Source organism: Pseudomonas sp. IT-P4 (assembly GCF_949767755.1).
Taxonomy (GTDB): Bacteria; Pseudomonadota; Gammaproteobacteria; order Pseudomonadales; family Pseudomonadaceae; genus Aquipseudomonas; species Aquipseudomonas monachiensis.
The window spans coordinates 1-230686 of record NZ_CATKPX010000034.1; the positions used below are offsets into that span (position 1 = coordinate 1).

204 protein-coding genes, 3 tRNA genes and 2 pseudogenes (1 of these 209 cut by a window edge) are annotated in these 230686 nt (G+C 59.7%); 109 read left to right on the forward strand and 100 right to left on the reverse strand.

The annotated features are described in order from the left end of the window. A partial coding sequence (locus ACM6IT_RS13385) for a retention module-containing protein (protein ID WP_414918159.1) occupies positions 1-2768 on the reverse strand: 2768 nt, incomplete at its 3' end. 356 nt (positions 2769-3124) lie between these two features. Here ACM6IT_RS13385 and ACM6IT_RS13390 point away from each other — a divergent pair. From ACM6IT_RS13390 to ACM6IT_RS13420, 7 genes are all read left to right on the forward strand, one after another. Beyond that, positions 3125-4474, forward strand: a complete 1350-nt coding sequence (locus ACM6IT_RS13390; protein ID WP_414914074.1) for a TolC family outer membrane protein — start codon at positions 3125-3127, stop codon at positions 4472-4474. A 42-nt stretch (positions 4475-4516) separates the two neighbouring features. Further along, positions 4517-6673: a type I secretion system permease/ATPase gene (locus ACM6IT_RS13395; RefSeq protein WP_414914075.1), complete on the forward strand. Its 2157-nt coding sequence runs from the start codon at positions 4517-4519 to the stop codon at positions 6671-6673. Further along, on the forward strand, positions 6663-8027 hold the full coding sequence (locus ACM6IT_RS13400; RefSeq protein WP_056727009.1) for an HlyD family type I secretion periplasmic adaptor subunit: 1365 nt from the start codon (positions 6663-6665) through the stop codon (positions 8025-8027). Before ACM6IT_RS13395 ends, ACM6IT_RS13400 begins: the two co-directional genes overlap by 11 nt. A 383-nt stretch (positions 8028-8410) precedes the next feature. Continuing rightward, a complete protein-coding gene (locus tag ACM6IT_RS13405; protein WP_414918160.1) occupies positions 8411-9298 on the forward strand; it encodes a TauD/TfdA dioxygenase family protein in 888 nt (295 codons plus the stop codon). 18 nt (positions 9299-9316) lie between these two features. Then, positions 9317-10342 (forward strand): ABC transporter substrate-binding protein, encoded by a 1026-nt coding sequence (locus ACM6IT_RS13410; RefSeq protein ID WP_056727007.1) that lies wholly within the window; start codon positions 9317-9319, stop codon positions 10340-10342. Positions 10343-10347: 5 nt separating this feature from the next. Beyond that, positions 10348-11208 (forward strand): ABC transporter ATP-binding protein, encoded by an 861-nt coding sequence (locus ACM6IT_RS13415; RefSeq protein ID WP_414918161.1) that lies wholly within the window; start codon positions 10348-10350, stop codon positions 11206-11208. A gap of 21 nt (positions 11209-11229) precedes the next feature. Then, a complete protein-coding gene (locus ACM6IT_RS13420; RefSeq protein ID WP_414918162.1) occupies positions 11230-12096 on the forward strand; it encodes an ABC transporter permease in 867 nt (288 codons plus the stop codon). 109 nt (positions 12097-12205) lie between these two features. Here the strand turns inward: ACM6IT_RS13420 and ACM6IT_RS13425 are convergent, their stop codons facing one another. Beyond that, positions 12206-13171 carry an RHS repeat-associated core domain-containing protein gene (locus ACM6IT_RS13425; RefSeq protein WP_414918163.1) on the reverse strand — a complete coding sequence of 322 codons (966 nt, stop codon included), beginning with the start codon at positions 13169-13171 and terminating at the stop codon, positions 12206-12208. A gap of 182 nt (positions 13172-13353) precedes the next feature. Here ACM6IT_RS13425 and ACM6IT_RS13430 point away from each other — a divergent pair, with 182 nt between their 5' ends. From ACM6IT_RS13430 to ACM6IT_RS13465, 8 genes are all read left to right on the forward strand, one after another. Next, complete coding sequence (locus ACM6IT_RS13430; RefSeq protein WP_414918164.1) at positions 13354-14274, forward strand: LysR family transcriptional regulator; 921 nt, start codon at positions 13354-13356, stop codon at positions 14272-14274. A 224-nt stretch (positions 14275-14498) separates the two neighbouring features. Further along, positions 14499-16031, forward strand: coding sequence for an MFS transporter (locus ACM6IT_RS13435; RefSeq protein WP_414918165.1), 1533 nt, complete (start codon positions 14499-14501; stop codon positions 16029-16031). A gap of 26 nt (positions 16032-16057) precedes the next feature. Beyond that, on the forward strand, positions 16058-17122 hold the full coding sequence (locus ACM6IT_RS13440; RefSeq protein ID WP_414914081.1) for an HlyD family secretion protein: 1065 nt from the start codon (positions 16058-16060) through the stop codon (positions 17120-17122). Continuing rightward, positions 17119-18606, forward strand: a complete 1488-nt coding sequence (locus ACM6IT_RS13445) for an efflux transporter outer membrane subunit (RefSeq protein ID WP_414918166.1) — start codon at positions 17119-17121, stop codon at positions 18604-18606. The genes ACM6IT_RS13440 and ACM6IT_RS13445 overlap by 4 nt, the downstream gene beginning before the upstream one ends. 79 nt (positions 18607-18685) lie before the next feature. Continuing rightward, positions 18686-19459 (forward strand): efflux RND transporter periplasmic adaptor subunit, encoded by a 774-nt coding sequence (locus tag ACM6IT_RS13450; protein WP_056726999.1) that lies wholly within the window; start codon positions 18686-18688, stop codon positions 19457-19459. Then, on the forward strand, positions 19456-20775 hold the full coding sequence (locus tag ACM6IT_RS13455; RefSeq protein ID WP_414918167.1) for an efflux RND transporter periplasmic adaptor subunit: 1320 nt from the start codon (positions 19456-19458) through the stop codon (positions 20773-20775). The genes ACM6IT_RS13450 and ACM6IT_RS13455 overlap by 4 nt, the downstream gene beginning before the upstream one ends. Beyond that, positions 20776-22872: a biotin/lipoyl-binding protein gene (locus ACM6IT_RS13460; RefSeq protein WP_414918168.1), complete on the forward strand. Its 2097-nt coding sequence runs from the start codon at positions 20776-20778 to the stop codon at positions 22870-22872. Positions 22873-22883: 11 nt separating this feature from the next. After that, the gene (locus ACM6IT_RS13465) at positions 22884-23381 is read left to right on the forward strand and encodes a GNAT family N-acetyltransferase (RefSeq protein ID WP_056726996.1); all 498 of its coding nucleotides are present in this window, start codon (positions 22884-22886) and stop codon (positions 23379-23381) included. A gap of 22 nt (positions 23382-23403) precedes the next feature. Here ACM6IT_RS13465 and ACM6IT_RS13470 read toward each other — a convergent pair whose 3' ends face one another. Beyond that, positions 23404-23715: a DUF6916 family protein gene (locus ACM6IT_RS13470; protein ID WP_056726995.1), complete on the reverse strand. Its 312-nt coding sequence runs from the start codon at positions 23713-23715 to the stop codon at positions 23404-23406. Positions 23716-23769: 54 nt separating this feature from the next. Further along, positions 23770-24357, reverse strand: a complete 588-nt coding sequence (locus ACM6IT_RS13475) for a phage tail protein (protein ID WP_056726994.1) — start codon at positions 24355-24357, stop codon at positions 23770-23772. Between the two features lie 313 nt (positions 24358-24670). Between ACM6IT_RS13475 and ACM6IT_RS13480 the strand changes: the two genes are divergently transcribed. The 4 genes from ACM6IT_RS13480 to cysC all read left to right on the forward strand — a co-directional run bounded on the left by ACM6IT_RS13480 (position 24671) and on the right by cysC (position 37458). Further along, on the forward strand, positions 24671-25507 hold the full coding sequence (locus ACM6IT_RS13480; RefSeq protein ID WP_056726993.1) for a sulfotransferase family protein: 837 nt from the start codon (positions 24671-24673) through the stop codon (positions 25505-25507). Positions 25508-25662: 155 nt separating this feature from the next. Then, positions 25663-35310: an Ig-like domain-containing protein gene (locus tag ACM6IT_RS13485; RefSeq protein ID WP_414918314.1), complete on the forward strand. Its 9648-nt coding sequence runs from the start codon at positions 25663-25665 to the stop codon at positions 35308-35310. Between the two features lie 44 nt (positions 35311-35354). Beyond that, positions 35355-36869: a TolC family protein gene (locus ACM6IT_RS13490; RefSeq protein WP_409079069.1), complete on the forward strand. Its 1515-nt coding sequence runs from the start codon at positions 35355-35357 to the stop codon at positions 36867-36869. Beyond that, positions 36853-37458, forward strand: a complete 606-nt coding sequence (gene cysC, locus ACM6IT_RS13495) for an adenylyl-sulfate kinase (RefSeq protein ID WP_056726991.1) — start codon at positions 36853-36855, stop codon at positions 37456-37458. The genes ACM6IT_RS13490 and cysC overlap by 17 nt, the downstream gene beginning before the upstream one ends. Positions 37459-37470: 12 nt before the next feature. Here the strand turns inward: cysC and ACM6IT_RS13500 are convergent, their stop codons facing one another. Both ACM6IT_RS13500 and ACM6IT_RS13505 read right to left on the reverse strand, forming a co-directional pair. Beyond that, on the reverse strand, positions 37471-38229 hold the full coding sequence (locus ACM6IT_RS13500) for a slipin family protein (RefSeq protein WP_056726990.1): 759 nt from the start codon (positions 38227-38229) through the stop codon (positions 37471-37473). 2 nt (positions 38230-38231) lie between these two features. Further along, complete coding sequence (locus tag ACM6IT_RS13505; protein WP_056726989.1) at positions 38232-38765, reverse strand: NfeD family protein; 534 nt, start codon at positions 38763-38765, stop codon at positions 38232-38234. Positions 38766-38964: 199 nt separating this feature from the next. Here ACM6IT_RS13505 and ACM6IT_RS13510 point away from each other — a divergent pair, with 199 nt between their 5' ends. From ACM6IT_RS13510 to ACM6IT_RS13560, 11 genes are all read left to right on the forward strand, one after another. Next, complete coding sequence (locus ACM6IT_RS13510) at positions 38965-39426, forward strand: aminoacyl-tRNA deacylase (RefSeq protein WP_007975646.1); 462 nt, start codon at positions 38965-38967, stop codon at positions 39424-39426. Positions 39427-39555: 129 nt separating this feature from the next. After that, complete coding sequence (locus tag ACM6IT_RS13515) at positions 39556-39801, forward strand: DUF2789 domain-containing protein (RefSeq protein WP_015092958.1); 246 nt, start codon at positions 39556-39558, stop codon at positions 39799-39801. Between the two features lie 81 nt (positions 39802-39882). Then, positions 39883-40128: a type II toxin-antitoxin system prevent-host-death family antitoxin gene (locus ACM6IT_RS13520; protein WP_046040690.1), complete on the forward strand. Its 246-nt coding sequence runs from the start codon at positions 39883-39885 to the stop codon at positions 40126-40128. Then, positions 40118-40399, forward strand: coding sequence for a type II toxin-antitoxin system RelE family toxin (locus ACM6IT_RS13525; RefSeq protein WP_414918169.1), 282 nt, complete (start codon positions 40118-40120; stop codon positions 40397-40399). The genes ACM6IT_RS13520 and ACM6IT_RS13525 overlap by 11 nt, the downstream gene beginning before the upstream one ends. Positions 40400-40531: 132 nt before the next feature. Beyond that, positions 40532-40960, forward strand: coding sequence for a MarR family winged helix-turn-helix transcriptional regulator (locus tag ACM6IT_RS13530; protein ID WP_414918170.1), 429 nt, complete (start codon positions 40532-40534; stop codon positions 40958-40960). Further along, complete coding sequence (locus ACM6IT_RS13535) at positions 40957-43029, forward strand: FUSC family protein (protein ID WP_414918171.1); 2073 nt, start codon at positions 40957-40959, stop codon at positions 43027-43029. Before ACM6IT_RS13530 ends, ACM6IT_RS13535 begins: the two co-directional genes overlap by 4 nt. After that, the gene (locus ACM6IT_RS13540) at positions 43026-43235 is read left to right on the forward strand and encodes a DUF1656 domain-containing protein (RefSeq protein WP_056726983.1); all 210 of its coding nucleotides are present in this window, start codon (positions 43026-43028) and stop codon (positions 43233-43235) included. Before ACM6IT_RS13535 ends, ACM6IT_RS13540 begins: the two co-directional genes overlap by 4 nt. After that, positions 43232-44119, forward strand: a complete 888-nt coding sequence (locus ACM6IT_RS13545) for an HlyD family secretion protein (protein WP_223541566.1) — start codon at positions 43232-43234, stop codon at positions 44117-44119. The genes ACM6IT_RS13540 and ACM6IT_RS13545 overlap by 4 nt, the downstream gene beginning before the upstream one ends. Continuing rightward, positions 44116-45564, forward strand: coding sequence for an efflux transporter outer membrane subunit (locus tag ACM6IT_RS13550; RefSeq protein WP_414918172.1), 1449 nt, complete (start codon positions 44116-44118; stop codon positions 45562-45564). The genes ACM6IT_RS13545 and ACM6IT_RS13550 overlap by 4 nt, the downstream gene beginning before the upstream one ends. 93 nt (positions 45565-45657) lie before the next feature. Next, positions 45658-46293, forward strand: coding sequence for a hypothetical protein (locus ACM6IT_RS13555; protein WP_056726980.1), 636 nt, complete (start codon positions 45658-45660; stop codon positions 46291-46293). A 280-nt stretch (positions 46294-46573) separates the two neighbouring features. Next, positions 46574-48079, forward strand: coding sequence for a YdgA family protein (locus ACM6IT_RS13560; RefSeq protein WP_414918173.1), 1506 nt, complete (start codon positions 46574-46576; stop codon positions 48077-48079). A 70-nt stretch (positions 48080-48149) separates the two neighbouring features. Here the strand turns inward: ACM6IT_RS13560 and ACM6IT_RS13565 are convergent, their stop codons facing one another. Further along, a complete protein-coding gene (locus tag ACM6IT_RS13565) occupies positions 48150-49679 on the reverse strand; it encodes an FAD-dependent oxidoreductase (protein ID WP_056726978.1) in 1530 nt (509 codons plus the stop codon). 139 nt (positions 49680-49818) lie between these two features. Here ACM6IT_RS13565 and ACM6IT_RS13570 point away from each other — a divergent pair, with 139 nt between their 5' ends. Beyond that, the gene (locus ACM6IT_RS13570) at positions 49819-50379 is read left to right on the forward strand and encodes a YbhB/YbcL family Raf kinase inhibitor-like protein (RefSeq protein WP_223541562.1); all 561 of its coding nucleotides are present in this window, start codon (positions 49819-49821) and stop codon (positions 50377-50379) included. A gap of 56 nt (positions 50380-50435) precedes the next feature. Continuing rightward, positions 50436-50705, forward strand: a complete 270-nt coding sequence (locus tag ACM6IT_RS13575) for a hypothetical protein (protein ID WP_414914090.1) — start codon at positions 50436-50438, stop codon at positions 50703-50705. Positions 50706-50781: 76 nt separating this feature from the next. Here ACM6IT_RS13575 and ACM6IT_RS13580 read toward each other — a convergent pair whose 3' ends face one another. The 3 genes from ACM6IT_RS13580 to ACM6IT_RS13590 form a co-directional block, all read right to left on the reverse strand. After that, positions 50782-51111: a hypothetical protein gene (locus tag ACM6IT_RS13580; RefSeq protein ID WP_095945016.1), complete on the reverse strand. Its 330-nt coding sequence runs from the start codon at positions 51109-51111 to the stop codon at positions 50782-50784. Positions 51112-51172: 61 nt separating this feature from the next. After that, entirely contained in the window at positions 51173-51703 is a 531-nt protein-coding gene (locus ACM6IT_RS13585; RefSeq protein WP_056726974.1) for a DUF5384 family protein, read from the reverse strand. Between the two features lie 11 nt (positions 51704-51714). Continuing rightward, positions 51715-52224, reverse strand: coding sequence for a hypothetical protein (locus tag ACM6IT_RS13590; protein WP_056726973.1), 510 nt, complete (start codon positions 52222-52224; stop codon positions 51715-51717). A 663-nt stretch (positions 52225-52887) separates the two neighbouring features. Here ACM6IT_RS13590 and ACM6IT_RS13595 point away from each other — a divergent pair. Beyond that, a complete protein-coding gene (locus ACM6IT_RS13595) occupies positions 52888-53289 on the forward strand; it encodes a hypothetical protein (protein ID WP_414918174.1) in 402 nt (133 codons plus the stop codon). A 140-nt stretch (positions 53290-53429) separates the two neighbouring features. On the opposite strand, the gene ACM6IT_RS13600 is transcribed toward ACM6IT_RS13595, so the two are convergent. Beyond that, on the reverse strand, positions 53430-53702 hold the full coding sequence (locus ACM6IT_RS13600) for a helix-turn-helix domain-containing protein (protein WP_414918175.1): 273 nt from the start codon (positions 53700-53702) through the stop codon (positions 53430-53432). Positions 53703-53959: 257 nt separating this feature from the next. Here ACM6IT_RS13600 and ACM6IT_RS13605 point away from each other — a divergent pair, with 257 nt between their 5' ends. After that, on the forward strand, positions 53960-54439 hold the full coding sequence (locus tag ACM6IT_RS13605) for a hypothetical protein (protein ID WP_414918176.1): 480 nt from the start codon (positions 53960-53962) through the stop codon (positions 54437-54439). A 277-nt stretch (positions 54440-54716) separates the two neighbouring features. Here ACM6IT_RS13605 and ACM6IT_RS13610 read toward each other — a convergent pair whose 3' ends face one another. From ACM6IT_RS13610 to ACM6IT_RS13635, 6 genes are all read right to left on the reverse strand, one after another. Next, on the reverse strand, positions 54717-55568 hold the full coding sequence (locus tag ACM6IT_RS13610; RefSeq protein WP_414918177.1) for a hypothetical protein: 852 nt from the start codon (positions 55566-55568) through the stop codon (positions 54717-54719). 133 nt (positions 55569-55701) lie between these two features. Beyond that, positions 55702-56337 (reverse strand): helix-turn-helix domain-containing protein, encoded by a 636-nt coding sequence (locus tag ACM6IT_RS13615; RefSeq protein WP_414918178.1) that lies wholly within the window; start codon positions 56335-56337, stop codon positions 55702-55704. 1 nt (position 56338) lies between these two features. After that, entirely contained in the window at positions 56339-56995 is a 657-nt protein-coding gene (locus ACM6IT_RS13620; RefSeq protein ID WP_414918179.1) for a recombinase family protein, read from the reverse strand. A 358-nt stretch (positions 56996-57353) separates the two neighbouring features. Next, entirely contained in the window at positions 57354-58223 is an 870-nt protein-coding gene (locus tag ACM6IT_RS13625) for an SHOCT domain-containing protein (RefSeq protein ID WP_414918180.1), read from the reverse strand. Between the two features lie 46 nt (positions 58224-58269). Continuing rightward, positions 58270-60117 carry a DUF6538 domain-containing protein gene (locus tag ACM6IT_RS13630; protein WP_414918181.1) on the reverse strand — a complete coding sequence of 616 codons (1848 nt, stop codon included), beginning with the start codon at positions 60115-60117 and terminating at the stop codon, positions 58270-58272. 109 nt (positions 60118-60226) lie between these two features. Continuing rightward, a tRNA-Arg gene (locus ACM6IT_RS13635) sits at positions 60227-60303 on the reverse strand. Positions 60304-60652: 349 nt separating this feature from the next. Between ACM6IT_RS13635 and gabD the strand changes: the two genes are divergently transcribed. The 3 genes from gabD (at position 60653) to ACM6IT_RS13650 (ending at position 64919) form a co-directional block, all read left to right on the forward strand. Next, on the forward strand, positions 60653-62095 hold the full coding sequence (gene gabD / locus ACM6IT_RS13640; RefSeq protein WP_056726972.1) for an NADP-dependent succinate-semialdehyde dehydrogenase: 1443 nt from the start codon (positions 60653-60655) through the stop codon (positions 62093-62095). Positions 62096-62291: 196 nt separating this feature from the next. Then, the gene (gabT, locus tag ACM6IT_RS13645) at positions 62292-63569 is read left to right on the forward strand and encodes a 4-aminobutyrate--2-oxoglutarate transaminase (RefSeq protein WP_007994487.1); all 1278 of its coding nucleotides are present in this window, start codon (positions 62292-62294) and stop codon (positions 63567-63569) included. Between the two features lie 135 nt (positions 63570-63704). Further along, positions 63705-64919: an HDOD domain-containing protein gene (locus ACM6IT_RS13650; RefSeq protein WP_414918182.1), complete on the forward strand. Its 1215-nt coding sequence runs from the start codon at positions 63705-63707 to the stop codon at positions 64917-64919. 42 nt (positions 64920-64961) lie between these two features. On the opposite strand, the gene ACM6IT_RS13655 is transcribed toward ACM6IT_RS13650, so the two are convergent. Both ACM6IT_RS13655 and desA read right to left on the reverse strand, forming a co-directional pair. Then, positions 64962-65951: a GGDEF domain-containing protein gene (locus ACM6IT_RS13655; RefSeq protein WP_056726970.1), complete on the reverse strand. Its 990-nt coding sequence runs from the start codon at positions 65949-65951 to the stop codon at positions 64962-64964. Positions 65952-66169: 218 nt separating this feature from the next. Beyond that, the gene (desA, locus tag ACM6IT_RS13660) at positions 66170-67354 is read right to left on the reverse strand and encodes a delta-9 fatty acid desaturase DesA (protein WP_056726969.1); all 1185 of its coding nucleotides are present in this window, start codon (positions 67352-67354) and stop codon (positions 66170-66172) included. Positions 67355-67500: 146 nt separating this feature from the next. On the opposite strand from desA, the gene dibA reads away from it, so the two are divergent. From dibA to ACM6IT_RS13690, 6 genes are all read left to right on the forward strand, one after another. Continuing rightward, on the forward strand, positions 67501-69420 hold the full coding sequence (dibA, locus tag ACM6IT_RS13665; RefSeq protein WP_414918183.1) for a phosphodiesterase DibA: 1920 nt from the start codon (positions 67501-67503) through the stop codon (positions 69418-69420). A 203-nt stretch (positions 69421-69623) separates the two neighbouring features. Continuing rightward, positions 69624-69806, forward strand: a complete 183-nt coding sequence (gene oscA / locus ACM6IT_RS13670; protein ID WP_056726967.1) for a sulfur starvation response protein OscA — start codon at positions 69624-69626, stop codon at positions 69804-69806. A gap of 143 nt (positions 69807-69949) precedes the next feature. Next, the gene (locus ACM6IT_RS13675; RefSeq protein WP_056726966.1) at positions 69950-70963 is read left to right on the forward strand and encodes a sulfate ABC transporter substrate-binding protein; all 1014 of its coding nucleotides are present in this window, start codon (positions 69950-69952) and stop codon (positions 70961-70963) included. Positions 70964-71032: 69 nt separating this feature from the next. Beyond that, on the forward strand, positions 71033-71851 hold the full coding sequence (cysT, locus tag ACM6IT_RS13680; protein WP_007972956.1) for a sulfate ABC transporter permease subunit CysT: 819 nt from the start codon (positions 71033-71035) through the stop codon (positions 71849-71851). A 12-nt stretch (positions 71852-71863) separates the two neighbouring features. Continuing rightward, positions 71864-72733 (forward strand): sulfate ABC transporter permease subunit CysW, encoded by an 870-nt coding sequence (gene cysW / locus ACM6IT_RS13685; RefSeq protein WP_007972954.1) that lies wholly within the window; start codon positions 71864-71866, stop codon positions 72731-72733. A gap of 3 nt (positions 72734-72736) precedes the next feature. Further along, a complete protein-coding gene (locus tag ACM6IT_RS13690) occupies positions 72737-73726 on the forward strand; it encodes a sulfate/molybdate ABC transporter ATP-binding protein (RefSeq protein ID WP_056726965.1) in 990 nt (329 codons plus the stop codon). A gap of 89 nt (positions 73727-73815) precedes the next feature. On the opposite strand, the gene ACM6IT_RS13695 is transcribed toward ACM6IT_RS13690, so the two are convergent. Next, positions 73816-74340 (reverse strand): DUF962 domain-containing protein, encoded by a 525-nt coding sequence (locus ACM6IT_RS13695; protein ID WP_056726964.1) that lies wholly within the window; start codon positions 74338-74340, stop codon positions 73816-73818. Positions 74341-74423: 83 nt separating this feature from the next. On the opposite strand from ACM6IT_RS13695, the gene ACM6IT_RS13700 reads away from it, so the two are divergent. Then, positions 74424-75110 carry a Crp/Fnr family transcriptional regulator gene (locus tag ACM6IT_RS13700; protein WP_414918184.1) on the forward strand — a complete coding sequence of 229 codons (687 nt, stop codon included), beginning with the start codon at positions 74424-74426 and terminating at the stop codon, positions 75108-75110. Positions 75111-75318: 208 nt separating this feature from the next. Here ACM6IT_RS13700 and ACM6IT_RS13705 read toward each other — a convergent pair whose 3' ends face one another. Continuing rightward, on the reverse strand, positions 75319-76323 hold the full coding sequence (locus ACM6IT_RS13705; protein WP_414914095.1) for an AraC family transcriptional regulator: 1005 nt from the start codon (positions 76321-76323) through the stop codon (positions 75319-75321). Between the two features lie 100 nt (positions 76324-76423). On the opposite strand from ACM6IT_RS13705, the gene ACM6IT_RS13710 reads away from it, so the two are divergent. Next, positions 76424-77497: a fatty acid desaturase gene (locus tag ACM6IT_RS13710; protein ID WP_414918185.1), complete on the forward strand. Its 1074-nt coding sequence runs from the start codon at positions 76424-76426 to the stop codon at positions 77495-77497. A 123-nt stretch (positions 77498-77620) separates the two neighbouring features. On the opposite strand, the gene ACM6IT_RS13715 is transcribed toward ACM6IT_RS13710, so the two are convergent. The 3 genes from ACM6IT_RS13715 to ACM6IT_RS13725 are packed head-to-tail and all read right to left on the reverse strand — an operon-like array spanning position 77621 to position 81657. Further along, a complete protein-coding gene (locus tag ACM6IT_RS13715; RefSeq protein WP_414918186.1) occupies positions 77621-79231 on the reverse strand; it encodes an arylsulfatase in 1611 nt (536 codons plus the stop codon). A 15-nt stretch (positions 79232-79246) separates the two neighbouring features. Continuing rightward, positions 79247-80062, reverse strand: coding sequence for an ABC transporter ATP-binding protein (locus ACM6IT_RS13720; RefSeq protein WP_056726959.1), 816 nt, complete (start codon positions 80060-80062; stop codon positions 79247-79249). Beyond that, positions 80059-81657 (reverse strand): ABC transporter permease, encoded by a 1599-nt coding sequence (locus ACM6IT_RS13725; protein ID WP_414918187.1) that lies wholly within the window; start codon positions 81655-81657, stop codon positions 80059-80061. Before ACM6IT_RS13725 ends, ACM6IT_RS13720 begins: the two co-directional genes overlap by 4 nt. Positions 81658-81936: 279 nt before the next feature. Here ACM6IT_RS13725 and ACM6IT_RS13730 point away from each other — a divergent pair, with 279 nt between their 5' ends. After that, on the forward strand, positions 81937-82950 hold the full coding sequence (locus ACM6IT_RS13730; protein WP_414918188.1) for an ABC transporter substrate-binding protein: 1014 nt from the start codon (positions 81937-81939) through the stop codon (positions 82948-82950). A gap of 78 nt (positions 82951-83028) precedes the next feature. On the opposite strand, the gene ACM6IT_RS13735 is transcribed toward ACM6IT_RS13730, so the two are convergent. After that, on the reverse strand, positions 83029-83949 hold the full coding sequence (locus ACM6IT_RS13735; protein ID WP_414918189.1) for a LysR family transcriptional regulator: 921 nt from the start codon (positions 83947-83949) through the stop codon (positions 83029-83031). Positions 83950-84132: 183 nt separating this feature from the next. Between ACM6IT_RS13735 and ACM6IT_RS13740 the strand changes: the two genes are divergently transcribed. The 9 genes from ACM6IT_RS13740 (at position 84133) to ACM6IT_RS13780 (ending at position 94232) form a co-directional block, all read left to right on the forward strand. Beyond that, positions 84133-85053, forward strand: coding sequence for a TauD/TfdA dioxygenase family protein (locus ACM6IT_RS13740; RefSeq protein ID WP_414914100.1), 921 nt, complete (start codon positions 84133-84135; stop codon positions 85051-85053). Between the two features lie 134 nt (positions 85054-85187). Next, positions 85188-87548, forward strand: coding sequence for a TonB-dependent receptor (locus ACM6IT_RS13745; RefSeq protein WP_414918190.1), 2361 nt, complete (start codon positions 85188-85190; stop codon positions 87546-87548). Between the two features lie 258 nt (positions 87549-87806). Further along, positions 87807-88616 carry an energy transducer TonB gene (locus ACM6IT_RS13750; protein ID WP_056726953.1) on the forward strand — a complete coding sequence of 270 codons (810 nt, stop codon included), beginning with the start codon at positions 87807-87809 and terminating at the stop codon, positions 88614-88616. 44 nt (positions 88617-88660) lie between these two features. Beyond that, a complete protein-coding gene (locus ACM6IT_RS13755; RefSeq protein WP_056726952.1) occupies positions 88661-89386 on the forward strand; it encodes a MotA/TolQ/ExbB proton channel family protein in 726 nt (241 codons plus the stop codon). Between the two features lies 1 nt (position 89387). Continuing rightward, on the forward strand, positions 89388-89789 hold the full coding sequence (locus ACM6IT_RS13760; RefSeq protein ID WP_007972930.1) for an ExbD/TolR family protein: 402 nt from the start codon (positions 89388-89390) through the stop codon (positions 89787-89789). Between the two features lie 328 nt (positions 89790-90117). Further along, positions 90118-90699, forward strand: coding sequence for an alpha/beta hydrolase (locus tag ACM6IT_RS13765; protein WP_008045411.1), 582 nt, complete (start codon positions 90118-90120; stop codon positions 90697-90699). 55 nt (positions 90700-90754) lie between these two features. Next, a complete protein-coding gene (locus ACM6IT_RS13770) occupies positions 90755-91687 on the forward strand; it encodes a sigma 54-interacting transcriptional regulator (RefSeq protein WP_414918191.1) in 933 nt (310 codons plus the stop codon). Between the two features lie 162 nt (positions 91688-91849). Further along, positions 91850-92632, forward strand: coding sequence for a MetQ/NlpA family ABC transporter substrate-binding protein (locus tag ACM6IT_RS13775; protein WP_056726949.1), 783 nt, complete (start codon positions 91850-91852; stop codon positions 92630-92632). Between the two features lie 466 nt (positions 92633-93098). After that, positions 93099-94232 carry an RHS repeat-associated core domain-containing protein gene (locus ACM6IT_RS13780; RefSeq protein WP_414918192.1) on the forward strand — a complete coding sequence of 378 codons (1134 nt, stop codon included), beginning with the start codon at positions 93099-93101 and terminating at the stop codon, positions 94230-94232. Positions 94233-94253: 21 nt separating this feature from the next. Here the strand turns inward: ACM6IT_RS13780 and ACM6IT_RS13785 are convergent, their stop codons facing one another. Further along, complete coding sequence (locus ACM6IT_RS13785; RefSeq protein ID WP_414918193.1) at positions 94254-95450, reverse strand: AAA family ATPase; 1197 nt, start codon at positions 95448-95450, stop codon at positions 94254-94256. 177 nt (positions 95451-95627) lie between these two features. Here ACM6IT_RS13785 and ACM6IT_RS13790 point away from each other — a divergent pair, with 177 nt between their 5' ends. Genes ACM6IT_RS13790 through ACM6IT_RS13800 form a run of 3 tightly spaced genes read left to right on the forward strand, consistent with a single transcriptional unit; the run spans position 95628 to position 100839 of the window. Further along, complete coding sequence (locus ACM6IT_RS13790) at positions 95628-96731, forward strand: efflux RND transporter periplasmic adaptor subunit (RefSeq protein WP_056726946.1); 1104 nt, start codon at positions 95628-95630, stop codon at positions 96729-96731. Beyond that, positions 96728-97792, forward strand: a complete 1065-nt coding sequence (locus ACM6IT_RS13795; RefSeq protein WP_414918194.1) for an efflux RND transporter periplasmic adaptor subunit — start codon at positions 96728-96730, stop codon at positions 97790-97792. Before ACM6IT_RS13790 ends, ACM6IT_RS13795 begins: the two co-directional genes overlap by 4 nt. Continuing rightward, on the forward strand, positions 97789-100839 hold the full coding sequence (locus ACM6IT_RS13800) for an efflux RND transporter permease subunit (RefSeq protein WP_056726944.1): 3051 nt from the start codon (positions 97789-97791) through the stop codon (positions 100837-100839). The genes ACM6IT_RS13795 and ACM6IT_RS13800 overlap by 4 nt, the downstream gene beginning before the upstream one ends. A 53-nt stretch (positions 100840-100892) precedes the next feature. Here ACM6IT_RS13800 and ACM6IT_RS13805 read toward each other — a convergent pair whose 3' ends face one another. From ACM6IT_RS13805 to ACM6IT_RS13865, 13 genes are all read right to left on the reverse strand, one after another. Next, complete coding sequence (locus ACM6IT_RS13805; RefSeq protein WP_414918195.1) at positions 100893-101522, reverse strand: class I SAM-dependent methyltransferase; 630 nt, start codon at positions 101520-101522, stop codon at positions 100893-100895. A 139-nt stretch (positions 101523-101661) separates the two neighbouring features. Continuing rightward, a complete protein-coding gene (locus ACM6IT_RS13810; RefSeq protein ID WP_056726942.1) occupies positions 101662-102018 on the reverse strand; it encodes a DUF6124 family protein in 357 nt (118 codons plus the stop codon). Positions 102019-102545: 527 nt separating this feature from the next. Continuing rightward, the gene (locus ACM6IT_RS13815; RefSeq protein WP_056726941.1) at positions 102546-103190 is read right to left on the reverse strand and encodes a methionine ABC transporter permease; all 645 of its coding nucleotides are present in this window, start codon (positions 103188-103190) and stop codon (positions 102546-102548) included. Then, positions 103180-104301, reverse strand: a complete 1122-nt coding sequence (locus ACM6IT_RS13820; protein WP_414918196.1) for a methionine ABC transporter ATP-binding protein — start codon at positions 104299-104301, stop codon at positions 103180-103182. Before ACM6IT_RS13820 ends, ACM6IT_RS13815 begins: the two co-directional genes overlap by 11 nt. A 2-nt stretch (positions 104302-104303) precedes the next feature. Next, entirely contained in the window at positions 104304-105113 is an 810-nt protein-coding gene (locus ACM6IT_RS13825; protein WP_414918197.1) for a MetQ/NlpA family ABC transporter substrate-binding protein, read from the reverse strand. Between the two features lie 176 nt (positions 105114-105289). Continuing rightward, positions 105290-106642, reverse strand: a complete 1353-nt coding sequence (locus tag ACM6IT_RS13830) for an LLM class flavin-dependent oxidoreductase (RefSeq protein WP_414918198.1) — start codon at positions 106640-106642, stop codon at positions 105290-105292. Next, entirely contained in the window at positions 106643-107836 is a 1194-nt protein-coding gene (locus ACM6IT_RS13835; RefSeq protein WP_414914111.1) for an SfnB family sulfur acquisition oxidoreductase, read from the reverse strand. It lies immediately after the preceding gene. A gap of 38 nt (positions 107837-107874) precedes the next feature. Next, positions 107875-109107, reverse strand: coding sequence for an SfnB family sulfur acquisition oxidoreductase (locus tag ACM6IT_RS13840; RefSeq protein WP_056726936.1), 1233 nt, complete (start codon positions 109105-109107; stop codon positions 107875-107877). 223 nt (positions 109108-109330) lie between these two features. Next, complete coding sequence (locus tag ACM6IT_RS13845; protein WP_414914112.1) at positions 109331-110095, reverse strand: hypothetical protein; 765 nt, start codon at positions 110093-110095, stop codon at positions 109331-109333. A gap of 480 nt (positions 110096-110575) precedes the next feature. After that, positions 110576-111331 carry an L-cystine ABC transporter ATP-binding protein TcyN gene (gene tcyN / locus ACM6IT_RS13850; RefSeq protein ID WP_056726934.1) on the reverse strand — a complete coding sequence of 252 codons (756 nt, stop codon included), beginning with the start codon at positions 111329-111331 and terminating at the stop codon, positions 110576-110578. A 4-nt stretch (positions 111332-111335) separates the two neighbouring features. Continuing rightward, positions 111336-112001: a cystine ABC transporter permease gene (tcyL, locus tag ACM6IT_RS13855; protein ID WP_046040764.1), complete on the reverse strand. Its 666-nt coding sequence runs from the start codon at positions 111999-112001 to the stop codon at positions 111336-111338. Next, complete coding sequence (tcyJ, locus tag ACM6IT_RS13860) at positions 112001-112801, reverse strand: cystine ABC transporter substrate-binding protein (RefSeq protein WP_056726933.1); 801 nt, start codon at positions 112799-112801, stop codon at positions 112001-112003. Before tcyJ ends, tcyL begins: the two co-directional genes overlap by 1 nt. Before the next feature lie 293 nt (positions 112802-113094). Continuing rightward, positions 113095-114087, reverse strand: coding sequence for a D-cysteine desulfhydrase (locus tag ACM6IT_RS13865; protein WP_414914114.1), 993 nt, complete (start codon positions 114085-114087; stop codon positions 113095-113097). 190 nt (positions 114088-114277) lie between these two features. On the opposite strand from ACM6IT_RS13865, the gene epsC reads away from it, so the two are divergent. Next, complete coding sequence (gene epsC, locus ACM6IT_RS13870; protein WP_056726931.1) at positions 114278-115204, forward strand: serine O-acetyltransferase EpsC; 927 nt, start codon at positions 114278-114280, stop codon at positions 115202-115204. A 348-nt stretch (positions 115205-115552) separates the two neighbouring features. Continuing rightward, a complete protein-coding gene (gene betT, locus ACM6IT_RS13875; protein WP_414918315.1) occupies positions 115553-117508 on the forward strand; it encodes a choline transporter BetT in 1956 nt (651 codons plus the stop codon). 9 nt (positions 117509-117517) lie between these two features. On the opposite strand, the gene ACM6IT_RS13880 is transcribed toward betT, so the two are convergent. Together ACM6IT_RS13880 and ACM6IT_RS13885 are read right to left on the reverse strand one after the other, a co-directional pair. Continuing rightward, positions 117518-117778, reverse strand: a complete 261-nt coding sequence (locus ACM6IT_RS13880) for a hypothetical protein (RefSeq protein ID WP_056726929.1) — start codon at positions 117776-117778, stop codon at positions 117518-117520. A 166-nt stretch (positions 117779-117944) separates the two neighbouring features. Continuing rightward, entirely contained in the window at positions 117945-118685 is a 741-nt protein-coding gene (locus ACM6IT_RS13885; protein ID WP_414914115.1) for an SDR family oxidoreductase, read from the reverse strand. A 164-nt stretch (positions 118686-118849) separates the two neighbouring features. On the opposite strand from ACM6IT_RS13885, the pseudogene ACM6IT_RS13890 reads away from it, so the two are divergent. Both ACM6IT_RS13890 and mgrA read left to right on the forward strand, forming a co-directional pair. Then, positions 118850-119293: pseudogene (locus tag ACM6IT_RS13890) on the forward strand (LysR substrate-binding domain-containing protein); the annotation flags it as partial. Between the two features lie 134 nt (positions 119294-119427). Continuing rightward, positions 119428-120465 carry an L-glyceraldehyde 3-phosphate reductase gene (gene mgrA, locus ACM6IT_RS13895; protein WP_414918199.1) on the forward strand — a complete coding sequence of 346 codons (1038 nt, stop codon included), beginning with the start codon at positions 119428-119430 and terminating at the stop codon, positions 120463-120465. 175 nt (positions 120466-120640) lie between these two features. On the opposite strand, the gene tauD is transcribed toward mgrA, so the two are convergent. From tauD to ACM6IT_RS13930, 7 genes are all read right to left on the reverse strand, one after another. Then, the gene (tauD, locus tag ACM6IT_RS13900) at positions 120641-121483 is read right to left on the reverse strand and encodes a taurine dioxygenase (RefSeq protein ID WP_414918200.1); all 843 of its coding nucleotides are present in this window, start codon (positions 121481-121483) and stop codon (positions 120641-120643) included. Positions 121484-121563: 80 nt separating this feature from the next. Continuing rightward, the gene (gene tauC / locus ACM6IT_RS13905; protein WP_414918201.1) at positions 121564-122397 is read right to left on the reverse strand and encodes a taurine ABC transporter permease TauC; all 834 of its coding nucleotides are present in this window, start codon (positions 122395-122397) and stop codon (positions 121564-121566) included. Further along, the gene (gene tauB, locus ACM6IT_RS13910) at positions 122394-123188 is read right to left on the reverse strand and encodes a taurine ABC transporter ATP-binding subunit (protein ID WP_056726923.1); all 795 of its coding nucleotides are present in this window, start codon (positions 123186-123188) and stop codon (positions 122394-122396) included. Before tauB ends, tauC begins: the two co-directional genes overlap by 4 nt. A gap of 15 nt (positions 123189-123203) precedes the next feature. Then, positions 123204-124181, reverse strand: coding sequence for a taurine ABC transporter substrate-binding protein (tauA, locus tag ACM6IT_RS13915; protein WP_046040783.1), 978 nt, complete (start codon positions 124179-124181; stop codon positions 123204-123206). A gap of 226 nt (positions 124182-124407) precedes the next feature. Beyond that, positions 124408-125991: a glutamate--cysteine ligase gene (gshA, locus tag ACM6IT_RS13920; RefSeq protein WP_414914118.1), complete on the reverse strand. Its 1584-nt coding sequence runs from the start codon at positions 125989-125991 to the stop codon at positions 124408-124410. 244 nt (positions 125992-126235) lie between these two features. Next, positions 126236-126619, reverse strand: coding sequence for a PaaI family thioesterase (locus ACM6IT_RS13925; protein ID WP_056726920.1), 384 nt, complete (start codon positions 126617-126619; stop codon positions 126236-126238). Further along, the gene (locus ACM6IT_RS13930) at positions 126619-128943 is read right to left on the reverse strand and encodes a Tex family protein (protein ID WP_056726919.1); all 2325 of its coding nucleotides are present in this window, start codon (positions 128941-128943) and stop codon (positions 126619-126621) included. Before ACM6IT_RS13930 ends, ACM6IT_RS13925 begins: the two co-directional genes overlap by 1 nt. Before the next feature lie 359 nt (positions 128944-129302). On the opposite strand from ACM6IT_RS13930, the gene ompR reads away from it, so the two are divergent. Together ompR and ACM6IT_RS13940 are read left to right on the forward strand one after the other, a co-directional pair. After that, entirely contained in the window at positions 129303-130043 is a 741-nt protein-coding gene (ompR, locus tag ACM6IT_RS13935; protein WP_056726918.1) for a two-component system response regulator OmpR, read from the forward strand. A 115-nt stretch (positions 130044-130158) separates the two neighbouring features. Next, positions 130159-131472, forward strand: coding sequence for an ATP-binding protein (locus tag ACM6IT_RS13940; protein WP_056726917.1), 1314 nt, complete (start codon positions 130159-130161; stop codon positions 131470-131472). Between the two features lie 177 nt (positions 131473-131649). Here ACM6IT_RS13940 and rimK read toward each other — a convergent pair whose 3' ends face one another. Both rimK and ACM6IT_RS13950 read right to left on the reverse strand, forming a co-directional pair. Next, complete coding sequence (gene rimK, locus ACM6IT_RS13945) at positions 131650-132555, reverse strand: 30S ribosomal protein S6--L-glutamate ligase (protein WP_007972871.1); 906 nt, start codon at positions 132553-132555, stop codon at positions 131650-131652. Beyond that, positions 132552-133013 (reverse strand): ATP-dependent zinc protease, encoded by a 462-nt coding sequence (locus ACM6IT_RS13950; protein WP_080925313.1) that lies wholly within the window; start codon positions 133011-133013, stop codon positions 132552-132554. The genes rimK and ACM6IT_RS13950 overlap by 4 nt, the downstream gene beginning before the upstream one ends. Positions 133014-133247: 234 nt before the next feature. On the opposite strand from ACM6IT_RS13950, the gene ACM6IT_RS13955 reads away from it, so the two are divergent. From ACM6IT_RS13955 to ACM6IT_RS13965, 3 genes are all read left to right on the forward strand, one after another. Continuing rightward, positions 133248-133655 carry an RNA-binding S4 domain-containing protein gene (locus ACM6IT_RS13955; RefSeq protein WP_008045331.1) on the forward strand — a complete coding sequence of 136 codons (408 nt, stop codon included), beginning with the start codon at positions 133248-133250 and terminating at the stop codon, positions 133653-133655. A 362-nt stretch (positions 133656-134017) separates the two neighbouring features. Beyond that, positions 134018-134920, forward strand: a complete 903-nt coding sequence (gene hslO, locus ACM6IT_RS13960) for an Hsp33 family molecular chaperone HslO (protein ID WP_414914119.1) — start codon at positions 134018-134020, stop codon at positions 134918-134920. A gap of 180 nt (positions 134921-135100) precedes the next feature. Beyond that, a complete protein-coding gene (locus ACM6IT_RS13965) occupies positions 135101-136642 on the forward strand; it encodes a phosphoenolpyruvate carboxykinase (protein WP_223541933.1) in 1542 nt (513 codons plus the stop codon). Between the two features lie 58 nt (positions 136643-136700). Here the strand turns inward: ACM6IT_RS13965 and ACM6IT_RS13970 are convergent, their stop codons facing one another. The 5 genes from ACM6IT_RS13970 to ACM6IT_RS13990 form a co-directional block, all read right to left on the reverse strand. Continuing rightward, entirely contained in the window at positions 136701-137054 is a 354-nt protein-coding gene (locus tag ACM6IT_RS13970) for a DUF1493 family protein (RefSeq protein ID WP_414914120.1), read from the reverse strand. Then, entirely contained in the window at positions 137051-138328 is a 1278-nt protein-coding gene (locus ACM6IT_RS13975; protein WP_414918202.1) for a type II toxin-antitoxin system HipA family toxin, read from the reverse strand. The genes ACM6IT_RS13970 and ACM6IT_RS13975 overlap by 4 nt, the downstream gene beginning before the upstream one ends. After that, positions 138325-138816 (reverse strand): helix-turn-helix domain-containing protein, encoded by a 492-nt coding sequence (locus ACM6IT_RS13980; RefSeq protein ID WP_095942253.1) that lies wholly within the window; start codon positions 138814-138816, stop codon positions 138325-138327. Before ACM6IT_RS13980 ends, ACM6IT_RS13975 begins: the two co-directional genes overlap by 4 nt. Before the next feature lie 203 nt (positions 138817-139019). After that, positions 139020-139319: a hypothetical protein gene (locus tag ACM6IT_RS13985; RefSeq protein WP_116580876.1), complete on the reverse strand. Its 300-nt coding sequence runs from the start codon at positions 139317-139319 to the stop codon at positions 139020-139022. A 432-nt stretch (positions 139320-139751) separates the two neighbouring features. Continuing rightward, a complete protein-coding gene (locus ACM6IT_RS13990) occupies positions 139752-140042 on the reverse strand; it encodes a hypothetical protein (protein WP_046040800.1) in 291 nt (96 codons plus the stop codon). A gap of 331 nt (positions 140043-140373) precedes the next feature. Between ACM6IT_RS13990 and ACM6IT_RS13995 the strand changes: the two genes are divergently transcribed. The 3 genes from ACM6IT_RS13995 to ACM6IT_RS14005 all read left to right on the forward strand — a co-directional run bounded on the left by ACM6IT_RS13995 (position 140374) and on the right by ACM6IT_RS14005 (position 144378). Continuing rightward, a complete protein-coding gene (locus tag ACM6IT_RS13995) occupies positions 140374-142308 on the forward strand; it encodes an ATP-dependent DNA helicase RecQ (RefSeq protein WP_414914122.1) in 1935 nt (644 codons plus the stop codon). Between the two features lie 246 nt (positions 142309-142554). After that, positions 142555-143781, forward strand: a complete 1227-nt coding sequence (locus ACM6IT_RS14000) for a 3-hydroxyacyl-CoA dehydrogenase NAD-binding domain-containing protein (protein ID WP_414918203.1) — start codon at positions 142555-142557, stop codon at positions 143779-143781. Between the two features lie 174 nt (positions 143782-143955). Beyond that, a complete protein-coding gene (locus tag ACM6IT_RS14005) occupies positions 143956-144378 on the forward strand; it encodes an acyl-CoA thioesterase (protein WP_007972849.1) in 423 nt (140 codons plus the stop codon). Positions 144379-144444: 66 nt separating this feature from the next. Here the strand turns inward: ACM6IT_RS14005 and ACM6IT_RS14010 are convergent, their stop codons facing one another. The 4 genes from ACM6IT_RS14010 to ACM6IT_RS14025 form a co-directional block, all read right to left on the reverse strand. Then, the gene (locus tag ACM6IT_RS14010; protein WP_056726904.1) at positions 144445-144933 is read right to left on the reverse strand and encodes a glycine zipper domain-containing protein; all 489 of its coding nucleotides are present in this window, start codon (positions 144931-144933) and stop codon (positions 144445-144447) included. 284 nt (positions 144934-145217) lie between these two features. Further along, positions 145218-147566 carry an FdhF/YdeP family oxidoreductase gene (locus ACM6IT_RS14015; RefSeq protein WP_414918204.1) on the reverse strand — a complete coding sequence of 783 codons (2349 nt, stop codon included), beginning with the start codon at positions 147564-147566 and terminating at the stop codon, positions 145218-145220. Then, a complete protein-coding gene (fdhD, locus tag ACM6IT_RS14020; protein WP_223541938.1) occupies positions 147563-148402 on the reverse strand; it encodes a formate dehydrogenase accessory sulfurtransferase FdhD in 840 nt (279 codons plus the stop codon). Before fdhD ends, ACM6IT_RS14015 begins: the two co-directional genes overlap by 4 nt. A gap of 92 nt (positions 148403-148494) precedes the next feature. Beyond that, positions 148495-149382, reverse strand: coding sequence for a LysR family transcriptional regulator (locus ACM6IT_RS14025; RefSeq protein ID WP_056726901.1), 888 nt, complete (start codon positions 149380-149382; stop codon positions 148495-148497). A gap of 128 nt (positions 149383-149510) precedes the next feature. Here ACM6IT_RS14025 and lysM point away from each other — a divergent pair, with 128 nt between their 5' ends. Then, positions 149511-149951: a peptidoglycan-binding protein LysM gene (gene lysM / locus ACM6IT_RS14030; RefSeq protein ID WP_007972838.1), complete on the forward strand. Its 441-nt coding sequence runs from the start codon at positions 149511-149513 to the stop codon at positions 149949-149951. Positions 149952-150046: 95 nt separating this feature from the next. Here the strand turns inward: lysM and yrfG are convergent, their stop codons facing one another. Then, positions 150047-150709 carry a GMP/IMP nucleotidase gene (gene yrfG, locus ACM6IT_RS14035; protein ID WP_056726900.1) on the reverse strand — a complete coding sequence of 221 codons (663 nt, stop codon included), beginning with the start codon at positions 150707-150709 and terminating at the stop codon, positions 150047-150049. A gap of 88 nt (positions 150710-150797) precedes the next feature. Here yrfG and nudE point away from each other — a divergent pair, with 88 nt between their 5' ends. After that, entirely contained in the window at positions 150798-151364 is a 567-nt protein-coding gene (nudE, locus tag ACM6IT_RS14040; protein ID WP_056726899.1) for an ADP compounds hydrolase NudE, read from the forward strand. Next, positions 151361-152188: a 3'(2'),5'-bisphosphate nucleotidase CysQ gene (cysQ, locus tag ACM6IT_RS14045; RefSeq protein WP_409079093.1), complete on the forward strand. Its 828-nt coding sequence runs from the start codon at positions 151361-151363 to the stop codon at positions 152186-152188. Before nudE ends, cysQ begins: the two co-directional genes overlap by 4 nt. Before the next feature lie 133 nt (positions 152189-152321). On the opposite strand, the gene ACM6IT_RS14050 is transcribed toward cysQ, so the two are convergent. From ACM6IT_RS14050 to rfbC, 4 genes are all read right to left on the reverse strand, one after another. Then, positions 152322-152777, reverse strand: a complete 456-nt coding sequence (locus ACM6IT_RS14050) for a thioesterase domain-containing protein (protein ID WP_056726897.1) — start codon at positions 152775-152777, stop codon at positions 152322-152324. 40 nt (positions 152778-152817) lie between these two features. Further along, positions 152818-154212: a sigma-54-dependent transcriptional regulator gene (locus ACM6IT_RS14055; protein ID WP_056726896.1), complete on the reverse strand. Its 1395-nt coding sequence runs from the start codon at positions 154210-154212 to the stop codon at positions 152818-152820. Then, a complete protein-coding gene (locus ACM6IT_RS14060) occupies positions 154209-156017 on the reverse strand; it encodes a sensor histidine kinase (RefSeq protein WP_223541940.1) in 1809 nt (602 codons plus the stop codon). The genes ACM6IT_RS14055 and ACM6IT_RS14060 overlap by 4 nt, the downstream gene beginning before the upstream one ends. Before the next feature lie 93 nt (positions 156018-156110). Then, the gene (gene rfbC / locus ACM6IT_RS14065; RefSeq protein ID WP_056726895.1) at positions 156111-156656 is read right to left on the reverse strand and encodes a dTDP-4-dehydrorhamnose 3,5-epimerase; all 546 of its coding nucleotides are present in this window, start codon (positions 156654-156656) and stop codon (positions 156111-156113) included. A 188-nt stretch (positions 156657-156844) separates the two neighbouring features. Between rfbC and ACM6IT_RS14070 the strand changes: the two genes are divergently transcribed. The 16 genes from ACM6IT_RS14070 (at position 156845) to ACM6IT_RS14145 (ending at position 172756) form a co-directional block, all read left to right on the forward strand. Continuing rightward, positions 156845-159757 carry an aminotransferase gene (locus ACM6IT_RS14070; RefSeq protein ID WP_414918205.1) on the forward strand — a complete coding sequence of 971 codons (2913 nt, stop codon included), beginning with the start codon at positions 156845-156847 and terminating at the stop codon, positions 159755-159757. A gap of 322 nt (positions 159758-160079) precedes the next feature. After that, the gene (gene aguA, locus ACM6IT_RS14075) at positions 160080-161186 is read left to right on the forward strand and encodes an agmatine deiminase (RefSeq protein WP_414918206.1); all 1107 of its coding nucleotides are present in this window, start codon (positions 160080-160082) and stop codon (positions 161184-161186) included. Between the two features lie 244 nt (positions 161187-161430). Next, a complete protein-coding gene (locus ACM6IT_RS14080) occupies positions 161431-161643 on the forward strand; it encodes a hypothetical protein (RefSeq protein ID WP_008003171.1) in 213 nt (70 codons plus the stop codon). Between the two features lie 220 nt (positions 161644-161863). Continuing rightward, complete coding sequence (locus tag ACM6IT_RS14085; protein WP_414918207.1) at positions 161864-162535, forward strand: DsbA family protein; 672 nt, start codon at positions 161864-161866, stop codon at positions 162533-162535. Positions 162536-162796: 261 nt separating this feature from the next. Further along, entirely contained in the window at positions 162797-164083 is a 1287-nt protein-coding gene (locus ACM6IT_RS14090; RefSeq protein WP_414914130.1) for an OprD family porin, read from the forward strand. Between the two features lie 245 nt (positions 164084-164328). Continuing rightward, the gene (locus tag ACM6IT_RS14095; RefSeq protein ID WP_056726890.1) at positions 164329-164646 is read left to right on the forward strand and encodes a hypothetical protein; all 318 of its coding nucleotides are present in this window, start codon (positions 164329-164331) and stop codon (positions 164644-164646) included. Beyond that, positions 164636-164920, forward strand: a complete 285-nt coding sequence (locus ACM6IT_RS14100) for a helix-turn-helix domain-containing protein (protein ID WP_056726889.1) — start codon at positions 164636-164638, stop codon at positions 164918-164920. Before ACM6IT_RS14095 ends, ACM6IT_RS14100 begins: the two co-directional genes overlap by 11 nt. 220 nt (positions 164921-165140) lie before the next feature. Beyond that, positions 165141-165362, forward strand: a complete 222-nt coding sequence (locus ACM6IT_RS14105) for a tautomerase family protein (protein WP_056726888.1) — start codon at positions 165141-165143, stop codon at positions 165360-165362. Beyond that, entirely contained in the window at positions 165359-166015 is a 657-nt protein-coding gene (locus ACM6IT_RS14110; protein WP_056726887.1) for a DsbA family oxidoreductase, read from the forward strand. The genes ACM6IT_RS14105 and ACM6IT_RS14110 overlap by 4 nt, the downstream gene beginning before the upstream one ends. 44 nt (positions 166016-166059) lie before the next feature. Continuing rightward, positions 166060-166770 (forward strand): SDR family NAD(P)-dependent oxidoreductase, encoded by a 711-nt coding sequence (locus ACM6IT_RS14115; RefSeq protein ID WP_409079100.1) that lies wholly within the window; start codon positions 166060-166062, stop codon positions 166768-166770. Positions 166771-167281: 511 nt separating this feature from the next. Then, positions 167282-167974 (forward strand): HNH endonuclease, encoded by a 693-nt coding sequence (locus tag ACM6IT_RS14120; protein WP_115948299.1) that lies wholly within the window; start codon positions 167282-167284, stop codon positions 167972-167974. Beyond that, positions 167971-168612, forward strand: a complete 642-nt coding sequence (locus ACM6IT_RS14125; protein ID WP_115948300.1) for a hypothetical protein — start codon at positions 167971-167973, stop codon at positions 168610-168612. The genes ACM6IT_RS14120 and ACM6IT_RS14125 overlap by 4 nt, the downstream gene beginning before the upstream one ends. Further along, on the forward strand, positions 168612-168905 hold the full coding sequence (locus ACM6IT_RS14130) for a nucleotidyltransferase domain-containing protein (protein WP_115948301.1): 294 nt from the start codon (positions 168612-168614) through the stop codon (positions 168903-168905). The genes ACM6IT_RS14125 and ACM6IT_RS14130 overlap by 1 nt, the downstream gene beginning before the upstream one ends. A 796-nt stretch (positions 168906-169701) precedes the next feature. After that, positions 169702-170880, forward strand: coding sequence for a reverse transcriptase family protein (locus ACM6IT_RS14135; protein WP_115948302.1), 1179 nt, complete (start codon positions 169702-169704; stop codon positions 170878-170880). Continuing rightward, positions 170870-171580 (forward strand): retron Ec48 family effector membrane protein, encoded by a 711-nt coding sequence (locus tag ACM6IT_RS14140; protein ID WP_414918208.1) that lies wholly within the window; start codon positions 170870-170872, stop codon positions 171578-171580. The genes ACM6IT_RS14135 and ACM6IT_RS14140 overlap by 11 nt, the downstream gene beginning before the upstream one ends. 213 nt (positions 171581-171793) lie before the next feature. Beyond that, positions 171794-172756: a hypothetical protein gene (locus ACM6IT_RS14145; RefSeq protein WP_414918209.1), complete on the forward strand. Its 963-nt coding sequence runs from the start codon at positions 171794-171796 to the stop codon at positions 172754-172756. A 167-nt stretch (positions 172757-172923) separates the two neighbouring features. Here the strand turns inward: ACM6IT_RS14145 and ACM6IT_RS14150 are convergent, their stop codons facing one another. From ACM6IT_RS14150 to ACM6IT_RS14195, 10 genes are all read right to left on the reverse strand, one after another. Beyond that, entirely contained in the window at positions 172924-173199 is a 276-nt protein-coding gene (locus ACM6IT_RS14150) for a hypothetical protein (RefSeq protein WP_414918210.1), read from the reverse strand. After that, positions 173196-174176, reverse strand: a complete 981-nt coding sequence (locus ACM6IT_RS14155) for an integrase domain-containing protein (RefSeq protein ID WP_115947422.1) — start codon at positions 174174-174176, stop codon at positions 173196-173198. The genes ACM6IT_RS14150 and ACM6IT_RS14155 overlap by 4 nt, the downstream gene beginning before the upstream one ends. Positions 174177-175080: 904 nt before the next feature. Beyond that, a complete protein-coding gene (locus ACM6IT_RS14160; protein WP_414918211.1) occupies positions 175081-176409 on the reverse strand; it encodes a tyrosine-type recombinase/integrase in 1329 nt (442 codons plus the stop codon). A gap of 164 nt (positions 176410-176573) precedes the next feature. Continuing rightward, a tRNA-Thr gene (locus ACM6IT_RS14165) sits at positions 176574-176649 on the reverse strand. A gap of 78 nt (positions 176650-176727) precedes the next feature. Further along, positions 176728-177552, reverse strand: coding sequence for an FkbM family methyltransferase (locus ACM6IT_RS14170; RefSeq protein WP_414918212.1), 825 nt, complete (start codon positions 177550-177552; stop codon positions 176728-176730). Positions 177553-177895: 343 nt separating this feature from the next. After that, positions 177896-179125 (reverse strand): methyltransferase, encoded by a 1230-nt coding sequence (locus ACM6IT_RS14175; RefSeq protein WP_414918213.1) that lies wholly within the window; start codon positions 179123-179125, stop codon positions 177896-177898. Continuing rightward, positions 179106-179795 carry an ABC transporter permease gene (locus tag ACM6IT_RS14180; protein WP_056725836.1) on the reverse strand — a complete coding sequence of 230 codons (690 nt, stop codon included), beginning with the start codon at positions 179793-179795 and terminating at the stop codon, positions 179106-179108. The genes ACM6IT_RS14175 and ACM6IT_RS14180 overlap by 20 nt, the downstream gene beginning before the upstream one ends. Next, positions 179792-180487: an ABC transporter permease gene (locus tag ACM6IT_RS14185; RefSeq protein ID WP_056725834.1), complete on the reverse strand. Its 696-nt coding sequence runs from the start codon at positions 180485-180487 to the stop codon at positions 179792-179794. Before ACM6IT_RS14185 ends, ACM6IT_RS14180 begins: the two co-directional genes overlap by 4 nt. A 72-nt stretch (positions 180488-180559) precedes the next feature. After that, positions 180560-181309 (reverse strand): ABC transporter substrate-binding protein, encoded by a 750-nt coding sequence (locus ACM6IT_RS14190; RefSeq protein ID WP_015093061.1) that lies wholly within the window; start codon positions 181307-181309, stop codon positions 180560-180562. Between the two features lie 13 nt (positions 181310-181322). Then, entirely contained in the window at positions 181323-182096 is a 774-nt protein-coding gene (locus ACM6IT_RS14195) for an ABC transporter ATP-binding protein (RefSeq protein ID WP_007972784.1), read from the reverse strand. 564 nt (positions 182097-182660) lie between these two features. Here ACM6IT_RS14195 and gabP point away from each other — a divergent pair. Then, on the forward strand, positions 182661-184052 hold the full coding sequence (gabP, locus tag ACM6IT_RS14200; protein WP_414918214.1) for a GABA permease: 1392 nt from the start codon (positions 182661-182663) through the stop codon (positions 184050-184052). Between the two features lie 77 nt (positions 184053-184129). On the opposite strand, the gene vapC is transcribed toward gabP, so the two are convergent. The 6 genes from vapC to ACM6IT_RS14230 form a co-directional block, all read right to left on the reverse strand. Further along, positions 184130-184537, reverse strand: a complete 408-nt coding sequence (gene vapC / locus ACM6IT_RS14205) for a type II toxin-antitoxin system tRNA(fMet)-specific endonuclease VapC (RefSeq protein ID WP_056725829.1) — start codon at positions 184535-184537, stop codon at positions 184130-184132. After that, a complete protein-coding gene (vapB, locus tag ACM6IT_RS14210; protein WP_056725827.1) occupies positions 184537-184767 on the reverse strand; it encodes a type II toxin-antitoxin system VapB family antitoxin in 231 nt (76 codons plus the stop codon). The genes vapC and vapB overlap by 1 nt, the downstream gene beginning before the upstream one ends. 167 nt (positions 184768-184934) lie before the next feature. After that, complete coding sequence (locus tag ACM6IT_RS14215) at positions 184935-185384, reverse strand: hypothetical protein (protein ID WP_414914146.1); 450 nt, start codon at positions 185382-185384, stop codon at positions 184935-184937. Between the two features lie 7 nt (positions 185385-185391). Further along, positions 185392-185808 (reverse strand): hypothetical protein, encoded by a 417-nt coding sequence (locus ACM6IT_RS14220; protein ID WP_414918215.1) that lies wholly within the window; start codon positions 185806-185808, stop codon positions 185392-185394. A gap of 108 nt (positions 185809-185916) precedes the next feature. Then, the gene (locus ACM6IT_RS14225; RefSeq protein WP_414918216.1) at positions 185917-186891 is read right to left on the reverse strand and encodes an alpha/beta fold hydrolase; all 975 of its coding nucleotides are present in this window, start codon (positions 186889-186891) and stop codon (positions 185917-185919) included. A 68-nt stretch (positions 186892-186959) separates the two neighbouring features. Then, the gene (locus ACM6IT_RS14230; RefSeq protein ID WP_414918217.1) at positions 186960-187709 is read right to left on the reverse strand and encodes a DUF1016 N-terminal domain-containing protein; all 750 of its coding nucleotides are present in this window, start codon (positions 187707-187709) and stop codon (positions 186960-186962) included. Between the two features lie 253 nt (positions 187710-187962). Here ACM6IT_RS14230 and ACM6IT_RS14235 point away from each other — a divergent pair, with 253 nt between their 5' ends. Next, entirely contained in the window at positions 187963-188412 is a 450-nt protein-coding gene (locus tag ACM6IT_RS14235; RefSeq protein WP_414914149.1) for a carboxypeptidase regulatory-like domain-containing protein, read from the forward strand. A gap of 123 nt (positions 188413-188535) precedes the next feature. Here ACM6IT_RS14235 and ACM6IT_RS14240 read toward each other — a convergent pair whose 3' ends face one another. Continuing rightward, complete coding sequence (locus ACM6IT_RS14240) at positions 188536-189327, reverse strand: TSUP family transporter (RefSeq protein ID WP_409079115.1); 792 nt, start codon at positions 189325-189327, stop codon at positions 188536-188538. A gap of 41 nt (positions 189328-189368) precedes the next feature. After that, on the reverse strand, positions 189369-190448 hold the full coding sequence (locus ACM6IT_RS14245; RefSeq protein ID WP_414918218.1) for a hypothetical protein: 1080 nt from the start codon (positions 190446-190448) through the stop codon (positions 189369-189371). A 144-nt stretch (positions 190449-190592) separates the two neighbouring features. Here ACM6IT_RS14245 and ACM6IT_RS14250 point away from each other — a divergent pair. Then, positions 190593-190754: pseudogene (locus ACM6IT_RS14250) on the forward strand (carboxypeptidase regulatory-like domain-containing protein); the annotation flags it as partial. Between the two features lie 56 nt (positions 190755-190810). Here the strand turns inward: ACM6IT_RS14250 and ACM6IT_RS14255 are convergent. From ACM6IT_RS14255 to ACM6IT_RS14280, 6 genes are all read right to left on the reverse strand, one after another. Beyond that, the gene (locus ACM6IT_RS14255; protein ID WP_414918219.1) at positions 190811-192973 is read right to left on the reverse strand and encodes a calcium-binding protein; all 2163 of its coding nucleotides are present in this window, start codon (positions 192971-192973) and stop codon (positions 190811-190813) included. A gap of 354 nt (positions 192974-193327) precedes the next feature. After that, positions 193328-193403, reverse strand: a tRNA-Phe gene (locus ACM6IT_RS14260). Between the two features lie 103 nt (positions 193404-193506). Continuing rightward, positions 193507-193779: an oxidative damage protection protein gene (locus ACM6IT_RS14265; protein ID WP_007989188.1), complete on the reverse strand. Its 273-nt coding sequence runs from the start codon at positions 193777-193779 to the stop codon at positions 193507-193509. Then, positions 193776-194843, reverse strand: a complete 1068-nt coding sequence (gene mutY, locus ACM6IT_RS14270) for an A/G-specific adenine glycosylase (protein ID WP_414918220.1) — start codon at positions 194841-194843, stop codon at positions 193776-193778. The genes ACM6IT_RS14265 and mutY overlap by 4 nt, the downstream gene beginning before the upstream one ends. Then, positions 194840-197071 carry an AsmA family protein gene (locus ACM6IT_RS14275; RefSeq protein ID WP_409078516.1) on the reverse strand — a complete coding sequence of 744 codons (2232 nt, stop codon included), beginning with the start codon at positions 197069-197071 and terminating at the stop codon, positions 194840-194842. Before ACM6IT_RS14275 ends, mutY begins: the two co-directional genes overlap by 4 nt. 78 nt (positions 197072-197149) lie before the next feature. Then, positions 197150-197554, reverse strand: a complete 405-nt coding sequence (locus ACM6IT_RS14280) for an acetyl-CoA sensor PanZ family protein (RefSeq protein WP_414918221.1) — start codon at positions 197552-197554, stop codon at positions 197150-197152. A 231-nt stretch (positions 197555-197785) separates the two neighbouring features. Between ACM6IT_RS14280 and ACM6IT_RS14285 the strand changes: the two genes are divergently transcribed. The 7 genes from ACM6IT_RS14285 to ACM6IT_RS14315 all read left to right on the forward strand — a co-directional run bounded on the left by ACM6IT_RS14285 (position 197786) and on the right by ACM6IT_RS14315 (position 203581). Further along, entirely contained in the window at positions 197786-199450 is a 1665-nt protein-coding gene (locus ACM6IT_RS14285; protein ID WP_056725802.1) for an OFA family MFS transporter, read from the forward strand. Between the two features lie 247 nt (positions 199451-199697). Then, on the forward strand, positions 199698-200291 hold the full coding sequence (gene hisB, locus ACM6IT_RS14290) for an imidazoleglycerol-phosphate dehydratase HisB (RefSeq protein WP_003218037.1): 594 nt from the start codon (positions 199698-199700) through the stop codon (positions 200289-200291). After that, positions 200291-200929: an imidazole glycerol phosphate synthase subunit HisH gene (gene hisH, locus ACM6IT_RS14295; RefSeq protein ID WP_056725801.1), complete on the forward strand. Its 639-nt coding sequence runs from the start codon at positions 200291-200293 to the stop codon at positions 200927-200929. The genes hisB and hisH overlap by 1 nt, the downstream gene beginning before the upstream one ends. Next, a complete protein-coding gene (locus tag ACM6IT_RS14300; RefSeq protein WP_007989200.1) occupies positions 200930-201187 on the forward strand; it encodes a DUF2164 domain-containing protein in 258 nt (85 codons plus the stop codon). A 42-nt stretch (positions 201188-201229) separates the two neighbouring features. Beyond that, a complete protein-coding gene (gene hisA, locus ACM6IT_RS14305) occupies positions 201230-201967 on the forward strand; it encodes a 1-(5-phosphoribosyl)-5-[(5-phosphoribosylamino)methylideneamino]imidazole-4-carboxamide isomerase (RefSeq protein ID WP_414918222.1) in 738 nt (245 codons plus the stop codon). Between the two features lie 9 nt (positions 201968-201976). Then, positions 201977-202747, forward strand: a complete 771-nt coding sequence (hisF, locus tag ACM6IT_RS14310) for an imidazole glycerol phosphate synthase subunit HisF (RefSeq protein WP_007972752.1) — start codon at positions 201977-201979, stop codon at positions 202745-202747. Between the two features lie 78 nt (positions 202748-202825). After that, positions 202826-203581 carry a substrate-binding periplasmic protein gene (locus tag ACM6IT_RS14315; RefSeq protein WP_056725798.1) on the forward strand — a complete coding sequence of 252 codons (756 nt, stop codon included), beginning with the start codon at positions 202826-202828 and terminating at the stop codon, positions 203579-203581. Between the two features lie 41 nt (positions 203582-203622). Here ACM6IT_RS14315 and ACM6IT_RS14320 read toward each other — a convergent pair whose 3' ends face one another. The 4 genes from ACM6IT_RS14320 to gpmI form a co-directional block, all read right to left on the reverse strand. Beyond that, positions 203623-204399, reverse strand: coding sequence for a divergent polysaccharide deacetylase family protein (locus ACM6IT_RS14320; protein ID WP_414918223.1), 777 nt, complete (start codon positions 204397-204399; stop codon positions 203623-203625). Between the two features lies 1 nt (position 204400). Continuing rightward, complete coding sequence (locus ACM6IT_RS14325; RefSeq protein WP_056725795.1) at positions 204401-205720, reverse strand: S41 family peptidase; 1320 nt, start codon at positions 205718-205720, stop codon at positions 204401-204403. A 31-nt stretch (positions 205721-205751) separates the two neighbouring features. Continuing rightward, complete coding sequence (locus tag ACM6IT_RS14330; RefSeq protein ID WP_414918224.1) at positions 205752-207047, reverse strand: murein hydrolase activator EnvC family protein; 1296 nt, start codon at positions 207045-207047, stop codon at positions 205752-205754. A 251-nt stretch (positions 207048-207298) separates the two neighbouring features. Continuing rightward, the gene (gene gpmI / locus ACM6IT_RS14335; protein WP_414918225.1) at positions 207299-208828 is read right to left on the reverse strand and encodes a 2,3-bisphosphoglycerate-independent phosphoglycerate mutase; all 1530 of its coding nucleotides are present in this window, start codon (positions 208826-208828) and stop codon (positions 207299-207301) included. 154 nt (positions 208829-208982) lie between these two features. Here gpmI and ACM6IT_RS14340 point away from each other — a divergent pair, with 154 nt between their 5' ends. From ACM6IT_RS14340 to secB, 3 genes are read left to right on the forward strand one after another with little or no spacing between them, the layout of a single operon-like run. After that, the gene (locus ACM6IT_RS14340; RefSeq protein ID WP_008047735.1) at positions 208983-209396 is read left to right on the forward strand and encodes a rhodanese-like domain-containing protein; all 414 of its coding nucleotides are present in this window, start codon (positions 208983-208985) and stop codon (positions 209394-209396) included. Position 209397: 1 nt separating this feature from the next. Continuing rightward, a complete protein-coding gene (gene grxC / locus ACM6IT_RS14345; RefSeq protein WP_008047737.1) occupies positions 209398-209652 on the forward strand; it encodes a glutaredoxin 3 in 255 nt (84 codons plus the stop codon). A 56-nt stretch (positions 209653-209708) separates the two neighbouring features. Beyond that, a complete protein-coding gene (gene secB / locus ACM6IT_RS14350) occupies positions 209709-210194 on the forward strand; it encodes a protein-export chaperone SecB (protein WP_008047739.1) in 486 nt (161 codons plus the stop codon). 161 nt (positions 210195-210355) lie between these two features. Here secB and trmL read toward each other — a convergent pair whose 3' ends face one another. After that, the gene (gene trmL, locus ACM6IT_RS14355; RefSeq protein WP_056725791.1) at positions 210356-210811 is read right to left on the reverse strand and encodes a tRNA (uridine(34)/cytosine(34)/5-carboxymethylaminomethyluridine(34)-2'-O)-methyltransferase TrmL; all 456 of its coding nucleotides are present in this window, start codon (positions 210809-210811) and stop codon (positions 210356-210358) included. On the opposite strand from trmL, the gene ACM6IT_RS14360 reads away from it, so the two are divergent. Next, positions 210810-211250 (forward strand): hypothetical protein, encoded by a 441-nt coding sequence (locus ACM6IT_RS14360; protein ID WP_056725789.1) that lies wholly within the window; start codon positions 210810-210812, stop codon positions 211248-211250. The two genes, trmL and ACM6IT_RS14360, sit on opposite strands and share 2 nt — an antisense overlap. Before the next feature lie 536 nt (positions 211251-211786). Here the strand turns inward: ACM6IT_RS14360 and ntrC are convergent. From ntrC to glnA, 6 genes are all read right to left on the reverse strand, one after another. Beyond that, complete coding sequence (gene ntrC / locus ACM6IT_RS14365; RefSeq protein ID WP_056725788.1) at positions 211787-213223, reverse strand: nitrogen regulation protein NR(I); 1437 nt, start codon at positions 213221-213223, stop codon at positions 211787-211789. Then, positions 213220-214305: a nitrogen regulation protein NR(II) gene (gene glnL / locus ACM6IT_RS14370; protein ID WP_056725787.1), complete on the reverse strand. Its 1086-nt coding sequence runs from the start codon at positions 214303-214305 to the stop codon at positions 213220-213222. Before glnL ends, ntrC begins: the two co-directional genes overlap by 4 nt. Positions 214306-214533: 228 nt before the next feature. Beyond that, complete coding sequence (locus ACM6IT_RS14375; protein WP_223541781.1) at positions 214534-215154, reverse strand: DUF4124 domain-containing protein; 621 nt, start codon at positions 215152-215154, stop codon at positions 214534-214536. Further along, complete coding sequence (locus ACM6IT_RS14380) at positions 215151-215666, reverse strand: DUF4124 domain-containing protein (RefSeq protein ID WP_414918226.1); 516 nt, start codon at positions 215664-215666, stop codon at positions 215151-215153. The genes ACM6IT_RS14375 and ACM6IT_RS14380 overlap by 4 nt, the downstream gene beginning before the upstream one ends. Before the next feature lie 25 nt (positions 215667-215691). Then, positions 215692-216114 carry a cupin domain-containing protein gene (locus ACM6IT_RS14385; RefSeq protein ID WP_414914294.1) on the reverse strand — a complete coding sequence of 141 codons (423 nt, stop codon included), beginning with the start codon at positions 216112-216114 and terminating at the stop codon, positions 215692-215694. 178 nt (positions 216115-216292) lie between these two features. Further along, entirely contained in the window at positions 216293-217699 is a 1407-nt protein-coding gene (glnA, locus tag ACM6IT_RS14390; protein WP_008002929.1) for a type I glutamate--ammonia ligase, read from the reverse strand. Between the two features lie 328 nt (positions 217700-218027). Between glnA and thiI the strand changes: the two genes are divergently transcribed. Beyond that, complete coding sequence (thiI, locus tag ACM6IT_RS14395) at positions 218028-219482, forward strand: tRNA uracil 4-sulfurtransferase ThiI (protein ID WP_056725781.1); 1455 nt, start codon at positions 218028-218030, stop codon at positions 219480-219482. A gap of 139 nt (positions 219483-219621) precedes the next feature. Beyond that, positions 219622-221442, forward strand: a complete 1821-nt coding sequence (typA, locus tag ACM6IT_RS14400) for a translational GTPase TypA (protein ID WP_007989225.1) — start codon at positions 219622-219624, stop codon at positions 221440-221442. 159 nt (positions 221443-221601) lie between these two features. On the opposite strand, the gene ACM6IT_RS14405 is transcribed toward typA, so the two are convergent. Further along, positions 221602-222042: a YkgJ family cysteine cluster protein gene (locus ACM6IT_RS14405; RefSeq protein ID WP_056725779.1), complete on the reverse strand. Its 441-nt coding sequence runs from the start codon at positions 222040-222042 to the stop codon at positions 221602-221604. 256 nt (positions 222043-222298) lie between these two features. Here ACM6IT_RS14405 and ACM6IT_RS14410 point away from each other — a divergent pair, with 256 nt between their 5' ends. From ACM6IT_RS14410 to ACM6IT_RS14425, 4 genes are all read left to right on the forward strand, one after another. After that, positions 222299-224749, forward strand: coding sequence for a glycogen/starch/alpha-glucan phosphorylase (locus ACM6IT_RS14410; RefSeq protein ID WP_409078521.1), 2451 nt, complete (start codon positions 222299-222301; stop codon positions 224747-224749). A 171-nt stretch (positions 224750-224920) separates the two neighbouring features. Further along, the gene (locus tag ACM6IT_RS14415; RefSeq protein ID WP_414918227.1) at positions 224921-228127 is read left to right on the forward strand and encodes a DUF2339 domain-containing protein; all 3207 of its coding nucleotides are present in this window, start codon (positions 224921-224923) and stop codon (positions 228125-228127) included. Then, entirely contained in the window at positions 228124-229497 is a 1374-nt protein-coding gene (locus ACM6IT_RS14420) for a DUF3999 domain-containing protein (protein WP_414914157.1), read from the forward strand. Before ACM6IT_RS14415 ends, ACM6IT_RS14420 begins: the two co-directional genes overlap by 4 nt. Before the next feature lie 204 nt (positions 229498-229701). Then, on the forward strand, positions 229702-230686 hold the 5' portion of the coding sequence (locus tag ACM6IT_RS14425; protein WP_007975526.1) for a class 1 fructose-bisphosphatase. 26 nt of this gene lie beyond the right edge of the window; 985 of the gene's 1011 nt are visible here — the first part of the coding sequence; its start codon is at positions 229702-229704; its stop codon lies off the right edge, out of view.

The following is a 230686-nucleotide window of genomic DNA, read 5'->3' on the forward strand; positions in this document are numbered from 1 at the left end:
AAAGTGAGTTCACCGTGATTGTTCAACGGCAGACCGGCTGCGTTGGTCAGGGTCACGATGTAGGTGACCTGGCCGCCTTCAGCCACGGTGGACTTGTCCGCGGTCAAAGTGGCGATGACTTCGCTGACGGTGTCGTTGATAGCAACCGATGCTGGACCACTAATGACCAGATTTTCAAACGTCTTACCGGCAACGCTAGCATCAGCGATACCCAGCGAGGCGCTGCCGCCATCCTTGTAGACGTCATCACCTTGCGCCGGCAATGCATAGCCAACTTGAGTTGCGCCTGCGGCGATGACCACCGTCTGGCCGTTGCTGAGTGTCACCGTCAGGTCGTGATCCAGCTTCTGGTCGAGTTTGATGGTGAAAGTCGGTGCCTGGTTCTCCAGCACCGGACCAGCGCTTTCGATGGTAACGGTGACGGTGTCATTCACATCGGAAATCGTGGTGACTGCTGGAGTGTTGTTGAGCACCAGGTTTTCGAAGTTGCCGCCGGTGGTGCTGGTGATGGTGGTGCTGACGGTGCTGCCATTCACATAAACGTCATTCGCCGCAGTCGGTACGTTGACGCTGCCGCTAGTCTGGCCCGCTTCGATGGTGATGACCGAGCCGTTGCTCAAGGTCACGCTCATCGGTGTGCCGGCCGGATTGCTCAGGGTGGCGGTGTAGGTGATCTGGCCACCTTCGGTGATGTTGCCGGTGGCGGTGAGGGTCAGCCCGGTGTTGTCCACGGAATCGGTGATGGTAGTCACGGCCGGAGCGGTATTCGGCACCAGATTTTCGAAGTTGCCACCGGTGGTACCAGTGATGGTGGTGCTGACGGTGCTGCCATTGTTGTAAACGTCATTGGCCGCCGTCGGTACGTTGACGCTGCCGCTGGTCTGGCCCGCTTCGATGGTGATGACCGAGCCGTTGCTCAAGGTCACGCTCATCGGCGTGCCGGCCGGATTGCTCAGGGTGGCGGTGTAGGTGATCTGGCCGCCTTCGGTGATGTTGCCGGTGGCGGTGAGGGTCAGCCCGGTGTTGTCCACGGAATCGGTGATGGTAGTCACGGCCGGAGCGGTATTCGGCACCAGATTTTCGAAGTTGCCGCCGGTGGTGCCGGTGATGGTGGTGCTGACGGTGCTGCCGTTGACATAAACGTCGTTGGCCGCCGTCGGCACGTTCACGCTACCGCTGGTCTGGCCTGCTTCGATGGTGATGACCGAGCCGTTGCTCAAGGTTACGGTCATCGGCGTGCCGGCCGGATTGCTCAGGGTGGCGGTGTAGGTGATCTGGCCGCCTTCGGTGATGTTGCCGGTGGCGGTGAGGGTCAGCCCGGTGTTGTCCACGGAATCGGTGATGGTGGTCACGGCCGGGGTGGTGTTGGGCACCAGGTTTTCGAAGTTGCCGCCGGTGGTACCAGTGATGGTGGTGCTGACGGTGCTGCCATTGTTGTAAACGTCATTGGCCGCCGTCGGTACGTTGACGCTGCCGCTGGTCTGACCCGCTTCGATGGTGATGACCGAGCCGTTGCTCAAGGTTACGGTCATCGGCGTGCCGGCCGGATTGCTCAGGGTGGCGGTGTAGGTGATCTGGCCACCTTCGGTGATGTTGCCGGTGGCGGTGAGGGTCAGCCCGGTGTTGTCCACGGAATCGGTGATGGTGGTCACGGCCGGGGTGGTGTTGGGCACCAGATTTTCGAAGTTGCCGCCGGTGGTACCAGTGATGGTGGTGCTGACGGTGCTGCCGTTGACATAAACGTCGTTGGCCGCCGTCGGTACGTTCACGCTGCCGCTGGTCTGGCCGGCGGCAATGGTAATGCTCGAACCGTTGGACAGAGTGACGGTTACTGGCGTCTGCGCCGGGTTGGTCAGTGTCGCGGTGTAGGTAATCTGACCGCCTTCGGTGACGGTATTGCCGGCCGTCAGGGTGACTGTGGTGGCGTCGACGGTATCGGTGACCTGGGTCACGGCCGGGGTAGTCGGCGGCGTCACTGTGATGCCGTTGCCGCCGCTGGTGCCGGTGACAGTTACTTCGATCTGGGTCGCGTCATTATAGACAGTGTCGTTCGCAGCCAATGGAACGTTGACGGTGCCGGTGGTCGAGCCTGCGGGAATCACGATCACGGCGCCGTTGGACAAGGTAACGGTCAGGTCGCTCAGCGGTGCCTGGGTCAGGGTCGCGGTGTACACCAGCACGCCACCGGCCTCGGTGATGGTCGGCGTGGCACTGAGGCTGAGGACTGATTCACTCGGGGTATCGGTGTTGGTATTGAAATTGGCGTTGACGTTGGCATTGGTGGTCTGGCCACCTGGGATTTCCAGGGTCGTTTGCCCGGCAGAGTTGATACCCGCGGTCGGGAAGCCAATGGTCGGGTCGACGCGGCCAGCCGTAGCATCGAGCATCACGAAGCTGTGACCGCCACCGGCGGCACCACCAGAACCCGACGCCGTCGGACCCGCAGCGGTGGCTTCAAGGTCTTTGGTCGGGTCGGCACCGGCGATAATGGCTTGTTGCAGCTCATCAACGGACGGCGCCGCCTGCGCGGTGGCGGCTGCCAGATCAGTGCCTGAGTCTGGGGCGTCAGCGCTCCACTGGGTGTCACGGCCCAGATCCAGGGTGCGGCCATCGGCCAGTTCCAGGGACACTGCACCGGAAAGGCCAGTGTCGATCTGATCGCCGGCAAACAGCTTGTCGCCTTCAACGAGAACGCGGCGGATGCCCTCGGGGGACACCACGAAAACCTGACCAACAATGCTTTTGACGATGGCAACAACACTGCTCATTGAAGACTCTCCGGGGTGTCACGTTCAGTTGACTTCCATAGACCTGATGGCATCTGCGCCGACCAGACTGGACGTACATTGCAAAATAGATGCACAAGTTTGACGCATCAATTCGTCAATAATTTGGCTATATTTTTTCGCTATTAACTTTATGCCAAACTATTGACCTTCTGGATCCCATCCTAAACAATCGTCCCAGTAATGTCACATTGATATTTAAGCTGTGACCTGTCCTCGGTATGTGATCCAGTTCCGCTTTTGAACTTTCCGACATACGGTCATTTCGCTTGCCATCTTCCGACACAGCGCGTTCTTTTGCTGTGATTCAAGACAAGAAGTCCTGGGAAATTCCTACAATGCGTTCGCCTTTGTTCATGGCTCTACCTTTCGTCCTTTCCGCGTCATTCATCCAGGCGCAATCCTTACCAGAAGCCATGCAACAAGCGCTGGATGTCCATCCGGAGGTCCAGGCGGGCGTCAACAGCCGATTGGCAGCGGACTATCAGTTGAAAGCTGCGAAGGGGGGGTACTTGCCACGGGTCGACCTGCTGGGCGGTTATGGTCGTGAAGGCACCGATAGCGTGACGACGCGAGACGGCGGCAACAATCACTTCGAAACCCTGAATCGCAGTGAGTCAAGTTTGCGACTGACCCAAATGGTCTTTGACGGTTTTGCGACGTCCAGCGAAGTCGGGCGTCAACAAGCCACCGTCAACTCCCGCGCCTACTCGCTGCTGAGTACCTCCGAGCGTACCGGGCTGACCGTGGCCCAGGTCTATCTCGACGTACTGACTCGCCGCGAATTCGTGCGCCTGGCCGAGGAAAACCTCAAGAGCCACCAACGCATTTACGACCAGATCCAGTTGCGCACCCAGCGTGGCGTCGGCAGCGGCGCCGACCTCGATCAGGCCGAGGCGCGGATGGCCCAGGCGCGCAACAACCTGATCACCGAGCAGACCAACCTGGCTGACGCCGAAACCAACTACCTCTCCGCTGTCGGCCAGATGCCGGATCAACTGGAGCGCCCGGCGAGTTTCATGGCGCTGATGCCGGCAAACCTGAATGAAGCCCGTGCACAGATGCTGGAAAACAGCCCGATCCTGCGCTCGGCCGAATCCGATATCGCCGCTGCCGAGAAGCAATACGACACGGCCAAGTCGACTTTCTACCCGCGCTTCGATGCTGAGTTGGGTCGCTCCGCGGACAACGACATCGATGGTCAGAACGGCCACAACAACGAATGGCAAGCCATGCTGCGCATGCGCTTCAACCTGTATGCCGGCGGTAGCAACAAGGCCGATCTGGAATCCAAGTCCTACCTGTCCAACCAGGCGCTGGACATCCGCAACAACGCCCTGCGCCAATTGAACGAAGAGCTGGGCCTGGCCTGGAACGCCCTGAACAATGCCAACGCGCAGGTGCCGATCGCCCAGCAATACGTCGATCACAGCACTGCCGTGCGTATCGCTTACCAGCGTCAGTTCAGCCTCGGCGAGCGTACCCTGCTCGATTTGCTCGACAGTGAGAACGAACTGTTTTCCTCCTCTCGCCGTCTGGCGGAGATCAAGAACATTCAGTTATTTACTCAGTACCGAATCAAGGCGACCATGGGCGAGTTGCTCAAGAGCCAGGGAGTGGTCGCACCATTGGCATCCGTTGTGCAGAACGACGTGAAGCCCAAGGTCCAATTGCCCGGTATGAATTGAGCAGGACCTTCGTTGTTCAATTGTTAGCCAAGAGTGCCGAGCGTGGAATCAGAAGTCAGTCGGGTTCAACTCATTCATGATCCGCGCGCGTTGCATGACGATCCGTTACTGGATGGTCTGCTCGCTCTTTGCATGCTGCACCAGAAACCTGCCAGCGCGGCAATGCTGACCACCGGCCTGCCGTTGTTCGAGCAGCGCTTGACTGTTGAGTTGCTGCCTCGTGCGGCCGCTCGCGCGGGGCTGCAAGGCCGGGTGCTGCAACGCAAGCTGGAGGATATTCCGGCGATTGCCATGCCGGCATTGTTGCTGCTCAAGGACAGTCGCAGTGCCGTCCTGCTCGGCTGGCAAGGCGAAGATCAGGTGCGGGTGCTGCTCAGCGAAAGCGATGGCGGTGAGTCTCTGGTCAGCCGTGAACTGCTGGCCGACGACTATATCGGCAAGGTCTTTTTCGCCCAGCCGCAGCACAAGTTCGACGTCAATCACGGCACGCTGATTCCGCGTGCGCGCTCATGGTTCCGCGACACCCTCAAGCGTTCGCGCTGGTTGTACGCCGACGCGATCGCCGCCAGTTTTCTGATCAACATCATTGCCATGGCCGCGCCGTTGTTCGTGATGAACGTCTACGACCGCGTCGTGCCGAACCAGGCCGAAGCGACGCTCTGGGTGCTGGCACTCGGCATCACGGGCGCCTACCTCTTCGACCTGATCCTGAAAAGCCTGCGCAGCCTGTGCCTGGATCTGGCCGGCAAGAAAACCGACCTGATCATCTCGGCCACGCTGTTCGAGCGCATCGTCGGCATGGCCATGAAATATCGGCCGGCGCGGGTCGGCAGCTTTGCCCAGAACATCCATGAGTTCCAGAGCCTGCGGGATTTCCTCGCCTCGCTGACCCTCACCAGTCTGATCGACCTGCCGTTCACGATTCTGATCTTTATCGTCATCGCGATCCTCGGCGGGCACCTGGTGTGGATACCGGTGTTGGCATTCCCGATCGCCCTGGCCATCGGCTATGCCTTGCAGAAACCCCTGGTGGCGACCATGGAGCGGACCATGGCGCTGGGGGCCGAGCGTCAGTCGAGCCTGATCGAAACCCTGGCCGGCCTGGATGCGGTGAAGGTCAACAACGCCGAAAGCGAACGCCAATATCAGTGGGAACAGACCATCGGCACCCTCAGTCGTCTTGAGTTGCGGGTGAAAATGCTCTCCGGCCTGGCGATGAACATCACCTTGCTGATCCAGCAGCTGGCCGGGGTGATCATGATCGTCTTCGGCGTGTACCAGATCATCGACGGTCACCTGAGCATGGGCGGCCTGATTGCCTGCTACATGCTCAGTGGCCGTGCACTCAGCCCGCTGGCGTCGCTGTCCGGGCTGCTGACTCGTTATCAGCAGGCGCGGGTGACCATGACCTCGGTCGACCAGATGATGGAGCTGCCACAGGAGCGCAATTTCGAAGAACGTCCGCTCAGCCGCAAGGTGCTGCAGGGCGGCATTGAGTGCCGCCAGCTCAACTTCACCTACCCGCAACAGCAGAACCTGGCGCTGAAGAACATCAACCTGTCGATCAGTCCCGGCGAGAAGGTCGGCATCATTGGCCGAAGCGGCTCGGGCAAGAGCTCGTTGGCGAAATTGCTGGTGGGGTTGTACCAGCCAGATGACGGCGCGCTGTTGGTCGATGGAGTGGATATCCGCCAGATCGACGTCAGCGAGCTGCGCTACAACATCGGCTACGTGCCACAGGACATTCAATTGCTCGCCGGCACCTTGCGCGACAATCTGGTTTCCGGCGCGCGGTATGTCGAGGACGAACTGGTGCTGCAAGCCGCAGAGCTGGCCGGCGTCCACGAATATGCGCGTCTGCATCCGCAGGGCTATGAGCTGCAAGTCGGTGAGCGCGGGCAGAACCTGTCCGGTGGTCAACGACAAAACGTCGCCCTGGCCCGTGCATTGTTGCTCAACCCGCCGATCCTGCTGCTCGACGAGCCAACCAGCGCCATGGACAACACCGGCGAAGAGCGCCTCAAACAGCGCCTGGCGGCTGTGATTGAAAACAAGACCATGGTGCTGGTGACGCACCGGGCGTCGCTGTTGTCGCTGGTGGATCGGCTGATCGTGGTCGACCGCGGGCAGATACTCGCCGACGGCCCGAAAGCCGCGGTGATGGAAGCATTGAAGAAGGGGCAGATCAGTGTTGCTTAAGTCGGGTAAGGATTCGATCCGTCGCTACTTCAAAGGCACTGCTTCACTTCAGGGCCAGCCGCTACCTGAGGTCAACAAGGCGTTGATCGAGGATGCGCCACGGGTGGTGCGACTGACGATCTGGGCGATCATTGCGTTCTTTGTGTTCCTGATGCTCTGGGCCAACTTCGCGGTAATCGACGAGGTGACCAAGGGCGACGGCAAGGCGATCCCATCGTCGAAGATCCAGAAAATCCAGAACCTTGAAGGCGGTATCGTTGCCGAGCTGTTCGTCAAGGAAGGCCAGATCGTTGAAGCCGGCGCACCGCTGATTCGCCTGGACGACACGCGATTTGCTTCGAACGTCGGTGAAACCGAGGCTGATCGGTTGTCGATGCTGCTGCGGGTAGAACGCCTGAGCGCCGAGGTCGAGGATCGCCCGCTGAACTTCCCCGAGGATGTGCTCAAGGCCGTGCCGGGTCAGGCCAAGAGTGAAGAATCGCTCTATATAAGCCGCCGCCAACAGTTGCACGACGAGATTGGCGGCTTGCAGGAACAGTTGATCCAGCGCCAGCAAGAGCTGCGCGAATTCACGTCCAAGCAGGCGCAGTATCGCCAGCAATTGGGCTTCCAGCGTCAGGAAATCAGCATGTCCGAGCCGTTGGTGGCCCAGGGCGCGGTATCGCCGGTGGAAGTTCTTCGCCTCAGGCGTGCCGAAGCGGAGACCCGTGGTCAGCTCGACGCCACCACCCTGGCCATTCCGCGTGCCGAATCGGCAATCAAGGAAGTGCAGCGCAAGGTCGATGAAACCCGTGGCAAGTTCCGTAGCGAAGCCCTGACCCAACTCAACGAAGCGCGCACCGACCTGAACAAGGCCCAGGCCACCGGTAAGGCCCTGGAGGATCGGGTCAGCCGGACGCTGGTCACTTCGCCAGTGCGGGGCATCGTCAACAAGCTGCTGGTCAATACCATCGGCGGGGTTATCCAGCCGGGCAGCGACCTGGTGGAAATCGTGCCACTGGACGACACCTTGCTGGTCGAGGCGAAGATCCGCCCGCAGGACATCGCGTTCCTGCATCCTGGGCAGGAAGCGACGGTGAAATTCACTGCCTATGACTACACCATCTACGGCGGGTTGAAGGCCAAGCTGGAGCAGATCGGCGCCGACACCATCACCGATGAAGACAAGAAGACCACTTACTACATCATCAAGCTGCGCACCGACCGCAGCCACTTGGGCACCGATGAAAAGCCGTTGCTGATCATTCCGGGGATGGTGGCTTCCGTGGACATCATCACCGGCAAGAAGACCGTCCTCAGCTACCTGCTCAAGCCGATCATTCGCGCACGGGCCGAGGCCCTGCACGAGCGGTAATCTTCATCAAGGCTAATGACCTCATCGTCGGAACGCCGCCCGGAGCAAGCTCGCTCCCACAGTCGATCTGTGTTGAAACGCAATTTTTGTGTTTCCACTGACCCCTGTGGGAGCGAGCTTGCTCGCGATAGCGTCCGCCCAAACACCACAACCCTGTCAGAAAGTGACAAATAACGTCACACCGCGATTCCTCCATTCCCTTAGCAATCGCCATATAGTTATTCGTTAACGGTATTTAAATTTCAATTCTTATATCTATAAAGTCAATTCCCTGCGTACCTGCCGACCAATCGGCGCGCCGCACGACACGAACCAACACGGGACCTCCGTGAGTTTCTGATCGACGCGCGCGCCTTTGAGCGTGCCGTGCGTGGGAGTGATTTATGTCTGCAGCTTCAGCTTCGCCAAGCATCGCGCCACAATTCTTTGAGATCCGCCCGTTCAGCGGAGCGGTGGGCGCCGAGATCATCGGTCTCGATTTGTCCCTTCCGATCAATGATCAGGATTTCGCCCGCATCCACCGCGCGCATCTGGATCATCACGTGGTGGTGTTCCGCGACCAGCGCATCACCCCTGAACAACAGATCGACTTCAGCCGCCGTTTTGGCGTGTTGCAGATCCATGTGCTCAAGCAGTTCCTGCTGGCGAGGCATCCGGAAATCCTCATCGTGTCCAACATTGTCGAAAACGGCCAGAACATCGGTCTCGGCGACGCCGGCAAGTTCTGGCATTCCGATCTCTCCTACAAGGAGCTGCCGAGCCTGGGCTCGATGCTGCATGCCCAGGAGCTGCCGTCGGAAGGTGGCGACACATTGTTCGCCGATATGCACAAAGCCTGGGACAGCCTGCCGCACGCGTTGCGCAAAGCCGTGGAGGGTCGCTCGGCGGCGCACTCCTACACGGCGCGTTACAGCGAGACCAAGTTCGAAGGCAACTGGCGTCCGACCCTGACCCCGGAGCAACTCGCTCAGGTCGCCGAAGTGGTGCATCCGGTGGTGCGAACCCACCCGGAAAACGGCCGCAAGGCGTTGTTCGTCAGCGAAGGGTTCACCACCCGTATCGTTGGCCTGCCGGAAGACGAGAGCCAGCAACTGCTGACCGAGCTCTACGCCCACAGCGTGCTGCCGCAAAACATCTACCGCCATCAATGGCAGCCCCATGACCTGGTGTTCTGGGACAACCGTTCGCTGATCCACCTCGCCGCCGGATGCCCCAGCCATCTGCGCCGCAAGCTGTATCGCACCACCATCCAGGGCGACGCGCCTTTCTGATTTGCCGGAGATCTGATCATGTCCAAACGTCTTCCATTCGCACCGCTGGCCGCGGCCATCGGCCTGGGGTTCAGCCTGGTCGCCGGCAGCCTGGTGGCGCCGACCGTGGCCCACGCCGAAGGTGAAATCCGCATTGCCGAACAGTTCGGCATCGTTTACTTGCTGCTCAATGTGGTGCGCGATCAGAACCTGATCGAGAAGTATGGCAAGCAGGAAGGTATTGATATCAAGGTCGACTGGACCCAGCTCTCCGGCGGCGCGGCGGTCAACGATGCGTTGCTGTCGGGCTCGATCGACATTGCCGGCGCCGGTGTCGGCCCGCTGCTGACCATCTGGGATCGCACCCACGGCAAGCAGAACGTAAAAGCCGTGGCTTCCCTGGGTAACTTTCCGTACTACCTGGTGAGCAATAATCCGAAAGTCAAAACCATCGCCGACTTCACCGAGAAGGACCGTATCGCGGTGCCGGCGGTGGGTGTGTCGGTGCAGTCGCGCTTCCTGCAATACGCGGCGGCCAGACAGTGGGGCGACAAGGAGTTCAATCGCCTCGACAAGTACACCATCGCCGTTCCACATCCTGATGCCACGGCAGCGCTGGTAGCCGGCGGCACCGAGCTGAGCGGGCACTTTTCCAACCCGCCGTTCCAGGATCAGGAACTGGCCAATCCCAACGTGCACGTGGTGCTGAACACCTATGACCTGCTCGGTCCGAACTCGCCGACGGTGCTGTTCGCCACCGAGAAATTCCGCAATGAGAATCCGAAAACCTACAAGGCATTCATTGATGCGCTGACCGAAGCGGCCACGTTTGCCCAGAACGACAAGGGCGCGGCAGCCGACACCTATATCCGCGTTACCAAGGCCAAAATCGACCGCGCCGCGTTGCTGAAAATCATCGACAACCCGCAGTTCGAATTCAGCGTCACGCCGAAGAACACTTACCCGTTGGCCGAGTTCCTCTACCGCGTCGGCGCGATCAAAAACAAACCGGATTCATGGAAGGACTACTTCTTCCAGGACGCCAAGCCGCTGCAAGGGAGCTGACCGACATGAATGCCCCTTTGCAAGGCCACACGGTCAGCAAACCGATCGCGGCAGCCCAGGCGCTGCTGTCGGTCGATAACGTCAGCCTCGAATACCGCACGCCGCAGCGGGTAGTGCGGGCGACCCATCAAGTCAGTTTCGAGATCGATCCGGCGGACCGCTTTGTCCTGCTCGGGCCATCCGGTTGTGGCAAGTCGACGTTGCTCAAGGCCGCCGCCGGCTTCATCCAGCCAGTGGAAGGCGAGATCCGTCTGCAAGGCCAGCGCGTCGATGCGCCGGGACCTGACCGGATCGTGGTGTTCCAGGAGTTCGACCAACTGCCGCCGTGGAAAACCGTGAAGCAGAACGTGATGTTTCCACTGCTGGCCTCGAAAACCCTCAAGCGCAGGGAGGCCGAAGAGCGAGCGCTGCACTATCTGGAAAAGGTCGGCCTGGCGGCGTTTGCCGATGCCTATCCGCACACCTTGTCAGGCGGGATGAAGGCCAGGGTCGCCATCGCCCGTGCGCTGGCGATGCAGCCGAAAATCCTTTTGATGGACGAACCCTTCGCCGCCCTCGATGCGCTGACCCGACGCAAGATGCAGGAGGAATTGCTGCTGCTCTGGGAGGAGGTTCGCTTCACGCTGCTGTTCGTCACGCATTCCATAGAAGAGGCGCTGGTGGTGGGCAATCGCATCCTGTTGCTGTCCCCGCATCCGGGGCGGGTGCGGGCGGAAGTGCACAGCCATCAATACGATTTGCACAGCCTCGGTGGCGTGGCGTTTCAGGAGTCGGCACGACGCATTCATCGGTTGTTGTTCGATGAAGGTGATGTGGCGAACGCCTCGCATGAGCTGGATTTCGCCGACATCCGCATCGCTTATTGAGCCAGTTGAGAGGAGGGCCCGATGAGCCATTTATCATCCCCGCGTGAAGAGTTCGAAACGGTTTTGCAGCCACTGACCAGCGTGCCGCTGGAGCGTGAGTTACCCCTCGGTCAACGCCTGTGGCAGCAAGGTTGGCTGCGCAAAAGCCTGATCCTGATTTTGCTTGCTGTGCTGTGGGAGGCCGTTGCCCGGTATCAGAACAACGACCTGCTGCTGCCGAGTTTTCTTCAGACCGCTCACGCACTGTACGACGGCCTGCTCAGCGGCGAATTGCTCGGCAAGGTTTGGATTTCCCTGGTGGTGCTGCTCAAGGGTTACCTGATCGGCATCGTCCTGGCGTTTGCCCTGACGACACTGGCGGTGTCGACGCAATTCGGTCGCGATCTGCTTAGCACCCTGACCTCGATGTTCAACCCCTTGCCGGCCATCGCCCTGCTGCCGTTGGCGCTGTTGTGGTTTGGGTTGGGCCAGAACAGCCTGATTTTCGTGCTGGTGCATTCGGTGCTCTGGGCACTGGCGCTGAACACCTACGCCGGCTTCCTCGGCGTCTCGGAAACCCTGCGCATGGCCGGGCGCAACTACGGCCTCAAGGGCATGCGTTTCGTGCTGTTCATCCTGATTCCGGCGGCACTGCCGTCAATTCTCGCCGGGCTGAAAATCGGCTGGGCGTTTGCCTGGCGGACGTTGATTGCTGCCGAGCTGGTGTTTGGTGCGACCAGCGGCAAGGGCGGGTTGGGCTGGTACATCTTTCAGAATCGCAATGAGCTGTACACCGACAAGGTGTTTGCCGGGTTGGCGGTGGTGATTCTGATTGGGTTGCTGGTGGAGAACCTGGTGTTTGATTCGTTGGAGCGGGTGACGGTTAGGCGGTGGGGGATGGTGCGGTAGAGGAGGATAAGGTTGGTGGGACTACCCAGTCCGTGCAGCCGCATGCGGAAGACAGCTCTCCCAACCTTACCTAATACATTCGTTACTGCTTTGCGTTATAGCCTGGCTTTTAGTTTGGCGGCGGAACAACGACTATTAGCGGCGGAGGTGGTGGGACTGCTGGTTGTCTTATCGCCTGAATCGGATGAGCAAGATCTATTACAGGATAGTTGACGTGAGGAGCTCCGCTGGCCACCACAAAGGTTCTGCCCCGTTGCGATTCCGCGAAAGTATTGGCGTTCCAGAGCTTGAGTTTGGACGTTGCCTTTTCGTAACTCGGTGGTGATTCAAAATTACTCGGTCTTCCCGATAAGGTTTTAGCGTGACTTTTCCCCACCACAGGAATAGAGCGCTTCGAACCTGATGAAGCAGGTTCGATTGACACGTGATTGGGAAAGCTGTCAGTTCCCCATTTTGCTGTTCCGTGTAACTCCCCCCCATCGTTTCCCCAATTGATCTTGGGCTTCTTGCCGCCAATATAGTCAGCGGCGTCGGTAAGCGCGGACATGTCACTTGTTTTCGCAAATTTCTGACCTTTATGCATAGCGCGCGCTGCGGCAGCACCGTCTGCAATGCTCACGATATTTTTTGGTACTGGAACAGCCCGATAATTGGGCAAATGAAATTCCGAAGCCAGACTGCGTAACTTGGCAATCAAGGTTTGCCAACTATGCCCCGTCGGATCCACCCGATTCACCGGATCCCCCACGCAATACATATACGCATTCAACCCACCCCCACGAAACGGGCTCCAGCTGTCCGGACTATGAAAACGCATCAACCGCGGGTTGTAGGCGCGGTAGCCGTTACCCAGCAAATACCAACCGATATCCGCCTCACGTAACTGGCCATTGAACCCCAGCCGTGTCTCGACTTTCTGCTGCGCGGACTGCTCGCCGTAGGCGGAGTAACCGATGGTTTTGGTTTGGCCATCGACGATTTCGCCAATGATGGATTGGCTGCGGTCGGTTGCCAGCAGCACTGCCCGGGGGGCGCTGCGGGTGCCTGAAACATCATCAGGTTTGGCTTGGCTCATATCGGGAGCTTCGTGGAAGTGGGGCGGGCCTTGAGTATTGCTCGCTTGAGTCAGGCTTGAGAACTATCAGAACTGATAGTGGTTCGAGCCGTACTTTTGGGCCGGTACAGTCAAAGCATCATTCGGAGGATGTTTGCTAGCATTGCATTTGACTCAACCAAGATCAGCCATGAGTGCTCACCATGCAACTCCCAGACATGAACCTGTTGGTCTCCCTCGACGCCTTGCTCGACGAGGGCAGTGTGGTCGGCGCGGCGCGGCGGATGAATCTGAGCCCGGCGGCCATGAGCCGGACGTTGACGCGCATCCGTGAAGCCATTGGCGATCCGATCCTGGTGCGCGCCGGTCGTGGCCTGGTGCCGACCCCCAAGGCGCTGGAGTTGCGCGAGCAGGTGCGCAGTGTGGTGGAGCAGGCCGGGTTGCTGTTTCGTTCGGCCGATGCGGTGGAGCTGAGCTCGCTGCGGCGGCGGTTCAGTATTCGGGCCAACGACTTCTTTGTCGGTGTCTACGGCGGCAAGTTGTTCGACACCCTTGATCGGCAGGCGCCGCACTGCGAACTGCGTTTCGTCCCGGAAGGCGATGGCGATGATGAGGCGTTGCGCGAAGGGCGGATCGATCTGAGCGTCAGCAACACCCGGCCGTTGACCCCGGAAGTGAAGATTCAGAACCTGTTTTCCACCCACTTCGTTGGTCTGGTGCGCGAGGATCATCCGCTGCTGGACGATGAGATCACGGCAGAGCGTTACGCGGGCTTCTCGCATATCAGCATGTCCCGGCGCGGCATTGCCCGGGGGCCGATCGATACCGCGCTCAATGCCCTGGGGCTGGAGCGGCGGGTGGCGGTGATCGCGCCGAGCTTTCATGCGGCAATGTTTGCCTTGCCCGATTCCGACCTGATTCTGCCGGTGCCCAAGGAAGCCTTGCTGAGTGTGCGACGGCTCGGCCTGAAGCTGCGCTCGTTCGACCTGCCGATCCCGTTGCCGACCCTGATGCTGACCCAGGCCTGGCATCCGCGTTTCGACAAGGATCCGGCCCACCGCTGGCTGCGTGAAACGCTCAAGGCGTGTTGCGATGAGACGTGGCTGGCTGCGCAGCCGGACTGAGGTCGAGCGCAATTTCCCCCTGTGGGAGCGGGCTTGCTCGCGAATGCGATTTGTCATTCAACATTGACACCGACTGACCCAACGCCTTCGCGAGCAAGCCCGCTCCCACAAGGGGTTTTGTATTGTTGCGTAAGACGCACTTATAACCTGCCGATAAGTTGATTTTCGTCAGGCATCACGCTTCCTAGAATGCTTCGGTCTTTCCACGCCGGAGCTTGCAGTACATGACTTCCCTTACGGTCACGGCACCTGTTGCTGCGGCCAGCATGGCAGCGGCTCCACCCGTCTTCGGCCCGCGGATCATCATCGGCCTGGTGGGCGTGTTGCTGGCGGTGCTGGTGTCGGGCCTGAACGAGATGGTGACCAAAGTCGCCCTGGCCGACATCCGTGGTGCGTTGGCCATCGGCTACGACGAAGGCACCTGGCTGGTGGCCTGTTACACCGCGACTTCCGTAGCGGCCATGGCCTTCGCGCCGTGGTGTGCGGTGACGTTCTCGTTGCGGCGTTTCACCCTGTGGGCCATCAGCCTGTTCACCCTGCTGGGTGTGTTGTGCCCCTTCGCCCCGAATTACGAAAGCCTGTTGTTGCTGCGCACCCTGCAAGGCCTGGCGGGCGGTGCATTGCCACCCATGCTGATGACAGTGGCCCTGCGATTTCTGCCCGCCAACGTGAAGTTGTATGGCCTGGCCGGTTATGCCCTGACGGCGACGTTCGGCCCGGGCCTGGGCACGCCGTTGGCCGGGTTGTGGACCGAATATGTCGGCTGGCAATGGACCTTCTGGCAGATAATCGCGCCGTGCCTGATTGCCATGGCCGCGGTGGCGTACGGCTTGCCCCGGGATCCGCTGCGCCTGGAGCGCTTCAAGTCCTTCAACTGGCGCGGTGTGCTGCTGGGTTTTCCCGCCATCTGCATGCTGGTGATCGGCATCCTGCAGGGCAACCGCCTGGACTGGTTCGAGTCCAGCCTGATCTGCGGATTGCTCGGCGGCGGGCTGTTGTTGCTGGTGCTGTTTTTGACCGGCGAGTGGTCGCAGCCGATTCCGTTTTTCAAGATGCAGATGCTCGGTATCCGTAACCTGTCTTTCGCCCTGCTGACCCTGGCGGGCGTACTGGTGGTGTTGCAGGCGGTGATCATTATTCCGTCCAGCTACCTGGCGCAAGTCCAGGGTTATCGCCCGGTGCAGACCGCGCCGATCATGCTGCTGGCGGCGCTGCCGCAATTGATTGCGCTGCCGTTGGTGGCGGCGCTGTGCAACTTTCGCTGGGTCGATTGCCGCTGGGTGTTGGGCATCGGCCTGAGCATGCTGGCGCTGTCGTGCGTCGGCGGCTCGCAACTGACGTCCGCGTGGATTCGCGACGATTTCTATGTGCTGCAATGGCTGCAGATTTTCGGTCAGCCCATGGCAGTGTTGCCGCTGCTGATGCTGTCCACCGGCAGCATCAACCCGATGGAAGGGCCGTTCGCATCGGCCTGGTTCAACACCGTCAAAGGCCTGTCGGCGGTCATCGCCACCGGGGTGATCGAGGCGTTGACCACGGCACGCCTGCATTTTCACTCGACCATGCTGGTCGATCGCCTCGGCAATTCGCCGCTGGCCGAGCACGACAGCGCAAGTCTCGCTCATCGTCTGCATGAGCAAGCCGTGGTGCTCACTTCCTCTGATCTTTACCTGTGCATGGCCGGGCTCGCCGTGACCTTGATCCTGTTGATTTTCTGGCTGCCGACGCGGATCTTTCCACCGCGCGCACCGACCTGAATGCTCTACTGATACAGAAGGCTTTTATGAACACTCAAGCAAAACAGAAAGTCGCGGTGGCCGTGGCCGCCGCGTTGGCCGTCGGCGTGTTGCTGTACCTGGCGATGCCCGGCCTGTTCGGCAAGCGTACCCGGCAGAACACCAACGATGCTTACGTCTCGGCGGATTTCACCCTGGTGGTACCGCGGGTTGCCGGGTTTATCAAGCAAGTGCTGGTGGAGGACAACCAGCAGGTCAAGGCCGGGCAGTTGCTGGCACTGATCGACGACCGGGATCTACGCGCCGCCGCCGAGGCCGCCGATGCCGAAACGCTGGTGGCCAGGGCGCAACTGCAAAACGCCCGGGCGACCCTCGAGCGCCAGGCGTCAGTGATTGCCCAGGCGCAATCCTCGGTGGTTTCGGCCAAGGCGGAAGTGGCCTTTGCCGAGCACGAACTGAGCCGCTACAACCACCTCGCCGGGGTGGGCGCCGGCACGGTGCAAAACGCACAACAGGCAAAAACACGCATCGACCAGGCCTCCGCACGGCTGGCCAACGCTACGGCAGTACTGGCGGCGGAACGCAAGCAGGTGGAGATCCTCACGGCCCAGCGCGATGGGGCCGAAGGGGGGCTGAAACGGACGCAAGCGAAGCTGGAAATGGCCAGCTACGAGTTGTCCTATACGAGGATCGTCGCGCCTCAGGACGGCATGGTCGGCGAACGCGCGGTGCGGGTCGGCGCCTATGTCACGCCGGGCAGCAAAATCCTCGCGGTGGTGCCGCTGGCGCAGGCATACGTGATGGCCAATTTCCAGGAAACCCAACTGACGGATGTGCAGCCGGGGCAGGCTGTGCAAGTGCGCGTCGACAGTCTGGGCGGTGCGGCATTGAACGGTCGTGTCGAAAGCATTGCACCGGCCACCGGGGTGACGTTTGCCGCGGTCAAACCGGACAACGCCACCGGCAACTTCACCAAGGTGGTGCAGCGGATACCGGTGAAGATTGTGCTGGAGCCGGGACAGTCGCTGGCCGAGCGCTTGCGGGTGGGGATGTCGGTGGAGGCGAGTATTGATACGGCCACCGCCAAGGCGAAAGAGGTTGTTCAGCGATGAAGATATGCGGCGATCCGACTTGCTCGCGAAGAGGTCATCAGTCTCGCCTGATTTTTTCTGTCTTGCTTGTGCTGAGCCTGTCAGCCTGCACCGTCGGCCCGGACTTCCACAAGCCTGCGGCACAGCCAATCGCCGAATGGTCGAAACCATCAAGGGCAGCCGCCAGCCAGGCCATCGCCGAAACGATGACCGAGCGCTGGTGGGAGGTGTTCCACGACCCCAAACTTGCGGCCCTGAGCCAACGCGCCCTGACCGACAACCTCGACCTGAAGCTGGCCAGCAGCCGCTTGCAGCAAAGTCGCGCAGTTCGTCAGGTCATCACCGCCGAGCGCTACCCCAGCACGGCGGCCAGCGGTCGTTACGGACGCAACCGCAACAGTGGAGAAGGCCTGAACGACCCGTCAGGACACAACGGCCAATCCGCCTTCAACCTGTGGGATGCCGGCTTTTCCGCCTCCTGGGAGCTGGATTTCTGGGGGCGCGTGCGGCGGGAAACCGAAGCGGCCGACGCCAACCTGGAAGTCGCCGAGAACGACCGACGCGGCGTGCTGCTGTCGGTGCTGGCCGAAACTGCCCAGGACTACATTCAACTGCGCGGTGTGCAGAACACCCGGCTCGTCACCGAACAGAATCTCGACGTTGCCCGCCATAGTCTGAAGCTCTCGCAGTTGCGCCTGGCCGACGGCGTCGCGACGGATCTGGATGTCGCCGAAGCTGCCGCGCAGGTGGCGGCCATCGAATCGCGCCTGCCCGCACTGGAGCAGCGCCAGTGGCAACTGATCAACGCCTTGAGTCTGTTGATGGGCGAACCGCCCCAGGCATTGGCGACGCAGTTATCCACAGACGCACCGGTGCCACAGACTCCGCGTCAGGTCGCCATCGGCCTGCCATCGCAACTGGCTGCACGTCGGCCGGACATTCGCCAGGCCGAAGCACGGCTGCATGCCGCCACTGCCAGCATTGGCGTGGCCAAGGGCGATTTCTATCCGCGAATCACCCTGTCGGGGAACATCGGTTCCCAGGCCATGCAACTGAGCGACTTCGGCTCCTGGGGTTCGCGTTCGTTCGGGATCGGCCCGCAGTTCAGCTTGCCGTTGTTCGACGGAGGCCGCTTGCGTGGCGTACTCGAGTTACGCGAAGCACAACAACAGGAAGCCGCTATCGCCTATCAGCAAACCGTATTGCGTGCCTGGCATGAAATCGATGACCAGTTGACCGCCTGCAACGCCAGCCAGTTGCGCCGCGACAGCCTGGCCGAAGCCGTGCGCCAGAACCGCATTGCTCTGGACACCGCGCAACAGCAGTACGTTGAGGGTGTGGTGGATTTCGTCACCGTACTCACTGTGCAAGGGGCGTTGTTGGCGACTCAGGAGCAGTGGGTCGAGAGTTCGACCGGCGTGTCGCTGGCGGCCGTCGGGTTGTACAAGGCTTTGGGTGGGGGGTGGGAGTCGGTGTATCCGTTGACCGAGACCGCGCAGCGTTAATACGCAGGGAATGATGGCCATCTGCTTGACGCTAGTCACCGCTGCCGTAGACTCGATTGATCCGAAAGGGAGTACGGTCATGCGGATTTTCTGTGTGTTGGGGTTGGTCTTCGTCGCAAGCGTTGTCCAGGCGCAAACGCCTGGGGCAGACGATCCGCTTGCGCAAATGGATGCAGGCGCCAGTGCTGCGACCAGCACCGAGGCTCGCGGTGTATTGCGGGCCCGGGATCAGGCCGTACTGGCCAGTGAGGTGCCTGGGCGGATTGTCGAGTTGCCGTTCAGCGAGGGGGAATCGTTCAAGAAGGGCGATACCCTGGCGCGGTTCGATTGCTCGGCCTATCAGGCGCAGCTCAATGCCGCTCAAGCGGCCAGCCGTGGCGCGGGTGAAGAGCTGGCGCACAACCGGCAACTGGCCGCGCTGAATTCAGTCGGGCGTTTCGAAGTGGCACGTGCCGAGGCCAAGGTCAGCGAAACCCAGGCGCAGTCCCAGGTGTATCAAGTGCAGGTCAAGCGCTGCAGCGTGCTGGCGCCGTTCGATGGCCAGGTCGTCGAACGCAAGGTACAGCGCTATGAAAGCGTACCTGCCGGTGCGCCATTGCTGGACGTGGTCGACAATCGCACCCTGGAAATCCACCTGCTGGTGCCCTCGCGCTGGATGGCCCGACTCAAGCCCGGCCAGACCTTCAGCTTTGTCCCCGATGAAACCGGCAAGCCATTGGACGCGACAGTCAAACGCCTGGGCGCACGAATCGATGAAGGCAGCCAGACCCTGCTGCTGGTGGCCAGCGTGCCCGACGCCAGCGGGCTGCTGGCGGGCATGAGCGGCACGGCGCATTTCGCGGAGTCCAGGTGAACGCGCCGGTGAGCGGCGGTGCCGAACAGGTATTCGCACGTTTCCTTGATCTTGAGCGCCAGACCCGCGCAGCCCAAACGCCCGCCCAATTGGCCTACAGCCTGGTCAATGATGGCCAGGCACTGTTTGGTTTTCGCCATGCGGCACTGTTGATCGCCGGCAAGGTGCAGGCCGTGACCGGTGTCAGTACGGTGGAGCCGAACTCACCCTTTGTAGCGTTCGTCGAGCAGGCAGTGGCGCAGTTGTTCAAGGGCGAACAGTTGCAGCAGGCGCGGGTCGTTGCCGCCGATGTGCTCAGCGAGTCGCTGCAGGATGAATGGCAAAGCCTGTCGGCTGCGCAGGTGTTCTGGCTGCCGCTGATCGATCGCCGGGGCGAGGTGTTCGGCGGGTTGTGGCTAGCCCGGGATGTTGCGTGGAACCCTGCCGAACAAGTCCTGCTGGCGCAATTGGGCGATACCTACAGCCACGCCTGGCAGGCATTGCAACCGCGCAAGCCATGGCGTCTGCGCTGGACCCGCAGACGCCAGGCGCTGCTGGTCGCGTTGCTATTGCTCGGGCTGTTCATCCCGGTGCGCCAGTCCGTATTGGCACCGGCCGAAGTGGTGCCGCTGGGGGGGCGGGTCGTGGCCGCACCGCTGGACGGTGTGATTGCCGAGTTCCTGGTCAAACCCAATCAGACGGTGAAGGCCGGCGATCTGCTGCTGCGCTTCGAAAGCACCACGCTCAAGGCCCAGGCTGATGTCGCCGAACGTGCCCTCGGGGTTGCCGAGGCGGAGCTCAAGGCCAACTCCCAGCGTTCGTTCGCCGATGCCGAGTCCAGTTCGAAACTGGATTTGCTGGCTGCCCGGGTTGAGCAGAAACGCGCCGAGCGAGATTACGCCCGTGAACTGCTCAAGCGCAGCGAAGTGCGCGCCGAGCGCGATGGCATTGCGGTGTTTGCCGATGCCGAACGCTGGACTGGCAAGCCGGTGCAGACCGGCGAGCGACTGATGGAAATCGCCGATCCGACCCAGGCGCAATTGCGTATCGAGCTGGCGGTGGGGGACGCGATATCCCTGGAGCCCGGCGCTGAAGTCGCCCTGTTCCTCGACAGTGATCCGCTGCAACGGCATCTGGCCAGGCTCGAACGTTCGGCTTATGAAGCGCAACCCACGGCGGGCGGGCAATTGGCTTATCGGCTGGATGCGAATTTCGACGCGCCGCCTCCGCGCATCGGTTTGCGCGGCACGGCAAAAATCTTCGGTGACAGGGCGCCGCTGGCGTTGTACCTGCTGCGTCGACCGTTGGCCGGTTTACGTCAGAGCGTGGGCTTGTAAGTGAACCTGCCCGGTCTGCGTGCCGACCTGCAATTGTCCCCGGCAGCGCCGGCGCTGGACGGTGCGCCCAGCTGGACGCTGGCCGACCCGGTGCGGGGGCGTTACTTCAAGCTCGGTACGACGGCGATGCGCTTGTTGCGCCACTGGTCGCTGGGTGAGCCCGAGCAGGTCCTGCAAGCGGCCAATCGCGAACCGGGACTGGCGCTGGACGCTGCGGATCTGGAGCAGTTGCTGGTTTTTTTGCGCAGTCACGATCTGATTACCGCCCTCGATCCCCAGCAGCGTGCCAGTTACAGCGTTAAAGCGGATGCCCAGCGCCGGAGCCTGTGGCAAGTGTTGCTGCATCAGTACCTGTTTTTTCGTATTCCGCTGTGGCGCCCCGAGCGTTTTCTCAATCGCGCCTGGCCCTGGCTGGAGCGCTTTGGCCCGCAAGCGCTGCGCTATGGATTACCCGCTGTGCTGGGGTTAGGGGTGTTTCTGGTGTCGCGGGACTGGCAGCGATTTATCGCGACGTTTCCGCATTTGTTCAGCCTTGGCGGTGCATTGGCTTTTGGCGTGTCCCTGTTCTTCGCCAAGCTCTGCCACGAATTCGGTCATGCGTTCATGGCCAAGCGCGCCGGTTGTCGGGTGCAGAGCATGGGCGTGGCGTTCATGGTGCTGCTGCCGATGTTCTATACCGATGTCAGCGATGCCTGGCGGGTCAATGATCGCAAGGCCCGGTTGCTGATTGGCGCTGGCGGCGTGCTGGCGGAGTTGCTGTTGGCGTGCATTGCCTTGCTGGCGTGGTCGTTGCTGCCCGACGGCCCCGCCCGCACCGCGGCGTTCATGCTCGCCAGTGCCACGTGGATCACCACATTGGTGGTCAATCTCAACCCGTTCATGCGCTTTGACGGTTATTTTTTGCTCAGCGATTTCTGGCAGGTCGATAACCTGCAAGGTCGGGCGTTTGCCCTGTGCCGGTGGCGTCTGCGCGAGTTTTTATTCGGCTACGGCGCAGCGGCGCCGGAGCCTTGGTCGCCGACAATGCAACGGCGTTTGCTGATCTGGGGGTATGGCTCGTGGTTATGGCGCGCGGCATTGTTTTTTGGGATCGCTCTGGCGGTCTATCACCTGTTTTTCAAGGTGTTGGGGATTTTCCTGATGCTGGTGGAGCTGGTCTGGTTCATCTTTGTGCCCATCATGAGTGAGTGGCGCCAGTGGTGGAGCCGCCGCGAGCAGGCGCATGGACCGCGGGTGCTGCTCAGCAGCCTGGTGCTGCTCGGACTGTTATCGGTGCTTATCCTGCCTTGGCGCAGTGCCGTCGAGGTGCCGGCCATGCTGGAAGCGGGCCGGGTCAGCACCTTGCACGCGCCAGTGGCGGCACGGATCAAAGCCGTGAAGGTGCATGACGGACAGTCGGTGGCGCAGGGCGAAGTCCTGATCGAGCTGGAGTCCCCGGATCTCGATTCGCGCCAGGCTATTGCGCGCCGGGAAATCGAGATTCAGCAGTTGCAAATGCGCCGACAGGCCGGCCGCAGCGAAACGGCTTCCGATGCCGCCATCGTCGAGCAGCGCCTGGCCGAAGCGGTCGCCGAATACCGAGGGCTGGCGGCTCAGCGCGAGCGGTTGCTATTGCGTGCCCCCCATGCCGGCACCGTGCGTGACCTGCTGTCGCAATGGACGGTGGGGCGCTGGCTGTCGACCCGGGAGCCGCTGGCCAGGGTGGTCGAGGACGGCGTGCGCTTGCGCGGCTATCTGGCCGAGGCAGAGCTCTGGCGCGTGGCACCGGGCGCTACCGGACGGTTTATCGCCGATGATCCGATGCACCCGGCGATTGCGGTGCAATTGAGCGAAATCGACACCAACGGGGTGGCGTTTGTCGATCAGGAGGCACTGACTTCCGATCACCACGGACCGATTGCCGTGCGTCGCGATCAGCATCAACGGGCCGAGCCGGTACAGGCGCAATACGGCGCGCGGTTGATGACCCTCGAACCGGCGCCGACGCCGGTGCAGCCGTTGCGTGGCGTGGTCGTGTTGCAGGGCGGTGGCGAGTCTTTATTGGGGGGCGCCTGGCGACGCGTGGCGGCGCTGGGGGTCAGGGAAAGCGGTTTTTAAGGAGAGCGACGATGGCGAACAGCAGTGCTGTGGCAGCCGAAGGTTTGGTGGTACGGCCTTCGCTAGCCAGTGATGGGCCTTTTTTGCAGCGCCTGTATCAATCGGCCCGACCGGACCTGCAATGGATCGACGACAGTGTGGAGGTGGTCGAGCAGGTTGTGGCCCAGCAGTTCCAGGTGCAGGAGCAAGGACTGGGTGAAAACTTCCCCAATGCCATGCATTACGTGGTTGAGAAGCTTGGTACTGCGATCGGCGCATTGAGCACTGATTTCGGGCCGAACGAGATTCGCGTGCTGTATCTGGCCTTCATCCCGGCGGCGCGGGGGCAGGGGTATGGGCGGGCGGTATTGCAGGGGGTGCAGAAAGCCGCCCAACAGATTCGTTGCCCGGTGGCGACGGTGGTCTGGGCCAGCAATCCCCATGCGCTTGCGCATTACCTGGCGCTGGGCTTTGCAGTGCAGGAATACAACGTCGCGGCACAACGGCTGGTGTGGTATCCGCAAGGCTGAAGGCACTGCGAGCCAGAAAGGGTCAGTTGAAGGCGATGTAGAAGTAGCCTCGCTGCGGATCACGTCCCATCGAAGGCACCCGGGAAACGAAAATGTTTTCCACTTCGCCCAATTCCGGCAATTGCAGCATGCATAGACCGTCCACAAAATCGGTCGGGACCAGGCTGTTGAGCTCGACACTGAATGGCATGCGCTCACTGTTGCGCATGCGGGCGCCGGGTGAGTCTTCAAGGTGTTCGATCTGCATCGGCAATTCACTGCCGTCGGGCAGGCGTAGGGCGACGGTCTGGCCCAGCAGGGCCTGGAAATGATGGCTTTGAACCGCTTGCAACATGATCAGGCTCCGAAAAATGAACAGTGCCGGGGGCGTGCGGCCCCCGGCGAATCTTCAGCCGCGCGATGGAAAATACCCTTGCAGGGCGATGCTGAAGTTGATGACCAGGAACGGGTTCATCACGCTCATGGGCTGGGCTCCGCCCGTGGAGGCAATCTCTCCGGTGACGGTGGTGCTTACGCCCTTGAGTGCCACCGCCGACGCTCCTTGTTGATCGGAGTAGATATTCGCCGTCCCCGGTCCGCCGCTCGAAGCGCCGATGAAGGAGTTGGTTGCCGTTGGCGCGTTTACGGGATTGCTCGAGGGATTGGCCAGTTGCAGGGTAGTGGTGGCGGTCAGTCCGGACAACAGGTGGGTGTGGTTGGGCATGTTGCCGATGGTCGCGGTGACGTTTTCGGTACCGGAAATCTCGCCAATGGTGCGCGGGCTGAGATTGGTACCGGTGCCCTGGGCCATGGGTAAGCGGCCTTGCAGGTTGGGTAGCATGAAGGTGGTCTGGCCGTCGCCGCCGTAGTTCACGCCAATCAGCGAGAACAATGCACTCCATTGCGCAATGCTCAACGTCTGGCCATTGCAAAGGGCCCAGTTCTGGGGGGCGAAATCAAAGGCGAAAGGCTGGATAGTGCCGATAAATACTTCCATGAATCCTCATCCTTCAGGTTGGTGGTTGGCGCGCCACGCGGCTGCCAGGCACCTGGGGGTGTCGACTCCTTTTCTTTGCGTGGCTCGGTCACGCCACGTCACAGCGTAGACGTAGATTGTGGGTATCGTGGCGAGGTTGTTTTGTCCGATGGACGCTTCCCCAGGGTTGTCGTCGTTAAAGTCCTTCACTGGTTGCGCAAAGCTCGGTATCAGGTCGGTTTAGCTTCAAATTGATATCAAAACACCACTAGTCGAGGCGTTATCGATCGACTACGCTTTGTCCTACAAAGGACTATCAAAACGGTGAAGGGACTTGCACCATTTTCATTTCATTTCCGGTTTGCCGCGCTCGGGCTCGACCCTGCTTTCTGCAATCCTGTTGCAGAACCCGCGTTTCCATGCCGGAATGACCAGCCCGGTGGGTTCCCTGTTTTCCGGTGTTCTGGAGCAGTGCAGCGCTGGCAGCGAGTTCGGCGCGGTGATCGACACCGACATGCGCCGCCGTCTGTTGCGCGGCCTGTTTGACTCCTTCTACGCCGACAAGGCCGACAAGTCGGTGGTGTTCGACACCAACCGTCTTTGGAGCGCCCGGCTGCCGGCCATCAACGATCTGTTTCCCAGGGCCAAGGTGATTGCCTGTGTGCGCAACGTTGCCTGGATCATGGACAGCATCGAGCGGCTTTACCGCGCCAATCCCTATGAAAACACCAAACTCTTCGGCGATGCCGTCGAGCGCAACACCGTCTATAGCCGTTGCGAAACCCTGGCCCAGCGCAATCGGCTGGTGGGATTTGCCTGGGCGGCGCTCAAGGAAGCCTATTACGGCGAACATGCCGACTCCTTGCTGATCATCGACTATGACTTGTTGACCCAGGCTCCGGAGCGGGTGCTGCGGCTGGTCTACGACTTTGTCGACGAACCCTGGTTCGAGCACGACTTCGAAAACCTGGCATACGACGCCCCGGAATTCGATCAAGCCCTCGGGGTGAACGGCCTGCACAAGGTCAGGCCCAAGGTTGCCGTCCAGGCCCGGCGCACCATCCTGCCGCCGGATCTGTTCAAGCAATACTCAGACTTGTCCTTTTGGCTCGATGGCTCTGCCAGCGCCGCCAATGTCATTCGTATGAAGTCCGACGCCGCGAACATTTGATCGCGGCGTTTTTCATTGATGCCTTACGTATATTCGTTCGAATTCGGGTGAGCAGCATGTGGTGGACCATTTTTGACGGGGCAAAGGCAAAGTCACGGGCAACCGAAGGCCAACGGCCGCCAGCGGCGCCCATGATCATGTCCCTTGAACCGCGCATGCTGTTCGACGGCGCTGTCGCCGCCACGGTGGCCGATACCGCGGCCCAGGCCGATAGCCATTCCACAGCAGATGCCGCCAAGGCACCGACCGCCGATCACCCGACGGCCAGCAAGGACACCCACGGCCAGGCCGATGCCACACCGGCCGCCAGCCCCGTTGCGGTACCGGGGCAGAGCGTGGTGTTCGTTGACTCCCGGGTGAAAGAAGCCGACAGCCTGCTCCAGGGCGTCGCCCCCGGGACCCAGGTCGTGAAGCTGGACGCGGGCAAGGATGGACTGCAACAGATCGCCGACTACCTCGATCAGCATCAGGGCGTCAGCTCGGTGCAGATCATCGCCCACGGCAACGCCGGCGACCTGTGGCTGGGCGACAGCTATCTGTCGGCCGACAACGTCGCCGCCCGCGGCGCGGTGCTGGCGCAAATCGGCAAGGACATCAACGCTGGCGGCGACATCCTGATCTACGGCTGCTACACCGCCGAAGGCGAGCGTGGCTTGAGCTTTGTCGATTCGCTGGCGCAAATGACCGGCCGCGATGTAGCGGCTTCGAGCAACCGCACCGGTGTGGGCGGCGACTGGGATCTGGAAATCGTCACCGGCAACATCGAAAGCGCCAACGTGCTGTCGACACAAGCCATGAGTGATTACCAATGGGGCCTGGCCACCTGGACCGCCACCAACAACGCCAATACGGGCGTCGGCTCACTGCGTGCCGCCATCGCCTCGGCGCAGAACGGTGACCTAGTCACCTTTAACAGCAGCATGACGGTGCAGCTGACGTCCGAACTGCTGGTCAACAAGAACATCACCGTTGATGGCGACTTGAACAACGATGGCGCGGCTGACGTGATTCTCGATGGTCAGTACAGGACCCGAGTGATTGAAGTGGCATCTGGCAGTACCGTGACACTCGATGGCCTGGTGATCACCAGGGGCCTGGTGTCGGGCACGGGCGGCAACGGTGGCTACGGTGCCTCGGGCGCGATGGCCGGTGGCATTTTCAACGCCGGTATTCTTACCCTGAAAAACGTAACCGTGACTTCCAACGGCGCTTCCGGTGGCGGCGGTGGTGGCGGTGTAACGAGCTCTTATTATGGCGGTGGCGGTGGCGGTGGCGGCGGTTTGGGCGGCCAGGGCGGCGGCGGCGGCGGTTCGGTAGGGCTGGGCATCGGCATTTACGACGGCAAGGCGGGCGGCGGTGGCGCCGGTGGTTACGGCGGTGGTTATGCCACCATGGGCGGTCGTGGCGGTACTTCAACCGGCGGCGCGGGTGGTATTGGCGTGGCCGACTACAGCAACGGCGGTAACGGAGCGACGGCCACCAATGGCACGATTTCCATTGGCGGCGGTGGCGGTGGCGCCGGTACGGACAAGGTGGGTGGCACTGGCGGCAACGCGGTAGGCGGAATCTACAACGCCAGCAGCGGCACCATGACCATCGTCGGCACGTCGACCATTAGCAACAACATTGGCGCCGGCGGTGGCGGTGGTGGCGGTGGCGGTGGTGGTGTAGCCAGCTCCAATCCCGCCGATGGCGGCGTGGGCGGCAGGGGCGTCGGTGCGATCTGGAACAAAGGGACGCTGCTGATCACCGCAGCCAACTTTGCAGCCCTGGCCGGTAATGCCGCGGGCAGCGGTTCCGGTGGCGCTGCGCTGGGCGGGGGTACAACTGGTACCTCACCAACCGCTGTCGCGACTATCTACAACGACGGCGGCACACTCGACACCGCGTATTCGCCGCCGCCGACCGCGACCATTGTGGTCGCTGACACCACACTGAGCATCGGCGAAACGTCCTTGGTGACGATCACCTTCTCCGAGGCTGTGACCGGTTTCACCAATGCGGACCTGACCATCGCCAACGGCACGTTGACGGCCGTAAGCAGCGGCGATGGCGGCATCACCTGGACGGCAACGTTCACGCCGACCGCCAGTCTTTCCGATACGAGCAACGTCATTACCCTGGACAACACCGGGGTGATCAACGGTCTGGGCACCGCCGGCGTCGGTACCACCAACTCCAATAACTACGTGGTCGATACGGCGCGGCCAACCGCCAGCATTGTGTTCACCGACACCGCCCTCAAGGTTGGCGAAACCTCGCTGGTGACCATCACCTTCAACGAAGCGGTCAGCGGTTTCACCAACGCCGACCTGACGATTGCCAACGGCACCTTGACCGCAGTGAGCAGCAGCAATGGCGGCATCACCTGGACAGCGACTTTCACTCCGACCGCCAGCATCACTGACACCACGAATGTGATCACTCTGGACAACACCGGGGTCAGCGACCTGTCGGGCAACGCCGGCAGCGGCACTACCGACTCGAACAATTACGCCATCGATACCGTGCGGCCAACGGCCACCATCGTGGTAACGGACACGGCGCTGAGAATCGGCGAAACCTCTCTGGTAACGATCACCTTCTCCGAAGCGGTCAGCGGTTTCACCAACGCCGACCTGACGATTGCCAACGGCACCTTGACTTCGGTGAGCAGCAGCGACGGCGGCATCACCTGGACCGCCACGTTCACCCCGAACGCGAGCATCAATGACACCACCAACCTGATCACCCTGAACAACACCGGGGTCAGCGACCTCTCGGGCAACGCCGGCAGCGGCACCACCGATTCCAACAACTATGCCATCGATACACTCCGACCAACCGCGACCATCGTGGTGGCGGACACTGCGTTGAGAATCGGCGAAACTTCACTGGTGACCATCACCTTCTCCGAGGCGGTGAGCGGTTTCACCAACGCCGACCTGACCATTACCAACGGCACCTTGACCTCGGTGAGCAGCAGCGACGGCGGCATCACCTGGACGGCGACCTTCACGCCGTCGGCGAGCATCACGGATACGACCAACCTGATCACCCTGGACAACACCGGCGTGGCTGATCTGGCGGGCAACGCCGGCAGCGGCACTACCGACTCCAACAACTACGCCATCGACACCGTGCGGCCGACGGCGACCATTGTGGTCGCGGACACGGCGCTGAGAATCGGCGAAACCTCGCTGGTGACGATTACCTTCAGTGAAGCGGTGAGCGGTTTCACCAACGCGGATCTGACCATCACCAACGGCACGTTGACTGCGGTGAGCAGCAGCAACGGCGGCATCACCTGGACCGCCACCTTCACGCCTTCGGCGAGCATCAACGACACGACCAACCTGATTACCCTGGACAACACCGGGGTCAGCGACCTGTCGGGCAACGCCGGCAGCGGCACCACCGATTCCAACAACTACGCCATCGACACCGTGCGCCCGACCGCCACCATTGTGCTGGCCGATACAACACTGACAGCGGGCGAAACCTCGCTGGTGACCATCACCTTCTCCGAGGCGGTGACCGGTTTCACCAACGCCGACCTGAGCGTCGCCAATGGCACGTTGACCTCGGTGAGCAGCAGCGACGGCGGCATCACCTGGACCGCCACGTTTACCCCGACAGCAGGTATCATCAGCGCGACCAACGTCATCAGCCTGGCCAACACCGGCGTGGCGGATCTGGCGGGCAACACCGGCAGCGGGATCAGTTCCTCGGGCAACTACGCCATCGATACTGCCCCGCCGACCGCGACGATTGTGGTGGCGGACACCGCGCTGAGAATTGGTGAAACGTCGCTGGTGACCATCACCTTCAACCAGGCCGTGAGCGGTTTCACCAACGCCGACCTGACCATCGCCAACGGCACGTTGACCTCGGTGAGCAGCAGCGACGGCGGTATCACCTGGACCGCCACCTTCACTCCGACTGCCAGCATCACCGATACGACCAACCTGATCACATTGGACAATACCGGTGTGCAGGCTGCCGCCAGCGGTAACGTGGGCAGCGGTACCACCGACTCCAACAACTACGCCATCGATACCGTGCGCCCGACGGCCACCATTGTGGTCGCGGACACGGCGCTGAGAATCGGCGAAACCTCGCTGGTGACGATCACCTTCAGTGAAGCGGTCAGCGGTTTCACCAACGCGGATCTGACCATCACAAACGGCACGCTGACCGCAGTCAGCAGCAGCGACGGCGGCATCACCTGGACCGCAACCTTCACGCCTTCGGCGAGCATCAGCGACACGACCAACCTGATCACCCTGGACAACACCGGGGTCAGCGACCTGGCGGGCAACGCCGGCAGCGGCACCACCGACTCCAACAACTATGCCATCGACACGGTTCGCCCGACCGCCACGATCGTGCTGGCCGATACGACGCTGAGCGCGGGTGAAACCTCGCTGGTGACCATTACTTTCTCCGAAGCAGTAAGCGGTTTCACCAACGCCGACCTGATCATCGCCAACGGCACTTTGAGCGCGGTCAGCAGCAGTGATGGCGGCATCACCTGGACCGCGACCTTCACCCCAACCGTCGGCGTGAATGATTCGAGCAATGTCATCACCCTGGCCAATACCGGCGTGACCGATGTGGCCGGCAATACAGGCAGCGGCACCACCAACTCCGGCAACTACACGATTGATACCGTGCTGCCGACCGCCACCATCGCGGTGGCCGACACCGAGCTGCTACTCGGTGAAACGTCGTTGGTGACCATCACGTTCAGCGAAGCCGTCAGCGGTTTCTCCAATGCCGACCTGAGCATCGCCAATGGCACCTTGAGTATCGTCAGCAGCAGCGATGGCGGTATCACCTGGACCGCGACATTCACCCCGACCAATGCCATCACCGACACCAGCAACGTCATCACTCTGGATAACAGCGGTGTGCAAAACGGCTCGGGCAACGCGGGCAGCGGCACCACCGATTCCAACAACTACGCCATCGACACCGTGCGCCCGACGGCGAACATCGTCGTGGTCGACGATACGCTGGCCATCGGTGAAACCTCACTGGTGACGATCACCTTCAGTGAAGCGGTGAGCGGTTTCACCAACGCAGACCTGACCGTCGCCAACGGCACATTGAGCAACGTCAGCAGCAGTGACGGCGGTATCACCTGGACGGCAACCTTCACGCCGTCCTCGAGCATCAACGACACCACCAACCTGATCATCCTGAACAACACCGGGGTCAGCGATCTGGCGGGCAACGCTGGCAGCGGCACCACCGACTCCAACAACTATGCCATCGACACGCTGCGCCCGACCGCCACGATCGTGCTGGCCGATACGACGCTGAGCGCGGGTGAGACCTCGCTGGTGACCATCACCTTCTCCGAGGCGGTGAGCGGTTTCAGCAGCGTGGATCTGAGTGTTCCCAACGGCACGTTGAGTGCGGTGAGCAGCAGCGACGGCGGCATCACCTGGACGGCGACGTTCACGCCAACCGTCGATGTCAACGACACGACCAACCTGATCACCCTGGACAATGCCGGGGTCAGCGACCTGGCGGGCAACGCCGGCACCGGTACGACCAATTCCGCCAACTTCACCATCGACACCGTGTTGCCGACCGCCACCATCGTAGTCGCCGATAACGCCCTGAGTGTCGGCGAAACCACGCTGGTGACCATCACCTTCTCCGAGGCCGTGAGCGGTTTCAGCAACGCCGACCTGAGTATCGCCAACGGCACCCTGAGCGCAGTGAGCAGCAGTGATGGCGGCATCACCTGGACGGCAACCTTCACGCCGACCGCCGACATCACCAACGCAAACAACCTGATCACCCTGGACAACAGCGGCGTGCAGAACATCTCGGGCAACGCGGGCAGCGGCACCACCGATTCCAACAACTACGCCATCGACACCGTGCGCCCGACGGCGACCATCGTGGTCGCGGACACGGCGCTGGCGGTGGGCGAAACCTCGGTGGTGACTATCACCTTCTCCGAGGCGGTAACCGGCTTTTCCCTGGCCGACCTGACGGTGAGCAACGGTACTCTGAGCAATCTCAGCACCAGCGATAACATCACATATACCGCGACATTTACTCCGACGGTTGGCGTCACCGACACCAGCAACCTGATCACCCTGGACAATAGCGGTGTGATCGACGGGGCGGGCAACGTCGGCAGCGGAACCACGGACTCGAACAATTACGCGGTCGACAGCCAACGCCCGACCGCGACCATTGTCATGGCCGATTCAACCCTGATTGCCGGTGAAACGACCCAGGTGACTATCACCTTCAGTGAGGCAGTGAGCGGTTTCACCAACGCCGATCTGAGTGTTCCCAATGGTACGTTGAGTGCGGTCAGCAGCAGCGACGGCGGCATCACCTGGACGGCGACGTTCACGCCGAACGTCGCGGTCAACGACACGACCAACCTGATCATCCTGGACAACAGCGCAGTCGCGGACCTCGCAGGCAACGCCGGCAGCGGTACGAGCAACTCCGCCAACTTCACCATCGACACCGTGTTACCGACCGCCACCATCGTGGTCGCCGACAATGCCCTGAACGTCGGCGAGTCCTCGCTGGTGACCATCACCTTCAGCGAAGCAGTGAGCGGTTTCAGCAACGCCGACCTGACCATCGCCAACGGCGCCCTGAGCGCGGTGAGCAGCAGCGATGGCGGCGTCACCTGGACGGCAACCTTCACGCCGACCGCCAACATCACCGACGCCACCAACCTGATCATCCTGGACAACAGCGGCGTGCAGAACGCCTCGGGCAACGCGGGCAGCGGCACCACCGACTCCAACAACTACGCCATCGACACCCAGCGCCCGACCGCCACCATAGTGGTCGCTGACAATGCCCTGAGTGTCGGCGAAACCACGCTGGTGACCATCACCTTCTCCGAGGCGGTGAGCGGTTTCACCAATGCCGACCTGACCATCGACAATGGCACCTTGAGTGCGGTGAGCAGCAGCGACGGAGGCATTACCTGGACGGCTACCCTGACACCGTTGACGGGTATCGCCGACACCAGCAACCTCATTCGGCTCGATAACAGCGGTGTTCAGGATGCGGCGGGCAACGCCGGCAGCGGGACCACGGACTCGAACAACTACGCGATCGACAGTCAACGCCCGACCGCGACCATTGTCATGGCCGACACCGACCTGCGTCCCGGCGAAACGACCCTGGTGACCATCAGCTTCAACGAAGCAGTCAGTGGTCTGGACAGTTCAGATCTGAGCGTCGCCAACGGCACCCTGAGCGGGTTGAGCAGCAGCGACGGTGGCGTTACCTGGACCGCGACGTTCACGCCGACCGCCAGCATTACCGATACCAGCAACCTCATCACTCTGGACAACACCGGTGTCACCGACGCGGCAGGCAACGCCGGGAACGGGGTGACCAACTCGGCGAATTACCTGGTGCAAACCAGCGTGCCAACCGCCAGCATCGTGATCGTCGATACGGCGCTCAAGGCCGGCGAAACGAGCCTGGTGACCATCACCTTCAGCGAGGCCGTCAACGGTTTCAGCAACGCCGACCTGACCCTCGCCAACGGTACATTGAGCAACGTCAGCAGCAGCGACGGCGGCATCACCTGGACGGCGACCTTTACGCCAACCTCGGACGTTACCGATGCCAGCAACCTGATCACGCTCGACAATAGCGGCGTGGCCAATGGTTCGGGCAACGCGGGGTCGGGCACCACCGACTCGAACAGTTTTGCCATCGACACCGCACTGCCCACCGCGACCATCGTGGTTGCCGACACGGCGCTGAGTACCGGCGAAACCTCTTTGGTGACCATCACCTTCAGCGAAGCGGTGAGCAGTTTCGACAACAGTGACTTGACCATCGCAAACGGCATCCTGAGCAATGTCAGTTCCAGCGACGGCGGGATCACCTGGACCGCCACCCTTACCCCGACGGCCGATCTCACCGACACCAGCAACACCATCGCGCTGAACATGGCGGGTGTGCAGGATGTGGCCGGCAATGCCGGCAGCGGTACGGTCAACTCCAATACCTACACCATTGACACCCAAGGCCCGACCGCGACCATCATGGTCGCCGACGGTACGCTCGCGGCCGGTGAATCGACCCTGGTAACCATCACGTTCTCCGAGGCAGTGAGCGGCTTCACCAACGCGGACCTGTCCATCCCCAACGGTACATTGAGCGCCGTGAGCAGCAGCGACGGCGGTGTGACCTGGACCGCGACCTTCACGCCAACCGCCAACGTGAAGGACACGACCAACCTGATCAGCTTGAGCAACGCCGGGGTGTCCGACCTCGCGGGCAATGCCGGAACCGGCATCAGCAACTCGGCCAGCTTCACCATTGATACCGTGCTGCCGACGGCGACCATAGTGGTAGCCGACACGCAACTCGGCATCGGTGAAACCACCACCGTGACCATCACTTTCAGTGAAGCGGTGAGCGGTTTCGACGTATCTGACATCAGCGTTGCCAACGGCGTGTTGTCGAACCTGAGCAGCAGCGATGGCGGCGTGACCTGGACCGCGACCCTGACGCCGACCGCCAATGTCAGCGACGCAACCAACCTGATCGTGCTCGACACCGGTCGCGTGCAGGACAATGTCGGCAACTTCGGCGCCAGTATCGCCATCTCCAACAACTACGCGCTCGATGCGACCCGGCCGACGGTGAGTATCGTGGTTGCCAACCCGAACCTCGGTATCGGCCAGACCACTACGGTGACCTTCACCTTCAGCGAGGCCGTCAGCAACTTCGACCTGTCCGACTTGAGCGTGACCAATGGCGACCTGAGCAACCTCGGCAGCAGCGATGGCGGCAAGACCTGGACGGCGACGTTCACGCCGACGGCCAATGTCACCGACCCAAGCAACTTCATCGCCCTGGACACCCGCAACGTCACGGATCTGGTGGGCAACACTGGCAACACGGTGGCGGTGTCGAACAATTACACCCTCGACAGCGAACTGCCAACCGCCACCGTGGTGATCGCCAATCCGAACCTGGGCGTGGGCCAGACCTCGCAGGTGACCATCACCTTCAGCGAAGCGGTCAGCGGTTTTGATTTGTCCGACATCAGTATTGCCAACGGCACCTTGTCCGACCTGAGTAGCAGCGACGGCGGCAAGACCTGGACCGCAATGCTGACACCGACCGCCAACGTCAATATCGCCAGCAACGCGATCAGCATCAACCGCGTCGGTATCAGCGACATGGCCGGCAACAGTGGCAGCGGCGTGAGCCAGTCCGACAATTTTGTCATCAACACGGTGCCGACCTCATCGGTTGTCGTCGTAACGGTAGACCCCGAGTTCCAAAGCAGCACCCCGGTGACGCTGCCCGATGTGCCCAACGTGCCGCTGCAACCGAGCATTTTCACGCCTCCGACGGGCAACCTCACTTCACCATTGACCTTCCAGCCATTGTTCGAACAACGGGTGATCGGCAACGGTATCCGGCCGTTGGGCGATATTTTCATGAACCACGGCGCATTGACCCCGAGTTTCATCGCGCAGGTTTTCAGCAGCACTGACGGCGGTGGCGATGGCTCGGGGCATGGTTTCCTCGGTTTCGGTGGCGGTGACGGCGGTGTGTTCAGCACCAGCACGCTGTCGAGCCTGTTCAATCAGGACAGCAGCAGCGAGCGCGATTCGTTGAACGCCTTCGGCAGTCAGTCGATCAAGTCCGGCGATGTTTCCCAAGGGCTGCGCGGGGTATTTGGCGCACCGACCCTGGGCCAGCAGTTGCAACAACTCAAGGACAACGAGCAGCAGCAGGTCGCCAACCTGGCCGCCGCTTTGAAACTGGCCGGCATCGGCGAAATGCAGGCCTGATAAGAACTTTCACTTTTGATGCGGCACCCAGGGGCGATGCAAGGATGAATAGAAGTCATAAGTTGTTTGGAGCCAGTCTGCTGGCACTGGCGATCAGCGGATGCGCCGTCACCAGTGAGCCGATCGAACGCAGTGTCAGTGAGCAGCGGGCCAAAAGTGACCTGCAAAGCATGTACAAGGGGCAGGAGCCCCTTGCCGGCCCGTTGACCCTGCACCAGGCCATGGCCCGTGCGGTGAAGTACAACCTCGAAGGCCGGTTGAAAATCATGGAGGAGGCCCTGGCCAAGCGTCAGCTCGACCTCGCCAGTTTCGACATGTTGCCGCGCATGGCGCTGGACGCCGGATACGTGGGCCGCAACAACGTCAACGCCTCCAGCAGCCAGAGTGTGCGCACCGGCACACAGTCCCTGGAACCTTCGACCTCCCAGGACCGCGACCGTGATGTAGCGGACCTGACGATGGTCTGGAACGTGCTCGATTTTGGTGTCAGTTACATCAGCGCCAAGCAGCAGGGTGACCAGCGCCTGATCGTTCAGGAACGTCGGCGCAAGGTGATCAACACCATCGTCCAGGACGTGCGCTCGGCGTATTGGCGGGCGATGGCCGCCGAACGCCTGCTCACGCAGATCGACAGCCTGATGGCGCGGGTTGAAACCGCGCGCAACGACAGCCAGAGCATGAGCCAGCAACGCATTGGCGATCCGGTGCAGGCCCTCGGTTATCAGCGTTCGCTGATCGAAGCGACACGCCAACTGGAGGAGCAGCGCCGTGCCTTGTCTCTGGCGAAGACCGAACTGGCGACCCTGATCAACCTGCCGATGGGCACCGAGCTGACCCTGGCGACCGATAACGGTTATGAGATTCCCGAGCTCAAGATCGATCTGGCCACTCTCGAACAGGAAGCCCTGACCAGCCGCCCGGAACTGCGCGAACAGGATTATCAGGCCCGCATCAGCGCTGCCGAGACCCGCAAAGCCATGTTGCGCCTGCTGCCGGGCCTGGAGTTCTCCGCCGGCGGACATTACGACAGCAACTCGTTCCTGGTGGAGCAAGGCTGGGCCGATTACGGCGTCAAAGTCACCTGGAACCTGTTTAACGTGATCTCGGCTCCCGCGGCGATCAACGTGGCCAAGGCTGGTGAAGAAGTCGCCACCGCGCGCCGTCAGGCGATGTCGATTGCGGTGCTGGCGCAGCTGTATGTGGCCAATGCCAATTACCGCGAGGCGTTGCGCCAGTTCAAGACCAATCAGCAATTGTCGGACATCGACGGGCAAATCGTCGGTCAGTTGCGCAATCGTCACCAGGCGGACGGCATCGGTGAGCTGGATCTGATCCAGGGCGAACTCAACACCTTGCAGGCCGATCTGCGTCGTGACCTGTCCTACGCCGACCTGCGCAACGCCTACGGGCAAATTTTCGCCAGCGCCGGCCTCGATCCGCTGCCGGATCAGGTGCAATCGACGCAAGTCCAGTCCATCGCCACGGCCCTGGCCAACCGCGAAGCGGCTTGGGCGGCGGGTGATATCACGGTTCCGGTGGCCCATGCCCCAGCGCGTTGATGTGAAGCCCCCGACCGCCAGCATCAGCCGTGCCCGGCGCGAGCAACGCAACGGCCATCGCGGCGCGGCGATCCTGCTGACCGGTCTTCCGGCGGCGGGCAAGTCGACCCTCGCGCAAGCGCTGCACGCCGAGTTGTTTGCACGCGGGCTGCAGAGCGTGGTGCTCGATGGTGACGGGTTGCGGGTAGGGCTCAACCAAGACCTTGGCTTCAGCGACAGCGATCGTCAGGAAAACATCCGTCGCGCCAGCGAACTGGCGGCGTTGCTGGTGGAGAACGGACAAATCGTGATCCTGGCGATGATCGCGCCCCTGGTGGAGCTGCGCGATGTGTTCGCCCGGCGGCTCGGTGACGATTATCGCGAAGTCTGGTGCAGTGCGACCCTGGCGGTGTGCGAGCAACGTGATCCAAAAGGTCACTATGCTCGCGCCAGGCGCGGCGAATTGATGGGGTTTACCGGGGTGTCCGCACCGTATCAGGCGCCGGTTGATGCGGCGCTGGTACTCGACACCGGAGTACAAACGATCGAGGCCTGCCTTGATCGACTGTTGACCTGGCTTGGCGAAGCCGAAGTGTTGCCCAGGTCCTGAACCGGTCGGCGTTCAGGCTTTCGACGACAAATCCGCCATGCCCTTGAGCAGCTCGATCGGCAGTGGAAAGACAATGGTCGAGCTCTTATCGCCGGCAATCGAACTCAAGGTCTGCATGTAGCGCAACTGCATGGCCCCCGGTTGTCGGCCGAGCATTTCGGCGGCCTGCATGAGCTTTTCCGAGGCCTGCAATTCACCCTCGGCGTGGATCACCTTGGCTCGCCGTTCCCGTTCTGCCTCGGCCTGCCTGGCGATGGCGCGGATCATCGATTCGTTGAGGTCCACGTGCTTGATCTCGACGTTGGCGACCTTGATGCCCCAGGTGTCGGTCTGGGCGTCGAGTACTTGCTGGATGTCCAGGTTCAAGCGTTCGCGTTCTGCCAGCAGTTCGTCCAGTTCGTGTTTACCCAGCACTGCCCGCAGCGTGGTTTGCGCCAATTGGCTGGTAGCAGCCAGGAAATCCTCGACCTGAATGATTGCCTTCTGCGGATCGAGTACGCGGAAATACAGCACCGCGTTGACCTTGACCGACACGTTGTCGCGGGTGATCACGTCTTGTGGCGGCACGTCCAGCACCACGGTGCGCAAATCGACCCGGACCATTTGCTGGACCACCGGAATCAGCAGGATCAGGCCAGGGCCCTTGACCTGCCAGAAGCGCCCGAGCTGGAACACCACCCCGCGCTCGTATTCGCGCAGGATGCGGAACGTCGACCCCGCCAGTGCGATGATCAACAATAGCAGCGCGACAAGACCCAATTGCAAACCCATGACTATTCTCCGCCCGGCGCCGCGTCAGTCGCGGCCACTTGCAGCAGCAAGCCCTGGCGCCCCACCACCCGCACCCGTTGCCCGGGGTGCAGCGGCGTTGCGCTGAGCACTTGCCATTGTTCTCCTTGCAGATGAACCCAGCCGCCACAGGCGTTGCCGAGCTGTACTGAAGTGACCGGCGTTTCGCTGCCGACCAGCCCGGCATCACCGCTGACAGTGTGGCGCGGTCGGGTCTTCAGGGCATGAAACACCAGGTAAACCAGCAACAGTGCACTGACCAGTCCCAGGCCGATCATCAGTGGCACGGGCACATCGGTATTGGTCAGGATCACCGCGCCGATCACGAACATCACGATGCCGCCCAGGCCGATCACACCGTAATTGGGCAGGGCCGCCTCGGCGATCAGGAACGCGATGCCGAAGGTGATCAACCAGATCCCGACGGGATTGGGCAGCAGCACCACAACCGTGTCGGCGGCGCAGGCCGATCCGCTCAACGCCAACAGCAACGCAACTGCACAGCAACGCGTGTTCACTTGACCCTCCGGGAGAGTCGTGGAGTGGCTCTGTATACAGTTTAGTTGAGCCTTGGCCGCTATGAATTTTGCTCAACTGCCGTCGACATCCGATGGGCAGATTTCCCGCCGGATCGCGCTGACGGGCCTAGACTTTTACTACGCAAGCCAAGCTTTAATCATCGTCCGCAAGCGATCATGGCGGACACCGAGGTGCATCATGCGTATGGCAAGAACCGTGCAGCGAAGCCTGGAAAAGGCTCAATGCGAATATGACATCGTCAGCCACCCACACTCGGCCAGCAGCCTTGAAACGGCGCGGGTCGCAGGTATTCCCGCCGAACGGGTGGCCAAATCGGTGATCCTCGACGATCACCATGGGCATTACCTGATGGCCGTGCTGCCCGCCAGCCGTCACCTTGACCTGAGCAAAGTCCGCAGCAGCGGCGAGTGGCAGGTTTCCCGCGAAAGCAACCTGGCGCACCTGTTCGATGACTGCGAACGCGGTGCCGTACCGGCGCTGGGTGAGTCCTATGGGTTGGAGGTGGTGATCGATCCGCTGCTGACCCGGCAGAAAGACATCTATCTGGAGGCCGGCAACCACGTCAACCTGGTGCGCATGGACATGCCCGAGTTTCTGAAAATGGTGCCGCATGCCGAGGTGCGGGAGTTGAGTCATTGAGTTTTGTTTCGTCAATGCTGTCGTCATCGCGAGCAAGCTCGCTCCCACGGGACTGCGATTAACCTGTGGGAGCGAGCTTGCTCGCGATGACCGCGCAGCGGTCCCTTAATCAGTTCACAGGAGCTAGACATGGAAAGCCCAACCCACAACCTTCCCTCCCTGTTCAAGCAACTCGGCCTGCCGGACGACGCCGAAAGCATTGATAAATTCATCGCCACCCATTCACCACTCAAACCGGAGTTGCACCTTGCGGATGCATTTTTCTGGAGCCCGAGCCAGGCCGAACTACTGCGTGAGGAGATACTCGATGACGCGGATTGGGCGGAAGTCGTGGATCAGCTGGATGTGATGTTGAGGAAGGGGCGGGGGGTGTAAAAACTGATAGGCGGTGATCTGCAACGGTTGCTCTGATCAAAACAATTGACCAGAATTAAGACCTTATTTGAGGTCTTAATTATGCAAAGTGTTTTGGCTGATATGGCTGTCAGCGTGTCTGAACTAAAGAAAAACCCCTCTGCCGTTTTGAATGGCGCCCATGGAGGGCCCGTCGCAGTGCTCAATCACAATCGCGTCATGGGGTATATGGTCCCTGCCGATGTGTTCGAAGCCATGATGGAGCGCCTGGATGATTTGGAATTGGCGGAAATCGTGCGTTCTCGTCGTCATGAAACACCGATCCCGGTAACGCTGGATGACTTATAAGCTCGAATTTCTGCCATCTGCACGCAAAGAATGGGACAAGCTGGGGCACACGCTACGTGAGCAATTCAAAAAGAAGTTGGCAGAGCGGCTCGAAATGCCTCGAATCCCTTCCGACTCACTCCATGGCATGCCCGACTGCTACAAAATCAAGTTGAAGTCATCGGGGTATCGACTCGTCTACGAGGTGATAGATGAGCGCATCGTCGTTTCTGTCGTTGCAGTAGGAAAGCGCGAACGCAGTCAAGTGTATGAGCGTGCCAGGAAACGTTGATGGCTCTCGGCAGGTCGCTGTTACGTATTTGTTTCAAAACTTGACGGAAAATCCCTCTCAATGCAATATTGATAGTTAGCAAACTAACAGTGTGTGTTGTCCCTCGTGCCGAATAACCTCGACGTTCTCCAGATGAACATCAGCAGCGCCATGGTGGTGGCCGCCAGGCATTGGCGCAAAATCTGCCAGACCACGCTGGCCAACTATGGAATCTCCGAAGCCTGTGCCGTTCCGCTGTTGATGATCGGGCGTCTGGGCGAGGGTGTGCGTCAGGTGACGGTGGCCCAGGCAGCAGGGATGGAGAGCCCGTCGCTGGTGCGCCTGCTCGATCAGTTGTGCCATGGCGGCTACGTCTGCCGCACCGAAGATGCACAGGACCGCCGCGCCAAATGCCTGAGCCTGACCGAAACCGGTCGGGAGCTGGTGCAGGCGGTCGAAGTGAAGCTGGTGCGCTTGCGCCACGAAGTCCTTGAAGGCATTGACCAGAGTGATCTGGAGGCTACGCTGCGGGTACTGAGAGCATTTGAAGCGGCCACGCCGCCATCGGTGGCGAACCCTTGAACGGATTTTTCTCTGGCATGCCCCCGGCGCGGGACTGGTTCTACGGAGTCCGCACCTTCGCCGCATCAATGATCGCGCTGTACATCGCCCTGCTCATGCAAATGCCGCGTCCGTACTGGGCGATGGCCACGGTGTACATCGTTTCCAGCCCGTTTCTCGGCCCTACCAGTTCCAAGGCGCTATACCGGGCGATTGGCACCTTTGTCGGCGCTGCGGCGGCGGTTCTGTTCGTGCCGATGTTCGTGCAGAGCCCCTACGTGCTGGTGGTGGTGATTGCGCTGTGGACCGGGACGCTGCTGTTTCTGTCCCTGCATTTGCGCACCGCCAACAACTACGCCTTGATGCTCGCCGGCTACACCTTGCCGTTGATTGCCCTGCCGGTGGTGAACAACCCGCTGGGGGTATGGGACGTGGCCGAGGCACGGACCGAAGAAATCTTTCTCGGCATCGCCGTGGCGGCGGTGGTCGGCGCGATGTTCTGGCCCCGGCGCCTGGCGCCGGTGTTCAATGATTCGGTGAGCAAATGGTTTACCGATGCGTCGACCTACAGCCTGCGCTTCCTTAGCCGCAACGTGCAGCCTGAAGAAGTCAGCGCGCTGCGCGCATCGATGGTCGCCACGTTCAACTCCCTGGAATTGATGATCGGTCAGTTGCCCCACGAAGGCTCGCGACCGCAGACCGTGCGCAATACCAAGGAATTGCGTGGTCGGATGATTCACCTGCTGCCAGTGATCGATGCCCTCGACGACGCGCTTTACGCCCTGGAACGGCGCACCCCGGAACTTGTGGACAAGTTCGCACCCTTGCTGGCCGCCACCACCGAATGGCTCGAACACAAGGATGCCGATCTCGACCGCTGGCAAGCCCTGAAGGCTCAACTCGAGGCCCTGCAACCGGCTCCCGAAGCGCTGGATGAGCGCAAGCAACTGCTTTTCTCCAACGCCATTTACCGTCTCGGCGAGTGGATCGATTTGTGGCAGGACTGTCGCAGTCTGCAGTACGCCATCCAGTGCGAAAGCCAGGACAGCTGGCGCGCGGTGTATCGGCACTGGCGGCTGGGGCGGCTATCGCCGTTCCTGGATCGCGGCCTGATGTTTTATTCCGCTGCATCGACCGTTACGGCAATCATTGTCGCCTCGGTATTGTGGATTCTGCTCGGCTGGACCGATGGCGGCAGCGCGGTGATCCTGGCAGCGGTGGCTTGCAGTTTCTTTGCCTCGATGGACGACCCGGCGCCGCAGATTTACCGGTTCTTTTTCTGGACGGCGATGTCGGTGGTGTTCGCCAGCCTCTATCTGTTTCTGGTGCTGCCCAACCTGCACGACTTTCCGATGCTGGTGCTGGCGTTTGCCGTACCGTTCATTTGCGTCGGCACCCTGACGGTCAAGCCGCAGTTTTACCTGGGCATGCTGCTGACCCTGGTCAACACCTCGTCCTTCATCAGTATTCAGGGCGCTTACGACGCGGACTTCCTCAGTTTCGCCAACTCCAACCTGGCCGGCCCCATGGGGCTGCTGTTCGCGTTCATCTGGACCCTGATCGCCCGGCCGTTCGGTGCGGAGTTGGCGGCCAAGCGCCTGACCCGTTTCAGCTGGCGTGACATCGTCAGCCTCTCCGAGTCGGCCACCTTGTCCGAGCATCGGCTTCTGGGCATACGGATGCTCGATCGGCTGATGCAGCATCTGCCGCGCCTGGCCATGACCGGCCAGGACTCCGGCGTGGCGCTGCGGGAAGTGCGGGTGGCGTTGAACCTGTTGGATCTGCTCGCCTATACGCCGCGGGTCCTTGGTGTGCCGCAGGTGCTGTTGCGCCAGGTGGTGGCCGAGGTGGGCGAGTACTTCAAGGCCTGTCTCAAGGCTGGTGAGCGCTTGCAGGCACCGAGTCCGTTGCTGATGACCCTCGACCGCACGCGCCGCGCTCTCAGCGGTGCCGGCGATGATGAGACCCGTCGGCATCTGCTGCACGCCCTGAGCGGCCTGCGCCTGGCACTGTTGCCCGGCGTCGAGTTCGTCGGCTCCGCCGAGTCCGAAGAACCGCTTCCCCATGGCATTGATGGAGCGCCTTTATGATCGGTGACCTGGATCTGAGCGGGGTGTTCCTGCCCACGCTGCTGGTGCTGATGGGCATTACTTATGTGTTGTACCTGTTGGTGCACGGGGTGCTGGCGCGCCTGCACTTTTACCGTCTGGTCTGGCACCGGGCATTGTTCAACGTGGCCCTCTACGCCTTGCTGCTTGGCGCGGTGGACTCACTCAGTCGATACCTGATGACATGAAAAAACCGTTTTTAACCCTGGGTCGCGTGGTGTTGACCCTGCTGATCGTGAGCTTCGCCGTTGTCGTGGTCTGGCGCATGGTGATGTATTACATGTTCGCGCCCTGGACCCGCGACGGGCACATCCGTGCCGACATCGTGCAAATCGCGCCGGATGTCTCCGGGCTGATCCAGCAAGTGGAGGTGCGCGACAACCAGTTGGTCAAGCGCGGCCAAGTGCTGTTCAGCATCGATCCGGACCGCTTCAAGCTGGCCCTGCGCCAAGCGAAAGCGGCAGTCGCCGACCGCGAGGAAACCCTGGCCCAGGCCCAGCGCGAGGCCAAGCGGAACAAGGGGCTTGGCAACCTGGTGCCGGGTGAACAACTGGAAGAAAGCCAGTCGAAAGTGGCCCGCGCCCAAGTGGCCTTGATGGAAGCCCAGGTGGCGGTGGACAGCGCACAGCTCAACCTCGACCGCTCGGTGATCCGCAGCCCGGTGGACGGCTACGTCAACGACCGTGCGCCACGGGCCCAAGAGTTCGTCAGCGCCGGGCGACCGGTGTTGTCGGTGGTCGACAGCAACTCGTTCCATATCGATGGTTATTTCGAAGAAACCAAACTGAACGGCATCCATATCGGGCAAAGCGTCGACATCCGGGTGATCGGCGACAATGCGCGCCTGCGCGGGCATGTGGAGAGCATCGTCGCCGGTATCGAAGACCGCGACCGTACCAGCGGCAACAACCTGCTGCCCAACGTCAACCCGGCCTTCAGCTGGGTGCGGCTGGCCCAGCGGATTCCGGTGCGCATCGCTTTCGATGACGTGCCGGAAGATTTCCGCATGATCGCCGGGCGCACCGCCACGGTATCGATCATCGACGATCAGAAACGGGAGCCGGCGCAATGAGCAAGGCCTCGGGTTTGGCGGTCGCCGGATTAGGCCTGCTGCTGTCGGCGTGTCAGATGGTCGGGCCGGATTATCATTTGCCTGAAGAAGCGGCTGTCCATCGTCCAGACTTGCAGGGCGATCTGGCGGTAGACGGTAAAACGGTGGTTTCCGCACCGGTGCCGGCCGACTGGTGGCGCCTGTACAAGGATCCGCGACTCGACCAGCTGGTGCAGCAGGCCATGGCCTCCAACACCGATTTGCGTGTGGCGGCGGCCAGCCTGTCGCGGTCTCGCGCTCAGGTCGATGAGGCCGAAGCGGCGGGAGGCTGGAGCGCCGGCGTACAGATGGGCGCCCAGCGCTTGCAGGAGTCTGGCCAGGCGTTCCTGCTGCCGGAAAAAGTGCCGGTGGCGAACATCGGCGATATCGGTATCAGCGCGTCGTACCAGTTCGATCTGTTCGGTACCCTGCAGCGCGGCATCGAAGCGGCCAAGGCCAATGCCGATGCGACGCAGGCCGCCGCCGATACCGCACGCATCACCGTGGTGGCCGACGTGGTTCGCGCCTACACCCAGGTGTGCGCGGCCAATGAAGAGCGGGAAATTGCCCAGCATTCCCTCGACCTGCAAGCCCAGAGCACCACGCTGATCCAGCGCCTGCGCGATGCCGGGCGCGGCGACGAAACCCAGGTCACCCGCTCGCAGACCCAATTCAAATCCCTGCGCGCCGACATGCCGCGCTATGAGGCCGCACGTCAGGCCGGGCTGTATCGCTTGTCGATGTTGCTGGCCAAACCGGTGGACCAACTGCCGGCCGGCACCGCCACCTGCGACGAGCTGCCGAAAATCGCGCAATTGATTCCGGTGGGCGATGGCGCCGCATTGCTCAAGCGTCGTCCCGATGTACGGCAGGCCGAGCGTCGGCTGGCGGCCGCGACGGCCGGTATTGGCGTCGCCACGGGCGAGCTGTACCCGAACATCAGCATCGGCGCGACCATCGGTACCGTCGGTATCCTGGACGATCTCGGCGACCCGTCTACCAACCGCTGGGGCTTCGGTCCGTCGCTGACCTGGAACGTGCCGACCAACGGCGCCCGTGCGCGCATCCGCGAAGCCGAAGCGGTGACCCAGGCGACCCTGGCACATTTCGATGGGGTAGTGCTCAACGCCATTCGCGAGACTCAGACCGGCCTGGCCCAGTACACGGCATTGCTGCAACGTCGCGACGCACTGGCCGATGCCGAGCAATCGGCAAAACTGGCGTCTGACCAGACCCACCGCTTCTTCCAGGCCGGCCGCGCCTCGTTCCTGGCCGACCTGCAGGCCACCCGCACCTACATCGATGTCACGGCGCAACTGGCTGCCGCGAACACCCAGGTTGCCGCCAGTCAGATCGATTTGTTCCTCGCCTTGGGCGGCGGCTGGGAAAGCGGACGAACGCAAGCGTCGAACTCCGGCAAACCCTGAGGCCGTTGCTATGCTTTGAAGTGTTGGAGGGGCGCCCCGTACAAAGCGCCCTTTCTTCGCACAAGGCTCGCGCAGGTCAGGGGGAAACCAATAATGAAAAACCCTTATGCTCTCGGCTTCTGGTGCGCCATCGTGGCGTTGGTGCTGCTGTCGGCCACCTATTTCTACGGCATCATGCTGGCCCTCCAGATCGACAAGGCTCTGGCGTTCCTCGACAGTGCCGCCGCACTGATCGCGGTGATGTCCATTGCGGTGGTAGCCTGGGCCTCGGTCCAGAATCAACGCACCAAGAAAAGACAACTCGAACAAGGCAAGACCCTGGTCCTGATCTGGGACACCAAGGTGGCGCTGCGTCGTGTCGAAACGGTGTTCGACCGTTATTTCTGGGGCAGTTACTGGCAACCGGGGCGCACCTTTCAGGAAGTCATGGGCGAATTGACCGGCACGCCGCTGGAAAAAAGCCTTGAGAGCCTGAAAAAACAGTGCCTGGCGCTGGACCGACAAGTGGCTGACGACGGTCGGCACTGGCTCAGCAATGCCCGGGAGCTGGCGGATGTCGCCACGGCCATGGCCCGTGAACGCTATCAACTGGATGTCTGCGACACGCGCACGGAAGTGACCGGCGGGGCGGTGATCAACCGCGACTTCGAAGTGCTGGTGTACACCTGGACTGCAAGGCTCAAAAGTTTTGATCATCAACTGGATGAAATCGAGGTCCAGTATTCCTGATTTTGTGGTGGCTGTTATGCCGCCTTCGCGAGCAAGCCCGCTCCCACAGGGATTACGCCATACCGGTGGGAGCGGGCTTGCTCGCGAAGGCGATTGCATTGACTGTGAATATCTCCAGCCGTGTGACCACCCCAAGACACTCTTTCACCTTTAAACATTGGGCCGTTCGTCGCACCCGGTGCTAATCTGCAACTCACTTTCAGCGCTGTCGAGCCGCAACCCGTCATGGGTTCAGGGAAGACGACCTCACTTTCAACAACGGACATTGAACGGGTCATACATGAATAAATCAGCAGGCTTGCTACTGGGAATTGTTGTCGCGATCGGTGCCATCAGCGCAGGCGGAGCCTGGTTCACCGGCACCAAAATCGAAGGTGTACTGAACACCTCGATTGCCGATGCCAACAAGGAATTGCAGGCGGCGATGGTCGGTTCCAACGGCACTGCGTCCCTGGAACTGGTGTCGCTGGAGCGTCATGTATTCAGCAGCACCGCGCACTATCGCCTCAAGGGCGAAGGCGAAATGTTCGGCGAAGCGCCGGTCGAGTTGCTGTTTGTCGATCACATCGAACACGGCCCGTTGCCGTTCTCGCGCCTGATGTCGCTCAAGTGGCTGCCGGTCCTGGCGACCAGTCACTACGAGCTGGAAAAGACCCCGTACACCGAGAAGTGGTTTGCCGCCGCCAAGGGCAAGTCCCCGCTGAGCGGCGTGGTCAATATCGGCTATGACAACGCTACCAATGGCACCTTCGAGTTGCGGCCGCTGGAAATGGCCCTGGATGACAAGTCGAGCATGAAATTCTCTGGCTTGAGCATGGACATCGATGCCAGCGCCAAGGCGCAGAAGGTCAAGGCCAACGGCTACATGGACAGCCTGAAGGTGACCACCGTTTCCGAAGACCAGGCGCCGGTGCAGGTTGAGTTGAACGGCCTGACCCTGGCCAGCAACCTGACAAAAAGTACCTACGGTTTCTACACCGGCGAGAACGTCGTTGAACTGGCCAGCGGCAAATCGACCTTCGGCGTCAAGCAGTCGGTGCTGGACTTCAAGAAGTTCGAAATGAAGAACCTGACTGAAGAAAAGGGCAGCAACGTCTCCGGACGTGCCGACTACAAGGTCGGCGACGTGTCCTTCAACGGCAAGACCATCGGTTCCGGTGCACTGGCCATGAGCCTGAAGAACCTCGACATTCCGGCGACCCTGTCGTTGATGCAGGTTTACCAGAGCAAGCTGCAGCCGTATGAAAGGGCGGCGGCCGAAGCAACAGCGGCCGGCCTGCCGGCGCCAGAGCTGAAACTGACCGAAGCCGAAGAGGCGCTGCTCAAGTCCAGCCTGGAAAAACTGCTGGCGGCCGGACCACAAGTGGCCCTGGAAAACCTGTCGTTCAACACCGCCAACGGTGAGAGCCGCGCCAACATGGTGCTCGACCTGACCAAGCCACAGACCATTGATCTGCCGACCGATCAACTGGTCAGACAGCTGATTGCGCTGCTCGACTTCAATCTGCAAGTGTCCAAAGCCATGCTGGTCGATGTGCTCACCGTGCAATCGCAAATCGACGGTCAGACCGACGCCAAGCTGATTGCCGACCAGGCCACCGCCACCGCGGACATGTTCAGCAGCATGGCGGTCGGCAGCCAACTGGCAAAACTGGACGGCAACAACATCGTCACCAACTTGCGTTACGCCAACAATCAGGTGGACTTCAACGGCCAGAAAATGACCGTTGAAGAGTTCGCCAGTTTTGTAATGAGCAAGTTCGCAGATACCAGTGCCACCGAATAACGGCGGCTGCTAACCCTGCAACGCCCGGCCTCTGCATCGCGCAGGCGCCGGGAGTTTTGCGGTCAGGCCCCTAGGGGACGTCACGGATCAGGCGCCAAGCCTCTTCCCAAGGCAACGGTTGTTTCATCCGCTCGGCGAGCATCGCCATGGCCCGGTCCATCTCGCAGGCTACCGCCGCCGACACCACGCCGTTTTTTCCGAACAGGCCTATGAACGGCGGATCGTAAGGGTCGCCCTTGAACTCGACTTCGTCCCAAGCCTGGGCGTGGCCGAGGTAGTCGTAGGTTTTACCGAAATGCCAGGTCCAGAAAAACGGCACGTCGAGGTAGTGCTCGTCACCGCCCAGCATATTGGCCGCGGCGATCCGTGCCTGCTGTTGGGCCAGTCGCCAGTGTTCGATGCGCAGGTATTGGTTGTTCAGCGGGAACGTGGCGATATCGCCAGCCGCCCAGAGGCCGTCGGCCACGCGCATTGCGCCGTCGACACGCAGCGACTGGTCTTGCTCCGTTGGCAATCCGGTAAAGGCCGCAGTGGCTGGCGTGACGCCAATACCGACCAGCACCAGATCGGCCGCCAAGTGTTCGCCATTATCCAGGCGCACGGCCTCGACCTTGTCCGTCCCTTCGATCTGTACCGCATTGCCCTGGGTATGAAACACGACGCCATGGGCTTCATGTCGTGCGCGAATGGCCTTGCCGACCGTGTCACCGAACTGTTTGGCAAACGGCACTTCGTGACGGGCCAGCACGGTCACGTGCAGGCCAAGCTGGCGCAGGGACGAGGCGGACTCCATGGCAATGAAACTGTCGCCGATGATCACCACCCGCTGGCCGGCGCTGGCGCTGTCGAGAATCTGCTGCGCATGGGCTTTGGAGCGCAGGACGAACACTTGCGGCAGGTCGGCGCCCGGCAGCGTCAGCGGATTGGGTACGCCGCCGGTGGCCAGTAGCGCGGCGTCGTAGGTCAGTGATTGGCCGTCAGTCAGCCGCAGCGTCCGGTTTGGCGCATCCAGGCTTGCCACTTCGCCTCGCAGGCGCTCGATCCGCTGCTTGCGGTAAAAATCCTCGTCACGCAGCGGCGGGACTTCGTCCAGCGGCATCTCCCCGGCGATCACGTATTTGCTCAGCGCGGTGCGGTCGTATCCGGAATCGGCTTCGCGGTCGATCAACAACAGTCGGCCGCCGAAACCTTTCTCGCGCAAACACGCTGCCGCTGCCGTGCCTGCCGCGCCAGCGCCGACAATGATGAAGGTTCGTGGATCGTCGGCCGGTGGCGCGTGGCCACCCGACATCGGCTGGTCGCCGACCCAGATATCGCCGTCACGGACTTCGAGGGGATAGCGCTTGAGGCTGTCCAGGGCTGGCGGTTCACACAGCCCGCCATCCTCGATCCGGAACTGCGCCTTGTGCCATGGACACGTCAGGCGTCCGTGGCATATCGCGCCGTCCGCCAGCGGGGCTCCGGCGTGCGGGCATTCGGCCTGATAAGCGCGCAGTTGTTCGCCGGCCCGCAACAGCAGGATCTTGCTGTCCAGGACCTGCACTTCCAGACCCCGGTCTTCGGGCACATTGGCGACACGCGCAACGCGATGCAGAGTCATGATCGCTCTCCAGTCAGACGTTTCACTTATGAGTCTGGTACTTATCGCGAGGTTCAGCCAATTGCCCCTGCCACGGCGTGAACGGTCCGGCTATAGTTTGCACGCCGACGACGGCCCAACACGCACAAGGTGCTCCGGTATGCCCCGATTGACCTCAATGAACCCTTGGCTCGCGGCCTTGGCAGTCGCCCTTTGTGTGCAGTTCCCGGCGCAGGCCCAGGAGCGCTTCACCCTGAACATTCCCGGCGTCTCCGATGACCGCCTGTTCACGTCGGCCGCCGCCAGCGACTCCGCAGGTTGTGGCGGACATAATATTTCTCCGGCCTTGAACTGGAACGCCGGCCCGGCAGCCACCCAAAGCTACGCCATCGTCATGCACGACCCAGACGGCCAGAAAGGCCAGGGCGTCGATAACTGGGTGCACTACGGCATCAAGGCCGGCACCCACCAGATCCCGGCCGGCGCCGGGAGCAAACCCGGCCTTGAGGGCATCGGCGGTACCAACAGCAAGGCAACTACCGGCTACATCGGCCCTTGCCCGCCCGTTGGCGACAGTGCGCACCACTACATCATCCAGATCTACGCCCTGGACCTGCCCCCGGACGCCTTGCCCGCCGGTCTGACCCGTGCGCAGTTGCTGGAAAAAATCAAAGGCCATGTCCTGAAAAACAGCAGCGTGGTGCGGCGCTATCACCGCTGAAGGCTGATCGCCCCAGCGGATTTGCAGACAACTGAAGTGCGCGGCATTCCGGGGATTTGGCATCCACCCCCGAAAGCGCGCACTATCAGGCTATAGCCGATGCGTTGGAGGATGCCGTGGCAAAAAAAATCGACCGCATCGCCCAAATGCTCAGCTGCCCACAAAAGGGCGAGGAACTGCGGCGAGCGATTACCGAGAGTCGCAAGGATTTTCTGCTGAACCAGCCGGAAGAAGACGTTGTTGAAGACGACGACCTCGAAGAGGAGCTTTTCGAGGACGACGAGGACGATGATGAGTACGACGAGTTCGACTGGACGACAGAGTAAAAAAAACCGCCTCGGCGGTTTTTTTGTGGGTCCAGGCTAAAGCCCTGAGGGGCTGTATCTGGCGTACTTGATAGTGTCAGAGCCCATTGGGGAGAAACTTGGTTGCGCCGCTGACATCGTCGATTTTCTTGATGCGAAAGGCTTTCAGGCACGTTTCGTCGCGGGTGTTGGCGTCAGAGCAAAATTGCTTGATGAAGTCGGCAAAGACCATGTCCTGGCCATTAACGGTGAGGACGCGCTTGTAATATTCACCATTGATACCTTGGGCTTGACGACTGGTCGTCATCTCCTGATCCACCACCAGGCGTCCGTGCAGGTCGACAGCTGGAACCTGGGCTTTGGGGTCTTCTTTGGAGCAGGCGCTCAGCAGTAGTCCCGCGGCAATCAGCGTACATAAACGCAGCATATGAATTCATCTCTGATAACGGATGCCCCGGACCAGGGTCCGGGGAAGATCGATAGGAAGATTACTCGCCGAACAAGCGGCTGGAGCGGTTGACTTCAGCCTTGCCGGAGTCTTCCAGCAGAGACTTGGCACCGGAGGTCACATTGCGTGCCGAGTCGGCTTCAGACTGGATCACATCGGTGCGTGCCGCGCTGTCACGCAACTCCGCATCGATGTAGTCGTTGGCGCGTGCGGTGCGCGCGCGCTTGGCCTGTAGTGCCAGGCGGCGCTCTTCCAGCTCCAGTGCGCGCAACTCGTCTTCGAAGCCTTCTTCACGGGTTTGCACACGCTTGTGTTCAAGTTCTTGTGTCTTGCGCTGCTCAAGAGCCCTTTGCTGCGCGGCTTGCTGTGCCACTGCCCGTTGCCGACGATCAGCAGCGCTACGGGCCTCCTCGCGTGACCGCTCGGCTGCCGCCTGGCGGATGCGTTCGGCCTCGGCGGCCGCTTCAGCCTGTTTGGTTTGCTGTTCGATTTGATACAGATTGTCGAATTGGCCCGCCAATGTCGGCATGGCGAGCAGTGCGAAGACCGAGCCGAAAACAATATGTTTCATGTCCGACCCCCTTAGCTTTTCTTGGGTTCTGGACAGGTCGCATTCGGCTGAATGCGTGTTTCGTTGGAGATCGTCATCACCATCAGGGATATTTCGCCAACCTTGAACTCACAAGGGCGACCCACCTGGGCAGAAGTGAAGATCTTGCCGCTTTCGGAATAACCAATCAGCACGCCCGGTACCAGGGTAGTGTCATTGACCATCGAGCCCGCCATGGCGCCTGCAGCGCCACCGGCTACACCGCCGACAATGGCCGTGTCAGTGTTTTTAGTGTTGCCCAGTGCGGCACCACCGATCAAACCCAGTACTCCGCCCGCCATCATGGCTGCTTTTTTGTTCTTTTCGTTGCTGACTTTAATCTTGCTCGGCGAAATCGTAAGGATTTTGACGGTTTTAGCTTCCTGCTGAGTGTTTACCTGACTGGCGTCGAATACATCTGCCTGATACTCCTCACCGCTCGTTTGGCAACCAGCAAGAACGGCAGCAATCGAAAGCACCAGGCAGCGTTTTAACATCATCATTTCTAATATCTCTATGAGCGTAAGAAATCCCGAAAGGGACAATCCATTGTGATTTGAGGCAATGTGCCATCATTTTAATCAAACTCAAGAAGATAAGGCCAAGGAAACTTTGGAGAGGATGTGGATCAGGTGCCTCAGGCAGCAGTGGGATAGCGCGTCGTCATGCGCAAATTTCGGGTGGCAGTTTCAACGCCCGCAGCAGGCTGCTGATGCCGTTCGCCGAAAAAGCCAGAAGGTGTAAACCTTATTCAGGACGAAACAACACCCACAAAAAAGCCCCAGACCCATAAGGCCTGAGGCTTTCTCGTTACAACGTATGGTGCACCAGGCGGGATTCGAACCCACGACCGACGGAGCGCCCAGTTTCGAGGGCCTTGAAGCTAGGTTGTAGGGGCAGTGTCACACCTTGGTGGGGGTGGATGATGTCTCACGTTGACCTTAATTCTGCCAGTCTCTAGTCCAGCAAGCTATTCGTTCAATTCTGCGCAGTGGGTGAATCGACACATCCGATGAGAGAGAGTGCGGAGCGGTAGTCGTCGGCAACTGGCGTAACCACACAAGGTCTTCCTTGCATGAGATTGATTTCCGAGCTGGGTGATAGAGGTGGAGGCCAAGTGCTACTATTGGTTGGATTTGCACCTACTCTGAACAGGGATTTTTCGAATGATCAAGAATTTACTCAAGCCTGTAGCAATCGGGATCATTGCGTGTGTAGTTTCTGCCTGCTCCACGCTCGACGGGATCGAGCCGTCCGACAAAGGCATAACGATTGACGCCAGAAACAAGTCCTATGATGAGGTGTGGAAATCCTCCGTGAGTGCTATGAGTACCAATCTTGCGATTGTTGATATTGATAAGGCTCAAGGTGTGATCAAGTCTGAAGCACCAGCTGGCATGGGTACTTGGGGTGAGGTCGTGGGACTTTTCATCACGCCTACATCAAAAGTCGGAAGCAGTTATTCAATCCATGTCGTCAGCAAGAAAAGATCAACCTTTCAAATCACCGGCCAAAATTGGGCTCCATCCGTTGCTGCTCGAATCAAGGCAGACTTGGATGTCGAATAGATAGATCATCAATGGTCCGGCCAACCGCTTGGCCGGCCCGTAAACCAAGTTGGCCGCGTTGTAGGAACAGGGTTGGCTTCAGGTAGGCACATAGCTAATGCCGGATTGATCTGCACTGAGAAACCGTTTGTGGTACAGACCTATTCTGCCGCCCTCAGAAGCTCATAGGGGGCTATTTCCAGGGCGTTTGCGCAACGCTCAATGTTGTAGATGGTTACATTCTTCTCAGACCTTTCGATCATCCCAATGTAGGTGCGATGCACGCCAGCACGCTCTGCAAGCTCCTCTTGGGAGAGGCCGAGTTCAAGCCGTCTACGGCGGACGTTAACGGCGAAAATCGCAACGAGTGGGCATTCAGAAGCTTTGATAGGCATGCTTGCAAATTTGACTGCATGCATACTATGGTTCGACATACTATGATTAGCATTTTGCTAGGCCGGCCCATCTTCCCCTGACAAGGAGCGTCTCTTGAGTGTCCTTTCTCGTAGCTTTGCCTTTGCCGCACTTTTGAGGCTGACGTCCAGCGCCATACAAGCTGCCTCAGATACTGATATCAACAACGGATGAGCTACGCCGCCATGCCCGGTCGGCAGCCAGCTGCGGGAATTAAGGTCTGCTGCGGCTTGTTGGACTGACTGATGAAGTAAAATTATTTAATTTGGGGTTGCGTATGTTTTTTCTCGTAAAAATGGTCTTTTGGGGTTTGGGCGGTGTTGGCGTTGTGTCTCTTCTAATTGCATCCGTTGTCTCGGCGATGAAGACTAAGTCTGAAGGCGGAATATCTTCCTTTTTGATGATGGTGTTTATGATAGTGGTCGTCTGTCCTCTTTATTTCTATATCATGCCAGAAGATGTGCGGGCACCCAAAGCGCATGCTATAGCTAAAGTTGAAGTTGACCCTATGCTTGAGGCCCGCCGAGAAAGGGCTAGGGAGCTTGATCGGGAAAATAAACGTATGGAAGAGTATGCTGAAAGCAAACAAAAGGAGCTGACTGCAAAGTCTGCTAGGGTTTCAGTAACTCCGTCCTCTGTAAATGGGATGGCTGAATATCGTTACTACCTGAAAAGCGGGAAAATTGTTTCTTGTTTGCGTGGTTTCGATGGCGATGTTCTGGCTTTCAATTGTACTAACTATAGTTTTGATCGATAGTGGTTTAGAGGAGTCGATGGCTTCGTGAGGGTGAAATCAGGCCCCTTGAAACTAAGCCAGTCAGCACACTGGCTCATTCCAGCTCAGCATTATAGTAACTATAGTTCGGCGAACGAGTGATCCAAGACGGTCTCCGAGTCGCGTATGACATGCGCAAATGTGTTTCTGCTACTGCTACCAATTGCTGATGGTGTAGCCCCTGAGAGCCTGGTGGCGCCTTCAAGTACGATGTCCGAGATCGATCGCAGTAACAGCAGTAGAGGCTGTCAGGGCCGTTCTAGGCACGCAGCCAAGCCCGCATCGCTTCATAGAGCGCTCTGCCCGTTTTGGTCGCTGATCGGCTTGCATAGTCCGGGTTGGATTGCAGGCAGTGGGCGGTAAAGTCGAACTCCTTCGCACTGTAGAGAGCCCAGCCGCCCGGAGTCTGAAGGTTGCTCACTGCTATAGCTTTATTGGTTCCACGCTGACGATAGCCCTTTATCGGGTGGGTCTGCTTCAAGTCCTGTTTCGGGGCTAGTAACTCTTGGATGGTTTGGATAGTGAGGGCAGCCGGGATTCGGGCAACACCATGAATATGGAAGCTATGGTTTTCTTCGCTGTCACTGTCTGCAAACTCTGTAACAAATGCGAGATCCATGATCCCAAGAGTTCTCATGAGCGCTGAGAGGTGATCTGTTGGCCCCTTCCTAGCTGACAAGGCGGCGTCTGCCACTTCGTGCCCGAGACGAAATGTAAATGCTTGAGCGTCAGGTATCAGTGCGAACCCTAAAAAGCTGAATGCTCGCTTTGTGTCGGTTGGCAATCGTCTCTTCCAGTCTGGAAGGGATACACCAGAAGAATAGTTCTGAGCGGTTTCTCTAAGGTACTCGTTGTTGGCTTTCAGCCTGTCTATGCGTACTTGGTCCTTTACTTCCTTTAGCTCTAATTCTCCTAATACTGCTAGGCTCTTCACGTAAGACGTATAGAAGCTGGCCAAGACTCCCGCGACAGCTGGTGTGCAGCGTTTTTTTGCTGGCGCTGATAAAACAGTATTTTTTGGAAAAGGGCCGCTCGTGCTGGCGCGTTTTCCCTTAGTAAAGTCGCCCGAGCAGAGCTCCGGCTCGCCACTCTCGTTGTGCTGATATTTCATGGCCTAGCTCGATATTCAATCCCGAAAGATTCGGATTTTCAAAATGGCTGTCTACTGGATGAAGCCAGTGTGTTCAATACTTACAGTGCGTTCTAAGGGTTTGACAAACGACCGGTCATGATCCGGGCAGGTGTTAGTCAAAGCCTTCGCAGATAATGTCGTCATCCTGTTGATCTAGCTGGGCCAATCGCTTGCTTTCGAACCAACGCAAGGTTTCTTGCTCGTCCTCAACTCCATCGTTGTCTCCATTGCGTTCAGCTTCTTCCAGTCGCTGCTGTGCACGCATCTCCGCCACATCGAGATCAGACATGATATGAATCTTGAGTTCCGGGAGCTCTTCGAATGCGAGAGCCTGATTCAGCTTCTCTAGAGGCAGTGCTCTGCGTGTTACGTCCTGCGTTAGCTTCAGGGTCGTGGCGCTGGCGGCGAGAGCTCTGAGAGTGCCGAGATCATTCGGGTCAAGCTGATCAACTGCATTCGAGAGCTTGATCCGGATCTGCTGACTAATCGCTAGATCGTCCAATACCAAGGCCGCCGCAGTGCGTTGGACCTCCTCAAGTGAAAAGGCGCTGTTGAGTATTTCTTCCCTGGCTCTCTCTATGAGCGCTTGGGTGGTTGCGCCAGCAACAGTCTTGTTGGTTTTTAGGATGCGTTGCACGGTACTGATGCTGAGCTCTAGTCGGGTCGCGATTGTCGGGAGTGTGTAACCGGCTTCCCGGAGTATGACGGCCTGAGTACTTTGATCTGGTGTCGCCTTTTTGCCGGACATCTCACGCGTCCTCTCTGTCGAACATGTGGGGCGCTGTAGGTTTCAGCGTGCGCTTGATGCGGTAAACGGTGGCAACACCGCAGTCAGCCAGTTTGGCAATCTGATCAGCAGACATCGCTGGATGCTTCTCCATCAGCGACTGCACCTCCTCCCACTTTGCAGCGTTTTTACTTTTGCCCACTGGCTTCCATTCAGGATCGGCAGCTCGCTTGTTTTCTAGTCCTTGCCTGATGCGTTCAACGCGTTTCTCCTGATCCAAGCGTGCCATGGTTGCCATCAAATCGATCAGCATGTTGTTGATCACATCCATGATCTGCCCGGTGATTCCTTTGGCTTCGACCAGCATGTGGCTGGTGGGCAAATCAGCTACAACCAAACGAAGTCCCTTCGCCTTGATAGTCGCCTTGAGAGTGTCCCAGTCAGTTTGTGAGAGGCGACTGAGGCGGTCTACTGACTCGACCAATAGCACGTCGCCCTTCTCGGCTGTATCGAGTAGGGCAAGTAGCTGAGGGCGGTCAAGCCGGGTGCCGCTGATGTTCTCAGCATACACATCAACGATGGTCAGGCCCTTGTCAGCAGCGAAAGCCTCCAGTGCTATCCGGGCACGGCTGGCATCCTGCTCTTTCGTTGACGCTCGGAGGTAGAGGTGTGCATTCACGGCTGACTATCCTTTAGCATTTAATTCTATAGATCTATGATAATTGAATCGTATACCTATCCTCAATAGCTATTTGATAGCTGCTGACAGGCGGCTATCGAACTACCATTTACGTCTACTACTTTGATAGTGGTGGGATGACTGTGCCGCGCCCGCTTATGCTCTTGAGCTGAAATTTACCATTCGTCTATAGACCGGCAGGTAGTTATCGATCAACCGGTCAGCACCGGCAGAAATCGACCAGAGACGGCAATTTGCGTTCCGTGCCAAAAAGCTCATTGCCACCAGCCCAAGGCCCTCAAAAGTTATGAGCACTAATCGAGCTGATGTTGTAAGAACAGCCTTAGGCAAACGACTACTACGGGTGGAGAATGCGTTCTTTGAGGCTGTCAAACTCCTCTGGGCTAAGCACGCCCGACACCCTGAGCTGGTCTAGCTTCAGCAATTCATCAACAACGCTTGTTCTAGGAGATTGTTCCGACTCTTGCTGATTCTGGTGGTTGATCCGGGTGTAGACAGGCGAAAGGTAACGTCGCATTTCGTCTGGGTCGTAGGTCGAGATCAACAGAAAAAGTTCGCTAGTAGCTGTATTGATCCGCACCAGTGTTTTGGTTGATTTGTGAGTAGTCAGCAAATTAAGCACCGCAGCCGCTGCGGCGCCAGCTACAAATCCTCCTACTCCTGTGCCCCCTCCAATGACCCCACCACCTGTCACAACAGTACCAGGCCCGCCAATGCTGACGTCCCAGACATCGGACAGCGGAATGGAGTATTCCGCATCACAATCAACGTCATTGAGAAACACTGCATTGGCGTCAAAGCTAAGCAGAAGCGTCTTACCTGAGAGTGCCTGCCAGCCACTACCTCCTTGTGCTACAACTTTGAGAATCCTTGAGCCCGATGGTCGTGACATGACCTTGCGTAGAATCTCCTGCTTTCGTTCTGCTCGATCCCTAGCTTCCTGTCTAACGGTTTCGATTTTTGCCGCTGTAGCTTGATAGGCCGAACTGCCGGCTATTTTTCCCCATTGGGATTGACAGAACGCGAAACATTTTCGCATGACCCAGGAACTGACAAGGAAAAATATGCCCAAAATTATAGTTATGACTATGGCGACTCCTGGCTGATCTTTAAACGGTCCAAACCAGGCACCAATAGCCAAAAGTGCACTTATCGCACAGCCACTCAAGCCTGCAAGAAAAAACAATATACGTACTAAGACGGCCATAACTTTTTCCATGCTCCTTTTTAGATGATGTCAATAGGCCGGCAAGCTACAAGCTGCTGCGGCGCTTGTCCATTGATGCCCCATAGTCGGCGGGCTGCTGCATCGGATTCAGGCCGTGGGTATTGCGGTGTTCCTGAATACAAGGTTTCAGTATGTGTCCCAGTCGCTGCTCAAAGTCGGCATAGGTTATGCTCGTAAGGTGTACGGGAAACTGTACGGTGTGCAGCACTCGGTGCAGTTTTGAGAGCAAATACCCTGAGCCGTAATCATCAGACTGATTTTTGTTCTTCGTCGCGTGCCCAGTGAATGCAGGGATTAGCCGGTCAGCCTCATCACTGGTGTTCCTAAGCAGATCAACAAAGGTATGGCGGAAAGCATGGAATTTCTTGCCGTCAGGGAGGCGCTTACGGATACCGATGCTATAGAAATAGCCACCATACGTCGTGCTGGGGCTTGGCATGCGGGTGAAGAAGGTGGTTGCGATTCCGCCCCAGCCTTTGATCTTCTGATAGGTGAGCCCGTCCGAGAATAGGTTTTTTCGACCTTCTCTTTGAGCTTGGGCCACAAAATCCAAGAACCCGATTCTGATCAGTTCGTTGTGGATAGGTATGAATCGATTGCTGTTATCGTTTTTCAACGATTTTGAACCTTCTTCAACGAGTCGAGCAAACCAGATCCCGGAATTCAGCTCTTGAGTGATGTCGGCTGTTTCCAGCTGACAGAGTTCATTGAGCCGTCCTCCAGTAAAAATGCCAAGCAGCGGAAGCCAGAATTGGTAAGGGAAAACAAGATTGGTTGGGCCGCTATCCGTTCCCTCGTAGAGATAGCCTGAGAAGATTGCGTGCAGCTCTTGGGTTGAAAACGGCTTGTCCTGTCGAGCGATACGCCCAGCCTCAATGTTGACAGACGGAACTTCAGTTTTGGTCGGCTCAATGTCTGTGTAGCCTTTGGCGTAAGCGAATTTATGCAGCACGCTGAGCCGGATGATCATCTTTTCAATGGTTGGACCGCTAATCAGGTCGTCCCCTTGCGAGGCAAGGATCGATTCAATAGGTGAGTCCGGCGGCGGAATTTTTTTGCCGCGAAGGGCTTTGACCTGCTGAGTGAGTAGATACAGCTGATTGATATCTTCTAGCGTTAGAGAGCCAAACGGCCTGTTACCGCTCAGAATGGTAAGCCTGAGGGCGTGTCCCTGTTCGTCAGCGTGGGCGCTGGCTGACTTTTTTCTGTTCAGGCGCTGGTCAGTCTCACGTAGAAGCAGCCAAAGCTCATACAGAGTAGGGCTTGGTGGTTTTGGCACTATTGGTGCTGAGGTCGGGGCTGGCGTTGCTACGGTTGCGCCCGGTCTACAGAGCTGTTGCAGAGCTAGCTCATCTAATAGCTTCGGCAGAAGCTTCCGGAACCTTGTAAACGGGATTCCATTGCCTGCGGCAAAAACCTGATCTGCGAGGCCTTTCTGACTCTCTGGGATAGCCCGCTTTGCATTGCCGGTTAGCACTTCAGCTATGGCATTCCAGCGTTGCTGTATTTCGATTTTTTGCCAGTCTTCGTCTGAAAGGGTCGATACGGCTTTCTGCGCTGGTTCAGCCGGGTGGCTCGCCCACGCGCCAGCCGACTCAGCCTGCTCTATCTCATTAATGTAGAGCTCGTAATCTGCGTCTGTCGGAACGTAATCGTCTTTCCCTGCCACGGCTAACACCCTATCAAAAGCAGCTTCGAAGCATGCAGCGTATTGCCGGGCACGCTTAAGCGCTAGCCTGGCGCTGTCCGTTTTTAGCGAGCGTCGGATTTCCCTTTGTAAGGAAAAGGCAGTGCGAAGAGGTTTGGGAACCACTATGCGGAAGTAGTAGGTTTTATGTCTGTTGAGGGTGAGGAATGCGGGTTGGACTGGCATGGGCTGCACCGTTGCGATGCCCCACCTAAAAGCACGTCTCAGTGCCCCACCAGCCTTTCAGACCCTCTGTTTGTCGATAAATGTATACCGGACAAGCAGTTACAGAAAATGGTGCACCAGGCGGGATTCGAACCCACGACCCCTGCCTTCGGAGGGCAGTACTCTATCCAGCTGAGCTACTGGTGCAGCGGCCGCCATGATACGCATATGCACTGCGGGCGTCCATGCTGCTGAATCGCCTGCGTTTTCTCAAAGCGGTAACGCGCGTTTGCTACGTTGATCAGAAAAAATAGGCAAAAGCGTCGTTTTCGTTCTTTTTTTCGAACAGGCTATTGTCCTTTACCCCCTTTGATCCTAGGATTCGTTTGAGATTTCAAACGCTCTTGTCTGGGTGCTGAACCGCACGATTTGAATCAGTGCGCTATTTATGTGCTTCAGCCCGGTGAATGATTTCCCTGACGGCAGCCTATCGAGGCGCCTTTCTACAATCATAATTTGCTCCGCATTCGTTGCGGTGCTGTTAAGGAAAGCCGACATGCAGCTTAAAGACACCCAGTTGTTCCGCCAGCAAGCCTTCATCGATGGCGCGTGGGTCGATGCGGACAATGGTCAGACGATCAAGGTCAACAACCCGGCAACGGGCGAAATTCTGGGCACCGTGCCGAAAATGGGCGCTGCCGAAACCCGCCGTGCGATCGAAGCCGCTGACAAAGCGCTGCCGGCCTGGCGTGCACTGACCGCCAAAGAGCGTGCGACCAAGCTGCGTCGCTGGTATGAGCTGATCATCGAGAACCAGGACGACCTGGCTCGCCTGATGACTCTGGAGCAAGGCAAGCCATTGGCCGAAGCCAAGGGCGAAATCGTTTACGCCGCTTCCTTCATCGAGTGGTTCGCCGAAGAAGCCAAGCGCATCTATGGTGACGTGATTCCGGGCCACCAGCCAGACAAGCGCTTGATCGTGATCAAGCAGCCAATCGGCGTGACCGCTGCAATCACCCCGTGGAACTTCCCGGCTGCAATGATCACCCGTAAAGCCGGCCCGGCCCTGGCCGCCGGTTGCACCATGGTGCTCAAGCCTGCTTCGCAAACTCCGTTTTCCGCCTTCGCCCTGGCCGAACTGGCCCAGCGTGCCGGCATCCCGGCTGGCGTGTTCAGCGTTGTTTCCGGCAGCGCCGGTGACATCGGCAGCGAGCTGACCAGCAACCCGATCGTGCGCAAGCTGTCCTTCACCGGTTCGACCGAAATCGGTCGTCAACTGATGTCGGAATGCGCCAAGGACATCAAGAAAGTGTCCCTGGAGCTGGGCGGCAACGCGCCGTTCATCGTGTTCGACGACGCTGACCTGGATAAGGCCGTCGAAGGCGCGATCATTTCCAAGTATCGCAACAACGGTCAGACCTGCGTCTGCGCCAACCGCCTGTACATTCAGGATTCGGTCTACGACGCGTTCGCCGAGAAACTGAAAGTGGCTGTGGCCAAGCTCAAGATCGGTAACGGTCTGGAAGACGGCACCACCACTGGCCCGCTGATCGACGAAAAAGCCGTGGCCAAGGTGCAAGAGCACATCGCTGACGCCATTTCCAAAGGCGCCACCGTGTTGTCCGGCGGCAAGCCGATGGAAGGCAACTTCTTCGAGCCGACCATCCTGACCAACGTGCCGAACAACGCTGCCGTGGCCAAGGAAGAAACCTTCGGTCCATTGGCTCCACTGTTCCGTTTCAAAGACGAAGCCGACGTGATCGCGATGTCCAACGACACCGAGTTCGGTCTGGCCTCGTACTTCTATGCCCGCGACCTGGGTCGTGTGTTCCGTGTGGCTGAAGCCCTGGAATACGGCATGGTTGGCGTCAACACCGGGTTGATCTCCAACGAAGTCGCGCCGTTCGGCGGCATCAAGGCCTCGGGCCTGGGCCGTGAAGGCTCCAAGTACGGCATCGAAGATTACCTGGAAATCAAATACCTCTGCCTGGGCATCTAAGCTCGAAGGTATAAGCCAAGAAGGTATTGCTTGAAACGCAAAGGGCACGAGAGCGCTGTCCCTTTGCGTGCGTAAAACCGGAATTTTCTCTGTGACCGGGAACGCCGTGGCAGTCGATCATCGCATGCTGCCGCCGTTGCTCCCCGTCGCTTTATCCTTGAACCACGCCGCCCGATGAGCGGTGAATGAGGAATGTATGAGCAAGACTAACGCTTCTTTGATGGCCCGCCGTACCGCTGCTGTTCCACGTGGTGTTGGCCAGATTCACCCGATCTTCGCCGATTCCGCGAAGAACGCGACCGTAACCGATGTTGAAGGTCGTGAGTTCATCGACTTCGCCGGCGGTATCGCCGTGCTGAACACCGGCCACGTGCACCCGAAAGTCATCGCCGCCGTGACCGAGCAGCTGAACAAGCTGACCCACACCTGCTTCCAGGTTCTGGCCTACGAGCCGTATGTGGAAGTGTGCGAAAAAATCAACGCCAAGGTCCCAGGTGATTTCGACAAGAAAACCCTGCTGGTGACCACCGGCTCCGAAGCCGTGGAAAACTCCATCAAGATCGCCCGTGCCGCCACTGGCCGTGCCGGCGTGATCGCCTTCACCGGCGCTTACCACGGTCGCACCATGATGACCCTGGGCCTGACCGGTAAAGTCGTGCCTTACTCGGCCGGCATGGGCCTGATGCCAGGCGGCATCTTCCGCGCGCTGTACCCGAACGAACTGCACGGTGTGAGCATCGACGATTCGATCGCTTCCATCGAACGCATCTTCAAGAACGACGCCGAGCCGAAAGACATCGCCGCGATCATCATCGAGCCGGTTCAGGGCGAAGGCGGTTTCTACGTCGCGCCTAAAGAGTTCATGAAGCGTCTGCGTGCCCTGTGCGACCAGCACGGCATCCTGCTGATCGCTGACGAAGTACAGACCGGCGCTGGCCGTACCGGTACGTTCTTCGCCATGGAGCAGATGGGCGTTGCTGCCGACCTGACCACCTTCGCCAAATCCATCGCTGGCGGCTTCCCGCTGGCCGGTGTGTGCGGCAAGGCCGAATACATGGACGCCATCGCTCCAGGCGGCCTGGGCGGCACCTATGCCGGTAGCCCGATCGCTTGCGCCGCGGCCCTGGCCGTGATGGAAGTGTTCGAAGAAGAGCACCTGCTGGATCGTTGCAAGGCTGTTGGCGAGCGTCTGGTAACCGGCCTGAAGGCCATCCAGGCCAAGTACCCGGTGATCGGTGAAGTCCGTGCCCTGGGCGCGATGATCGCTGTCGAGCTGTTCGAAAACGGCGACAGCCACAAGCCGAACGCTGCAGCCGTGGCGTCGGTTGTGGCCAAGGCTCGCGACAAAGGTCTGATCCTGCTGTCTTGCGGCACCTACGGCAACGTTCTGCGCGTCCTGGTACCGCTGACCTCGCCGGACGAGCAACTGGACAAAGGCCTGGCGATCATCGAAGAGTGCTTCTCCGAGCTCTGATCCCCGGTGTGACCTGATCCACAAAAAACCCGCTTCGGCGGGTTTTTTCATGCCCCTGGAAACAGATCCCGCGCATTAGCGCTGTATCGAATGGCCAGCATTGGATAAGGTTCCTGCATTGCCAGGGAGAGCTGTATGACAACTGTCATTTTACCCGCCGTTCCAAGAGTCCTGATTGCCGAGGCCGACCCCTGGTCCCGGGATCTGCTCAAGGAAGTGTTATTGAACGTACGCTGCGATGCCCGGCTGGATCTGTGCGCCGATGGCCAGCAAGCGCTGGAGCTATTGGCCGCCCACCCCTATGACCTGGTGATCGCCGACTGGGAGTTGCCGGGCGTCGATGGCCTGAATGTCCTGCGCAATGTCCGTCAGCGCAAACGCAACCCGCCGCTGCCCTTCATCCTCATGAGCAGTCGCAACGACAGTGCCAGCGTGCGCGAGGCCTTGCCGCTGGTGCCGGCCGCGTACCTGACCAAGCCCCTGAATATGCAAAGCCTGACCCAACGGTTGCAGGGGTTGCTGCTGAACGCTGGCGAAGAAGTCTCGTGCGAAGTGCCGGCGCTGGCACCGGGCATGACGTTGTCGGTGTTTCTGGAGCGTCGCCGGGAATTGGCCGACGGCGCGCCGCTGATGACCGACGTGCAAGTGGCGGTCAAACGCAGCCTCAATCCCAACGGCCTCGACCTGACGGTGCTGGAAGACGAAATCCGCACCGATCCGCAGGTGACGGCCGTGTTGATCGCCGCTGCCAACAGCGCGGCCCAGCACCACGGCAGCGGTGTGCAAACCCTGTCCCAGGCGCTGCATCGCCTGGGCACCGGGCAGAGCATGAACCTGATTCTCGGCCTGGCGCTCAAGCGCAGTGCCCGGCTCAGCGATCCGCAATTGGCCGACTATGCCGAGCGCTACTGGGATCTATCGCTGCACACCGCCGAATACGCGCGAACCCTGGCGCGCCTGCTTGATCTGGATCAGGCGCGCTGTTATTGCGCCGGCATGTTGCATCGTCTCGGCGATCTGGCGTTGCTGCGCTGTTTGCAGGAATGGAAACAGGCCGGTGGCGAGCTGGACGAGCAGGAGGAAGTGGGTGAAGCGCTGGTTGAATTTGGCGCGGCCTATGGTTCGGCCTTGCGCACGCGCTGGCGCCTGCCGCTGGAGTTGCGGGAGCTGATTGCGGCGGCCTACCAGCTCGGTGGCGGGGTTTACTCCCGAGAGGCGCTGGTGATGAACATGGCGGCGCAGATGGCGCGCCTGACCGAGCATGAGGGCATTGAGGCGCTGGCGAAGAGCCGGACGGCGCGGTTGCTCAAGATCGGTTTGCCGGAGTTGATGCGTTTGCGCAGGAAATAAGGGCGAACGCGATTCCCTGTGGGAGCGGGCTGTGGTGACCTGTCAGGCAGTGACAATCCGGTTCTTGCCCTCGCGCTTGGCCCGGTACATCGCGGCATCCGCCCGGGAAAACAGGTTCTCCACGTTTTCGTCCGCGGCGCTCAGGCAGGTCAGGCCCTGGCTGACGGTGATGCCAAACGTCTGGCCTTCATGGGTGAAACGCATTCGCTGAATCTGCTGTTGCAAGCGTTCCGCCACTTGCAGGGCCATCTGCGGCGTACAGCCGGGAAACACCGCTGCGAACTCCTCACCGCCAATGCGCCCGAACAGGTCGCCACGGCGCAACGCCGCGCGGCCGCTATCGGCGATGCATTGCAACACGTTGTCGCCTTCCTGGTGACCGTAGGTGTCGTTGATGATTTTGAAGTCATCGATGTCCAGCATCAGGAACGACAGCGGTTGGCCCCGTTGCCGGGCGTGTGCGAATTCCTGGTGGGCGCATTCGAAGAAATGCCGGCGATTGCTGCTTTGGGTCAGGGCGTCGGTGGTTGCCAGGCGATGCAGTTCGCTTTCCATCCGCTTCTTGTCGGTGATGTCTTCGGCGATGCCGACGATGATCACGGGTTGCCCCGGTTCGGCCTGGCGGTTGACGTAGCATTTGTCGCTGAGCCAGCGTACCTGGCCATCGGCGGCAATGATTCGATACTCGCGGTCTTCGACGGCGCCCTTGTCCAGCACCTCGGCCAGGCTGCGCTCGGCATAGTCCAGGTCGTCAGGGTAAATGCTGTCGCGCCATTGGTTGCAGTCGACCAGCAGCCGATCAGCCGAACGGCCAAAGATCCGTTCATAGGCGGGGCTGACGTAAAGCACCTGGCGGGTTTCCCAATCGAAGGCCCACAGCACCGCGTTGACGCTCATCAGCAAGGTATTGAGCAACTGTTCGCGTTCGCTCAGGCGTGCGACTTCGCCTTGGGCATGCATCAGCGCTATCAGGGTCTGCGCGGCCTCGGGCCCATGTGACGGAGATGAGTCTTGCAGGTTTTTCTGGGCCATCGACACAAATCTCAAAGGGCATGCCGCGTGTTAGTTCGCGGCCAACACCAAACCCGCCGGGGATGGCGAAGTGTCTTTGAGATAGGGCTTTTCGGGTGAAGTTCCCACCCTTTGTCACGAGAGAGCTGGCTCCCGCCGGGCGGTACTGATGGCGCGATATTGCAGTCACGCCACATACCAATGTGGGAGCGGCGCACCGCCGCTCCCACAGGTTTTTTTCAGACAGCGGCAGGGCGCAGGGAGTAGGTCTTCAACTGATCGGCGAAGTCGCGCAGGGATTGAATCCCGCTGGCTTCGGCTTCGTGTACCCAGTCCTTGATGGCCGCCAGCATGTCGTGACCATTTGAGCTGGTCTTGACCCAGATCTGCTGCAGGGCCAGGCGTTTCTCGTAAATTACCTTCAGCGCCTGACTGTGCTCGAGCATGTTCTGGATGCGTACATGGTGTTTGTCATCCAGCAGGCTGGTCTCCCGCGAAAGCAGGCGCTTGGCCCGGTGGAACTGGTGGCGTACCGAGTGATCGACCTTTTCCAGCTCTTGCTTGACCAGCGGGCCGATCACCAATTTGCGGTACTGGGCCATGATCTGGAAGCGGTTGTTGAGGATCGCCATGGCGGTGTCCATGTCCAGGTTGCCCTTGCCTTCGACGCGATGGGCAATCGGTGCAACCCGTTGAACCTTGGCCAGGCGCAGGAAGCTAAAGACTTTAATCCACGCCCAGCCCAGGTCGAATTCCCACTTCTTCACCGACAATTTTGCCGAGTTAGGGTAGGTGTGATGGTTGTTATGCAGTTCTTCGCCGCCAATCAGGATGCCCCAAGGCACCAGGTTGGTCGCCGCATCGCGGCATTCGAAGTTGCGGTAGCCGATGGCATGGCCCAGGCCATTGACCACGCCGGCGGCCCACACCGGGATCCACATCATCTGGATGGCCCAGATGGTGATGCCGATGGTGCCGAACAGCAGCAGGTCGATAACACCCATGATCGCGATGCCCAGCAGCGGGTATCGGCTGTAGAGGTTGCGCTCGATCCAGTCTTCGGGGCAGTTCTTGCCGTAGATGCGCAGGGTCTCGGGGTTTTCCGCTTCGGCGCGGTACAACTCGGCGCCTTTGCGCAGCACCGTGGACAAACCCTTGATGACCGGGCTGTGCGGGTCATCGACGGTTTCGCATTTGGCGTGATGCTTGCGGTGGATGGCGGTCCACTCGCGGGTGTTCTGCGCCGTGGTCAGCCACAGCCAGAAACGGAAGAAATGCTTGAGCCCCCCATTCAGCTCCAGGGAGCGATGGGCGGAGTAACGATGCAGATAGACCGTGACGGCGATGATCGTGACGTGGGTCATCAGCAGGGTGACTGCTACCAGCGACCAGGGCGACAAGCCAAGAAAACCTTCGTACCACATAGGCTGTAGGGCCCTCGATAAAGAAAAAACAGCCGTTGCATTATCACTAAGCCCACACAGAAAACCAGTCGCCCTTTCAGATAAGAGTGGCTGGATGTGTCTTTCAACTATAATTCCAAACTTTTTGTAGGGACATGGATTGCCGGATGTCTGCCACCTATCGCGATGCCTTGCGCGCAGCGCTGCTCTATCTGTTGCTTTCTGTGGTTTGGCTGCAGATCAGTGGCTATTTATTAAACAGTTTCTTCGATAGCTCTGCCGAGCGACTGCGATGGCAACTGATCAACGGTTATGTCTGGGTGCTGTTCAGCGCCGGGTTGATCTTCATTGCCCGGGCGCGGCTGCTGCGGTGTCTGGGTATCGGCGCCAAACTGCGTGAGCGCGATGCCGACCGCATGCGCTTGCGCCAGGCGGCGGCCGTGTTCGACTGCACCCGCGAAGGCGTGCTGGTTACCAATCGGGAAGGCCTGATCATCCATGTAAACCGGGCGTTCATGGAAATCACCGGTTACGGGTGTGAGGACGTGCTGGGACAGCGGCCCAACCTGTTCAAGTCCGGGCGACATTCCCCTGAGTTCTATCAGGTGATGTTTGCCTCGCTCGCCAGTGTCGGGGAGTGGAGTGGGGAAATCTGGAACCGGCGTAAAAGCGGCGAAATTTACCCGCAATGGCAAACGATCCGCCTGATCCATGACGATTTCGGCCGGCCGAGCGAATATGTGGCGGTGTTTTCCGACATCAGTGCAATCAAGAACTCCGAACACGAACTGATGCACCTGGCGCACCACGATCCGCTGACCGACCTGCCGAACCGCCTGCTGTTCACCGACCGCGCCGAACAGGCCCTGGCCTCGGCACAGGTGCACAAGCGTGGCTGCGCGCTGCTGATGATCGATCTCGATCACTTCAAGATGATCAACGACAGCCTCGGGCACACCATTGGCGACCAGTTGCTCAAGGCTGTGGCCGAGCGCCTGGACGCCATGTTCGGTCCGGGCATCACCTTGGCCAGGCTGGGCGGAGATGAGTTCGCCATACTTGCCGAAAGCTGTCCGCAACTGGTTCAGGCCGCTGCGTTGGCCCAGCGGATCATCGATGGTCTTAAAGAGCCGTTTCTTATTGATGGGCACCAACTGTCCATCAACACCAGCATCGGCATCAGCCTGTTCCCCAGCGATGCCTTGAGTGTCGAGCAACTGCTGCGCAATGCCGACTCTGCACTGTTCAAGGCCAAGAGCACGGGGCGCAATGATTATGCCCTGTACACCGAAGAGCTGACGGCCCATGCCCAGCAACGGGTGGAGATCGCCTTCGAGTTGCGCCGAGCCCTGGAACGGCAAGAGCTGCGGGTCCATTACCAGCCGGTTCACGACCTCAAGACCAGCCGCCTGGTTGGCGTCGAGGCGCTGGTGCGTTGGCAGCACCCGCAGCGGGGCCTGGTGTCGCCGGCGGAATTCATTCCGGTCGCCGAACGAACCGGTCTGATTGCTGAAATCGATGCCTGGGTCATGGCGCAGGCGTGCCGGCAGATGTGCCAGTGGCAGCAGGGCGGGGTGGTGTTGTCGTTTGTCGCGGTCAACGTTTCTTCGCGCCTGTTCGCCCGCCGTGAGCTGTATCGGCAGGTGGCGCAGGTCTTGCGTGAAACCGGGCTGGAACCGGCGTTTCTGGAGCTGGAAGTTACCGAAAGCGCGGTGATGGAGGACCCGGAGGTCGCGCTGGAGCAGATGCATCGCCTGCGCGAACTGGGTGTGCGCCTGGCCATCGACGACTTTGGCACCGGTTATTCATCGCTGCTGCGACTCAAGCGTCTGCCGGTACAAAAGTTGAAAATCGACCAGGGCTTCGTCGCCGGATTGCCGTGGGATGAGGATGATGCAGCGATTTCGCGGGTGATCATTGCCCTGGCCCAGAGCATGGGTATGCAGGTGCATGCCGAGGGGATCGAGCAGGTCGAACAGGCAGCTTTCCTCCTCGAGCAGGGGTGTGATCTGGGTCAGGGTTACTGGTTCGGGCGGCCGGTGTCGGCGGCGCAGCTCGATTGGATGCATGCGCCGGTGATCGGATAGGCGCAAATCCTGTGGGAGGTTTTTTGGTGTGTCTGAAAAGGGGTGATTCACCTCAAGCCCTTGTCCCTTCAGTTAATCTCTTCTGGTTATATAAACATTCTTAAATAGTCTTTTTAAGAATATCTACACCTCTCTAGTATTGCTCTCAAGCCGCAAGCAGTGCCGACACTGCGAGGCAACCTCTCAGTTGAAGGAGCAGCAATATGAGCGCATCCCTGCGTAGCGTCGACGGTCAAGACGAAGCCACCATCCTGCGTGAAATCCAGAGTGCCCTGCGCGATCTGCGCTTTGGTGCCGTGGAAATCACCGTGCACAACGCCCAGGTGGTGCAGATCGAGCGCAAAGAAAAATTCCGTTTGCAGCAGCCGGGCAACAAGTCGGGCTGAAGGGGATCGCAGCCTGCGGCAGCTCCTACAGAAGCACGCAATCACCTGTAGGAGCTGCCGAAGGCTGCGATCTTTGAACCGGCAACGCGATTCCAGAAATCCATAAAAAAGCCAACAAACCAAGAATTCCAGGAGCTTTCACCATGTCGTCGATTCGTCATTTCGCTTTGGCCGCCCTGGCCAGCGCCCTTTTTGCCGGTTCCGCCGTTGCCAAGGACTACGAGTTGCTCAACGTGTCGTACGACCCGACCCGCGAGCTGTACCAGGACTACAACGCCGAGTTCATCAAGTTCTGGCAGAAGGATCATGCGGGCGACACCGTGAAGGTCCAGCAATCCCACGGCGGTTCGGGCAAGCAAGGCCGTGCGGTGATCGATGGCCTGCGTGCCGACGTCGTGACCCTGGCCCTGGCCGGTGATATCGACGAAATCGCCAAGCTCGGCAAAACCCTGCCGGCCGACTGGCAAAAACGCCTGCCGGACGCCAGCACGCCCTACACCTCGACCATCGTGTTCCTGGTGCGCAAGGGCAACCCTAAAGGCATCAAGGACTGGGGCGACCTGGTCAAGAATGACGTCTCGGTGATCACGCCGAACCCGAAAACCTCCGGCGGTGCACGCTGGAACTTCCTCGCGGCCTGGGCCTATGGCTTGAAAGCCAATGGCGGCGACGAAGCCAAGGCCAAGGAATACGTACAAACCCTGTTCAAGCACGTGCCAGTGCTGGATACCGGCGCTCGCGGCTCGACCATTACCTTCGTCAACAACGGTCAGGGTGATGTATTGCTGGCCTGGGAAAACGAAGCCTTCCTGGCCCTGAAAGAAGAGGGCGGCGCCGACAAGTTCGACATCGTCGTGCCTTCGCTGTCGATTCTCGCCGAGCCACCGGTGGCGGTGGTCGACAAGAACGCCGAGAAAAAGGGCAACGAGCAGATCGCCGAAGCTTACCTCAAGCACCTGTACAGCCCGGCCGGCCAGGAAATCGCGGCGAAGAACTTCTATCGTCCACGTGACAAGGACGTGGCCGCCAAGTACGCCCAGCAGTTCCCGAAACTGGAACTGGTGAGCATCGACAAGGACTTCGGCGGCTGGAAAACCGCACAGCCGAAATTCTTCAATGACGGAGGCGTGTTCGACCAGATCTATCAGGCGCAGTAATCTTAAATAGCCATCAACGAGCCCCGGATTCACCTCCGGGGCTCAGTGCGTTCTCAACCAAGGACTTTTATGTCGCGTCGTATCTCCCCCGTCATACCCGGCTTCGGGCTGACGCTGGGCTACACCTTGGTGTACCTCAGCCTGATTGTGCTCATACCACTGGCGGCAATGTTCGTGCATGCCGCTCAACTCACCTGGGATCAGTTCTGGGCAATCATCTCGGCGCCACGGGTGCTGGCCGCGCTTAAGCTCAGCTTCGGCACCGCCCTGTGTGCCGCGATCATCAACGGCATCATCGGCACGCTGTTGGCCTGGGTATTAGTGCGCTATACCTTCCCTGGACGAAAAGTGATCGATGCAATGATCGACTTGCCGTTCGCATTGCCGACGGCGGTGGCCGGTATTGCACTGACAGCGTTGTACACCCCTACCGGTCTGGTGGGTCAGTTTGCAGCGGATCTGGGTTTCAAGATCGCCTACACCCCCCTGGGCATCACCCTTGCCCTCACTTTTGTGACACTTCCATTCGTAGTACGTACCGTACAGCCAGTATTGGCGGATATTCCCCGTGAAGTGGAAGAAGCGGCGGCGTGCCTGGGTGCAAAACCCTTGCAGGTCTTTCGCCATATCCTGCTGCCGGCACTGCTTCCGGCATGGCTCACCGGTTTCGCCTTGGCCTTTGCCCGCGGGGTCGGCGAGTACGGTTCGGTGATTTTCATCGCCGGCAACATGCCGATGAAAACCGAGATTCTGCCGCTGCTGATCATGGTCAAGCTCGACCAATACGATTACACCGGCGCTACCTCCATTGGTGTACTGATGCTGGTGGTTTCCTTCGTCCTGTTGCTGCTGATCAACTTGTTGCAGCGGCGCATCGAAACCCCATAAGGAGGCGCACCCATGTCCCAATCGTCTATTGCTGCCGCTTCCTCGAACGCTGCCCGTCGTGGCAGTGCGACTTCGCGGCGAATCCTGATCGGCCTTGGCTGGCTGATTTTTGCGCTGTTCCTGTTGTTGCCGCTGTTCATCGTGGTGTCCCAGGGCCTGAAGCTCGGCCTCGGGGCGTTCTTCACTGCGATCTTCGAGCCGGACGCGCTGTCGGCACTGAAGCTCACGGTCATCGCCGTACTGATCTCCGTGCCGCTGAACCTGGTGTTTGGTGTCAGCGCCGCCTGGTGCGTGAGCAAGTACTCGTTCCGCGGCAAGAGCATGCTGGTGACTTTGATCGACCTGCCGTTCTCGGTGTCGCCGGTGATCGCCGGTCTGGTCTATGTGCTGATGTTCGGCGCCCAAGGCTTGTTTGGCCCATGGCTGCAGGACCACGACATCCAGATCGTCTTCGCCCTGCCGGGCATCGTGCTGGCGACGATCTTCGTTACCGTGCCGTTCGTGGCTCGTGAGCTGATCCCGCTGATGCAGGAGCAAGGCACCCAGGAAGAGGAGGCCGCGCGCCTGCTAGGGGCCAACGGCTGGCAGATGTTCTGGCACGTCACCGTGCCCAACATCAAATGGGGCCTGATCTACGGCGTGGTGTTGTGTACCGCGCGGGCCATGGGGGAATTCGGTGCGGTGTCGGTGGTTTCCGGGCACATTCGCGGGGTGACCAACACCCTGCCGTTGCACGTCGAGATCCTCTACAACGAATACAACCACGTGGCCGCGTTCGCCGTGGCGAGCCTGTTGCTGATCCTGGCGCTCTTCATCCTGCTGCTCAAGCAGTGGAGCGAAAACCGTATTAACCGCCTGCGCGCCAGCGCCGCGGAGGAATAATTCATGTCGATCGAAGTGCGTAACGTCAGCAAGAATTTCAACGCGTTCAAGGCGCTGGACAACATCAGCCTGGACATCCAGAGCGGTGAACTCGTCGCGTTGCTCGGCCCGTCGGGTTGCGGCAAGACCACACTGCTGCGGATCATCGCCGGCCTGGAAACCCCGGACCGGGGCAACATCGTGTTCCACGGTGAAGACGTTTCCGGCCATGACGTGCGGGATCGCAACGTCGGTTTCGTGTTCCAGCACTACGCCTTGTTCCGCCACATGACGGTGTTCGACAACGTCGCGTTCGGCCTGCGCATGAAGCCGAAAAACCAGCGCCCGAGCGAAAGCCAGATCGCAACCAAGGTTCACGAACTGCTGAACATGGTGCAACTGGACTGGTTGTCGGATCGCTATCCGGAGCAACTCTCCGGCGGTCAGCGCCAGCGCATTGCCCTGGCCCGAGCGCTGGCGGTGGAGCCGAAAGTGCTGCTGCTCGACGAGCCCTTCGGCGCTCTCGACGCCAAGGTTCGTAAAGAACTGCGCCGCTGGTTGGCGCGTTTGCACGAAGACATCAACCTGACTTCGGTGTTCGTGACCCATGACCAGGAAGAAGCGATGGAAGTCGCCGACCGTATCGTGGTGATGAACAAGGGTGTGATCGAGCAGATCGGTTCACCGGGTGACGTCTACGAAAACCCGGCCAGCGATTTCGTCTATCACTTCCTCGGTGACTCCAACCGTCTGCACCTGGGCGAAGACAAGCACGTGCTGTTCCGCCCGCACGAGGTGTCGCTGTCACGCCATGAGCTGGAGGATCACCACGCGGCTGAAGTGCGCGATATCCGTCCGCTGGGCGCGACGACACGGGTGACGTTGAAGGTCGAGGGGCAGAGCGATCTGATCGAAGCCGAAGTGGTCAAGGATCACGACAGCCTGGTTGGTTTGGCAAAAGGCGAGACGTTGTTCTTCAAGCCGAAGGTCTGGCAGAAGGTCGCCAACATCTAAGGTCAAAAGATCGCAGCCTGCGGCAGCTCCTACAGTGGTACAGCTTTCCTCTGTAGGAGCTGCCGCAGGCGGCGATCCGTTAAAGCGGCCTAAGCCGCCGCATTTTTGCGATTGACCCGAACACCCCCCGCCCGCGCCTCAATCTGCTCTTTGAGCTCATGCCGCATCCCCAGCATGAAGGCCAGTTCAGCCACCACGAACAGCGGCCCGACAATCAACCCGGTCACGTCATCGACAAATGCCGGTTTGCGCCCTTCGTAGTGATGGCCGACAAACTGGATCGCCCAGCCGATCACGAACATCGCCACGCCGCTGCCCAGCCAGACCAGCGTGCTTTGCTGCGCCAGCGCATGGCCTGCCCACACCGACAGCCCGAGCAATACCGTCATCAACACGCCCAGGCGCAACTCCAGGCGCAGGTAGAACCACGCCGATGCCAGTGAGACGAGCACCGCCGGAGACAGCCACGCGCCGCCCATGGACCATTCCGGCCGAGACAGCAACACCGCGACGGCCACCACGATCAGCGGAATGCCGATAAAGTGCGAGGCGATGTTGCGCGGATCACGGTGGTAGGCGGCGTATTGACTGAGGTGGTCGACGAGGCTTTTCATTGTTGTTCTCCTGTGGGGTGATTGATCATGCCCCGGGGTCACTTCCCGCTCTGTCAGCCAGGCGACAATCTCTAGGAGTTTTCATGGATATGCAGGTCTGGCGTCCACGCCTGATGAGCGGTCAGTGGTTCAGCCATTTGCCTGTTTCCCTACAGGATAGCCTGCTGTCGGCGGCCAGGCTGCGGCGCCTGTCGCCGGGCCAGCGGCTGTTCAAGCGTGGCGATCCGCCCTGTGGTCTGTACGCAGTGCTTGAAGGCGCGGTGCGCGTCGGTGCCGTGAGCGAGCAGGGCAAGGAAGCATTGCTGAGCCTGGTGGAGCCGCCGCACTGGTTCGGTGAAATCTGCCTGTTTGACGGTCAGCCGCGCACCCACGATGCCTACGGCGTGGGCCAGTGCACGCTGCTGCACATCCCCCAGAACACCTTGCTGGCGCTGCTCGACGAGCATCCGCGGCACTGGCGGCAACTGGCATTGCTGATGAGTCAGAAATTACGCATGACCTTCATCAACCTCGAACAACTGAGCCTGTTGCCGGCCCCGGCCCGGCTGGCGCACCGCTTGCTGATGATCGCCGAAGGCTATGGCGAGACCGCCCCACCGCGCCGCGTCCTGCAACTGCCACAGGAGCAGCTTGCCGCCATGTTGTCGCTGTCGCGCCAGACCACCAACCAGATCCTCAAGGAGTTGCAGGGGCAGGGGATCATCGGGCTGAGTTACGGCGAAATTGAAATCCTTGATGCTGCCCGATTGCGGGAACTGGCCACGATCTGATGGCTGACACGAACCATTGTGGGAGCGGGCTTGCTCGCGAAGGCGTCAGGTCAGGTATATCAATTTCAACTGACACACCGCTTTCGCGAGCAAGCCCGCTCCCACGGTGGACTTTTGTGAACTTCAGATCTTTGGTTAACCGAATCCCCCTGTGGGAGCGAGCTTGCTCGCGATGGGGGCAGATCAGCCAACTCACTGTCCGGATCAATCACTGCAACCCATCCCGAAACTGCCCAGGCGTCATCCCCGTCCAGCGCTTGAACGCACGGCTGAAGCTGCTGGTGTCGGCAAACCCGAGCAGATAACTGATTTCGCTCAACGAACATTGCGGGTCACGCAAGTGCAGCAGCGCCAGATTTTCGCGGCTTTCATTGAGCAGCGTGTCGAACCGGCAGCCTTCATCGGCCAGGTGCCGTTGCAGGCTGCGCAGGCTCAGGTGCAGGGCCTTGGCGATGTGCTCGGCGCTGGGTTCGCCTTCGGGCAGTTGTTCTTCGATGGCGTCGCGGACCTTGCGCTCCCACGTCAGCGGCTTGAGTTGCGCCAGGGTGCGCTTGAGCACGGTTTCGTTGTGTTCGGCCAACTCCGGGTTGGCGTCGTCCAGGTGGCTGTCGAAGTCGATGAGGGCGAACTCCAGTCGGTCTTCGTCGGCACCGAAGTGCACGGGCGAGCGAAAGACTTTATGCCATTGATGCGCGTCTGCCGGCTCCGGACGGCGCAGGTAGGTCGCCAACGGTGCGTAATCACGACCCAGGCGATTGCGGCAGGTGCGCACGTAAATCGCCATGAACGCATCGATGGCTTCAAAGGCCGGGGCCGGGTTGCCCAGCGGAATTTTCAGACTGAAACAGTAGCGATCCTCGGCGCGGGTCAGTTCCAGTTCCAGGGCGTCGCTGACCACCTGGTGATAGCGCACGATGCGCTCGAACACTTCCCGCAGGCTGCCGCTGGCCACCAGCGCATAACCCAGCGCATGGAAAGTGGTCGGGCTGACGAAACGCGACACCCGCAAACCGATCGCCGGGTCGCCGCTGGCCTGCACCGCCAGATTCCACAGGTACGTAGTGCCCGACAGTGGGTAGCGCGCGTTCGGGTCGTCCATCAATTGTGGGTCGAGCCCCGCTTGCTGGCACAGGGCGGTGCTGTCGATGCCCAGGGCATCGAGTTGCTTGCGCAGGGCACGGGTCCAGCTGGCGAGGGAGGTCGGTTCAGTCATGCTGATTGGCGCTTCCAGTCAACAGGTTGGCGTTCTCGGCTACCGCGTTGCGAGGCTTCGCAAGGCAGGATGCAACCATCAATAACCAGAGGATGGAAGCATGGACGGTACTTCTGCAAGTCCCCAGCGACTGAATGCAGCCCAACGATCAGCACATATTCGCCAAGTGGTGCTGGCCAGAGGCGTCGCACTGCGCGAGCAATACCCGATTCTCAAGCACCAGGACGCCCTCGGCGCGGGCATTCTGGCCTTCGCCGTGGCCGGCATGGTTGGTTCGGCGACGCTCTACATGACCGGGCACATGGCGTGGTGGGCGTGCCTGTTGCTCAACGCTTTTTTCGCCTCGTTGACCCATGAGCTGGAACACGACCTGATCCACAGCATGTATTTTCGCAAGCAGAAGGTGCCGCACAACCTGATGATGGGGTTGGTGTGGCTGGCGCGGCCGAGCACTATCAATCCGTGGATTCGCCGCCATCTGCACCTCAATCACCACAAGGTGTCGGGCTCTGAAACCGACATGGAAGAACGCGCCATCACCAACGGCGAGCCATGGGGCATCGCGCGATTCTTGATGATTGGCGACAACATGATGTCGTCGTTCATCCGCATGCTGCGGGCCAGGACCTGGGCGCAAAAGATCAGCATCGTCCAGCGCACCCTGAAGGTCTACGCACCGCTGGCGCTGATGCATTGGGGCGCGTGGTACGTGTTTCTCGGTTTCCACGCAGCGAACGGCGTTGCGCATCTGGTGGGCGCACCGATCGAGTGGTCGGCGACCACGTTGTCGGTGATGCAGGTGATCGACATCGCGGCGGTGGTGATCATCGGCCCCAATGTATTGCGCACGTTCTGCCTGCACTTCATCAGCTCGAACATGCACTACTACGGTGACGTGGAACCGGGCAACGTGATGCAGCAGTGCCAGGTGCTGAACGCGTGGTGGCTGTGGCCGTTGCAGGCGTTCTGCTTCAACTTCGGCAGCAGTCACGGGATCCATCACTTTGTGGTGAAGGAACCGTTCTACATCCGTCAGTTGACTGTGCCGGTGGGACACAAGGTGATGCGCGAGATGGGTGTGCGGTTCAATGATTTCGGTACGTTTGCGCGGGCTAACCGGTTTGAGGGCAAGGAAGAGGCGGTAGGTGATAGGACACAAACCGCTCAAGTCTGACTCGTACATGTGGCGAGGGAGCTTGCTCCCGTTGGGCTGCGCAGCAGCCCCCTTCGTTTTCGGGATAAGGGGGCCGCTTCGCGACCCAGCGGGAGCAAGCTCCCTCGCCACAGGGGGTAATGTTTAGTCTGGCTGAAACGGCGACTCACTCAGGATCACCCCAGTCTCATCCACATACCGCTGCCAATGCTCGATCAAGGCACTGAGCTTTTCCGGCTGACTCGACGCCAAGTCGTGAATCTCCCCCGGATCATTGCCCAGGTCGTACAGCTGCCAGGTTGCCGGCCCCACCGGTCCCGGGATGTACACTGCCTTCCATTGCCCTTGCCGAATCGCCCGTCGTCCGAACAATTCCCACCCGGTAACGGTGTGCTCGTCATGCACTTGCGCCGTCTCGCCCGACAGGAACCCAAGCCACGACTTGCCGCGAACTTCTGCCACGGGTTTGCCGTGCCATTGCTTGCCCGGATGGCGCACGCCGGCGAGGTCGAGAATGGTCGGCGTGATGTCCATCACCGTGCCAAACCCGTGGCTGATCTGGCCCTTGAGCGGCAGCTGCGGGTAATGCACCAGCGCCGGTACGCGAATGCCGCCTTCGGTGGTGAAGGCTTTGAACAGCCGCGACGGCGCGGTCGCCACTTGCGCCCAGTTCGGCCCGTACCAGACGTAGGAGTTGGCGCGGCCGATGTTGTCCAGGCTGTTGTCGTAATGCTGGTTGAGATAGGTCAGCAACTGCGGGCCGAATTTCGGAAAGGCCTCCAGCAACGCCCCTTCGGCGCCGTTATCGGACATGAACAGGATGAAGGTGTTGTCCAGTTGCCCCTGCTGGCGCAAGTAATCGACGACGCGCCCAATGTTCCAGTCCATGCGTTCGACCATCGCCGCGTAGACCTCCATGGCCCGCGCCGAAATCTGCCGCTGTTCGTCGCTCAAGGCATCCCACTGTGCAGTCAACTGGATCAACGGATGCGGCTCGACTTCGGCCTCGATCAGCCCCAGTTCTTTGAGCTTTTCCAAGCGCTCAAGTCGCAGTACTTCAGGGCCGGCGTCATAGCGCCCGCGGTACTTTTCCACCACCTCGGCCGGCGCCTGCAGCGGCCAGTGAGGTGCGGAAAACGGCAGGTAGGCGAAGAACGGTCGAGTCTGATCACGCTCCTTGAGGTATTGCAGCAGCTTGTCGCCAAAGGCATCGGAGGAATAGAAATCCTTGGGCAGCTCATCGATGAATTGGTCGTCTTCGATGTACAGCGCCGGGGTGGATTTGAGCAGCCGTGGCGTCGTTTCATCGTAGGTCGGCTCGAAGCCGTAATGGTTGGCCGCGCCGGGCAGTAGCGAAAACGAACGCTCGAAACCCCGGGCGTGGGGCGCAAGTTCGGCGGTCAGGCCCAGGTGCCATTTGCCGCTCATCAAGGTCTGGTAACCGGCCTCGCGCAGCAGCTCGGGCAGGGCGACCACGCGATCATTCAGGTGTCCTTCGTAACCCGGTTTGCCGATCAGGTCCGGGGTCAATGCTTCGGCCATGGTGCCGATGCCGGCGATGTGGTGATCGGTGCCGGTGAGCAGCATTGAACGGGTCGGCGAGCAGGTTGGCGCGGTGTGGAAATCGGTCAGGCGCAGGCCATTGTTGGCCAATGCATCGAGGTTCGGTGTGTTGATTTCGCCACCGAAGGCGCCGATGTCGGAAAAGCCCAGGTCGTCGGCCAGGATCACTAGAAAGTTGGGACGTTGCGGCATCAGGAATTTCCTTTTTCAGTAGGCAATGAAGGACAGCGGCAGATCGCGGACCTGCACCGGCACCGGGGGCTGGTAGTGATCGTCGCTGGTGAGTTCGTGAAGCAGTTCTTCGCGCAGATGGTGGAAGTCGAAACTGCTGCGCTGGCGCGGATGGGGCAGGGCAATGTCGACCACTTGCTTGATCCGCCCCGGACGCGGCTCCATCACCACTACGCGGTCGGCGAGGAAAATCGCTTCCTCGACATCGTGGGTGACCAGCACTGTGGTGATTTTTGCCCGGGCGCGGATCGCCAGCAGTTCGTCCTGCATCTGCTGGCGAGTCAGCGCATCGAGGGCGCCGAAAGGTTCGTCCAGCAGCAGAATCCGTGGGCTGGCCACCAGGCCACGAGCGATGGCCACGCGCTGCGCCATGCCGCCGGAGAGTTGGTGCGGATAGGCGCGGGCGAAGTCGCCCAGGCCCACCAGTTCGATGAAGTCATGGATGCGCTTGTGCTTTTGCGCAGCGCTCAAGGGCTCGTTGACCAGGCCCAGGCCGATGTTGTCGGCCACGCTCAGCCACGGGAACAAGCGGTGTTCCTGGAAGACGATGCCACGCTCGCCGCCGATGCCGGTGACGGCTTTTCCGTCGACGCTGATCTGCCCGCGAAACTGCGTATCGAGGCCCACCAGCAAACGCAGCAAAGTGGATTTGCCGCAACCGCTGGAGCCGACGATGGCGACGAACTCGCCCTCGGCGATGTCCAGGTTGAATTCGCGAATGGCCTCAAGTGTGAAGCCGTCGACGTCGAAGGTTTTACCTACGTGATTGAAGCTGACAATCGGTGCGTTCATGCGTGTCTCCAGCGAGTGGCGCGGATTTCCAGGCGTTGGCCAATGAGGTTGAGCAGGGCACCGGTCAGGCCCACCAGCAGCATGCCGGCCATGATCAGGTCCATGCGCAGCAGTTGCTGGGCGCCGATCATCTGGCTGCCGATGCCGCCGTTGGACGGCATGAAGTACTCGGCGCCGATGGTGCCGAGCCAGGCGTAGATCAGGCTCAGCCTTAGCCCTGCAAAAATCCCCGGGGCTGCACCCGGTAGCACCAGTCGACCGAGGCGCTGACGCAGGTTCAGGCGCAACACCTGCGCGGCTTCGTTGAGTTGTGGTGAGAGGTTGGCGACGCTGCGTTGGGTGGCGATGAACAGCGGGAAAAAGGCGGCGAGGGCAACGAACACCCACTTGGCCAATTCCCCCAGACCGAACCACGCGGTGAGCAGCGGCACCCAGGCGAAAATGGCGATCTGGCGGATGGCGGCGAGGGTGGGGCCGAGCAACCGGTCACTGGTGCGCGACAACCCGAGCAACAGCCCCAAGGCAAAACCGAGCCCGCCACCGAGCAGCAATCCGCCAAGTGTTCGGCCCAGGCTCAGGGCCATGCCGCCAAGCAGTGTGCCGTCGAGCAAACCGTCCTTTGTGGTCTGCAGGACGGCCAGCGGGGTGACCAGAATGTTCGCGTCAATCCATTGCTGATCCGAGGTCAGTTGCCACAATGCCAGAAGCGCCAGTGGCAGCAGCCACGGCTGCAATCGCTGCCAGCCTTGATAACGCGGCCCGCGACGGATTTCGGCGGTGGCCGGGTGCGGCCAGTGCACCAGTTTCCTGTCCAGCAGACCGATGCCGCGATCCATCACCACGCCGATCAGGCCGATCACCACGATGCACACGAACACGATGTCGAGCATGAACAGCTGCCGCGCCCAGACCATCAGGTAGCCGATGCCTTCACTGGAAGCGAGCAGTTCGACAGCGAGCAGTGAAGTCCAGCCGGCGGCCAGCGCGAGGCGCACACCGGCCATGAAGGCCGGCAGCGCGGCAGGCAGCACCAGGCGGCGGATCAACAGGTGTCTGGGCAGGCGCAACACGGCGGCGGCTTCGCGCAGCTTGGGTTGTGCATCGCGTACACCGACCAGCGTATGCAGGGTTACCGGCACCACAATGGCCTTGATCAGCACCACCAGCTTCAGCACTTCCCCTATGCCGAAAAACACCATGAACAACGGAATCCAGGCCAAGGTCGGGACTTGGGCCAACCCGGCGAAGGTTGGAAATACCAGGCGCTCCAGTCGACGACTGAAACCCAGTGCCGCACCCAAAACAGCACCGGCGCTGATCCCGGCCAGCAGTCCCCAGAACAAGCGTTGCAGGCTGATCCACAAATGGCTCCACAACTCGCCTTGGGACAGTTCCACCGCGCTATTCCAGACCAGGCTCGGCGCCGGCAGGATCTGCTCGCTCATCCAGTGATTGCGGCTGGCGAGCCACCAGAGCGTGAACAGGGTGATCGGCAGCAACCAAGGCAACAGGCGACGATTCAGACTGGGCCAGAGGCGCTGGTTTTCCACTGGTGGCGCGGCCAGCGGCAGGCTGAGAAGAGAAACACGGGCCATGGATGACCTCCGTTGTCGGCGTATGCAAAAACGATCTATAAAAAACAAAATCAATGCTATTGAGAAATAAGCAAAGCCATTTAAGGCCTCCAGTTCAGCTGCATCCAATGCATTCGAAGAATATTTTCGATGCCGTTACTGCATACCTGTCCAAGAGCCCCGGATGCGTTGATTTAGATCTAAATGGTCTAAAAATGTGAATTTATAGTATTTAAGTGTTGGTTCCACTTCGGCCTACTTTCGGCTCCTCAACGCCCGTTGCCCCAAGGAGCCGCACCCATGAACCTTCCCTTCAAACGTGTCATCAGTCTGTTCGCCGCACCGGTCCTGGCGGGGCTGCTGGCTTTTACGGCCAACGCCGATGAGCTCAAGGAAATCCGCATCGCCGTGCCGGACCTGAGTGCCGGGACCCAGCACAGTGGTGGCGGGGTCGTGGATGTGCTGCGTGAGCAACAGATCTTCGAAAAGGCTTTCGCCGATCAAGGCATCAAGATTCAGTGGAGCTTCTTCAAGGGCGCAGGCCCGGTGATCAACGAAGCGTTCGCCAACGGTCAGGTGGACCTGGCCTACCTCGGCGATCTGGCGGCCATCATCGGCAAGTCCAATGGCCTGGATACGCGACTGCTCAGTGCCTCGGCGCGCGGGGTGAAGCATTACCTGGGCGTGGTGCCGGGGTCGGGGATCAAGACCCTGCACGACCTCAAGGGCAAACGGGTGGCCATCTTCCGTGGCACCGCCAGCCAGTTGTCCTTCGATGCGGCGCTGGCCAGCCAGGGGTTGAGCGAGAAGGACGTGAAAGTCATCAACCTCGACTTCAACGCGGCAGTCGCGGCGCTGGCGGCGAAGCAGATCGATGCCTCGTGGGGCGGTTCCGGGCTGACGGCGCTGCAAGCCAAGGGGCTGGCCGAGTTGCCGCTCAATACCAAGGATCTGGGCGGTGCCGGCAGTGTGCAGGCGGTATTGATAGGGACCGGAAAGTTTGTCGATGCGCATCCGGAGGCGGTGGCGAAACTGCTCAAGGCCCAACAGCAGGCCGTAGAGTGGCTGACCCAGGACAGCAACAAGGACGCCTACATTCAACTGGTGTCCGGGCTGGCGAGTTATCCACCGGTAATTCTTTCTCAGGATTTGAAGGATCAGAAACTGAGCGAGGTGTTCCCGTCGACGCTCGATCCGGTGTTCCTTGGCAAATTGCAGGATGCCGTGGATCTGGCTTCGCAGCAGAAGCTGATTCGCAAGCCGTTCAAGGTGAGTGATTGGGTGGCGCCGGAGTTGGCTGCGGCCAGGCTTTAAATCTCAAAAGATCGCAGCCTTCGGCAGCTCCTACATTGATCAGTGTAGGAGCTGCCGAAGGCTGCGATCTCTTGATCTTCAAACAGCAACGGCCGTCTGCTGCCTGTCCACCGCCACCAACGTCTCGATCATCGCCCGCGCCGCCGGCGACAAGCGGAATCCGGTGCGACTGACGATCCCGCACCGTGCATTCATGCTCTCGATGTTCTGCGGCAGGTTGCGCCAGTGCAGCAGCACCAGTGAACCCTGGGCGATGTCTTCAACAAACGCTTCTTCAGTCCCCACGCCAATCGCATTCGATTGCAGCACCACTTTCACCAGCGCCGGGAAATGTTCGGTCTCGATGCTCGGTGAAAAATCCACCCGCCCACTGAGGTTCGCCAGCAGTTTTCGAATGCCTGGCGGGATCATCGTGGTCGCCAGTGGGTAATCGAACATGTCATTGGTCGACAGGCTTTCCTTGGCCAGCAGTGGATGTCCCGGTCGGCAGAAAAACACACCGCGCTTGGGCGTCAGGGCCTGGGTCTGGAAATTCGGGTCGGACTCGAAATGGCGGATGTCGGCGATGAAGAATTCGATCTCCTCACGGCTCAGCGCACGGCTGAGTTTTTCCCAGTTATCCACCTCAAAGCAGGTGCGCACTTTCGGATGCACGTTGATGAATTGCGCCACCGCATCCGGCACCAGTTTCACCGCCGGTGCCGGGCCGCAACCGAAGCGCAGTTCACCGGCATCGAGCTTGGTCATCTGCGTCACTTCAGCGTTCAAGAGGGCCGCGCCCTGCACCAGGCTGCGGGCATGTTGCAGCACCACCAGGCCTTCGGGGGTGGGGCGCAAATCCTTGTTGCCACGGTCCACCAGAACACAGCCGAACTCATGTTCGAGCCCCTGGATGCTGCGGCTGAAGGCAGGCTGGGTAATGCCCATGGCCTCGGCCGCGCGCACGAAACTGCGGTGTTCGTCGAGGGCGATGAAGTAACGCAACTGGCGAAGATCCATATGCTTTTCCGGCATCCTAAAAATAGTTCGAAGGCATTTGCGACGAGGGTTGACTGAGGTTTTAAATGCAACCTCTTATTCCGTCAACGAAGCATGTAGATATCTATTAGATCTAAACAGAATATAGATAGAGCAGTGTTTCGCGGCCGGTTCAACCGCAAGCAGTCCGATGAGGGTTTACCTATGAGCAATGCCGCTTTCGCAGTACAACCTGCTGTTCACGCGCTTGAAATCCATCCGGTGGCCGGTCGCATCGGTGCCGAAATCCGTGGCGTACAGCTTTCGGGCGAGCTGGATGCCGTCACTGTTGAAGCCATTCAACAGGCACTGCTGCAATACAAAGTGATCTTCTTCCGCGAGCAGACCCAGCTCGACGATCAACGCCAGGAGGCGTTCGCCCACCTGCTCGGCGAGCCGGTGGCGCACCCCACCGTACCGGTGCGCGAAGGCACGCGTTTTCTGCTGGAACTGGACGGTGCCGAAGGCCAGCGAGCCAGCTCGTGGCACACCGACGTGACCTTTGTCGAGGCCTACCCCAAAGCTTCGATCCTGCGCTCGGTGGTGGCCCCGGCTTTCGGCGGCGACACCCTGTGGGCCAACACCGCCACTGCCTATGACGGGTTGTCGGTGGAACTGCGTGAACTGGCCGACAAGCTGGTCGCCGTGCACAGCAATGAATACGACTACGCCGGCAGCCGGCCCGATGTCTCGGCCGAGAAGCTGGAGCGCTATCGCAAGATTTTCACCTCGACCGTCTACGAGACCGAACACCCGGTGGTCCGCGTACACCCGATCAGCGGTGAGAAGAGCCTGTTGCTGGGGCATTTCGTCAAGCGCATCAAGGGCTATTCCCAGGCCGATTCGGCGCACCTGTTCGGCTTGCTGCAAAGCCATGTGATCCGCCAGGAAAACATCGTGCGCTGGCGCTGGAAGGCCGGTGATGTGGCGATCTGGGACAACCGCTCCACCCAGCATTACGCAGTGGATGACTACGGGACCCAGGACCGCATCGTGCGCCGGGTGACGCTCAAGGGCGAGGTGGCGGTGGGTGTGAACGGGCAGGTCAGCCAGACGGTGAAAGGGCCGGATATCGACGGCGTCTGAGCTGACGCTATCGCCAGCGGGCTCGCTCCCACACTGACCGTGTGAACACTGGAGATCCCCTGTGGGAGCGAGCTTGCTCGCGATGGCGGCCTGGCAAGCAACAAAGAATTTACTTTGATCGGGAACCCTGCCTTATGAGTCCGTTGCACGTCGCTTCAACCTCTTCACCCCAACGGCTCAAACGCCTGCCCCTCGCGCTATTGCTGGCCGGCAGCGCCAGTTGGACCCAGGGCTATGCGGCCGAAAGCGCTACCCCGGAAACCACCCCCGTTAAAACCGCCACGGCCGACAGCGCGCAACTGGAAACCGTGACGGTCACCACTCGCCGCCGCGAAGAAAGCTCGCAGGATGTACCAACGCCAATGAGCGTGGTCAGCGGCCAGACCCTGGAAACCCAACGGGTCTATCGCATCCAGGATCTGCAGCAGCTGGTGCCTAGCGTCAACGTCGCCTACATGCATGCGCGCCAGTCCAGCGTGTCGATCCGAGGCCTGGGCAATAATCCGGCCAGCGATGGCCTGGAAGGCAGTGTCGGCCTGTACATCGACAACGTTTACCTGGGCCGTCCCGGTATGGCCGTATTCGACCTGATGGACATCGAGCAGCTCGAAGTGCTGCGCGGTCCGCAGGGCACCTTGTTCGGCAAGAACACCACCGCCGGGGTGATCAACATCAGCACCCGCGCGCCGACCTTCACCCCTGAACGCAGCATCGAATCTTCCGTGGGCGAGGACGGATACTTCCAGACCAAAGGTACGATTTCCGGCCCGTTGAATGACGAACTGGCCGGACGTTTTTCCGCGTATCGCACCCGCAGCGATGGCGACATCAAGAACGAATTCGACGGCCACGATTTAAACGGTGGCTCCCGCGAAGGCTTCCGTGGGCAGTTGCTGTTCAAGCCCAACGAGTCATTCAACCTGCGCTGGATCGGCGACTACAACGAGGAAGATTCCAGCGCCGGCACACGTGTGCTGTACAGCACCGGCCCGACCATCAATGGCACCAACCTGTATCAGACCCGGGCCAACGCGGCGGGCGCGACACTGGTTGACGGCACGCACCGCAAGGTCAACCTGAACAACGAACAACACGTCACTGTGCATCAGGGCGGTACCTCGGTCGAGGCCAACTGGACATTGCCAAGCGACTTCACCCTGACCTCTATCAGCTCCTATCGCTGGTGGAATTTCACCCCGCGCAACGATGACGGCCTGAACGTAACCGCCTTCTACAACGCTGGTGTTTCGGTGGAGGATAAGCAGTACTCACAGGAGTTCCGCCTGGCGTCGCCTACCGGTGGATTCTTCGATTACGTGCTCGGCGCCTACTACTTCGGTTCCGACCTGGACAACAAATCCTTCACCTATTACGGCCCGCAAGCGGACATCTGGAGCGGTACGCCAAACGGTGCGTTGAACAATGTCGACAGCGTCGGCAACGGGCATATCGAAACCAACAGCTTTGCGCTGTTCGCCCAGGGCACCTGGCACCTGACCGAACGCCTGGACTTCACCGCCGGGCTGCGTGGCACCTATGAAGAGAAAAACGCCAATGTCACGCGCGATGCACCGGTCGGTGGCGTTGCGGTAACCGGTGCGGCGGCCGCGGCGAGGCGTGGTCGTGCCGGCGCATACGATTCCGGCGATCTGAATCAGTACAGCTCCAGCCCCTCGGGTTTGTTGAACCTCAGTTACCGCCTCACCGACGACCTGCTCACTTACGCCACCTTGTCCCATGGCGAAAAATCCGGCGGGGTCAACCTGGCGGTGGGCACGGCACCGGTTGCCGGCGCCGACTCGCTGCTGATCGGCACCGAGCGCGCCAACAATGCCGAGCTCGGTTTCAAGAGCACCCTGTGGGACCGTCGCCTGCAACTCAACGCCAACCTGTTCTGGACCCAGGTCAATGGCTACCAGACCAACGCCTACGACGACGTCAATCGCGTGCAATACCTGACCAACGCCGGTTCCGTGCGCTCCCGTGGCGTGGAGTTCGAAAGCACCCTGATCCCGCTGCGTGGCCTGACGCTGAACATCAACGGCTCGTACAACGACGTCAGCTACCTCTCCTACAAGGATGCGCCGTGCCCACCGGAAGTCAGCCTGGCGCCGGGCGCTCCAGCGTCCTGCGACCTCAGCGGCCATCAAGTGGTGGGTGCTTCGAAATGGATCGGCAACGCCAACGGCGAATACAAATGGAACCTGAGCAACGGCTTCGAAGAGTACGTCACCGCCAGCTATGCGTTCCGCTCCAAAGCGGTGGGCACGGTGGAAGATTCCGACTTCGGACAGATCCCGAGTTATGCGGTGGTCAACCTGTCCACCGGCCTTCGCGGCGACTTCAACCAGGGGCAATGGGACGTTTCGCTGTGGCTGAAAAACGCCTTCGACAAAACCTATTACACGACGTTGTGGACGGCCGCCAATGGCGGTTATGAAGGCCTGCTCGGGACCCCGCGGACGCTGGGCGTGACCGGCCGATATGACTTCTGACGGCGAAAAACCATGCCTTGGATGAATACTTTCAATGCGGGCAAGGCATCGGTTTTTCCCCGCTACGCCGGAGCCCTTGAACGGCGGGCTCTGGCGGTGGATTGATGGTTTATATATTCGCTTAAGGTCTAAACATAAGTTTAAACATTACTTTCAGAACTAAGCGTTCAAGCCAATGATTGCTCTACCGGGACGTCGTCGGGGGATGTTCAGTACGACGTTCCGGTAGTCCGCAAAGAGACCGCAGGGAGTTAAACAATGGGCAATGTCCAGACCGCCGCCAGCGCGCATGAAGTGCTGTGGCGCCAGGCACCCGGTGGTGAGTTGGTCGACCTCGGCCGACCGCACCGGGTGCCCTTGGGCCAGTTGCGTTTGCAGCGTGCGCCCAAAGACGTCCTTCGCCGACGAGAAGCGATCGTGCTGGGCGTGCTGGCGTTGCTGGTGCATGGCGCGGTGATCTATTGGGTCAATCAGCAACCGACCACCGTGCTGCCCATCGTGCCACCGGAGATTCCGCCGATGACCATCGAGTTCTCGCGTCCGGCGCCACCGGTGGTCGAGCCGCCGCCACCGCAACCTGTCCAGCCTGTGGTGGAGCCGCCTCCTCCCGTGGAAGACGAACTGGCGGTGAAACCACCTCCACCGAAGCCGGTTCCCAAGCCCAAACCGGTGGCCAAACCGTTAGTGAAACCGGCGCCAAAAGCCGTTGAACAACCACCTGTGCCGCCACAACCGGTAGCGCCTGTCGCGGCCCCGGCGCCACCTGCACCTCCAGCGCCCGCACCTGTGACACCGGCCTCGGCCACCGCCGGTTACTTGAAAAACCCGGCGCCGGAATACCCGTCGCTGGCCCAGCGTAAAGGCTGGGAAGGCACGGTGTTGTTGCGCGTGCATGTGCTGGCCAGCGGCAAGCCCGGCGAGATCCAGCTGCAGAAAAGCAGCGGTCGCGATGCACTCGACGAAGCGGCGCTGAACGCGGTGAAACGCTGGAGTTTCGTGCCGGCCAAGCAAGGTGATGTCGCCCGGGACGGCTGGGTCAGCGTGCCTATCGATTTCAAGATTCATTAAACCGAAACCAAATTCGCGCGAAACGTTTACACGAGGAATACACCATGACGTTACTGGCATCTCCACTTGAATCCATCGAAAGCGCGGTGATCTGGCTGCTGGTGGTTTTTTCCGTCGCGACATGGGGTCTGGCATTGCTCAAGGGCGTGCAGTTCGCTCGACTCAAGTCACAGGATCGAAAGTTTCATCAACAGTTCTGGGCGGCTTCGAGCCTCGACTCGGCGGCGGAGCTGAGCGAAACCAGGCCAGGGGCGGCAGCCCGGGTTGCACAGGCCGGTTATGCGGCCATCCAGGTGGGCGAGACGCCGCAGGCGGCGGACTTGAGTCAGGCGATCAATCATCAGGATCGTCTGGAGCGTGCCTTGCGTCAGCAGATCGTGCGTGAGCGTCGGTCGCTGGAAACCGGGTTGGCGGTGGTCGCGAGCATTGGCAGCACCTCGCCGTTCATTGGTTTGTTCGGCACGGTGTGGGGAATCATGGAAGCGTTGAAAGGCATCAGCGCGGCGGGCTCGGCAAGTCTTGAAACGGTCGCCGGGCCGATTGGCGCGGCACTGGTCGCCACCGGCGTCGGGATCGCCGTCGCGGTGCCGGCGGTGCTGGTTTACAACTATTTTTTGCGTCGTTTGAAACTGACGGCGGCGGACCTGGATGACTTCGCCCACGACTTCTACAGCCTGGCGCAGAAGAGTTCGTTCCGTGTGCTGATCCACCCGACGGCGCACAAGGCGGTAGCCCAGGGCAATGCGCAGAAAGTGAAGGAGGCGTCCTGATATGGCCTTCTCCACGCAAGACACTGACGAGGTGCTCAGCGAGATCAACGTGACACCGTTGGTGGATGTGATGCTGGTGTTGCTGGTGGTGTTCATCGTCACCGCGCCGCTGCTGACCAACGCGATACCGATCAACCTGCCCAAGACCGAAGCGGTGGCGCCGGTGGAGCAGAAAGACCCCTTGGTGGTGAGCATCGACGGTGCCGGCAAACTGTTTATCAACAAGGACGAGATACAACCGGACTTGCTGGAGTTCAACCTCAAGTCGGCGAAGGCCAAGGACCCCGAGGTGCGCGTGCAGTTGCAGGCGGACGATGGGGTGAATTACGGCGAGGTGGCGCGGGCCATGGCGTCGATTGAACGGGCAGGGATTACCAAGTTGTCGGTGATTACTGCGCGTTAACAGATTTTCGTTTTCCGGGGCCGTCTCCTTGGCAGGGTGCGGCCCTTTTTTTATGTCGCGACAGTGCTTTTGTGGCGAGGGAGCTTGCTCCCGTTGGGTTGCGAAGCGACCCCAAAGTCTTGTATCGAGGTTTTCCAGGTAAATCGCATTCGCTGATTTGCGGCTGCTGCGCACCCGAACGGGAGCAAGCTCCCTCGCCACAGGGGTAGTGCAAGATGAAAATTAATATTCATTTTAGATCTTAATAAATAGCTTCTTATTCCTTAACGAATATAAATCCTCTCCCTATACTCGACCGGGAACAGACACGCAGCAGGAGAGCTCCCCCATGCGCAACGAATCAATTCGCTACCTGATTGTGCCGGGCTGGCAAGGATCGCCAGAAGATCATTGGCAAAGCCACTGGCAGAACAGCCTGCCGAACAGCGCACGGGTGGAACAGGCCGACTGGCTGACGCCGCGCCGTGAAGACTGGGTCGCGGCGCTGGCCGAGGCGATTGCCGCCGACAGCACGCCGGTGATTCTCATTGCCCACAGCCTGGGCTGCATCACCGTCGCCCATTGGGCCGCGAGTGCCCCCGTGCAGTTTTTGCGTCAAGTGCGCGGCGCCTTGCTCGTCGCGCCGGCCGATGTCGAACGCCCGGCCTGCGCGCCGGCCTTGCGCAATTTCGCGCCGATCCCGACGGATCTGCTGCCGTTCCCCAGCCAGGTTGTCAGCTCCGACAACGACAGCGCCGTCAGTGCACCACGAGCCCTGGAGCTGGCGCGTAACTGGGGCGCCGAGGCGGGGATTCTGGCGGGGGCGGGGCATATCAACGTGAAGTCCGGTCACCAGCGTTGGGAGCAGGGTTTTGCCTACCTCTATCGACTGCAAAACCGCATGGAACACCACGCCCTGCGCCGCGCTTGAACACTTTCCTTATTTAACGCCCCCGTCTCCCGGCGGTTTTGGGCGGGAGTCTGCCATGAGCTTCGAAACCTTCGGCCAGCCACTGCTGACCTTTCCCGATGCTGAAAAAAGTCCCCTGAGCATCCGTGCCAAGGCGCTGGTGTTTGTCGATCCACGGTCACGGCAATTACGTGAAGACCTTGAGCAACTGGCCACGCGTTCAGTGTCAGTGCTTATCCGTGGCGAAACCGGCACCGGCAAGGAGTTGCTGGCCCGCCATATCCACCGCGCCAGTGATCGCGGCGGGTTGTTCGTCTCGGTCAACTGCGGGGCCATCAGCCCGACCTACGCCGACGCCGAGTTGTTTGGCTATGCGGCGGGCAGCTACAGCGGCTCGGCGAGCAGCCGCGCCGGGTGGTTCGGTTCGGCCAACGGCGGCACGTTGTACCTGGACGAAATCGGCGATTTGCCGTTGCCGATCCAGATCAAATTGCTCGCCGCGCTGGAAAACCACGAAGTCACCCGCGTCGGTGCCCAGCAACCGAGCCCGGTGGACGTGCGACTGGTGGCGGCCACCAGCATCGATCTGGCCCAGGCGGTTGCCGCCGGAAAATTCCATGAACGGCTCTATCACTACCTCAGCGAAGGCCAGCTCGAACTGCCGGCGCTGCGCGAGCGCACGGGTGACATCCTGTCGCTGGCCGAATACTTCCTCGGGATCTACAGCCAGCGTCTCGACTTGCCTGTGCCGCTGATCAGCGAAGCGGCGCAGCTTGTGCTGGAACGCCACAGTTGGCCGGGCAATACCCGGGAGCTGGAAAACATCATTCACTTTGCACTGCTGGTGAGTACGGGCGACGAGATTTTGCCGGAGCATTTGAACCTGTCGGAGCCCTCGATTTCGCTGGAAAAAATCGAGCAACACATTGTTTATACAAGCAAAAACGGCACTGCCGGCGAGCGTTCGGCACTCAAGCACTTGCTGGAAAGCCTGACGCAGACGCTTTGATGCGCTGTATGAACAAAATGGAATATGAAGCTGAATAAACGTTATTGTTCGGGAATAAAAAATCCCGGTATTGTCCGCTTCACGCCAGCGATAGCACTTCACTGGCACTCTCATATTCAAGCCGTCGCCACAAGCGACTGTGATTTTCGATAAGGACACTGCATGAAAAAGGTTCTGTTGTTCACCGCACTGGCGGCTGCCCTGACCACGGGTCTGGCCCAGGCTGGCGAGAAGCTGGTGGTTGCCGCGACTCCGGTGCCACACGCCGAGATCCTTGAGCTGATCAAGCCAACCCTCGCCAAAGAAGGCGTGGACCTGGAAATCAAGGTGTTCACCGACTACGTTCAGCCGAACGTGCAGGTCGACCAGAAGCGTCTGGACGCCAACTACTTCCAGACCCTGCCGTACCTGAAGAGCTTCAACGAAGGCAAAGGCACTCACCTGGAAACCGTGATCGGTGTTCACGTTGAACCCTTCGGCGGCTACTCGAAGAAAATCAAAACCCTGGCTGAACTGAAAGACGGCGCGACCATTGCCATCCCGAACGAAGGCAGCAACAGCGGCCGTGCCCTGATCCTGCTGCAGAAGGCTGGCCTGATCGAGTTGAAAGACCCGAAAAACGCCGTGTCGACCCCGAAAGACATTGCCAAGAACCCGCACAACTTCAAGTTCAAGGAGCTCGAATCGGCCATGTTGCCGCGTGTGCTGGATCAGGTCGACCTGGACATGATCAACACCAACTACGCACTGGAAGCGGGCCTGAATCCGGCGAAAGACGCGCTGATCATTGAAGGTGCCGATTCGCCTTACGTGAACTACCTGGTGGCCCGTCCGGACAACAAGGACAGCGTCGCCATCCAGAAACTGGCCAAGGCCCTGACCAGCCCGGAAGTAAAAGCATTCATCGAGAAGAAATACAGCGGCGCGGTATTGCCGGCGTTCTGATTCGCGAAGCAAACCCCTTTAAGGTTTCAAACGCCGACGGCTGATTTAGCGTCGGCGTTTTTTATGTGTGCTGGTTTTATGCTCCGCAACCCAGCGGGAGCAAGCTCCCTCGCCACAAAAAACAACTCCGGGGGCTGCTGTAACCTTCAAGCCGGCTTGGTCTTCAAGGCCCTGCGCAACGCCATCAAGAGTTTCACAATGTCCTGCGGATCCAGCCGTTGCGGCGGTTGTACGTCTGCCATGTTCTCGTCCTTGTGAGGTTTTGGCCGGGAGTCTGGCCAAAAGTGGTTCGTCCTTGGAGCAGCGTTTCGAAAAAAAGATCCTTCCTACGGTGTAAGGGAAAGTAGCTGTCCTCTCTTGTCTGGGCAAACCCGGGCGTCAGTTTTCTCCCTGCACTAACAGTTCTGCTAGGTGCCGGCGTATTCAAACGGGTGCAAACTGCTTCCCTCGCCGGGAGTTGACCCTCATGAGCGCATTGACTCACCCCCTCAATCGCTACCGCTATGATGCCCTGGACCGGTTGGTCGAACTGGAGCCGTCGGAGCTGGAAAAACTGACCCGTTTCTACTGCGGCGAACATCTGGTGACGCAACTGAAAGGTCAGGGTGGGCACTGTGTGCTTCAACACGACAGGCAACTGCTGGCAGTGCAATCGTTTGACGGCGTCGAGCGCGACAGCCAGTTGCTGGTCACCGATCAGCAACGTTCGGTATTGCAGTTGGCCGGACCTGACGGAGTTGTGCGCCAGGTCTACGCGCCCTACGGTCATCGGCGGCTCGAAAGTGGTCCCGGCAGTTTGCTCGGATTCACCGGCGAAGCGCTCGATCCGGCCACCGGTCATTATCTGCTGGGCAACGGGCATCGGGCGTTCAACCCGGTGCTGATGCGCTTCAACAGCCCGGATGGCCTGAGTCCGTTTGGGCGGGGTGGGTTGAATCCGTATGCGTATTGTTTAGGCGATCCGGTGAATTTCAGTGATCCGACTGGGCGGTTTGAAGTCATTGCCAGAATACTGACCAGTATCGGCACGCTGTTTAATTCGATCATCACGCTGAGACCAAGCATTCCCTTTCAGGTCGGGGTGGACGCGCTGGCGAATGGAGCCTTTTTCCGCTTGCCCCTACGACATACGGCGGGTGCTGTGTCATCCGTAGTCGCCGGCGTGTCGGGTGTGGCTGGGGCTACGGTCGGTCTGGGGAGTACGATTACTGCTGCCATCAACCCAACCTCTACTTTGCTTGCGCCTCTGGCCAATACCTCTCTGGGGTTGATGAGCACCTCGGCGATTGGACGATTGGGATCCTGGTGGGCGGCACGTGATGTAGCGGTACTTCCAGCGTTGAGAAATCTGGCTGGCGGTATGCCTTCCGTCTTACCTCAAAGGGCAGCATCGCGTGTAGACACTATCATTGATATGGGCCCGTTCACGCCTTCAGCTCCCCCTGTATCCCCCCCTGCTTCCTCAGGCTCACTTCGACCTTCCGCTCCGCCCGCGACGCCAGGGACCTTTGTTGATAGCTCTTTCAGCTTCGACCCTCCCAACAGATCATCTGAAATGTCGATGAGTGCCAATCGGATCCGTCGTCGCTATAGCCGCTAACTCAGCGTCTGACATTCACACTCACTCCGGCCAGTACCATGCCGGCTCATCCAGCATCCGTTGCCCGACAATCCCGGTCTGCCCGAGATTCTTCTCCAGCACGATGCAATTGCACTCCGGGTCTTCCTGCAAGGCTGAAATCAAGCGCCGGGCATGGGACACCACCCACACCTGGCACTGCTCGGAGGCGCGGATGATCAAGCGTGCCAGCGCGGGCAGCAGGTCCGGGTGCAGGCTGGTTTCCGGTTCGTTCAGCACCATCAACGTCGGCGGTCGTGGCGTCAGCAGCGCCGCGACCAGCAGCAGGTAACGCAACGTTCCGTCCGACAGCTCGGCGGCCGACAGCGGCCGCAACAAACCTTCCTGAAAGAACTCGATGGCGAAGCGCCCGCCAGGCAGTGGTTCGATGTTCAGTCTGGCGCCGGGGAAGGCGTCGCTGATCGCCGTCCGTAAAGCCTCGGGATCACCGATTTCAATGATCGTCTGCAAGGCCGCCGCCAGGTCGCGTCCGTCGTGGTGCAGCACCGGCGTGCGGGTGCCCAGTTGAGGTTGTCGTGCCGGGGCGTCGGCATCGCTGCGAAAGTGATCGTAGAAGCGCCAGCGGCGGATGAACTCGCGCATTTCCAGCACTTCCGGTGATCCGCGCAGGCTGCCGACCTGATCGAACAGGCTGTCGAAAGTCGGTGTGTGCTGCGCCAATACAACCCACTTGCGATCGGCGCGGGCGCGGATCATCGGGCCGTCACGATCGACCAGCAGACTGGCCGGGCGATAGAACGCCCCGGCCCACAGGCATTCGCGTTTGATCTGCGGGTCGAGGCTGAAATAAGACGGTATTGGCGAGTTGCGCCCGGGGAGCATGAAATGGCCATTGGAATCGGGCAGGCCGAGGCTGATCGAGTAGCCGAAGTCCTCTCCCGCAAACCCCAGTCGAAGGCGTTTGACGCCCTGACGCACGGTGGGCTCGATAGCGACTTCGCCAGTGCGCATGCGCCGGGAGATGTTTTCCGGCCCGGCCCAAAATGTCGAATCCAGGCCTCCTTCACGGGCCAGGGCATTGACCACGCCGCCGTGGGCGGTTTCCGCCAGCAGGCGCAGCGCGCGGTACAGGTTGGATTTGCCGCTGCCGTTGGGGCCGGTGATCAGAGTCAGCCGGCCCAGCGGGATCACCAGTTTGTTGATCGAGCGGTAATTGGCCACGGCGAGAGTCTTGAGCATGTGGGTTCCTGAGGCGGGATCGACCGGGGCTCATTGTCAGGCATGCACAGGCGTCTATGGCAAGTGTTTCAGGGCTAAAAAAGTGTGAACTTTTTCTTCATAAGACGCTCGTGCAAGGTTCCCATCCTGTTCTAAGCTCTCTGTCGTGTTGTACGTGAAAAAGGCCAAGGAGTTTGCATGGTGGTTCCCGGATTGAAAGTAGTAATGGCCTTGAGTGTCGTCACCCTGCTGACGGCTTGCGACGAAAAAAAACCCGTGCAGGAATACCTGCCACGGGTGTTCGTGCAAGTCGTCAAGCCGGCGGATTACGCGGCCTCGATTACCCTCACCGGTGATATCCAGGCACGGATACAGACGGAGCTGTCTTTTCGTGTAGGGGGCAAGATCATCCAGCGCTCGGTTGACGTCGGTGATCGAGTGACAGCCAAACAAGTGCTGGCCCGGCTCGACCCGAAGGATCTACAGACCAGTGTCGATTCGGCCCAGGCGCAAGTCGTCGCCGAACAGGCGCGGGTGACCCAGAGTGCGGCGGCGTTCGTGCGCCAGCAAAAACTGCTGCCCAAGGGTTACACCAGCCAGAGCGAATACGACTCGGCCCAGGCAGCCTTGCACAGTAGTCAGAGTGCCTTGAGCGCCGCCAAGGCGCAGTTGGCCAATGCCAAGGATCAACTGAGCTATACGGCACTGATCGCCGATGCGCCGGGGATCATTACCGAGCGCCAGGCAGAGGTTGGCCAGGTGGTGCAGGCAACCATGCCGGTCTTCAGCCTGGCCCGTGACGGCGACCGGGATGCGGTGTTCAACGTCTATGAATCACTGCTGGCCGAGAAGCCGAAAGATCAAACCATCGTCCTCAGCCTGCTCGACAACCCGGCGATCAAGACCACCGGCACCGTGCGCGAAGTCACCCCCTCGGTGTCGGCGCAATCCGGCACCGTGCAGGTCAAGGTCGGTCTCGACAAACTGCCCGACGGCATGCAGTTGGGCTCGGTGGTGAGTGCCACGGCCAGGGGATCGGGCAAGTCGGTCATCGAGTTGCCGTGGTCGGCACTGACCAAAAACATCAGTGAGCCTGCTGTCTGGATTGTCGACGACAAGGGCAAGGCCCAATTGCATTCGGTCACCGTCAGCCGCTACCTGACTGGCAAGATCATCATCAGCGACGGGTTGAAGGACGGCGACAAAGTCATCATCGCGGGCGGACAACTCTTGCACCCGGACATGGAAGTCGAAATTGCCGAAAACACTTACAAGGATCTGACGTGGGGAGCCAAGCCATGAAGCCTTTATGGGCGTTGTCCATCGGGCTGGTGCTGAGCGCCTGTTCCAAAAGCGAACCGCCGCCGGCGCCGGTACGGCCGGTGCTGTCGATCAAGGTCCAGACCTTGAATGAAGAGGACCTGGGCCGCTTCGCCGGCAGCATCCAGGCGCGCTATGAAACCGATACCGGTTTCCGTGTGGGTGGGCGAATCGCCAGCCGTAACGTTGATGTCGGCACCGAGGTGGAGAAGGGTACGCTGCTTGCCACCCTCGATCCTTCCGACCAGCAGAACCAATTGCGCTCGGCCCAGGGCGATCTGTCGAAAATCCAGGCGCAACTGATCAACGCCAAGGCCACGGCCCAGCGCCAGCAAGCCTTGTTTGACCGTGGGGTTGGCGCGCAAGCGCAACTCGACGAGGCCAATACCGACCTGAAAACCACCCAGGCTTCACTCGATCAGGCCCGGGCGGCCGTCAACCAGAGCAAGGACCAACTGGGCTACACCGAACTGCGCGCCGACCATAAAGCCGTGGTCACCCAGTGGAGTGCCGAGGCCGGGCAAGTGGTGTCGGCCGGTCAGCAAGTGGTGACCCTGGCGCAACCAGACATCAAGGAAGCGGTGATCGACCTGCCCGATACCCTGGTCGATCAACTGCCCGGCGATGTGGTGTTCCTGGTCGCTGCGCAGTTGGACCCGAGCATCAACACCACCGCCATCATCCGCGAAATCGAACCCAAGGCTCAAAGCGCCACACGCACCCGTCGCGCCCGCCTGACCCTGGCCGAAACGCCACCGGGCTTTCGCCTGGGTACGGCCATCAGCGTCACCCTGAGTTCGGCGATCAAGCCGCGTATCGAATTGCCGGTCACCGCACTGCAGGAGGTCGATGGCAAACCACGTATCTGGGTGATTGATGCACAGAGTAAAACCGTCTCTCCCCGTGACATCCAGGTGATCAGCCGTACCGACAGCACCGTGGTGCTGGCTGGCGGCGTGAAGAACGGCGAGCGGGTGGTCAGTGCCGGTGTGAACAGCCTCAAACCGGGGCAGCAAGTGAAAATCGACGAGGACAGTCAATGAAAGGGCCTTTCAACCTCTCGGAATGGGCCCTCAAGCATCAGTCGTTCATCTGGTATCTGATGTTCGTCGCATTGCTGATGGGTGTGTTCTCGTACTTCAACCTGGGGCGCGAAGAAGACCCTTCGTTCACCATCAAGACCATGGTGATCCAGAGCAAATGGCCGGGGGCGACCCAGGAGGAAACCCTCAAGCAGATCACTGACCGGATCGAGAAGAAGCTCGAAGAACTCGACTCCCTCGACTATGTGAAAAGCTACACGCGCCCCGGTGAGTCCACGGTGTATGTGTACCTGCGCGACACCACCAGTGCCAAGGACATTCCGGAGATCTGGTATCAGGTACGCAAGAAGATCAACGACATCAAGTACCAGTTCCCGCAAGGCATACAAGGGCCGTCGTTCAACGACGAGTTCGGTGACGTCTTCGGCTCGATCTACGCCTTCACCGCCGACGGCCTGACCCTGCGTCAGTTGCGCGACTACGTGGAACAGGCACGCATGGAAATTCGCGGCGTGCCGGGGTTGGGCAAAATCGAAATGGTCGGCCAGCAGGATGAAGTGCTGTACCTGAACTTCTCCACACGCAAACTCGCAGCGCTGGGTATCGATGAGCGTCAGGTGGTGCAGAGCCTGCAAACCCAGAACGCCGTGACCCCGGCGGGTGTCATCGAGGCCGGGCCGGAGCGGATTTCGGTGCGCACTTCAGGGAAGTTCGCTTCGGAGAAAGACCTGGCCGAGGTCAATCTCAAGCTCAACGACCGCTACTATCGTCTGGCCGACATTGCCGAAATTCGTCGCGGCTATGTCGATCCGGCCTCGCCGGAATTCCGCTACAACGGCAAACAGGCCATCGGCCTGGCGATTGCCATGCAGACGGGGGGCAACGTCCAGGCGTTCGGCAAGGCCTTGCACGCCCGGATGGACCAGTTGACCGCCGACCTGCCGGTGGGTGTCGGCATTTACAACGTCTCCGACCAGGCCGTAGTGGTGGAAGAGGCCGTCGGCGGTTTTACCAGTGCCTTATTCGAGGCGGTGGTGATCGTGTTGCTGGTCAGCTTCGTCAGCCTCGGCGTGCGCGCCGGGCTGGTGGTGGCGTGCTCGATCCCGTTGGTGTTGGCGATGGTGTTTGTGTTCATGGAATACAGTGGCATCACCATGCAGCGGATTTCCCTCGGTGCACTGATCATCGCCCTCGGCCTGCTGGTGGACGATGCGATGATCACCGTGGAAATGATGGTCACGCGCCTGGAGATGGGCGAGACCAAGGAGCAGGCGGCGACCTTTGCCTACACCTCCACGGCGTTCCCGATGCTCACCGGTACGCTGGTGACAGTGGCGGGCTTCGTGCCGATCGGCTTGAACGCCAGCTCCGCCGGTGAGTACACCTACACCCTGTTTGCGGTAATTGCCTGCGCGATGCTGGTGTCGTGGGTAGTGGCGGTGCTGTTTGCGCCGGTGATCGGCGTGCACATTCTCAGTGCCAACGTGAAGCCCCATGAAGGTGAACCCGGGCGCATCGGCAAGGCGTTCAACGGTGGGCTGCTGTGGTGCATGCGCAATCGCTGGTGGGCCATCGGCATTACGGTGCTGTGTTTTGTGTTGGCGCTGTTCAGCATGCGTTACGTGCAGAACCAGTTCTTCCCGTCTTCGGATCGTCCGGAAATCCTGGTTGATCTGAACCTGCCGCAAAACGCCTCGCTCGACGAAACCCGCCGGGCTGTCGATCGCCTTGAAGCCACGCTCAAGGACGATCCGGACATCGTGCGCTGGAGCACCTACGTCGGTCAGGGCGCGATCCGTTTCTACCTGCCACTGGACCAGCAACTGCAAAACCCGTTCTACGCGCAGTTGGTGATCGTCAGCAAAGGCCATACCCGTGAAGCCATGATGCAGAAGCTTCGCGAGCGCTTGCGCAACGACTTCGTCGGCATCGGCGGTTATGTCCAGGCACTGGAAATGGGCCCGCCGGTAGGGCGTCCGATCCAGTACCGGGTCAGCGGCAAGGACATCGACCAGGTACGCCGACATGCCATCGACCTGGCCACTGAGCTGGACAAGAACCCGCACGTTGGCGAGATCATCTACGACTGGAACGAGCCGGGCAAAGTCCTGCGCATCGACATCGCCCAGGACAAGGCGCGGCAATTGGGGCTGTCTTCCGAGGATGTGGCCAACCTGATGAACGGCATTGTCAGCGGCCAGACGGTGACTCAGGTCGATGACGACATTTACCTGATCAACGTGGTCGGGCGCGCGGTGGATTCCGAGCGCGGAACGCCGGAAACCCTGCAGAACCTGCAAATCGTCACGCCTAGTGGCACGTCGATTCCGCTGCTGGCGTTTGCCACGGTGCGCTACGAACTGGAGCAGCCGTTGGTATGGCGTAGGGATCGCCTGCCGACCATCACCATCAAGGCGGCGATTCGTGACGAGATCCAGCCGACGGACCTGGTGAAAATCCTCAAGCCATCCATCGACGCTTTCGCAGCCAAACTGCCGGCGGGCTACAAGGTCGCCACCGGTGGTACGGTGGAGGAAAGCGGCAAGGCCCAGGGGCCGATTGCCAAGGTGGTGCCGCTGATGCTGTTCATGATGGCGACCTTCCTGATGATCCAGCTGCACAGCGTGCAGAAGCTGTTCCTGGTGGCCAGTGTCGCGCCGCTGGGGCTGATTGGCGTGGTGATCGCGCTGGTGCCTACCGGTACGCCGATGGGCTTCGTGGCGATCCTCGGGATCCTGGCGCTGATCGGTATCATCATCCGTAACTCGGTGATCCTGGTGACCCAGATCGAAGAGTACGAGCAGAAGGGCTACGCGCCGTGGGATGCGGTGGTGCAGGCCACCGAGCATCGACGTCGGCCGATCCTGCTGACCGCCGCGGCGGCGAGCATGGGGATGATCCCGATTGCCCGGGAAGTGTTCTGGGGGCCGATGGCCTACGCGATGATCGGCGGGATCGTCATCGCCACCTTGCTGACGCTGCTGTTTTTGCCAGCGTTGTATGTGGCCTGGTACAAGATTCGTGAGCCGAAAAAGGAGGCGCAGTAAGGGCGAGCGCTTCGCGCTCATCGCGAGCAGGCTCGCGATGGCGTCCGAATTGACTACACAGCCTTACGCCAGACACTCGCCAACCAAGGCTGCTGCTCTCGCGGCAGCCCGGCCGGCCGGTAGTAATGCTCCAGCTCCACAAACCCCGCCTCGATCAACAAATGCTGCCAGGCCGCCAGGTCGTGATACGACCCATAACGCGGTCCGTTCCAGCCTTCCTGATTTTCGCCACGGGGATTGGAACTGAACAACACACCACCCGGTTTCAGCGCTCCCCACAATTGCTTCAACACCCGTGGTAATTCCTGACGCGGAACATGAAACAGCACCGCATTGGCAAAGATTCCGTCGAAACGCTTGGCCGGCAGATCAAGCTTCAGGAAGTCCTGCTGCCACACCTCGCAACCGCTGTCCTCACGGGCCATCTGCGCGAACTTTTCCGAACCGTCGAGGCCGACCGCCTTGTGGCCCATGCGGGTGAACGTCTGCAGATCACGTCCCGGCCCGCAGCCAAAATCGAGAATGTCGAAAGGCGCTTCGCCCTGAATGTGCCGGAGCAGGGCATCGATGTTCTGGCTGACGTCGTGATCACGGGTGCCTTCTCGGAAACTTTCGGCCGTCGAGTTGTAGTGGCCCAGGGTCGTGGTGGTGATCTGTTCGAGGTCGTCGGGTGTTTGCTTCATGGTCGGCTGCGCAGGAAAAAGGAGATGGGTTGACTATAAGCGCTTTCGCGCTTTGAAAGATCGCAGCCTGCGGCAGCTCCTACGTGTGAACGCCAAACTCTGTAGGAGCTGCCGAAGGCTGCGATCTTTTGGCCTTGGCTCAGCCCTGCTTCATCCCCAAACACTCAATGGAGTGATCCACCATCGCCTTGGCAATCTCCAGCAAATGCCAGATCGAGTACACCATCGCCCGGTCGGCGCCCTTCAGTTGGTCGCCACACTGATACGCCGTGACCGAAGCACAGCGCAGCAGATCGGCGACATAGAGCTGGGTGTCTTCAAAGCTCACGTCCTTGCTGACGTTGTAGAAGCGCATTTCATCGGGGGGTGTGGGTTGCTTGCCGGTGAGGTGGAAATCGATGGCGCGGTAAAGCGCGGAACGATCCCTGAGCAAATCGTCGGTGACGGTTTCGGTGGTAGGGTTTTCGGGAGGTGGATCGGGAACGGATTTTTTCATGAGTGTTGCTCCTATTGCTGCATGGGAGCCATCACTTATCGCCTACTAAACGATTGGGTGGCGGCTGTACGCAGGTTAGTAGGCCGGTCAATAGGAAAAACCGGTGCACCCGAAGGTGCCCCACGCACAGCCACCATATTCTGCATGCGGCAAAATTTGCCGGACATGAGCATGGAATCGCTATGCGCCTATTGTTCCGGGCTACTAAACCCGATCACTGATGAGCAGTGACGGACCGAGACTAGCCACCGGTTTTGGCAGGCGCAAGCGAGCGAAATGATCTAGGAAATGTCCTGCAAAAGAAAGGGAACGAGCCTGCGGAACGGCTGATTTCCCTGTACGAAAACTTCCCTCTGGAAGTCTGTGATCACCTGTGGCGAGGGAGCTTGCTCCCGCTCGATCGCGTAGCAATCGCAAAATCTGACACCTGAATTTCACTGACACACCGCACTGAATGGTTTGGGGCTGCTTTGCAGCCCAGCGGGAGCAAGCTCCCTCGCCACAAAAGCCCGGTGACCTTCAGCTCGTCAGCGCTTGTTCAACCCCCGCGCCAACCGATCCCCACCGAGTTGAATCACCGCCACCACCGCCACCAGCAACACAATCACCGTCAGCATAATCTGGCTGTCAAACCGCTGATATCCATACCGGTAGGCAATGTCCCCCAGCCCACCGGCGCCAATCGCCCCGGCCATGGCCGAGGAGTTGATCATGGTGACCAAGGTGATGGTGAACCCGCCCACAATCCCGGGCAGCGCTTCAGGCAACAACACATGCCAAACGATGTGCCAGCGCCGACAGCCCATGGCTTGCGCCGCTTCGATCAACCCATGATCGACCTCGCGCAAGCTGACTTCGGCAATGCGCGCAAAGAATGGCGTAGCGGCGATGGTCAACGGCACCACGGCCGCCCATACGCCGTAGGTGGTGCCTACGATCAATCGGGTGAACGGAATCAGCGCCACCATCAAAATCAGGAACGGAATCGAGCGAAACAGGTTCACGAATGCACCCAGTGCGCGGTTCAGTGCCGGGGCTTCGTAGATGCCGCCCCTGGAGCTGGTGACCAGGATCACCGCCAGCGGAATGCCCGCCAACAGCGCGATCAATGACGACACGCCGACCATCAAGAACGTGTCGATGAAACCTTGCAGCAAGCGATCAAACCACATAGCCCAGTACCTCTACTTGTTGCGCCCATTGGCCGGCGCGTTGACGCAATTGCTCGGCACCGAGAGTCGAGCCGGTCACTGCCAGCAGCAGTTGCCCGAGGGCATGGCCCTGAATCCGTTCCACGCCGCCTTGCAGCAATCGCACACGGCCTCCGAGGGCGCTGAACAGTGCCGCCAGGTCCGGTTCGTCGCGTTGGCTGCCGGTGAACTGCAAACGCAGGACCACGGCGGCGTCCGGGGAATTTGGCTGCGCCTGCAAACGGCTTTGCAGCTCTTTGGGCAATGCATGTTGCAACGGCGCCAGCATTGTCTTGCTGACCTCATGCTGCGGATTGCCGAACACTTCCCACACCGGGCCTTGCTCGACGATGCGCCCATGCTCCAGGACAACCACGCGATCACAGATCTCACGGATCACCGCCATCTCGTGGGTGATCAGCACAATGGTCAGGCCCAGGCGCTGATTGATCTCGCGCAGCAGGCCGAGGATCGACTGCGTGGTCTCCGGGTCGAGCGCCGAGGTGGCTTCGTCGCACAGCAGAATTTCCGGGTCATGTACCAGCGCCCGGGCAATGCCCACGCGCTGTTTCTGCCCGCCGGACAACTGCGCCGGGTAAGCCTTGTGCTTGGCCTGCAAGCCCACCAGCTCCAATAGTTCACGGACCTTCTGCTCGCGTTGTTCCTTGGGCACGCCGGCGACTTTCAGCGGCAGTTCGACGTTCTGCCAAACGGTCTTGGCCGACATCAGATTGAAGTGCTGGAAGATCATGCCGATGCGCCGACGCAGCGCCACCAGGCGGTCTTCGTCGAATTCGCCGATGTCCACTTGATCGATCAGCACCCGACCGCTGCTCGGTTGTTCCAGGCGATTGATGGTGCGGATCAGCGACGACTTGCCGGCGCCGCTGCGACCGATGATGCCGAACACTTCGCCGCGCTGGATCGCCAGGTCGATGCCGTGCAACGCGGCCACCGGGCCTTGCTGGCCGTTGTAGGTTTTACCCAGATTGATGAAGCGCACATGAGCACGATTGAGCTCGGGATGCAGCTCGGTTTGTTCAGCGCGTTGAGGCTCTGGAAGCTCCAGTCGCCGTTGAATGGCGGCGGTCATGTTCAGCTTTCCCAACCGGCTTGATAGAGCTTGCCGTGGGCTTTATCCAGCGCGGCGCGCACCGCGGGTGAGTGCTGGTAGATGTCGACGAACTTGATCAGGCGCGGGTCGGTTTTGCTCTTGGGCTGGATCACGAACTGAATCACGTATTCCTTGTGATCGAGGCCGTCGAACAGCAGCGCAGAGCCCGCGTCGAAGGTTTTCGACAAGCGAATGTAGGCCGGGTAGCCCTGCACCAGATCGGCGTCGTCATAGGCACGCACCAGTTGCACGGCTTCGACCTGGAGGATCTTGATGTGCTTCGGGTTGGCGATGATGTCTTCTTCGGTGGCCTTGTAGCCGACGCCGGGCTTGAGGGTGATCAGGCCGGCCTTGGCCAGCAACTGCAAGCCACGACCGCTGTTGATCGGATCGTTGGCGATGGCCACGCTGGCGCCTTGCGGCAGTTCGTCGAAGCTTTTGTATTTCTTCGAGTAGAGGCCGACGTTGTTGATGATTCCCGGCGCGAAAGGCACCAGGTCGAAACCGGCCGCAGCCTTGGCGTTTTCCAGGAACGGGATGTGCTGGAAGTAGTTCACGTCGATGTCACCTGAAGCCAGGCTGACGTTCGGTGCGATCCAGTCGCTGAACTCCACCAGTTCGACTTTCAGGCCTTGTTTGCCGGCTTCTTCGACCGCCGCTTCAAGGGGAATGGCGAAGGCGGCGGTGGTGCCGATTTTCAGTGGGGCGTCGGCGGCGAAGGTTACCGAGCTGAACAGGCCGAGGGCCAGGGCCAGTGCTTTGACTGGGTGGGAGAGGTAGTTCTTTTTCATGATGAGTTATCCAGTCAATTGTCAGTATTGGGTTCACATTTGTGGCGAGGGAGCTTGCTCCCGCTGGGCTGCGAAGCAGCCCTGAAAACATCCGATAAGGTGTGACAGACAAATCGGATCGGCAGATTTGCGACTGCTACGCAGTCGAGCGGGAGCAAGCTCCCTCGCCACAGGGTTTAGTGTCGGTAGTGGGAGCCGGTATGTTGCTCAGGCAAATGCGCCTCTCGCTGAAACAGCTTTTCGCGCAAGGTACCGCTGTCGTACGCCGTCTTGTACGAGCCCCGCCGTTGCAACTCGGGGATCACCAGTTCGATGAAATCCTCATAGCTTTCCGGCGTGACAATCCGCGTCAGGTTGAAACCATCCAGCCCGGTTTCGGCGATCCAGGATTCCAGTTCATCCACCACTTGCTGCGGTGAGCCGACCACGGTGATGTAGCGCCCGCCGAGGGCGTGTTGTTCCAGCAATTTGCGGCGTGTCCAGTCGTTGTTTTGCAGGTGTTTGGTGGCGGACTGGATCGCGTTGCTCTTCACGTACTGGATCGGCTCGTCGATTTCATATTGGGAAAAATCGATCCCGGTGGACGCCGAAAAGTGCGCCACGCCGGCCTCGGCACTGGCGTAGCTCAGGTATTCGGCGTGCTTGGCCCAGGCCCGCTCTTCGGTGGCGCCAACGATCACGTTCAGGCCCATGAACACCTTGATGTCCTCGGGATTGCGTCCGGCGGAGGCGGCCGCGGCGCGCACCTTGTCCACCTGCGCCTTGGTCGATGCCTTGGTCTGGCCGCTGATGAACACGCACTCGGCATGTCGCCCGGCGAACAGCAAACCGCGATCCGAACTGCCGGCCTGGAACAGCACCGGCGTGCGCTGTGGCGAGGGCTCACAGAGGTGATAACCCTCGACCTGATAGAACTCGCCCTTGTGCTCGACCTTGTGCACTTTGTCTGGCTGCGCGTAGATCCGCTGCCGTGGATCGTTGAGCACCGCGCCATTTTCCCAACTGCCTTCCAGGAGTTTGTAGAGCACCTCCAGGTACTCGTCGGCCTGGTCATAACGACGGTCATGCTCAACCTGTTCGCTAAGGCCCATGGCCTTGGCAGCGCTGTCGAGATAGCCGGTGACGATGTTCCAGCCGACACGCCCACGACTCAGGTGATCCAGCGTCGACAGGCGGCGGGCGAACAGATACGGCGCTTCGTAGGTGAGGTTGGCGGTCAGGCCGAAGCCGAGGTTTTTCGTCACTGCAGCCATGGCCGAGACCAGCAGCAGCGGATCGTTGACCGGCAACTGGATCGACTCTTTCAACGGCACGTCCACCGAGTTCTGGTAGACGTCGTAGACCCCGACGATGTCGGCGATGAACAGGCCGTCGAACAGCCCGCGCTCCAGCAGCTGCGCCAGTTCGGTCCAGTATTCGATCGTGTTGTAGCGGGTGGACGTATCGCGCGGGTGCGTCCACAAGCCATGGTTGATGTGCCCGATGCAGTTCATGTTGAAGGCATTGAGCAGGATCTTTTTCTTGGCCATTCAGATGGTCCCCCGCAGTGGCGGGTTTTCATCGTTGAGGTAGTAATTGCCCACGGCGTGGTACTTCCAGCGCACCGGGTCGTGCAGGGTGTGTACCCGGGCGTTGCGCCAGTGGCGGTCGAGGCCGTGTTCGATCAGGGTTGCCTGGCTGCCGGCCAGTTCGAACAGTGTGCTGCCGGCGGCCAGGGAGATTTCGGTACTGAGGGCGCGGGCTTCGGCGACGGCAATCGAGGCGGCCGCGACGGTCTGTGCATGGGTGTCGGCCTGGGCCTCGTCGAGGTATTCACCGGCCCGCTCCAGCAATGCCTCGGCGGCGTGCAGGCGAATGCTCAGGTGGCCGAAGCTCTTGAGGGTCAGCGGATCGTCCGTGGCTTTTTCGTGGGTGGCGTCGATCCATGGCCGGGTTTTGGTGCGCACGAAATGCAGCGCATCTTCATACGCGGCGCGGGCGATGCCGGTGTCGATGGCAGCATGGAGAATCTGCGCCAGCGGGCCGACCGGGGTCGGGCGTTCGAAAGCGCTTTGAAAGGGGATCACATCTTCGCCGGCGACGTAGACATCTTCGAACACCACCGAACCGCTGCCGGTGGTGCGCTGGCCGAAGCCGCTCCAGTCGTCGATCACGCTCAGGCCCTTGCTGTTGCGCGGGACGAACGCCAGTTGCTGTACGCCGTTTTCATCCACCACCGAGGTGGGAATGCGCTGGGCGTAGATCGCGCCCGTGGCGTAGAACTTGCGACCATTGATGCGATAGCCGCTGCCGTCGCGAGTCAGGCTGGTGACGCGATCGTGTGCGGTTTTGGTGCCGAGTTCCGCCAACGCATTGCCGAAGCGCTGACCGGCCAAAACCTCGGCGTACAGGCGTTGCTTCTGCTCGTGGCTGCCGTTCACCCGCAGTACTTCGAGGGCATAGAAATGGTTCTGCGGGATCTGCCCCAGGGAGCCGTCGGCCCGGGCGATCAAGGCGATGACCTTGGCCAGGGTGACGTTGGAAACACCGGCGCCGCCGTATTCCTTTGGCACACTGATGCCCCACAGGCCCGAGCGGGAAAACACTTCCAGTTCCGGGTGTGGCAAGCGGCGTAAACGGTCGCGTGTGGCGCTGTCGCGTTTAAAGTCTTCGGCAAGGTCGCTGGCGACGACCAGGGCTTGCTCATCGCTGGTGATGACCGCGACGTGGTGAGAACTTGTCATGTGTTTCTCCAGAGCTCTGGTAAAAAGTGTTCTGGTCGTCAGATCCAGGAATGGCGATTGGGCAGCGTGCCGTTGAGGCGATAGGCGCCGACCGCGTGATACTTCCAGCGCACCGGATCGTGCAGGGTGTGCACCCGGGCGTTGCGCCAGTGGCGGTCGAGGTTGAATTCGGCGAGGGTCGCGCGGCTGCCGGCCAGTTCGAGCAGCTTTTCGCTGGCCAGCAGCGAAATCTCGGTGGTCAGCACTTTGGCTTCGGCCACGGCAATCGAGGCGCGGGCGGCGGACTCGGCGGTGAAAGGTGCGGCGCTGACATCATCGAGCACTTGCCCGGCCTTGCGCAGCAGCGCTTGGGCGGCGTGCAATTCGATTTTCAATCTGCCGATATCGGCGATCACGTACAGGTCATCGCTGGCCCGCTCGACCTTGGCGTCGATCCACGGCCGGGCGCGGGTTTTCACGAAGTCGATGGCGTCGTCGATGGCGCCTCGGGCGATACCGGCGTCGATGGCCGCTTGAATCAGCTGCGAGACGGCACCCTGGATGTTCGGCGTGTCATTGATCCGCCAGTTATCCACCACCAGTTCAGGATCGGCCTGCACGTTGTTGAGCAAAATCGTGCCGCTGGCGGTGGTGCGCTGACCAAAACCGGACCAGTCATCGACGATGCGCAATCCAGGTGTGCCGCGACGGATGAACGCCAGTACTTGCTTACCATCGTCGTTCAACGCTTTGACCGCGACCCAATGGGCGAACAGTGCGCCGGTGGAATAGAACTTCTGGCCGTTGAGGACGCCGTCAGCGGTGATGCGCGCCTTCAGTTCCAGGGTGTTCTTGGTGCCGCGTTCCGGCCCGGCATTGCCGATGCGCCAGCCGTCGAGGACGCTTTTGAACAGCTGTTTTTTCTGCGCCTCGGTGGCGCTGCCGAGCACCAGGTTAAGAATGCCGAACTGGTTTTGCGGGATCTGCCCAAGTGCCGGGTCTGCCGCGGAAATGATCGCGAAAACCTCGGCCAGGGTAACGAACGAAACCTGCGGGCCACCGTACTCGCGGGGGATGGAAATGCTGCCCAGGCCGCTGCGGGTGAACTGTTCTATTTCAGACCATGGGAGCTTGCGCTGCCGGTCACGTTTGGCCGCTTGCAGGCGGGCGACTTGCGCCAGCTCGTGGGCCGCCTTAATGGCTTGAGCGTCATTGCGCAAGACTTTTGCGGGCAACAACAGCGGGGCGATGTCCAGGTCACTCTGGACGTTTGCATCTGCCAGACTGGACATCAGTGCCGCTCCTTGGCTGCACGCAATGCCCTGGCGATCTGCACTGGGGTGATTGTGTTCCGGACCATACCTACCTCACATCTTATGGAAGCGCCGCTTGTGGCCGCGCATGAAAACAAGGATGTCCGGTGGTCCGGTGTATATACCCTAAACGTGTATAAATATTTTATGAACTAACTTTTAGGAATATGCATAGAAGGATGATTCCGCCAAAGAGACCTCTTCATCGTCTACGGGGTTCGGCGGCCTTGAGGGGCTGTTTCTTCGGGACTTTCAGATAAGTGTTTGCACAACCAATCTTCAGCGTGCGGGCTGGAGCCCAGCGGGAGTTGTTGCCCACCCGGTCGAGAATGCAGTACGTCACCTCCAGCCGCAGGTCTTCGCCGGCTTCGAGGATGATAGTCGGCGGAATCCAGACATGAATCGGCTGGCCCACATCGGCGGACTTGATCCGTGGCAGATCCATGCGCACATCGCCCCAGCGCAGGGTGATTTCATCGTCGACGGCCATGTTCAGGTACGGCTCGATGGTCAAGGGAACACCGCGTTTGACCTGGCTCGGATTGACCCCCTGACGGCGAATCGCCTCGGGAATGCTCACCGGTGCCAGGCACTGGTTTTCATCGCCGCACAGCTCGGAAGGTTGGCCGCCTGGGCAGTCGAGTTTGATCTGCACGTTTTGGCTGGCCGAAATCACTGGGTCTCGACCCACCTGCATGACCCGGTAGTGAATGCGCGAGGTACCGTTGGCGACAAAGCTTTCAGGCACCCGCAACTGCACCGGTTGGCCGACATCGCTGGCCTTCAGCACGCGGGAGGCCACGTAGCAGCTATCCCAGAACAGTTCGATCAGGTCGCCTTCGTCCATGGCGGGGTAGGGCGCCACATCGATCAGCAGGTGCGCCGCGCAAGTGACGTTGATGCCGGTCTTGTTGGATTGCGCCAGGGTCGGGGCCACAAGCCCGGATGTGTTCGAGGTGCTTTTCATGAAGTCTCCTTGAAGTTTTGCAACGAAGTCCGTTTCTGGGAAATCAAAAACTAAATATCGAACAGCAAAACCATTCATTACTTTTAATTGAAATAATGAGTTTGGCGTGATGAGTGACGTCGGTTGGAGACTAGATAAGAGTCAGGGGGAGTAAGTGTCAATGAGATTTATTAGTTATGGGTGAAGTGTGCTGTTATTCAGAAAGTTCCTACGGTACGAAGTAAGTAAACCATGGCGGCGTGTCGAATTTGTCCGCTGAAAGTGTCTAAAGCCGGGCGGCTTGGCGTGCGTGGTCGGCCAGGTGTTGTGAAAGGAACCTGGTGGGGAACGGGAGGTTAATTGTTATTGTGCAGATATATGTACCGCGCGCGCGTACAAAATATGCATGTCGAATAGATGGGGTTAGTTTGGTATTGATAAAGTATTTTTTGCGATGGTGCCACTTCCGTCCATGGAAGATGACCATTGTTGAACGGGTTGTTAGTTGTGGCTGTTGTTCAGGAACTTGCTGAGAAACTGTTTGGTTCGCTCTTCTTTCGGGTTGGCAAACAACGCCTTCGCTTCGCCTTGCTCGACGATCACGCCCTTGTCGAAAAACACCACGCGATTGGCCACGTCCCGGGCAAAGCCCATTTCGTGAGTGACGATCACCATGGTGCGATTCTCTTCGGCCAGGCCGCGGATAGTCGCCAATACCTCGCCCACCAGCTCCGGGTCGAGGGCCGAGGTCGGTTCATCGAACAGGATCACTTCCGGTTCCATCGCCAGCGCCCGGGCAATCGCCACGCGCTGTTGCTGACCACCGGAGAGGCGACGCGGATAGGCGTCTTCCTTACCCGCCAGGCCTACCTTGGCCAATAGCTTTTTACCCAGGGCAACTGCATCGGCGTGCGCGATCTTCTTGACGATGATCGGGCCTTCGATAACGTTTTCCAGCGCGGTGCGATGGGGGAACAGGTTGAAGTTCTGGAACACGAAACCCACGTGTTGGCGCAAGCGCCGCACCAGGCTCTGCTGCTGGTTCAGGGGACGGCTGGTATCGACTTCGATATCACCGACCTTGATCCGGCCGCTGGTGGGCTCTTCCAGAAAATTCAGGCAGCGCAGGAAGGTGGTCTTGCCCGAACCGCTAGGGCCGATGATCGCGACCACCTCGCCTTCCTTGACCTCAAGATCGATGCCGTTGAGCACGACTTGACCCTTGAACTGCTTTGTCAGTTTTTCCACGACAATCATTGGGTCAGGACTCCTGGTCGTGCCGATTGACCCGCGCTTCCAACTGGTTCTGCAGGTGCGAAAGCACGGTTGCGAGGACCCAGTAGATCAGTGCGGCGGCAAGATACATGGTGAAGATTTCGAAGGTGCGAGCGGTGATCAGCTGCGCCTGACGGAACAGTTCCGGCACCTGGATGGTGGCGGCCAGCGCGGTGTCCTTGACCAGCGAAATGAAGCTGTTGCCCAGCGGCGGCAATGCGGTGCGCATCGCCTGCGGCAGGATGGCCCGGCGCAAGGTTTGCGCGCGGGTCATGCCGATACTGGCAGCCGCTTCCCACTGGCCGCGCTCGATGGAGCTGATCGCGGCACGCAGGATTTCACAGGCGTAGGCGGCCATGTTCAGCGAGAAGCCGATCAGTGCCGCCGGCAGCGGATCCAGTTCCAGACCCAATTGCGGCAAGCCGTAATAGATCACGAACAGTTGCACCAGCAACGGCGTGCCGCGAAAGAACGACACGTAGATGCGGGCGATCCAGCTCACCAGTTTGAAGCGCGACAGGCGCATCAGCGCCAGACCGAAGCCCATCACCAGGCCGAAGAACATCCCGCCCAGGCTGAGGATGACCGTGTAATACGCGCCCTTGAGCAGAAAGGGCGCGGAGTCCAGTGCGAGTTGGAAAGCTTCTCCCATTATTGAGTGACGTCAGCGTTGAAGTATTTTTCCGAGAGCTTTTTCAGGGTGCCATCGGCGCGCAGCTTATCGATTGCCTTGTTGACCGCGGCCAGCAGTTCAGGCTCACCTTTGCGCAGGGCAATGCCGGCTTCCTGGCGGGAGAACGCATCACCGGCGGCGGTGGTGTCCTTGGCCTTCTTGGCGTATTCCAGCGCGGCCAGGCGGTCGATCAGAATGGCGTCGATACGGCCGACACGCAGGTCCTGGAACTTGGTCGGATCATCTTCGTAGGTGCGGATGTCAGCGGTCGGCACATTGGCCTTCACCCACTCTTCGTAGTTGGTGCCCAGGCCTACACCGACTTTCTTGCCAGACAGGTCGGCGGCGGACTTGATGTTCAGCTCGGCGGCCTTCTTCGTCAGCACCAGCGCCTGAATACCGGAAACGGTGTAGGGTTCGGAGAAGTCATACTTCTTCTTGCGCTCTTCGGAGATGGTCACCTGGTTGATCACTGCGTCCAGACGCTTGGATTCCAGGGCCGCGAGGATGCCGTCCCATTTGGTTGGTTGCAGCTTGACCTTCACGCCCAGTTCTTTGGCCAGGGCTTCGGAGAACTCGACTTCGAAGCCGGTCAGCTTGCCGTCGGCGTCGACGAAACTGAATGGTGGGTAGGTGCCTTCCAGGCCGACGTTGATTACGCCTTTGTCCTTGATTTGTTGCAGTTGCTCACCGGCAACCGCCTGGCCAATAAGGCCGGCGCTCAGTGCCAGGCCCAGCGAACCCACCAGCAGATTGCGACGTAGTGCGGAAAAATTCATGACAAGCCCCTGTGTTTTCTTATGGAAGACGCTTTAGGAAAGTTGGCAAATTCGGGATTTGGACGACTGCGATATCCTGCCCTAATGCAGCTTATGCGTCTCGCTGCAAATTCGCCTGCGCGTGACTATAAGATGATGCCTATAGAATTGAAAATAATGAATATTATTTTTGTTATTCGTTAATTGCATATGAGTTTCATGGAAAAGATCGTAGCCTGCGGCAGCTCCTACATGGATCGGCATGCATCTGTAGGAGCTGCCGCAGGCTGCGATCTTTTGATCTTCTGAATCGCTTACAGAAAATCCTTATAGGCAAACAACGCCGGCGCGCCACCGGTGTGCAGGAAGATAATCGGACCATCGTCGAACCGCTGACGGCCGATTCCGTCCAGCAAGCCGGCCATGGCCTTGCCAGTGTAGACCGGGTCCAGCAGCAAGCCTTCGTGACTCGCCAGCAGCTTCACCGCCGCCAGTGTGCCGGCATTCGGCTCGCCATAACGCGGGGCGAAATACTCGTCCCACAACTCGACCTTGAAAGCCTCCGGCAGATTCACGCCCAGCAACTCGGCGGTGCGTTCGGCCAGGCCTTGAACCTTTGGCCGCTGATCTTCATCGCTGCGCGAAACCGTCACGCCGATTACTGGCAGATTCGGCAGTGCTTCACTCAGGGCCAGTGCCAGGCCGCTGTGGGTACCGGCGCTGCCCGAGGCCAGGACCACGGCGGCGAACTTCAGGCCGGTGTCCTTGATCTGTTCGGCCAGTTCCAGACCGGCACGCACGTAGCCCAGGGCGCCCAGCGCATTGGAGCCACCGATCGGCACCAGGTACGGCTTCTTGCCGTTGCTGCGCAGTCGGTTGGCCAGTGCTTGCAGTTGCTCGTCGGCGTTGTCGAGGTTTTCCACCAGTTCGACCTTGGCATCGAACAGGTCGAGCAGCAGGCGGTTGCCGTTGCCGGTGTAATTGCTGTCGTCAGTGCCGAGAGGATTTTCCAGAAGGGCTACGCAGCCCAGGCCCAACTTTGCGGCAATGGCGGCTGTCTGGCGTACGTGGTTCGATTGCAGCGCGCCCGCGGTGATCAAGGTGTCGGCGCCCTGGGCCAAGGCATCGGCGGCCAGGTATTCGAGTTTGCGCAGCTTGTTACCGCCCATTGCCAGCGGCGTCAGGTCATCGCGCTTGACGTACAGGTCGCGGCCCAGCCAGGTCGACAGGCGTTCGAGTTTTTCCAGGGCGGTGGGCTGACCGAGCAGGTCGAGGCGGGTAAAGCTGGCGAGCTGTTGTTTGATCATGAGTCCGTACTGGCGGTTGAAGATCTCAGGACTATAGGCACGCCAAAAAGTTGGGGCAACCGCCAATCGCTTATAGCCAATCGAAATGAGTACAGCACTATTGGTTCTTAATTTGCCTCGCGGCCCTTGCCGTAAAGTAATCGCCGTCAGTGCGGCCAGACAGTCCGGCCGCCCGTGAGGAGTTTTTACCGTGAGTGAGCGTTCCAGCCATTGGCAATTGCAGACCATCGTCAGCCAGCTGCGCACGGCACGTGAACAGTGGCGTGCACAAAACGGCCGGGCTACCGGCGAGCAGGGCGGTCGCGAATTGCCTTCCCGCGCAGCCATGGCGGACATTCTCGAGGCCCTGTGCGGTGCGTTGTTCCCGATGCGCCTGGGGCCGGTTGACCTGCGCGAAGAGAGTGAAGACTTCTATGTCGGTCATACCCTGGATGTGGCGCTGAATGCGCTGTTGGCCCAGGCGCGACTCGAATTGCGCTACGCCGCTCGCCACAGTGCCCAGGCCGAGACTGAAGTCGAAGCCAAAACCATCCAGATCATTCAGGACTTTGCCCTCGCCTTGCCTGGGTTGCGCAGCCTGTTGGACAGTGACGTGCTCGCGGCCTATCACGGTGACCCGGCGGCCCGCAGTGTCGATGAAGTGTTGTTGTGCTATCCGGGGATCCTGGCGGTGATTCACCATCGTCTGGCCCACCATTTGTATCGCGCCGGGTTGCCGCTGCTGGCGCGGATCAGCGCGGAAATCGCTCACTCGGCCACCGGCATCGACATTCACCCCGGCGCGCAGATCGGCCGCAGTTTCTTCATCGACCATGGGACGGGTGTGGTGATTGGCGAGACGGCGATCATCGGTGAACGCGTGCGGATCTATCAGGCGGTGACCTTGGGCGCCAAGCGCTTCCCGGCGGACGAAGATGGCCAACTGCAGAAAGGTCAGCCACGGCACCCGATTGTCGAGGATGACGTGGTGATTTATGCCGGGGCGACGATTCTCGGGCGGATCACCATCGGCCAGGGCTCGACCATTGGCGGCAACGTCTGGCTGACCCGCAGCGTGCCGGCGGGCAGCAACCTGACCCAGGCGAGTTTGCAGTTGGATGATGGGGCGCAGAAGTGAGGATGTAGGAGCTGTCGAGTGCAACGAGGCTGCGATCTTTTCCAAGCGCGCCGCGAACCAAAATCAAAAGATCGCAGCCTGCGGCAGCTCCTACAGAACACCTCTAAATTCCGCGTAAAACCTTTCCTTGAGCTAGCGTAACAACACCACCGCCGAGCCCTGCGATTAGTCCTTAGCCCCCTATCCATGTTTAACTTGAACGTTCATTCAAGTTAAACCGGCGGTTCGCTGCCCGCTCACAACAGGAGGCTTGCCTTTGCTGAGTCCGATTTCTACAGCCACTTTCTACCCCTTCGAGGTGCACCGAACATGAGTGCATCGTCCATCCCTCCAAGCGGTCTGATCCGCATGAATCCGCCGGTGTTCTGGTTCTCGGCGAGTTTCATTCTGTTGTTTGGTGTCGTTGTCATCGCCATGCCGGAGCAGGCCGGTGCCTGGTTGCTGGCGGCGCAAAACTGGGCGGCCAACACGGTCGGCTGGTATTACCTGCTGGCGATGACCCTGTATCTGGTCTTCGTGGTGGTCACCGCCTTGTCCGGCTACGGCAAGATCAAGCTCGGTGCCGACCACGACGAACCCGAATTCAGTTATCTGTCCTGGGCTGGCATGCTGTTCGCCGCCGGGATCAGCATCACCCTGTTTTTCTTCTGCGTGTCCGAGCCGCTGACCCACATGCTGCAACCGCCCCAGGGCGAGGCCGGTACGGCGGATGCGGCGCGCCAGGCGATGCAGATTCTGTTTCTGCACTGGGGCCTGCATGGCTGGGGCGTGTTCGCCTTTGTCGGCATGGCGCTGGCCTACTTCGCCTACCGGCATAACCTGCCACTGGCCCTGCGCTCGGCGCTGTATCCGCTGATCGGCAAGCGTATCAACGGCCCCATCGGCTACGCGGTGGATGGCTTCGGCATCATCGCCACGGTGTTCGGCCTCGGTGCTGACATGGGCTTTGGCGTGTTGCATCTCAACTCGGGCCTGGATTATCTGTTCGGCATCGCCCACACCCAATGGATTCAGGTCGGCCTGATCACCCTGATGATGGGTGCTGCGATCATCGTTGCCGTATCCGGCGTCGACAAGGGCGTGCGGGTGATGTCCGACATCAACATGCTGCTGGCCTGCGCGCTGCTGCTGTTCGTATTGTTCGCCGGCCCTACGCAGCACTTGCTCAACACCCTGATCCAGAACCTCGGTGATTACCTCGGCGCCTTGCCGATGAAGAGTTTCGACCTCTATGCCTACGACAAACCCGGCGACTGGCTGGGCGGCTGGACGGTGTTCTACTGGGCCTGGTGGATTGCGTGGTCGCCGTTCGTGGGCTTGTTCATCGCACGGATTTCCCGTGGTCGCACCATCCGCGAGTTCGTCTTCGGCGTGCTGTTGATTCCGCTGGGCTTTACCCTGGCGTGGATGTCGATCTTCGGCAACAGCGCCATCGATCAAGTGCTCAACCACGGCATGAGCGCGCTCGGTATGTCGGCCATCGACAATCCGTCGATGACGCTCTACCTGCTGCTGGAAACCTACCCGTGGAGCAAAACCGTCATCGCGGTCACGGTGTTTATCAGCTTTGTGTTCTTCGTCACCTCCGCCGACTCCGGCACCGTGGTGTTGTCGACGCTGTCCGCCAAGGGCGGTAACCCCGATGAAGACGGGCCGAAATGGTTGCGGGTGTTCTGGGGCGCGATGACCGCCCTGGTGACCAGCGCGCTGCTGTTCTCCGGCAGCATCGATGCGTTGAAGTCGGCGGTGGTCCTGACCTCGTTGCCGTTCTCGCTGATCCTGCTGTTGATGATGTGGGGGCTGCACAAAGCGTTTTATCTGGAGTCGCAGAAGCAGATTGCGCAGATGCACTCCTTGGCACCGGTGTCCGGTTCACGGCGGGGTGGCTGGCGTCAGCGTTTGAGTCAGGCGGTGCATTTCCCGTCGCGGGATGAGGTCTACCGCTTCCTCGACACGACGGTGCGCCCGGCGATTGAAGAAGTGTCTGCCGTGTTCATCGAAAAGGGTTTGCACGTAGCGACACACCCGGACCCGGCCAATGACAGCGTCAGCCTGGAAATCGGCCACGGCGATCAACATCCGTTTGTTTATCAGGTGCAGATGCGCGGTTACTTCACGCCATCGTTTGCCCGTGGCGGCATGGGTTCCAAGCAACTCAACAATCGCCGCTACTACCGGGCCGAAGTGCATTTGAGCGAAGGCAGTCAGGACTACGATCTGGTCGGCTATACCAAGGAACAGATCATCAACGACATCCTCGACCAGTACGAACGGCACATGCAGTTCCTGCATCTGGTGCGCTGATCAAGGCCTTCATGTCTCGGTGGTCAACACCATGAACAACACCAGCGCCGCCACCGGGACACCGAACACGGCGCTACCGACCGCCAGTTCGGTGCTCAATGGCTGGCCGGCATGCACTATGCCGACTGCGCCGTTGATCAGCGTCAGCGCCAGCCACAGCACGATAAAACAGTAGGCCAGGGTCTGACGGGTAAAGCCGATTTTCTCGCCGATGTAGAGCATCAACGCCAGGAGGATCAGGCCGAAGGTTGTGATGATGGTGGTGTGCATGAACTGTCCCGCCCTTCAGATGTGCATTGCTTTGGAGGCAGCCATCGCGAGCAAGCTCGCTCCCACAGGGGACTTCCTTTGAGCACAAATTTTGTGAGCAACCAAGATCAATGTGGGAGCGAGCTTGCTCGCGATTGGGGGCGCTGCGGTCTCAGTGTGAACTCAGTTAAACCAACCCGCCATTCACCCGCAAAATCTGCCCATTGACCCAACCCGAATCCGGCCCCGCCAGAAACGACACAACACGGGAAATATCCTCCGGCTGCCCCAGGCGCTCCAGCGGCGCCATCTTCGCGAAATTCTGAATCTGCTCCTCACTCTTGCCGTGTAAAAACAACTCAGTCGCCACCGGCCCGGGAGCCACCGCATTGACGGTGATGTTGCGCCCGCGCATCTCTTTGGCGAACACCTGGGTCAGGGATTCCACTGCCGCTTTGCTGGCGATGTACACCGCGTAACCCGGCAGGTTCATGCCGACGGTGCTGCTGGAGAAGTTGATGATTCGGCCACCGCTGTTCAGGCGGGTCGCCGCTTCACGCAGGATATTGAAGGTACCGCGAGCGTGGATGTTGAAGGTCTGCTCGAACAGTTCGTCGCTGTGTTGCGCCAGCGGCAGGACCTTGAGGATGCCGGCGTTGTTCACCAAAACATCGACCTTGCCGAACTGGGTTTCAACCTCGTCGAACATCCCGCGCACGTCGTCGGCATTGGCCACATCGGCCTTGATCGCTATGGCCTGGTGGCCGGCCTGACGCAGCTCCACCACCCGTTTCGAGGCTTCGGTGGCGCTGCTGGCGTAGTTGATGGCAACGGCGAAACCTTCGCTGGCCAGTTGTTTGGCGATGACCGCGCCGATGCCGCGGGAGGCACCGGTCACGATGGCAACTTTCGGAGTTTGAGCAGTCATGTTGATGTTCCTGTTGATGGGGTGTGAAGCCAATTTCACATGTTTACTCAGGCCGATAAATGCACGAGAGTTGCCTTGACTGTTCAATGATTGCCAACAATCGAGTGCCTGGAGTGAGCTGTGGACCAAGTCAAAGCGATGAAGGTTTTTGTGCGGATCTACGAGCGCTGATCGGCAAACGTGTCGCCAACCTGCGTCAGATCACCTGCGCCAGCCCCGCCTATTTGCGCAAATACGGCGAACCGAAAAGCCTCGCCGACCTCAGCCGGCACCGTGCGGTGAACTACGTTTCGCGCACGACGGCCAGGTTGTTCCCGTTTGAATTCATGGTGGACGGTGAACTCAAGGAAGTGGCCATCGACGGTGCGGTATCGGTGTTCGGCGCAGAAATCTACGCCGCCTCGGCGATTGCCGGGCTGGGCCTGATTCAGTGCCCGCACTACCGAATGGAAACGCAGATCTCCCAAGGCCTGGTGCAGGAAGTCCTCGTCGACACCCCTCCGCCATCAATGCCGGTATCGGTGTTGTACCCGCACAACCGACACATGTCGCCCAGGGTCCGGGTGTTTGTGGACTGGTTGGGAGAGGTGTTTACGGGGGCACGGTAGCTTGTTGGCGGGGAAATACGTGAAACGTTTCAGTCATTAGTCGAATCAGGGGTTTTCTGGTGTTTGTCCGGGCGTATGCTGGGCGACTGGCAAAGCAGTCGATATCAGATTCAAGACCGACAAGAGAGGATTAGATGACCTACACCGCTGCCGAAAACCGCTACGACTCCATCCCCTACCGCCGGGTGGGCCGCAGCGGGCTGGTGCTGCCGGCACTGTCGTTGGGCCTGTGGCACAACTTCGGCGACAGCACGCCGATCGGTACCCAGCGCGCGTTGTTGCGCACGGCGTTCGACCTGGGCATCAACCATTTCGACCTGGCCAACAACTACGGCCCGCCGTATGGCAGCGCCGAGATCAACTTCGGCCGTTTACTGCGTGAAGACTTCAAGCAGTACCGCGACGAGCTGATCATTTCCAGCAAGGCCGGCTGGGACATGTGGCCCGGCCCTTACGGTCAGGGCGGCGGTTCGCGCAAGTACGTGCTGGCCAGCCTCGACCAGAGCCTGCAACGCCTGGGCGTGGACTACGTCGACATCTTCTACTCCCACCGTTTCGATCCGGACACCCCGCTGGAAGAAACCGCCAGCGCACTCGCCACGGCGGTGCAGCAGGGCAAGGCGTTGTACATCGGCATCTCGTCGTACTCCGGGGTGAAAACCCGCGAAATGGCGGCGTTGCTCAAAGAATGGAAAGTGCCGCTGCTGATTCACCAGCCGGCCTACAACCTGCTCAATCGCTGGGTGGAAAAAGACCTGCTCGATACCACTGATGAACTCGGTACCGGCGTGATTGCCTTCACTCCGTTGGCCCAGGGTTTGCTGACCGACAAATACCTCAACGGCGTGCCGGCGGATGCGCGGGTCAACCGTCCGGGCGGTGGTTCGTTGCAGGCATCGCATTTGTCAGAGGCCAACATCGCCCAGGTGCGGGCACTCAACGAAATCGCCAAACGTCGCGGCCAGAGCCTGGCGCAACTGGCGTTGGCCTGGACCCTGCGCGACCCCCGGGTCACTTCCGCGTTGATTGGCGCGAGTCGACCGGAGCAGATTATCGAGAACGTCGGGGCGTTGAAGAACTTGAGCTTCAGTGCAGAGGAACTGGCGGAAATTGACCGGTTTGCCCAGGAGGGCGGGATCAATCTTTGGGAGAAGCCTTCGACGGCTGAATAAGTAGTTGGCGCCGGATTATTCGGCGCCTTTCAGATCGCCATCGTCGGAACGCCGCCCGGAGCAAGCTCGCTCCCACAGGTTTGGCGGTGTTCACAGGTTTTGTGTACGCCACGGACACTGTGGGTGCGAGCTTGCTCGCGATGAGGCCATTAATGTCAGTACAAAAACTGGCTGTTCACCGAAAAAACGGCACATCCCCCAACACCGTCGCCCGCTGCATCACCCGCCGCGCCGGCCGGTAATCATCCACCGCGTAATGCTGGGTCACGCGGTTATCCCAGAACGCGATGTCGTCCTGCTGCCAGTGCCAGCGAATGGTGAACTCCGGCCGCGTTGAATGGGCGAACAGGAACTTCAGAATCGCCTCGCTCTCGGTTTCCGACAGCTCGTTGATCTTCGAAGTGAAACCTTCGTTGACGAACAGCGAGCGGCGCCCGCTGACCGGGTGTGTGCGGATCACCGGATGCGACAGCGGCGGATTCTTGCGCCGTGCTTCTTCCCACTGGGTCAGTGCTTCGGGCGTATTGCCATAGCGCTCCAGCGGAAACGAACGGGTGAAATCGTGGGTGGCGGTCAGGCCTTCGAGCAAGGTTTTCAGCGGTGCCGATAGGGCTTCGTACGCGGCAATCCCGCTGGCCCACAACGTGTCGCCGCCAAACTCCGGCAGCAGCTTGGCGCTGAGCACGGCGCCCATGGCCGGGGTCGGCAGGAAGGTCACGTCGGTGTGCCAGATAGCGTTATCGCGCACGTCGGTGACGGCGGTGTCGAGGATCAGCACTTCAGGTTGCTCCGGCACATTCGGGTAGATCGGATGGATGTGCAGATCGCCGAAATTCGCGGCGAATCGCGCCTGTTGCTGTGGCGTGATCGGCTGGTTGCGGAAGAACAGCACCTGATGCTTGAGCAGGGCCTGTTCGATGGCATCGCGTTGCTCCAGGTTCAGCGGCTGGCTGATGTCGATGCCACTGATCTGTGCGCCGAGGGCGGAGCTTAAGGGGACGATGGTCAAGTCACTCATGGTGATTCTCTTGAAATTCGGGGGTGTTGATTACTGTGGGAGCAAGCTCACTCCCACAGGGTTTCTCACAGGGAAATTATTCAGTGAGCCTGGCCATGCCACGGCACCAGTTTGCGTTGCAGGGCACGCAGGCCCAGTTCCATCGCGAAGGCGATCAGTGCGATCACCAGAATCCCCAGTACCACCACATCGGTGACCAGAAACTGCGCGGCCGATTGCACCATGAAGCCCAGGCCGCTGGTGGCGGCGATCAATTCGGCGGCGACCAGGGTCGACCACCCCACGCCGAGGCCGATGCGCACACCGGTCAGAATGTCCGGCAAGGCACTCGGCAAAATGACGTGGCGAATCAACTGCACGCGGGTTGCGCCCAGCGACTGCGCGGCACGCAATTTGGCCGGGTCGACCGTGCGCACACCGGTGGCGGTGGCGATGGCAATCGGGGCGAAGATCGCCAGGTAGATCAGCAGCACTTTGGACAATTCACCGATGCCGCACCAGATCACGATCAGCGGCAGATAGGCCAACGGAGGGATCGGCCGGTAGAACTCGATCAGCGGGTCGAGCACGCCACGGGCGATACGGTTGGCACCGATGGCAATTCCCACCGGCACGGCAGTGAGAATCGCAAAGCCGAGGCCCAGGCCGATGCGGCTCAGGCTCGCGCCGAGGTGCTGCCACAGGGTTGAATCCATGTAACCCGAGGTCGCCAGCAGCCAGCCTTTTTGCAGAACGGCGGAGGGCGGCGGCAGGAACAGCGGCTCGATCAAGCCGGTCGCCGTCACGGCCCACCAAATAGCAACGAGAGCGACCAGTGTCAGCACACTGATCCACCGGGTGCTCAAACGGCGACTTGCCGCAATCACGGCTGAGCCTGGCGTTATCGCTGCGACGGGAATTTCATAACTGCTCATGCGCGCTCCTGCCGCTGGGCGGCACTGCGTTGGGAGAACACTTTGGCGAGTACGTGTTCGCGGGTTTCGATAAAACGCGGGTCGGACTTGATTGAGCGAGCCGACTCACCGGCGGCATAACGCTGACCGAAATCGAGGCTCAGACGCTCGACGATTTGCCCAGGGTTGGGCGCCAACAGAATCAGGTCGGTGGCGAGGAATACGGCTTCTTCTATGTCGTGGGTAATCAGGAACACCGGTTTGGCGGTGCGTTGCCAGACTTGCAGCAACAACTCCTGCATTTGCTCGCGGGTGAAGGCGTCGAGGGCTCCGAAAGGTTCGTCCATCAGCAACACGCGTGGGTCGGCGGCGAGGGCGCGGGCCAGGCCGACACGCTGCTTCTGGCCGCCCGAAAGTTGCCAGATGCGGCGCTGTTCAAAACCGGACAAATCGACCAGGGCGAGCATTTCCCGGGCGCGAGCTTCGCGTTTGTCCCGGGCGATACCGGCCAGCTCCAGGCCGAACCCGACGTTGGCCAGCACGTTTTGCCACGGCAGCAGCGCGTCGTCCTGGAACACCACGCCGCGCTCGGCACTCGGGCCTTTGACGGGCACGCCGTCGAGGGTGATGCGCCCGGCGCTGGGTTCGACGAAGCCGGCAATCAGGTTCAACAGCGAAGTCTTGCCACTGCCGGACGGGCCGAGGGCGACCAGCAATTGCCGGGGCCCCAGGCTCAGGGAGATATCCGCCAACACCGGTTCCGGGTTGCCGGGGTACTGTGCGCTGATGCGCTCCAGCTGTAGCAAGGCCATCGCGTTGACTCCCGATCAGTTGGTGATGAACTTGGCGCTGACGTACGGCGCGTAGTCCGGCAGTACCGCCTCGACCTTGCCTTGTTCCTTGAGGAACGCCGCCGTGTCGGTGATGGCTTTGGTGGTCGGCGCGCCGAGGGTGAGCACCTGGTCAGCCGCTAGCGGGTAGACGTTGCCTTGCAGCAGCAATGGAATGTCGCTGGCCTTGGCGCCAGACAGTTTTACAAGCTTGTCGACGTTGCCCTGATTGGCCAGCCAGGCTTGTGGGTCTTTGCGGTAATCGGCGTAGGCGTCCAGGGTCACTTTGGCGAACGCGGTGACGATCTCCGGGTGCTTCTCGGCGAAGTCCTTGCGCACGATCCAGGCGTCGAAGGTCGGTGCGCCGAACTTGGCCAGCTCACCGGAGGTGATCAGTACCTTGCCGTTTTCCTTGGCGACACCGAGGGCCGGGTCCCAGACGTAAGTGGCGTCGATGTCACCGCGTTTCCAGGCAGCAATGATCGCGGGCGGAGCCAGGTTGAGGACGGTGACTTTCGATGGATCAATGTTCCAGTGCTTCAGCGCAGCCAGCAGGCTGTAGTGGCCGGTGGAAACGAACGGCACGGCGATTTTCTTGCCGATCAGGTCTTGCGGGGTCTTGATCCCGGAACCGTCGCGGGCGACCAGGGCTTCGGCAGCGCCGATCTGGGTGGCGATGAGGAAGGTTTCGACCGGGACTTTACGAGTGATCGCAGCGGTCAGGGGGCTGGAACCGAGGTAGCCGATCTGCACGTCGCCGGAGGCAATGGCGGCGATGATATCGGCACCGTTGTCGAATTTGCGCCAGCTGATATCGGCCTTGGTGGCCTTTTCGTAAGCGCCGTCAGCCTGGGCGACTTTCGCCGGGTCAACGGTGGTCTGGTAGGCGACGGTGAAGTCGGCTGCCTGGGCAAAAAAACTTGCGGTAGCCAAGGAAGCGGCCGCCAGCAAGCGAAGAGGGAAAGTCAGTTTCATCAGAAAGCTCCTTGTCAGGCGACCGAATGCCGGCGTGAGAAAGAGACTAAATGATCTAAGAATTCGAAAATAAATAACTTTTTAGAATTAGCTTATGAGGGGAAAACCCGGTGAGTCATTGTGAATGGGCTGGAAACAAAAAGATCGCAGCCTTCGGCAGCTCCTACAGGAAACGCATTCCAATGTAGGAGCTGCCGAAGGCTGCGATCTTTCTTACAGGCGCCGATTAGTTACTGATCGCCAGAATGCTCGCCTGGTATGCCCCGACGAACACATCGAAATCACCGACTTCGTTCTGCTCCAGTTCAGCCTGCTGAGCCAGCGACGAACGCGCCCGCTCTTCAAACTTCGCCTGCTCCTCGGCCGACAACGGCTCGCTGCGGAAGAACTCGGCATGGGCCTGGCTCTGGCGCAGGGAGAACTGGGCGAAGCTTTCCTTGTGTTCAGCCATCGCCGCCAATACCTGGGCCGACGGCGTCAGGGACGGGTCCTGGACCTTCGACATCTGGGCGTCCAGCGCCTTGCTGTGGGCATCACCGCCATGGCTCTGGTCGAGCATCGCCGCCAGAGGAGCGATTTTTTCCAGCAGCTCGCCGGCCCATTCCTTCAGGTCAACCGGCTGGCCATCCCGCTGCAGTTGCAGGCCCGGACGGCGACCTTCCTTGACCACGCTGAGGAAGTTCGAGGTCGCGTTGCCGCAACTGGTGTTGGTCAGCAGCGGGCTGTCATTGAGTGCGCAGTACAGCAGGAACGCATCGAGGAAGCGTGACTCGGTGAGATCGATGCCCATCGGCAGGAAGGGGTTGATGTCCAGGCAGCGTACTTCGACGTACTGGATGCCACGGGCCATCAGCGCCTGGATAGGGCGCTCGCCGGTGTAGGTCACGCGTTTCGGGCGGATGTTGGAGTAGTACTCGTTTTCAATCTGCAGAATGTTGGTGTTGAGCTGTACCCACTCGCCATCCTGGTGGGTGCCGACTTCGACGTATGGCGCATACGGCGTGGCCACCGCTTTGCGCAGGCTGTCGGTGTAGCTGTTCAGATCGTTGTAGCACGGCGTCAGGCCGGCCTGGGCGTTGCTCTGGTAACCCAGGTCGCTCATGCGCAGGCTGGTAGCGTACGGCAGGTACAGGGTATGCGGGTCCAGTTGTTCCAACTGGTGCGAACGACCGCGCAGGAAGCCGGCGTCCAGTGCCGGTGAAGCACCGAACAGGTACATCAGCAGCCAGCTGTAGCGGCGGAAGTTGCGGATCAGCGCGATATAGGACGACGACTGGAAGTCGCGGTCGGTGCCGACAAAGCCTTCGGCCTGCTTGAGCAACGGCCAGAGTTTTTCCGGCAGGGAAAAGTTGTAGTGAATGCCGGCAATGCACTGCATGGTCTTGCCGTAACGCAGGGCCAGGCCCTTGCGGTACACGTACTTGAGCTGCCCGATATTGGACGTGCCGTAATAGGCGATCGGGATGTCTTCCTCGGCCGGCAACGGGCACGGCATCGATGGGCTCCACAGATACTCGTTGCCGAGCTTGCTGTAGGCAAAGCGGTGAATGCTGTCCAGGCTTGCCAGTGTGTCCGCCGGGTCGGGCAGGGCCGGGGTGATGAACTCCAGCAGCGACTCGGAATAGTCGGTGGTGATCTGTTCATTGGTCAGCGCGGAACCCAATTCTTCCGGGTGCGGCGTTTGCGCCAGGCGACCTTCATCGGTCACGCGCAGGCATTCACGTTCGATGCCGTGAAGGCACTGTTCGAGCAGAGAGAGGTTAGCGCGCTCGCCGAGCAGAGCCAGGCGGCGGTTGAGAAGTTCGCTCAAGTTGGATTCCTTCACGCGTCAGTCGCCCCAATATGGGGGTGGGCAAGACGGTCTACAAGGGTGAAGTTAAAACTGGCGTTTTCGCCTGGTTTTTTGAACTCGCCGCAACTAATGTGGGAGCGGGCTTGCTCGCGAAGGCGGTGTGTCAGTCAGCACAGATGCCACCTGATACACCGCCTTCGCGAGCAAGCCCGCTCCCACAGGTTGCGTTCTGCTGAAATTAACTCAAATCGATAACGAGTAGCTACAGGACAGCGAACGTGCCTTGTGCTTTTGCGACCAGTTTGTCGCCCTGCACCACATCGGCCTCGACCACCAATGTGCGGCGACCCGGGTGGATCACCCGCGCCGTGCACATCACCTCGCCGTCAGAGACGGCGCGGATGTAGTTGATCTTGCACTCGATGGTCGCGCTCTGCTGGTCAAAGCCGTGGGTGCTGGAACAGGCCAGCCCCATGGCAATGTCCACCAGGCTGAACAAGGCCCCGCCGTGCAGCTTGCCGCCGCGATTGCGCAGCTCGGGTTCCAGCGCCAGGGCGACTTGCGCCACCCCGGTTTCCAGACTGTGCAAGCGGCAGCCCAACAGCTTGAAAAACGCGCTTTCGGTCAGCCCGGCGGGAATGTCCATCAGCGTTTCTTCAACTGCTTGGCATTGGCGAACAACGAAGCCATGGCATTGTTGCTCGGTGCTGCCGCCGTGGTTTCCTTGCGCGGTGCGGTGTTCTGGGACTGGCGTGGCGCCGACCCCGGACGCGCGCCGCGAGCGCCGTCGATTTTCTCGCCCGGGGTGTCGCTCATGCGCATCGACAGGCCCACGCGTTTGCGCGGGATGTCGACTTCCATGACCTTCACTTTCACCACGTCACCGGCCTTCACCGCTTCCCGTGGATCCTTGATGAACTTCTCCGAAAGTGCGGAGATGTGCACCAAACCGTCCTGATGCACGCCGATATCGACGAAGGCACCGAAGTTGGTCACGTTGGTCACCACGCCTTCGAGGATCATGCCCAGTTGCAGGTCCTTGAGGTCTTCGACGCCTTCCTGGAACTCGGCGGTCTTGAACTCGGGACGCGGGTCACGCCCAGGCTTTTCAAGCTCCTGGAGGATGTCGGTCACGGTCGGCAGACCGAAGGTTTCATCGGTGTACTTCTTCGGATCGAGACGCTTGAGGAACGCGGCATCGCCGATCAGCGAGCGGATGTCACGCTCGGTTTCAGCGGCGATGCGCTGAACCAGCGGATAGGCTTCCGGGTGAACCGCCGACGAATCCAGCGGGTTTTCGCCATTCATGACGCGCAGGAATCCGGCGGCTTGTTCGAAGGTTTTCTCGCCCAGGCGCGCGACTTTCTTCAGCGCTGCGCGGGTCTTGAACGCGCCATGCTCGTCGCGATGGCTGACGATGTTCTGCGCCAGGGTCGCGTTGAGGCCGGAGATCCGTGCCAGCAGCGCTACGGAAGCCGTGTTCACGTCGACACCGACGGCGTTCACGCAGTCTTCGACAACCGCATCCAGGCCACGGGCCAGTTTCAGTTGCGACACGTCGTGCTGGTACTGGCCGACACCGATGGATTTCGGGTCGATCTTCACCAGCTCAGCCAACGGGTCTTGCAGGCGACGGGCAATCGACACGGCGCCACGGATCGACACGTCGAGGTCCGGGAATTCCTTGGAGGCCAGCTCCGACGCCGAGTAAACCGATGCACCGGCCTCGGAAACCATGACCTTGGTCATCTTCATGGCCGGGTATTTTTTGATCAGTTCAGCGGCCAGCTTGTCGGTCTCGCGGCTGGCGGTACCGTTGCCGATGGCGATCAGGTCCACCGAGTGCTTGGCGCACAGGGCGGCGAGCACGGCGAGAGTCTGGTCCCACTTGTTGTGTGGCACGTGCGGGTAAACCGTTGCGTGATCCAGCAGTTTGCCGGTGGAGTCGACCACGGCGACCTTGCAACCGGTGCGCAGGCCCGGGTCGAGACCCAAAGTGGCGCGCGGGCCGGCCGGGGCCGACAGCAGCAGGTCGTGCAGGTTGTGGGCGAACACGTTGATCGCCTCGGTTTCCGCGCCATCGCGCAGCTCGCCCAGCAGATCGGTTTCCAGGTGGGTGTAGAGCTTGACCTTCCAGGTCCAGCGCACCACTTCGCCCAGCCATTTGTCGGCGGCGCGGTTCTGGTTCTGGATGCCGAATTGCTGGCCGATCATGCCTTCGCACGGGTGCATGGTGCCTGGCAGTTCGTCGCCGACTTTCAGCGCGGAGCTGAGGATGCCTTCGTTACGGCCACGGAAAATTGCCAGCGCGCGGTGCGACGGCATGCTTTTGAGCGGTTCGTCGTGTTCGAAATAGTCGCGGAACTTGGCGCCTTCCTCTTCCTTGCCGGCGATCACGCGGGCACTGAGGGTGGCTTCCTGCTTCAGGTAATTGCGCAGCTTGTCCAGCAGGCCCGCGTCTTCGGCGAAGCGTTCCATGAGGATGTACTTGGCGCCTTCGAGGGCCGCCTTCACATCGGCCACGCCTTTTTCCGCATCGATAAAGCGTGCGGCTTCGGTTTCCGGGCTCAGGGACGGGTCGTTGAACAGGCCGTCGGCCAGCTCGCCGAGGCCGGCTTCCAGGGCGATCTGGCCCTTGGTGCGGCGCTTCTGCTTGTACGGCAGGTACAAGTCTTCGAGACGGGTCTTGGTGTCGGCGAGCTTGATGTCGCGCTCAAGTTGCGGGGTCAGCTTGCCCTGCTCCTGGATGCTGGCGAGGATGCTGATACGCCGTTCGTCGAGTTCTCGCAGGTAGCGCAGGCGCTCTTCCAGATGACGCAATTGCGTATCGTCGAGGCTGCCGGTCACTTCTTTCCGGTAACGGGCGATGAAGGGAACGGTAGAGCCTTCATCGAGTAGCGCGACGGCCGCTTCGACCTGTTGTGGGCGTACACCGAGTTCCTCGGCGATGCGGCTGTTGATGCTGTCCATAAAACCACCTGAAAAATTGTGAAAGCAGGCTCGCAGGCGCCGGGATAGGGCCTGGGCGAGTCTGGTTGAGCGGCCTGGCCTGCGCCGCTACCTGGATCAAAAGGTATCCCGTTGACCCGTGAAATCGAACAATTACTGCCGGCGCCATGAAAAAAATGGTGTCGGTCTGTAGTACCTGTCTGATGTTGCCTGACACAAAAGGCCGCGCATTATAACCAGCGTTCCGGCATTCGGGGACATCGCGGATGCAGGTGCAATGGCCGGTTTTCTGGCGCTAGAGGAAAAATCTGCTAACAATGCACACGGTGCGTATAACGGCAGCTACGCCATAATGCGTGCCGAGATCAAAGGAGCATCCAATGAGCAGCACTGCACAAACTGCTGAAGGCGAAAAAATTCTTATCGTTGACGACGATCCGGGGCTCAGCAGCCTGCTGGAGCGTTTTTTCGTCAGCAAAGGCTACCGCGCCCGCGCCGTACCGAACACCGAGCAAATGGATCGCCTGCTGGCGCGCGAAGTGTTCAACCTGGTCGTCCTCGACCTGATGTTGCCGGGCGAAGACGGCCTGACTGCCTGCCGCCGCCTGCGCAACGCGAACAACCAGATTCCGATCATCATGCTCACCGCCAAGGGCGACGAGCTGAGCCGCATCAAGGGCCTGGAGCTGGGTGCCGACGATTACCTGGCCAAGCCGTTCAACCCCGATGAACTGATGGCTCGCGTCAAGGCGGTATTGCGTCGCCAGTCGGCTCCAGTGCCTGGCGCCCCGGGCAGCGAAGACGAAAGCGTGACCTTCGGTGACTACGAATTGTCCCTGGCCACCCGCGAGCTCAAGCGCGGCGAAGAAGTGCACATGCTTACCACCGGTGAGTTCGCTGTACTCAAGGCCCTGGTGATGAACGCCCGTCAACCGCTGACCCGCGACAAGTTGATGAACCTGGCCCGTGGTCGCGAGTGGGATGCCCTGGAGCGTTCCATCGATGTGCAGATTTCCCGTCTGCGCCGGATGATCGAGCCCGATCCGTCCAAACCGCGTTACATCCAGACTGTCTGGGGCGTGGGTTACGTGTTTGTACCGGATGGTGCCGCCACCAAGTGATTGGCGATTTGTAGGAGCGGGTCACGCGGACAGCGGATCAATCGATCCTGTCCGCAGACTCGCGACCCGCAATATGCGAGCATCGCTCGCTCCTGCAAGTGTTTAACGGTTATCCATGAAAACCCCCGTTTGGTTCCCCCAGAGCTTCTTCTCCCGCACCCTTTGGCTGGTGCTCATCGTCGTACTCTTCTCCAAGGCACTGACCCTGGTTTATCTGCTGATGAACGAAGACGTGCTGGTGGACCGCCAGTACAGCCACGGTGTCGCCCTGACGCTGCGCGCCTATTGGGCGGCCGATGAAGAAAACCGCGGCAAGATTGCCGAGGCCGCGACCTTGATCCGGGTAGTGGGTGCCGGCGTGCCGGAAGGCGAACAGCACTGGCCTTACAGCGAGATCTACCAGCGGCAGATGCAAGCGGAGCTGGGTGCCGACACTGAAGTCCGGCTGCGCATGCATTCGCCACCGGCGCTTTGGGTCCGGGCGCCAAGCCTGGGCGATGGCTGGCTGAAAGTACCGCTTTATCCCCATCCGTTGCGCGGCCAGAAAATCTGGAACGTGCTGGGCTGGTTCCTCGCGATTGGCCTGCTGTCCACCGCTTCGGCCTGGATCTTTGTCAGCCAGCTCAATCAACCTTTGAAGCGTCTGGTGTATGCCGCGCGGCAACTCGGCCAGGGCCGTAGCGTGCGCCTGCCAATCAGCGATACACCGAGTGAGATGACCGAGGTTTACCGCGCCTTCAACCAGATGGCCGAAGACGTCGAGCAGGCCGGTCGCGAGCGTGAACTGATGCTGGCCGGAGTGTCCCACGACTTGCGCACGCCGTTGACCCGCTTGCGCCTGTCCCTGGAATTGATGGGCGATCACACCGACCTGACCGACGACATGGTGCGCGACATCGAAGACATGGACGCGATTCTCGATCAGTTCCTGGCGTTCATTCGTGACGGGCGCGACGAGTCGGTGGAAGAGGTTGACCTGAGCGAGCTGGTCCGTGAAGTTGCCGCGCCGTTTAACCAGACCGAAGAAAAAGTGCGATTGCGCCTGGAGCCTATCCAGCCGTTTCCGCTGCGTCGGGTATCGATGAAGCGGCTGCTGAACAACCTGATCGGCAACGCGCTGCATCATGCCGGAAGCGGTGTAGAGGTGGCGGCGTATGTGTCCGGGGACACCAGCGCACCGTATGTAGTGCTGAGTGTCATGGACCGTGGCGCCGGGATCGACCCTTCGGAGCTGGAGGCGATTTTCAATCCGTTCACCCGCGGTGATCGTGCCCGGGGTGGCAAGGGTACCGGGTTGGGATTGGCAATCGTGAAGCGGATTGCTTCGATGCATGGCGGCAACGTTGAGCTGCGCAACCGCTCGGGCGGAGGGCTGGAAGCGCGGGTGCGGTTGCCGTTGGGGTTGATGCTGCCGCGGGATGCCGTTTAGCAAACACAGAGGCCTTTGTGGCGAGGGAGCTTGCTCCCGTTCGGCTGCGCAGCAGCTGCAAAACCAGACAACCGTGTCTGAAGTACAAGAACACGATTGTGAGATTTGGGAGTCCTTCGGTCTGGAGCGCCAGCCCGGTCCAACGGGAGCAAGCTCCCTCGCCACAGTAGATGAGCCTCAGCCCTTCCCTTTGGTCCGGGTCATATTCGGCCCGCCATTCTTCTCCAGATGTTCAATGATGATCCCCGCCACATTCTTCCCGGTGGTGGTCTCAATCCCCTCAAGCCCTGGCGACGAGTTCACTTCCATCACCAACGGCCCGTGATTGGAGCGCAGGATGTCGACGCCTGCCACCGCCAGCCCCATGACCTTCGCCGCACGCAACGCCGTCATGCGCTCTTCCGGGGTGATCTTGATCAGGCTCGCGCTGCCACCGCGATGCAGATTGGAGCGAAATTCGCCGGGTTTGGCCTGGCGCTTCATCGCTGCAATCACCTTGTCGCCGACGACGAAGCAGCGAATGTCCGCACCACCGGCTTCCTTGATGTACTCCTGAACCATGATGTTCTGCTTGAGGCCCATGAACGCCTCGATCACCGATTCCGCGGCCGTGGCGGTTTCGCACAGCACCACGCCGATGCCCTGGGTGCCTTCCAGCACCTTGATCACCAACGGCGCGCCGTTGACCATTTCGATCAGGTCGGGAATGTCATCGGGGGAGTGGGCAAACCCGGTCACCGGCAAGCCGATCCCGCGACGGGACAACAATTGCAGTGAACGCAGCTTGTCCCGGGAACGGGCAATGGCCACCGATTCGTTGAGCGGAAATACCCCCATCATTTCGAACTGGCGCAACACTGCGCAGCCATAAAAGGTCACGGATGCGCCGATCCGTGGAATCACCGCATCGAAACCCTCCAGCGGTTTGCCGCGGTAGTGGATCTGCGGCTTGTGACTGGCGATGTTCATGTAGGCGCGCAAGGTGTCGACCACCACCATTTCATGGCCACGCTCGGTACCGGCTTCGACCAGACGACGGGTGGAATACAGACGCGGATTCCGCGACAGCACAGCGATCTTCATGCAACACCTGTGGAGGAGGTAGATACCGGGAACACCGGCTTGTCTTGTACATACTTGATGCCCGGATTGACCACCAACTGGCCGTGGATCAGGGCTTTGGAACCGAGCAACAGGCGATAACGCATGGACTTGCGGCAGGCGAGCGTGAACTCGACCCGCCAGACCCGATCACCAAGGGCCAGGGTGGTGCTGATCACGTATCGCACCTGCGCGTGACCGTTTGAGCTTTTAATGGTTTTCATCGTCACCAACGGAGCTTCGCAGCGTCGGTGGCGCAGTTGTACGACGGAACCCAGGTGGGCGGTAAAACGCACCCACTGCTCACCATCGCGCTCGAACGGCTCGATTTCGGTGGCGTGGAGGCTTGAGGTGCTGGCACCGGTGTCGATTTTTGCCCGAAGGCCGGCGACTCCCAAATCCGGGAGCGCCACCCACTCGCGCAGACCGACAACGGTCAAATGGTCAAATGTCTTCAATAGTGCTCAACCGGTAGAAACCGCTCGGGCCGCATGCGGCCTGATTCGCGGTATTCACGCAGAATAATGATTAAAAGGCGACAGATATCTACGGCCCGGATTTCCAGCCTCCCAGGGAGGTTATGGAATGTCGGCATTGTAATCCGAGCCGGTGAAATTCTTGGTACGTCAGAAACGGTAGTACAGTTCACCAATATTTCAGAATGAGGAAATTCCATGGCACAAAAAAACGAAGAGGACGACAAAGTCCGCCTCGATAAATGGTTGTGGGCTGCACGATTCTACAAAACCCGCGCCCTGGCCAAGGCAGCGATTGAAAGCGGCAAGGTGCATTGCCGGGGCGAACGCTGCAAGCCGGGTAAAGAGCCACGAATCGGCGATGAGTTCGTGATTCGCACCGGTTTCGAGGAGCGCACGGTGGTAGTCCTGGCACTGTCGATCGTTCGTCGCGGCGCACCGCAGGCGCAAACCTTGTATGCCGAGACCCTGGCCAGCATCGCCAAGCGCGAAGAGGCTGCGGCGCAAAGAAAGGCCGGAGCCCTGGGCGTGAGCACCGACGGTAAGCCGAGCAAGAAGCAGCGGCGGGATTTGTTCAAGTTTCGTGGCAGCAGTAACGACGACTGATACAGATATTGCTCGGGCGAGTGCCGCGCACTCGCCAGTTTCACCGCGCCTTCGGGCCCAGACTTGCAATTGACCCGGTGCGCATCCATATCTGTGCCTGGCCAGCAGTGCATTGCATGGACGATATCGCCGCTCGTCGAAAATCACACACAGTCTCTGACCTGTAGGCCATAACCACATTGCCAGCAGTGCAGGGCGGGAAGCGACCCGGAACCCATCAGCGCTTGTTCCACCTTGCTTGGATCAGGCCCGGATTGTTCATAAAATGCCTTTCATGGCTGAACGTTGCGCACCCGAGGGGTGGCGCAAGGTCAATTTCCTGTTTCCTGTAACCATTTTCACTACTTCAGATACCCAGACCTATGACCGATCACGCGGATAACGACTTCACCCAACGCTTCATCTTCGATGACAGCGACACCCGTGGCGAGCTGGTCTCGTTGGAGCTCAGCTACGCCGAAGTCCTGGCCAAACACGCCTACCCGCAGCCGGTTGCGCAACTGCTCGGCGAGCTGATGGCGGCCGCGTCGTTGCTGGTCGGCACGATGAAGTTCGATGGCTTGCTGATTCTGCAGGCCCGTTCCGAAGGCCCGATCCCGCTGCTGATGATCGAGTGCTCCAGCGAGCGCGACATCCGTGGTCTGGCCCGTTACGACGCGGACCGCATCGCTGCCGATGCAACCCTGGCCGACCTGATGCCGGACGGCGTGCTGGCATTGACCATCGACCCGAAACAGGGCCAGCGCTACCAGGGCATCGTCGACCTCGACGGCGCCACCCTGTCCGAATGCTTCACCAACTACTTCGTCATGTCCCAGCAAGTCGGCACGCGTTTCTGGCTGTACGCCGATGGCCGTCGCGCCCGTGGCCTGTTGCTGCAACAACTGCCTGCCGACCGTTTGAAAGACGAAGACGAACGCGCCGCCAGCTGGCAGCACATCACCACCCTGGGCGGTACGCTGACCGCCGATGAGCTGTTGAGCCTGGACAACGAAACCGTGCTGCATCGCTTGTATCACGACGAGCAGGTGCGTCTGTTCGATGTGCAGAAGCTGCGCTTCCGTTGCAGTTGCTCGCGCGAACGATCGGCCAATGCGCTGGTCAGTCTGGGTATGGAAGACGCGCAGCAACTGGTGGTCGAACACGGTGGCAACATCGAAATCGATTGCCAGTTCTGCAATCAGCGCTACCTGTTTGACGCGGCCGATGTCACTCAATTGTTCGCCGGCGCGGGTATCGAGACGCCGTCAGATACCCGTCACTAAAACGATTCAGCGCAGGTAAATTCACTGCCTTGTGCCGGATTAACGCCGTTACGACAGGAGGGGCCTACTCTTTTTGGGCTTTTCTGGCATAATCCGGCCCACTTTTTTCGCGGTAGTAGTGCACGACTTTCTACTACAAAAACGTTTGGAGCACTCGGCCACTGGCCGACGGGGAACCTCATGACGCAAGCCAACAATGCCGTGTACACCGATCTGAGTGTTGATGATCTGGTTAAAGAAGCCCTCAATCGCGGTGAAGGCGAGCTTGCCGATACCGGCGCACTGGTTGTTCGTACCGGTCACCGTACCGGCCGTTCGCCAGTCGACCGTTTCATCGTTGAAGAGCCAAGCACCCAGGCCGCTATCGCCTGGGGCCCGATCAACCGCAAGTTCCCGGCCGACAAGTTCGACGCCCTGTGGGCTCGCGTTGAGGCATTCAACAACGCGCAAGAGCATTTCGTTTCCCACGTGCATGTAGGTGCGGCTTCCGAGCACTACCTGGCCGTGAAGATGACCACCCAGACTGCCTGGCAGAACCTGTTCGGCCGTTGCCTGTTCATCAACCCGGCTCAGTACAACCCGGCGGGTCGTGACGAGTGGCAGGTCCTCAACGTTGCCAACTTCGAGTGCGTGCCAGAGCGTGACGGCACCAACTCCGACGGCTGCGTGATCCTCAACTTCGCACAGAAGAAAGTGCTGATCGCCGGCATGCGTTACGCCGGTGAAATGAAGAAAGCCATGTTCTCGGTGCAGAACTTCCTGCTGCCGGCTGCCGACGTACTGCCAATGCACTGCGCCGCCAACATCGGCGAAGAAGGCGACGTGACCCTGTTCTTCGGTCTGTCCGGTACCGGCAAGACCACCCTGTCGGCCGACGAAAGCCGTTACCTGATCGGTGACGACGAGCACGGCTGGGGCGAAGGCGTCGTGTTCAACATCGAAGGCGGTTGCTATGCCAAGTGCATCGACCTGTCCGAGAAGAACGAGCCGGTTATCTGGAAAGCCATCAAGCACGGCGCGGTACTGGAAAACGTCGTTATCGACGATGCCAAGCACGCCGACTACGCCGATGTCAGCCTGACCCAGAACAGCCGCGCCGCCTACCCGCTGGAGCACGTTGCCAAGCGCTCCGAGAAGAACCTCGGTGGCGAGCCGAACGCTGTGATCTTCCTGACCTGCGACCTGACCGGCGTGCTGCCGCCAGTGTCGATCCTCAACGAAGAACAAGCGGCTTACCACTTCCTGTCCGGTTACACCGCTCTGGTCGGTTCGACCGAAATGGGTTCGGGCAGCGGCATCAAGTCGACCTTCTCCACCTGTTTCGGCGCACCGTTCTTCCCGCGTCCGGCCGGCGAATACGCTGAGCTGCTGATCAAGCGCATCCGCGGCTTCGGTTCCAAGGTCTACCTGGTCAACACCGGCTGGACCGGCGGTGGCTACGGCGTCGGCAAACGCTTCAACATCCCGACCACCCGTGCCGTGATCGCAGCGATCCAGAGCGGCGCGCTGATCGGTGCCGAGACCGAGCACCTGGACACCATCAACCTCGACGTGCCAGTGGCCGTACCGGGCGTTGAGACTGGCCTGCTGAACCCACGCAACACCTGGGCTGACAAGCCATCCTACGACGAGGCCGCCAAAGCACTGGCCGGCCTGTTCATCGAGAACTTCAAGAAGTTCGAAGTGAGCGACGCGATCAAGGCTGCGGGTCCAAAGTTGTAAGTTTTGGATTGAAGTAATGAAAAAGCCGCCCTTCGGGGCGGCTTTTTTGTTCGCGTCGTTACAGGCCTTCCAGTTCCTGCGTGTCCCAGCGTTCGGCCTTGATGGCCCGGTAGAGCATGCCGATGGTCAATGGCACCTTCTCGCCGCGACCCTTGGCTTTTCGCTTTAGATTCACGTCAAAGCCTTCGGGCTGAAAATAGCGATAACTGTCGAAATCCACGAAATCGATGGCGAAGTGGTCTTCCAGGGTTTCGATCAAATTCCGGGCGTCTGCACCGTTGCAGCCCAGGTCGAAATTGATCGAGGTGCCGAGGTTGATGGTTTTGCGTTCGGGGAAGCCGAGTTCTTCATGCAGCAATTGCATGAGTTGCTGCATCAAGTCGTCGTCGGGGAGGTTGGGGGCGAGGTTCATGACGTAGGCTCCGCTAATCGAAATGCAGGCGCCATATTATCCTGCTCACGTTTCGATAGCCCCAATGCCCCCGCTAGTGTTGGCCATTGGCTGACAACTTCTTTGAAGCTGTCGATGATGTTATCTGCATCCGCACGACTGACCCGAAAATACTCTGCCACTTCCCGGGCCAGTTCCAGATCCAGTGCGTTATCGGTATCGGTGATGTTGAGCTTCAAGCCGTCGGCATAGGCCACCGGGTTCATGTCATAGGCGGCAGACAATCGCCATCCACGACCCGGATCGAGGATAAAGCCATGGTTACGCAGGTGATCGTCGCTGTTGGAGACCAGGATGTTGAACACAATCCGAGACCACAATTCCCGTAAGTCTGCTTTGGTTTCCGAGCCGTGCTCCATGAGCACTTCAGCCAACTCAAGGTAGCTCGCGCCGACTGAGGCATCGTCACCGTCAATGCGATCAGTCATGGTCATGCCTGAGGCAAAGTGCAGTCGGCCACCCCGTTCAGTGCGGTCGAAGCGCTTGACCATGAAGCAGTGATGATCACTGGCATAGCGTCGGGCGATACCGGTCGCGACTCGCAGACCACAATGATTGGCCAAGGCATTCACCACCAGTTCCCAAGCGCCAATGTCATAGTCATCGCGGGTGCTGGGGAACTTGGCAATCCACAAGTGACTCTGCTCGTCTGCAACGCTGGCCTTGGGGCGGGCGCCACCCAGTGAGCCTCCAGGTGCGATCAGCATTCTCAGCCACTCGCGGCCATCGAGTGAGGTGTTGTCCGGATCGTTTTCCAAAGCGCGGCTTGCTTGCTCCAATGCCCGCAACTCAATGAAGGGTGGGGCGGCCACGCCATCACGATCATCGAGAAAGTTGCCTTGGTCATTGAGTTTGTAGCGGATCGCACCGACCCGATAGAGGTCATGTACGCCTAACAGGAAATCTGACTCGTGGAGCTTGCTGCCTTTGGCAGCCAGGCCGTCGCGGATATCGCGTTCCAGTCGTCGCTTCATCAGTAATTGACCCCACCGATCCGGGCTTGAATCAGCGAACACGCCAAATCGGTTTTGATGTTGCCCCGGGAACTGACGACCTTCATAGAGCCCGATTCGAGGGTCCAGGGGTGTGAAGTTCAACTCGGGATCTGCCAGCGCAGCCTTGTCGTACTCAAATTCGAAGACTTCTGTGGAGCGGGCCTTTCGGGCATGCAGGAAGCCGAGACGTCTGGGTCCACTCAAGGACTCCCAATCGGCATACACCGCAATCTGAGTCATTTCTCACCTGTCGTGGACTTGGTTTTTTTCTTGGTCAATAGATTGGAAAGCGAGTGGGTGTTGAAGGGGTAGTCAGCGGATAGATCTGCTGTGGTGGCACTTTCAATCACTCCAGTGCCTTTTTCAGGTATTGGAGCATTTTTTTTCAATGCACTCGTTCTGCGTGCTCGCTGGCTTGAGCCTGTGGCGGAGGTGGTCCTGGATTTCAGTTGCGCGTCCTGCAGTTGACGGCCCACTTCATCGGATGCCGCTAGTTTGCTCAAGTCTTTTTCCAGACCCAGAACTTGCATGACAGACAGGTAGGCTCCGATGGTCACCCCTGACCCACCTGACTCCAGGGAGCGCAAAGTTGTCAGTGACATGCCCGCCCTCTCGGCGACTTGTTTAGCCGTGAGTTTGCGGCGCAGGCGAGCGAGTTTCAGTCGCTCGCCGAACTCGAAAAGTAGTCTGGAAGCGGCGGGCAAGAGCGGAGCTGTCTTCTTGGCCATATGCCAATATTCCTTCATTAAGGCGCTATAACTGCCAGAATAATAGCATTTAAAGGAAAAGGTGAGCTGCGGTTGGGACATTGAAAAAGACGCCATTTTCGTGACGCTGATTTCCTTAACGAAGGGATGCTAACTGCCATTATTCCAGCTGTTTTGTGTTTAAACAGCCAGAATAATGTCACTTTGTACTCTGGTGAATGACGTCAGACTGGCGCTTTCCAGTTCAGCATGCGTTGCTGGGCGACCTTGAGCAGGTCGCAGCCGTCCTGGGTCAGCAGGTAGAGGGCGTGGGTGATGTGCGGGATGTCTTCGAGGTCGCCGTGTTTGAAGCATTGGCAGTGCAGGGTTTGCAGCAATTCGCTGGAGGCCCGGATGCGTTGGAGGGCGGCTTCGAGGATGTCTTGGGGGTTGGCCTCTGTGTCGATGATCAGGGGCTGTGAATCGGTGAGATTGGTGTGGAGTGGGAGATAGCGTTCGTTGGTGAACGGGTTCCATTTGTTCATTTTATGTATTCTCAAATGCTTTAGATGAAACCACCGCCATCGTGACCAAGCGATGGGAGGTGGACTGTGTTCGGGTTGGTCAACCGGGAGAACACACAAAACCGGCACGCTCGAAGGCGTCCCAAACACAGCCACCATAAAGCGTGCAGACACTTGAGTGCCGGCAGCATACAACGGACGCGTTTATGTGTTCCATCGGGTGACCAAGCCCAAGCCGCTGATTTGGCAGCGACACTCCGGACTATAGGAGTGAGTGACCGGTCATCGATAGCCGACAAGTTGTCTTGTTTTGTAGGACCTTGCCGAAGCTTCCATAGGTCGTTGCTGACGGAGTTATCCACAGCGAAATTTCCAGAACTCGTATGTTCTCAGAGGGACCGCGTTATCGTTCATCGCGAGCAGGCTCGTTCCCACAGGAGAGAGTGGTGTTTTTCAGCCGGTGAATTTCGGTAAGCGCTGGCGGGCGATGTCGAGCAGGTCGTTGCCATCCTGGGTCAGCAGGTACAGGGCGCCGACGATCTTGGGGATGTCGCTCGCTTCGGCCTGTTTGAAACACGTGCAATAAAGGGTTTCGAGCAGGTCGCTGGCGGCGCGGATGCGTTGTCGGGCGGCGTCGAGGATCTCGAAGGGGTCGGCCTCGGTATCGATGACCAGCACAGGGGTTTCGCTGTAGCGGGTCTTGAGCGGGTGATAGCGGGCTGTCAGCGTGTCGGTTTTTTTCATCGAGTGGGTCCTGTGCGAAATCGGCAAGTGTTCCCGGCAGGCCGAGACACTGTTTTCAGCCGCGCCGGAAACTATAGAAGGACCTGGTGTCGCGGGACAAGATGGCTGAAATGGACAGGTTTTGTAGGGTATTTATCGTGTTCCGAGGATAAGGCTTACACATTGTCGGAGGTTTGTGCGACGAAGTCGCTGCCGGTAAAAATGCCTACGGGGTTATCAGTGAATCATCCGCTGTATCATCCGGTATCGTTTTTGCCCCCGACCTTTTCTCGACTTGCTGCGATCGCCGGCCAGGCTTTTGACTCCGCAGCAGTCAACGGAGTGACAGCTTATGCACAACACCCTGGAACAGGTTTTCGGTTATCCACAATTTCGACCCGGTCAGGAGGCGGCCGTCAGTGCCGTGCTGGCGGGGCGCTCGGCGGCGGCGATTTTCCCCACCGGTTCCGGCAAGTCCCTTTGCTACCAATTGCCGGCGCTGTTGCTGCCGCACCTGACGCTGGTGGTCTCACCGCTGCTGGCGTTGATGCAGGATCAACTGGCGTTCCTGCAACGCCACGGCATCTCGGCGGGCAGTATCGATTCGGCGCAGAGTCGCGATGACGCCAGCGATGTCATGACCCGGGCAAAATCCGGCGAACTGAAGATTTTGATGATCTCCGTGGAGCGCCTGAAGAACGAGCGCTTCCGGCATTTTTTGCAGCAAGTACCGATTTCGCTGCTGGTGGTGGACGAGGCGCACTGCATTTCCGAATGGGGACATAACTTTCGCCCGGACTACCTCAAGCTTCCCGACTATCAACGCCAGTTCAACATCCCTCAGGTGTTGTTGTTGACCGCAACGGCGACGCCCAAGGTCATCGCCGACATGCAGGCGAAATTCGCCATCGCCGCCAACGATGTGGTGACCACCGGTTTCTATCGTCCGAACCTCAATTTGCTGGTGGAACCGGTTCGCGGAGCGGACAAGCGCAGGCGTCTGGTCGAATGGATGAACCAGCGTCCGGACCAGCCGAGCATCGTCTATGTCACCTTGCAGAAAACCGCCGAGCACATCGCCGAACACCTGAACCGCAACGGCATTCAGGCCGAGGCTTATCACGCCGGGTTGCCCCATGAGCAACGGGAAGCGATCCAGCGTCGATTCATGGGCGGGCAGTCCAATTGCATCGTCGCCACCATCGCTTTCGGCATGGGCATCGACAAGAGTGACATCCGCAACGTGGTGCATTTCGACCTGCCCAAATCCATCGAAAACTACAGCCAGGAAATCGGCCGCGCCGGGCGTGACGGGCAGCCGTCGGACTGCCTGGTGTTGGCCAACCGCGACAGCCTCAACGTGCTGGAGAACTTCGTCTACGGCGACACGCCCGAGCTCGATGGCATCCGTTGCGTGCTTGACGAGATGCATGCCGCCGCAACCGAAGGGCAGTGGGAGTTTCTGCTGGGGCCGTTGGCCGATCAGAGCAATATTCGCCAGTTGCCGCTCAAGACCTTGCTGGTGCAGCTCGAGTTGCGCGGGTTGATCGCCCCGCGCTACGCGTACTACGCCGAGTACCGTTTCAAGTATGTTCAGGAGCCCGAGGCGCTATTGGCACGCTTCGAGGGCGAGCGCAGGGATTTTGTCGCGGCGATCATCCAGACCTCCAGCCGCGCACGGACCTGGGCTACGGTGAATTTCGAGGCGTTGTACGAGCAGCATCAGGCCGAGCGCAGTCGGGTGGTCAAGGCACTGGATTACTTCCAGGAGAAGGGCTGGGTGGAGCTCGAAAGCAAGCAGATGACCGAGGTCTACAGCGTGCTGCAAAGCGGGTTCGACAGCGCCGCGTTGAGCGAGGAACTGCACGGCTATTTCACTCGGCATGAGCGCACCGAGGTCGCGCGGATTCACGCGATGCTGGACCTGTTCGCCACCGACCGTTGCCTGGGTTATCGCCTGGCCGAGTATTTCGGCGACCACAATGCGCCGCAGCAATGCGGGCATTGTTCGGTGTGTCATGGGCAAGTGGCGCGGCTACCGGCACCACCGGAGTTGCCGGCCCTTGTGGATAAGAATTTCGAGGCACTGTGTGGCGGTTTTATCCACAGGCACGAGCAGTACACGGGCAACGTGCCCTCGGCTGAACGCGTGACACGGTTTCTGTGCGGGATCAGCGTGCCGTTGTTCACCAGGCTCAAGGCGCGGTCGATTTCGGGGTTTGCGGCGCTGGAGGATTATCCGTATGCCGGGGTGCGGGAGTGGGCCGAGCAACATCTGGCAGGCTGAACCGTGGTCCTTGTGGGAGCGGGCTTGCTCCGGGCGGCGATCCGACGCAAGCGGTGGGTCAGTCACCATCACTGCCACTAGATGGATCGCCTTCGCGAGCAAGCCCGCTCCCACAGGGGTTTGCGGTGTGCTCAAAGGGCTACATCCATCCGCTGAATGTTGCTCATCACAGGAATAAATTTCAAAAAAACCTGGTGGCTGACTATGGTGGTGGCTGTCTTCGGATCGCCAACAAGAGAACAAAACATGAGCCAGACACCGTCGAATATTCAGCGCGCCGCCGTCATCGGCGCGGGCACCATGGGCCGTGGCATTGTCATGTGCCTGGCCAACGCCGGGGTGGCCGTGCAGTGGGTCGACAACAATCCGCAAATGCTGGAGCAAGCGCTGGCCACCGTGGCCGACACCTACGCCCACAACGTGCGCCAGGGCCGCATTGACCAAGGCGAAGCCGATGCCCGTGTGGCGCGGGTTACGGCGGCGGATGGTTATGTGGCCATCCGCGATGTCGACCTGGTCATCGAAGCGGTGTACGAAAACCTTGAGCTCAAGCAGAAAATCTTCCGCGAGCTCGATGGCCTGCTCAAGCCTGAAGCGATTCTGGCGAGCAATACTTCGGCGCTGGACATCGATGCCATCGCTGCGGCCACACGCCGGCCGCAACAAGTACTGGGCCTGCACTTCTTCAGCCCGGCGCACATCATGAAACTGCTGGAAGTCGTCCGTGGCGCGCAGACTGCACCGGCGGTACTCGACGCGGCGCTGGCGCTCGGCCAGCGCATGGGCAAGGTCAGTGTGGTGTCGGGCAATTGCGACGGTTTCATCGGCAACCGCATGCTCAATACCTATGTGCTCGAAGCGCGGAAAATGCTGCTGGAAGGCGCTTATCCCTACCAGGTTGACGCTGCGCTGCAGGGCTTCGGTTTCGCCATGGGGCCGTTCCGCATGTTCGATGTGGTGGGCGTCGACCTGCAATGGCGCTCGCGCCAGCTATCCGGCATCGGGCAGGATGCGCCGGAGGTCCAGGTGGATAATCGTTTGTGTGAGCAGGGACGTTTTGGCCAGAAGAGTGGCAACGGTTTTTACCACTATGAACCCGGCAGTCGTCAGGCCGAACACGATCCGCAGGTGGATGCACTGGTGCTTCAAGTCAGTGAGGAGCTGGGGTTCCAGCGCCGCGAGATCGGCCCGGAAGAAATTCTCGAGCGCTGTTTGCTGGCACTGGTCAACGAAGGCGCGAAGATCCTCCAGGAAGGCATCGCCGGGTCGGCCCGCGATATCGATCTGGTGTACCTCAACGGTTACGGTTTCCCGGCGGACAAGGGCGGGCCGATGGCCTGGGCCGATCAGCAAGGGCTGGCGGACATTCACCGGCGCTTGATGGACTTTGAGACGCGTCAGGGCGATCACTGGCAACCGGCGCGGGTGATTGGCGAGTTGGCGGCAGCCGGCAAAGGCTTCGCTGACAAGTGATTGTTGTGGCGGCTGTGAGGGCGCCTTCGCGAGCAAGCCCGCTCCCACACTGTTACTTCATTGCCTGCAAAATTTGTGTCCGGCGATGATCCATTGTGGGAGCGGGCTTGCTCGCGAAGAACGATAACGCGGTTTTCGCCTTAGACTGGCGAACCCACTCAGGAATCAACACCAATGCCCCAACGCACCGACTATCCGCACTTCCAGCCCATCACCACCCGCTGGCACGACAACGACGCCTACGGTCACGTCAACAACGTGACCTACTACAGCTTCTTCGATACGGCGGTGAACACTTACCTGATCGAAGTCGGCGGCCTGGATATCCATGATGGTGAGGTGGTGGGGTTCGTGGTGAGTTCTTCCTGTGATTACTTTGCTTCCATTGCCTTCCCGGACCGCATCGAGATCGGTCTGCGGGTGGGCAAGCTGGGCAACAGTTCGGTGCAGTACGAACTGGCCGTGTTCAAGCAAGGAGAAGACGAGGCCTGCGCGGCGGGGCGCTTTGTGCATGTGTTTGTCGATCGTGCATCGAATCAACCCGTGGCGATTCCTGCCGGGTTGCGCGGGGCACTGGAACGTCTGGTGGTTCAGTAAGGCAAAAAAAATCGCAGCCCTTGGGCTGCGATTTTTGTTGTACTCACCAGCGAGGCGCTCGAGGCCTTAGTCGCGGTAGTACTTGTGGTGGTGCTTGCGATGGCCATAAGCATGGCCACGGCCCGGATGGCCGTCACGGTAGTAACGACGATCGTCATGGCCGCGATACGAACGATGACCGCCGTCTTCATCATCGTAATCTTTGCCCATGTAGTTACCTAGCGCGCCACCAGCACCGCCGCCCGCTGCGGCGCCGATCAGGCTGCCAGTGGTGCCGCCCACGCTGCGGCCGACCACGTTACCGCCCGCTGCACCCAACGCACCGCCAAGGGCTGCTTCGCCACGGCTGTGCTTGTTTGCGCCGACGGCGCTACCACCCGCGCCACCCAGGGCCGCGCCGATGGTGGAACCTGTGCTGCCGCCTAACGACTGACCGACGACCGAGCCTAAAACCCCGCCCAATGCGCCGCCTACACCGGCTTCGGTGGTGCCGCCAGCAGACGCGATACCGCTGACCAGGCCAAGGGACAACAAGAGAATCGAGGAGAACTTCATGGAGGAACCTCAAGGGGATGACGGCGCGATCCTGAGGCTCTGGAATGGGCGTGACAATCGAAATCCGACGAATAACACGACTTGTATACAATATTGCAAGTTACTGTTTTTTGGGCGGAACTTAACGTTTTTTTGCAGGTCTTTTACTTATTCGCAAAGGCCGTTTTCATAAGAAAGCGGCCTTTTTTGTGGGCGAAAGGAAAGTGCAAGGTCCGGAAAGTTTGTTGTTTGATCTACCGTCTTCGTCGGAACGTTCCGACGAAGGGGTCGGCACAGACCAAGCGTTACGCAGACCTGGCCATGATCAACCCGGTCTCACTCGCCGCTTCCAACCGGATCGCCACGAATTTCGATGTCGGCGTATCACTGCCATCGCCGGTGCTTTCCAGCGGCACCAACGGGTTCACCTCCGGATAGTAGGCCGCCGCTTGCCCGGCCGGGATATCAAACGCCAGCAGGGTGAAGCCTTTTACCCGACGTTCCACGCCATCGTCCCAGAGCGAAACGATGTCGGCCTTTTGCCCCGGCTTGAAGCCCAGGCGAATGATGTCGGCTTCGTTGACGAACAACACATCGCGCTGACCTTTCACGCCGCGATAACGGTCGTTGAGGCCATAAATGGTGGTGTTGTACTGATCATGGGAACGCATCGATTGCATGATCAGGTCCGGCAGTACTCCGGTGGCGCGGGTGCGTTCGTGCACCAGGTCTTTGGGCAGCGCGTTCGAGCGGAAATTGGCCCGGCCCGAAGCGGTGCTCCACTTGCGTGCGCCGGCACTGTTGCCCAGGTAGAAGCCGCCCGGGTTCTTGATTTTCTCGTTGAAGTCCTTGAAGCCGGGAATGGTCTCGGCGATCAGGTCGCGGATGCGGCTGTAGTCGGCCACCAGCCAGTTCCAGTCCACCGGGTGGCTGCCCAGGGTCGCGGCAGCGATGCCGGCCAGGATCGCCGGTTCCGAGCGCATCTGGTTCGACAGCGGCTGCAGTTGGCCATTGGAGGCGTGGACCATGCTGAACGAGTCTTCGACGGTGATCGCTTGCGGGCCTTGGGTCTGGATATCGATGTCGGTGCGGCCCAGGCACGGCAGGATCAGCGCGTCCTTGCCGTGGGTCAAATGGCTGCGGTTGAGCTTGGTGCTGATCTGCACGGTCAGGTCGCAGTTTCGCAGGGCCTGGAATGTGCGCGGGCTGTCTGGCGTGGCCTGGGCGAAGTTGCCGCCCAGACCGATGAAGACTTTCGCCCGCCCTTCAGCCATCGCATGAATCGCCTCGACCACGTTGTGGCCGTTGTCGCGTGGCACCTTGAACTGGAAGCGCCGCTCCAGGACATCGAGGAACGCGGCAGGAGGGCGTTCGTTGATGCCCATGGTCCGGTCGCCCTGCACGTTGCTGTGACCACGCACCGGGCACAGGCCGGCACCCGGCCGGCCAATGTTGCCGCGCAGCAGCATCAGGTTGGCGATTTCCTGGATGGTCGCCACCGAATGGCGGTGTTGGGTGATGCCCATGGCCCAGCACATGATGACGTTCTTGCCCTTGGCGTACATGCGCGCCGCTTGCTCGATTTCCACCAGGCTCAGGCCGGACTGCTCGACGATCTGCTCCCACGGGGTGTCGTCGATGACGGCCAGGTATTCCAGCACGTTGACGCTGTGCCCGTTGAGGAAGTCGTGGTCGAACACCGCCGGCTCACCGGTTTTCTGCGCGTCACGCTCCCACAGCAGGAGGAATTTCGCCATGCCGCGCATGATCGCCATGTCGCCACCCAGGGCCGGGCGGAAGAATGCGGTGTTGGTCGGCTTGTCGCCATTGGTGAGCATTTCGATCGCGTGCTGGGGGTGCTGAAAACGCTCCAGGCCACGCTCCTTGAGCGGGTTGATGCACACCACTTGGGCGCCGCGCTTCACCGCTTCGCGCAGCGGTTCGAGCATCCGTGGGTGGTTGGTGCCGGGGTTCTGGCCCCAGACGAAAATCGCATCGGCGTGTTCGAAGTCGTCGAAGGTCACGGTGCCTTTGCCGACCCCGACGCTTTGTGACAACGCGACACCGCTGGCCTCGTGGCACATGTTCGAGCAGTCAGGGAAGTTGTTGGTACCGTAGGCGCGCACGAACAGCTGATAGAGGTACGCCGCTTCGTTACTTGCCCGGCCCGAGGTGTAGAACTCGGCCTGATCCGGGCTCGACAGGCCGTTCAGGTGTTTGGCGATCAGGGCGAATGCGGCGTCCCAGCTGATCGGCTTGTAGCGATCGGTCTCGGCGTCATAGCTCATCGGCTCGGTCAGGCGGCCCTGATACTCGAGCCAATAGTCGCTTTGCTCCAGCAGCGACGTGACGCTGTGCTTGGCGAAGAACTTGGCATCGACACGGCGTTTGGTCGCTTCCCAGTTCACCGCCTTGGCGCCGTTCTCGCAGAACATCACCATGCCCTTTTCCGGAGAATCGCCCCAGGCGCAACCCGGGCAGTCGAAGCCACCGTTCTGGTTGGTCTTGAGCATGATGCGCAGGTTCTTCAGCGCGTTGTCGCTGGTCAACCAGGCCTGGGCCACGCTGATCAGTGCCCCCCAGCCACCGGCCGGGCCTTTGTAGGGCTTGAAGCGAGGGACGGGTTTCTGGTCGGCCTGACGGTGTTGACTCACGCTTGATTCTCCAACGTTGGGCTGTAGACCCGCGGTGCATTCTTCTGAGGCAGATGGATGAGATTGAGGTTGTGGCGACGGGCCCATTGCACGGCAAGGCCCGTGGGCGACGACAGGCTGACCAGGGTCTGGATGCCAGCGCGCAAGACTTTCTGGATCAATTCGAGGCTGCAGCGGCTGGTGACAATCGCCAGGCCGCCAGCGGTCGGGATTTTTTGCCGGATCAATCCGCCGATCAGTTTGTCGAGGGCGTTGTGCCGGCCGATGTCTTCGCGGCCCAGCAGCAACTCGCCCTTGTCATTCATGAACACTGCGGCATGCACCGCACCGCAATGTTGGCCCAAGGGCTGGAAGGCACCGATGCGCTCGCGCAGGCCATCAAGCCATTCGACCGGCGGCAATGGGGCGCCGGGCAATACTTGAAGGTCAGGCAACGCCTGCTCGACTGCTTCCACGCCGCACAACCCGCAACCGCTGGTGCCGGCCAGTTGCCGACGCTGCTGCTTGAGGTTCCAGAACGCGCGGTTGGCGATGGTCACTTGCGCGTATTGCGCCGATCCCGAGCCGCTGAGTTGCAGGTCATAGATGTCCGTGGCGTCCTGGATGATGCCGCTGCCCAGGCTGAAGCCGACGATGAAATCTTCCAGGTCCGTGGGCGTCACCAGCATGACCGCCTGGCTGATGCCGTTGAAGGCAATCGCCAGCGCGACTTCCTCGGCCAGCGCAGTGCTGGCCGATTCGGAGTATTCGAGATTGCTATAGCAGTACGTCTGGCTTGCGGAGGGCGCGGGCGCTTCGAGGGCAGGCGCCGCGCATGCAGGGCGCTTGGTGTTCATGGCATCACCGACGGTTTGATCAGCTTTAAGACTAGGCGCGGCAAGTTGTCACGTCTAATCGCTAATACTGATCTGCCGATAGATGCCGTCGATCAAGCGCCGATCAGCGATTGTTGATAGAGGGCAAAACAGGCTTCTGCCAGCGCCGAGCGTGGCGCGCTGCGACGCATGATCAGCCCCAGGCGTCCGAGGGTCTGGGCGTTCTCGATCGGTTGCAGGCGCAAGTGTTCGGTCAGGCCTTCGAGGCCGCCGTTCAATGGCATTACGGCGCAACACAAGCCGCCGTGCACGGCTTGTAACAGTTGATGCACGGCATCGGTCTGCAGCAACGGTTGCGGGGTCAGGCCACGGCTGTGGAAGTTGTGGTCGATGGACTGGCGAAAGTGCATGCCGCTGGTGAGCATGCCCAGCGGCAGTTCGATCAAGGATTCCCAGCTCAGCGGTGCCTCGCCAAAGCTGAAGAAGCGTTGATCATAGAGCAGGCCCATGCGGGTTTCGCTGAAGGCCAGTGAGTCGAAGTGTTCGGTATCGAGGCGTTCCAGGTAGGAAACGCCGAGGTCCAGGCGATTGTTCGCCAGTTGCTCGAGGATCTGCTCGGAACTCAGGGCCGAGAGTTCGAAGCGCAGGTTTGGGTGCTCGGCGTGCAAGCGTTGCATCAGTGGCAGCGGATCGAAGCTCGACAACGGCACTACGCCCAGGCGCAAGGTGCCGACCAGATTGCCGCGACAGGCGGCTGCCTCGGCGTACAAGCCGTCGTAGGCCGCCAACACCGTGCGCGCCCAGGCCAGCACCCGCTCGCCTGGCGCGGTGAAGCCTTCGAAGCGCTGGCCGCGATTGACCAACGGCAGGTCGAGTTCTTCTTCGAGGCTGCGCAGGCGCATGGACAGGGTCGGCTGAGTGATGTGGCAACGCGCGGCGGCCTGGCCGAAATGGCGGGTTTCGTCGAGCGCGATGAGAAATTTCAGCTGCTTGATGTCCATCTGCGCTCCAAGGGGTGGGAAGGTGCGGATTCTATCGCAAGCGGGGTCATTGGTCGGGTTGGATTCGCAGGTGACGACCGTGGTCTAGGCTTTGACGTCTGGAACCCGAAACCCAAGGAGAGTGCACCATGAGTCTTTTGAGCTTTGTGAAGGAAGCAGGCGAAAAATTGCTGGATTTGCTGACGCCAGGTAACGCCAACGCCAGTGAGCAGTTGAAGGAGCACATCAGCAAGGTCGGCCTGGGCAACCCGAATGTGCAGGCGACGGTCGACGGCGACAAGGTCACGGTGACCGGTGAAGTGGCGAGCCAGGAAGAGAAGGAAAAGATTCTGCTGGCGGTGGGTAATATCGCCGGGGTTGGCAGTGTGGATGATCAGATCACCGTGACCGGCCCGGTCGTGAAAGCGGCGGTATTTGTCACCGTGGTGAAGGGTGACACCCTCAGCGCGATTTCCAAGCGCGTGTACGGCGATGCCAACAAGTACAACAAAATCTTCGAGGCCAACAAGCCGATGCTGTCGCACCCGGACAAGATCTATCCGGGGCAGTCGTTGCGGATTCCTGAGTAACACGAGGCCCGTAGGAGCTGCCGCAGGCTGCGATCTTTTGACCTTGACGCAATTAAGATGAAAAGATCGCAGCCTGCGGCAGCTCCTACGGTCAATCAAAGTCCCGCAATCAAATCCCGATAATCCCCGACCGCCGCAAACTCCGCCGTATCCTTCGGCCCCTTGCGGCTGTCCGGCTCGCGCACGGCCAGCAAATGCGCCACGCCAAAGTCCCGTGCACTGCGCAGGATCGGCAAGGTGTCGTCGATGAACAGGCTACGCGCCGGATCGAAATCGATATCGGCTTGCAGCGCATCCCAGAATTGCGGGTTTTCCTTGGGGAAGCCGTAGTCATGGGAACTGATCAAGCGTTCGAAGTAGGGCGCCAGTTCGATTTTTTCCAGCTTCAACGACAGCGCATCCCGATGGGCATTGGTGATCAGCACCACGCGCTTGCCCGCCCGTTTGATCGCCGCCAGAAAGGTGTCGGCATCCGGACGCAGGGCGATCAGGTGCGCGGTTTCCAGTTTCAGGTCGCGCACCGACAGCTTCAGTTCGGTGCTCCAGAAGTCCAGGCAGTACCACTGCAACTGGCCGGCATTGCGCTCGAACAACGGCTGCAATTCCATCTCGGCCATGGCCCGGCTGACCCTGTGCAGTTCGGCGTAACGCTGGGGCAGGTGCTCCATCCAGAAGTGATTGTCGAAATGCAGGTCCAGCAGCGTGCCGTCCATGTCCAGCAGAACGGTATCGATGTCGGACCAGGGTAATGAAGGCATGGCAACGTCTCGGGCAGTAGAAAGATTTCTGGCGTAAACAATCGGGAAAGCCGCGTTATAGTAGCGCGTTCACGCCAAGGAGCTTTGCATGCGCCAGAAACCCACCATACTCGCCCGCGAAATTGTCGCCACCAGTCGATTGTTCTGCGTGGAAGAGATGAAGCTGCGCTTTTCCAACGGCGTGGAGCGCACGTATGAACGCCTGGTCGGCAAGGGCGCCGGGTACGGCGCGGTGATGATCGTGGCGATGCTCGATGCCGAGCATGCGGTGCTGGTCGAGGAGTATTGCGGCGGCACGGATGCATATGAAATGTCATTGCCCAAGGGCTTGATCGAGCCGGGTGAAGACGTGCTGGCGGCGGCCGAGCGCGAACTCAAGGAAGAGGCCGGATTTGGCGCGCGGCAACTGGAGCACCTGACCGAGTTGTCGCTGTCCCCCGGTTACATGAGCCAGAAGATCCAAGTGGTGCTGGCCACCGACCTCTACGAAGAGCGTCTGGAAGGCGACGAGCCCGAGCCGATGCGGGTGGACAAGGTCAATCTGCGTGAACTCTCGGCACTGGCGCAAAACCCGCAGTTTACCGAGGGCCGTGCCTTGGCGGCGCTGTACCTGGCCCGAGACCTGTTGACTCAGCGCGGAGCGTTCCAGCCATGAATTTCCCACACCCGATGATGGCATCGGTGATTGAACTGGCCTTGCAGGCCGGTGATGCGATCCTGCCGTTCTGGCGCACAGGCACGGCCGTCACGGCAAAGGCTGATGATTCGCCGGTGACCGCTGCCGACCTGGCTGCTCATCACCTGATTCTGGCCGGGTTGACGGCGCTCGATCCGAGCATCCCGGTGCTCTCCGAAGAGGACGCCAACATTCCCCAAAGCGTGCGGGCCGGCTGGCAGCGCTGGTGGCTGGTCGATCCGCTGGATGGCACCAAGGAATTCATCAGCGGCAGCGAAGAGTTCACCGTCAACATCGCGCTGATCGAAAACGGTCGGGTGGTGTTCGGCGTGGTGTCGATGCCGACCAACGGGCGTTTTTACGTCGGTGGCGCTGGTCTCGGTGCCTGGCGCGGCGATAAAGGTGGTACGCCCGTGGCGATCAAGGTGCGTGATGCATTAGCGCCCGGTGAGTCCTTCACCGTGGTGGCCAGCCGTCGCCATTCGAGCCCGGAGCAGGAGCGCTTGCTGGCCGGGTTGAGCGCCAGCCTTGGCGAGCTGCAACTGGCCAATATCGGCAGTTCGCTGAAGTTTTGCCTGCTGGCCGAAGGCGCCGCGGATTGCTATCCGCGCCTGGCACCGACTTCCCAGTGGGACACGGCGGCAGCGCAAGGTGTGCTGGAAGGCGCGGGCGGTGAAGTACTGGAGTTGAGCGGTGAGCCGTTCAGCTATCCGGCGCGGGAGTCGCTGTTGAATGCGTTCTTCCTGGCATTGCCGGCGAAGGCAGCCTGGCGGGAGAAGCTGCTGGAATTGGCGCGGTCCTGAGATTCACACCTTTTTGTGGCGAGGGAGCTTGCTCCCGTCGGGGCGCGAAGCGGCCCCAATGCTTTATTGCGGCTACTGTGTAGCCTGACGGGAGCAAGCTCCTTCGCCACAGGGTTTCTTACCGATCTGAAGTTCAGCGGTGCAACACGTACTGCCCGACAAACCTCACCGCATCCTCATCACGACCTTCATTGACGACCCGCGTATGCAGCGTCAACCGCGCTCGGCTGTATCGCTGGAAGGTGGTCAGGAATTTCTTCCAGATCACCGGGTCCGGCGCCTGGCAAATGGCGTGGGCATCCCCCGTCACCGGCAGCGGATAGCTGATCTGCCCTTCCTGAATCACGATGTGCCCGTCGGTAATGCCTTCCTCCTTGAGGCGCAAATGCAGCCAGCCCCAACCGGCCAGGACCGCGCCGCAATACAGGCTGCCGCCGAACATGGTGCTCTTGTGGTTGACGTTGGCTTCCAGCGGCAAGTGCAGGCGCAGTTGCTGGTCATGCCAGTCGAGCACTTTGAGGCCCATGTCCCGGGTGAGGGGAATGTCATGATGGAGAACGGATTCCAGTTGTCGACTGTCGCGGCTCATTCAGGGGCCTCTGGCGTGAAGTGGATGATTGGACGGTAGCTCAGTCGAGATCGTCAGGGTGGGCCGAGGCACCACTGTCGGCGAAACTCAGACCGTGCTTGCGCAGTTTGTCATGCAAGGTCTTGCGCGGAATGCCGAGGGCTTCGGCAACGCTGCGCACGGAGCTGTGCGAGCGTGCCAGTTCGGCGGCGATGAGGGTTTTTTCGAAGTTCTCCACTTGCTCGCTCAAACCGCCGCTGACGACTTCGACCCTGTTGCCAGCGCCGCCATCCGGCGTGCTGTTGTCGAGGGCCAGTTCCAGCCCGAGGGCAAAACGTTCGGCGGCATTTTGCAGCTCGCGCACGTTGCCGGGCCAGGTGTGGCGCAGCAGCAACGCACGTTGCCCCGGTTGCAGTTCATGGGGTGGCAAGCCGTGGCGGGCACTGGCTTCATCGGCAAAATGCTGGAACAGCATCAGCGCATCTTCGCCCCGTTCACGCAGCGGTGGAATCCGTAGCGGCGCGACGTTCAGGCGGTAATACAGGTCGGCACGGAAACGCCCCTGATCCGCCGCCTGGCGCAGGTCTTCCTTGGTGGCGGCAATGATGCGGATGTCCAGCGGGATCAGTTGATTGCCGCCCAGGCGTTCGACCACCCGCTCTTGCAGCAAGCGCAGCAACTTGACCTGCACATCCAGGCTCATGCTTTCGATTTCATCGAGGAACAGCGTGCCGCCATTGGCGAATTCGAACTTGCCGATGCGACGTTTCTGCGCGCCGGTGAAGGCGCCGGGCTCGTGGCCGAACAGTTCGCTTTCGACCACCGATTCGGCCAGGGCACCGGCGTTGATCGCCACGAACGGACCGTTGCGACGGCTTGATAAATCGTGCAGCGCCCGGGCCACGACTTCTTTGCCAGCGCCGGTTTCGCCGAGGATCAGCACGTCGGCCCTGGTCGCCGCCAAGGCGCCGATCTGCTCGCGCAGGCGCAGCATCGAAGGTGAGTGGCCGACCAGGCGCGTGCTCAGCTCGTTGCGGTCGCTCAAGGCCAACCGCAGGCTGCGGTTGTCCAGCACCAGTCGGCGCAGGGCCAATGCGCGGCGTACGCTGTCGAGCAGGGCGTCACTGGCGAAGGGTTTTTCCAGAAAGTCATAGGCTCCGGCGCGCATGGCCTGAACCGCCAGCGGCACATCGCCGTGGCCGGTGATCAACAGCACCGGTAGCTCCGGGTCCTGGGCGTGCAGTTCGGTCAACAGTTCGAGACCGTCCATGCCGGGCATGCGGATGTCGCTGACCACCACCCCTGGCCAGTCGCGTTCAAGTTGCGCGGCCAGGCCCTTGGCTTCGGCCAGTGGCAGGATTTTCAGGCCCGCCAGATCCAGCGTTTGACTCAGGGCTTGGCGCAAGTGGGGATCGTCGTCGATCAACACGACCTGAATGCGGTTGTCGATGGTCATGCACTTCGGTCCTCGGACGGTTGCAGGCTCACGCCCGGTGCGCCTGCGCGCAGCTTCAGGGTAATCAGGGCGCCGCCCTCCTTGTGGTTGGCGAACGACAGTTCACCGCCGAAGGCGCGCATCAGGGTTTCGCAAATCGCCAGCCCCAGACCGAGGCCCTGGGTTCGGGTCTTGGTGGTGTAGAACGGCTCGCTGGCGCGCCCAAGGGCTTCCATGCAAAAGCCTGGGCCGTTGTCGCGAATGTACAGGTTGACGCCATCGGCCGTGGATTGGGCACTGAGCCAGAGTTTACGTGGCGGGCCTTTTTCCGTCAGGGCGTCCAGGGCATTGGCCAGCAGGTTGCCGAGCACCTGGCGCAGGCGGGTTTCCCCGGCCTCGACCCACAGGGTGGCGGCGGGCAAGTCGCGGATCAGTTCGACTTCCATGCTGCGTCGACGCTTGGCCAGCAAGGCCAGGGCATCGTCCAGCGCCGGTTGCAGGGCGACGCTTTCCGGGGCGTGGCGGTCGCGCCGGGCAAAGGCGCGCAGGTGGGCGATGATCGAGGCCATGCGACCAGTCAATTCGCTGATCAGCTTGAGGTTGCCTCGGGCGTCGTCGGTGCGCTGGTGATCGAGCAATACTTCGGCGTTTTCCGCATAGCTGCGAATTGCTGCCAGCGGCTGATTGAGTTCGTGGCTGATGCTCGCCGACATGGTGCCCAGCGCCGACAACTTGCCGGCCTGCACCAGATCATCCTGGGCGCGGACCAGCTCTTGCTGGGCCTGCTCGCGTTCCAGCACTTCCTGTTTCAGGCGTCGGTTCAGGCCCTCGAGATCGCTGGTGCGCTCGGCGACCCGGCCTTCCAGCTCGCGGCGGGCCTTGGCTTCGAAAGCGATGCGTTCGAGGTAGTGGCGACGGCGCTGCATCATCAGGCCAAGCAACAGCATCAACACCAGCAACGTTGCGCCACCGATAGCCACCACTGTGCGCACCGGGCGGTCGATCAAGGTGCGCGGGGCGAGGATGCTGACGTCCCAGCCGGTTTCAGCGATCTGCCGGGTCTGGGTCAACCAGGCATTGGTATTGAGCTTCAGCGGTTTTGGGTCGCGGGTTGGATAGGGCTGGATCGCCGTGATGGCTTTGCTTTCGTCTTCGCTCAACGGGCGGGTCGAGCGGAATCGCCACTCCGGTCGCGAGGTGAGAATGACCACGCCGTTGTGGTCGGTCAGCAGCAGTTGTTCCGGGGTTTTGCCCCAGAGGCTTTCGGTGTGGTCGAGGTCGACCTTGACTACCAGTACACCAACGATTTTTTCGCCATCACGTACGCCGGCGGCAAAGAAGTAACCGCGCTTGGCGGATGTCGTGCCCAGGCCGAAAAAGCGCCCGAGGCGCCCGGCCATGGCTTCGCTGAAATACGGCCGGAAGGAAAAATTACGCCCGACAAAACTGTCGTGTTTGTCCCAGTTGGAGGCGGCCAGGGTCTTGCCGGTGGCGTCCATCAGGTACATGACTTCGGCACCGGTCTGGGTGGCGATGTTTTTCAGCAAGCGGTTGGCATTGCCTTGGGTGACGCCATCGTCCGGCGCGCCGAGCACGGCACGCAAGGCCGGCAGGTCGCCGAGGATTTGCGGCAACACTTCATAGCGGTGCAGGGTACCCAGCAGGTTGGCGACGTAGAGGTCGAGGGTCTGACGATTCTGGCTGGCCAGCTCGCTGCGGTAGTAACGCTCGGCGAGATGCTCCAGCGGCCACAGCAACGGTGCCAGGCACAGTGCCAGCAGGGCCAGGCTGCGCCAACGGGGTCTGGGAGGAAGAGTTGGTTTCATGAGCAGCATGCGCCTGTGGGTACAGGCGCATTATGCCTAGGCTTGCCCGCCTTGGGTCAGTTGCATCTTGATTGGCGAGTTTCAGCCGGCCTGTCAGGCAAAGACATCGGCGTCCCTGAAAAATACCCCGGCCTGATCTTTCGCCGACAGCTGCGGCGTGCCTTGCAGTTGCCAGTCGATGGCCAGGTCCGGGTCGTCCCAGCGAATGCTGCGCTCGGCCGATGGCGTGTAGTAGTCGGTGGTTTTGTAAAGAAACTCGGCAAATTCGCTCAAGACCACGAACCCGTGGGCGAAACCTTCCGGGACCCAGAGCTGGCGATGATTGGCGGCAGACAGGCGCACAGCGACCCATTTACCAAAGTGAGGCGAGCTGCGACGGATGTCTACGGCGACGTCCAGCACTTCACCGACCGTGACGCGAACCAGTTTTCCCTGGGTATTTTCCAGTTGGTAATGCAGGCCGCGCAGCACGCCCTTCTGCGAACGGGAGTGATTGTCTTGAACGAATTCAGTCTCCAGCCCGGTGGCCTCTTTGAATGCCCTGGCGTTGAAGCTCTCGTAGAAGAAACCACGTTCGTCACCAAAGACCTTGGGTTCGAGGATCAGAACACCGGGCAGGTCGGTGGTCACTACATTCATGGTGGCTCTCCAGCAGTGTGCGTTTAATGGCCGCCATTCTTGCGCAAAGTGCTGATCGAGGCGAGTACCAGAACAAAACCTGTGGGAGCAACTGTGTTCACAAATGCCCTCATACCAGTTCCGGGGGGTTGCGTATCGCCCGAACCAGTGGCGATATAGGCGCCTAATAAAATTTCAGGGGTCGTTGTATGCCGCTCGCCACGTTGATTCATCGCGCCAGTTTGCCCAGCCCGCAGGTGTCTGCGGAGCAAGCGCTAGGGCTGCTGGAAGAACATTACGGGTTCAGTGGCAGGTTGCAGGCCCTTGGCAGCCAGCAAGACCTGAACTACCGCGTCGACAGCGAGCGGGGACGTTTCGTCCTGAAAATCTGCCGTGGCGACTACTCGGTACTGGAACTCCAGGCACAACATGCCGGGCTCAAGCATCTGGGCGAACATCCCGATGTACATGTGCCGCGTGTTATCACGGCGAAAAACGGTGCAGACCTGCTGTCGCTGGACGTGGATGACCAGGCGGTCCACGTTCGCCTGCTCGACTACATCGAAGGCCAGCCGCTGACGAGCCTCGCTCGTTTCACCCCGACGGTGGTGTCCGGCTTCGGGCGCCTGTGTGGTGAAATGGACCTGGCCCTGGCGGATTTCGACCATCCGGGGCTGGAGCGAACCCTGCAATGGGACGCCCGCCATGCTCACGCCCTGATCGCGCATTTGCTGCCATTGATCAAGGATGAGGCCCAGCGCAAACTGATTATCGAAGCGTCCGCGCAAGCCGAGCGGCATTTGCAGCCACTGCAGGACAAACTGCCGGTGCAGGCCATTCACATGGACATCACCGACGACAACGTGGTGTGGCAGCGCGATGCGCAGCGCCATTGGCAGCTGCAAGGCGTGATCGATTTCGGCGATCTGGTGCGCACCTGGCGCATTACCGATCTGTCGGTGACCTGCGCAGCGCTGCTGCATCATGGCGAGGGCGATCCGTTCTGCATTTTGCCGGCAATCCAGGCCTATCACGCGGTCAACCCGTTGCAACACGAAGAACTGCTGGCGCTGTGGCCGCTGATTGTCGCCCGCGCGGCGGTGTTGGTGCTCAGCGGCGAACAGCAGATCAGCATCGATCCTGGCAATGCCTACAGCCGCGACAATCTGGTCCATGAATGGGAAATCTTCCGTGTGGCCACGTCGGTGCCGTTGGCGCTGATGGAAGCGGCGATCCTCACCGCCGTCGGCCAGAACCTGCCCACCATCGGCAGCGAAGGTTTCGCACCGCTGTTGCCGAACCTGGTGGGGCGAGAGTTCGCGCTGATAGACCTGGGCGTGCTCAGTCCGCATTTCGAGGCCGGGAATTGGGAGCAGGAGGGCGTCGATCAGCGCCTGCTGGATGAAGCGGCCGCGGCACATGGCCTGGCGGCCAGTCGTTATGGGCAATACCGCCTGTCCCACACCCGCCCGGACAGCGCAGCCGAACCGGACACTTGCCCGTTGCACGTCGAGTTGCGTGTGCCTCAGGGCACGGCGGTCGAAGCGCCGTTTGCCGGGGTGGTGCATCATCCATCGGCGGGCGTGCTGCAACTGGACGGCCCGCAATTGAGCGTGCGGCTTTGGGGCGTCACGCCGTCGCTGCACAGCGGCGCGGCCCTGGTCAAAGGCCAGGTACTGGGCTCGGTCAGCGGGCCATTGATCGTGCAGTTGTGCCGTGGCGCGTCGATCAATGCGCCGTTGTTCTGTACGCCTTCGCGCGTGGCGGCCTGGCAGGCGTTGTGCCCTTCGCCGGCGGCGTTGCTGGGTCTGGCCTGTGACGCAGAAGCCGAACTCGACGGCCCGACCTTGCTGGCCCGGCGCGATGCCAGCTTCGCCCGCACGCAAAAACACTATTACGTCGACCCGCCGCGTATCGAGCGTGGCTGGCGCAACCATTTGATCGACATGCAGGGCCGTTCCTACCTCGACATGCTCAACAACGTGGCGGTGCTGGGCCACGGTCATCCACGCATGGCCGCCGTTGCCAGCCGCCAGTGGTCGTTGCTCAACACCAACTCGCGCTTCAATTACGCAGCCGTGGCCGAGTTCTCCGAACGTTTGCTGAAGCTGTCCCCTGACGGCATGGACCGCGTGTTCCTGGTCAACAGCGGCAGCGAGGCCAATGACCTGGCGATTCGCCTGGCGTGGGCCTACAGCGGCGGCCGCGACATGCTCAGTGTGCTGGAGGCCTATCACGGCTGGACGGTGGGCGCGGATTCGGTGTCGACCTCGATCGCCGACAACCCCAAGGCCTTGAGCAGCCGTCCGGACTGGGTACACCCGGTGACCGCGCCAAACACCTATCGCGGTGAATTCCGTGGCCCCGACAGCGCGCCGGATTACGTGCGCAGCGTCGAACACAACCTGGCGAAAATCGCCGTGCAGAATCGCCAACTGGCCGGATTCATCTGCGAACCGGTGTATGGCAATGCCGGCGGTATCTCGTTGCCCCCAGGCTATTTGAAACAAGTCTATGCCATGGTCCGGGCTCGGGGCGGCGTGTGCATCGCCGACGAAGTGCAGGTCGGCTACGGGCGCATGGGCGATTTCTTCTGGGGCTTCGAAGAACAGGGCGTGGTGCCGGACATCATCACCATGGCCAAGGGCATGGGCAACGGTCAGCCACTGGGCGCGGTCATCACCCGCCGGGAAATCGCCGAGGCGCTGGAGGCCGAGGGTTACTTCTTCTCGTCCGCAGGCGGCAGCCCGGTCAGTTGCCAGGTTGGCATGGCCGTGCTGGATGTGATGCAAGAAGAAAAACTCTGGGAGAACGCCCAGGTCGTGGGCGGGCATTTCAAGAAGCGCCTCGAAGCATTGATCGATATTCATCCGTTAGTGGGCGCGGTGCACGGTTCCGGTTTCTATCTGGGTGTCGAACTGATCCGCAACCGCGAAACCCTGGAACCGGCCACCGAAGAAACCACCGCACTGTGCGATCGTTTGCGTGAACTGGGGATCTTCATGCAGCCGACCGGCGATTACCTGAACATCCTCAAGATCAAGCCGCCGATGGTCACCTCGCGCCAAAGCGTGGATTTCTTCGTGGACATGCTGTCGAAGGTGCTCGCGGAAGGGCTGTAAACACATCCCCCTGTAAATGCGGGCCAATGTGGGAGCGGCGGTGCGACGATTCGACTTGCTCGCGAAGAGGCCGGTATATCCGACGCAAATATTGCGCCTGGAATGCCGCTTTCGTCGGAACGCCGCCCGGAGCAAACCCGCTTCCACATGGATGGTGGTTTTAATTCGATTGATATCGGCTTTTTATCGGTTGTTTTTGTAACGGTGGATGTAAGGTGCTTCAAAAGCCGATATTTATCGGATATAAAGTGGCCAGTCCACGGCGTGTACCAATGCGCTTCCATTTCTGTCAGGTATCAATGTCACTCCGGAGTCCTGAGCCATGACCACGTTGAACAGCACCCCTCGCGCCGACGGCTTCTACATGCCAGCCGAATGGGCACCCCAAACCCAGGCCTGGATGATCTGGCCCGAGCGCCCGGACAACTGGCGCCTGGGTGGCAAACCGGCACAAGCCGCCCACGTGGCAGTGGCCAAGGCCATCGCCCGCTTCGAACCGGTAACCGTGGCGGTTTCCGCCGGCCAGTACGAAAACGCCCGCGCCCGTCTGGATGTGCCGAATATTCGTGTGGTTGAAATGTCCAGTGACGACGCCTGGGTCCGCGACACCGGCCCGACCTTTGTCATCAACAACAAGGGTGAAGTCCGTGGCGTGAACTGGGATTTCAATTCGTGGGGCGGTTTTGACGGCGGCCTGTATTCGCCGTGGAACCGTGACTCGCAGGTCGGCGGCAAGATCCTCGAGATCGAGCGCAGCCCGCGCTACCGCACCGAAGGCTTCGTGCTGGAAGGCGGTTCGATTCACGTCGACGGCGAAGGCACCCTGATCACCACCGAAGAATGCCTGCTCAACCGCAATCGCAACCCGCACATGAGTCGCGCAGAAGTCGAAGCGGTCCTGAGTGCGAACCTGGCTGTGGATAAAATCATCTGGCTGCCGGATGGCTTGTTCAACGACGAAACCGATGGCCATGTGGATAACTTCTGCTGCTACGTGCGCCCGGGTGAAGTGCTGCTGGCCTGGACCGATGATCCGCAAGACCCGAACTACCCGCGCTGCCAGGCAGCGATGAAAGTGCTGCAAAGCAGCACCGACGCCAAGGGCCGCCCGTTCACGGTGCACAAGATGCCGATCCCGGGTCCGCTGTTTGCGACCGAGCAAGAGTGCGCCGGTGTCGATCCGGTCGACGGTACGCAGGAACGTAATCCGACTGTTCGCCTGGCCGGTTCCTACGTGAACTTCCTGATCGTCAACGGCGGCATCATCGCGCCGTGCTTTGACGATCCGCAGGATGGCCCGGCAAAGGAGATCTTGCAGAACCTGTTCCCGCAACATGAAGTGGTGATGGTGCCTGGTCGCGAACTGTTACTGGGGGGCGGCAATATTCACTGCCTTACCCAGCAACAACCCGCGCCGCACAAGGAGTGAGTGAAGCCGTAACAGCTTGAGTTGATTGCAAAATTCCTCAGGCTGTCGATCAGCCACCATTGTTGCACGGAGCCCGCGGCCCTACAGGCCTGCGGGCTTTTTTGTATCTACAAGGACACACTTCAGAAACCTTGGCACAGCTCTTGTATCTCTGCTGTTGTAACTCGGGGAGGGGGAGGACTTCGATGTTCTGTCATAAACCTTGGATAAGTTAGCCGCTCACAAACCGGGAGAGAGCGCTGAAATGAACGCCGAAGTGAATGTTGTGGGCGAAAAGGCGTTGCATCCCCTGGCAGTAAATAGCGAATCGCTCCAGATCCTGGCGCACTGGTTCAAGTCCAATGGAATGCGTCAGATCAGCGAAACTGATCCGCGCCGGACGATGATCGAGCGTTACCCTGCTGGTTTATTCAGCGAAGCGGAACTGGATGCGTTGTGGGATGTGATGGAAGGATAAGAAGAAAAACAACGGATTGAACAAGAAAAGCGCTGCCGGGATGGCAGCGCTTTTTTTTCCCGCCGATTCATGCAATCACCAAGACCTCACAGGGTTTTGTGAGGCAACCATTCGACCGATTCAAGCAACAGACTGAAAGCCAATCCGGCGTTTTTCCGGGGCCGCTGCGGCACTAACCTGCCGACATCGAATTTTCCTGAATTTCTGTCGGAGCTTTCCCATGATCCTGCATTACATCTACGACCCCTTGTGCGGTTGGTGCTACGGCGCCAAACCGCTGGTGCAAGCCGCCCAGGCTGTGCTGCCCGTGATTGCACACGGTGGCGGCATGATGACGGGGGCCAATCGGCAAAAGGTTTCGCCACAACTGCGCAATTACGTCATGCCTCACGACCGGCGCATCGCCGAATACAGCGGGCAGCCGTTCGGTGAAGCCTATTTCGAAGGGTTGCTGCGTGATCACAGCGCCGTGTTCGACTCGGCGCCACCCATCGCTGCGGTGCTGGCTGCCGAGCAAATGACCGGTCGCGGGCTGGAGTTGCTGGGAAATTTGCAAAGTGCTCACTACGTTGAGGGGCGCCGCATCGCCGACGAGTCGGTACTGTTTGAACTTGCCCAGGGCATGGGGCTGGACCGCGAAGCCTTCGAAAAAGCCTTCAGGTCGGCCGACACCGAAGGCCATATCAGGAACAGCCGTGCTCTTCTGGCCAAGGTCGGCGGGCAGGGCTTTCCGACCCTGGCGCTTGAGCACGATGACCAATTCACCCTGATCGATATCGGGCCATGGCTAGGCAAGCCCCAGGCATTTGCGCAGTGGCTGGGTCAGTCGCTACCTGATCAGGGGGCATCCATTTCCGTAGCAGCCTGTGGCCTCAATGGCTGCGATGATTGAATATTCCTGCCGCGTAAAGCCATTTCTTAGACGGTTTTCGCCTGTTTTTAGAAGATTCATGAAATTGACACATCGTTGAGGGCGCAGCTACGATTCGGCCCAACGCCTGTGGCCGACTGCCACGATCAACAATTATAAAAAGGCCCGCTGCGAGAAATCGTGGGCGGGCCTTTTTGTTTTCGCCATGAAAAAAGAGCGCGATAGCGCCGTTTCGGCCGTTCGACACAGCGCGTATCAACCGGAAATAAGGAAAAGAACACGATGTTGAACAAGCGAATCAGCCTGATCGCTCTGGGGATGTTGAGTGCGACACAGGCCATGGCGAACGACCAGGCCGAATCCAAGGGTTTTGTTGAAGACAGCAGCCTCAAAGTACTGCTGCGTAATGCTTACATGAACCGTGACTACAAAGACGGCAACCCGGATAAATCCGAGTGGGGCCAGGCGGCCATCGGCACGTTCTCGTCCGGCTTCACCCAAGGCACAGTCGGTGTGGGGGTGGACGCTTTCGGCCTGTACGCCCTGAACCTGGAACGCAGCGAGGACCGTAGCGGCGCGCAAGGCATCGATTTCTTCAAGAAGGGCGACAGCGGCCAACCGGCCGACGACCTGTCCAAGGGCGGCGCGGCGATCAAGTTCCGCCTGTCCAGCACCACCCTGACCTACGGCGACCAGATGCCGGCCCTGCCGGTGCTGAACTACGACAACTCGCGCCTGCTGCCGGAAAGCTACACCGGCACCTTGATCACCTCCAAAGAGATCAATGGCCTGCAACTGGACGCCGGTCGCTTCACCGCCGAGTCGCGAAAAAGCGCCGAAGGCCGTGACAGCGGTGGCTTGAAGTCGATCAACGTATTGGGCGGTAGCTACCAGTTCACCGAGCAATTCAAGGCCGCGCTGTACGCTTCCGACGTCGAAGATGTGCTGAAGAAGCAATACGTGAACGCCAACTACGTGTTCCCGATCGACAAGGATCAGTCCCTGACCCTGGACTTCAACGGCTACCGCACCAAGCTGGAAGATTCCTACGTCCGCGAAAACGGTATCACCGGCGACGACAACAAGATCTGGAGCCTGGCGGCCACCTTCATCACCGGCCCGCACTCGTTCACCCTCGCTCACCAGCGCAGCACCGGCGACAGCAACCTGGGCTACGCCTACGGCGGCTACCAGAAAGACCAGGGTCGCATCGGCGACGGCGGCAATACCATCTACCTGGCGAACTCCTACTGGTCCGACTTCAACGCCGAAGACGAACGCAGCTGGCAGGTCGGCTACGGCCTGGACTTCAGCACCTTCGGTGTACCGGGCCTGAGCTACAACGTGGCCTACGTGCGCGGTGACAACATCACCACCTCCACCAGCGAAGGCGGCACCGAGCGCGAGATCTTCAACCAGATCAAATACGTCGTCCAAAGCGGCCCGGCCAAAGACCTCAGCGTAAAACTGCGCAGCTCCGTCCTGCGTGTGTCGCAGAAGTCGAGCGAGTACAACGTCAGCGGCAACGAAGTGCGTGTGTTTGTGGATTACCCGATCAACGTCTTTTGATGATGGGGTGTGGTGTCGAGGTTTGATGCAAGGCTGAGAATGAAGAAGCCCCGGCTGGTTCGGGGCTTTTTTGTGCTGTTGATTTGCTCATGTCGCCAAAACTCGATTTCGGTAACACGTCTTTCGAACGTGTCGTCCGCGGCGACATGTTCGGAAGACGTGTCGCAAAAAGTGAAAAATTGCGACACGTCTTAGCACTTCAAATCGATTGCTCGCATATACGGCAATGCCGTATAGTTGGGTCCATGTTCACGATTATCGAAACCGAAATTTTCAAGCGTTATGCTGAATCCATCTGGGACGATGGCGAACGTCATGAATTCATTACCTGGCTGGCGGCTAATCCGCTGGCCGGCGATGTGGTTCCTGGCAGCGGTGGTCTTCGCAAGGTCCGTTGGTCCCGTAACGGGATGGGCAAACGAGGCGGTACCCGTGTCATTTACTACAACACGCTTTCTGAAGGCTCAATCTGGTTGTTAATCGCCTACACCAAGGCGAAGTTCGACAATTTACCCGCGGCCTTCCTCAAGCAACTGAAGGAGGAAATCAGCAATGGTCAATGAACTGGAGCAATTCCAGCAGGACTTGCTGGACTCTGTGCGTCAAATGAAAGCAGGCAAAGCCGCTCGCGTGACAGAGGTGCCGTTGTCTACGGCAGCTGAAGCACGGGCCAAAGTCGGTGTATCTCAAAGTGCATTCGCCAAGCTGATTGGAGTCAGTTTGCGAACGTTGCAGGATTGGGAGCAGGGGCGGCGGCAACCGACGGGAGCAGCGCAGACGCTGTTGCGTGTGGCGAGTCAGCATCCTGAGGCATTGCGTGACCTTCAAGCGATTTAGCTAAGAAGGCAAACTCCATTCTCAACTCATCGCCGACTTTTGAGAAAGTCGGCAGGTTTCTCGATGGGCGCCAGTACTTTGTATGCCTTCTCTTTAATTCATTACACCACGTAACGAATGAAGTTCCCGCCCCCACCTTTATCCCCTCCCGCCAACCCCATACATTCATCTCCAACGCCTCTCCCATCATCCCGACGGGAAGGTCACTGGAGTTGCCCTCATGCCTTTCGTAACCGTACGCATTACCCGCGATGGCGTTACCACTGAGCAGAAAGCTCAGGTCATTGCCGAGATCACTGAAACGCTGGAGCGCGTGCTCAATAAACGCCCTGACCTGACCCACATCGTGATCGAGGAAGTCGACACCGATAACTGGGGTTACGCCGGCATCACCACCACCCAGTACCGCAAGCAACTGGCCGAGACGCAAGGGCAGTCATGACGTCCTCCGTCACCATCGATTTCATTTCCGATGTGGTGTGCCCCTGGTGCGCACTGGGGGCGACGGCGCTGGAGCAGGCGATCGAGAACGTGGCCGGGGAAGTCTCGGTCGAGCTGACCTACAAGCCATTCGAGTTGAACCCGGACATGCCGGCCGAAGGTGAGCAAGCGGTCGAGCACTTGATGCGCAAGTACGGGAGAACGGCCGACGACGTCGCCGCCGGCAAGGCCATGCAGATCGCTCGCGGCGAGGCCATCGGCTTCAAGTTCGATCTGGAGAAGCGCACGCACTTCTACAACACCTTCGATGCGCACCGCTTGTTGCTGTGGGCGTTGCAGGAAGGCCGGCAGGTCGAGCTGAAGAAGGTGCTGCTACGGGCCTACTTCAGCGAAGGCCAGAACCCGAGCGATCACTCGACGCTGGTGCGCCTGGCGACTGAAGCGGGGCTGGATGCGGCAGGTGCGAGCGAGGTGCTGGCGTCCGACGCATTCGCCAGCGAAGTGCGTGAGCTTGAAATTTATTACCGCCAGCACGGTATCAACTCGGTCCCGGCCATGGTGCTGAACGGTCGCCACCTGGTGTCCGGTTCGCAATCGGTCGAGTACTACGAACAGATGTTACGACAAGTGGCGAACGCCCCGGCCGAAGCCTGATTACAGATTTTCTACCCCATTCTTTATTGTCAGAGGTCTTCATCATGAGCATTTCGAAAAAAGTCATCGTCATCACCGGCGCATCCCAGGGTCTCGGCGACGGTATGGTCAAAGCCTTTCGCGAACTCGGTTACCGGATCGTCGCTACTTCGCGCTCGATCAAGCCGTCCACCGATCCGGACATTCACACCGTGGCCGGTGACATCGGCGAGCCGGAAACCGCCCAGCGTGTCATCCGTGAAGCGCTTTCCCGTTTCGGTCGCATCGACACCCTGGTCAACAACGCCGGGATCTTCATCGCCAAGCCGTTCACCGCGTACACCGCAGAAGACTACGCCAATGTGTTGTCGGTGAACCTCAATGGCTTCTTCTATATCACCCAACTCGCCATCGCCGAGATGGAAAAGCAAGGCAGCGGCCACGTCGTCAATATCACCACCAGCCTGGTGGACCACGCCATCGACGGCGTGCCATCGGTGTTGGCTTCATTGACCAAGGGCGGCCTCAACGCAGCAACCAAATCCCTGGCCATCGAATACGCCAAGCGCGGGATCCGGGTGAACGCGGTCAGCCCGGGCATCATCAAGACCCCGATGCACGGCGAAGAAACCCACGCAGCACTGGGCAATCTGCACCCGGTCGGTCACATGGGCGAGATCGATGATATTGCGCAAGCGGTCGTGTATCTGGACGGCGCCAAGTTCGTGACTGGCGAAATCCTGCACGTGGACGGTGGTCAGAGCGCGGGGCACTGAAAGCGCTTTTTCAAACCCCGGATACAACAAAGCCCTCGTATTTCTACGAGGGCTTTGTTTTGTATGGTGCGGCACCAGACGAACGGTATGTTTCGGCGAGACTAGGTTTTTCGGGCGTCTGGAGTTCGCTGGAAAATTCGGCGTACCCCAACTAGTAACTATAAATAAATCAGCTAGTTATGGCGTCCGGTGGAATCGAATTCGGGATTTTTTAGATGTCAGCACATTGTCGGTCTGTAAGTAATTTAGAGCTGCATACGAATGGAAAGCCTCCTGAATTGGAACGTTGTCGATCATCCCTTCCGTAGAGAATAGGCAGGAATCCGCCAAAAGCTGCCGTGGCGACAGGCAGCAGACGGCCAGAAGCGGTCCTCGATCCATGGTCATCTCCTATAAGATGGTGATGCATGTTTTCTTCGTCAGCTCTCAGCGTCAATATGTGTCGTTATGATCTATTTGGGCTGTACCTTCTATACCACTTCCAGTCTCGTCAGATTTTAGGCTCCTAACCATGGCAGTTCGCAAACATATACCTACAGAAACGAAACTGCGGCTGTTTTCGGCGGCTGCCGGTCACTGTCAACGCTCCGAGTGCCTCCAGCCTCTATTCCCTGCTGAAATAGGCGGAGATAAGCATATAGCCGAGATGGCTCATGTTATTCCGCACGGAGAATCGGGACCGCGTCATGAAGAAAGGCCCTCCGGAGAGTTCGAAGCTGACTCCTTTGAAAACCTTATCCTGTTGTGCCCGACATGCCATACGATCATCGACAAGGATCCCGACGGATATAGCCGGGGTACATTGTTAGGTTGGAAAAGTAACCACCTAGCCGCCTTGGCAAACAAGCAAGGAATTCGTGCATACGATGAGCGCGGGCAAGTTAGAGACGCTGTGGTCGCCGCTATGGCCGAAAACAAGGCCGTATGGAAGGAATTCGCGCCCTCTGATGGATCGAGCTTCGAATATGATCCGGAATCTGAAGCGTCTAAGACGTGGGTGCAGAGGATGCGAGGTGTCATACTGCCTAATCATTTCCGCATCCAAGCCATTATCAAGGCGAACCTGCATCACATGACGGAAACTGAGCGGCAGACATTCGCTCGATATCAAGAACATGTTCGAGGTCTCTCAGAACGTCACGTTTGTGGTGTCGCCGGCGGAGCTATCCGCTATCCCACAGAAATGGATGGAATCTTCGAATGAGCTGGCAGGTGAATTACGCACTTAAGTTTATTTGGGCAAATCACGGTGCAGCGTCGGCGCAGCATATCCGCGATGACGCTATCAGGATCACGATCCCTGACCGGCCCGACGTAGTTGCGGTTATCTCGGCCGACTACGCGATCAACGCCGAATTAGCAATGAGATACCATGCAGATTATCCCGACATGGATTTCCTATGCGGATATCGAAAGGAGTGTATCTGGGAAGGCGAGGCGATTAGATATTTAGAAAGCAACACAGTAGGCTGGGGAAATTCCGGCACACTTGGCTCCGCCATTCGCACAGGCGACGTAAAGACTGCGGCCCAGAAGGACTACTTCTTCGCGTATCGGCTTATACGGCAAATGAGATCCGTTACGAACCTCGATAGGGAGTTTGATCGTGTCTTCACGATGACGCTCGCCAGTGGGCGCACCTTCCGGGTAGGCATGATCATGGAGTACGAGCCGACAGCCGATGCCATTCGCACCTTCTGGGATAGGTTTGGCCCCATCGATATTGCCTGGAACATCAATCCCAACGGGCATCCCACTAACAATGCCATCGAAGCAGCGCGAAACCTCGGATGCCAGGTAATGAAATGGGACGAGTTAAAAGAACTGTTGCGGAACCGCTGATGACGGCGTGTGAAGTCGCGAAATACCTACTTAAATCCTGCAAGTCTCTGCAGGAGTTCGAGTCCTTCATGTTTGGCTCTTCGCTGTTCGGTGTGGGCAGCGATTATGACATTCTGATCGTCGGCCCATCTGGCCAGCCTCTGTCCCGACTGAAGGCGGAATTGAGTGTTGCAGGAAAGGAGTTACCGCTCGACGTTCTATATATGCTGCCGGCGGAGGCGGAGGAGACAGGGTTTGTAACGAGCGAAGGATGCATACCTCTCGCGCGATTGGCCGCCTCCGAAAAACGCTAACTTCTTTCACGGCCTTGGTCCGGAGAGTGCTTCCTGGACCACCGGCTCGAGCGTCTCGGCAAAGGAGGAGAAGGGGCAGCCAGCGATAATGTGTGCACTGCGATGCCAAGCGCTCTGTAAGCGCACGTTATGTTGGCTAGGCCACACCATCGACACAAGAATCTACCCGCATACCGCACGCATGTAGATATAGTGATCGATAAATAATTGTCGTGGGGGACTGCATCCGACTTGAAGCGGCCTGCCGAGCCCTGACTCCTTCCATCGTAGGAGCGTGCGAAGCCCACGACCGCCGATGACCGCGCCGTTTTCGGGCTGCGCTCGCTCCTACAATGCCTGCCTAATATTCGGCACACACCGCTATCGGCCAAAAGCGGATGACCGACGACAGGCTTGAATCGGAGGGCGGCTCTCTTAAATATTCGAAAACCTAATAAGATTGGAATAACCGCCCTGTTATTCACTTAAGGTATAAAAAGGCAATTGAACAGAAAATATGAATGCGGTAATGTCAATTTGGCATGAGCGTTTCGCTCATATGTTGCACTTGAGCAGAAAATCCCGAGATACCTTGCTGTGTCCTTAAATGGAAACGGCGGTGGTGCCTGATTTTAGGTATTACCAAGTGGGCTGGCGGCGGCAAGGAACCAATCCGCACCGACGATACCATCTCAATGATTAGCTCCGCTCGTAGGGTAGAGGCAAGCCAGTTTCGGGTTGCTCAAACGTACGCATCTCTGCTCTTTTCCTTCGCGAGAAGGCAGCGGACTAATACAACAAAGGATCATCAAGCAGCATGGATGAATACGCCCCCAGGAAAACCACTAATGAATCAATTTTTTCAATAGATAATTTGCTTGCGGCACTAGGTCTTAGTGAGGCCGAGTATGAGAGTATTCAAGATTTAGAAGAAAAAAATCGATACACGCCAATACATCTCAAAAAAAAGAATGGAGATGATAGGATCGTTTTCGACCCTCATCCACTCGTAAGAAAATTTCAGCGCAGAATAAAAAACAGGCTGTTCAATCAAATCAGATATCCTACGTACCTTTACGGTTCAATTTCTGATCTAGAACACCCACGGGACTATATATCCTGCGCACAACGACATTGTAAAGCCAAGACGATATTAAAAATTGATATAACTTCATTTTTTGACTTTATAGATTATGATTTAGTGTACAAAATTTTCAATGAGTTGTTTTTTTATTCCGACGAAGTATCTGAAGCATTAGCAGATATTTGCACTAGAGAGGGAGTTGTACCACAAGGAGCACCGACATCTAGCTTTATAGCAAACTTGTGTTTTTTTGACGTTGAAGGACAGATCGTTAAAGGGCTAGAGCGGCAAAAACTAAGTTACACTCGATTAACTGATGACATCACTGTCTCATCAGAGATACAGGATAAAGATCTAAATAAAGCAAAATCCACTATCGTATCAATGATCGAGCATGCAGGGTTCAAAGTAAACGAAGCGAAAACAAGTATAGAGTCAATTTCAACAACCGCTTTCAAAATTCATGGGCTGAGAGTTAACAAGGAAACCCCCCAGCTTCCGCGAGATGAGATCAGGGCGATCCGGGCTGCGGTCAACAACCTCAAAATTCTTTCGCGAGAACCCAATGCGAGGACAAGCTTTGACTATAGAAAACGTTATGAAAGCATATCTGGTCGAGTTAATAAACTGGCGCGCACAGGACATCCAAGATATAAAAAACATCGACTAGAACTAAAATCCATATTACCCCTTCCGTCCCAAAAAGATATTCGGCGCTGCCTCACTATGCTTTCTACTTTGATGAGGGACTACGACGTTTTTTGCAGTACCCCACTTTACATGAAACGATATCATCGCCTTCGGCACAGGTTGATACTGTTGCAGAGAGTTTATAAGCATGAAGCAAAAAAAATATGGACGGAGTTGAAAGTGCTAACTCCGACAAAAAGCAAAGCTGAACATGAATTATAAAAAGTACATTTTTTCAATAGCCGTTTTTTCTGCAGCGGTTTTGTGCGCAATCACACTCACATCTATATTTTTGACTCTATTAATAGCTCATAATAATTCTCTAGAATTCTGTTTCTCACCTGGATGTTTTGATTTCGCTGCAAAAGCTTTTCAAGAACCTATAAAAATCTTCAAAATCGGCGTTGAGTTTGGAGCTTACGCATTCACTGCAATCGGAGCGGCAACCGCCATACTGACTTATGTAAATTCTGTAAAGGCAGAAAAAAACAACCGACATTTTCAAAAGCACTCTGAATTCAAAGCTTTTACTTCGGGGCTGGTAGCGCGACCAAACTCTGGTATAAGGCAAGAAAATTTCAACGCTAACAAATACTATGGTTTTTTATTTCCCCTATCGGCTGAGGCATATTTCATCCCCTCCGAACCGTACAACATTATTATCAACAGTATTGAACGGCAGATCGCAGAAACTCAAGCAAACTTTATTCCCGGTGATATACGATCAATTGAACAACATTGCAGGAATATGTTGGCGTATTTCCATTCTTTGGGGATAGCTGTAGAAGAGCCAACAGAGGAAATGTTGATGATGCTTGAGCCCAAAATATTTTCTTTTATAGACAGTATAAATCAACAGTTTACAGATATTGAGATCAGCCTTAGAAATAAGTCAAGGGATTACATACGCAGTATACAATAGTGTCATTTGTCGAACGCTGATTGGCAGTTCGTGCTGGGAACGTAAAAGATACTATCGGATAAAATAAATAGTTAAATATTACTGTCAGCAGATAATGCTCAAGAGCCAACCGTCCGCTGTCGAGAGCGGCAGGCACTGGCCATATTTAGGCGTTCAAATTTGCAAGCACGGGAATGACCTACAGCATTAATTTTTTCGATTGCAAGAGGGTGCATGATGCTTAGCCAAGATAGATATTGCTTAACGATTGATGTTCTTGGTCGAAATCCTGAAGTCGATATATCGAAGGAGGAGTTCGAGAACATTAAGCAATGCAATGCAGCGTTGAATGCCGCTTTAGCTGTCGAAGAAAAATACGAACTAATCACTTGCAATTATTTAGAATATGAGCAAGACCTTTTGAACTGCGCTCTAGCTCATCAGCTGCGGTTCTCAGCTGACTATACTGACATGTTTGATGAGATCACAAAATTTAATAGGCGGATCACAAATATTTTAACTTCGACTCGCATGTACATGGATCATATGCCGAGACATTTAAAAAGATGCCTGCCAGCCGAAGATAAAACTGAAGTTGAGTCTTTTTTTGAGGGGGTCACACATGGCGAATACGACGCATACTTTGAATATGCTTTCCTCGAAGCCTTGAGAAATCATCTTCAGCACGCCGGTCTATGCGTTAGTCAGGTAACTTTAGACAATAGGAATTATCCGGTAAGCGATGGGGGGCGTCTATGGGAAAATCGCACTCTAGTCTTCACCGATAAGAAACTTCTTGATGGAAATCCAGATTTTAAAAAAGCTGTAATTAATAGAATGCCTGATAAGATTGAGCTAACAACCGCAATACGGGTTTACATCGGCTGTATTTCTCGAATACACGATAAAGTTCGCGATAAAATTCAAATATCAGTTGATGCTGCTCGCGCCTCGCTTGAGGAAATACTCAAAAAATATAGCGACCTGTGCGCATCACCCACAAAGATGGTGCACGCTAATCGTTATTCATCTGCTCAAGACAGCCCGGAAGAGGTCGTGCTGATTTTTTTCGAGTGGGACAACATTAGAATCAAGTTGCAAAATAAGAACATGACGAATTCAAATCGTGCACGGCATTATGTCAGTAACCGTACGAATACAACAACGATCCTACCTGAGGCGAGTGACCCTGCCTGATTCAGCGCGGCCATGTGAGCGGCATATTGACGTGGAGGGGGGGCGGGAGTTTCGCCATAGGTTTTCCACGTCTCACATTTTTTGCAAGTGCGAGCGTTCATAGTGGTGGTTGTTTGCTGCGTATGCCGTTCTGGAATGGCTGCTTCTGGCCGTTTTCTGACCTTCGTTTAGAGGTTGAACTGCCAGGATTTTCCTAAGCGATGAGTGAGTAATTGCATGGTCAGCAAATAGTAATAGCGCGTCGATTGAGTGTGCTGGTTTAGGTGGTGATTCAAAAACCACGCAAGGTGTTTTCTCTGCCAAGTCCATGGATTGTCGCGTTGCCAGCGCTCAGCGATCGCTGTTTGGATGGCCCTCGCCTGACGCAGGTGGCGTTGGCGCGTGGTATGCGACCCGGTCAGGACGCCCGTCAGGAACAGGTCCATATCGAATGCCGTGCTCATGCGCGACCACCAATGTAAGCGGCCACCACGACGATACGGTTGTGCCCCAGCTCATAGCTGATTTGTACTCGGGCTTCCTGATCGAGACGTCGGTCGAGTTGATAGCAATGGCCACCGTTGATGGGGGCGGGATGGTGGGTGATTTGCTCATAGCGTTCGCACGCATAGGCTGCCCGCAATTCGTGGAAGCCTTTGAGGTTGTACTGATGGAGGATGTCCCGTGCAGGACGGACGATTCCCCGTTGGAAATCGAGGTAGGTTTCGTTCGGTGCAAGTAGGTTGCGGCTACCGTCGGGTGAGACCTGTTCGGCGAATCTCAGCGCCTCGCGAATATGATCATCCGCCCTGATCCAGCGAGGTGCCGAGGCACCTGAGCGGCCCCCCTTGGTGCCATCCTGGATGTTGATCTTGCCGTATTGTTCGGCCTCACGTTTTAAGCGCGGAAGGTCGGCCAAAATGGCCTCGCGTAAGCGCATGCCGGTGGCTCGCGCTAATTGAGCGATGGCCGCGGCACGCGGCTGCTGGTGTGCGCAAAGCACCTCTACGACCCTCTTCACATGTTCGCGGTCTTGGCCTTGCGGCACCGAACGACGAACACTGGTGCGCCGCATTCCTAGCGCCTTGCTCGGACTCGGTACTTTCACATACTGATCACCGCGAAGCGCTGCCAGGGTCCGATTGACGCTGGACAATCGGTTTTGCGCAGTGGCGATGGCGAGATCGCTGCGCTCAACCAGGTGACGCAGATGCTCCGCGTAATCCAGCAAGGTCTGCCGATCAATCTGCCGTGCGTCATTAATTCCCGGGCCATCCTCCGACCGACACCAGCGTACAAACACCAGCCAACGATCACTGTGTGCTTTGACCGTCCCGTAATGCCCGCCGCCAAACAGATCACGTAGCGCCTGTGGCCCGGCATAACTCAGTTGCCGGCCATAGCCAAAATTGCGCCCATCCCGTCTACCGACCAATGCCATGATCGAACTCCTCTCGAAGCCAAAACTTTTAAAACCTTCCCCACGTCATCCCGCCAAGAATGTTGAGTGTTATCAGGGATCAAGGCCCCTGCGACCTGTGAGGGTTGTCCACTAACGCGGGACGTGCGGCTCCTTACGACCGGGAGCTTGGGCATCTCATGATCTGGCCTCCTGGACACTTCCAAAGAAGTGGGCGGGTGGAGGCTGCACTGGCTGACGAAACCGGTGCCGCGAGATCCTGAGTCGGGTGAAGGCAGTGACGTGATGACCGGGGCGTGCCTGACTGTCAGTCAGGTGCAGTCCATTCCGTGGATTGCGGCACCATCATCTGCATCGCTGTTGCTGGTGACTTCGGTGTTTGTCACGCCGATTGTCACGAGGGGGAATGCCGCAAAGCCTTGTACGAGTTGGGCTGCAGCAGCGGTAGGAGCGCCCGTCTCTTTCCAGAAGAAAGAGACGGGCGCAGGTTGGCGCAGTGAAATGGCCAAGCGGATAGGTTGCTGCAGGGCAGCTATAAAGGGGTATGAGTTGCCGCAGTGGGCACACTGGTAAAAGTAGGCATCCATCACATCGCTGTGACCGTGCGAGCCGCCGGACGCTCATCGCACTTTGGGAGAACCACCACGGTGTGGCGTAGCCTCAAAGGTTCTGGCTACCTGGGTTGCTGTCAACGACAGCGCTTGCCCGATCTTTTCTACGCCTGTGGATAATTTGGGTCAAGGCTCGAGTTTTCGGGAATTCTGCGGCTGTGGATGAAATTATCCACCGGTGGAAATCGGTGGTTTTCCACAGACAGTTGCATGGGCTTTAGATTTTTTAAGTGAGGTCCATCCAGACAGGGCGGCTTTGCAGCCCTGTCTGGATGGACCCGCGTGGAAGGGCGGACTGCGGTGATCTCATTGGCTTACCCACGTTTGGATGCGCCACGGCTATTTTGTAGGGCGGTAATGTTGTCGCCGACCGGGTGAGCGAATTCGTGGGGCGTCACATGCCCATGGCGGTTGGCGTCGATGTAGTTGCTCCACCACGCCATGATCAGCCTGCGCTGTTCGAGGAATTCGGCCTTGTGGATATAAGCGGCGCGCACGCGGTTGCGTTCCTTGTGACTCATTTGTCTTTCGATGGCAGCGTCGGTCCATAACCCGGACTCCAGCAGGGCGCTACAGGCCATGGTCCTGAAGCCGTGACCGCATACGTCCTTGCTGGTGTCATAGCCGACGTTGCGGAGCATGGTGTTCACCGTGTTCTCGGACATGGGCTTCCAGTACTTGTGGTCGCCCGGTAGCACCAACTCTGAAAAGCGACTGAGGCTGCGCAGGCGCTCCAGTATTTCGATGACCTGCGGTGATAGCGGAACCATTTGAATGTCGCCGTTCATCTTGGTCCCGCGTGTGGAGTTGCGTACCCCTTCAATCGGTGCGCGCGTATCGGGGATTTCCCACATGGCGCGTTGGAGGTCGAACTCACTCCATCGAGCGAAGCGCAACTCGCTGGAGCGGACGAACACGTGCAGAGTCAGCAGCACGGCAAGGCGCGTCAGTTCGCGGCCGTTGTAGTTGTCGATACGGTGTAGCAGCTCGGGTAGGCGGTTGAGGGAGAGGGCCGGGCGATGGACTGTGCGCGGCGCGTGAATCGAGCCTGCCAGATCCAGTGCAGGATTCATGGTGATCTGCCGAGCCCTTTTGGCCCCGCGCATAATGGTGGATAAGTAGTTCTGTACCCTTAACGCCACATCCATGGTGCCGCGTTCCTTGATGCGCTGGGTGATCTCTAGCAAGTCATGGGTATCGAGTTCAGCGATGGGTCGTTGGCCTATCAGCGGGAAGACGTGGGTACGCAGTCGGCTCATCACGGTTTTTGCGTGTCCTTCGGTCCAGCGACGGGACATGTCGGCGTGCCACTCCAGAGCAACGGTTTCGAAAAGCAGTGCCGCCCGCTGGGCTACAATCTTGGCCTTCTTCTTTTCTTCCATTGGGTCGAGGTTGTCGAGCAGCAATGCCTTGGCTTCGTCTCGCTTACGCCGTGCGACTGAAAGGGTAACTATGGGGTAATTGCCGATGATGAGCGTACCTTCCTTGCCGTTGGGCTTGGTGTACTTCAAGCGCCAGGTCTTCACGCCGTTGGGTTTGACGAAAAGGTACATGCCGCCACCGTCGAACAGCTTGTAGGCGCGCTCGCGGGTTTTGGCCGTGCGGCATTGCAGGTCGCTGAGAGGGATCGCTAGACGTGGCATAGGGGTACGCGCTCCTGACCGGGAAATCGCAGTACCCCTAACATACCCTCGGGGAAGGGGGATTTTGTTGGATCCCGACGGAGGGTCCTGGAACGAAAAAACCCGCCAAATGGCGGGTTTTCGGGGCTTCCAGAGCATTCGGTGGAATGCAGTGGAGCCTAATGTGGTGCCGGCACCAGGAATCGAACCCGGGACCTACTGATTACAAGTCAGTTGCTCTACCATCTGAGCTATACCGGCGTGTCAGGGCGACGATTATAGCGATTGGCTGGCTTCTGTAAACCCCTGAATTCTGACTATTTTTGCTCGAGCTTCAGGTCAGGTGCGCAGCAGGGTTTTCTTGAGTTTCTGGATGGCTTGCCAGGCTCGACTGTTTTGCATCGCGCGCAGCTGTGCTTCGGCCTGTTCGGCGCGTTGCAGGGCGGCGGCGAGTTGGTGTTCGGCGTCGCTGACAGGGTGGCTGAAGTTGTGGCCTTTGCAGAACTGGAACTCGTCCAGGTTGCAAGGCGGGATGTCGAAGGCGGGTTTGAGGTTCAGGTGTTCTTCGGCGAGGTAGTAGGTGTTGATGCCGTCGAACAGGATGGAGTGGTAGCCGGCGTCGGTGACCAGGGTTTCCCAGGTCTGGTCGCGGGTCCAGGGGGTTTCGATGAGGATCACCCATGGCCGCCATTGGCTGAAGTCCATGCCGCGCAGGACGGTTTCTTCGTGGCCTTCGACGTCGATTTTCAGGAAATGGATATCGCGGTCCCGGGCGTGTTCTTCGCAGATGGAGCTCAGGGTGCGGGACTTGATCGTTTGGCTGCGCACGTCCATGCCGGCGTCTTTGTGCAATTTCGCCATCGCCGGATCGAGGGTCGAGAGGCCGGTGCCGGCGATGCCGTAGAAGGTCAGGTCGTCAGCGCTTTCCCCGGCCGCGCATTGCAGGTTGGTGTCTTTGGGACGTTGCTGGCACAGGGCTTCGTAGTAGTTGGGCATCGGTTCGACGTTGATGCCGGTCCAGCCATGGTCATAGAACGCCTTGGTGACTGAGTCATGGGTGGGGTGGTTTGCCCCGACGTCGATGTAGAAGCCGTTCTCAACGGTTTTGAGGGCGCGCCACAGGCGTATGTCTTCGAAATTCTGTGCGTAGGAAATGAACGTCACTGGCGCATCCTGTCGGAGGAATGTTCTTGTTTGTGGCCGCGCTGCCGGCGCCCTTGCGTGTGTGTATATCAAGAGTAATGAAAGGGTGCAATTTCCCCTGTCTACGGTCCGGGATTAGGCGTTTATGTCGTTTTTATTAAATGCTTATGCACAATGCGATTGGCAGCGCACCGGGTTTAGGCCGAATTTGTGGATCTGTTCTCATTTGTCCGCAAATACCTGTTTTTTCGATTTTTTATTCGGGTGTACAAAAAATGAACAGTGTGGATTTAGCTCTGAAACCTGCATGGATATTGGATCCACGATAATTCCATCAACAGAGTTATCCACAGGTCGGATGCGTTTAGGCGCGTTCGGCCAGGAGCAGGAAATTACGCGGCGTGAGCGGGGTTTCGCAGAAGGTGCCGACGCGGACGCTGTAGCCCCGCTCGGCGAGGAAAAGTGCCCGATCAAGGACCAGCCAAAGCTCCAGCGGGCGTCGGAAAAGTCCGCGCAGTAGTTCAAGGTTGCGCACTTCGGCCAGTCGTTGCCAACCGGCGGCTTCGAGGGCTGGCCAATTTTGCGGGCCGATTGTGGATAACTCTTTGAGTGCGGCCAGGTGATGACAGTAATCGGCGAAGGGTTTGTCCAGCCAGGTGCTGGGCAGGGAAGGGGTTGGCAGGTACTCGTCCAGGCCGCGCAGTTGCCGTTGCAGCAAGTCGAAGCCCAGGCGCCGGGCCATGGAGGTGTCGCGTTGACGTCGCACGCGGGTACCGGCGGTAACGGTTTCGCTCATGGGCAGCGCGAGGTCGTCGAGGGAAAGCTGTAGGCCGGAGCCATTGGCGGCCGAGGAAATCGGCGAGTATTGGGCAAGACTGATTCGGTTGTAGCAGCACGGTGCAATGGCGAGCTGTTTGCAGCCTGTGGCGCTGGCGAGTTGAATCAACCGCACATGCAAATCACCACAGGCGTGAAGCGCGACGGGCGTGTGATACGCACGCAGTAGACAAGCGGCGTCTGCCGCGAGCACATCCTGTTCGATATGCAGCGCATGCAGGTGATGGCGCTGGCTGAGTGCCTGGCCGCTGGTGACCAATGCCGGGTCGTATTCCAGGCACGTCAGTTGTTGCCCCGGTTGCAGCAGGCGGCGGCCCAGATGCCCCTTGCCTGAGCACCAGTCCAGCCAATGCTGCGGTGCCTCGGAAAACTGCAAGCGACTGGCGAAGGCTTCGATCTGCTGCCATTTGCGCCCCGGTACATCGACGTTCAATCGATGGCCGGCCGCTTCGAGCATGCGCGCGGGCAATTCATCCACGGCACTCAAGGCAACGGACATTGTTGCCAAGAAAGCAAAGGGTTCGGGTGCATTCAGGAGGGCGGGTTGGTTGTGAGCGTTTTCCGCGTCTTCCAGCGTTCGCTCGCGTAGCCATGCGGCCAGCTCCGGGTAGGACGCTTCCCAAGGCAGCTGTAGATGAGTGAACGGCCGAGGTTTCCACAGTGCCTGATGCTCTGTCAGAAAAGCATCCAGCGCGGTGAAACGGGCGAGCAGGGCCTCGCCCGTCAACACGCCGGTATCAACGCCCTTGGCAGGCATCGACGCGCAACCAGCGCTCCAGCAGCTTGAAGCCACGCACCAGCACGTAAGCCATTACCAGGTAGAACATGCCCGCGGCGAAGAAGATCTCCACCGGCAGGTAGGTCCGGGCAATGATGGTGCGGGCCATGCCGGTCAGTTCCAGCAGGGTCACGGTGCTGGCCAGGGCGCTGGCCTTGAGCATCAGGATTACTTCGTTGCTGTAGGCCGGCAGGCCGATGCGCGCGGCGCGCGGCAGGATGATGTAGAACAGTGCCTTGGGCCTGGACATGCCCAGCGCTCGTGCCGCTTCGATCTCGCCCGGTGGAATCGCCTGGATGGCGCCCCGCAGGATTTCCGCAATGTAGGCCGCGGTATGCAGGGTCATGGTCGCCGTGGCGCACCAGAACGGATCGCGCAGGTACGGCCACATCGAACTGTTACGGACCGCGTCGAACTGCGCCAGGCCGTAGTAGACCAGGAACAGCTGGACCAGCAACGGCGTGCCACGGAAAAAGAAAATGTAGCCGTAGGGAAATGCCCGCACCCACCACAGGCGCGACGAGCGGGCGATGCCCAGTGGGATGGCCAGCAGCAAACCGGCGATCACGGCGATGGCCACCAGTTCGAGGGTCAGGGTTGCGCCTTGGGCCAGTTTCGGCAGCCACTTGATGATGACTTCCCAGTTCATTGGGTGCTCCTCGCGAAGCCGCGAGCGGCACGTTTTTCCAGCAAGTGCATGCCGGTCATCGCCAGCACCGTCAGGCTCAGGTACATGAACGCAGCCACCATATAGAAGGTGAACGGCTGTTTGGAGACAGTCACGCCGATTTGTGCGTGACGCATGATTTCTTCCAGGCCGATCACCGACACCAGCGCGGTGTCCTTCATCAGGATCATGAACAGATTGCCCAGGCCGGGCAGGGCGATGCGCCACATCTGCGGCATGATCAGCTTGGTGAAGATGCGCCACTTCGACAGGCCCAGGGCCACGCCGGCTTCACGATGGCCTTTGGGAATGGCAAGGATCGCACCGCGAAACACTTCCGTGGCGTAGGCGCCGAAGCACAGGCCCAGCGCAATCACGCCGGCGGCGAAGGCGTTGAGTTCAAGGTCGGGGTTGCCGAAGAACTCGCCCAAGGCACGCATCAGGTTGACCGTGCCGAAGTAGATCAACAGCACCCAGAGCAATTCCGGGATGCCGCGAACCAGGGTCGAGTAAGTACCGCCAAGCCATTGCAGCGGCTTGTACGGGGAAGTCTTGGCCAAGGCGCCGAGCAGACCGAGTACCAGCCCCAGGCACAGGGCCGAGAGTGCCAGTTTCACAGTCATCAGCGCGCCAGCGGCGAGCGCCGGGCCGAATCCGTAGAGGTCGATAATCATGGATTTCTTTTCAAATCGCGGCAGGCAAGGCCGAGAACCGGCGCCATCAGGCGCCGGTCAGGCAGGTCAGTATCAATAGATGCTGAACGGGAAGTACTTGTCGTTGATCTTCTTGTAGGTGCCGTCAGCGACGATTTCTTTGAGCGCGGTGTTCAGCTTCTCGCGGATCGGGTCCTTCTTGCGCACGGCAATACCGATCTTGTCGCTTTCTTCCACCGGGTCGCCCTTGAACTCGTAGCTACGGCCAGCGTCGCTTTTCAGCCATTCGTAGTTGACGTACTTGTCGGCCAGGATGCCGTCCAGGCGGCCGGAAGTCAGGTCGAGGTAGGCGTTTTCCTGGGTGTCGTAGAGCTTGATGGTGATGTCGTCACCATAGTTGTCTTCCAGGAAGGTGCCGGCCAGGGTCGCGCGCTGGGCGCCGATGATCTTGCCTTTGAGCGCCGCCTTGTCGGTTTTGAAGTCGATGTCTTTCTTGGCGATGAACTGCAGCTTGTTGGAGTAGTACGGGTCGGTGAAGTCCACCGCTTGCTTGCGCTCGTCGGTGATCGACATCGAGGAGATCAGGAAGTCGAACTTCTTGGCGTTCAGGGCCGGGATGATGCCGTCCCAGTCGGAGGTCACGACGGTGCACTCGACTTTCATCTTGGCGCACAGGGCGTCGCCGATCTCTTTGTCGAAGCCGACGACATTGCCACTGGCATCTTTATTGTTGAACGGCGGGTAAGCCGCTTCGATGCCCATCTTCAGGGTTTCGGCCATGGCACCGGCGCTGAACGCCAGGGTGACGGCGGCAGCCAGGAAGACCTTTTTGTAGTTCTGCATGTGGGTAGCTCCGTTAGCGGTTGCTGGACATGAATTGTTTGCAGCGCGCCGAAAGCGGGTTTTCGAACACCTGCTGTGGCGATCCTTGCTCTTCCACCAGGCCCTGGTGGAGGAACACCACTTCGCTGGAGACCTGACGGGCGAAGCCCATTTCGTGGGTTACGAGCAGCATGGTGCGGCCTTCTTCGGCCAGCGCGCGGATGACATTAAGTACTTCCTGGACCATTTCCGGGTCAAGCGCCGAGGTCGGCTCGTCGAACAGGATGACCTTGGGCTGCATGGCCAGGGTGCGGGCGATGGCCGCCCGTTGTTGCTGGCCGCCGGACAATTGCGCCGGGTACGCGTGGCGCTTGTCGGCGATACCGACCTTGGCCAGCAGGGCTTCGGCCACTTCGATGGCTTCGGCCTTGCTCTGGCCGAGTACGCGGCGCGGGGCTTCGATGATGTTGTCGAGCACGCTCATGTGCGGCCACAGATTAAAGTTTTGAAACACAAAACCGATTTCGCTGCGCAGGCGATTGATCTGCTTGCCGTCGGCGGCCACCAGTTCACCGTTCTTCGCGGCCTTGAGCTTGAGTTCTTCGCCGGCGACCAGGATCTGGCCCTGGTGCGGATTTTCCAGCAGGTTGATGCACCGCAGGAACGTGGACTTGCCGGAGCCGGAGGAACCCAGGATCGAGATCACGTCGCCGTCGCGGGCGGTCAGCGAGATGCCTTTGAGCACCTCCAGCGAACCATAGCGTTTGTGCAAGTTGCGGATTTCAAGCGCGGGCGTGGCCTCAGCCATGTGCGTTCCTCATATATGTTGCGCTCCTGCTGTTGGCGGCCTTCCTGGCGAGGCGGCCAACCTAGCATAGCGTTTCAATGGCAGCCAACAGCGCTACGGACGGTAAACGGCTGGTGCGTGGCAGGTTGTCGCATCGGCGCAGCAGACTGTCGCCCCATCAACAACCGAACAGCCGTTTGAACCTTGCCTGTCGATAAAAAGCGCGGTGGCTGCCGCAAAAAAAGGCGCGATGTTGCCAGCTTTGGCAGGGTGTTGGAAGCGCTATCCGGCCAAATGCACCGCTTGTGCACTTTTAATGTGCGCGGAGCCATTTTCAGGTGTGTTTCCGGTGCGCTGATTCACCCCACAAAGTGGGTGGCAGGGTAACGTTCTGGCAAAGTGCCATTGAATTCAATGGGTTGCGATGACTGTCCGGTCGGGGTGAGATCGCCGGGTTAGAGGGTTTTGAAATATTTTGGCGCAATTATTGCGTGCAGAATCCAGAACGCCCTGTTGGCTTCTTTTTACGAGAAGGTTCGCCGAACGGGATGCACGCATTCGCTTCTCCTTACAAAGGTAGTTTTAATGAGCAGTACCCAAAGCTCTAGTGGCCTCGAACAGGGGCTCAAACCGCGCCACGTGACCATGCTGTCGATTGCCGGTGTTATCGGCGCCGGCTTGTTCGTTGGCTCGGGTCACGCCATCGCCGCTGCAGGTCCGGCTGTTCTGTTGGCTTACGCCGCCGCCGGCATGTTGGTGGTGCTGGTGATGCGCATGCTCGGCGAAATGGCCGTTGCCTCGCCGGACACCGGTTCGTTTTCGACTTACGCCGACCGTGCGATCGGTCACTGGGCCGGTTTCACCATCGGCTGGCTCTACTGGTGGTTCTGGGTGCTGGTAATTCCGCTGGAAGCCAACGCCGCTGCGACCATCCTGCATGCCTGGTTCCCTGGCGTGGACATCTGGGCCTTCGCCCTGGTCATCACGATGCTGCTGACCGTGACTAACCTGTTCAGCGTGAAGAACTACGGTGAGTTCGAGTTCTGGTTCGCCCTGATCAAAGTGCTGGCCATCATTGGTTTCATTGTTCTGGGCCTCATGGCGATCTTCGGCTTCCTGCCGGGCAGCCAGGTCAGCGGTGTTTCGCACCTGTTCGACACCCAGGGCTTCCTGCCAAACGGCATGGGCGCAGTGTTGGGTGCGATCCTGACCACCATGTTCTCCTTCATGGGCACCGAGATCGTGACCATCGCGGCCGCCGAATCGAAAGATCCGGGCAAGCAAATCTCCAAGGCCACCAACTCGGTGATCTGGCGGATCGGCTTGTTCTACCTCGTGTCGATCTTCATCGTTGTGGCCCTGGTGCCATGGAACGACCCGATCCTGGCCAGCGTTGGTTCTTACCAGACTGTGCTTGAACGCATGGGCATCCCGAACGCCAAGATGATCGTCGATATTGTGGTACTGGTTGCCGTGACCAGCTGCCTGAACTCGGCGCTCTACACGTCGTCGCGCATGATGTTTTCCCTGGGCAAGCGCGGCGATGCGCCGGCGATGTCCACGCGCACCAACAAAAGTGGCACGCCTTACTGGGCGGTGATGCTGTCCACCGGTGCCGCGTTCCTGGCAACATTCGCCAACTACGTGGCTCCGGCTGCGGTGTTCGAATTCCTGCTGGCCAGCTCCGGTGCCATCGCACTGCTGGTGTACCTGGTGATTGCGATTTCGCAACTGCGCATGCGTAAGCAGCGTATCGCGCGCGGCGAGAAAATCGCCTTCAGCATGTGGTTGTTCCCGGGCCTGACCTACGCGGTGATCGTCTTCATCGTCGCGGCCCTGACCATCATGCTGTTCCAGGATGCCCATCGCGTGGAAATTCTTGCGACCGGCTTGCTCAGTGCCCTGGTGGTAGCGGCCGGCTTGCTGGTGGCTCGCCGTCGCAAGCTGGAACAGCGTGGCGCGGTGGTGCTGAGCTGATCCATACCGTGTAATGCAAAACGGCCGCTGTCAGTGATGACGAGCGGCCGTTTTTGTTTCTGTCGATTGTTCTGTGTTCAGTCGACATGAGCCCAGTCTTCTACGCGTAATCCTGGAACTCGCTCAAACTCCCGCAGGTTGTTGGTGACCACGATAAACCCGCGTGAGCGTGCGTGCCCCGCGATCATCTGGTCGTACGGGTCTATGGGTTTGCCTGCCTTTGCCAGCTCGGATCGAATCATTCCGGTGTGTGCTGCTGCTTCGTTGTCGAAGGGCAGGACTTCAAGTCGGGCGGCGAAGCCCTCGATGACCGCCAGGTTTTTTTCGGGCGCTGCTGATTTTTCCGCGCCGTAGATCAGCTCCATCAGCGTAACCGCACTGATGCACAGTTGGCCGTGATGACGGTTGAACGCCTCCCGTACCACCTGTGGTTTGTTCTTGATGGTGAAGATGCAGATGTTGGTATCGAGCATGTACTTGATCATCAGAACGACTCACGCTCCTGATCGGCGGGTTGCTCGCGATCGGTCATGAAGTCTGCCGTGATGCTTTCGCCATCGAACCAACTGTCCCAGGTTTCACCGGCGGGCGTGATGATTCGGCTTCGACCGACGGCGACGACGTCGACTCGTTTCACGTCGCTTGGCATGGCTACAGCTTTCGGCAGGCGAACGGCCTGGCTTCGATTGCTCATGAAAAGGGTTGTCTGTTCCATTTGGACCTCCTGCGCTTTTGCTGGTGCGATGAGCCCAAAGGATAGGTTTTGTGTTGGATATGTCAATGGGATATACGTGGTGCCTGACGGAAGGAATGCGCTCGATCAGAGCCAAAAAAGGCCGCTGTCAGTGATAACAAGCGGCCTTTTTTGTTTGGGTGTAACCCTTACTCGGCTTTTTCTTCCGGCGCTTCCAGCGACTCGCGGTAGACATCCAGCGCAGCGCCGAAATCGGCGATGAACTGTGGCTCGCTCAGCCATGCCTGGGCGGCGTCGCGGTCCATGCCGTCGGCCCACATGCGGTAGTCGATCAGCATGTCGGCGGCCAGGTGGGTGGCGGCCATGCCTTCGTCGTCGGCGTTTTCCATGTCCAGCAGTTCTGGATGGTCGATGATGATAAAGGCCAGGTTCGTCAGCAGCACCGAGAGCATTTCGCTACGACTGACGGCTTCCGCGTCGCGCATTTTGCTGAACATCGCCAGGGTGTATTGCGGGATGGGCTCGCCGAACTCGGGCAGGTCCTGATCCACGATGGATTTTCTGCCGACCATGCGGATCTGCTTGGCTTTGGCTTTTGCGCGCTTGGCGCGTTTTTGTTGCTTGTTCAGGGAGGCCATGGGGAACTCAGCTCGGTTTCTGTTGGGTTTGCGCGGCAATGGCGTCGGACGCCGCCACGTAGTCGGCCTGAAAGGCCGGTGATTCGATCCACGCCAGGGCGCCGGCTTCGTCGGTTTCGGCCGACCATTGGCGATATTCGATCAGAGCAGCGAGGATAAAGTCTGTCGCTGTTTCCTCGCCTTCCTGTTCCAGTACCAGTGCGATAAGCGGATGTTCCAGAAAGGCCGCGCACATGGCCTGCTGGCTGATCTTTTGTGCGTCGATCATCTCTTTGAACATGTCGGTCAGGTCCACCGATTCGAAGTCGATGCGATCGTCGTTCGGGTCCAGTTCCACCGGCGCGGCAGCCCGCTGGGTGCGGTTCTGCTTGGCCTTGGCCTTGGCGCGGGAGGCGCGTTTTTGCTGCTTGTTGGCGGAGGCCATGGGCGTCGTTCCGTATTCGTTGAGGGGGCAAAGGGCCTAGGGGGCGTTCTCAATTAGTTTTCCCGTCAGCAGACCCGGCGCGGCGTGAAAACTAATTGAGAACGCCCCCTAACTGCGTGGCACTCGCCGCCCGGGGGTATCGGGGGCCAGTTCGCCGTTTTGCAGCCAGGCCAATGCAATGGGCCATAGTGTGGCTTGGTATGCGCTACGAAAAAAGGCGAAATGTCCGACTTCTTCTTCGCCGATGTCTTCGGGATGGATGCGCAGGTGAGAGTTTGAGCTGCCGGTGAAGTAGCCAAGCAGGCGCTCGATGGCAGGGACCGTGCCGTAGGGATCGTCGCTGATGCTGATGGCCAGGGTTTGCGCGGTGACGTTGGCAAAGGGCAACTGCCCGGTGGTTTTGCTGATTGTGCGGCCGCTGGCGCGTTTCTCGTAACGGGCAGTGGAGAGACTCCAGTCACGGACCACGCCAGCAGGCGTGTCTTCCAGCCAGCCAAGGCGTTTGCCCGGAAAGTAGCCGTAGATCATCGTCACCAGTGGCATCAGCACATGCCACTTGCCGAACATGCGCCAGCGATGGGCCGGCGCATAGTCGCGCCAGTAGGCGAATTGCGCACCGACCGTCACCAGGCGGCGGATCAGGTGCCCGGACGCCCCCAGGCCCGCTGCACAGCCGCCAAAGCTGTGGCCGACCACATCGACAGGCTGCCCCGGGAACTCACGCTGTGCGCGCTTGAGCATCGCTTCGAAATCCAGCGCTCCCCAATCGGTCCACGAGGCTTGAAGCCCCTTGAGCGATGCCGGGCGCGACTCGCCGATGCCGCGGTAGTCATAGGTGATGACATCGAAGCCGTGGGCGAACAGGTAGTCGGCAAAACGTGAGTAATGCCGGCAACGGACTGACGTGGCGGCATTGATGATCACTACCGGACGAGCGGCGTCTTGAGAGGCGTGTCGCCAGGTGAAGCCACCGAGGATGAAGCCGTCCGCGGCGGTTTCCTTGAACGGCTTGCCAGGGATGGTATCCGGCCGCGGCAGCCCGATGCGCGTGGGGGCCAGTGGAGGCGTGTCCTGCAAATTCATCGGCGTCAGTCCTTTGCGGGTAGCTGCCAACGATAGTCTTGATGCCGTTGATGGACAATCCGTTCGATTCAACGCGGTTGTTGATTGGTCAAGCGCTCTTCAAGTGCTGCTCGCTCCCGATCCAGTGCATCACGCAGTTCCTCTTCACTCGGCAGGACAAGCTTGTACTTGCTGGCCAGCAATTGTTCGATCAGCGCTTGTTCGATCTCGCTTTCCTGAAGCTTGCCGGCATTGGGTAAACCAAGAAACTCCAGTACCACCGGATCACGGATGAAATCCCGAGGGCTGGCCTTCATGTTTTGAATGTGGGTGGCGGCCTCCTGCTTGACGCTGCCGCGATCGCGACTCGCCAGCAGGCGTTCGTAGTACAGCGTATTGATCTGGCGCTCCAGCGCTCGGCTTGACCAGTTTTGGGTGGCTGATTCGTTCATGTACCAGAGACGAGCGCTGTCGTTGTCGACCCGAAGCAGGTGGCGGTAGTGGGTCCAGCTCAATTCGTGACGCAGTGCGTCACGAATTGGAAAGGCTTGATAGAACAGACGCATATACCGAAGGTTGGACGCGTCAAATCCCTTTCCGAACTCCGCAGTTAGCACTTTGGCCAAGGTCGATAGTAACTCTTTGCCATACCTGGCCCGTCGCGCGCCGTTCTGTTCGAACTCAACAATGTGCCGGCCAATCTGCCAGCAGGTTTGCACTTGCACGGTATCGACCGCCCGAAGCACTTTCTGACGTGCCTGATGGATCAATTTACCAAGGTTGCCAAGCAGTGATGCCAGATGTGGGTCGTGAGTGTCGTTGGGGGTGGGGGTTGTCATGAGGTCTTCCGCAGCAGGTTGAACAGCGAAAGAGAATGACAAGTGTGCACCTTTCGAAGATGCCGGGGATTACTGAAAAACAGACAGGAAATACCGGGTTGTCCGGCAGGACGGGTCTGATGGCAAGCGAGGGTTGAGGAGCAAATGGCGTAGTACGTTTCGTACTCAGGCCAAATCAATCTAAACCCCTCCCTCCGGCTGGAAATCCAAAGAGTGTAACGATTGGGTTCTGCAGAACCCGGGAGTCGTCATCATGAAATACCTCCATACACTCCTGTTGCCCCTCACCGCTGTAGGCATGCTGATGTATCCAGCGATGACACCTGCCGCCAGCCTTGAGCCCATCGACAGCCAGGGGGTGCAGGTGCAAAGCCAGGAACAAAACGGCATCACCTACCTGTCGGGCGGTATCGGCGAGGATGAGTCCAAGGCCATCCAGCAGACCACCGGCTATAACCTGCACATGACATTCTCTGTCGGGACGGGAAATGAATACACTCCAGACGTGAATGTGGTTATTCAGAAAGCCCCGGGGCAGACCGTGTTGACGCTCAATGGCGCCGGCCCGCTGGTCTACGTGAAACTGCCGGCCGGCAAATACACGGTCATTGCGACGCATAACGGCGAAACACGGCAGGAGGTTGCCGATGTTGGCAGTGGTGCAGCCCGTAACCTGGTTTTCCACTGGAATGATGCGAGTTAGCGAGAGGCTGTAAATCAAGAAGCGCAATCAGACCCTGGATCCTGTAATTCAGGGTTTCTTGTATGTGGTGTCATGAACGGCGTACAGACCCGTCTGGGGCGCCGATCATTTTCGACGTGATGATCATAACGACGCCAATGTCTGGATGAGTGCAACGCGTAAAGGGTTGGTTTCTACGCTCAGCAGTTTGATGGCCAACGCGCAGCAGACCACGATCAACATAGGTTTGATCAACCGTGGTCCGACCCGGACAGCGGCCCGTGCACCCAATTGAGCACCGACGAAGGCCGCCAAAGCCATGGCTATGGCTACCGGCCAGATAATCACACCTTTGGTGATAAAGACCGACAGGGAACCGAGATTACATGAGGCGTTGGCAAGTTTGGTAAAGCTCATGGCCCGCATCATGCCCAGGCCGCAGAGCAGTACGAATCCGACGATAAAGAAAGAGCCTACACCGGGGCCAAATATACCGTCGTAGAAGCCCAGAATCGGCGCAACGCTAAACGAAAAAAGCAGAATGCCAATTCTCTTGCGTCGATCTTCATTGGCCAGCTTTGGAGAAAGCGCAAAATAGATGGCTACCAGAATCAGCATGATAGGTACGCAAACTTCCAGGTAGCGCTTATCAATAGAGCTGACCAGCAAGGCTCCACTGGCGCCGCCAATAAATCCGCAGACAACCAGGAAGCGGCCTTCGCGCCACTCGATCATTCCTTTGCGAGCAAAGGTTACCGTTGCCGAAACGGTTGCCGAAGCGGCCTGGAACTTGTTCGTGGCAATCGCACTGATGGGATCCACCCCAGCCAGAAACAGTGCAGGCAAGGTTATTAATCCTCCGCCACCTGCTATTGCATCAAAAAAGCCGGCGCAAAATGCGACGAGCGCTAATAGGCTAATTACATCCCAAGACATTCCGATTCCTCTTTTACAGTTACTGGCAAGTCATCCAAAAGTCAGCCCTGCAGCCTCAGCGGGTCTTCTGAAATAACGATAGGAGACGAAAATTTCGACAGGCCAAAAATGCGAACTAGCACCCGTCTGTTGTCTTGGATGATGTCCCGTCCGTGCAGCGCCCGGACGTTATTGATGAGCAAGGCGGACTCTTGCGTCAGCGTGTATTCGATTGGCGTTGCTTCGCGCACACCCTGGCATAGGGCGGCATAGGCCGTTTTGACGAAACGTGAGGCATTGCCGTTAACCGAAAATCGGTATGAGTTGAAACGGGCCGCGAACCCGACGTTGTCATCGAATTCCAGAATTGAAACATTGTGACCATCCTCTCCCTTGCCTCTGACAAAGGAGTCACTGCGGGTGAACTGAAAGCTCCCCGTAGTCAGCGCGAGGCAGTTGGTTATGCCGATTTTTTCGAGTATGGGAGGCAGTGGAATGACTCGTATCGGTTCCAGGCTCGGGTTCCACAAAGCTGAGAGTATCAGCGACGACGGCGAGGGTGAGTGTCCGTCTTTCGCGTTTATGGCGCACCAGTAGGGCGCCTCTGTGTGTGGGCCTAGCGCCAGGCCGGAGTGGGAGCTCAATTCTTTGATGTCCGGCTCTGCAGGGATTCTGGTCAGTCCGCCGCCCTTGAAGTTGGCCACCAGTCGAACCAGTTTTCCGTCATTGTCCATGTCGTAGGCAAAGGCCCTGTTATCTACCAGTTTCAACAGGATCTGATTGCGGGCGGCCAGGCAAAGGACGTCGCTTCGGTTTTCCAGGGAAGTCTGATCTGGTAATTCATCTGGAGGGCTGGCGTCTGAGATTTTTTGCAACCCATCAAAGATCAATACGGAAACAAGGCCATCGGAATAGGCACTCAACAGTTCGCATTGGTCTTTCGAGAACGAGAACTTCAATTCAATAGCCGCCAAAGCGGCTTTGGACTTGGCTCCCGGTGCCTGTGGCCCACCGATGGCGGCCAGTTCTTCGGCGAATGTGTGAAGCAACGTTGACTGCGGAATATCAAAGCTGAAAGTTCCGATTTCTTGTTCGGTAAAAAGCTCTGCGGTTTCGACGTCTGGTTGAGCGGCGTCAGTCATTTTCTACATCCCTGCTGTGTATCTGCTGCCGGTTATGCGGCAGCTCCTCCTTTAATTCTGCACAAACTGTTAATCGTCGTATGTCATCCATTTCCGTTAAAGCAGGCGGAGCGTTCTGACAGGCCGGGGGGGCAACCAGGAATGGCCAGCCTTGAGCCCATCGACAGCCAGGGGGTGCAGGTGCAAAGCCAGGAACAAAACGGCATCACCTACCTGTCGGGCGGTATCGGCGAGGATGAGTCCAAGGTCATCCAGCAGACCACCGGCTATAACCTGCACATTCACTTTCCCGCGGGCATAAAAAACCCTGAATCCTGCGATTCAGGGTTTCTTGGTACTTTAGTGTCAGAGACGACCCTCTATCAGGCAATCAGGTCGGTAGTTTGCAAGTTGCTCACCCCCACCAACTGAATTTCGAACTCCGCTGCCGTGTCGGCGTCGGTGCTGCCGTAGAGAATGCCGCCGGCGAACCGCAACTGCCCTGCGGCATTGCTGCTGAAGGCGCTGGAGCCGATGAAGCTGAACGCATCGTTGGCCACCGTCGCCAGGTTGGCGTCCAGGGTCGACAGGTCGATCTTGTCGCCTTCGCTGGTCTTGAAGTCGCCAATGACATCGCGCAGGGCGGCGCCCAGGCCCATTTCACTCAAGGCGTTGAAGTCGAACTTGTCGGCCCCGGTGCCACCATACAGCTTGTCCATGCCCGTGCCGCCGATCAGCAGGTCGTTGCCGGCGCCACCGGTGAGCGTGTCGTTGCCGGCACCGCCGATGAGGGTGTTGGCGGCTGCGTTGCCCGTCAGCTTGTCGTTGTAGTTGCTGCCCGTGAGGTTTTCGAAGTTCAACAGGGTGTCTGAACCGGAACCACCGGTGGCTTGTGCGGTGGTCAGCGCCAGGTTGGCCGTGACCGCCGCGGTGGCGTAGGCATAGGACGCGGTATCGATACCGGCGCCGCCATTGAGGATGTTGTTGCCGGCACCTGCGTCGATGACGTTGTTGAGGCTGTTACCGGTGCCGTTGGCAGCGCCGGTCGACAGCAGGCGCAGGTTCTCGACGTTGTCACCCAGGGTGTAGGCGCCGAGGTAGCTATACACTCTGTCGGTGCCGCCGGTACTGGCCGTGGCATTGCTTTCGCTGACGATATCGCTGGCGTTGTCGACGTAGTAGAGGTCGGAGCCGTCGCCGCCGATCAGGCGGTCGGCACCGGCAGCGCCGTTGAGCGAGTCATTGCCGGCGCCGCCGTTTAGATGATCGTTGGCGCGGCCACCTGTAAGCGTGTCGTTGCCCGCGCCGCCGTCGATGATCACGCTGCCGGCGCCGGTCCAGGTCAGGGTGTTGGCCAAGGTATCGCCTGTCAGGCTGGAAACCTTGTTGCCGTTCGCGTCAAAACGCTGGGTATAAACGTCAACTTGCCCATTGACCACAGAGGACTCCCAGGCAATCACATAACCGCCATCGGCCAATGTAGTCACCTGGGTGAACATTTGATTGCCGGTAGTGGTGGTATTGATGCGGGTTTCGCTCCCAACCTTGACGCCGCTGGCATTGAAGAGTTGGGCGAAGATGCCATTTACATCACCGGTGCCCTGGCCTGCCCAAGTCACCAGATAACCGCCCCCCGTCATGGCGGTGACATCAGGCTCTTCCTGATTGCCTGCGGTGGTGGTGTTTACCCGGGTTTCTGCGCCCACTTTTACGCCGGCGGCATTGAAAAGCTGCGCGTAGACGTCGCCAGGGGCATCGGTTTCGTCGTCGCCATCGCCATCGTCGGGAGCTGATTGCCAGGTGACGACATAGTTACCGTTACTCAGAACCTTGATCATGGGGTCTGTCTGATCGTCGGCAACCCTGGTGTTGATGCGAATTTCTCCACCCGATTTGCTGCCGTCGGCCTTGAACCGCTGACCGAAAATACCGGATGTATCGCCTGTTCCGTTACCCTCCCAAACCACCATCATGCCGCCATCGGCAAGACCGGTGACCGTAGGGCCATCCTGGTCGTACTGAGTGGTGGTAGAGACGCGTGTTTCTGCACCAGTCTTTGCGCCGCTGGCGTTATAGCGCTGCAGGTAACCGCCCCAACCGCTGCCGTCCTGGCCGTACGAAGCCCAGGACACCACAAAACCGCCATCTTTTAGCGCGGTGATCTGCGCACTGTCCTGGATGCCGTTTCTGTTTGTGTTGACGATGAACTCGCTTCCAACCTTGGCGCCATTGGCGTTGTAGACCTGGGCGGCGATGTCCGACATATCGTCAAAGCTGTCCGATTGCCAGGCGACCACGTAGCCACCGTTGGCCAGTGCGGTAATGGTGGGATCTTCCTGTGCGCTGTTCGTAACGCTGTTGACGAGGGCGGGCCCGCCTGTCTTCACGCCACTGGCGTTATAGCGCTGGGTGTAGATGTAATCGGTGGAGCCTGTTCCCTGATCGCTCCACGCCACGATGTATCCACCATCTTTCAGAGCCGTGAGGGAGGGCTCGGAGTGATAGCCAGTCGTAGGGTTGACGCGAATTTCGCCCAGGGTTGGCATTGCAAATTCCTTTTATGCAAAGAGAAAGCGGAAGTGCCTGGCAGTCTACAGGGCAAAACGATGGCGTCAAACTGCCATCAGTCAGACGATCAAATCGGTAGCTCCAGGCTGTTTGCCCCTGTCAGCTGTGTTTTGAACCCGGCAACTGAGCCTGCGTCAGTGGATGCGGCTTGGGTGAGTTCTCGGCGATAGCTTCAAGTATTTCGAAAGCTATCTGCTTTTGAGAGGCGGGAGTGAGAATGGCTGGAATGACGGGTCAAGGGGAAAGTGTGAGGGACCTGGTCCGGCGGCCGTTAAATCGCAGGCAATAAAAAACCCCAAGGAATCATCTTCGCTTGGGGTTTTTCGGTATTTTGGTGCCCAGAGACGGAATCGAACCGCCGACACGGGGATTTTCAATCCCCTGCTCTACCGACTGAGCTATCTGGGCAACGGGGCGCATTAAACGGGTTTTTCAGGGGGTCGTCAAGCAAGTTTTCAAAAAAAATTTAATTATTACCGTCGCTTACGTTCCGACCCCCGATAAATCGGGGTTATTCCGACGGCGGCACGTAGCCTTCGGCCTTGGCGTAATCCTCGCCGGAGAAGTACTTGTCCATTTCGCCTTGAAGATATTTGCGATCTTCGGCGTTCATCATGTTCAGGCGTTTTTCGTTGATCAGCAGGGTCTGGTGCTTCTGCCAGTCGGCCCAGGCCTTTTGCGAGACGTGGTCAAAAATGTCCTGGCCTTTGGCGCCCGGGAAGGGAGCGCGCTCCAGGCCTGGCAATTCTTCTTTGTACTTGCGGCACATGATGGTGCGGGTCATGACGAATCTCCTGCGTTCAATACGGCGGCCGCGCGTTCGAGCAAGGTTTTGACCGGGGCGGCAAGGCCCAGGCGCGGCGGGGTGGCGAGGTTATACCAGAGCCAGTCAGCCTCGGCCACGTGATGGCCGGCCTCCTGGACCTGAACCAGCCAGGGTTCGATGGATAACTGAAAATGGCTGAAGGTGTGCACCAGGTTCGGCAATGCCTGTTGGGCGCCCAGTTCCAGCGAGTGCTGTGATGCAAGGTGCGGCAGGTCGTCGAGGTCGTCGAGCTCCGGCAGGCTCCACAAACCGCCCCACAGGCCCGTGGACGGGCGACGGTAAAGCAGGATCGCGCCTTCGTCGTTGGCAAGCATCGGCATCAATGTGCGTTTCTGCGGAATCGCCTTGCGCGGCTTGGGAATCGGGTAGCGGGTTTCCAGGCCGAGCATGTGCGCCTCGCAGCCCTTTTCCAGCGGGCACAGCAGGCAGCTCGGTTTGCTGCGGGTGCAGAGCGTGGCGCCCAGGTCCATCATCGCCTGGGTGTAGGCGTTGACCCGATCGTGCGGCGTAAAGCGCTCAGCGTTGGCCCAGAGCTGTTTGGCGACCTTTGGCTCGCCTGGGTAGCCCTCCTGCGCGGTAAAGCGCGCCAGCACCCGTTTGACGTTGCCGTCGAGGATCGGCGCGCGCAGGCCCATGCTGATGCTGGCAATGGCGCCTGCGGTGGACAGGCCGATCCCCGGCAAGTCAGTGAGTTTTTCCACGTCCCGGGGGAATTCGCCGCCGTATTGCTCGACGACGATCTTCGCGGTCTTCTGCAAATTGCGCGCGCGGGTGTAGTAACCCAGGCCCGTCCACAGGTGCAGCACTTCGTCTTCCGGCGCCGCTGCCAGGGCTTCGACCGTAGGCAATGAGGCCATGAAGCGGTCGAAGTAGTTCAGCACGGTGCTGACCTGGGTCTGCTGCAACATGATTTCCGAAACCCACACCCGATACGGGTTGATGCCTTGTTGCCAGGGTAAATCGTGACGGCCGTGGCGATCGAACCAGTCCAGCACCGCCGTTGAAAACTGTTCGGCTCTCATTGCTTGAACAGCCCCTTGAGCGCGTCTTTCAGTTTCGGGTCGACCTTGTCGCCCCATTTCTCGTCGATTTTTTCGCTGATCCTGTCGCCAGCCAGTTTGGTCGCGACCTGGCCCATGCGGTCATTATCCAGGCGGCAAGCCTTGGCGCCCAGTTCCAGCGGGCCGCGGCAGCGCAGTGGCCACTCGATGCCGACAAACTTGTCGCCGACCTGGCAGGCCGGGTCCGGCATGGCGCTGGTATCGCCTTCGACGATGATGCCGACGCGGTAGTCCATGCCCAGCACTCGCAGGTCGATGTCGCCGTCACCGTTGACGGTCATTCCCGGGATACGCACTTTCAGGTCCGGATTGCTGGCCACGCCGTTACGCAAGGTCAGGTTGCCTTTGAGTTCCTGGAAGGGTGTGTCCTTGCCCCGGGGTTCGCCGTTGAGGGTTTTGCGGTTGAGCGTGGCGATGCCTTTGCACAGCTGTTGCTCAAGGTTGGCGTTGAGCAGCACGCCATTGTTGATGACGAAACTGGCGTTGCCGTTGAGGGTTTCGATCAACGCTTTCTGGCTGTTGCCGCTGCCGGTCAGGCTGCTGTTGAGCGTGACCAGGCCTTTGACCGGCGGGTTCTTGCCCTGGCTTTCGAGGATTTTTTCTGCCGGTACCCGGCTGATCTTCGTCTGCAGGTTCAGCGCCGGCACTGGCTGGCGTACATCGAGCGTGCCGGTGGTTTCGAAGTTGCCCTCGTACAGGTCGCCGCGCAGGTTGGCCAGTGTCAGCAGGCCGCCCTGGCCGGTGGCCTTGAGTGCTGCGTTATGGATCGGCAGTTTTTGCAGGGTCAACTGGCCGAAGTTCAGGTCGGCGTCCACATCGAGCTTGCTCAAGCGTTCCACAGGCAGCAGGCGCTCGCTGCTCCAGGCGTCCTTGGTCGGTGCGGGTGGCAACGGAGTGCTGCCGGCGCCGGCCATGGCATCGGCTTCGGTGCTGGCGACTTCGGCCTGGCGCACTTGTGTCGCGCTATTGGCCTCGGCGGATTTTGGCGGCAGGTAACGGTCGACGTTGAAGGTGTCGGCCTTGAGTACTGCGCGCAGCGATTGCCTGGCGAAGTCTTCGACGGCGATGCGGCCGCTGAAGGTGCTGTCGTCGACTTTCAGGTTGAGGTCGTCGAGCGCCAGGCTGGTGGGTGTTGCTGCCAGACGGCTGACCAGTTCGACCTTGCTCAGGCTGCCTTCGGCCATGGCCGGGAGTTTCTGGCCGATGCTTTCGACGAATTTCGCCAGGTCGAACTGGGCAATCGAGATGCCGCCGCTGACCTGTGGGGTCTTGTCGAGGTCGTTGACCTTCAGTTCACCCAGTGCCCGCAATTGGTTGGCGGAGATCTTGATGCCTGTCCACTCGGCGACATTGGCGGCCTTGTCCAGCACCAACTGCCCCTGGGCGGAGAACGTCATGGTCTTGCCTTGCAACGGGTCGCCGGTCACTTCACCGGACAACTTCATGTCTTCGAGCTGATAGCGCTGCAGTGCACGTGCGATGCGCACCTCACCATTGAGCTCGGTACGCACTCGCAGTGCCGGCTGGTTGGCTGACAGGAAGGCCGTGAGCTTGAGCGGAATGTTGACGGAGTCGTGAACCGCGCCGGTGCTCAACTGGATGCTTTCGGCGCTGAAACTCTTGCCGGTTTTTTCGTCGCTGTATTCGACCCGAGCGTTGTTCACGGTCAGGCTGTCGATGTCCAGGCGGATCGGCTGCGGCGGTTTTTCGGCCGCGACGCTGGCTTCGGGTGCAGGTTCACTCGCTGCGGGCGCAGTACCGGTCGTGTCGGTGTTGGCCGCTGCCGGCACCTTGCCGACGTCTTCCCAATTGCCGTGGCCGTCCTTGTCGCGGTTCAGGCGCAGGTTCAGGCCCTCGACGCGCACGTCGCTCATCTGCACTTCACGGCGCAGCAGCGGCAGTACGCGCACCGATAGGCCGAGCATCTGCAAGTCGGCAAACGGCTCGGCCGGCTTGACCAGGGTCGCCACACTGGCGTCGTGCAGCTCCAGGCCCAGCCACGGGAACAGGCTCCAGCCGATATCGCCATTGAGCGTCAGCTCGATGTGGGCCTTGTCGCGGGCAATCTGGCGGATCTCGTCTTTGTAGTCGTTGGGATCGAAGAGGTGGGTCAGGGCAAAGCCCAGCGCCACAATGATCAGCAACAGCCCGAGAAGTACCAGACCCAGGATTTTGCCGAACGCTTTCATGGGCGAGTCCTTGTAATTAATCGAATTCAAAATTTAGCCGAGGAGTATAGCGCCCCCGAACAGGCGACCGGTCAGTGTTCACGCCGGCAATATATCCAGCGGAAGTTTCAGCTTGGCGGCCAGCGCCTGAGCCTCCAGATGCCCGGCGGGCGCCAGCAGGCGCAGGGGCATGCCCGATTGCGCGGCCATTTTCCGGGCTTCGGCGACCAGTCGCTCGGCAACACCACGGTGACGGGTAATCTTTCGCACACATATTAGGGACAAGTGCCAGGCGTCTTGGTGCCTTTGCAAGCGGGCCGCGCCCAGCAGGCGATCATTGAAGCGTCCGGCGATCAGTGTGCCGTCGCGCAGACAGTCTTCGATCAACTGCGAGGCCCCGGTAAACGGGGGGAACAGCCAGTCCGGGGCGTCGCTGTAGATCTTCTGCAGATCCTGCCGATCCTGGGCAGTGGCTTGGTTCAGCGGCTCGACAATGATCGGCATGGGGATTCCTGTGAGGTCATGAAGCGATAGAGATCAGATGACGTACAAAAGGTGATGTCAGTTTGGTTTTTCTGTCACTTGCAAATGGTAACCTTTGCCCGTTCGTCCGTCCTTCTGCGACCTGTTGTCGCACAACAAGGTGCTCCACCCAAAAAACGGTCATGCCTGCGTGCGTAGAGGCCGGGAGCGGACCGTGGCTGGCGAACCATACTGATAATTGGGGGATACACAATGACCACGAGCATCACGGCGGACGGCTTCAGCGCCGACCAGCCTGCGTTCCTGTCCAAGGAGCGGATCATCGCCAAGCCCGGTTTCAACCGTTGGCTGGTGCCACCGGCCGCGCTGGCCATCCACTTGTGCATCGGCATGGCCTACGGCTTTTCGGTGTTCTGGTTGCCGCTGTCCAAGGCGCTGGGCATCGCCGCTCCAGTGGCCTGCGCACCGGACATGAGTTTTATCGCACAGGTCTTTTCGTCCCAGTGTGACTGGCCGATCTCGATGCTTGGCTGGATCTACACCCTGTTCTTCATCTTCCTGGGTTGCTCGGCCGCCATCTGGGGTGGCTGGCTGGAACACGCCGGACCGCGCAAGGCCGGTGTCGTATCGGCACTGTGCTGGTGTGGCGGCCTGCTGATTTCGGCGCTGGGGGTGTACACCCACCAGATCTGGCTGATGTGGATCGGCTCCGGGGTCATTGGTGGTATCGGCCTGGGCCTGGGTTACATTTCGCCGGTGTCGACCCTGATCAAATGGTTCCCGGACAAGCGCGGCATGGCGACCGGCATGGCGATCATGGGCTTCGGCGGTGGCGCAATGGTCGGCGCTCCGCTGGCGGCGGCGCTGATGGGGCATTTCGCTTCGCCAACCAGCGTCGGCGTGTGGCAGAGCTTCCTGGTGATGGCCGCGATCTACTTCGTGTTCATGATCGGTGGCGCGCTGTCCTACCGCGTTCCGCCAACCGGCTGGAAGCCTGAAGGCTGGACGGCCCCGGCGAAAAAAGCCTCGAACGCGATGATCACGCATCGTCATGTTCACGTGAATGTGGCCTGGAAGACGCCGCAGTTCCGTCTGGTGTGGCTGGTGCTGTGCCTGAACGTATCGGCCGGTATCGGCATCCTCGGCATGGCGTCGCCGCTGCTGCAGGAAGTGTTCGCGGGCAAGCTGCTGGGCAATGACCTGGCCTTCGGTCAACTGGATGCCTCGCAACTGGCTTCGATTGCCGCCATCGCTGCCGGTTTCACCGGTTTGTTGAGCCTGTTCAACATCGGCGGGCGTTTCTTCTGGGCTTCGTTCTCGGATTACCTGGGCCGTAAAAACACTTACTTCGTGTTCTTCGCCTTGGGCTTTGCCCTGTACGGACTGATTCCGAACCTGGGTCATCTGGGCAGCATTGCGCTGTTCGTGGCGGCGTTCTGCATCATCCTGTCGATGTATGGCGGTGGTTTCGCGACTGTTCCTGCGTATCTGGCAGACCTGTTCGGCACGCAAATGGTCGGTGCGATTCACGGTCGTTTGCTGACCGCTTGGGCTGCTGCCGGTGTGCTCGGCCCTGTGCTGGTGAACTACCTGCGTGAATACCAGCTGAGTATCGGTGTCGAGCGTGCGGCGGCTTACGACATCACCCTGTACATCCTCGCCGGCCTGCTGGTACTGGGTTTCCTGTGCAACCTGCTGGTGCGTCCGGTGGCGGACAAATACTTCATGACCGACGCCGAACTGGCCGCCGAACAGGCGCTGGGCCATGACAAAGGCGCTGACAGCAGCACCGTGCTGGAGTGGAAAGCCGCGCCGGGTACCAAGCCGCTGGCGATTGCAGCGTGGCTGGTGGTGGGCATTCCGCTGGCGTGGGGTGTGTGGGTGACCTTGCAGAAGACGGCGGTGTTGTTCCATTAAAAACTTCTGTGCCTGACGGGTGTTGTGTCAGGCACATTTGCTCAATGCCAAAAGATCGCAGCCTTCGGCAGCTCCTACACCGACCGTAGGAGCTGCCGAAGGCTGCGATCTTTTGCTTGTATGGACATGTCTATCGCCGACACCCCCGAATTCACTCCGTCAGGGATATCACCTCTCGTGTTTCTGTTTGGCGCCCGCACGCCTATAATGGCTGCCTTTTTCGCCCAATGATTTTGCGGAGCTGGTGATGGCCGAACGTAAGGCGTCTGTCGAGCGCGACACTCTGGAAACCCAGATCAAAGCCTCGATCAACCTCGATGGCACCGGAAAGGCCCGATTCGATATCGGTGTTCCTTTTCTTGAGCACATGCTGGACCAGATCGCCCGTCATGGGCTGATCGACCTGGATATCGTCAGCAAGGGCGACTTGCATATCGATGACCACCACACGGTGGAAGACGTCGGTATCACCCTCGGCCAGGCATTTGCCAAAGCCATCGGCGACAAGAAAGGCATCCGTCGCTACGGCCATGCCTACGTGCCGCTCGATGAAGCGTTGTCGCGCGTGGTGATCGACTTCTCCGGTCGTCCAGGCCTGCAGATGCACGTGCCGTACACCCGCGCCACCGTTGGCGGCTTCGACGTTGACTTGTTCCAGGAATTCTTCCAGGGCTTCGTCAACCATGCATTGGTCAGCCTGCACATCGACAACCTGCGTGGCACCAACACCCACCACCAGATCGAAACCGTGTTCAAGGCATTTGGCCGCGCCCTGCGCATGGCCGTCGAGCTCGATGACCGCATGGCCGGGCAAATGCCTTCGACCAAGGGCGTCCTGTAATGCAGACAGTCGCGGTTATCGATTACGGCATGGGCAACCTGCACTCGGTGGCCAAGGCCCTCGAGCACGTCGGTGCCGGCAAGGTGCTGATCACCAGCGATGCCAGCGTGATTCGCGAAGCCGACCGGGTGGTTTTCCCCGGCGTCGGCGCAATTCGCGATTGCATGGCGGAGATCCGTCGCCTCGGCTTCGATTCCCTGGTGCGTGAAGTCAGTCAGGACCGTCCGTTCCTTGGCATCTGCGTGGGCATGCAAGCCTTGCTCGACACCAGCGAAGAGAACGACGGCGTCGACTGCATCGGCCTGTTCCCGGGCGCGGTGAAGTTCTTCGGCAAGGATCTGGTCGAAGATGGCGAACACCTGAAAGTCCCGCACATGGGCTGGAACGAAGTGAAGCAGAAGGTCAGTCACCCGCTGTGGCACGATATTCCGGACATGGCGCGGTTCTACTTCGTGCACAGCTACTACATCGCTGCCGCCAACGCGCGGCAGGTGGTCGGTGGCGGTCACTACGGTGTCGATTTCGCCGCGGCGCTGGCCGAAGGCTCGCGTTTCGCCGTGCAGTTCCACCCGGAGAAAAGCCATACCCATGGCCTGCAGTTGCTGCAGAACTTCGCTGCGTGGGACGGTCGCTGGTAAATGGCAGTCAAGAAGAAACCCCCGATCCTGACTCTCACTCCCGAGCAAGAGAGCGAGGCCAATCGCAAGATCAAGCGTTTCATGGAAGACCGCTTCGAACTCGACCTCGGCTCGTTCGAGGCGGCGGAGATTCTTGAGCTGTTTACCCGTGAAATTGCTCCGCACTATTACAACAGGGCGATTTTCGATGTGCAGGCGCACCTCAAAGAGAGGTTCGAAAGCATCGAAAGCGACCTGTGGGCGCTCGAGAAAAACTGATTTCCGAGCCAAGCTGAACATTCAAATTTGAAGGTTTGCCAGATGCTGATTATTCCCGCTATCGATCTTAAAGACGGTGCCTGTGTTCGTCTGCGCCAGGGCCGCATGGAAGATTCCACGGTGTTCTCCGATGACCCGGTGAGCATGGCTGCAAAGTGGGTGGAGGGCGGTTGCCGTCGTCTGCATCTGGTCGACCTGAACGGCGCGTTTGAAGGCCAGCCAGTCAACGGCGAAGTGGTCACCGCCATCGCCAAGCGCTATCCGAACCTGCCGATCCAGATCGGCGGCGGTATCCGCTCCCTGGAAACCATCGAGCACTACGTGAAAGCGGGCGTGAGCTACGTGATCATCGGCACCAAGGCGGTGAAAGATCCAGCCTTCGTCGCCGAAGCCTGCCGCGCGTTCCCGGGCAAAATCATCGTGGGTCTGGACGCCAAGGACGGTTTTGTCGCCACTGACGGCTGGGCTGAAATCAGCACCATCCAGGTGATCGACCTGGCCAGGCAATTCGAAGCCGACGGCGTGTCTTCGATCGTTTATACCGACATCGCCAAAGACGGCATGATGCAGGGCTGCAACGTACCGTTCACCGTCGCACTGGCTGCTGCAACAAAGATCCCGGTGATCGCTTCCGGCGGCATCCACAACCTGGGTGACATCAAGACCCTGCTCGACGCCAAGGCGCCAGGCATCATCGGCGCCATCACCGGCCGGGCGATCTACGAAGGCACCCTCGACGTCGCCGAAGCGCAAGCTTTCTGCGATTCGTACCAAGGCTGAGGACTGACCATGGCGCTGGCCAAACGCATCATCCCTTGCCTGGACGTGGACAACGGCCGGGTCGTCAAAGGTGTGAAGTTCGAAAACATCCGCGACGCCGGTGACCCGGTGGAAATTGCCCGTCGTTATGACGAGCAGGGTGCCGACGAGATTACCTTTCTCGACATCACCGCCAGCGTCGATGGCCGCGATACCACGCTGCATACCGTCGAGCGCATGGCCAGCCAGGTGTTTATCCCGCTGACTGTCGGCGGTGGCGTGCGCACCGTGCAAGACATCCGCAACCTGCTCAATGCCGGTGCGGACAAGGTTTCGATCAACACCGCAGCAGTGTTCAACCCGGAATTCGTCGGCGAAGCCGCGCAGCATTTCGGTTCGCAATGCATAGTGGTGGCCATCGACGCGAAGAAGGTTTCCGGACCTGGCGAAACCCCGCGCTGGGAAATTTTCACCCATGGTGGTCGCAAGCCAACCGGCCTCGACGCCGTTGAGTGGGCGAAGAAGATGGAAGGCCTGGGTGCTGGCGAAATCCTGCTGACCAGCATGGACCAGGACGGCATGAAAAACGGTTTCGACCTGGGCGTCACCCGCGCCATCAGCGACGCCCTGGGCATTCCGGTGATCGCCTCCGGCGGTGTAGGCAACCTGCAACACCTGGCCGACGGCATTATCGAAGGCCACGCCAGCGCGGTACTGGCGGCGAGTATTTTCCACTTCGGCGAATACACCGTGCAGGAAGCCAAGGCCTATATGGCCCACCGCGGAATCGTGATGCGTTAAACAAACCGGTACAGGCTAGTGGACACCATGGCATACCCAAGGCACTCTTGGGTACGCCATGGATTTCGGTAGCCAGACATGCTTAAACGCTTTCTTCTCGTCCTTGCCAGCGCTTCTCTGTTGTTGATCAGCGGAGCAAACGCTAAAGACAGCCCCGATACCGACCTGGTGTTGCTGACAGAGAACTTCCCGCCGTACAACATGGCGAAGAACGGCAAGAACTTCGCTCAGGACGAGAATATCAATGGCATCGCCACCGATATCGTCCGCGAAATATTCAAGCGCGCCGGCATTAGCTACAGCCTGACGTTGCGTTTCCCTTGGGAGCGGGTCTACAAACTCGCCCTGGAAAAACCCGGTTACGGCGTATTCGTCATGGCGCGCCTGCCCGATCGCGAAAAGCTATTCAAATGGGTCGGTCCGATTGGCCCGGACGACTGGATCATGCTGGCCAAGGCTGACAGCAAGATCACCCTTGAAACCTTGAATGACGCGCGCAAATACAAGATCGGCGCCTACAAGGGCGACGCCATTGCCGAGACGCTTGCCAAGCAAGGCCTCCAGCCGATCGTTGTGCTGCGCGATCAAGACAACGCCAGGAAACTGGTCAACGGTCAGATCGACCTGTGGGCCACCGGTGACCCGGCCGGGCGCTATCTGGCGCGCCAGGAAGGGGTCAGCGGGTTGAAAACCGTACTGCGTTTCAACAGTGCCGAACTGTACCTGGCACTGAACAGGGGCGTGCCGGACGAGACGGTGGCCAAGCTCCAGGCGGCGCTGGACCAGATGCGCAAGGAAGGTCGGGTGGACGAGATCATGGCGCAGTATCTCTAACGATCCTGCACATACCAGTGTGGGAGCGGCGGTGCGCAGACTTAGCGGTACCCCCCATCCTTGCCATGCGCAGCCGTCGCCCGGTTTCCGCGCACACTGATCATCTGTCGGATATCAATCCATTCGATCCCCTGGGCCTTGAGCCTGGGTAATTCACGCTCCAGCACCGCCAGCGTCTGCGGATACGGATGACCGATCATCACCGCCGAGCCCTGCTTGCGCGCGAGGCTGATCGCGGTCTGCAGCTGGATCAGGATCGCCGCCTCAGTACGCTCATCGTCGAGAAATACATCCCGTGAAACGCTCGCCAAACCGATCTTCTGCGCTTGGGCGGCGGCCACGGTCTGGGCGCTGGTACGGCTGTCGACGAAGAACTTGTGCCGGCGCTGCAAATCCGCCATCAACCACGCCATGGCGACTGGTTGCGCGGTCATGCGGCTGCCCATGTGGTTGTTGATGCCGCTGGTATACGGAACCATTTTGAATGCGGCGTCCAGGCGCTTTTCCAGCTCTTCGACGGGCAGCTCGGGGTGCCAGGCGAACGGTCCGGTGGCCGGGTCCATGGGCATGTGCAGGATGACGATCTTGCCGGCGCGATGGGCTTCGCGGGCGAATTCGGTGGCGTGGGGTGTGTCGGGCATGATTGCCGTGGTCACAGGGCCGGGCAGGGCGAGTACGCGGCGATCCCGGGGCAGATTCTGCCCCAGGTCATCGATGATCAGGCTCAGGTAGGCTTTGTGGGGCGTCGGTCCGGCGGGTTCTGCGTGAGCAACACCCGCCAGACAACACAACAGACCGATCAGCAACCGCAGAAACATCTCAACGGCCGGATGTGATGCTCAGCCCTTTGAGCAGGCTCAGGGCCTGGGCCAATTGGTAATCATCGTCCTGCGGCATTGGCTTGGCTTTGCCGCTGGAACCGGTCGGTTTGTCGGCGCCGCCGTTGCCGTTGCCCAGGTGACCCTGCAAGTCGGCTTCCTTGAAGTAGTCGCTGTCCTGCTCGCTGGTGATCTTGGCCTTGCGCACTTCGATGTCCGGCACGATGCCCTGGGCCTGGATGGAGCGGCCGTTCGGCGTGTAATACAACGCCGTGGTGATCTTCAGTGCGCGCTCGTTGTTAAGCGGCAGAACCGTCTGTACCGAGCCCTTGCCGAAACTGGTGGTGCCCATCAGCACGGCGCGTTTCTGGTCCTGCAGGGCACCGGCGACAATTTCCGAAGCCGAGGCGCTGCCGCCGTTGATCAGCACGACCATTGGCACCGCTTCACTTTCGTCCTTGCCGGTGGCAGAGAAACGCAGCTCGGAGTTGGCGATGCGGCCCTTGGTGTAAACGATCAGGCCCTTGGTGATGAAGTGGTCGACCACTTCCACCGCCGCTTGCAACACGCCGCCCGGGTTGTTGCGCAGGTCGAGAATGATGCCCTTGAGCTTCTTGCCGTTTTCCTTGCGCAGCTTGGCCAGCGCCTTGGAAACTTCTTCGCCGGTCTTGACCTGGAACTGGGTGATGCGGATATACCCATAGCCCGATTCCAGCAACTGGCTCTTCACGCTCTTCACCTGGATGACGGCGCGGGCCAGGGTTACGTCGAACGGCGTGCCACCGTCGCGCACCAGGGTCAGGGTGATTTTCTGGCCGATCTTGCCGCGCATCTTGTCGACGGCTTCGGTCATGCTCTGGCCGCGGGTCGGCTGGCCGTTGATCTTGACGATGAAGTCGCCGGCCTGAATGCCGGCCTTGGAGGCCGGAGTGTCGTCAATGGGCGACACCACCTTGATGAAGCCGTCTTCGGCGCCGACTTCAATGCCCAGGCCGCCGAACTCACCGCTGGTGCTTTCCTGCAACTCGGCGAAATCTTCAGGGCCCAGGTAGGCGGAATGCGGATCGAGGTTGCTGAGCATGCCCTTGATGGCGTTTTCCAGCAGGGTCTTGTCGTCCACCGGTTCGACATAAGCGGCCTTGATCCGGTCCATCACCTCGGCAAAGGTGCGCAACTCATCCAGCGGCAGTGGCGCCTTGGTGGTCGCAGCAGTGCCCGCAGGCGCAACCGCCGGCGCTGGTTGAGCGGCAAACGCCAGAGGCGCGCCGATCACCAGGGCGATCGTCAGGGCCAGCGAGGTAAGGCGGGACAAATGCAGCATGTCTAACAAACTCCTGAATTAGGTAACGCACTTATCCTTGCGCGCGGCACCATTGCGCCGGATCACTCGGGTGACCCTGCTGACGAATCGCGAAATACAATGCCGGTGTATCTTGTCCGCCACTGCTACCCACAGTGGAGATGGACTCACCGGCTTTTACCACGTCACCCGCAGACTTGAGCAGCGTCTGGTTGTGACCATAAAGACTCAAAAAGCCGTTGCCGTGGTCGAGGATCACCAGCAACCCGGCGCCTCGCAGCCAGTCGGCAAACACTACGCGACCACCATGCACCGCATGCACGGTGCTGCCGGCAGACGCGCTGATCATCACGCCATCCCACTTGGTCCGGGCATCGTCGCCACGGCTTTCACCGTAGCGCGCCAGCAGTCGACCATCGACAGGCCAGGGAAGTTTGCCGCGGGTTGACGCAAACGGGCCGCCAAAAGTCTCGCCGGAACTGGAAACCAGAGCGCCAGGCGTTGATCTGACCGGTTTGCGTGGGGCGTCGTCGCTGGCATCTGCCTGCGCCCGGGCCTCACGTAAACGCTTTTTTTCGGCTTCCTGCTGGGCAATCAGCGCTTTTTGCCGCGCTTCTTCTGCCTCACGAGCCTGGCGCGCCAGGGTTTCTTCAATGGTTTTAAGGACTTTAGACAGGTCTGCCTGATCCTGCTCGCGTGCCGCCAGTTTCTGATCGCGAGCCTTTACGTCGTCATTGAGTTTGGCCAGGACTTGCTGGCGCTCCTTGCGGACTTTCTCGAGCTCGTCACGCTGGGTGTCGAGGCTGCTTTGCTGCACCAGCAATTGCGCCTGCTGCATGGCGATGTCTTTCTCGACATTGGACAGTTGGCGCAGGGTTTCGTTGAAATTCTTCAACTGCTCCAGGCGAGCCTGGCTCAGGTAGTCGTAATAGGTGAGGGTACGAGCGAATCTTTCCGGATTCTGCTGGTTGAGCAGCAGTTTGAGGTATTCCTGGCGACCGTTCTGGTAGGCCGCGCGGGCCTGGATGGCGATCAATCGCTGTTGTTCAATACGCGCGCTCTGGAGTTTTTTTTTCTCTGCATCGAGGCGCTGCAGCTCGGCTTCGCTTTTCTTCAGCTCTTTTTGCAGGGCATCGACCTGCTTCTCGAGCTTGCCCATTTCGGTTTCGGTACCCTTGAGCTCTTTCTGCACACCGGACTTTTCTTCCTGCAACTTGCCCAGCAGCTTCTTCAGCTCGGCAATGTCCTGACGCGTGGCGTCCAACTGTTGTTGGGTATCTGCGCGCTCGTCAGCAAAGGCCGGTTGGAGCAGGCAAGTCAGAGCTAGGGCTATCAGGACGCGGAGCATAGGGGCGGGCGGCACCAGGGAAAGGGACGGCCTAGTATGCCCGCCATGGGCGGCAAAAAAAATGCCCATTTCTGACTGTGTGATGACTGGAGCAAGCGACAGACTGAATTCCATTTCGAAAACTCCATAAACCACTGTGGGAGCGGGCTTGCTCGCGATGGCGTCCGATCATTCAACATAGATGTTGGCTGTCAGATTGCTATCGCGAGCAAGCTCGCTCCCACAGGTTTTGTGGCGTTTTGGAGATCCAGTCAGACCAGAATCGAAGTCCCGGTCATTTCCGCCGGTTGCTCAAGGCCCAGCAACTTGAGCATGGTCGGCGCCACGTCCGCCAGAACGCCGCCCTCGCGGACCTTCAGGTCGCGCTTGCCGACATAGATGAACGGTACCGGCTCGGTGGTGTGCGCAGTGTGCGCCTGGCCGGTGGTTTCATCGGACATTTGCTCGACGTTGCCATGGTCAGCGGTGATCAAGGCTTCGCCGCCGACTTTTTCCAGGGCATCGACGATGCGACCTACGCACAGGTCCAGGCACTCAACGGCCTTGACCGCCGCTTCGAACACGCCGCTGTGGCCGACCATGTCGCCGTTGGCGTAGTTGACCACGATCACGTCGTAACGCTGGTTTTCGATGGCGTCGACGATGCGGTCGGTGACTTCCGGTGCGCTCATTTCCGGTTGCAAGTCATAGGTGGCGACTTTCGGCGAGGGGATCAGGATGCGTTCTTCGCCCGGGAACGGTTCTTCGCGGCCGCCGGAGAAGAAGAAGGTCACGTGGGCGTATTTTTCGGTTTCAGCGATGCGCAGTTGGGTCTTGCCGTTTTTCGCCAGGTAGTCGCCCAGCACGTTTTCCAGGCTGCCGGCGGCGAAAGCCGAGGGCGCGGGGATGCTGGCGGCGTATTGGGTCAGCATGACGAAACCGGCCAGTTTCGGCTGGCGGGCACGCTCGAACTCACTGAAGTTGTCTTCGACGAACACGCGGGTCAGCTCGCGGGCACGGTCGGCGCGGAAGTTCATGAACACCACGGCATCGCCGTCTTCGACTTTTACCGACTCACCGATGGAGGTGGCCTTGACGAATTCGTCGCTCTCGCCACGCTCGTAGGCCGCTTGCAGGCCTTCCTGGGCGGTGGCGGCGTTGAATTCGCCCTGACCCTCGACAATCAGGTTGTAGGCCTGGGACACGCGGTCCCAACGGTTGTCGCGGTCCATGGCGTAGTAGCGGCCGATGATGCTGGCGATCCGGCCCTTGCCCAGGGCCTGGAAGGTCGCGTCCAGCAGCTCGATCGACGACTGCGCGCTTTTCGGCGGGGTGTCGCGGCCGTCGAGGAAGGCGTGCAGGTAGATGTTTTGTGCGCCGCGCTTGAAGGCCAGTTCGGCCATGGCGACCAGGTGATCCTGGTGGCTGTGCACGCCGCCATCGGACAGCAGACCCATGAAATGCACGGCTTTGCCGGCGGCGACGGCTTTGTCCACCGCAGCGCAGATGGTCGGGTTCTCGAAGAACTCGCCGTCACGGATCGATTTGGTCACGCGAGTGAAATCCTGATACACCACGCGGCCGGCGCCCAGGTTCATGTGGCCGACTTCGGAGTTGCCCATCTGGCCATCCGGCAGGCCGACGTCCATGCCGCTGCCCGAGATCAGGCCGTTCGGCACGGTGGCCCACAGACGATCCAGTACAGGCTTCTTCGCCGCGAAAATGGCGTTGGATTCGGGATTGTCGCTGTGACCGAAGCCGTCGAGAATCATCAGGACCAAAGGTTTAGGCGTGGTAGTCATGGAATCCACTCGTGGCTGAGGTAAAAGGGGGTAATGGAAAAAGGGAGTCGCAGTTTAAAGCGAAGTTCCGGCCGCGTCACCGCCGGACGGGGTTTGGCCCACCATAGTGGCTGTGTATACTGGCCGACATTTTAACGCCCTGGAACCTCCTTCGATGGTTGCTAACCTGATTCAATTTGCCACTAACCACTACATTCTCGTCGGTATCTTCGTCGTACTGCTGGCGTTGCTGATTGCCTATCAAATGCAGGGCGGCGGCCGTAGCCTGAGCACTGGCGAACTGACCGGGCTGGTCAACAAGGACGCAGGCGTGGTAATCGACATTCGTCCGACCAAGGATTTCGCCGCCGGTCACATTGTCGGCGCGCTGAACATTCCCCAGGACAAACTGACCGCCCGCGTTGGTGAGCTGGAAAAGCACAAGGCCAAGACCATCATCCTGGTCGACGCCATGGGCCAGACCGCTGGCACCCACGCCCGCGAACTGATGAAATCCGGCTTCACCGCCGCCAAGCTGTCCGGCGGTATCTCCAGCTGGAAAGCCGACAATCTGCCGCTGGTGAAGTGATATGAGCAGCGTCGTCGTCTATTCCAGCGATTACTGCCCTTACTGCTCGCGAGCCAAGTACCTGCTCGAGAACAAAGGCGTGGCCTTCGAAGAGATCAAGGTCGATGGCAAGCCGCAGGTGCGCGCTGCGATGGCCCAGAAGGCCGGGCGTACGTCCGTGCCGCAAATCTGGATCGGCAGCACACACGTGGGCGGATGTGATGATCTGTTCGCCCTGGAGCGCGCCGGCAAGCTCGACGCGCTGCTCAGGGCCTGACGGCAATATCCCAAACAAGCAAACCTAAAAGAACCCTGGATCAAGAAGGATCTGCGATGACTGACCAACAGAACACTGCTGCGAACGAAGAAGAAACTGCACCGCAATTCTCCTTGCAGCGCATTTATGTGCGTGACCTGTCCTTCGAAGCTCCGAAAAGCCCGGCGATCTTCCGCCAGCAGTGGGAGCCGAGCGTCGGTCTGGATCTGAACACCCGTCAGAAGACGCTGGAAGCTGACTTTCACGAGGTCGTGCTGACCCTGTCGGTTACCGTGAAAAACGGTGACGAAGTGGCGTTCATCGCTGAAGTGCAACAGGCCGGTATCTTCCTGATCAAGAATCTGGACGACGCCTCGATGAGCCACACCCTGGGTGCGTTCTGCCCGAACATCCTGTTCCCGTACGCTCGCGAAACCCTGGACAGCCTGGTGACCCGTGGTTCGTTCCCGGCACTGATGCTGGCTCCGGTGAACTTCGATGCACTGTACGCGCAAGAGCTGCAACGCATGCAGGCTGCTGGCGAGACTCCGACCGTTCAGTAAAAGCTTCGTTTGCTCCATGAAAAAAGCGCCTCCGAAGGCGCTTTTTTCATGGAACAAACGAAACCTTCGAGTAGGAGCTGCCGAAGGCTGCGATCTTTTGATCTTGAAAATCAAAATCAAAAGATCGCAGCCTTCGGCAGCTCCTACATTGGGTCATGGTGTTACTTGAAGTCGTTCTGCCGCCAGGCTTCGTAAACGGCCACTGCCACGGTATTGGACAGGTTCAGGCTGCGGCAGCCCTCGCGCATCGGCAGGCGCAGGCGTTGCTCGCTCGGCAGGGCGTCCAGCACCTCGGCGGGCAAGCCCCGGCTTTCCGGGCCGAACAGGAACGCGTCGCCCGGGACGAAGCTGGCATCGTGGAACGGCCGCGAACCCTTGGTAGTGAAGGCGAACAGTCGTGGATGGCCGAGGCTCTCCAGGCAGCTGGCAAGGTCCGCGTGGCGTTGCAGGGTGGCATACTCGTGGTAGTCGAGGCCGGCCCGGCGCAGGCGCTTGTCGTCCATCTCGAAACCCAGCGGTTCGATCAAATGCAGGTGGCAGCCACTGTTGGCGCACAGCCTGATAACGTTGCCGGTATTCGGCGGAATTTCTGGTTGGAAAAGGATGACGTGAAACATGCACGGCTCCGAAGGCAAAGATGACGCGCATTCTACGCCGCCAGAAGGCGTGCGTTCGAAACTATTCCTGCGGGTAATGGGCTCGCTGGCGATTGTCGGGGTGATGGTCGGGATGATGATCGGTCGCCTGACCACGCCGGACCCCAGTCAGTTGCAGCAGGTGGAAGTGACGAACGACGGGCTGGTGGTGTGGTTCAACAATGAGCCCAAGACCCACGGCGAGATGGTTGATGGCAGTGTTGCGCTACTGTTTGGCGCCGAGGGCAAGGCGCAGAAAGGTCAGCTCAAGCTCGGTGGCAAGGACGTGAACTGGCGGGTACGTTTGAGCGATGGGGGGTTGTTGCTGACACTGGTGGCGGCCCGGCCTCTGCAGGGCCAATGGGCCGGTAGCGAGGTCGATGACCGCTGGCGGCTGGAGATCCATCTCCGGGAGCAATAAAAGAGGGAATCCCCGGCCTGCCTGTACCAAGGTTCCCGAAACGGGAGGCTCGTCGCGAGTGCGGTGTGAGCCTGGTGTAAAGAAGGAACCCCTGACCTGCCTGTATCAAGGGCCCCAAAACTGCGGGGCTCGTCGCGGGTGCGGTGTGAGCCCGATGTAAAGAGGGGAATCCCCGGCCTGCCTGTACCAAGGTCCCCGAAACCGGGTGGGTGAACTGATTCACCTGAAAGGGTTGTTGCAGGGGGCGTGCCAGTTTTCACAAAGAGAAACAAAAAATCGCTTTGAGGCGCTGAAAGCCCCGGAATTCGGGGCTTTCGTGTTTTTTCGAAAGGGATTCGGTTGCGAAAGCAGGCGGGGATTCGAAGCTGTTTTTGTGCGCGATTGCGGTTCACGGTGCATTGCGGCGGTGCATGGGGCGTTGTTATCGGCCAAAAAAGATCGCAGCCTTCGGCAGCTCCTACTGGGTCTTGCGTACGACTGTAGGAGCTGCCGGAGGCTGCGATCTTTTCGCTTGCGACTAAACTCGAAAGCCAGATTTAACCCTCATCCCCCTCATCATCATCCCCGCCATCAACCTTCATCCCCAATTCCTTGATCTTGCGGGTCAGGGTGTTGCGTCCCCAGCCCAGCAAGACGGCGGCATCGCGGCGGCGACCGGCGGTGTGCTTGAGGGCGGTCTCGATCATGATCCGCTCGAAGGCTGGTACAGCGCTGTCGAGCAGGCTCGACTGACCACGGGCCAGTGCCTGGTCAGCCCACTGGCGCAGGGCCTGCTCCCAGTTGGTGACCGGTGCCGAGTCCTGCGGCAGGCTCAGCAGTTCCGGCGGCAGGTCGCCGATGTGCACTTCGCGACCCGAAGCCATCACCGTGATCCAGCGGCAGGTGTTCTCCAACTGACGCACGTTGCCGGGCCACGGCAAGTTCTTCAGGTATTCCTCGGTTTCGCTTTTCAGCAGCTTAGGCTCGACCGCCAGTTCCTGGGCGGCGCGGCCGAGGAAGTGCTTGGCCAGGGTCGGGATGTCTTCGCGACGATCCGACAGGCGCGGGATATGGATGCGGATCACATTGAGGCGGTGGAACAAGTCCTCTCGGAATTTCCCGGCGTGCACCAGGGTTTCCAGATTCTGGTGAGTCGCAGCGATGATGCGCACATCGACCTTCACCGGCACATGACCACCGACGCGGTAGAACTCGCCATCGGCCAGTACCCGCAGCAAGCGGGTCTGGGTGTCGGCGGGCATGTCACCGATTTCGTCGAGGAACAGCGTACCTCCATCGGCTTGTTCGAAACGCCCGCGACGCAGGTTGGCGGCGCCCGTGAATGCGCCTTTCTCATGGCCGAACAGTTCGGATTCCATCAGGTCCTTGGGGATCGCCGCCATGTTCAGCGCAATGAATGGCGAAGCGGCGCGCGGGCTGTGACGGTGCAGCGCGTGGGCCACCAGTTCCTTGCCGGTACCCGATTCACCATTGATCAGCACGGTGATGTTGGAGTGGCTCAAGCGCCCGATGGCGCGAAACACTTCCTGCATCGCCGGCGCTTCGCCGATGATTTCCGGGGTGCGGGTCAGGGTCGGGGGCACTTCCAGGCCCTGTTGTTCCTGAGCGTGCTGGTTGGCGCGCTTGACCAGGGAAACCGCTTCGTCGACATCGAACGGCTTGGGCAGGTACTCGAAGGCGCCGCCCTGATAGGACGCGACAGCGCTGTCCAGATCGGAATGAGCGGTCATGATGATCACTGGCAGCCGTGGGTGCTGTTCGCGAATCCGCGCCAGAAGGTCCAGGCCACTGGCGCCGGGCATGCGGATGTCGGAGATGATCACGTCCGGCTGCTGGCGCGCCAGGCGGCTCATCACGCCATCGGCGCTGTCGAAGCTTTGCGTGGTCATGCCTTCCTGTTGCAAGGCTTTTTCCAGGACCCAACGGATAGAACGGTCGTCATCGACGATCCACACGGTTTCACTACGGCTCATGTCGATGTGGCTCCTTGTTCCAGTGGCAGAAAGATCGAGAAGGTGGTGTGGCCGGGGTGGCTGTCACATTCGATCAGGCCCTGGTGCTGGCTGATGATGTTCTGGGTAATGGCCAGGCCCAGCCCGGTACCGTCCGGACGACCGCTGACCATGGGGAAGAAAATGGTTTCCTGAAGTTCTGCCGGGATGCCCGGACCGTTGTCGATGATCTCGATCTTGGTCACCAGGCGATGGCGTACGTGGCCGATGGTGAACTGGCGCATCGCGCGGGTGCGCAGGCTGATGCGACCCAGGCGCAGTTCGTTCTGGCTGCTGATGGCCTGCATGGCGTTGCGCACGATGTTCAGCACGGCCTGAATCATTTGCTCGCGGTCGATCAGGACGTCGGGAATGCTTGGATCGTAGTCGCGCACCAAGGTGATGCAGCCCTGGCTTTCGGCCTCCACCAGATGGCAGACACGCTCAAGCACTTCGTGGATGTTGCACATGGCCAGCGACGGCAGCTTGTTGGAGCCGAGCATGCGGTCCACCAGGTTACGCAGGCGGTCGGCTTCTTCGATGATGACGTTGGTGTAGTCGCGCAGGCTTTCTTCCGGCAGTTCCCGGGCCAGCAATTGTGCCGCGCCGCGTATCCCGCCCAGGGGGTTCTTGATTTCATGGGCAAGGCCGCGCACCAGCATCTTGCTGGTTTCCTGTTTCGACAGCTGTGCTTCTTCCTTGGTGATCCGCAGCAGGCGGTCACGGGGGTGGACTTCGAGCAGCAGCATGGTGTCGCCGTTGCTCAGGATCGGCGTTACCGCGTAGTCGACGGTCAGGGTCTGGCCGGTGAGGGCGGTGAGCATCGCTTCGCGCTTGGTGAACGGGTGCGCTTGCTCGACGGCCTGGCGCAACGAGTTCAGCGCCTCGGTCGATTCGGTAAACAACTCACTGATGAACTGTCCATGGCTGCGCTGACCGCTGATGGCCAGCAGCATCTCCGCCGCCGGGTTCATGTACTCGAGGCGCAGTTCGGCGTCGAGCAGGATGGTGGCAGTGGTGAGGTTGTCGAGTAGCAAACGGTGGAGCGCGTCGCTAATGGTCATCGGGACCTCTTTTAGGGCAGAGCATGCGCAAAAAAAACGCTGGTACGGGCAAAATGCAAAAACCAAACCAAGGCTCCGAAAAGAAGCGCTCAAGGCCTGAAACAGGCGTTTGACGCTCGTTTGCGTGGCGTTCTGCCAGCTTTCGCGGGTACTTTCGAACCAAAATGGGTTGGAATGTGAGTGCGGTGCAAGCTATTGCACCAATATAGTGCGCAAACCTGAATGAGGTTAGAAAAGTCTCAGGAAAGGATTTTTTTCTTCGCCGGGTTTGTCGCTGAGCGGGCATTCCGGCCGCTGGCCGTAGTCTTCGAGGACACAGGGTTTGATCCTGCGCTTCTGGGCGAGAGACGTGCGCTGCATGTGGAAAGGCTGGCTGGCGGTGCGTTCGACGATGCGTCCCTGTTCGTCGAGGATTTCCACGGACAGGGTATGGCTGCCGCGATCGATGTTGCTCAAGGCGAACACCGGGCTCAGGCCGGGGTCGGCGGTGGGCTGGCCGTCGAGCAGCAACCGGTAACGGTGGCCGGGTTGCAGGGCGGGTTCGTTGGTGGCGCTGATGATGACTTCGCCGGTGTTGCTACGGATGGTTGCGTCGGGTTCCGGGATCAGGATGCGCAGCACCTCATAGTGGAACAGCGCTTGTACTTCGGGGCTGCTCTGGGCAAGCGATGGCGCTGCACTGGTGGGAGTGGCCGCTATTCGATTGCTCGTTATCAGTGGTACGCGCCTGGCGTCGCCGGGTTTGGGCTGGTCGGTGAAAACCCGATTGCCCTGAGCATCGAGATACATGAAGACCTCTGCCGAGGCGGGCAGGGCGATCAGGCAGGCGATCAGTAACCAGGCCTTCAAGGCTTGTGCACCCGCTGTACGGTGAATGTCACCGCCGGGCTCTGCTGCACAACATTTTCGCCATCGATCACTTGTACGGCGAGACGGTGTTCGCCGCGATCGATGTTCACAAGTTGCAGGGTCGGTACATTGCCTGGCTCGCCGTAGGGTTGACCGTCCAGCAGTAGGCGCAACAGGTGAGGGCGTTGCAGGTGCGGTTTGATCAGTACGTTTATCGTGAAGGTGCCATTGTTGGCGCGTAACGCTTCTGTGGTGGGCAGGCCGGTGAGTTCCAGTTTTTCGTAGGCGCCGTGGATTGGCTCGGGGATATTGCCTGCCTGAGGTTGCGCAAAATCGCCGGGTGGTTGGCGTTCGATGCTGTTGAGTGGCGGCAGATCCACCGCCCGGGCTTCAACGCCATCGGGCGGTTGGTTGCTGTAGGCGGTATTACCGGCAGCATCGGTGTATCTGTAGATTTGGGCCATCACAGGAAAAATGAAGGACAGCAGTAGAAGGAGTAAAAGTGGCCGCATTCGGACTTCCTGTGTGAAGCAAGGACTACTCCGCCAATGGAATGCCTTCGCTGCCAGCATAGAACACAACAAGTTCTACCGGTTCATCGCCGGTGACGCCGCGATGGGTGATGTTGACCATTTCGGCCAGCGCTTCGCCTGGTTTGATACGCCGGGTCTGGCCGCTGTTCCTGTCTTCGACTATCAGCTCGCCAGAGAGGATGTAAGCCGCGTTGGGAATCGGATGAGTGTGCCAGGGGAGTTTGCTATTGGCAGGGATCGTGAGTTTGAGCACGGTCAGTTCGGGCGCGGCATCCGGGTAGCGAATGTAAGGTGTGTTATCCCACGACTTGCTGCTTTGCAGCAGGATTTCCCGTTTGATTTCTGTCGACTGGGGGATTGTGTTGCAGCCCAGGAGGGCGAAGGTGGTGAGAGCGGCCAGTAGCGTCTTGAGTGGGAAGGTTTTCATCATTCCATCCGTTGATTGCAGGTAGTGAGCAGGCTACGAGTCATTCAAGTTGGTTGATGCCGGACGATGCCGTGTGTGCCCGAGGAGATGTCGGGTTTCATTGTCGGAAGTTGCCCACAAAAAAGGCCTCCCGAAGGAGGCCTCTTTTTGTCACGCCGCGTGTTGCGACGCTACCGGATCAGCAGCTGTAGTACAGCTCGTATTCCAGTGGGTGTACGAAGGTACGTACCTTGATTTCTTCTTCGCTTTTCAGGGCGATGTAAGCGTCGATGAAGTCGTCGCTGAAAACGCCGCCTTTGGTCAGGAACGCACGACCTTTGTCCAGCTCTTCCAGGGCTTCTTTCAGGCTGCCGCAAACTTGTGGGATCTCTTTGGCCTCTTCAGGCGGCAGGTCATACAGGTTTTTGTCAGCAGCGTCGCCAGGGTGGATCTTGTTCTGGATACCGTCCAGGCCAGCCATCAGCAGTGCGGCGAAGCACAGGTACGGGTTGGCAGCCGGATCCGGGAAGCGTGCTTCGATACGGCGGGCTTTCGGGCTCGACACGTAAGGAATACGGATCGAAGCGGAGCGGTTGCGAGCCGAGTAGGCCAGCATCACTGGAGCTTCGAAGCCTGGAACCAGACGCTTGTAGGAGTTGGTTGCCGGGTTGGTGAAGCCGTTCAGGGCCTTACCGTGCTTGATGATGCCGCCGATGAAGTACAGGGCGGTGTCGGACAGGCCGGCATAACCTTCGCCTGCGAAGGTGTTCTTGCCATCTTTCCAGATGGACATGTGTACGTGCATACCCGAGCCGTTGTCGCCGTACAGAGGCTTAGGCATGAAGGTCGCGGTACGGCCGTAGGCATCGGCAACGTTGTGCACGACGTACTTCAGGGTTTGGGTTTCGTCGGCTTTCTTCACCAGGGTGTTGAACTTGACGCCGATTTCGTTCTGGCCGGCAGTCGCCACTTCGTGGTGGTGAACTTCGACGGTCAGGCCCATTTCTTCCAGTGCGTTGCACATGGAGGTACGGATTTCGTGGTCATGGTCGAACGGCGGAACCGGGAAGTAGCCGCCTTTGACGCCTGGACGGTGGCCTTTGTTGCCGCCTTCGATGTCCTGGTCGGACATCCACGAACCTTGTTCGGAGTAGATCTTGAACATGGAGCCGGAAATGTCGGACTTGAACTTCACCTGGTCGAAGATGAAGAACTCTGGCTCTGGACCTGCGTATACGGTGTCACCGATAGCGGTGGCTTTCAGGTGCTCTTCGGCGCGCTTGGCGATCGCACGTGGGTCGCGGTCGTAGCCTTGCATGCTCGAAGGTTCGATGATGTCGCAGACCAGGATCAGGGTCGGTTCTTCGGTGAACGGATCCAGGACGGCGGTGGAGTCGTCCGGCATCAGGATCATGTCGGAGGCTTCGATGCCTTTCCAGCCAGCGATGGAGGAACCGTCGAACATTTTGCCGACTTCGAAGAAGTCGTCATCCAGCGCATCGCGAGCCGGCATGGTCACGTGGTGCTGAGTGCCTTTGGTGTCCGTGAAGCGCAGATCAATCCACTTGACGTCATGATCTTTGATGAGTTGAACCGACTTCGACATAGTGTCCTCCGGGTGGCTTCGGGCTAGTAGTGGATGCCCTTAAATGTGGGTGATGCCGGCGCGAATACTCTGCCAAGGCAACCTGCCTCACAAGGGAGCAAATTGCATGCCAGTGCCCCAGCATGGGTTTTTTGCCCCAAAAACACGCTTGCGGGGGCATATTGCGCTTTAAAGCAGAAAATCTCGCCCTGTAATGTGGCGCCGCCTCCTGCAAATGACCTGTTTTGGTGCGCGCGAAACCTTCTGCACATTAACTGGTTAAACCTTGAGCAATTTCCGCTATAATCCGCGCCCCCCTTTTTCGGCAGGCCATGCGCGCGCTGTTTCCATGAAATTAATCGTAAAAGTCTTCCCCGAGATCACCATCAAGAGCCGCCCGGTACGGATGCGTTTCATCCGTCAATTGGCCAAGAACATCCGTGCCGTGCTCCGCGATCTGGACCCGGCCGTGGTGGTGAACGGCGTGTGGGACAACCTCGAGCTGGAAACCCGTGTCAGCGACCCAAAGGCCTTGAAGGAGATGGGCGAACGCCTGAGCTGCATGCCGGGCATCGCGCATTTCCTGCAAATCGATGAGTACCCGCTGGGCGATTTCGACGACATCGTTGAAAAGTGCAAGCAGCACTACGGTGATGCACTGGCCGGCAAGATCTTCTCGGTACGTTGCAAGCGCGCCGGCAAGCACCCGTTCAGCTCGATCGATATTGAAAAATATGTCGGCAGCCAGTTGCGCCGTCAGTGTGGTGCCGCCGGGATCGACCTGAAAAAGCCGGAAATCGAAGTCCGGATCGAAGTTCGCGACCAACGGTTGTTCGTGATCCACAGCCAGCACAACGGCATCGGCGGATATCCGCTGGGCGCGCTGGAGCAGACCCTGGTGCTGATGTCCGGTGGCTTCGACTCCACCGTGGCGGCCTACCAGATCATGCGCCGCGGCCTGATGGCGCATTTCTGCTTCTTCAATCTGGGCGGACGTGCCCACGAACTGGGCGTCATGGAAGTCGCGCATTTCATCTGGAAGAAGTACGGCAGCTCCCAACGCGTGCTATTTGTCAGTGTGCCGTTCGAAGAAGTGCTGGGCGAAATTCTCGGCAAAGTCGATAACAGTCATATGGGCGTAGTATTGAAGCGTATGATGTTGCGCGCTTCGTCCCAAATTGCCGATCGACTGCACATCGACGCACTGGTCACCGGTGAGGCGATCTCCCAGGTGTCGAGCCAGACGTTGCCGAACCTGTCAGTGATCGACTGCGTGACCGACAAACTGGTCCTGCGCCCACTGATCGTCGCGCACAAGCAGGACATTATCGACACGGCCAACGAAATCGGCACCGCAGATTTCGCCCGGCACATGCCGGAATACTGCGGCGTCATCTCGGTCAATCCGAAGACCGCGGCCAAGCGCCATCGCGTCGAGCATGAAGAGAAAGAATTCGATATGGCGGTACTCGAGCGTGCGCTCGAAAACGCCAAGCTGGTGCCGATCGATCGCGTGATCGATGAACTGGGCCAGGATTTGCAGATTGAAGAAGTCAGCGAAGCGCTGGCCGGTCAGATCGTCATCGACATCCGTCACCCGGATGCCGCTGAAGACGACCCGCTGGACCTCGCTGGCATCGAGGTACAAACGATGCCGTTTTATGCAGTTAACGCTCGTTTCAAGGAACTGGACCCTACTCGCCAGTACCTGCTGTATTGCGACAAAGGCGTGATGAGTCGCCTGCATGCCCACCATTTGCTCAGTGAGGGGCATGCCAATGTGCGCGTTTATCGACCGAGCTAAGTGCCCGGGGCTGTTTGCCTGTGGCCTGCGTCACCGGCCCCCCGATGCCACCGTCAAGCTGTAACGGCTTTCACGGACGCTACTGTTAATCGCTGCCAAGACTTGTCAGCACACCGAATCCTCTGATCGAGATACACAAGTGATCGAAAATCTACGCAACATCGCCATCATTGCCCACGTTGACCATGGTAAGACCACCCTGGTAGACAAACTCCTGCGTCAATCCGGCACCCTGGAGCGCAACGAGCTCAACGACGAGCGCGTGATGGACTCCAACGACCAGGAAAAAGAGCGCGGTATTACCATTCTGGCGAAAAACACCGCCATCAACTGGAACGGCTACCACATCAACATTGTGGACACCCCGGGCCACGCCGACTTCGGCGGCGAAGTTGAGCGCGTAATGTCGATGGTCGACTCCGTTCTGCTGCTGGTTGACGCTCAAGACGGCCCTATGCCGCAAACCCGTTTCGTGACCAAGAAGGCTTTCGAAGCCGGCCTGCGTCCGATCGTGTGCATCAACAAGGTTGACCGTCCAGGCGCGCGTCCGGACTGGGTTCTGGACCAGATCTTCGACCTGTTCGACAACCTGGGTGCCACCGAAGAACAGCTGGACTTCAAAGTCGTCTACGCCTCGGCCCTGAACGGTATTGCCGGTCTGGACCACACCGAAATGGCTGAAGACATGACCCCGCTGTACCAGTCGATCGTCGACAACGTACCGGCGCCGGCTGTTGACCGTGAAGGTCCGTTCCAGATGCAGATCTCCGCACTGGACTACAACAGCTTCCTGGGTGTTATCGGTGTTGGCCGTATCGCTCGTGGTCGCGTCAAGCCGAACACCCCGGTTGTCGCTATCGGCGCCGACGGCAAGAAGCGTAACGGTCGTATCCTGAAGCTGATGGGTCACCACGGTCTGCACCGTGTGGACGTTGAAGAAGCTGCTGCAGGCGACATCGTATGCATCAGCGGTATGGACTCGCTGTTCATCTCCGACACCCTGTGCCACCCGGACACCGTTGAAGCGATGAAGCCGTTGACCGTCGACGAGCCAACCGTTTCCATGACCTTCCAGGTAAACGATTCGCCATTCTGCGGTAAAGAAGGCAAGTTCGTGACTTCCCGTAACATCAAGGAACGTCTGGACAAAGAGCTGCTGTACAACGTTGCACTGCGCGTTGAAGAAGGCGACTCGGCTGACAAGTTCAAGGTTTCCGGCCGTGGCGAACTGCACCTCTCGGTACTGATCGAAACCATGCGTCGCGAAGGCTTCGAAATGGCTGTAGGCCGTCCGGAAGTGATCATCCGTCTGGTTGACGGCGTGAAGCACGAACCGTTCGAAAACGTCACCATCGACCTGCCGGAAGAATCCCAGGGCAAGGTGATGGAAGAGATGGGCCTGCGTAAGGGCGACCTGACCAACATGGTGCCGGATGGCAAGGGCCGTGTGCGTCTGGAATACAACATCCCTGCTCGTGGTCTGATCGGTTTCCGTAACCAGTTCCTGACCCTGACCAACGGTGCTGGCATCCTGACCTCGATCTTCGACCGTTACGACGTGATGAAGTCCGGCGACATGTCCGGCCGTCAGAACGGCGTTCTGGTTTCGGTTGAAACCGGCAAGGCACTGACCTACTCCCTGGAAACCCTGCAGGCGCGTGGCAAGCTGTTCGTAGAACACGGTCAGGAAATCTACAACGGTCAGATCGTTGGTCTGAACAGCCGTGACAACGACCTGGGCGTCAACCCTACCAAGGGCAAGAAGCTCGACAACATGCGTGCTTCGGGTAAAGACGAAACCATCGCCCTGGTTCCACCTGTTCGCTTCACCCTGGAACAGGCTCTGGAATTCATCCAGGACGACGAGCTGTGTGAAGTGACTCCTAAGTCCATCCGTCTTCGCAAGAAGATCCTGGACGAAAGCGAGCGTACCCGCGCTGCCAAGAAAGCCAAGGCATAAGATTTAGCCCGGCTTAATGAAAACGCCCCCGGTCGAAAGGCCGGGGGCGTTTTTGTTTGTCTGAAGCCATAAAAAAGATCGCAGCCTTCGGCAGCTCCTACAAAAGCACAGTCGTGCGCATTTCTGTAGGAGCTGCCGAAGGCTGCGATCTTTTCAGGCTTAAAACTTTTCCAAAGTCCGGCGGCTGCTGCTCTCGCGCTCCACTTCCTTGGGCTTGTACGCGCAATACCCCGGCCGCGGGCCGATTTTCGGGTGATTGCGGCAAGTATCCGGGCGCTTTTCATAAATAGTGCACAGACGGCTCTTACGATCCAGGTAGTAGCAATCGTTGTTGCTCATGCGCTGGAGGGTGAAGATTCCTGACTTCTGGTTGAAACGCTCGACCAAACCTTCCTTTTGCAGGCGTTTGGCGATGTTCTTCGGCGGGTCACCCAGCTCGAATTCATCGACTACGCCGATACGGACCAGATCCTTGATCTTGACCTCGACCGGCAGGGTGCAGCAGCTGGACATGCACGAGCCGCACATCGGGGCGGAGTACTTGGCCCAGGTATCGAGTCGGTCGATCTCCGCGGCGGCGATCAGGTTCGGCTTCATCATCGGTTGTTACCAGCGTGTGCATCAGGGCGCGCGATCATACCGGGACTGGTGGATTTTTGAACAACCTTTCGCCAGTTTTTTTCACGGACGGCGCAAACAACCGGAAAATAGGCACGAGCCCTGCATTGATTCAGGCACAAGACAACGCAATGTCGATCCAGCTCGCATTCAAAGCAAAAACTGCCGAACCAGAGCCTCTACCGCCTGTCAGACCGACTAGGCTCAGACAACTCCAAGCTCGCTCGAGGTCCTATCGATGACTCAAGAACCACTTGTTCGCGAAGCAGAGGTGGCCGCATTCCGCGACGCCGTCTTGACCAAACTCACTTATGCAGTGGGTAAAGACCCGGATCACGCCTTCGACCACGATTGGTTCGAAGCCATTGCACTGGCCGCGCGGGATCACATGGTCGAGCACTGGATGGACCACACGCGGCAGATCTACCGCAAAGGCCAGAAGCGCGTTTATTACCTCTCCCTGGAGTTTCTCATCGGCCGGCTGCTCTTCGACAGCCTGAGCAACCTCGGCCTGCTCGACGTGGCCCGCGAAGCCCTGACCGAACTCGGCGTCGACCTTGAGCGCATTCGCTTGCTGGAGCCCGATGCGGCCCTGGGCAACGGCGGCCTCGGGCGTCTGGCGGCGTGTTTTCTGGAAAGCATGTCGACCCTCGGCATCGCCGGTCATGGCTACGGTATTCGTTACGAACACGGCTTGTTCCGCCAGGCCATCGTCGATGGCTGGCAACAGGAGCAGACCGAACACTGGCTGGATTTCGGCAACCCCTGGGAGTTCGAGCGCCCGGAGGTGGTTTACCCGATCGGCTTCGGCGGCAGTGTCGAGACAGTGACCGATGACAGCGGCAAGTCCAGGCAAGTCTGGCACCCGGCGGAAACCGTACGGGCCATTGCGTATGACACGCCGGTGGTCGGTTGGCGCGGGGCAAGCGTCAACACGCTGCGCTTGTGGCGCGCCCGGGCCATGGAAGATCTGCATCTGGAGCGTTTCAACGCCGGCGACCACCTTGGCGCCGTAGCCGAAGTGGCCCGGGCCGAAAGCATCTCCCGGGTGCTGTACCCGGCGGACAGCACCGAGGCCGGCCAGGAATTGCGCCTGCGCCAGGAGTATTTCTTCGTCGCCGCCTCGTTGCAGGATTTGCTGCGCCGCCATCGCAACATGCACACCTCGGTGCTGACCCTGGGCGATCACGCTTCGATCCAGCTCAACGACACTCACCCCTCGATTGCCGTGGCTGAACTGATGCGGCAACTGGTCGACGTCTATGACGTGGCATGGGACGCGGCGTGGCAGGTCACCGTCGATACGCTGTCCTACACCAACCACACATTGCTCCCCGAAGCGCTGGAAACCTGGCCGGTAGGTTTGATGGAACGCATGTTGCCGCGGCACATGCAGATCATTTACCTGATCAACGCCCAGCACATCGATTCCCTGCGGGCCAAAGGCATCCACGATTTCGATGTGCTGCGCGCGGTATCGCTGATCGAGGAAGACAACGGTCGCCGGGTACGCATGGGCAACCTGGCGTTTCTCGGCTCCCACAGCATCAACGGTGTGTCCGGGTTGCACACGCAACTGATGCGTCAAACGGTGTTCTCCGAACTGCACAAGCTCTACCCGGAGCGGATCAACAACAAAACCAACGGCATCACTTTCCGCCGCTGGCTGTATCAGGCCAATCCCGAGCTGACCTCGATGCTGGTCGATACCCTCGGCCCCGAAGTGCTGGATAACCCGGAAGAGCGTTTGCGCGCCCTCGAACCGTTCGCCGAGAAAAGTGCATTCCGCAAGGCGTTTGCCGAGCAACGCCTGCACAGCAAGAAAGCCCTGGCGTACCTGATTCATGAGCGGTTGGGTGTGGCGGTCAACCCGGCGGCGATGTTCGACGTGCAGGTCAAGCGGATTCACGAATACAAGCGCCAGTTGCTCAACCTGATGCACACCGTGGCGTTGTACCAGGCGATTCGCGCGGAACCTGAAATCGACTGGGTACCACGGGTGAAGATCTTCGCCGGCAAGGCGGCCGCCAGTTATCACCAGGCCAAACTGATCATCAAGCTGACCAACGACATCGCCCGGGTGGTGAACAACGACCCGACCGTGCGCGGCTTGCTAAAAGTGGTGTTCCTGCCCAACTACAACGTCAGCCTGGCGGAGAGCATCATTCCGGCGGCGGATTTGTCCGAGCAGATCTCCACCGCCGGGTTCGAAGCGTCAGGCACCAGCAACATGAAATTCGGCCTGAACGGCGCGCTGACCATCGGCACCCTGGACGGGGCCAACGTGGAAATGTGCGACCGCATTGGCGCCGAGCACATGTTCATCTTCGGCCTCAGCGCGCAGCAGGTGGAGGCGCGCAAGCAGAACCATGAGTTCAGCGCGGTGCCGGATATCGCCGCGTCCCATCGTCTGAATGATGTGCTGCAGGCGATTCGTGGCGGGGTGTTCTCGCCGGATGATCCGTCCCGTTATGCCGGGTTGATCGATTCGCTGGTGGACTACGACCGCTTCCTGGTCTGCGCCGACTTCGATTCCTACTGGCACGCCCAGATGCGCGTCGAAGCCCATTGGCACGATTCGAAGGAGTGGTGGCGTTCAGCCGTGTTGAGCACGGCGCGGATGGGCTGGTTCTCCTCGGACCGGACCATTCGCGAGTACGCCACGGAAATCTGGAAGGCACTGGAGTAAGTCTTCAGACCGGCGGATATACTGGCGCGCCGGAAAAGATCGCAGCCTTCGGCAGCTCCTACAGGATCGCGTAATACCGCGACTATGTAGGAGCTGCCGAAGGCTGCGATCTTTATGGATACGGCTGAGCTAATCTTTCCGGATTGGCCAATGCGCTTAGGGATATCGACCATGCAATGGATGTTCATGCTGATAGGGCTGGTGCTCGGCTGGATACTTGACGAGTCATTCAGCGATGCGCTGCTGGGCGCGTTACTCGGATTGGGTATCGGCCAGGCCCTTCGCTTGGCTCGCATGGACTCGCAGGCCTTCGAGCAGCAGCGTTTGCTGGAGCAGGCCCAGGTCGCGCTGCACGCGGTCGAGCAACGGCTGGCGCTGCTCGAGGCATCGGGCGTCAAGGCGCCGCAAGCCCGCGAACCATTTGCCTCACCTGAAACCATCCTTGATGAAGTACCTGTCGCAGCCCCGGATTTGCTCTGGGAGCTACCGCCCGAACTCGAGCCGGTAGCCGTCGCAGCCAGCGAAACCAAGCGTTCGCAGCCTGTCGATGCCTGGAGGTCCGAGCCGTCCGCTCGCGAACCACAGCCACCCGTCACCCCGCGTGGCCCGAACTTCATCGATCGCGCCATCAGCCGTGCCCGTGCCTGGTTGTTCGGCGGCAATACCGTGTTGCGGGTCGGCGTGGTGCTGCTGTTCCTCGGCCTGGCCTTTCTGCTGCGCTATGCCACCGAAGGCGTGGTGGTGCCGGTTGAGTTGCGTTACGCAGGTGTTGCGGCGGCGGCCTTGGGACTGCTCGGGCTGGGTTGGTGGTTGCGAGCGCGCAACAACAGTTATGCGTTGATCCTGCAAGGTGCCGGGATCGCCGTGCTGTACCTGACGGTGTTTGCCGCGATGCGCCTGCATCCGCTGCTCGATCCCTCGGCCGGGTTTGGCCTGCTGGTGGCGGTGACGGCCTGTTCGGCGATTCTCGCCATTACCCAGGACTCCCTGGGGCTGGCCGCCGCTGCCGCACTGGGTGGATTCGCCGCGCCGCTGCTGGCCTCCACCGGTGCCGGTAGCCACGTCGCACTGTTCAGCTATTTTGCCCTGCTCAACGCCGGCATCTTCGCCATCGCCTGGTTCAAGGCCTGGCGGCTGTTGAATGTCATCGGGTTCAGCGGCACCTTCGGCATTGGTTTCGCCTGGGGCCTGCGCTCCTACTCGCCGGAGCAGTTGTGGAGTACCGAGCCGTTCCTGATTCTGTTTTTCCTGATGTACCTGGCCATTGGTCTGCTGTTCGCCCGGCGCAGGCTGCTGGAAATGAGCGATGCACCGGCAGAGGGCAGTCGCGAATCGCTGCTGCAGTGGTCGGCGCGCAAGGGCAACTACGTCGACGGCACGCTGCTGTTCGGCCCGCCGCTGGTGGGTTTCGGCTTGCAGTTCGCATTGGTGCAGCATCTGGAGTTCGCGGCGGCGTTCAGTGCCTTGGCGCTGGGCATGATTTACATGGGGCTGGCCCGTTGGCTGATGGCCGGGCGCACGCTGTTGCTGGGGGAAACCTGCCTGGCTTTGGGTGTGATCTTCGCCAGCCTGGCGATTCCGCTGGGGCTCGATGCACGCTGGACGACAGCGGCATGGGCGGTGGAAGGCGCGGGGATCTTCTGGCTCGGTCTGCGTCAGCAAAGGCCCGTGGCCCGGGGCTTTGCCTTACTCCTGCAACTGGGGTCGGCACTGGCGTTTCTCAGCGAACTGCACGACAGCGAGAGCAGCCTGCTCGGCGGTGTACCACTGGGCGCGCTGTTGCTGGGCGTCGCGCTGCTGTTCAGCTTCTACCAGTTGCGTAAAGCCCTGCCGGAACAGATCAGGCCTTGGGAACTGAAAGGTCTGCCAGTCCTGGCGTGCCTCGGGCTGTCGTTTCTCTATTTGCTGGCGCCGTTGTTTTTCTTCAGCCACGGCACGGTGATCAGTTGGGCCCTGGCCGGGGCGCTGACGTTGTTGGTTGGCTTGCGCCTGCCATCGCGCACCTTCGTGTTCAGCGCGCTCGCTGTGCAACTGTTGGGTGGCGCGTTGTTCCTGGCGACGGGGCCGCTGTTCAGTGAAGAGCTGAACCCCTTGGCTCATGCCGGATTCTGGGCGCCGCTGGTGTTGGGGCTGGCGGCGATGGTCGGGGCCTGGCGTTTGCAGATTGGTCATTCGCTTGGAGTATTCGAAGGGCTGAGCCTGTTGCGATTGTCCCAGGCGTTGCTGGTGTGGGGCGCAGGCTGGTGGGCGTTGGCCTGGGTCATCGAAGGGCTGCATTTTGCGCCGTTGCCGATGCGGGCGCCTTTGTTGTTGGGCATCGCGGCCGTGAGTGTGGCCCTGTGGACGGTATTGGCGCTGCGCCTGAAATGGCCATCACTGGGGGCACTCGGCACGGTGTTGATTCCCGCGGCGGCGCTGGTGCTGCTCGCGGCCTGGCACTCGCGTTATCACCCGGCAGCCAACGTCGGCTGGCTGGCGTGGGCCGCCGTGTTCGTGGTGCATTTCATGTCCCTGCGACGCCTGGCGCCCATGCTGCCGGCGCGCGCGACGAGCGTCGCCCATGTGCTCGGCTGTTGGTTGTTGATGGGGGTGCTGGCTCTGGAGTTGCGTTACGGCTTGCTGGTGTTGTCCGAGCAATACAACGCCTGGCGCTGGTTGGGTTGGGCGATTCTGCCCAGTCTGTACCTGGTGCTGATGGCGGCACCTCGCGCGTGGCCGTGGCCGGTGTCGGCGTATCCGCGCGAATACCGTGTATACGCCGCCGCGCCGTTGGCGTTGTTGATGCTCGGCTGGTTCTGGCTGGCGAATGTCGCCAGTGACGGCAACGCCGAGCCACTGCCTTACGTGCCATTGATCAACCCGCTGGAGCTGGGCCTGTTGTTGGCGCTGTTCGGCGTCTATGTCTGGTCCCGCAGCGCCATGACACAACTGGCGGTCCGCGAGGATTACGCCGCCATCGCCACGCAAGGGGTCGCAGGTGCCTCGCTGTTCGTGTTCTTTACTGCGTTGGTGATGCGTACGGCACACCATTGGAGTGGGGTGCCGTTCGAGCTGGATCTGTTGCTGGCGTCGATGCGGGTGCAAGCCGGCCTGTCCATCGTCTGGACCTTGATGGCCCTGAGCCTGATGATCGGCGGCCATTTGCTTCGCCGCCGTGAAGTCTGGTTGATCGGCGCGGCCTTGATCGGCGTGGTCGTGGCCAAGCTGTTCTTTGTCGAATTGAGTAACCGCGGCGGGCTGGCGCGGATCGTGTCGTTTATCGGTGTCGGTGTATTGCTGCTGGTGGTGGGCTATTTCGCCCCGCTGCCGCCCAAGCGTGCCGAAGCTGAGCCGGATAACGAGAAACCGGTCCCGGAATCCGAAGGAGTGTCGTCTTGAGTCAGAAGCTTAACCTGGGTTGGCTGGGGGCTGTCGCCATGGGTGTGGTGTTATCGGCGGTTGCCCAGGAAAAACCGGCGGACTTCGCCACTCAAGTGCCTTTGTCGGTGACGGGCGAAGGCCCCTGGTATCGACTTGAACTGCCTCTGAACGTACAGCTGAATGCACGGCAGACGGACCTGAGCGACGTGCGTGTGTTCAACGCCGTGGGCGAAGTTCAGGCTTATGCCTTGGCCCGGGAGTCGGCGCGGAGCAATGAAACCCGCACCTTGAACGAGGTGAAATGGTTTCCGTTGTACAGCTCGTTGGACGCCACTGAAACCGCGCCGAGTGTGCGGGTGCAATCGAACACCAACGGCACGTTGGTCCAGGTGCAGCCCTCCAGTCAGCTGGAGGCAGGTGAGGAGGAGTTGCGCGGCTGGTTGCTCGACGCATCGTCTATCAAGGCACCGTTGCAGCAGTTGGTTCTCGACTGGATCAGCGAGCGCGACGGATTCCAGCGTTTCACCATCGAAGCCAGCGATGATTTGCAGCATTGGCAGTCCTGGGGCGAAGGGCAGGTGGCGCGCCTGACCTTTTCCGACGAGCGGGTCGAACAGCATGAAGTCAACCTGCCGGGCCAGTCGGCACGCTACCTGCGGTTGCTGTGGATCACCCCGCATTCGGCGCCGACACTGACTTCGGCGCAACTGCAAAGCGCCAATATCCGCAGCCTGCCGCTGCCGTTGGTCTGGTCCCAGCCGTTGGCCGGCAGCAGCGTGAAGGCGGGCGAGTACACCTGGCAGCTGCCGATGGGGCTGAATGTCGAGCGGGTGCAGGTCGAGTTGAGCCAGCCCAACAGCCTGGCGCCAGTGAGCCTGGCCGGCCGGCGCGACAGCAGCTTGCCATGGCAGTCGTTGGGCAGCGGTTTGCTCTATCGACTGACCCAGGACGGTCAGGACGTGGTGCAAAACCAATTGCAGCTGTCAGGGCAAATCGTCCAGCAATTGAAACTGACCGTGGACGAACGCGGCGGTGGCCTGGGTGATCAGGCGCCGACGCTGAAGTTTGCCGTGCGCGCCACGCAACTGGTGTTCCTGGCGCGTGGGCCGGGGCCTTACACGCTGGTCGTGGGGAATTCGACGGCGAAGGCGGCGAACTTGCCGCTGTCGACGCTGATTCCGGATTACAGCCCGGCAAAACTCGCGACCCTGGGCCGGGCCAAGGTGGATGTCGGGGCGGTGGTCCCGAATGCGGCGACAGAGAAAACGCTGGCGACGACGGACACCCAGTGGAAGACATTCGGCTTGTGGGCGGTGTTGTTGCTCAGTGTCCTGTTCCTGGCAGCGATGGCGTTCAGTTTGTTGCGCAAACCGCCAGCCAAATCCTGAAGAAGGCTGGCGAATGCGTTCGCCCGGTCACTGAAAATGCCGAAATGACCGCAGTTCCCAGGCTCGCATCCAGTCCATTTCCAACTACGCTCATCCCCCGCGCATGAACTCTCTTCGGCCGATCACGTCTGATAGGAGGAAATGCGCCCCGACTCGCGTTAAACTGCGCGGGTTTTTAGCCCCCCCATTCCTCCGGAGCCTTCCATGTCCCGCGTTACCTTGAGTCGCTATTTGATTGAGCAGACCCGCAGCAACAACACTCCTGCCGATCTGCGCTTCCTGATCGAAGTGGTGGCGCGTGCCTGCAAGGAGATCAACCACGCCGTGTCCAAAGGCGCCCTGGGTGGTGTTCTGGGCAGCATGGGCACTGAAAACGTCCAGGGCGAAGTGCAGAAGAAGCTCGACGTGATCTCCAACGAGATCCTGCTCGAAGCCAACGAATGGGGTGGTCACCTGGCCGGCATGGCGTCCGAAGAAATGGACAACGCCTACCAGATCCCGGGCAAATACCCGAAAGGCGCGTACCTGCTGGTATTCGACCCACTGGACGGTTCGTCGAACATCGACATCAACGCCCCGGTGGGCACCATCTTCTCGGTACTGCGTTGCCCGAACGAATACCTGAGCCAGAACGAGCCCTTGAATGAAAAGGCCTTCCTGCAGCCAGGTACACAGCAAGTGGCCGCCGGTTACGCGATCTACGGTCCGCAGACCATGCTGATCCTGACCCTGGGCGACGGCGTGAAAGGCTTTACCCTGGACCGTGAAATGGGCAGCTTCGTACTGACCCACGAAAACATCACCATTCCTGAAGCCACCCAGGAATTCGCCATCAACGCGTCCAACCAGCGTCACTGGGAAGCACCGGTACAGCGCTACGTCAGCGAATTGCTGGCAGGCGATGAAGGCCCGCTGAAAAAGAACTACAACATGCGCTGGGTTGCCGCGATGGTCGCCGACGTGCACCGCATCCTGACCCGCGGCGGTCTGTTCATGTACCCACGCGACAGCCGCGAGCCGTCGAAGCCGGGCAAACTGCGCCTGATGTACGAAGCCAACCCGATGTCGTTCCTGGTCGAACAAGCGGGCGGTGCGTCCACCGACGGCCATCAGCGCATCCTCGACATCCAGCCGGAAGGCCTGCACCAGCGTGTTGCGGTGTTCCTCGGTTCGAAAGAAGAAGTTGCCC

Excerpts from the sequence above, each read along its gene's own strand:
- ACM6IT_RS13390 (WP_414914074.1), top strand. The coding sequence starts at position 3,125 with ATGCGTTCGCCTTTGTTCATGGCTCTACCTTTCGTCCTTTCCGCGTCA.
- ACM6IT_RS13405 (WP_414918160.1), top strand. The coding sequence starts at position 8,411 with ATGTCTGCAGCTTCAGCTTCGCCAAGCATCGCGCCACAATTCTTTGAG.
- ACM6IT_RS13410 (WP_056727007.1), top strand. The coding sequence starts at position 9,317 with ATGTCCAAACGTCTTCCATTCGCACCGCTGGCCGCGGCCATCGGCCTG.
- ACM6IT_RS13415 (WP_414918161.1), top strand. The coding sequence starts at position 10,348 with ATGAATGCCCCTTTGCAAGGCCACACGGTCAGCAAACCGATCGCGGCA.
- ACM6IT_RS13420 (WP_414918162.1), top strand. The coding sequence starts at position 11,230 with ATGAGCCATTTATCATCCCCGCGTGAAGAGTTCGAAACGGTTTTGCAG.
- ACM6IT_RS13425 (WP_414918163.1), bottom strand. The coding sequence starts at position 13,171 with ATGAGCCAAGCCAAACCTGATGATGTTTCAGGCACCCGCAGCGCCCCC.
- ACM6IT_RS13430 (WP_414918164.1), top strand. The coding sequence starts at position 13,354 with ATGCAACTCCCAGACATGAACCTGTTGGTCTCCCTCGACGCCTTGCTC.
- ACM6IT_RS13435 (WP_414918165.1), top strand. The coding sequence starts at position 14,499 with ATGACTTCCCTTACGGTCACGGCACCTGTTGCTGCGGCCAGCATGGCA.
- ACM6IT_RS13440 (WP_414914081.1), top strand. The coding sequence starts at position 16,058 with ATGAACACTCAAGCAAAACAGAAAGTCGCGGTGGCCGTGGCCGCCGCG.
- ACM6IT_RS13445 (WP_414918166.1), top strand. The coding sequence starts at position 17,119 with ATGAAGATATGCGGCGATCCGACTTGCTCGCGAAGAGGTCATCAGTCT.
- ACM6IT_RS13450 (WP_056726999.1), top strand. The coding sequence starts at position 18,686 with ATGCGGATTTTCTGTGTGTTGGGGTTGGTCTTCGTCGCAAGCGTTGTC.
- ACM6IT_RS13465 (WP_056726996.1), top strand. The coding sequence starts at position 22,884 with ATGGCGAACAGCAGTGCTGTGGCAGCCGAAGGTTTGGTGGTACGGCCT.
- ACM6IT_RS13470 (WP_056726995.1), bottom strand. The coding sequence starts at position 23,715 with ATGTTGCAAGCGGTTCAAAGCCATCATTTCCAGGCCCTGCTGGGCCAG.
- ACM6IT_RS13475 (WP_056726994.1), bottom strand. The coding sequence starts at position 24,357 with ATGGAAGTATTTATCGGCACTATCCAGCCTTTCGCCTTTGATTTCGCC.
- ACM6IT_RS13485 (WP_414918314.1), top strand. The coding sequence starts at position 25,663 with ATGCTGTTCGACGGCGCTGTCGCCGCCACGGTGGCCGATACCGCGGCC.
- ACM6IT_RS13490 (WP_409079069.1), top strand. The coding sequence starts at position 35,355 with ATGAATAGAAGTCATAAGTTGTTTGGAGCCAGTCTGCTGGCACTGGCG.
- cysC (WP_056726991.1), top strand. The coding sequence starts at position 36,853 with ATGCCCCAGCGCGTTGATGTGAAGCCCCCGACCGCCAGCATCAGCCGT.
- ACM6IT_RS13500 (WP_056726990.1), bottom strand. The coding sequence starts at position 38,229 with ATGGGTTTGCAATTGGGTCTTGTCGCGCTGCTATTGTTGATCATCGCA.
- ACM6IT_RS13510 (WP_007975646.1), top strand. The coding sequence starts at position 38,965 with ATGCGTATGGCAAGAACCGTGCAGCGAAGCCTGGAAAAGGCTCAATGC.
- ACM6IT_RS13515 (WP_015092958.1), top strand. The coding sequence starts at position 39,556 with ATGGAAAGCCCAACCCACAACCTTCCCTCCCTGTTCAAGCAACTCGGC.
- ACM6IT_RS13520 (WP_046040690.1), top strand. The coding sequence starts at position 39,883 with ATGCAAAGTGTTTTGGCTGATATGGCTGTCAGCGTGTCTGAACTAAAG.
- ACM6IT_RS13525 (WP_414918169.1), top strand. The coding sequence starts at position 40,118 with ATGACTTATAAGCTCGAATTTCTGCCATCTGCACGCAAAGAATGGGAC.
- ACM6IT_RS13530 (WP_414918170.1), top strand. The coding sequence starts at position 40,532 with ATGAACATCAGCAGCGCCATGGTGGTGGCCGCCAGGCATTGGCGCAAA.
- ACM6IT_RS13540 (WP_056726983.1), top strand. The coding sequence starts at position 43,026 with ATGATCGGTGACCTGGATCTGAGCGGGGTGTTCCTGCCCACGCTGCTG.
- ACM6IT_RS13545 (WP_223541566.1), top strand. The coding sequence starts at position 43,232 with ATGAAAAAACCGTTTTTAACCCTGGGTCGCGTGGTGTTGACCCTGCTG.
- ACM6IT_RS13550 (WP_414918172.1), top strand. The coding sequence starts at position 44,116 with ATGAGCAAGGCCTCGGGTTTGGCGGTCGCCGGATTAGGCCTGCTGCTG.
- ACM6IT_RS13555 (WP_056726980.1), top strand. The coding sequence starts at position 45,658 with ATGAAAAACCCTTATGCTCTCGGCTTCTGGTGCGCCATCGTGGCGTTG.
- ACM6IT_RS13560 (WP_414918173.1), top strand. The coding sequence starts at position 46,574 with ATGAATAAATCAGCAGGCTTGCTACTGGGAATTGTTGTCGCGATCGGT.
- ACM6IT_RS13565 (WP_056726978.1), bottom strand. The coding sequence starts at position 49,679 with ATGACTCTGCATCGCGTTGCGCGTGTCGCCAATGTGCCCGAAGACCGG.
- ACM6IT_RS13570 (WP_223541562.1), top strand. The coding sequence starts at position 49,819 with ATGCCCCGATTGACCTCAATGAACCCTTGGCTCGCGGCCTTGGCAGTC.
- ACM6IT_RS13580 (WP_095945016.1), bottom strand. The coding sequence starts at position 51,111 with ATGCTGCGTTTATGTACGCTGATTGCCGCGGGACTACTGCTGAGCGCC.
- ACM6IT_RS13585 (WP_056726974.1), bottom strand. The coding sequence starts at position 51,703 with ATGAAACATATTGTTTTCGGCTCGGTCTTCGCACTGCTCGCCATGCCG.
- ACM6IT_RS13590 (WP_056726973.1), bottom strand. The coding sequence starts at position 52,224 with ATGATGATGTTAAAACGCTGCCTGGTGCTTTCGATTGCTGCCGTTCTT.
- ACM6IT_RS13595 (WP_414918174.1), top strand. The coding sequence starts at position 52,888 with ATGATCAAGAATTTACTCAAGCCTGTAGCAATCGGGATCATTGCGTGT.
- ACM6IT_RS13600 (WP_414918175.1), bottom strand. The coding sequence starts at position 53,702 with ATGTCGAACCATAGTATGCATGCAGTCAAATTTGCAAGCATGCCTATC.
- ACM6IT_RS13605 (WP_414918176.1), top strand. The coding sequence starts at position 53,960 with ATGTTTTTTCTCGTAAAAATGGTCTTTTGGGGTTTGGGCGGTGTTGGC.
- ACM6IT_RS13610 (WP_414918177.1), bottom strand. The coding sequence starts at position 55,568 with ATGAAATATCAGCACAACGAGAGTGGCGAGCCGGAGCTCTGCTCGGGC.
- ACM6IT_RS13615 (WP_414918178.1), bottom strand. The coding sequence starts at position 56,337 with ATGTCCGGCAAAAAGGCGACACCAGATCAAAGTACTCAGGCCGTCATA.
- ACM6IT_RS13625 (WP_414918180.1), bottom strand. The coding sequence starts at position 58,223 with ATGGCCGTCTTAGTACGTATATTGTTTTTTCTTGCAGGCTTGAGTGGC.
- ACM6IT_RS13630 (WP_414918181.1), bottom strand. The coding sequence starts at position 60,117 with ATGCCAGTCCAACCCGCATTCCTCACCCTCAACAGACATAAAACCTAC.
- gabD (WP_056726972.1), top strand. The coding sequence starts at position 60,653 with ATGCAGCTTAAAGACACCCAGTTGTTCCGCCAGCAAGCCTTCATCGAT.
- gabT (WP_007994487.1), top strand. The coding sequence starts at position 62,292 with ATGAGCAAGACTAACGCTTCTTTGATGGCCCGCCGTACCGCTGCTGTT.
- ACM6IT_RS13650 (WP_414918182.1), top strand. The coding sequence starts at position 63,705 with ATGACAACTGTCATTTTACCCGCCGTTCCAAGAGTCCTGATTGCCGAG.
- ACM6IT_RS13655 (WP_056726970.1), bottom strand. The coding sequence starts at position 65,951 with ATGGCCCAGAAAAACCTGCAAGACTCATCTCCGTCACATGGGCCCGAG.
- desA (WP_056726969.1), bottom strand. The coding sequence starts at position 67,354 with ATGTGGTACGAAGGTTTTCTTGGCTTGTCGCCCTGGTCGCTGGTAGCA.
- dibA (WP_414918183.1), top strand. The coding sequence starts at position 67,501 with ATGTCTGCCACCTATCGCGATGCCTTGCGCGCAGCGCTGCTCTATCTG.
- oscA (WP_056726967.1), top strand. The coding sequence starts at position 69,624 with ATGAGCGCATCCCTGCGTAGCGTCGACGGTCAAGACGAAGCCACCATC.
- ACM6IT_RS13675 (WP_056726966.1), top strand. The coding sequence starts at position 69,950 with ATGTCGTCGATTCGTCATTTCGCTTTGGCCGCCCTGGCCAGCGCCCTT.
- cysT (WP_007972956.1), top strand. The coding sequence starts at position 71,033 with ATGTCGCGTCGTATCTCCCCCGTCATACCCGGCTTCGGGCTGACGCTG.
- cysW (WP_007972954.1), top strand. The coding sequence starts at position 71,864 with ATGTCCCAATCGTCTATTGCTGCCGCTTCCTCGAACGCTGCCCGTCGT.
- ACM6IT_RS13690 (WP_056726965.1), top strand. The coding sequence starts at position 72,737 with ATGTCGATCGAAGTGCGTAACGTCAGCAAGAATTTCAACGCGTTCAAG.
- ACM6IT_RS13695 (WP_056726964.1), bottom strand. The coding sequence starts at position 74,340 with ATGAAAAGCCTCGTCGACCACCTCAGTCAATACGCCGCCTACCACCGT.
- ACM6IT_RS13700 (WP_414918184.1), top strand. The coding sequence starts at position 74,424 with ATGGATATGCAGGTCTGGCGTCCACGCCTGATGAGCGGTCAGTGGTTC.
- ACM6IT_RS13705 (WP_414914095.1), bottom strand. The coding sequence starts at position 76,323 with ATGACTGAACCGACCTCCCTCGCCAGCTGGACCCGTGCCCTGCGCAAG.
- ACM6IT_RS13710 (WP_414918185.1), top strand. The coding sequence starts at position 76,424 with ATGGACGGTACTTCTGCAAGTCCCCAGCGACTGAATGCAGCCCAACGA.
- ACM6IT_RS13715 (WP_414918186.1), bottom strand. The coding sequence starts at position 79,231 with ATGCCGCAACGTCCCAACTTTCTAGTGATCCTGGCCGACGACCTGGGC.
- ACM6IT_RS13720 (WP_056726959.1), bottom strand. The coding sequence starts at position 80,062 with ATGAACGCACCGATTGTCAGCTTCAATCACGTAGGTAAAACCTTCGAC.
- ACM6IT_RS13725 (WP_414918187.1), bottom strand. The coding sequence starts at position 81,657 with ATGGCCCGTGTTTCTCTTCTCAGCCTGCCGCTGGCCGCGCCACCAGTG.
- ACM6IT_RS13730 (WP_414918188.1), top strand. The coding sequence starts at position 81,937 with ATGAACCTTCCCTTCAAACGTGTCATCAGTCTGTTCGCCGCACCGGTC.
- ACM6IT_RS13735 (WP_414918189.1), bottom strand. The coding sequence starts at position 83,949 with ATGGATCTTCGCCAGTTGCGTTACTTCATCGCCCTCGACGAACACCGC.
- ACM6IT_RS13740 (WP_414914100.1), top strand. The coding sequence starts at position 84,133 with ATGAGCAATGCCGCTTTCGCAGTACAACCTGCTGTTCACGCGCTTGAA.
- ACM6IT_RS13745 (WP_414918190.1), top strand. The coding sequence starts at position 85,188 with ATGAGTCCGTTGCACGTCGCTTCAACCTCTTCACCCCAACGGCTCAAA.
- ACM6IT_RS13750 (WP_056726953.1), top strand. The coding sequence starts at position 87,807 with ATGGGCAATGTCCAGACCGCCGCCAGCGCGCATGAAGTGCTGTGGCGC.
- ACM6IT_RS13755 (WP_056726952.1), top strand. The coding sequence starts at position 88,661 with ATGACGTTACTGGCATCTCCACTTGAATCCATCGAAAGCGCGGTGATC.
- ACM6IT_RS13760 (WP_007972930.1), top strand. The coding sequence starts at position 89,388 with ATGGCCTTCTCCACGCAAGACACTGACGAGGTGCTCAGCGAGATCAAC.
- ACM6IT_RS13765 (WP_008045411.1), top strand. The coding sequence starts at position 90,118 with ATGCGCAACGAATCAATTCGCTACCTGATTGTGCCGGGCTGGCAAGGA.
- ACM6IT_RS13770 (WP_414918191.1), top strand. The coding sequence starts at position 90,755 with ATGAGCTTCGAAACCTTCGGCCAGCCACTGCTGACCTTTCCCGATGCT.
- ACM6IT_RS13775 (WP_056726949.1), top strand. The coding sequence starts at position 91,850 with ATGAAAAAGGTTCTGTTGTTCACCGCACTGGCGGCTGCCCTGACCACG.
- ACM6IT_RS13780 (WP_414918192.1), top strand. The coding sequence starts at position 93,099 with ATGAGCGCATTGACTCACCCCCTCAATCGCTACCGCTATGATGCCCTG.
- ACM6IT_RS13785 (WP_414918193.1), bottom strand. The coding sequence starts at position 95,450 with ATGCTCAAGACTCTCGCCGTGGCCAATTACCGCTCGATCAACAAACTG.
- ACM6IT_RS13790 (WP_056726946.1), top strand. The coding sequence starts at position 95,628 with ATGGTGGTTCCCGGATTGAAAGTAGTAATGGCCTTGAGTGTCGTCACC.
- ACM6IT_RS13795 (WP_414918194.1), top strand. The coding sequence starts at position 96,728 with ATGAAGCCTTTATGGGCGTTGTCCATCGGGCTGGTGCTGAGCGCCTGT.
- ACM6IT_RS13800 (WP_056726944.1), top strand. The coding sequence starts at position 97,789 with ATGAAAGGGCCTTTCAACCTCTCGGAATGGGCCCTCAAGCATCAGTCG.
- ACM6IT_RS13805 (WP_414918195.1), bottom strand. The coding sequence starts at position 101,522 with ATGAAGCAAACACCCGACGACCTCGAACAGATCACCACCACGACCCTG.
- ACM6IT_RS13810 (WP_056726942.1), bottom strand. The coding sequence starts at position 102,018 with ATGAAAAAATCCGTTCCCGATCCACCTCCCGAAAACCCTACCACCGAA.
- ACM6IT_RS13815 (WP_056726941.1), bottom strand. The coding sequence starts at position 103,190 with ATGTGGTTTGATCGCTTGCTGCAAGGTTTCATCGACACGTTCTTGATG.
- ACM6IT_RS13820 (WP_414918196.1), bottom strand. The coding sequence starts at position 104,301 with ATGACCGCCGCCATTCAACGGCGACTGGAGCTTCCAGAGCCTCAACGC.
- ACM6IT_RS13825 (WP_414918197.1), bottom strand. The coding sequence starts at position 105,113 with ATGAAAAAGAACTACCTCTCCCACCCAGTCAAAGCACTGGCCCTGGCC.
- ACM6IT_RS13830 (WP_414918198.1), bottom strand. The coding sequence starts at position 106,642 with ATGGCCAAGAAAAAGATCCTGCTCAATGCCTTCAACATGAACTGCATC.
- ACM6IT_RS13835 (WP_414914111.1), bottom strand. The coding sequence starts at position 107,836 with ATGACAAGTTCTCACCACGTCGCGGTCATCACCAGCGATGAGCAAGCC.
- ACM6IT_RS13840 (WP_056726936.1), bottom strand. The coding sequence starts at position 109,107 with ATGTCCAGTCTGGCAGATGCAAACGTCCAGAGTGACCTGGACATCGCC.
- ACM6IT_RS13845 (WP_414914112.1), bottom strand. The coding sequence starts at position 110,095 with ATGAAAAGCACCTCGAACACATCCGGGCTTGTGGCCCCGACCCTGGCG.
- tcyN (WP_056726934.1), bottom strand. The coding sequence starts at position 111,331 with ATGATTGTCGTGGAAAAACTGACAAAGCAGTTCAAGGGTCAAGTCGTG.
- tcyL (WP_046040764.1), bottom strand. The coding sequence starts at position 112,001 with ATGGGAGAAGCTTTCCAACTCGCACTGGACTCCGCGCCCTTTCTGCTC.
- tcyJ (WP_056726933.1), bottom strand. The coding sequence starts at position 112,801 with ATGAATTTTTCCGCACTACGTCGCAATCTGCTGGTGGGTTCGCTGGGC.
- ACM6IT_RS13865 (WP_414914114.1), bottom strand. The coding sequence starts at position 114,087 with ATGATCAAACAACAGCTCGCCAGCTTTACCCGCCTCGACCTGCTCGGT.
- betT (WP_414918315.1), top strand. The coding sequence starts at position 115,553 with ATGAATCCGCCGGTGTTCTGGTTCTCGGCGAGTTTCATTCTGTTGTTT.
- ACM6IT_RS13880 (WP_056726929.1), bottom strand. The coding sequence starts at position 117,778 with ATGCACACCACCATCATCACAACCTTCGGCCTGATCCTCCTGGCGTTG.
- ACM6IT_RS13885 (WP_414914115.1), bottom strand. The coding sequence starts at position 118,685 with ATGACTGCTCAAACTCCGAAAGTTGCCATCGTGACCGGTGCCTCCCGC.
- mgrA (WP_414918199.1), top strand. The coding sequence starts at position 119,428 with ATGACCTACACCGCTGCCGAAAACCGCTACGACTCCATCCCCTACCGC.
- tauD (WP_414918200.1), bottom strand. The coding sequence starts at position 121,483 with ATGAGTGACTTGACCATCGTCCCCTTAAGCTCCGCCCTCGGCGCACAG.
- tauC (WP_414918201.1), bottom strand. The coding sequence starts at position 122,397 with ATGAGCAGTTATGAAATTCCCGTCGCAGCGATAACGCCAGGCTCAGCC.
- tauB (WP_056726923.1), bottom strand. The coding sequence starts at position 123,188 with ATGGCCTTGCTACAGCTGGAGCGCATCAGCGCACAGTACCCCGGCAAC.
- tauA (WP_046040783.1), bottom strand. The coding sequence starts at position 124,181 with ATGAAACTGACTTTCCCTCTTCGCTTGCTGGCGGCCGCTTCCTTGGCT.
- ACM6IT_RS13925 (WP_056726920.1), bottom strand. The coding sequence starts at position 126,619 with ATGGACATTCCCGCCGGGCTGACCGAAAGCGCGTTTTTCAAGCTGTTG.
- ACM6IT_RS13930 (WP_056726919.1), bottom strand. The coding sequence starts at position 128,943 with ATGGACAGCATCAACAGCCGCATCGCCGAGGAACTCGGTGTACGCCCA.
- ompR (WP_056726918.1), top strand. The coding sequence starts at position 129,303 with ATGAGCAGCACTGCACAAACTGCTGAAGGCGAAAAAATTCTTATCGTT.
- ACM6IT_RS13940 (WP_056726917.1), top strand. The coding sequence starts at position 130,159 with ATGAAAACCCCCGTTTGGTTCCCCCAGAGCTTCTTCTCCCGCACCCTT.
- rimK (WP_007972871.1), bottom strand. The coding sequence starts at position 132,555 with ATGAAGATCGCTGTGCTGTCGCGGAATCCGCGTCTGTATTCCACCCGT.
- ACM6IT_RS13955 (WP_008045331.1), top strand. The coding sequence starts at position 133,248 with ATGGCACAAAAAAACGAAGAGGACGACAAAGTCCGCCTCGATAAATGG.
- hslO (WP_414914119.1), top strand. The coding sequence starts at position 134,018 with ATGACCGATCACGCGGATAACGACTTCACCCAACGCTTCATCTTCGAT.
- ACM6IT_RS13965 (WP_223541933.1), top strand. The coding sequence starts at position 135,101 with ATGACGCAAGCCAACAATGCCGTGTACACCGATCTGAGTGTTGATGAT.
- ACM6IT_RS13970 (WP_414914120.1), bottom strand. The coding sequence starts at position 137,054 with ATGAACCTCGCCCCCAACCTCCCCGACGACGACTTGATGCAGCAACTC.
- ACM6IT_RS13975 (WP_414918202.1), bottom strand. The coding sequence starts at position 138,328 with ATGACTCAGATTGCGGTGTATGCCGATTGGGAGTCCTTGAGTGGACCC.
- ACM6IT_RS13980 (WP_095942253.1), bottom strand. The coding sequence starts at position 138,816 with ATGGCCAAGAAGACAGCTCCGCTCTTGCCCGCCGCTTCCAGACTACTT.
- ACM6IT_RS13985 (WP_116580876.1), bottom strand. The coding sequence starts at position 139,319 with ATGAACAAATGGAACCCGTTCACCAACGAACGCTATCTCCCACTCCAC.
- ACM6IT_RS13990 (WP_046040800.1), bottom strand. The coding sequence starts at position 140,042 with ATGAAAAAAACCGACACGCTGACAGCCCGCTATCACCCGCTCAAGACC.
- ACM6IT_RS13995 (WP_414914122.1), top strand. The coding sequence starts at position 140,374 with ATGCACAACACCCTGGAACAGGTTTTCGGTTATCCACAATTTCGACCC.
- ACM6IT_RS14000 (WP_414918203.1), top strand. The coding sequence starts at position 142,555 with ATGAGCCAGACACCGTCGAATATTCAGCGCGCCGCCGTCATCGGCGCG.
- ACM6IT_RS14005 (WP_007972849.1), top strand. The coding sequence starts at position 143,956 with ATGCCCCAACGCACCGACTATCCGCACTTCCAGCCCATCACCACCCGC.
- ACM6IT_RS14010 (WP_056726904.1), bottom strand. The coding sequence starts at position 144,933 with ATGAAGTTCTCCTCGATTCTCTTGTTGTCCCTTGGCCTGGTCAGCGGT.
- fdhD (WP_223541938.1), bottom strand. The coding sequence starts at position 148,402 with ATGAACACCAAGCGCCCTGCATGCGCGGCGCCTGCCCTCGAAGCGCCC.
- ACM6IT_RS14025 (WP_056726901.1), bottom strand. The coding sequence starts at position 149,382 with ATGGACATCAAGCAGCTGAAATTTCTCATCGCGCTCGACGAAACCCGC.
- lysM (WP_007972838.1), top strand. The coding sequence starts at position 149,511 with ATGAGTCTTTTGAGCTTTGTGAAGGAAGCAGGCGAAAAATTGCTGGAT.
- yrfG (WP_056726900.1), bottom strand. The coding sequence starts at position 150,709 with ATGCCTTCATTACCCTGGTCCGACATCGATACCGTTCTGCTGGACATG.
- nudE (WP_056726899.1), top strand. The coding sequence starts at position 150,798 with ATGCGCCAGAAACCCACCATACTCGCCCGCGAAATTGTCGCCACCAGT.
- cysQ (WP_409079093.1), top strand. The coding sequence starts at position 151,361 with ATGAATTTCCCACACCCGATGATGGCATCGGTGATTGAACTGGCCTTG.
- ACM6IT_RS14050 (WP_056726897.1), bottom strand. The coding sequence starts at position 152,777 with ATGAGCCGCGACAGTCGACAACTGGAATCCGTTCTCCATCATGACATT.
- ACM6IT_RS14055 (WP_056726896.1), bottom strand. The coding sequence starts at position 154,212 with ATGACCATCGACAACCGCATTCAGGTCGTGTTGATCGACGACGATCCC.
- ACM6IT_RS14060 (WP_223541940.1), bottom strand. The coding sequence starts at position 156,017 with ATGAAACCAACTCTTCCTCCCAGACCCCGTTGGCGCAGCCTGGCCCTG.
- rfbC (WP_056726895.1), bottom strand. The coding sequence starts at position 156,656 with ATGAATGTAGTGACCACCGACCTGCCCGGTGTTCTGATCCTCGAACCC.
- ACM6IT_RS14070 (WP_414918205.1), top strand. The coding sequence starts at position 156,845 with ATGCCGCTCGCCACGTTGATTCATCGCGCCAGTTTGCCCAGCCCGCAG.
- aguA (WP_414918206.1), top strand. The coding sequence starts at position 160,080 with ATGACCACGTTGAACAGCACCCCTCGCGCCGACGGCTTCTACATGCCA.
- ACM6IT_RS14080 (WP_008003171.1), top strand. The coding sequence starts at position 161,431 with ATGAACGCCGAAGTGAATGTTGTGGGCGAAAAGGCGTTGCATCCCCTG.
- ACM6IT_RS14085 (WP_414918207.1), top strand. The coding sequence starts at position 161,864 with ATGATCCTGCATTACATCTACGACCCCTTGTGCGGTTGGTGCTACGGC.
- ACM6IT_RS14090 (WP_414914130.1), top strand. The coding sequence starts at position 162,797 with ATGTTGAACAAGCGAATCAGCCTGATCGCTCTGGGGATGTTGAGTGCG.
- ACM6IT_RS14095 (WP_056726890.1), top strand. The coding sequence starts at position 164,329 with ATGTTCACGATTATCGAAACCGAAATTTTCAAGCGTTATGCTGAATCC.
- ACM6IT_RS14100 (WP_056726889.1), top strand. The coding sequence starts at position 164,636 with ATGGTCAATGAACTGGAGCAATTCCAGCAGGACTTGCTGGACTCTGTG.
- ACM6IT_RS14105 (WP_056726888.1), top strand. The coding sequence starts at position 165,141 with ATGCCTTTCGTAACCGTACGCATTACCCGCGATGGCGTTACCACTGAG.
- ACM6IT_RS14110 (WP_056726887.1), top strand. The coding sequence starts at position 165,359 with ATGACGTCCTCCGTCACCATCGATTTCATTTCCGATGTGGTGTGCCCC.
- ACM6IT_RS14115 (WP_409079100.1), top strand. The coding sequence starts at position 166,060 with ATGAGCATTTCGAAAAAAGTCATCGTCATCACCGGCGCATCCCAGGGT.
- ACM6IT_RS14120 (WP_115948299.1), top strand. The coding sequence starts at position 167,282 with ATGGCAGTTCGCAAACATATACCTACAGAAACGAAACTGCGGCTGTTT.
- ACM6IT_RS14125 (WP_115948300.1), top strand. The coding sequence starts at position 167,971 with ATGAGCTGGCAGGTGAATTACGCACTTAAGTTTATTTGGGCAAATCAC.
- ACM6IT_RS14130 (WP_115948301.1), top strand. The coding sequence starts at position 168,612 with ATGACGGCGTGTGAAGTCGCGAAATACCTACTTAAATCCTGCAAGTCT.
- ACM6IT_RS14135 (WP_115948302.1), top strand. The coding sequence starts at position 169,702 with ATGGATGAATACGCCCCCAGGAAAACCACTAATGAATCAATTTTTTCA.
- ACM6IT_RS14140 (WP_414918208.1), top strand. The coding sequence starts at position 170,870 with ATGAATTATAAAAAGTACATTTTTTCAATAGCCGTTTTTTCTGCAGCG.
- ACM6IT_RS14145 (WP_414918209.1), top strand. The coding sequence starts at position 171,794 with ATGATGCTTAGCCAAGATAGATATTGCTTAACGATTGATGTTCTTGGT.
- ACM6IT_RS14150 (WP_414918210.1), bottom strand. The coding sequence starts at position 173,199 with ATGAGCACGGCATTCGATATGGACCTGTTCCTGACGGGCGTCCTGACC.
- ACM6IT_RS14155 (WP_115947422.1), bottom strand. The coding sequence starts at position 174,176 with ATGGCATTGGTCGGTAGACGGGATGGGCGCAATTTTGGCTATGGCCGG.
- ACM6IT_RS14160 (WP_414918211.1), bottom strand. The coding sequence starts at position 176,409 with ATGCCACGTCTAGCGATCCCTCTCAGCGACCTGCAATGCCGCACGGCC.
- ACM6IT_RS14175 (WP_414918213.1), bottom strand. The coding sequence starts at position 179,125 with ATGCCTGCCAAGGGCGTTGATACCGGCGTGTTGACGGGCGAGGCCCTG.
- ACM6IT_RS14180 (WP_056725836.1), bottom strand. The coding sequence starts at position 179,795 with ATGAACTGGGAAGTCATCATCAAGTGGCTGCCGAAACTGGCCCAAGGC.
- ACM6IT_RS14185 (WP_056725834.1), bottom strand. The coding sequence starts at position 180,487 with ATGATTATCGACCTCTACGGATTCGGCCCGGCGCTCGCCGCTGGCGCG.
- ACM6IT_RS14190 (WP_015093061.1), bottom strand. The coding sequence starts at position 181,309 with ATGCAGAACTACAAAAAGGTCTTCCTGGCTGCCGCCGTCACCCTGGCG.
- ACM6IT_RS14195 (WP_007972784.1), bottom strand. The coding sequence starts at position 182,096 with ATGGCTGAGGCCACGCCCGCGCTTGAAATCCGCAACTTGCACAAACGC.
- gabP (WP_414918214.1), top strand. The coding sequence starts at position 182,661 with ATGAGCAGTACCCAAAGCTCTAGTGGCCTCGAACAGGGGCTCAAACCG.
- vapC (WP_056725829.1), bottom strand. The coding sequence starts at position 184,537 with ATGATCAAGTACATGCTCGATACCAACATCTGCATCTTCACCATCAAG.
- vapB (WP_056725827.1), bottom strand. The coding sequence starts at position 184,767 with ATGGAACAGACAACCCTTTTCATGAGCAATCGAAGCCAGGCCGTTCGC.
- ACM6IT_RS14215 (WP_414914146.1), bottom strand. The coding sequence starts at position 185,384 with ATGGCCTCCCTGAACAAGCAACAAAAACGCGCCAAGCGCGCAAAAGCC.
- ACM6IT_RS14220 (WP_414918215.1), bottom strand. The coding sequence starts at position 185,808 with ATGGCCTCCGCCAACAAGCAGCAAAAACGCGCCTCCCGCGCCAAGGCC.
- ACM6IT_RS14225 (WP_414918216.1), bottom strand. The coding sequence starts at position 186,891 with ATGAATTTGCAGGACACGCCTCCACTGGCCCCCACGCGCATCGGGCTG.
- ACM6IT_RS14230 (WP_414918217.1), bottom strand. The coding sequence starts at position 187,709 with ATGACAACCCCCACCCCCAACGACACTCACGACCCACATCTGGCATCA.
- ACM6IT_RS14235 (WP_414914149.1), top strand. The coding sequence starts at position 187,963 with ATGAAATACCTCCATACACTCCTGTTGCCCCTCACCGCTGTAGGCATG.
- ACM6IT_RS14240 (WP_409079115.1), bottom strand. The coding sequence starts at position 189,327 with ATGTCTTGGGATGTAATTAGCCTATTAGCGCTCGTCGCATTTTGCGCC.
- ACM6IT_RS14245 (WP_414918218.1), bottom strand. The coding sequence starts at position 190,448 with ATGACTGACGCCGCTCAACCAGACGTCGAAACCGCAGAGCTTTTTACC.
- ACM6IT_RS14255 (WP_414918219.1), bottom strand. The coding sequence starts at position 192,973 with ATGCCAACCCTGGGCGAAATTCGCGTCAACCCTACGACTGGCTATCAC.
- ACM6IT_RS14265 (WP_007989188.1), bottom strand. The coding sequence starts at position 193,779 with ATGACCCGCACCATCATGTGCCGCAAGTACAAAGAAGAATTGCCAGGC.
- mutY (WP_414918220.1), bottom strand. The coding sequence starts at position 194,843 with ATGAGAGCCGAACAGTTTTCAACGGCGGTGCTGGACTGGTTCGATCGC.
- ACM6IT_RS14275 (WP_409078516.1), bottom strand. The coding sequence starts at position 197,071 with ATGAAAGCGTTCGGCAAAATCCTGGGTCTGGTACTTCTCGGGCTGTTG.
- ACM6IT_RS14280 (WP_414918221.1), bottom strand. The coding sequence starts at position 197,554 with ATGCCGATCATTGTCGAGCCGCTGAACCAAGCCACTGCCCAGGATCGG.
- ACM6IT_RS14285 (WP_056725802.1), top strand. The coding sequence starts at position 197,786 with ATGACCACGAGCATCACGGCGGACGGCTTCAGCGCCGACCAGCCTGCG.
- hisB (WP_003218037.1), top strand. The coding sequence starts at position 199,698 with ATGGCCGAACGTAAGGCGTCTGTCGAGCGCGACACTCTGGAAACCCAG.
- hisH (WP_056725801.1), top strand. The coding sequence starts at position 200,291 with ATGCAGACAGTCGCGGTTATCGATTACGGCATGGGCAACCTGCACTCG.
- ACM6IT_RS14300 (WP_007989200.1), top strand. The coding sequence starts at position 200,930 with ATGGCAGTCAAGAAGAAACCCCCGATCCTGACTCTCACTCCCGAGCAA.
- hisA (WP_414918222.1), top strand. The coding sequence starts at position 201,230 with ATGCTGATTATTCCCGCTATCGATCTTAAAGACGGTGCCTGTGTTCGT.
- hisF (WP_007972752.1), top strand. The coding sequence starts at position 201,977 with ATGGCGCTGGCCAAACGCATCATCCCTTGCCTGGACGTGGACAACGGC.
- ACM6IT_RS14315 (WP_056725798.1), top strand. The coding sequence starts at position 202,826 with ATGCTTAAACGCTTTCTTCTCGTCCTTGCCAGCGCTTCTCTGTTGTTG.
- ACM6IT_RS14320 (WP_414918223.1), bottom strand. The coding sequence starts at position 204,399 with ATGTTTCTGCGGTTGCTGATCGGTCTGTTGTGTTGTCTGGCGGGTGTT.
- ACM6IT_RS14325 (WP_056725795.1), bottom strand. The coding sequence starts at position 205,720 with ATGCTGCATTTGTCCCGCCTTACCTCGCTGGCCCTGACGATCGCCCTG.
- ACM6IT_RS14330 (WP_414918224.1), bottom strand. The coding sequence starts at position 207,047 with ATGCTCCGCGTCCTGATAGCCCTAGCTCTGACTTGCCTGCTCCAACCG.
- gpmI (WP_414918225.1), bottom strand. The coding sequence starts at position 208,828 with ATGACTACCACGCCTAAACCTTTGGTCCTGATGATTCTCGACGGCTTC.
- ACM6IT_RS14340 (WP_008047735.1), top strand. The coding sequence starts at position 208,983 with ATGGTTGCTAACCTGATTCAATTTGCCACTAACCACTACATTCTCGTC.
- grxC (WP_008047737.1), top strand. The coding sequence starts at position 209,398 with ATGAGCAGCGTCGTCGTCTATTCCAGCGATTACTGCCCTTACTGCTCG.
- secB (WP_008047739.1), top strand. The coding sequence starts at position 209,709 with ATGACTGACCAACAGAACACTGCTGCGAACGAAGAAGAAACTGCACCG.
- ACM6IT_RS14360 (WP_056725789.1), top strand. The coding sequence starts at position 210,810 with ATGCACGGCTCCGAAGGCAAAGATGACGCGCATTCTACGCCGCCAGAA.
- trmL (WP_056725791.1), bottom strand. The coding sequence starts at position 210,811 with ATGTTTCACGTCATCCTTTTCCAACCAGAAATTCCGCCGAATACCGGC.
- ntrC (WP_056725788.1), bottom strand. The coding sequence starts at position 213,223 with ATGAGCCGTAGTGAAACCGTGTGGATCGTCGATGACGACCGTTCTATC.
- glnL (WP_056725787.1), bottom strand. The coding sequence starts at position 214,305 with ATGACCATTAGCGACGCGCTCCACCGTTTGCTACTCGACAACCTCACC.
- ACM6IT_RS14380 (WP_414918226.1), bottom strand. The coding sequence starts at position 215,666 with ATGCGGCCACTTTTACTCCTTCTACTGCTGTCCTTCATTTTTCCTGTG.
- ACM6IT_RS14385 (WP_414914294.1), bottom strand. The coding sequence starts at position 216,114 with ATGAAAACCTTCCCACTCAAGACGCTACTGGCCGCTCTCACCACCTTC.
- glnA (WP_008002929.1), bottom strand. The coding sequence starts at position 217,699 with ATGTCGAAGTCGGTTCAACTCATCAAAGATCATGACGTCAAGTGGATT.
- thiI (WP_056725781.1), top strand. The coding sequence starts at position 218,028 with ATGAAATTAATCGTAAAAGTCTTCCCCGAGATCACCATCAAGAGCCGC.
- ACM6IT_RS14405 (WP_056725779.1), bottom strand. The coding sequence starts at position 222,042 with ATGATGAAGCCGAACCTGATCGCCGCCGCGGAGATCGACCGACTCGAT.
- ACM6IT_RS14410 (WP_409078521.1), top strand. The coding sequence starts at position 222,299 with ATGACTCAAGAACCACTTGTTCGCGAAGCAGAGGTGGCCGCATTCCGC.
- ACM6IT_RS14415 (WP_414918227.1), top strand. The coding sequence starts at position 224,921 with ATGCAATGGATGTTCATGCTGATAGGGCTGGTGCTCGGCTGGATACTT.